The sequence below is a fragment of the Glaciecola sp. 2405UD65-10 genome (assembly GCF_048820975.1).
GTDB lineage: Bacteria > Pseudomonadota > Gammaproteobacteria > Enterobacterales > Alteromonadaceae > Glaciecola.
Window position 1 is genome coordinate 403,700 of sequence record NZ_JBMEUF010000001.1, and the last position, 230,686, is coordinate 634,385.

Below are 230,686 nucleotides of genomic sequence, written 5' to 3' on the forward strand. Positions count from 1 at the left end.
AGTGACTACCGTAACGGGTAAAACACTGCAATTAAATGCTAGCACCTTGTGCGTGCATTCCGACAATAGCCATGCCATTGCGCTGTGTAAAAAGATTCATTCTTTGTTAGTTGTATGATGTTTGAATCTGCCCCTAAACAAGCCTTAAGCCCCAATGTTTCACTGCAATGGTTAAATGAAAGCGCTGTTTTACTCGAGGTGGGTGAAATATCAAGTGACATGAGCTTACTTGATAAAAACAAGCAAGTACAAGCGTGGATGACTGCCATTGAACAAAACCGCCCAGTGTGGTTAATTGATTGCGTGGCCGCTTACACAGGACTACTGCTTGAGTTTGATCCTTTGCTTATTGACCATTATGGATTGAGTCATTTTTTACGCGATGTAAAAGTGAGTAGTCAGAATACAAACACGCAAACCACTTATAGAATTCCGGTTTGTTATGAACCATTAGGTCCAAGCCTCCCTAATGATATGCTAAGCATTAAAAGCCATTCAGGCTTGAACGAAGAAACAATTATAGAGCTGCATAGCAAACACGCATACAGAGTTTATGCGGTGGGTTTTATGCCCAATTTTGCTTACTTAGGTGAGCTAAATAAATCATTGCAAACCCCTCGTTTAGAAGAGCCTAGAATAAAAGTTCCAGCTGGCGCAGTGGCTATTGCTGATAACCAAACGGCGATTTACCCAGGGCAATCACCAGGTGGCTGGCATATTATTGGTTATACTCCTTTGGTTCTACTGAATAATACTGAATTTACCTTTGCAGTAGGTGACGAAATTGTTTTTGAGCCCATTAGTGTTGATGTATTTTTACAGCAAGCAGAGGAAAATTCATGATAGTCGTAAAGGGCTTAGGGCTTTACGCGCATTGGGTAGATGCTGGGCGTAAGTTCGCTCAAATAAACGGCTATTCACAATTAGGTGCCTTAGACACTATTAACTTTAATTTGGCTAATGCCTTGTGTGGAAACAAGTTAAGCCAGCCTGCAATTGAAGTTATGGGCGGTAATATTACGCTATTGTTTAAAAATAAATGTCTAATTTGTGTAACGGGTGCACAGGCACAAGTGCGTATTAATAACGAATTAGTGCCCATTGGTGAAACCGTGTTAGTGCGGCCAAATAACACATTGACCTTACGCAATGTAAAATGTGGCTGGATTAACTATATTGCTTGCTCTTGTGCAATTGATTTGCCATTGTTCCTATGCAGTGCTGGCGGAACCAAGCGAGAAAACATAGGTGGCTTTCACGCTAACGGTGAGGGGATGAAAGTAGGCGACGAATTTCTAGCAACACCTAGAATGCAAACAAGTGAGGCCTCAATTAATAGCCTATTGAAGCAATCAAAGATTGCACTTCCTCCCGTGTTGGCATCTTTCGCAAGTTTGGAAAACTTAAAAAATAATAGCGAAAAAAATGCACTGCCAATTCCGGTGCATTTTACGTATCAGAGCGATTGTTTTTCTGATTTACAGAAACTTCGTTTCAGTGCTTTTACGTATCAAGTAAGTGACAAAGCCGACCGAATGGGCGTGCGTTTAATTGGGCCTAAAATTGAATCGAGTTCAAGGACCTTAACCTCGCAAGCGGTAGCTCTTGGTGCAATTCAGATTGCAGGAAACGGACAAGCGATTATAATGAGAAACGATCGCCAAACCATTGGTGGCTATCCAATTATTGCCACCGTATCAAGATTAGGCTTGGCTTTATTAGCCCAATGTACCAGCGGGCAACACATTCAGTTTTCACCGCAGTCAATTGCAAAAAGTAGTATCGATTTTATAAAAATGCAGCAAGCGTTAAACACTATAAGTAGCAAGGTAATAGCAGCAAATATTAAGGACGAAAATGAGTCATAAAGTATATTTAAACGGCGAATTCTTAGCGCAAGAAGAAGCGAAAATATCGCCAATGGATCGCGGTTTTCTATTTGGTGATGGCATTTACGAGGTGGTTCCTTGTTATGACGCTAAACCTGTAGGTTTGGGCCTGCATTTAGCGCGGATGAACAAAGGCTTATCTGAAATATCGTTAAACTATAAGGCCGAACTCAGTGAATGGGCTGATATTATTCAAACCTTAATTGGGCAATTTGAAAGTACAGCTGTATCTGTTTACATCCATATTAGCCGAGGCTGTGATATTAAGCGATACCACGCATATCCAAAAGATATCGCACCAACAATATTTGCTTATGCCTTTGAAATAAGTCCATCACAAAGCGTACAAATAGATAAAACTAAAACCTATAAAGTTGTTACCGGTGAAGATAAACGTTGGCAACGTTGCCATATTAAATCAACCTCTTTGCTAGGGAATGTGATGCATTTTCAACAAGGCCAAGATGCTGGAGTGGATGAAATTATATTGTACAACGAACAGAAAATGCTAACTGAGGCCGCAGCGTGCAATGTGTTTGTGGTGAAAGATGGGATAATTATGACACCTAAACTTGATAATCAATTGCTACCAGGCATTACGCGCAACATTGCTCTAGAAGCGATGCATAAAGATGGTGGTTTTAAAGTGAGTGAGCAGGATATTAGCGTAGAGACCTTATGCACTGCAGACGAGGTATGGTTAACATCATCGAGTAAAGAAATAGGGCCGGTTGTTCAAGTAGACGATAGAAAAATCAATGACGGAATACCAGGGCCTCTTTGGCAAAAGGCCCAAACCGCTTACAATAAATATAAATTTAAATTGTAAGCGCTAATTTATGATTAAATAAAGCCGCGCTAAGCGGGCTGCTTTACTTAATCGTCTAGGTCGTTGTCGCAATCAGGTTTGTTACATTCACCGTATAAGTAAAGGCTGTGGTTAACTAGTTTCATATCGTGGGTTTTAGCTACAGCTTCTTGGCGTTGTTCAATGGTGTCATCTTCAAACTCGACAACTTTGCCACATTTTAAGCAAACTAAGTGATCATGATGAGCTTTGTGGCTAATTTCAAATACCGATTTTCCACCTTCAAAATGATGACGGTTTAACAATCCAGCATCATCGAATTGGTTGAGCACTCTGTAAACAGTCGCTAAGCCAATTTCTTCACCCATATCTATTAATAGTTTGTAAACGTCTTCAGCGCTAATGTGTTGATTTTTCGGGTTTTGAAGAATCTCTAAAATCTTGATTCTTGGTAAGGTTACTTTCAAACCCGCTTTCTTTAATTCTTTATTTTGATCCATGCGCTTGCAAATCCAATTAATTCGATTACTCAATTTTTTAACATTATAGGCTAGATTTAAAGAATTATCAGCATCTGCCGTAATAATAATATTGTTAAATCTTAAATTTTTAATTACATGGTGAACGAATTATGAAGTCAAAAGATTCGGTAGCAAAAAAAGCAGTATTTAGTTTTAGTGTTGTGCAAAAATTAATTATTGGATTCGTGTCTTTAGCTGTGCTTCTTGTCGTCACTAGCGTCTTATCATACTTCGGTTTGCGTGATATTAAGCACTCCGCTGAAATCGTTGCCTTTGAAAAAATGCCAATGCAAAACGCTGCGGCGAAGGTCAATGAAAATATTCTCATTCTAGCTAGAATAACGAACATCGCTTATTTTGAAACCGAGCTTCCTCATTTAGATATTATTAGAGCCGATTTTGAAGAGTATAAAGTTGAGTTTGAAGAAGAATTAAAAAATTTGAATGCTTTTGTTTCAAGTAAAAACAACGAAAAGCTTCAACAAGCAGTGCTTGCAAGTGAGCAATACTTTAAGGCCAGTCAGGCTTTATTTGATAGTAAGGCATCTGCTCTGGTAGCGAGTGAAAATCTAGCTATTGCAAATGATAACGCACTTAACAGCACTGATGAGGCCAGTGCATTAATGCTCGATTTAAGTTATTTGGAAGGAAACACAAGAGATTTAGAAAACCTTATTGGTATGTCTACTAACATAGATAATAAGCTAGGTTTAATGCTGAGCTCAATTAAAGAGTTATTTAGAGAAACAGATCCCCAAAAGACTTTAGATATTATCGATAACCTTGAATATAGCCTGAGTAATGTAAAGGTAGATGTTGATTATGCAAAGCGAGTGGCAGAATCAATTGATGACCAAGGCATACTTGCGATGTTTGATGAGCAATATTCACTTATGTTGCAACATTTGAGCAGTAACAAAGGCATGTTTGTGATTAAAAAATCACAACTAGATGCACAAGCAAAGGCTACAAGTGAAAGAAAGCTAGCCGATGATGCGGTAACAAGCACAATAGCCCATTTAAATGAGCTCTCTGATGTAGTGAATAATGACGCGCTTATAGGTCAACAAAATATACTAGATTCAGTGCAAAGTAGTGTACTAAAAAGCGTGATAATTTCAGTAATAGGCATAATTGCAACTGTAAGCTTAGCTATAATAGCTACGCGTAGTATTGCTATTCCCTTAGGCCAAGTAAATACACGCTTAGAAATTTTGAGCCGGGGAGACTTAAGCAAAACAATGGATGATTCGGGGTGCGATGAATTTTCTGTTTTAGCCAAAAACGTCAATCGTTTAATTGAAGCCTTACGAGCGTTAGTTGGCAGTATTCATGAGAAAGAAGCCACCTTAAGGGATGTTGCCACACAAAATATTGCTATGGGTGAAAAATCACTTGATGAAGCCGCTTCGCAGCAAAAACAAATTGATACTACTTCAGAAATTACTCACAAAGTAAAAGATACAAGCTTAAGTAATATTGAACAAATTAAACAAGCTGACACCAAAGTATTTGACGTAATTGGACTAAGTGACAATGTGGTAGCGCTTGTGAATCAAAGCTTACAGCAAGTACAGCAACAAACTGCGCAATCAAAACATAGTGCTGAAATAGTAAATAGATTAGGTGAGAACAGCAATAAAATTGGCAGTATTCTTGATGTCATTAAAACAATTGCCGAGCAAACCAATTTACTGGCTTTAAATGCAGCTATTGAAGCGGCCAGAGCGGGTGAGCAGGGGCGTGGATTTGCTGTGGTTGCTGATGAAGTTCGAACGCTTGCTACACGAACTCAAAACTCCACTGCAGAGATTGAAAAAATGATTGCTAATTTACAGCAAGATTCACAAAAAGCAGTAAGTGCTATGAATGAAGGTGCAGAGCAGGTGACCCGTGGGGCCGAGTTAACAGAGCAAGTAACTACTAAAGTTAATCAAATAAGAACGGAAATTAATCAATTGGCCGTTGTTAACCATAAAATTGTAGATGATACTACCGCGCAAGATTCATTGCTTGAAGATGTGGTATCGCGTTTGGAGACTATTGTTCGATTGAGCCGAAGTTCAGCTAATACGGCAAAAGCTTCGAATGACGCTAATCATGAGATTGAAGCACATATGAATGCATTGAAAGAAGCTGTGGGCAAGTTTACTTTGTAAACGCCCTGCAGAAAGCTAAATTTATTGTTCCGGCTTAAGCTCTGGTTTTGGGGCGGTAATATTTTGATAAAAGCTGTTTAATAGCCTATTCAAGGTGTGTTTTTGTAAGGTTTCAAAGAATACTGTTTTGTCTTTATGTAAGGTTGTTTCAACAACTTTAGTTTGTTCTTTATACATTGTTAAACGCGCTGTAAATTCACTCACTAATTTTTCTTTGTTTTCGTCACTTATCTCTAAGTTTTTAACATGGCCTATTGCTTCTTGCTGTGTTGCAATCGCTAAATCAAACTGCCCATTTGCGGCGTAGGTAGCTGCTAATGTGTCAACGTATGTATGTGTGGTAGCGTATTTAGGATCTTCTACAACTTGCTTCGCTAGGCCAATAGCAAATGAAGGATCAGCAATAGTATTTTGATCAAGTGTTGATAAAAACCAGGCTACATTGTTAGTGCCATTCGGAAAATACTTTTCAGCCGTATCTTGCAATATACTTTTTGCTTTTTCAGGTTGGGGCTTAGATAAATAACCGTTGGCAAAAATAGTTGATAAGTCTATAGGGGCAAGTACATTGGGATCTTTTGTATATGCGCGCTCAAATAACCATAAAGGATTGCTGCTTTGCGGAAGAACATTTGTATTTAAGGCATACATTGTTCCTAATACAACATTTGCATTGGCTTGATTTTGATTGACTAAACGCGTTAAACCACGTTCCCCCATTTCTTTTAATTCAGGCGTATTACCCATAAAGTGCATAACCGCAAAAGACAAAATCTTTGCTTTTTGCTCGTAGCGCTGGGTTACCTTTAACCAATTAAATACTTCTTGCCAATCTAAATAATCGCCTGCACGCGAATATGCCCAAACCATTCTTTTTTGTGCTGCCATATTTCCGTTTTTAGCAAACTCAAGGCAAGTATTAAAATCCTCGGTGGGCTCTGCAGAAATCACTTTGTTGCACGCCAATAAGTTGGTGTCAAAACTTATGGGGGCAGGGGCTTCTATGCTTGGAGGTGGCTCATTAGATTGCTTATACATCCAATACACCCCAAATATAAACAAACCAAGGCCAATATTTAAAAAAAGTGTACGTTTACTAAATATAGGTTGCAGTGAATCGCGTTTATTCAACGAACTAGGGCTACTTATGACTGAATAATTTAAAACAACTTCTATTTTTTCTTCTACAAAAAATTGGCTTAGGCTTGGGCGATTAAATTCCCAATTATAGGTTTCTGAAAACTGCTGTACAATATCTTGTGGCACTAAGCGGCCTTCAATAGCTACATCTTTATCATCGAAGTGATTAATGAACATTGCGAACACGTAAGCGCGTGTTCGATCAATTTCTATGCTTTCTAATTGATGCAAGGCGCTAAGCACGGGTGCCCAATATTCGTTATTTTGGCGCTTGACGGGCTCACTTAGTACTTTATCTAATAGGGCGGAGAATTGTGTTTCTGTGCTTGTGAAGTCTGCGTACTGGAGAGCTAAAGCTTGAGCACGACGCAGTGTTTGTATCTGCTCATGCTCTGTAGCTTCATGTGAATTAACGAATGCTTCAAACGCACTGCTTATATGTTGTTTGTTTTGCGTTTTTTGAATACCTAGTATTGACCAACAATCCATAGTTTCCCAACACTCCTTATACGTCAACCGTTGACTACAATTCTGCTAAGCACATTTCTTCATGAATTTGCTTACACCAAGCTTTAACGCGTTCGTCAGTCAGTTCTGGTTGGCGGTCTTCATCAATTCCTAAACCAACAAAATGGTCGTCATCGGCCATGCCTTTAGATGCTTCAAAATCGTATCCCTCACTAGGCCATTGGCCAATCAATATGGCGCCTTTTGGCTCAACGATATCGCGAATCATACCCATTGCATCTAGAAAGTATTCAGCATAGTCTTCTTGGTCACCACAACCAAAAATAGCCACTAGCTTATCTTCAAAATCTATTTCTTCTAGTTCAGGAAAAAAGTCGTCCCAATCACATTGGGCTTCACCGTAATACCAAGTTGGGATACCAAAAATAAGAAGATCAAACTCCGCTATCTGCTCTTTAGTGCTTTTAGCTATATCTTTCACTTCTATTAATTGTTTACCCAACTCTTTTTGGATCATTTTTGCAATATGTTCAGTGTTACCTGTATCGCTACCAAAAAATAAACCAACACTTGCCATTCGCTTACTCCAGAATTCTTGCGCCGATGTTTAGCCTGAAACACCTGACGACATATATACCACTTGAATTATACCTTTAGCTACAAAACCTAGTGCTCCTAGGCCTAAAACGCCATAAGCGACGAATCTACCTATTTTGGGAACATCATTTTTTTTCATCACATCATGAACCGCGTAGCCCATAAGCAAAAATAACCCTACTAAGGTTATATTTAAAACAATTGCTTCAATGTGTTGAAAATTATCTGGCGACATACTTAAGATACAATATCAATAAAATTTCGCGGATATTACCATATAAATGCGCAAAAAGAGAAAATTTGCGCGCATTTTCGCTGTAAACTTTCTAAAACTTTACGCTAATCACTGATCTTGTAAATGTTCGGTGATTAGCTTGTTAACAATACTTGGTTTTTCAGCGTGCAACCAATGCCCCGCATCTACCATTTTGGCTTTAGCATTTGGAAATTGTTTCAAAATGCGACTTTGGTGTTTTTCAGTAATATAGTTAGATTTTATCCCTTTAATGAATAACACGTCGCCAGAAAATATTTCTACGTCTTCTAGCGGCCAATGGGCCATACTTAAATACTCCCTAACAATTAAATCAACATTGAAACGCCACTTCCATTGAGCTGCGTCTTGATACAAACTTTTTAGTAGGAAGGCCTGAGTACCTGCATCCTCAACAAATTCTTCAAGGCTCGCTTGTGCCGCTTTTCTTGAATCAATTTTGCTTAGGTCTACCGATGTTAAGCCGTCTAATACGTTATTATGGCGCGGTTCATAGCTAACTGGTGCAATATCAACAACAACCAATTTTTGCACTAATTCAGGTTTCAGATAGGTAACGTACATTGCTACTTTGCCACCTAGTGAATGCCCAACTATATTGGCCTTTTCAATACCTAAGGAGCTTAGGGTAAGAATGACTTGCTGCGCGTAGTCTTCAAAACTAAATGCACTTGACCAAGGAGATTGCCCATGGTCGGGTAAATCTAAACTAATTACACGATAATCTTGTTCAAAATGGCGGCGAATCATACTTAAATTGTCACCGCTGCCAAAAAGCCCGTGTATAAGCACTAAGCAGGGCGCATTGCTATCGCTGCGACCATAAGATTGGTAATGTAAGGTTTCTAACATTTATACAATTGCCTACATGTTTGGATAATTAGGGCCGCCAGTTCCTTCAGGAACCACCCAATTAATGTTTTGCTGAGGCTCTTTAATATCACATGTTTTGCAGTGAACGCAGTTTTGCGCGTTTATCTGGAAGGCCTTTTCACCATCAGCTTGCTCAATTATTTCGTATACACCCGCTGGGCAATAACGCTGAGCCGGCTCGTTAAAGTCTGGCAAGTTAACCTTAATTGGAATACTCGGATCTTTAAGATGCAAATGACAAGGTTGGTCTTCTTCATGATTGGTGTTTGATAAAAACACAGAAGAGAGTTTGTCAAAACTAAGATTACCGTCAGGTTTTGGATAATCAATTTTGGGCATGTCGGCGGCTTTTTTCATTCCTGCATAGTCAGGCTTTGAATCACTAATGGAAAACGGGAGTTTTCCACCAAAAATGTTTTGGTCAATAGTGTTGTAAGCTCCGCCAATAAAGTTGCCAAATTTATGTATGGCAGCGCCAAAGTTTCTTGATGCATAAAGCTCGTCATACACCCATGAGTTTTTGAAATTTTCAGCGTATTGTACTGGGTCACATACCGCTTGTTCTGTTTTTAATAGTTCAAACAATGTTTCAGCCGCAATCATTCCCGATTTCATGGCCGTGTGATTGCCCTTTATTTTAGAGAAGTTTAGCGTACCGGCCTCACAACCTACCATTATCCCACCAGGGAAAGTCATTTTAGGCAATGAATTAAGGCCGCCTTTTGCAATGGCTCTTGCGCCGTAAGCTACTCGTGTACCGCCTTTTAAAGTATTGGCAATAACCGGGTGGTGCTTTAATCGCTGAAATTCATCAAAAGGGCTTAGGTGAGGGTTATCGTAATTAAGGTCTACAATAAGCCCAACAAACACTTGGTTGTTTTCAGCATGGTAAAAGTAACTTCCGCCAGTGGCATCTTTTAAAGGCCATCCTGCGGTGTGAACAACTAAGCCTTCGTTATGTTGCTCCGGTGGGATATCCCAAATTTCTTTAAAACCAATGCCATAGTGCTGCGGGCTTACGTCCTTAGCTAAGTCAAATTTCTCAATTAAGGTTTTACCTAAATGACCACGGCACCCTTCAGCAAATACGGTGTACTTAGCGGTAAGTAACATACCAGGCATGTAAGTGTCTTTTTGTTCACCCGCTTCAGAGACTCCCATATCACCGGTTATCACACCCGCTACATTACCTTTTTCATCATAATGAACCTGAGCGGCAGCAAATCCCGGATATACCTCTATACCTAAACTTTCTGCTTGTTCACCTAGCCAACGACAAACATTAGCCATAGAAACAATATAGTTTCCGGTATTGTGCATTGTTTTTGGCGTTATCATGTTAGGTAATTTAGTGGCGGACTGTTCATTTTTTAACAAATAAATATCATCACCCGTCACTTTTGTGTTGACCGGAGCGCCATCTTGCTGCCAATTGGGTAATAATTCATCAAGCGCTTTTGTTTCAAAAACAGCCCCTGATAAAATGTGCGCACCAATTTCTGAACCTTTTTCTAAGACGCAAATATTTAAATCTTGGCTGTTATCATTGGCTAGTTGTTTAAGTTTGATGGCAGTGGACAGACCAGAAGGGCCGCCGCCTACAACAATTACATCAAACTCCATTACTTCTCTTTCCATTGGCTTCTCCGCACGCAAGCAATTTAGGGTTATAGTACAGTATTCGTCAATTCAATATTACGTACTGTGAAAACATTGTAATATCTACGTTAAATAAAAACCAATCTAGGTTGACGTACACGTTAACTGAATATAGATTGCGCTTTACTTGTTAATTAGTAAAGTTTTTATCGTTAATGGTAAAGTATAATTACAATTGTTTGAGTACGAGTCGTTATTAAGTTAACGGTGTATATGTAAACGGTTTGGCTATCAGCTTTATGCTTTTTTGTTAACACATTAATCTGTAAAGATTTATATTCGTTTTAAAATAGGGGAATCTATGAAAATTTTGGTGCCGGTAAAACGTGCTATCGATTACAACGTAAAAGTACGGGTTAAACCTGACAATTCAGACGTTGATTTAAACAATGTGAAAATGGCAATAAATCCATTTTGTGAAATTGCGATAGAAGAAGCTATTCGTTTAAAAGAAAAGGGCGTAGCCACTGAAGTTGTTGTTGTATCTATTGGCGAAAAGTCTTGCCAAGAGCAAATAAGAACAGGTTTAGCTTTAGGTGCAGATCGCGGTATTCATATTGAAACTGATGCTAAATTAGATTCTTTACAAATTGCTAAATTGTTAAAAGTGATTGTTGAAGAAGAGTCGCCTGAGCTTGTTATTCTAGGAAAACAAGCCATTGATTCTGATAATAACCAAACAGGCCAAATGCTTGCCGCGCTTACTGGCATGCCACAGGGCACGTTTGCTAGTAAAGTTGATGTGAGTGAAGGCAAAGTTGATGTAACTCGTGAAATAGACGGCGGCTTACAAACTGTTGCACTTAGTTTACCTGCAGTAGTAACAACTGATCTTCGTCTTAACGAACCACGTTATGCTTCGCTACCCAATATTATGAAAGCTAAGCGTAAGCCTATTGATGTAAAAAATGCGGCTGACTTAGGCGTAGATTTAACATCAAAAGTGACTTTGGTAAAAGTCATGCCGCCAGAAACTCGCAAAGGTGGTGTTAAAGTAGAAAGCGTAGAAGCGCTAGTAGACAAACTAAGAAACGAAGCGAAGGTGATTTCATGAGCATTTTAATTTACGCAGAGCATGACAACGCACAACTTAAAACAGAAACTAATAAATTAGTTCATGCAGCACAAACGGTTGGCGGTGATGTAACAATACTTGTTGCAGGCCACAATTGCGGTGATGTAGCAGCGCAAGCTCAAAAGATTTCAGGTGTTGCTAAAGTACTTGTAGCCGATGCTGAGGAATACGCGCATCAAATGCCAGAAAATATTGCTGATTTAGTTGTAGAGTTAGCGGCTGACTACAGCCATGTATTTGCTGCTGCAACCACTACAGGCAAAAATTTTATGCCACGTGTTGCTGCATTATTAGACGTAGCACAAATATCTGACATCATTAAAGTTGAGTCTGCTGATACGTTTGTTCGCCCTATATATGCTGGTAATGCAATAGCAACTGTGCAATCAGCTGATAGCAAAAAGGTAGTAACAGTAAGAGCAGCTGCCTTTGATGCAGCGAGTAATGACGGAAGTGCTGAATTAGAAGCACTTTCTGTTGTTAAAGCTTCTGAGAAATCAAACTTTGTATCGGCTGAACTTACTGAATCAGAGCGCCCAGAGTTGACGGCAGCTGATGTTATTATTTCAGGTGGCCGTGGTATGCAAAATGGTGAAAACTTCGCCTTACTTAATGGGATTGCCGATAAGTTAGGCGCAGCAATTGGTGCGTCACGAGCGGCAGTAGATGCTGGTTTTGTTCCAAACGACATGCAAGTAGGGCAAACCGGTAAAATTGTTGCTCCACAGTTATATATTGCTGTTGGTATTTCAGGCGCTATTCAACACTTAGCGGGCATGAAAGATTCAAAAGTAATAGTGGCGATTAATAAAGACGAAGAAGCGCCTATTTTTCAAATTGCCGATTATGGTTTAGTTGGTGACTTATTTGAAGAATTACCAAAGCTAGAAGCAGCGCTATAATTCTTTCGATGTAATTAGCGAAGCAACACATATAATAAAAAGCGGCGTCTATTTAGGCACCGCTTTTTTTTTAGCTTTTTAGTGAATAATTCTTGCAGTCATTTATGATTGCTTATCACTTAAGCATGCTTAAAAGATTGCTTTTTGTCCTATTTAAACATTTATTGAGTGTAAATTACCGCGTCAATTTACACTTGTAACATTTAGACACAAAATATGTGTGTTTTTATGGCCAAGTCAAGGCGTGTAAACTAGTCTGTTTATCAAAAACTTGCGTATAATCGACTGCGTTTAACACATTCATTTAAAGGGTCGTACATGAGTATTCGTGTAAAAAGAATTGCAATTCCCATCGTAATATTATTAAGCGCTATAATTTTATTCATTGTAATTGTTGCGTCAAAGGCACCACCAGAGAAAAAAGAAGTCGTTGTTAAAGATTTTCTAGTAGATGCAAAACCCATTTTTTCAGAAACGGTAGAGTTTTTAGTCTATGCGCAAGGCGCAGTGAAACCTAAAAATGCCACAATGCTGAGCGCTCAGGTTAGCGGTCGGGTAGTTTCTATATCAGATAACTTTAACGAGGGCGGTTTTTTTAAAAAAGGTGAGGTCTTATTTGAGCTCGAAAGTGACGATTACCAAACCGACTTATTGTTGGCTGAAGCTGAATTAGCTCGAGCGCAAGCTTTATTAGATGAAGAAGTCGCTCGAGGACGAGTAGCAGAGCAAGAATGGAGTTCTATAAATAGTGGAATTCCTCCTCAACTAGGGCTTCGTAAACCCCAATTAGCGCGAGAGCAAGCTAACCTAAAGGGGGCTAAGGCCAATTTAGCGCGTGCCCAACGCAACTTAGCAAGAACGAAAATTACCGCGCCCTACGACGGATTGGTTAGGCAACGCTTAGTGGATTTAGGACAGTTTGTTCCTTTAGGTACGCAAGTGGGTGAATTGTATTCTACTGATGTGGCTGAAGTCAGATTGCCACTTACTGATAACGACGTAGCCTTTATTGGTGATCTTTCTAAAGAACAAGCGAAGGTGACTCTAACAGCCTCTGTTGCGGGTAAGCAACACACTTGGCAGGGCCTTTTAGTAAGAGATGAAGCCGTATTAGATGAAGCTAGACGCGTAATATACGGTGTGGTTGAAGTGAAAGACCCTTACAATTTAAAAGGTAATTCACATACAAGTGCATTAAAATTTGGCCGTTTTGTAAGCGCCGCAGTAAGTGGTGTTATAGCCCAAGGGATAGTGAAGCTTCCTCGCTTTGTTATGCGCCTAGATGGAACCGTTCTAACCGTAACAGAGGATAAAAAAATCCAAATCAATTCAGTTAGCGTGGTGCGAACTGATGAGAACTTTGTATACATTGGCGGTGGTTTGCCGCTTGATCAAAAAGTTGTAATGAGTGCGGTATCTACTCCCTATAATGGTATGCCTGTGCGCTTTATAAATGACAAGCCCGAGCCTTCTAATGATGAAAATACCAATAAAGAAGAGTTAAGCTTATGAGTGATCAAATAGATACGAAATCAGGCTTAATTGCGTGGTTTGCTCGCAATAATGTTGCAGCAAATTTGCTCATGATATTTATCATTTTGGGCGGAATTTTTGGCATTATTACGGTTCAAAAGCAAGTTTTCCCCCAATTTGTAATTAATGTGATTAGTGTACAGGTTCCATATTTAGGTGCAGCACCACAGGAAGTAGAGGAGGGTGTTGTTCTAAAAGTTGAAGAGGCTATTAAAGACTTAGAGGGCATTAAAAAGATCACGTCTACCGCCCGGGAAGGCTTAGGCTCTATTTCAATTGAAGCTGAGGATGGCTACGACGTACAAAATTTACTTGATGAAGTAAAAGTGCAAGTTGATGCCATTTCGACTTTTCCTGCTAATACCGAAAAACCAGTAGTGTATCGAATAAAAGCACAACAAGACGTGCTGTGGGTTTCAGTTTACGGTGATGTGTCGGAGCGTGAGTTAAAAGAATTAACTAAATCAATGCGCGATGACATTGCGAATTTGTCAGGTATTTCTGATGTAAGCGTTTTTGGGGCCCGTGATTATGAGGTGTCAGTAGAAATATCCGAAATTGAACTACAAGCCTATAACTTAAGTTTTGACGATGTAGTTAACGCCATTAGACGAACTTCCATAGATATTCCGGGAGGTTCAATTCGCTCGGAAAATGGCGATATTTTGCTTAGAGCCAAAGGCCAAGCATACACCGCGTGGGATTTTGCCAGTATCCCGTTAATTAATCGAAGTGACGGCACACGCTTATTAATTGGTGACATAGCTTCTATCAATGACGGATTTATTGAAGACAACAACTTTGCGAAGTTTGACAATAAAAACGCGATGAACATTAGAGTGCGCGCCGTAGGTGATCAAAATGCTCTTGAGATATCAAAGAGTGTTAACGCATACTTAGAGAAAAAGAAGAAGACACTCCCAAACAGTGTTAATGCAGATTCATGGGGTGATAGTTCATTTTATTTAGCTGACCGCTTAAATATGATGTTATCAAACATGTTTATGGGTGCGTTTTTAGTATTCATTGTTTTATCTTTGTTTTTGAAACTAAAACTCGCTTTTTGGGTAATGGTTGGCCTACCTGTTTGTTTTTTAGGTACGTTAATGTTTATGCCCATGGAGCATATAGCGGTATCAATTAACCTATTAAGCTTATTTGGCTTTATTTTAGTACTGGGAATAGTAGTAGATGACGCCATAATTATGGGGGAGTCTGCTTATTCTGAAATGGATAAAAGCGGCCATAGCGTAGATAATATTATTCGCGGTGTTAAAAAGGTGGCCATGCCGGCGACCTTTGGCGTGCTCACAACGATAGCTGCGTTTTCGCCCATGTTGATGGTAAGTGGCACGTTTGGCGTTATTTGGAAAACCATTGGTATGGTGGTGATTCTATGCTTAATTTTCTCACTTATTGAATCAAAGTTGATTTTGCCTGCACATTTAGCGCACATGAAGATTAAGCCTTATGATCCAAAAACAGCAAACTTCTTTCAACGTTTACGCGAGCGAATGAATAAGCGAATTCATTCTTTCATTCATGAATCTTATGGACCTTTTTTACGAAAAGCGGTAGTTAATCGATACACTACCTTAGCGTCATTTGTTGCCATGTTTATAGTGATTATTGGCCTGTTTGCTGGCGGCCTAGTGCGCTTTGTATTTTTCCCTGACATACCTTCTGATTTTCTAATTGCCAGTGTAGAAATGGAAGCGGGATCATCGTTACGTCAACGTGATCAAGCCATTGAAGAACTATTACGCTCAGCTGATAAAATGGATGAAGAGGTTATTGATAAAACAGGCAGTCCAGCCATTAAGCATTCATTAGCGTTTGACCAAGGCACTCTTTCGGGGCAATTGTTTATTGAACTTACAAAGGGAGAAACCCGCGAGCTAAGTGATAAACAAATGCAGGAAATTTGGCGCAAACATATGCAAGAAATCCCAGGAGTGCGCTCAATTAATATTGGCGCGCCAGGCGGCCCAGGTGGCGGTACCGATTTATCATTTGAATTTAGTTCAAGTAATATTCAAGAACTAAAAAATATTACATTAGAACTTAAGAGTTATCTTGAGGCCTATAATGGTGTAACGGAAGTAACTGATTCCTTTAGCGGTGGCAGTGATGAAATTCAGTTATCAGTTAAACCTCAAGCAGAAGCGTTAGGCATTAGTTTATCGCAACTAGCCCAACAAGTGCGCTATGGATTCTACGGTGCCGAAGCTCAGCGCTTACAGCGTGAAGATGAAGAAATTAAAGTAATGGTGCGATATCCAAAAGAAGAGCGTAATTCTGTTGGAAACCTAGAAAATATGCGAGTAAGAGCGCCTAACGGTGATGATGTGCCGTTTAATCAAGTGGCTGACGTGCGCTTAGCTGAAGGTTATGCAAGTATAATTCGCGTAGATGGTTCGCGCTCAATTACTGTTAATGGAAAAGTTAACAAAGATATTATTGACCCAGGCGAAGTATCAAGTGATGTAGTGAAAAATGTGATACCCGAAATGCTTGAGCGTTATCCAAATGTAGTATTTAAATTACAAGGTAATTCGCGCGAGCAGGCAGAAGCTATGGTGTCACTTGCCCAAGGGTTTTTGTTTGCCTTGCTAGCTATATATGCGCTTATGGCTATCCCCTTAAAGTCATATTCACAGCCCATTATTATTATGTCGGTTATTCCTTTTGGCTTAGTAGGCGCAATTATAGGGCACTTAATTTTAGGTCATGCCGTTAGCGTACTTTCAATATGCGGAATTATTGCCTTATCGGGCGTTGTAGTGAATGACTCATTAATAATGGTAGACTTTGTAAATAGAGCACGAAAAGAAGGTTACTCTTTAATGGATGCGGTATTAAGTGCTGGTACTCAGCGCTTTAGAGCGATTATTTTGACGTCTTTAACCACGTTTATGGGCCTGCTGCCCATTGTATTTGAGAAGAGCTTGCAGGCTCAAATAGTTATACCAATGGCTATTTCATTAGCCTTCGGAATACTATTTGCCACGGTAATTACCTTGTTATTGGTTCCATCCTTGTATCTTATTCTAGATGATTTTAAAACGAATATGAGAGCCATAATTGGATGGTTTAAAGGTGAGGATAGTAAAACCAAAACCGCATAAATGGTGGTAAACAGTAACAGCCGCATTGCGTATTTTAACGTTATGCGGCTTTTTCATTTATGAGATAGACAATATCTTGTTTAATTTACCCATGGCAATAGCATTGCCAAATAATACAAATACAACACCAAACAATGAGAGTAAGCTCCACGTGTAGCCCTCAAAAACGGTTGATATGGCCAAGGCAACTACCGGGTAAACAAGCACAACATAAGCTGCCTTATCAGCACCAATTTGCTTGAGCAAACGCATATAAGCGCCAAACGCAATAATAGAACCAAATACCACCAAATATAATAAAGAGATGTAGTATGAGCTTTCACTGGGCCAAATAAGTTTAGCGCCGCTTATTATGGCAATTGTAACAGTAACGATTACGCCATACGTCATCGCCCAAAAATTCATTTGTAAAACCCTAATTTCGCCAGATAATACTTTTTCAGATACCACATTGCCAAGCGCCGCAGATAAAAATGAACCGGTGGCAAACATAAGCCCAACCACAATGCCTTGCTGAGTGCTAAAGGCTTCAAATTCAGGCAAAAATATCATGACAATACCCACTAAACCCACGGTCGCTCCTAGTATCACCTCAGTACGCATGGCTTTACCCATAATCACGCGCCGTAAAATCACGTTGAAATAAATAACCGTACTACTTAATACTGCAAGCAGGGCGCTGATCATATGCTGTTGTGCAGCGTATAGGAAAGAGTAATCCATGGTATATAAAAACACACCCGCCAAGGCGATTAGTTTATGTTGTTTAAATGGTAGCTTTAAGCTGATGCCTTTTACTAAACAAAATATTCCCATAATAGCGGCAGCTAAGCCAAAGCGAAGAGCAACTGATAACATAATATGCATATCGTGTATTTGATAATTAATGGCAATCCAAGTAGAACCCCAAACACAAGCACACACAGCGAATAAAAATACGTTTGAAGAGAGAATGGGCAAAATGTTTGTACCTCAATTTAAATGTGGAATAGGATTAATATAGGCAATAAAAAAGCCAGTCATAAGACTGGCTTTTCTGCAAAACTGACTTGCTTAATAGAAAGACATTTTCGCTTCAATACCAATAATACGAGGCTCGTTCACAATACCCGTCAAATTGTTAAAGTCAATCGCGCCTTTTACGTTATCTTCATCAGTAATATTGCGGCCAAATAACGCAATTGAGTAACCGTCAGCGAAGTTTTCATAACCTAGGCGTAAACCACCTTCAAACTGCTTATTAGTTTTATATTCAACTGATTCATATAAAAACATATTAGTACGCCCTTGCACTGACCAATCAGTGTAAGCGAATAACTCGCCATCATCACCTACAGGAACAGCGTAACGTGCGGTAAAGCTAAAGGTAGTTTCTGGAGCCTGAGGGAATGGGTTGCCATCTACAAAAGCTTGGCCATCTGAATTTGTTGGATCAGTGACGGTACAGCCACCGCCACAAGGCGATACCAATAAATCAGCATCATCAAGCTCGGTATCATTATAGCTGTAACCTGCAGTAAGCAATAAATTCTCACTTGCTAAGTATTGGGCATCAATTTCAAAACCGGCCGCTTTACCTTTATCTGCATTTAATAAAGCATTTCCGTTACTGCTTCCACCAATTGCCGATATTTGCAAATCATCCACTTCATAATAGAAAACTGCCGCGTTAATACGCAGCTTATCATTCATAAAGTCAGCTTTAATACCACCTTCAATTGAGTTTATAGTTTCAGCATCAGCTACCGAAGGTTGCCCTTCAAACGCTATATCACGCCCCTGAATACTTTGTGCTCTAAAGCCATTTGCGTAACGTGCAAATAGCGACACGTCGTCATCAAGCTTGTAGTTTGCACTTAGCTCAAAACTGGTTTGGCCGTCATCAACGTTTACTGGTGCGTAGTCATCAATTGTTGCTGCGCCAATTGAAAGCGCAAAGCTATTCACGTTTTGTGCGCCTACTTCAAGTGATTTTTCGTCATGGGTGTAGCGTACGCCGCCGGTAATACTTAATTTGTCATTTACTTGATAAGATGTTTGGCCAAATACTGCCCAAGTAGTGTTTTCATGAAATACGGTAGTATCACCGAAAAATCCGTCGCGGCTAGTAACACCAAAAGATGAATCAAAGTAAAATGCACCAGCTTGCCAAGATAGGGCATCATTGGTATCACTTGCAAAACGAATTTCCTGGGTTACTTGTTCTAAATCTTGTAAGTCATCTTGAGTAACAGCTGAAAATGGGATAAAACCTGGTTGCGAGGTATCACCGTTGCCAAAACCACCGTCAACATCACCTAGGCTAAAGCCATCAGCTTCTTGATACGAGGTAATAGAAGTAAGGGTAACATCACCAAAGTCATAATCAATTTTTAAAGTAGAACCGAAACCTTCATATTTTTGCGGGTTGTTGTCAAACCCATTGCCATTTAAATTACCATCATAATAAACGGTTTCACGATCATAATTTTGATTTAAATTATTTGAACCAAGATCAAACACATTTGCACGAAATATTGATGCTGTGCCTTCTAAATCACGGCCTTGAACTTGAAATAAAATATCTAGATCATCATTGGGGGTATATAGTAATTGTCCGCGCCACGCTAATTCATCAAAACCACCAATTACATCGCTAGATTTGTCATCCATTGCGTTGTCTATGTAGTCATCACGATTTTGTGAAAGTACTGAAAAACGGCCTGCTAAATCGTCACCTAAACTACCACCAACAGCCGCTTCAAGATTAAATGTGCCGTAACTTGCTATTGAGGTTTTAACATATGCGTCAAAATCTTCAGATGGCTTTACCGAATCAAACTTAACCATACCTGCGGTTGTGTTGCGGCCAAACAGAGTGCCTTGTGGCCCACGAATAACTTCAACTTGTTGAATATCAAATAATGGGAAACTTTTTAATACTACGTTCTCCATTACTACATCATCCATAACTACCGATACCGGCTGTGATGCCGCTAAGTCAAAGTCAGTATTACCTAAACCACGTATATAAAAACGCGGGGCAACACGGCCATTTGAAGATTCGGCATATAATCCAGGCACTCTTACCGCTAAGGCTAGAATATCATCACCGCCTGAAAATAAGTTTTCAAACTTTTCACCGTTTAAGGTAGCAATAGAGATAGGCACATCTTGAATGGATTGTGTGCGTTTTTGTGCTGTAACGGTAATGGTTTCAAGGCCTTTTTCTGCTTCAGTATTATCTGATTCTTGTGCACTGGCGTGTGTTAAAACACCCGCAATAGATAATGCGAGCATAGATTGCTTAAATAATGTCATATTATGTGTCCATTAAATGTTGTAAACAACAAGTTAAAAGTTGTGTGTGACGGGTCTTTGTTTACGCCCGTTTTAGGTCGCTGTGGATTATAACAGAAACGTCAAACATTTGACTTTAAATAGACGCTCTGTAGAACTTATCTTGATACTCTTTTGGTGTAAGCAGGGTGGTTTTTTTAAACAAGCGCGTGAAGGAGGAAGTGTCTTCATAACCTACCAGATTGGCTAGAGACTTGATGTTTCCTTGGCCGGTTTCCAGTAAACGTTTTGCTTGCTCAACCCGAATAGCTTGAATATATTCAATGGGACGTAAGTTAATAGCTGCTTGAAATCGCCTATTCAGTGTACGTGTTGTTACGCTCACTTTTTGCGCTAAATCAGCCACATTTAGATTTTGCTTGTAGTGTAATTCTATAAAATCTTGGGTTTGCGCGACCACAGGATCAGGATGGCGTTTAAATAATTTTGTATTGGCATAAACACGTTGGTCAGAGCGTCGTGAATCAATCACTTGGGTTTTTGCTACTTGATTGGCTATTTCCCGCCCGCAGTATCGCTCTATTAATAACAAGCCCAAGTCATAAAAAGAACTCCCGCCGGCGGCGCAGAAAATGTTATCACTTTGGGTAACCAGTTGCTTATCTTGTACATCAATGAGTGGATATTCAGTTTTAAGTTTTTCAGCATATCCCCAATGTGTGGTAGCGGGTTTGTTATTCAGTAAGCCTGCTTCAGCCAGTAAAAATGCGCCGCTGCAATTACTTGCGATATCAGCTTGGGTTTTCGCTAAACGCTTTAAATGCGGTATTAACGCTAGATTGGCTTGAATGGTTTTATCTAGTGAGTCTCCAATGGTGGGAACTAGCACTAAATCACATTCGGTCACGTCATTTAAATCACAATGGGCTTGAATGACCAATCTATTACTACAGCGAAAAGGCTTTGCGTATAAGCTCGCAATTTCAACGGTAAAACGTGGTTCTAACTCTTGATTAGAGAAACGTTGCCAACTAACGCCGGTAAACGAAAACAAATCTAGTGCACCTGTAAGCGCACTCGCTAGTGCGCCATCAAATCCCACAATAATGACTTTAAAAGGCTTAAAGTAAGGCATTTTTTAGTGTTTCCTTGTTCCCAATGCATTATCAATTAAAGTAATAGGCTAACCATCAATACAATGAATATGTGTCGCTTTTAGCTTTTATTATGTCATAAATGACAATTTAAGGGTAAGTGATTTTACTCTACCATTATTAAATAACGTTTTATTTACATATTACTTTTTAAGCGAGGTCCTAAGATGGCTGCTGATACACTCATTCATGAGTTTGAATTACCCTTCCAATTGTATGATGTGCTGAACGTAGAGCAATTGTGCGAAAATGAGAAATTTAACGAGCACAACAAAGAAACCTTTGATGCTGTGCTTGATACTGCTAATAAAATGGCAACCAAGCTGTTTTTACCTCATAACCACATTGCAGATAAAAACGAACCTCAGTTTGATGGCAAAAAAGTATCAATGATAGATGACGTCAAAATAGCCTTTGACGCATTTAGAGAGTCTGGGTTTATTGCCGGGCGTTATAGTTTTGAAGATGGCGGTATGCAACTTCCTGAAACTATAATGACCGCTGTTTCTGCCTTTTTTATGGCTGCTAATCCATCTACTACTGCTTATCCATTTTTAACCTCTGCGGCTATCAATGTTATTTCTCACTTTGCTGATGACACATTAAAAGCAGCGTTTATGCCGCGTATGTTAACGGGTGATTTTACCGGTACCATGGCGCTTACCGAACCGCACGCTGGCTCTTCTTTAGCTGATATTAAAACTACTGCGGTTAAGCAAGATGATGGTACTTATCGTATTAAAGGAAGCAAAATTTATATATCAGGCGGTGAACACGAGCTTTCTGACAACATTGTGCATCTTGTACTGGCTAAAGTGCCAGGCGGCCCGCCTGGTGTAAAAGGAATTTCTTTATTTGTAGTACCTAAGTATCGCTTAGCTCAAGACAACAGCGTAGGCGAGCGCAATGATGTGCATCTTGCTGGCTTGTTGCATAAATTAGGCTACCGCGGAACCACCTCTACGGCCCTTAGCTTTGGTGATAACGATGATTGCCATGGCTACTTAATTGGCCAAGAGCATTTTGGTTTACGTTACATGTTTATGATGATGAACGAAGCTCGCATTGGCGTAGGCTTTGGCGCGGCTGTAATTGGCTATCGTGGCTTTCAATACTCATTAGATTATGCAAAAGACCGCACACAAGGCCGCGTGGCACCCAATAATAAGCCAGAAGATGATGCAGCGCCTATTATTATGCATGGTGACGTTAAACGTATGCTGTTAGCCCAAAAGGCGTATACCGAAGGCGGTATGTCATTGTGTATGTATGGCGCTAACTTGATAGACCAAATAAATACATGTATTGATGATACACGCAAACAAGAATTAAGCGAATTACTTGACTTACTTACACCGGTGATTAAAGCGTGGCCTTCAGAGTATGGGCCAAAAGCTAACGACTTAGGCATACAAGTACTTGGCGGTGCTGGATATACTCGTGAGTATATGTCAGAGCAGTTTTGGCGTGATAATCGACTTAATCCAATACATGAGGGAACAAATGGTATTCAAGCACTTGATTTGTCATTTAGAAAATTATGGCAAAGCGATGGCTTAGGCTTAAAAGTGCTTGAAAAGGAAATTACAAAGCTATTGCAAGGCACGCTAGACCCAAGCAAAAACTTACCCCAAAGCGCGCAAATGTCAGAAAAACTAATGCCTTATTTACAGCATATGCAAACCTTAATTGTGCATATTAGCCAAGTAATAAGAAGCGAAGAGGCCGCTACCCTAAGCGCTAACGCTCAGGCAATGATGAATGTATTTTCTAGCATTGTGGTGAGTTGGATTTGGATTAAGCAGGCCAGCAAAGCTGAGCAATTACTTAAGGCTTGTGATGACAAGCAAAAACAAGATTACTACCGCGGTAAAATTCAGGCCGCAAATTACTTTATAGATTGGGAACTGCCCACTATTGCGCGCGACATTCAATTACTAACAAATAACAACACAGTGTGTAATGAAATGCACGCTGATTGGTTTTAAGGATAATTTACTATGACCACAAGCCAACAATGGTGTTTAAAAGCAAGGCCTTTCGGTGAGCCAACAAACGATACTTGGGAATTCAAGCAAACAGAACTGCCTGAATTAAAAGAAGGGCAAATATTAATTAAAGTAGAGTACATTTCTTTAGACCCAGCTATGCGCGGTTGGCTAAATGACGCTAAGTCTTATATTGAGCCGGTACAAATTGGCGAAGTAATGCGCGCGGGTACGGTAGGCAAGGTTATAAAAAGCCAACACAAAAGCTTTAGCGAAGGCGATTACGTAGCCGGATACAACGGTGTTCAGTCTTACGCAGTGAGCGACGGAACAGGCTTACACAAAGTTGATCCAAGCCTAGCGCCGCTTCCTTACTATTTAGGTGTATTAGGGATGCCTGGCATGACAGGCTATTTTGGTTTACTGAAAACCGGTGAGCCCAAAGCGGGGGAGACCGTAGTGGTTTCAGGCGCCGCCGGTGCAGTAGGCGGTTTAGTTGGCCAAATTGCACGCATTAAAGGTTGCAGAGTAGTAGGGATAGCCGGCGGGAAAGAGAAGTGTAAGTTCTTAATTGACGAACTAGGTTTTGACGCGGCAATTGATTACAAAAATGAAAGTGTAAAAGACGCATTAAAACAAACTTGTCCAAAAGGCGTAGATGTGTTTTTTGACAATGTGGGCGGCGATATTTTAGATGATGTATTAACGCAAATAAATGTGAAAGCACGGATTGTTATTTGTGGAGCTATTAGTCAATACAACAACACCACACCGGTAAAAGGCCCGTCTAACTATTTATCATTGTTAGTGAATCGTGCTCGTATGGAAGGTATTGTGGTGTTTGACAATATCAAAGAATATCCGGTTGCCATGAAAGATATAGCAACGTGGATAAAATCAGGTGAGTTAAAAGTAAAAGATCATGTTGTTGAAGGCTTAGAAACCTTCCCTGAAACATTGATGATGTTATTTAAAGGCGAAAACTTCGGTAAGCTAATTTTAAAGGTAGGTGAATGATATGACTCCAGCAGCAGATGTCACAAATAAACGCATTTTAATTACTGGTGGTGCATCAGGCATAGGCGCCGCGAGTGCTAAACTACTGGCAAGCCGCGGTGCAAAAGTTGTTATTGCAGATTTAAGCGAAGAGCAAGGCCAAAATGTAGCAAAAGAAGCGCAAGACAATGGCTTTGATGTCAAATTCCAAAAAGTAGATGTTACGCAGGCCGACAGCGTAAAAGCCTTATTCGCATTTGCAATGAAAGAGCTAGGCGGCCTAGATGTGGTAGTTAACAATGCGGGAATTGATCATAAGCCAGCGCCTATGCATGAGTTAAGTGATGACGATTTTGATAGCAATATAGCCGTCAATTTAAAAGGCGTTTGGCACTGCATGCGCGCATCAATAGCTTGCATGGCGCCTAGTGGCGGCGGCCATGTTATAAATGTTGCATCGGTAGCGGGCTTACGTTCATCACCCGCAATATCTGCATATAGTGCTTCAAAGCATGGCGTTATGGGCCTGACTAAATCAGCGGCCGTTGAATATGCCAGAGCAAATTTACGATTTAACGCAGTCTGCCCTAGCTTTATTGACACACCCATGGTGCAAAATACCCTTGCTAAACTAGACGAACGCGGCCAAAACGCGATCATTAAAGCAAGCCCATTGAAGCGTTTAGGGAAAGTTGAAGAAATATCAAGTGCCATTGCTTGGTTAGCAAGTGATGAAAGTAGCTTTATGAACGGACACGCCTTCACTTTAGATGGCGGCATGTTAGCTTAATTAGCGTAAGGAATTATGATGAAAGATTTATTTGATTTAACAGGTAAAATTGCCTTAGTCACTGGCGCAAGCCGCGGTATTGGTGAGTCAATTGCTCGATTATTGGCTTCACGTGGCGCACACGTTATTGTATCTAGCCGTAAAATTGATGCTTGCCAAGCGGTGGCTGATAGCATTGTTGAAAGTGGTGGAAAGGCCAGTGCTTTTGCTTGCCATGTGGGTGAAATAGCTCAAATTGAAGCAGTGTTTACGCACATCAAAGATACCCACGGGCGCATTGATATACTGGTTAATAATGCTGCGGCAAACCCATATTTTGGGCATATTCTCGATACTGATTTGGCGGCATATGATAAAACAGTAGATGTGAATATTCGAGGCTATTTCTTTATGTCAATTGCTGCGGGCAAAATGATGAAAGAACAAGGTTCGGGTGTAATATTAAATACCGCCTCAGTTAATGGCATAACCCCAGGCGATATGCAGGGTATTTATTCAATCACTAAGGCCGCTGTAATCAGTATGACTAAAGCATTTGCAAAAGAATGTGGTGGCTTAAATATTCGTGTTAATGCACTATTACCGGGCTTAACTGATACTAAGTTTGCCTCAGCACTTACCACTAATGACACCATTCTAAAAACCGCATTAAAAGTCATTCCTTTAGGCAGAGTGGCTGATCCAGATGAAATGGCAGGTACTGTTTTGTATTTAGTGTCAGATGCATCAAGTTATACAACCGGCGCCAGTGTAATTGTTGACGGCGGCATGCTCGCCTAATTAGTACTGTTTTAAATAAGACGCTCACTGCCAAGGTGAGCGTTTTACTATTCAAGATAACGCTTTCTTTTTTTATCACTTAACTTGGTGATATCTACCATAACTAAACCGTCTACGCAGTTTTGAAAGTCAGGGTCAATATTAAAGGCCGTAAACCTAACACCTTCACCTTCACACAACTCAGCATATTGCTTGTAAAGAGTTGGTACCGCTACGTTCATGTTCGCAAGTTTTGTTTTTAACACCGGTAGGGCTTCTTTGTACGTCAAACCCGCAAATGCATCAACTTGCTGAACGGCGCAGTGGTAGGGAATTTTAGCGTGAGCTACATTGTCGCTATCAGGAAAGAAGTGCAGATAAAAGCTGACTATCAAATCAGTCGCTGTTTTGGGAAGCTGGGCACTTAGCGTAACGGGGCCAAATAAATAGCGGTATTCAGGATAGTTACGCAAAAACGCGCCAATCCCCATCCATAGGTAATCTAAACTGCGCTTTCCCCAGTATTTTTCTTGTACAAAACTTCGGCCTAACTCTAAGCCTTTATCAAAATAAGGCTGCATGTTTTCGGTATAATCAAATAAGGTACTGGAGTAAATAGACGTGCTTGTTTTTACTAACTGTTTTGCATCGCCAAATCGATAGGCTCCTGCAATTTCCAAATCACTAGGATCCCACAATATTAAGTGAAAGTAGGTTTTATCAAATTGGTCAACATCACGCCTTTGATGCGTGCCTTCACCCACTGCTCGGAAGGTTATCTCTCGTAATCTTCCAAGCTCTCTCATAATTGGCGAGCTTTGTTGATATCGATACAAGTAAATCACTTTTCCATCGCTTGTTGTACCTAGCATTTCACAGTCGGATTTTAGCGCTTCATGCAAGGTTTTCCTATTTTCAGGAAGGGCGATTGCACTTTGCGTAGGCATTACGGCTGGTTTTTTAGTTCTCAAACGGTACAAGTGCTTTTTGAACAATTTAACCTGTTCTTTCATATTAATGGTTAAATTGGCAAAGCCTTCGTAGGGAATAATTTCCCCAATATGTACATCCATGCTTTTACTTTTCTTGTTAAACATTTCCTTAACTAGAAGAGCCGTTGCTGCTGGCTTGTAAAGCATTGATACGCCATAAAATAGAGCGGAGTTTTTAGCATCTATGCATATAGGTAGAATAGGGCACTGTGCGCGCTTAGCAATTCTTAAAAAACCGGTTTGCCATTTAGTATCTCGTATACCTTGTGGACGCAATCTTGATACTTCTCCTGCTGGAAAAACAATAACGGCGCCTTCATTTTGTAAATGTAAATGTATGTTGTGTAAGTTATGTTTAGGTGTATTGCCTTGCATGTTATTAACAGGCAACAAAATTTCATGTAAAGGCTCTATGGCCATGAGCATTTCATTTGCCACAACTTTTATGTCATCACGTATATCTTGAATACATTTAATAAGAGCTAAGCCGTCAAGAGAGCCAATAGGGTGGTTGGCTATTATAACAACCCTGCCAGAGCTAGGTATGCGTTCTTTTTGCTGATCTTTCAATCTAAAAGAAAAGTCAAAATAGCGTAGTACCTGTTCAACATAGTCAAAGCCTGACAAATGCGGGTACTCATGTTGAAACTCGTTTATTTCTTGCTCACACAACAGGTGTTTAAAAAGCGCCGTTACCGGTTTATTTAAAATTTTGTTATTTGCTACTTGAGGATAGCGTGACGTAATAACCTGCTTGGTATCTAACATACGGTAAAGTTCCGATTTATTATTATGCTAGCGCCCGAAGGTAAAAGATATTCTTTAAGCTTAAGTGACGTAAATGTGAATGTTTAATGACATTAAAAACAAGAAGGGAAATGACAGGAAGAGAAAAGCGGTAAGAGCTAGGTATTACCGCTTTGAGATTGCTTTACATAGTTTGCGCAATAGCCTTAGCCAATGCTTCTACGTTATTGTGGTTAATACCCGCAATGTTTACTCGGCTAGAGTCTACAAAATAAACCGCATGATCACTTCTAAGAAGTTGTACTTGTTCTGGCGGTATGCAAAGGAATGAGAACATACCTTTTTGCGTGTTTATAAAACTAAAGTCTTTATCAACATTTTGTGCGGCTAAATTGTTCACTAGCATTGCGCGTAAGTCAGTCATACGATTACGCATAGCGTCAACTTCAGCTATCCACTGTTGATTCAAGGTCGGTGTATTTAAAATAATATCAACCAAAGCGCCGCCATATGAAGGAGGCATTGAGTATATTCCACGTGCAACCGATTGAATTTGTGATTGCGCAATTGATTTAGTTTTTTCATCTTTACAAATAATAGCGGCTAAACCCACGCGTTCACGATATAAGCCGAAATTCTTAGAACATGATGCTGCAACAATAACTTCATCTACATTTTCAACTAGCGTGCGAAGGCCATAGGTATCTTCATCTATGCCATCGCCAAAACCTTGATAGGCGGTATCAACAAAGGGTAAAAAACCCACTTTGTTAGCAAGTTTTGCAATTTCTTGCCATTGTTCTTTAGTTAAGTCAGCCCCGGTAGGGTTATGACAGCAACCGTGAAGTAATACCACATCACCGGCATTGACTTTTGATAAACAATCCATCATTTCGTCAAATTTGATGCTGGCGCTAGCCTTGTCAAAATAAGGGTAGGTATGTAGTTCTAATCCCGCGTCACCTAGTAAAGGAATGTGGTTAGCCCAAGTAGGATCGCTTACCCACACTTTGGTTTTGCTATTTACACGCATAAGTAACTCAGCAAGTATACGCAGTGCGCCACAGCCACCTGGTGCTTGAACGGCAGCAACTCGGCTGTCATTCAGTGCCGCAGAATTATTACCTAAAAGAAGCGTAAGCATGCCATTAATGAAACCGGGGTTCCCTTGGGGCGTAATATAAACCTTCGAGGTTTCACTTTGTAAAAGTATCTTCTGCGCTTCGGCCACAGAGTCTAATATAGGTGTATTACCTTGCTCATCCTTGTAGACACCTACGCCTAAGTCAATTTTATATGGGCTAGGATCTTGTTTATACGCGGCAGATAAACCAAGAATTGGATCAGGCGCAAGGGCTGGCAACGTTTCAAACACGATATTGTTTCCTTTTTTGTTAGCATTAGTGCAAGTGTTGGGCATTATGCCAATTTATTACTAGAATTCGAGAAAAATATCTTATTTTTTTAGATATTTTAGATTAATTTTGTTTATTAAGACTTATCTGTTCTGTAGATCAAATTCAAAGACCTGCGTATCACTTAATTTTGCCTGCGGTGTAAAGGTTCTTTCTTCCCAATAACAGTGGTTGTTGTTGTCAATTAACAACACTGTACTTGAACGGGTGCCATAGTTTTCGCTTTGAATAAAAATAGACGATAACTTTCTTTCCCACTCTATGGGTATACCCGTTTTCGGCAGTATGTCGTCACTAGCTGCTTGCGAATTATTTAATAAAGTAAATAAATGCTCATGACTTAGTGTATCAGCATGCTGGCAATAATCGGCTAGTGCCTTTTTACCCGCATCTATTTTAGGCCATGGAATATCTAAGCTGGCATTGGAAAGGCCATAAACACCATCACCTAGGGTATATACTGCATTTTCAAAGTTGTTATACACATGCAAGTCTTTCACATCGCCATACAGTAAATTGTACCCGTTGTATTGCTCATGGGTGTTCTGTAGCCTAGCTAAATATTCGCTATTACTGTTGTTGTCCGTTAAAAAGTGGGTCACTAATTCACCGCGAGTAATGGCATTTTCACGCTCTTTACCTGGTGCTCGAATATTCGTAAGCGCCGCTATTCTGCCTTGTTTATTCATCCCCATCCATGTACCGCCTGCTTCTAAATCTTTGCCGGCAAGAAGGTCACTATGATTTGGCCAAAAATGAGACACAGCGGTAGGCCGCTGATGAAATTCATCACGGTTTGCCGCAATTATTAGCGGATACTTCGGGTGCTGGTTAACAGCTATAAATAAAATACACATAAGAGTTGTAGTGTAAATGACAAATATAAATCTTCAATAATAATATTGCGTTATTACTTAGTTAAAAGTTCTTAAAGTGAAAATAAATCTTAGCCTAGTTATATGGTACACTTTTGCCCGTTTACACTGGTTTTAATACAAAAACACCATCACGCATCAAATTATATAGGAACTTATTAGTGAAGAAATTGAAACTTGCTTCTCGCTTAGTGCATGCCGATCGTAAAATTAACAAGCCACAGCATGGCGCTGTGCATGAAGCGACTAATAATTCAGTATTATTTGAGTTTGACGATGTTGCCGATTTAGAAGCTGTATTTCAGGGTGAAAAACCAGGTCACGTTTATTCGCGCAGCTCATCTAATTCAGCAGTTGCCTTACAAAACATCCTAAGTGAACTTGAAGGCGGGGTAGGTGCGGCTACATTTTCAACCGGAATGGCAGCCATTTCAGCGCTTATGTTTTCACTGTTAAAGGCAGGGGATCATATTGTGGTGAGTACTTATTTATTTGGTAATACTCGAAGCTTTTTTGATTCACTTGCGCGTTTTGCAATTGATATCAGCTATGTTGATGTATCAGATGTAAGTAATGTAAAAAGCGCTCTTAACGAAAATACAAAAATGGTGTTTAGCGAAACGATAGCCAACCCAGGTACTCAAGTGGCAGATTTAAGCGCTATTGGCGATTTATGTGAATCACAAAACCTATTATTTGTATTAGACAACACTATGACGCCATCGGTTATGTTAGATGCAGCGTCTGTAAAAGCGAATATGCTTACAACGTCATTAACAAAGTATATTGCAGGGCATGGCAACGTTCTTGGCGGTGTTGTGGTTGATATGGGAAATTTCGACTGGACTACCTTTGAAAACATTTTAGAGGTTTATAAGTCGGCTGATCCTGCGGTGTGGGGGATGACTCAAATTCGCAAAAAAGGCTTAAGAGACATGGGGGCAACGTTGGCTCCGCAATCAGCTCATCTTGTTTCTATAGGTTTAGAAACATTGCAAATGAGAATGCAGAAAACCTGTGAAAATGGTTTGGCCGTGGCTGAGTTTTTATCTAAGCAAGCACAAGTGCAAAAAGTTTTTTATCCCGGCTTAGCAGAACACCCACAACATGAAAGAGCTGCACACTTATTTAATGATCAGTTTGGTGGTATTTTAAGCTTTGAACTTCAAAGTAATATAGATATGCGAGCTTTTTTGAATCATTTAAATACCATTATTACCGCTACGCATTTGGGTGACACACGCACTCTAATATTACCTGTTGCTAGCACTATCTTCTTTGAAAATGGTGCTAAACAGCGCGAAGAGATGGGAATTTCAGATACTTTGGTCAGAATGTCTATAGGTATTGAAGATGCAGAAGACTTAATTGAAGATTTAAAGCTTGCCTTTGAACGGGTATAGGCTAATTAATTTATGTATTTAATAAAAAAAAGTGAACCATTTTCTATACTATAGTCTATAATAATACAATGATTGCAATTAGCTTTGTGATTATTAGTGTTCCTAGTTGAGTGTGTTGATATGCCCCATTACTTAATGGGGCTTTTTTTTGTCTATACTTTAATTACTACTTCGGCAATGCGTTTGATACATCACTTAGAAAGTCTTTATCATCAGGTGTTACACGGCTACCATAATGCTTTACTGTTTCACCGTCAGCGCTCATCAAATATTTGTTAAAGTTCCATTTAGGTGTTTTACCTGTCATTTGAGCAAGTTTTGCATAAATAGGGTCAGCATCATCGTTTCGTACCGAAATAGTTTCAAACATGGGAAAATTAACGCCATAAGTTAATTCGCAAACCTCAGCGGTTTTTCCTTCATCAGAAAATTCTTGAGCGAATGAGTTCGACGGAAACCCTACAACGACTAAGCCCTTATCTTTATATTCGGTATAAAGTGCCTCTAGGCCTTCAAACTGTGGGGTGAATCCACATTTACTCGCTGTATTGACAAAAAGGACGGCTTTGCCACCATATTCTTGGCACATATTAACCACTTCTTGAGAGTTAAGTTTACGTTTCATATGTTTGAGTACGCTAGGGCATTCATTTGCCTGTGCAGGAATTACGCTACTTGCTCCGCTAATTGCTAATACCGTAATGAAGTATAAACAAGCCGATAAAATTATTGTTTTCATTATAAATTCCGTGTTTCTATTAGAGGTTAAAATTGTTACTGTTAATAAAAGTTTGTACCACTTTTGGATCATATTTAACGCTTAGTAGTCGTAAATATGCATTCATCTATCTATAATTTTTTCTAATTACCTACAAGTACATTAATTTATGAAAAATATTCTTAAAGTCACCCTAGTATCTACAGTGTTGTTTTCTGTTTTAGCATGTACGGCCACCTCAGATACTAACTCTTCCTCAAATGTATCTGAAACAGCTGTATCTGAACCCAGCCTAATAAGCAATTTACAAGTGCGCGAACCAATAAGCCAAGCAAAGCCAAATGCTAGCTTAGCAAGTTCTACGGATGGTGAGCTTAGCTTAAAGCAAATTATGTCAAACCCTGACTGGATAGGCCGCCAGCCGCAGTCTGCATTCTTTTCGCCTTTAGGCGATAAGATTTATTATTCGCGTAAAAGAGAGGGAGAGGCAGTAAACGATATATATGTAACGCAAGCGACTAAGGGTAATGGTAGTAAACTAGCGCTACAAGATTTACATAAGCAGTCAAAAAGTGTACTTAATGATCCTCGTTTCAATTTTGTGGCTTGGACATTTCAAGGCAACATATTTGTGCAGTTTCGTGATACAAAATTAATAAAGCAACTTACGCGAGATATTTATGCGGCTCATAATTTAGCTTACGTGAATAATGAAGCCGTAGAAGGAATTTCGTTTCAACGAGGTAACAGTTTTTATACCGTTGATGCTAAGAGCGGATTACAATCGCAAGTATTTAATTGGCAATTCGCAGACGCTGAAAAAGCGAATGAAGCTGCAAAAGATTATATTGCCGCTGAGCAACAAAAATTAATTCAATATGTGCAAACAGAGCGCAAAAATAAACGAGATTCCTTTAATCAAAAAGCCGCCATAGCTAAAGCAAACAATACTATTATGGCGCAAACAGTGTACCTTAATAAAGGACAAACAAGTGTTTATGCCAGTTTGTCGCCAAAGGGAACACACGCAATATTGGTCACCCGTGATAACAAACCTACTCGCGATGCATCAGATATTATGCCTGATTACATAGAAGAAAATGGGCGCATTAAAGCACAGTCGGTTAGGCAAAGAGTGGCGGATGCAAAGCCGCATTCACACTATATTTATTCTGTTGATATTAAATCAGGAGAAGTCTCACTCATTTCTTTTAAAAATTTGCCCGGCTACAATGAAGATGTCTTAAAAGCGGTAAAAGAAGAAAATGCAAAAGCCAAAGGTGAGACGTATGTGAGTAATAGATTGCCTCGCCATATACGCTTAATGGTTGGTGGCTACGCAAGTGAAAAACCCATTTTATGGCATCAGTCAAACAAACAAGTAGCACTTATGCTGGAAGCTTGGGATAACAAAGACCGCTGGCTAGTAACGCTCAACCCCTACGAATCAAGCTTTGAAACACAGCATAGAATGCACGATGAGGCTTGGGTCAACTATAGATTTAACCAATTTGGTTGGCTACAAAATTCTCAGAGCTTGTATTTTCTCAGTGAGCACAGTGGTTATTCACAGTTGTACACGAAGGCTTTAAATACAGACGTAATTGCTATTACGCAAGGTCAATTCGTTGTGGATAGCGTGCAGTTAAGTCACAACAACGACTACTTTTATTTTAAAGCCAATATTAAACATCCCGGTATATACGAAATTTACCGTGTGAATACCGCAGGCGGAGAAATAGAGCCGTTGACAGATTTAAACGGCTTAACTGATTTTGTATTAAGTCCTAATAATGATAGCCTTTTGCTCACACACTCAAGTTTAACTATGCCACCTGAACTATACACATTGGCATTAAGTGAGCAGGCTAGCCCAGAAAGATTGACCAATACAGTAAGTGATGCTTTTCTTGCTATTGACTGGACAAGTCCATCAGTAGTGGCAATTGAATCATCAAACACTGAGCAAGCTATATACTCAAGAGTATATTTACCTAAAGATAATAACAGCAATGCAAATTTGGAAAATAAGCGTCCGGCGGTTGTTTTCAATCATGGGGCTGGTTATTTACAAAACGCACATTTAGGGTGGTCAGGGTATTTTAGAGAATTTATGTTTCACAGTTTTTTAAGCCAACAAGGCTATGTAGTGTTGGATATGGATTACAGAGCTTCTGCTGGGTATGGGCGCAAGTGGCGAACTGCTATTTATCGCCAAATGGGAACGCCCGAAGTAGAAGACCTTCATGACGGTGTAGATTGGTTGGTAAACAATGCTAACGTAGACCGCGGTAGAATAGGTACTTATGGCGGGTCATACGGCGGCTTTTTAACGTTTATGTCATTATTTAAATCACCCGAACTATTTCAGTCAGGTGCGGCGCTTCGCCCAGTGAGCGATTGGGCGCATTACAATTTCCCATACACCTCTAATATATTAAATACGCCCGATGTTGACCCAATTGCTTATGAGCGTAGTTCTCCAATTTATTTTGCTGAAGGTTTAAATAAGCCGTTATTAATTAATGCGCCAATGGTTGATAACAACGTGTTTTTTGTTGATGTAGTGCGTTTGGTACAAGTATTAATTGAACTTGAAAAAGAGAACTTTGAAACTGCTATTTACCCTGTAGAGCCCCATGGCTTTGTGCAGCCGAGTTCGTGGCTTGATGAATATCGCAGAATATTTAAGTTATTTGAGAGCACGCTACAGTAAAAGTGTGAGCAGCCATATACAAAAGCGAAAGGAGCGTTAAATACGCTCCTTATTTTTATGCGACGAATCTAAAAAGTACAATATTATACCTATACTTAAACCACCTATTGCCCCATATAAATGGGCATCTATCGCTACTCGAGCATCAATTAAGTTAGCCACAAACGCAGTGTCATTAAATAATTGCTCATGCATTATTTTAATAAACAAACCCGCTAACAATAAGTAAGCACTTTTTCTTTTATGTGTAATATCTTGCACTACGCCCCATGCAAATAAGCCATGCAACACGCCTGACAAGCCCACATAAAAATGCAATTCAGGATTAAATAGATATACATTACATGACACAACAAGCGCTAATAATAAGAATAAGACAGCATAAAAACGAGGTTTAGTGTATTCACCGTATAGCAAATATAAAATGAACAAGCCTGCCAAGTTAAGTATTAGATGCACGCTGTTAGTATGCGCAAAATGCGCTGTAATTAAACGCCAATACTCTCCCTTTTCTAATCCTACACGGCTAAATTCAAAGGAGGCTTCTAAAGGGCTCCCCAATAAAAAAACAACAACGCTGACTAAAGCTACCACTATGTATGGCAATATACGGTAATGCAGAAAAGGCACTGGCCCCATTTTCTCTCCTAAATTAAAAACGTGCAGCTTAATATGAGCTAAGCCTATAGTTTAGCTTTATTTACTTCTTATGGTTAAGTAATATTAATTTTATCGGGAAAATCTGAGTATTGCTTAAGCTCTCAGCGTTTAAGCGTTTTTACGAGATATGTTCAAACCAATGGCTATATTAATTAAGCAGTCGAAACAAGTGAGATGTTGATGTCAAAATGTACAAAGAGAAAAACAATAAAATCTATTTTGTTCAGTACTGCTACTGCCTGTATCTTAAGTGCCTCGGTGCAAGCGCAACAACTTGAGGACCGAGAGCCAGAAGCAGCCACCGGTATCGAATCTAAGGATTTCGCCAGTACTAATGAGTACATGGTTGTAGCAGCCAACCCCTATGCAGCTTGGGCGGGAAAGCAAATTATTGAAGCTGGTGGCTCGGCAATAGATGCGGCAGTAGCCATTCAAGCGATGCTAACCTTAGTCGAGCCGCAGTCATCGGGAATAGGTGGTGGTTCATTCATTATGTACTGGGATAATGAGGGCAAAAAACTCCATACCTTTGACGGCCGTGAGACTGCCCCTGGCGCAGCAAGCCCTAGCTTGTTTGTAAAAGATAGGGAAGTTATGAGTTGGCGCGATGCTGTTGTTGGCGGAAGGTCAGTAGGGGTGCCGGGTGTTTTAAAAGCGCTTGATATGGCCCACAAAAAGTTTGGCAAGTTAGAGTGGGAGGCTTTGTTTACCGATTCAATTATGCAAGCTAAGAACGGCTTTGTGGTGTCACCGCGACTTGAAAAGCTGTTGTCTTTAAATATGCATCCAGGTATTAGTGCATTCCCCGAAAGCAGAAATTATTTTAAGCCAAAAGGAGAGTTTCTAAAATCGGGCTCTTTGAAAAAAAATCCCTTATTGGCGACTACCTTAGAAACAATCGCTAAAGAGGGGGCTGAGGCTTTCTACACAGGCTCCTTAGCTGAAAAGATAGCTGAACGAGTAAGATTAAGCCCAATTAACCCAGGCTTATTAAAGGCTAGTGATTTAGAAAAGTACGAAGCTATTGAACGCAGTCCAATGTGCAATCCATACCGCGAGTTTAAAATTTGTGGCATGGCACCTCCAAGTTCTGGTGGCGTAACCATGTACAGCATTATTAAAGCGCTAGAAAAATTCGACTTATCGAAATATGGAGCAAATAGTGAAGAATTTATTCATTTGTTCAGTCAAGCGAGCGCTTTAGCGTTTGCTGATAGAAGCTTGTACATAGCAGATTTAGACTTTTTAGATGTGTCGGCTGTACCGCTGATTAACCCTGCATATATACGTGAGCGTGCTGAATCTATTAGTCTTGATAAACCGTTTGCGGTTGAAAATGCGGGCAAACCATATGCAAATTTGCACGTAGGTCAAGACAACGCATATGAAAAAATGAGTACTAGTCATATTTCAATTGTAGATAAGCAGGGAAATTCGGTATCAATGACATCTAGTATCGAGTTTATGTTTGGTTCTGGCTTATTCGTTGAAGGCTTTTTGTTAAATAACCAATTAACAGATTTCTCATTAGATCCGGTGAATGATAACGCCCCTGTGTTAAACCGAGTACAAGCCAACAAACGTCCGCGCAGCGCAATGAGCCCTAGCATGGTGTTTAATAAAAACAACAAATTAATGTTAGTAGTAGGTTCACCTGGTGGAAGCCGAATAATTAACTATGTGGCGCATACTATTTTAAATGTTTTAGATTTTGATATGTCAATTCAAGAAGCAATAAGTTTGCCGCGAATTACCAATAGAAATGATGTTACCACGCTTGAAAAAGGCACTAATATAGAAGCCTTGGCAAAGGCGTTAGAAGCAAGAGGGCATACGGTTAAAATCTCAGATTTAAACAGTGGCCTACATGGTATTTTAATAAAAGATGGTAAGTATTATGGTGGGGCTGACCCACGACGCGAAGGAGTAGCCGTGGGGCTCTAGGGCTTTCTTTAAAGAGAAAGGCGGTGTTAAGGAACGGTATTAGACACTTTATCAACCTTCCAATCACCGCTTACTTTAATTAATGACAGTGTTTTCAGATCAGTAATTTTATCGCCTTCATAGTAACCAATAATTTTCATTTCAATATCAGCTTTTTCTTGTCTTTCAGAAAACAACATACTGCCACCTGAAACAGGCTCTGTATTCATAGTATCTAAACGCAAGCTAAATAATTGTCGTTGCACGTTTTTATTTGTGTGGAAGCCCTTAATAATTCTGCCTAACCTCTTAGTACTCATTTCTACAGCACGATCAATATTATCGTCATTGTATACAGCGCGTAAAAATACTACAGCTCTATATTGAGGCGTGTCTTCACTCATCATTCCGTACTTCCCTGTTCTTACCCCGTCTTCTCCACTTTTTGAACATGCGCTTAATACTAAAAAGCTCATCACCACGACTATAAATAGCTTTTTCATCATTTACTCTTAACTACGTATCAATACTTGGTTATCGGCCTAAGTGCTAAATTAATAAGTCTTTAGTCTAGATTCTTGATAAAAAAAAGCATGCCTTGAGGCATGCTTTAACATCATAATTTTTATTTAGCGGTCTTAAACTATTGAACTTCTTCTAAATCAGAAAATTCACCAGCAAATAAGGGGCTACTTAAATAACGTTCAGTACCTGATGCTAACAACACAACAATTGTTTTGTCTTTGTTTTCAGGACGCTCTGCAAAACGCTTAGCGGCAACTACCGCTGCTCCAGAAGATATACCAGCAAGAATACCTTCTTCTTTCATCAAGCGGCGCGCCATATCCATGCAGTCTTCATTGCTAACACGTTCAACTTCATCAATAATTGATAAATCAAGGTTGCCGGGGATAAAACCTGCGCCAATTCCTTGAATTTTATGTGGAGCCGGTTTAATTTCCTCGCCCGCCAATGCCTGAGTAATAACCGGTGAATCTTCTGGCTCAACGGCTACTGCCGTAACGGTTTTACCTTGTGCTTTTAAATACTTACAGGTACCCGAAATAGTGCCGCCAGTGCCAACACCTGCTATAAATGCATCCACTTTTCCATCGGTCGCTTTCCAGATTTCAGGACCCGTTGTTTGCTCATGAATTTGTGGATTTGCAGGGTTATCAAACTGATTCATCGCTACGTACTTGCCCGGGTTTGCAGCCATTAATTCTTCCACTTTAGCCACTGCACCCTTCATTCCTTTTGGTGGCTCAGTTAATACCAAGGTTGCGCCTAATGCTTTAAGTAGCTTTCTTCGCTCAAGGCTCATGCTACTAGGCATGGTTAGGGTGATTTTATATCCACGAGAGGCCGCAACAAATGCCAAAGCAATACCGGTGTTACCACTGGTCGCTTCAATAATTTCTTTATCTTTAGTGAGCGCTCCGCTTTTTTCTGCATCCCAAATCATGTTGGCGCCAATGCGGCACTTTACACTGAAGCTAGGGTTGCGTGACTCTATTTTTGCATAAACATTACCCGAAACTACGCGGTTAAGTTTAACTAGCGGTGTGTTACCTATAGATAATGAACTATCTTCAAATACGCTCATGTGGTTTGTCCTTTTATATTTGTGTATCACTAATATTTACTAGTGGGTATTAATAATCTTTACTGTCGTGTTTAACGTAAAATTCGTACAGTGATAAGATTATGCTTTATTGTGAAAAAACAAAGTGTTTTTTTGCTATAAGTTATTAACAACTTGTTTGAAAGAATTAAAAAATAGATAAATAGGAATATTATGGGCTTTACTGGTACCGAAGATTACATTGCAAGTAAACAACTACAGCTGGCTGTAAATGCAGCAATTACCTTAGAAAAACCTTTATTAATTAAAGGTGAGCCCGGCACTGGTAAAACCATGTTAGCAGAACAACTTGCTGCCGCACTGGATACAGATTTATTACAATGGCATATAAAATCAACCACTAAAGCGCAGCAAGGTTTATACGAATATGATGCGGTTTCTCGCCTTCGTGACTCACAATTAGGTGATGAGCGGGTTAAAGACATCAACAATTATATTATTAAAGGTAAATTGTGGCAGGCATTTACTGCTCAAAAACGCCCCGTACTCCTGATAGACGAAATAGATAAAGCCGATATTGAGTTCCCCAACGATTTATTGTTAGAACTCGATAAAATGGAATTCTCAGTATATGAAACCCAAGAACGCGTGGTGGCCAAACAACGTCCTATTGTTATTATTACTTCAAATAACGAAAAAGAATTACCTGATGCGTTTTTACGTCGTTGTTTCTTCCATTACATTGAGTTTCCTGAAAAAGAGCAAATGGAGAAAATAGTAAAAGTTCACTACCCAGATATTAAAAAGCAGTTATTAGATCAAGCTTTGAGTTCTTTTTTCCAAATACGAGAAGTAGGGGGCTTAAAAAAAGCGCCTTCTACGAGCGAACTAATAGACTGGTTAAAACTATTAGTTGCAGATGATATACCTGCTGAGGTACTGCATGATTCTGATGCTAAAAATGCCTTGCCGCCACTTTATGGAGCCCTACTTAAAAATGAACAAGACATTCACTTATTTGAAAAATTGATGTTTATGGCGCGTCGCTAATGTTGCTTGATTTTTTCTACACCTTACGCAAACACCGAGTAAAAACGAGTATTACTGAGTTTTTAGATTTGATGTCGGTGTTAGATGCACAATTAGTCACTTCCGATATTGATGACTTTTATTTATTAAGCCGTGCGGTATTAATTAAAGACGAAAGTCAGTTTGATAAATACGATCAAGCCTTTGCTGAGTACTTTAAAGGCGTACAAGCGATAAATTTATTTGATGAAACCATTCCTGAAGAATGGTTAAGAAAAGCGCTTGAGCGTGTTTTAAGTGAAGAAGAAAAAGCAAAAGTTAAGGCATTGGGTGGTCTTGATAAACTAATGGAAACATTACAAGAGCGCTTAAAAGAGCAGGAAAAACGCCACGAAGGCGGCAATAAATGGATTGGTACGGGGGGGACTTCCCCCTTCGGTGCTAATGGGTATAATCCTGAAGGTATTAGGATTGGCCAAGAAAAGAATCGTAATAACTCAGCCGTTAAAGTGTGGGATAAACGCCAGTTTAAAAATTTATCAAATGATGTTGAGCTTGGAACGCGCAACATCAAGGTGGCCTTGCGTCGTTTGAGAAAATTTGCCAAAACAGGGTCAAGTGAACAATTGGATGTTCCTGATACTATAAGCTCTACAGCGCGAAATGCCGGTTACTTAGATATAAAAATGGCGCCAGAGCGACATAACGCAATTAAGTTATTGTTATTTTTTGATGTGGGTGGGTCAATGGATCCCCATATTCAGCAATGTGAGGAGTTGTTTTCAGCCGCGCACACTGAGTTCAAACATATTGAATTTTTCTATTTTCATAATTGTATTTATGAAGGAGTATGGAAAGATAATAACCGCCGATTCAATGAATCTATCGACGTTTACTCAATTATTCAAAAATACGGGGCTGATTATAAAGTTATATTTGTAGGTGACGCCACCATGGGGCCTTACGAAATTACCTATCCTGGTGGCAGCGTAGAGCACTGGAATGAAGAACCCGGTAGCGTGTGGATGCAACGTATTTTGCACCATTTTGAATATGCAGTTTGGTTAAACCCGCAAGCAAAAGCCTATTGGCACTATCATGCATCCATTCAAATTATGCAGGAACTAGTCGAAAATAGAATGTTCCCTTTGACTTTAGAAGGGCTTACTGACGCAATAAAGGCCTTACTCAAAAAGTAAGGCTATTTCTTTACTATTAATTCGCGGTTAATTTCATTTGTGTTGCTTATCTACTATAGTTGTTTGGATTTGACCCTGTTTAATTAACAGCGTATAAACCTTTGCCAATATAGCGATAAATTATTTTGTTCATTTTCTAGCAAAACATACAAAGAGATAGTGTGAAAAGACTCAACAAATACATAAGCGATACGGGATATTGCTCGCGTCGTGAAGCCGATGCTTTAATTGAAAAAGGCCTTGTTCGTATTAACGGTGAATTACCTGAACTCGGTACAAAAGTACTTGATACCGACGTGGTTAGCGTGAGCGGTAAAACCATAAAGCCGGTTGCTGAGAATAAAAGCGATCGCGTATATATTGCCTACAACAAACCCGTTGGTATAACCTGTACTACCGAACGAAAAATTAAAGGCAATATAATTGAGGCCATTGGTTATAAGCAACGTATATTTCCAATTGGTCGCTTAGATAAACCGTCTGAGGGCTTAATTCTGCTTACCAATGACGGCGACATTGTGAATAAGATCCTTAGGGCAGAAAACGCGCACGATAAACTGTATCGAGTAACCGTAAACAAGCCTATTACGGAACGCTTTATTAATAAGATGTCATCAGGCGTGCCAATTTTAAATACGGTCACACTGCCGTGTGAAGTTAAGCAAATAGGTAAGTGCGGCTTTGAAATTATTTTACAGCAAGGTTTAAATCGCCAAATTCGCCGTATGTGCGAGCACCTAGGCTACGAAGTTACACGCTTAGTGCGCAAACGCATTATGCATATTGATTTACGTGGCATTAAACCAGGCCAGTATCGTCATTTAACTGAACAAGAAATGATGATAATGAACCAAGCCCTCACTCATTCGAGTAAAACTTTTAGCGGTCAATCATAGTTGTATGGAAAAGCTTTCAAAGCGCGTTAATTTTTTTAGCGAGTTAAAAGTATTAGCCAGTTTAGCTTGGCCTTTACTCATTGCTCAAATTACACAAACCCTTATGGGCGTATCTGACACAATAATGGCGGGTCGTTATAGTTCGACTGACATGGCAGCTGTGGCCATTGGTTTTGGTATAAGCCTACCTATGCTCATATTTATGCAGGGCGTTTGTTTAGCATTGTCACCAGTTATAGCGCGTTTTGATGGTGCAAAAGAACCTCATAAAGTGGCTAATCAAGTTGTGCAGATGCTGTATTTGTCATTGGCTATTTCACTTGTGGCTTTAGGCCTATCATTTTATTTGCCTCATGTTGTCATGCTTATTGATATGCCTAAGGAAGTAGCAAGTAAAGCCATAGACTATTTGCAGTTTGTATTTTATGCAGCACCCGCATTTGCGATATATCAAACCTTGCGTAATTACTGTGAGGGCTTGTCATTAACACGCCCCACTATGGTTATTATGGTAACCGGCTTACTCGTTAATATTCCCGCAAACTATGTGTTTATAAATGGTTTGTATGGTATGCCTGAGTTAGGAGGAGCGGGCTGCGGTTTGGCGACCATGCTGGTTTTTTATACCATGGCTATTGCTACATTTGCATATACTGCCGTAGCTAAAAAGCTTAAGCCTTATGCCTTGTACAGTGAAATTTTTCCGGTAAATTTAAGCGATATAAAAGCCCATTTGCGTTTGGGTGTGCCCATTGCATTTACACTTATTTTTGAAGTGACCTTATTTGCCGTGGTGGCGGTTATGTTGGCACCGTTTGGCGCGCTTACGGTGGCGGCCCATCAAATCACTTTAAATGTGACTTCACTTATTTTTATGATACCCCTTAGCATAGGCCTAGCTTTGGCTATAAGAATAGGTTATTTAGTGGGAGAAGGGCGAGCGCAGCATGCTAAAACATCGTATTGGGCGGCAGTATTAATGGCTGTTTGTACGGTGTTTGTTACTGCTTCAACAATAGTGGTTTTTAACCTTGAAATTGCGAGTTTGTACAGTACCGAAACAGCGGTAATAAGCGCCGCTGCAAGCCTACTATTATTGGCGGCTATTTTTCAATTTTCCGATGCAATCCAGGTAGTTTCAGCCAGTGCTTTGCGAGGTTATAAAGACACTAGGGCTATGCTTATTATTAGCTTTATTGCTTATTGGCTAATAGGCTTTCCTACAGGTGTTGTATTAGGTTTAAGCGACTTAATTGTTCCAAGAATGGCTGCTGCCGGATTTTGGATAGGGTTTATTGTAGGCTTGTCAGTGGCTGCTGTACTTATGTATTGGCGGGTAGCTTACTTACAAAAGCGTATTGGCTCACAAGTTTATTAGCGCCATGAAAAAGGCCGCAAACACACAGTGCAAGCGGCCTTTGGTATGCCTTGCTATTGGTTACGCCTAACCCGTTGTTGGCGAATAGTCCTTAATTCTTAGTTCGTCTATACCAAGCAATAGCCGCTAAGCTGAGTATCCATAAAGGCATACTGCCGCCGCCACCTGAATCGTTACTCGTGCTCGTACTTTGACTCAAACTTACCGTTACCGTTTGTTCAGTGCTGTCAATACCATCACTTACGCTGACTGTATATGATACGCTTGTTCCGGTTGAGGGGGCTATTTGGGTGGAAGTATTACCCGATATTTCGCTGCCATTTATGGCATAGCTTAAGCTGTCATTATCAGCGTCACTTGCGTTAATACTAATGCTAATATTTTGACCTCCATTAGCGGTTTCGGGAATATTTACACTGCTAATTACTGGAGCATTATTATTTCTAACATCAACTTCTATTGATGCCATTGCTGTATTATTATTTCCATCAGATACACTCACATCAAACATTAGCGTAGTGTCTTCTTCTATACTTGGCCCTTGCAAAGAGTATACGCCAGCAGTTTCGTCTATTGATGTGCTTGGACCTTGCGTTTGCGTCCATACAACATTTACGGCGTCAGAATTAGGTTCGTAAATAGTAATGGGTATTGTTAGCGTAGCGCCTTCACGCACAATCAATTGCGCATTAGTTTGGCCGTTAAATGATATTTCCGGTGCGCCTTCAATTTGCACGTCAGTAAATATTGATGATGATTCTAATTCAGAAAAGTCCTGATTCGACAACACGCTTTGCGCCACAACGTTAATCGGGCCAGGCTCTACGCCTTCTAAAATTCGTAAAGTGAAACCTAAAGTGTTTACGCTGTTATTACCAGCATCTTTATCAATTTGCCATGTAATTTGATTGTTCTCAAGCGAGCCACTATATTCGGTGCTGAAACTGGCGAATTCTGTTCCCACCGGCAAGGGTAACACTACACTATAATTACGAGTTTCATTTGTGGTGTTAGCCGCAACTTCTACGCTTAACGCGGCTAAATCACCTGCTTCTACCCGCGCGGGCTGGCCGGTAATGGAAACGTCATCATCACCGCGCATTATATCAACGGCAATTAATCCAAGTTCATCACCACCTTCACTTGTTCCCATATCTACTGCAGCATAAAAAGTATCACCTGCTTGTGCACCATCAAGGTTATGAATAAAGCGCATATCTATAGGCGCAGTTTCTTGAAGAGCGCTTGGTGCTTCAACACTTAATTCATCGTTAAGCGCTAGTTCGTTTGTTACCACCGCATACTGCAATGTGAAGTCATCAGAAGGGGTGTTAGTGCCGGTGAAGCTTTGTACTATAATAAAGTAGTTACCCGATACCGGGTAATTGAGTGCTACTTCTTCAAAGCTATCAGACGACAAACTTTCAGCTACAATTTCAGAGCTAGCTATTGCGCCATCATTGTTTGCATCAAGTGCTAAATATAAATCTAAGTCTTGCGCTGTTGACGATACTATTTCTGCCACAATACGCCTAGCATTCTCGCTTACGGAAAGCTGCTTAATGAAAGTACCGTCGTTAATATCATCTGTAATTTCGTCATTTTCTGAATCTTCGATAATTGTTCCACTTTCAACACTGGCTTTAACAGGTTTGTATGCACTTAAGTAAAATGAATCGATATCTATTACGTTAATATCACTAATTAAGAGTGAGTCAATATTGCGGCTTGAATTGATATCTACTTCAAGGGGTAAATCACCAATAGTGGCTAAAATACTAATAGGAACGCGCGCGTCAGGAAGGCCCGGTGATGTAAGCACTGCTTCGGCAAACGCATACTCAGATTTTGACACTTGTGCGCTTGATATTTCAAACTGCACGGTTTGCGATTGTCCCTCTACAAGGGTAAAACTTGCTGGGCTAGCACTTACGGTTAAGCCGTCTGTAATAGGAGTAGTACTTATGTCCCAAGTTGCGTTAGTAGTGGCTGTGAACGTGCGTGACCAAGTGCAGGTACCTTTGCATTCGCTGTCGGTTATAGACGGTAAGTTTAAGCTTCTAGGGTCACCGCTTAAATCTGGGTCTGCATTAGCGTAGTTAGCCGCGGTTTCATCCATAATCAAACCACTTGCAATGGCTTTATCTACTTGAATTCGACCTGCACCCATATCAAAAAAATCTGCATCGGTGCTTGCATCTTCTTTTAGCACGCTTGAAGTGGTGGTAAGTGATAAGGCAGAGCGTATTTGATCAGGTGTCCACGAAGGATGTGCCGATTTAACTAAAGCGGCAGCTCCAGCTACGTGGGGGCTAGCCATAGAGGTTCCTGATAAGTAGTTAAAATCAGAAGCCGCAGGGCCCGTGTCACCGTCGTGGCCGAATTGTTGATCAGAATACGCAGCATAAATATCTACTCCCGGCGCTGATAAACTAGGTGCTAGCGTGCTGTTGGTGGCGTTTGGGCCTCTAGATGAAAAACTAGCAAGTACATCTTCACGAGAGGTATCTATAAATTGACTTCCCACGCCGGCGGTAATTGTACCGCTATGACTGGTTCCTGTTTGTAACCAAGCGCGCAGTGCATCACCATCATTAGCGTTAATATGAATTCCCGGCACCACGTATTGATCGTTCGCTAAAAAAGTATCGCCGCCTTGTACGTTAGCTAATATGTAACCATTAGCACCACCGGCTTGTACATTTTCAGCTTTCTCTACACGTGCAATTTCTCCTCTGTCGCACAATACTATTTCACCACTGAATGTATTGCTTGGGAAGGGCTCTAAACATTGTGCGGGGTCACCGCCGGGGTCATTTGGATTAGTATAATCACCGGCATATACTATTGCGCCACTAATAGAGCCTGTATTACTTTGCCCTGAAATGTCACCTAAACTACTTGTACCACCGCTAAAATTAGTAAGTTCTTTGGCGTAGACATTTTGGCGGCCATGTTCACTAGCCGCAACACTTGTATACCAAGGCGCATTTTTAACTGTTGTAGAAGGGTTTGGACCACTGTTACCCGCTGATGTGGCAACAAATATACCGGCATTCCGGGCTCTTAAAAATGCACGTTCAGTGTTGCTGTCCCATGGGTCACCGCCGCCACTTATTGAATAATTAATTACATCGACACCATCTAAAATGGCTGATTCAATACCCTGAATAATGGCTGCACCAGGGCAGTCTCCATAGGTGTCACCGGCATCAACAGAGCCACCGTAACATATTTGGTAAGAAATAATATTGGCTCTAGGCGCTACGCCAGATAACTGTGAAAACGTAAAGCCGGTAGGCACGCCAGAACTTTCTTCTTCACCGTTTTCTGGCAATACTTCGTCAACATCATACAATATATTGCCGGCAGCAGTTGCCGCTACGTGTGAACCATGGCCGCCATAATCTTCGCCATTCTCAGGTAGGCTGGGGGGAAACACAGTGGTATCACTATAGTCGTTGGTAATGGTACTGTAACTATAAATACCAATTAACTTATTGTTGCACAGCTCTGGAAACTCAACAGCGCAATCCCCTAAATAAACGCCATCTCCTAGCGGGTTGGTATGTACGAAGGCATCCCCTGATACCTCTGCAAAAGACGGATGATCGCTATTTATTCCTGAATCAATAATACCCACTACCACACCTTCACCTTGTGTAGGAGCGACTGTAGCTAAAGCTGAGCCATCCCAAACCATGGGAGCACCTATTAAGCTAGGACCTCTATCGGTATCAGGATGGTATATTTTCTCACGCGTAACGCTAACTACTTCGTTATGCTCAGCAAGTTCCATGGCTTGTGCTTGTGTTAGGCGAATAGCCATGCCATTAAGTGCATGAGAATAGGTAGTTTGCAGGGCTAATTTAGGCGCTTTGGTTTTGGCAAAATTTAAAAAACGTGTTTGTTGACGCTTTATTTTGCTCATTGCTTGGGTGTAATTACTATTTACCTTTGATGCCGCTTTGTTTCTTATTTTTGTATGGGCCAACATTTTAGGTGCATTGTCGTATTGACCTATGGATTTTTCATTTAGTTCTACAATATAAGTGTAGATGCCAGCTTTAAGCTCAGGTTCAAACGTAAATTTTCGAATGTGTGAGTGAGGGCGTTTATCTCGGTTCGGGCTTGACCTAAGTATTTTTGTTTTTTGCTCAAGCTGGGCTATATGCTGCGCAGCCTCCTGAGAATATAGCAGCGAAGGTATTCCCGCTAAAACCAGAGCCGAGGCCAACGCTGTTAATTGTAATTTCATTCATTTCTCCAGTGGGGCTGCAAATGTCCCTCGCTTAGAATTTGATTATTTTCTTTAACTGCTAAGCAAAGACCATACCGAATCATACTTATATTCAAGCGAAGTTTAATAAACATATTACGTCAAATTTTTAGTTTTCGATTAGTTAAAAAAATGCGCAAATATTCGCCGCGGGATAATCATTCTTTTCGCACAGCGATTTTAGGATATTTATACTTTTTATGTTTACAAAGGGTTTACAAATAGCAACGTTAAGATCTAAAAATTTAGCTAGCATGAACAAATAATCTCCACTTACGTGTTTGAAGGATGAAGCAATGTCGACGAATGAAGCTGTTCAGGATAGAAACCACTTACTGGGCGTTAAATTAACCCACGAAGTTGCTGTTATACATAAAGACTCTTTAGCCATTCCCATGCTGCAATTATTAGCTGAAAACGGCGAAGCTCATAAAAGCGCTGAAAGTGTAAACATAGACGAAGCGCAAGCGAATAAAATTCTTCGAAGCATGGAGTATACGCGTTTGCTAGATGACCGAATGATAGGCTCGCAGCGCCAAGGACGAATTAGTTTTTACCTAGGTAGCCGCGGGGAAGAGGCGGCAACAGTTGCATCAGCCGCGGCATTATCAAGTAACGACATGATTATGTCGCAGTACCGCGAACAGGGGGCTTTGGTTTACCGAGGCTACACAACTGCGCAGTTCATGAATCAAATGTTTAGTAATCGCCTTGACCCAAACAAAGGTAGGCAAATGCCTATTCACTACGGTGATAAGAAACTTAATTTTATGACTATATCGTCACCGCTAGGGACACAAATTCCGCAAGCCGCGGGCTATGCTTATGGTCAAAAAATGGCGGGAGAGCCGGCCTTAACTATTTGCTATTTCGGTGAAGGTGCAGCATCAGAAGGCGATTTTCACGCTGGCCTTAATATGGCGGCTGTTCTGAATTGCCCTGTTATATTCTTTTGTCGCAACAATGGTTACGCTATTTCTACTCCAGCAGAAGAGCAATTCGCGGGTGATGGCATAGCTTCAAGAGGCGTGGGCTATGGTGTTAGAACTATCCGAGTTGATGGCAATGACGTACTAGCTGTTTACCAAGCCACTCAACAAGCTCGAGAAATTGCATTAGCTGAAAACTGCCCAGTACTGGTTGAAGCTATGACCTACCGTTTAGCTGCTCACTCTACATCTGATGATCCATCAGGCTACCGCAGTAAAGATGAAGAAGCTAAGTGGCAATTAAAAGATCCAATATTACGTTTTGCCAAATGGATGCAAGCAAAGGGTTGGTATAGCGAAAGTGATATTACTGACTATAAAAACCAAACGCGCGACGAAATTTTAGCCGCCCTCAAACAAGCTGAGCAAGCACCTATAAACCCATTACAAGATATTGTAGAAGATGTATACGACACACCGCCTTGGCATCTACAGAAACAACTTAAAGAACTTGAAGCACATGTTGCTAAATATCCAAGCCACTATCCTAAAACTGCAGGGAGCAAATAAGCATGGCTAAAATGAATTTACTCCAAGCGGTTAACAATGCCCTTATTACCGCAATGAATGACGATGAGCGCGTTATGGTATTTGGCGAAGATGTTGGCCATTTTGGCGGCGTGTTTAGGGCAACGTCTAATCTTCAAGAAAAATTTGGTAAAGGGCGTTGTTTCAATACACCGCTAACCGAACAAGGCATAATTGGCTTTGCTAATGGTTTAGCAGCGCAAGGTTCAATTCCGGTGGCAGAGATTCAATTTGGTGATTATATTTTTCCAGCGTTTGACCAAATTGTAAATGAAACCGCAAAATTCCGATATCGCAGTGGTGGCCAGTTTACATGTGGTTCTTTAACTATACGTACGCCTTACGGTGGCGGTATTGCGGGAGGGCATTACCATTCGCAATCACCAGAAGCTTTTTTTGCGCATGTACCGGGCTTAAAAATTGTTATTCCTAGAAACCCTAAGCAAGCAAAAGGTTTGTTGCTATCAAGCATTCGCGATGACAATCCGGTGTTGTTTATGGAGCCTAAAAAGATTTATCGCGCCTCAGTTGGAGAAGTGCCCGAAGAGGATTATCAATTGCCCTTAGGCAAGGCAGATATTGTAAAAGAGGGTAGCGATATCACTTTATTAGCATGGGGTGCACAAGTAGAGGTAATTGAACAAGCTGCTGCCATGGCAGAAGAAGAGGGTATTTCATGTGAGATTATTGACTTACAAAGTATTTTGCCTTGGGATGCCGCCAGTGTGTTTGAGTCGGTTTATAAGACTGGCCGCTTGCTGATTAACCACGAAGCGCCTCTTACGGGTGGTTTTGCTAGCGAAATAGCGGCTAGCGTACAACAGGAATGCTTCTTGTATTTAGAAGCGCCAATTAAGCGAGTATGCGGCCTTGATACACCATACCCCTTAGCGCATGAAAAAGAATACATGCCAGATCACCTAAAGACATACGAAGCCATTAAACAAACCATGGACTATTAGGAGTTAAATAATGAGAGATTTTATTCTACCTGATATTGGTGAAGGTATTGTTGAATGTGAGCTGCTGAAATGGCACGTTGCAGAAGGTGATGTCATTGTGGAAGATCAAGCGATTGCCGATGTAACCACCGACAAAGCCACGGTTGAAATTCCGGCTATGCACAATGGTATTGTAGCTAAACTGTATTATAAAGAAGGGGATATTGCCAAAGTACACGCTCCTTTATTTGCATTAATAGAAGAAGATGACAAGCAAATCATTGAACAATCATCTATTGAGCAGCCTGAGCAACCAACTGCAAATAACACGGTAACTGAGTCATTTGTGTTGCCTGATATTGGCGAAGGGATTGTAGAGTGTGAAATTGTACAGTGGCACGTAAAAGCCGGTGATACGGTTGAGGAAGACCAAGCCGTAGTTGAAGTCATGACTGACAAAGCGGTGGTAGAGATTCCAGCTAAGCACAATGGTAAAATTTTGCGTTTACACTATGAAAAAGGTGATATTGCGAAAGTGCATAGCCCGTTATTTGATCAAGAGTTAGTGCTTGAACAAAGCGCTAGTGAAATTACTTGTGAAAGTGATATTGAAAGCACGGCCCAAAGTACTAGCCACAAAGAAACGAGTGTTAAAAACGATGTTACACACAACGCATCGGTGCCTCAAAATACGGCAGCGGTGAAGCGTGTTGATAACAAACAAGGTGAGCATTTTGAAGCGCCGATTGACGTAGGTAGAGCAATTGCTAGCCCGGCCGTTAGGCGCTTAGCAAAAGAGTTAGGTGTGGCATTAAGTGCAACAAAGGCTAGCGGTAAAAAAGGCCGAGTACTCAAACAAGATGTGTGGGCCGCTAATGAATCAAGTACATCGGGTAATAGCTCAACACCCAGTAAAGCGGTAAAAGATGACCTTAACGACAATGCAGCTACTTTAGCGCTTGGCGAAATTGATAAAGTTGAAGCAATTAAAGGAATTCGAGCTGCCATGGCGAAGCAAATGGTAGCCAGTGTAAGTACTATTCCGCATTTCACTGTGTCAGATGAGCTTAATATGGACAACTTGATTGCGCTTCGCTCAACACTCAAACCGCAATTTGAAGAGCAGGGCCTTAAATTAAGTTTTTTACCGTTTTTTATAAAGTCCTTGTCATTAGCGCTTTTACAATACCCCATTATAAATTCGCGTTTGAATGGTCAAGCCACAGAACTGACTTACTTATCATCACATAATATAGGTGTGGCGGTAGACGGTAAAAATGGGCTTATGGTGCCAAATATTAAGAATGTGCAAAACTTAAGCTTATTTGACGTGGCCGTTGAGTTAAATAGGCTTATAGATGCTGCGCGTGTTGGCAAGCTAAGCAATAAAGATTTAAGTGCTGGCACAATCAGTATTTCCAATATTGGTGCCTTAGGCGGTATTACTGCCACGCCTGTTATCAATAAACCCGAGGTAGCGATTGTTGCGCTAGGTAAAACGCAAAAGCTTCCTCGGTTTAAGGATAATGGAGAGGTAGCCGCGGTAAATATGATGATGCTTAATTGGTCAGGTGACCACCGCGTTATTGATGGTGCAACTATGGTGAAATTCAATAATTTGTGGATGGATTATTTAACTCACCCTGAAAAGATGCTGATTCACTTGCGCTAAATTAAAAAAATTGGCTTTCACTTTGTGTTGTGGTCTTTTATATGAAAGAGCTTAATATACAACACAGAGTGAATTTGCTATGTTCCCCATTCTTTCAAACATCCAATAATTTTTAAGGCTTAACTTTGCTTAGTTACCAACACTCTTATCATGCAGGAAATCATGCCGATGTGCTAAAACATCTATGCTTACTGGCGCTTATTGAAAAATTGCAAATTAAAGCTAAGCCTTATTTCTATCTAGATACGCATGCTGGAAATGGGTGTTATACGCTGACACACGCCATTGCTCACAATAGCCAGCATGTAGACGAAGTGGTTGCAGCTAAACTAAGTGCCAAAATGGCAGGTGGTAATGCTGTTATTCAACAATATCAACATATAGTGTCATCGTATTTAGATAAAGGTATGTACCCGGGTTCACCGCTTATTGCAGAGGCGCAAGCGCGTGAACAAGACACCCTTCATATGAGTGAGTTGCACCCTCAGGCCTTTGAAGACCTATCACACTGGACGAAAGGGACATCTTTACATATTCACAAACGTGATGGTTTTGAAACACTTAATGCCTTAACGCCGCCTAAGCCAAATAGAGGGATGGTTTTAATTGACCCTGCTTACGAACAAGCACAAGAGTATAAGCAAGTAGAAGAGTCGGTTAAAAGCCTCATTCAAAAATGGCCTCAAGGCATAATTGCCATTTGGTACCCGCTATTATCACCTACGCGAATTAATCGAAATACGAAAGAAATTGAAGATAATCCTAAGGCTAGCCTGAGTGAAAAGATGCTTAGCAATTTATCTGAATTTGCAGAACAAGGCATGATTGATATTCAGTTTGCGGTTCAAAAACCAAGTGAACTAGTTGGAATGTACGGTTCTGGTATGGTTGTTATTAATCCACCTTGGCAGTTTGAGGAAAGTATGAAGCCAATTCTTTCAGCGCTTACTTCGCAAATACAAATTGATGATAATTCGCTATCTCATGTGCAAATTGTTGTTCCTTCCCCTTAGTAATATAAACCATATAACATGCGTGAACTCAGCTTAAAGCATTTTTATATTCCCGATGACCAATCGATTTATTTGTTATCAAATGAAGACGCTAAAAAGTTAAAAGATTGGTTCTCATTGTGTGAAACACAATTAGAGAAACTTGGGTATTTCAATGTAGAGCTAATTGGCAAGGGCGCGTTTGGTTTCGCCTTTGCTGCTTCCTCTAAAACAGGTGACGAGCGCGTATTTAAGTTTTCAAAAATCACTTTACCGCAACATATTCAAGATAGGCTTGAGGAAGAAGCCTACATGCAAGGATTATTTGCACATCCACATATTCCCCACGTAATCGCTTTTCAAAAAATCAAACGCCAAAGTATTTTAGCCATGCAACGTGCACCAGGAGTTGATTTAGAAGTCTACTCTTTACAATACGGCCCCTTGGCTATAAAAGATATTATGCTGATACTAAGCCAACTTTGTGATTTAGTGATTATGCTACGTTCGTATAAGCAAGCCGGCGAAAATAAACCAGTGGTTCACGGTGATCTTAAACCGTCAAATATTGTGTGGGATGAACATGGTAAAACCATCATGCTAATTGATTGGGGCTCATCTGTATTTGCCCAGTTAGATGAACATGGGCAGCACGTGGGGAGTGGCGTTTTAGATATGATGTCATCAAGCATGCAAGAAACCAATGCTCGTTTAGGTGATGTGTATTTTATTGGGGACGACCAAATGAACGGTAAATTATCATCTCCTCGATTTGACGAACAAGGCCTCGCTAGTACTATTTATGCGCTAGCTTCGGGGCAATCATCTCGCTTTGGAAGAGAGGTAATCAAACCCACCAGTTTAGGCTTACCACAAGCTTTAGCCGAATGTTTAGAAGCTATGATGAGTAATGACGATACCTTGCGTCGCCAAGCCGGAGATTATTTACTAGCCAATTACAAATTCTGGCAGCGCATTGTAATATCAGAAAAAGAGCCACAAGCGCGTATATGCTTGTTACCTACGTGGATAAGCCAAGAAACCAAAGATATTGAAACGGTGGTATACAGTTCTAGAAAATCCTTTTTGCGCGAGCAACAAGGCTTTGATAACGCAAATTTACAGTATGTAAACGATGCGCAATTTGAACGTTATTATAAAAACTATTTGCACGGAATGGGTGAGGTTGAGAAAGGTTTTATTTCTGCCGTTAGCCGTTTAGGAAAATACCCTGTAGTAGGGGGCTTAGCGATTCGCTGGCAAGATGATGGAATATATGTTGATTCATCTTTAAAGCTTTATGACCCAAGTATGCAGGTTTCTTTTGACCGCAGCGTAGACAACATGGTGACTCTTGCACGTGCAATAAAAGGCACTGGTGTGTTTAAATCATGCATGTTCAATGCAAAAAATACACTGCATTTAGAACGCGAGCACGAAAAAAATGCATTTATTCCTCAAAAAGAGATGCTTATTCCCTATGATTTGAGCAAAGTGTCAGTGGGTGAAGATGAAAGCCGCATGCATTCGTATTTTGAAGATGGCGACGATCCAGATGAATTGCTTAAGTTGCCAGAGCCCATGATGAGCGTGATTCATAAACTTAACCGTATTCATCATACCGGTTGTATCATATTTGAAGCGCTTCCTAAGCACTTAAAGGTTCACAGCTATTATAGTTTGCTTGACCACAGCCAAGAGCAAAATTTCGCCGATTTACTTAAACAACTCATTAGCCATATTGCTAAAATAGAAGGCTTAGGAATGTCAGGATTTATGAAGCTTCCCTATAAAGATACCCGCTATTTTGCTTACCAAGGGCAACTCCCTACTCAATTTTATCCGAGAAAACCCTACTAAGCTGGCATTTATTGATATTTAATTCTGAGGAATACTCGAAATATTCGCCAATCAAATGCTATGATTTGCCTAAGATAAGTTTTTTAGATTGATATAGGTGATAGTTTGTCCCATCCACGATTAGATACACTTTTTGAATTAGAACAAATTGAAAAAGACCTTTATAGAGGAAATAGCTGGGATTTAGGTTTTAGAGCCTTATATGGAGGCCAAGTACTTGGTCAATCTGTAATGGCGGCTTATAAGAGTGTGCCCGATAATCGCGTGATACACTCATTCCATAGTTACTTTTTGTTACCGGGAGATGCCAGTAAGCCTGTTGTTTATGAGGTGGAATTAGTAAGAGATGGACGCAGTTTTTCAGCGCGACGTGTGCGTGCGGTGCAAAATGGACGAGCCATTTTCTATATGACGGCTTCTTTTCAACTACTTGAAGAAGGCTTAAATCATCAATTTGCCGACATGCCAGACGTGCCTGATCCTGATTCAGTAGAAAAAGACATACAATTTTACGATGACAACATGGATAAGATTTCAGAGCGAACGCGAAAAGCATTGCCGTTTCATCGTCCTGTAGATATTCGTACCATAGATGGGGCTCACTCATTTAGGGCGCAAAAACGTGATCCTAAGCGTCAATTATGGATGAAGGGTAGGGATGAAATATCTAGCCATGTAGCGGTTAATCAAGCAGCGCTTGCTTACGCGTCTGATTACCACTTTTTAAGTACCGCCGTGCAGGCTCATGGCCTAGCGGTGCAAGATAAAACGCTTCGCCTAGCGACCATAGACCATGCAATGTGGTTTCATCATAGTTTCAAGTTTGATGACTGGTTGTTGTATGAAATGGAAAGCCCATTTAGCGGAAACGGACGAGCTTTAGTACAAGGCAAAATTTACAACAAAGAAGGTTTGCTGGTTGCGTCATCGGTTCAAGAAGGTTTACTAAGACAAGTAAAAGAAGAACAAATCCCCTAACTGACTTTTCAATAAGTGGTAAAAAGAAAAAGGCCCGGAACAAAAGTTCCAGGCTTAGGGGTCGGCTCTATGCAGAGCCATGCGCTAACGGTTACAACAATACGTATTTTTACCAATGAATGAGCTAGTAAACGTATTTTTCACACCATCTATATAAGATGGTAAATAGGTACGCTACGTTCTTTTGGGAGACGTGCTAACAAAAATCAGAATACAGAAAAATCACTATAGCTTAAAAATAATACAAAAATAAAGGTGTTTTTGGCATTTTCTAACAATTAATTCGTTTTTTTTATGCTTTTTGCAGGCTTAGTGGGTTTGAGCCAAGATATGCGCTCTTAAGGTGGCTTAATTGTTTACAACTTGTACGCGTATACCCACAAAGTATGCATTGCTTATTTCTAAGTCAATATTCACAGTAAAAATACTAAACATTAATTCCATAACCGTGCTTTTATAGTAGGATGTTTGCTTGGTTTACATTCATCATCTATTCGAGTTTTAATAAGGGTTCTCATGCAAAGTTTTATTCCTCAACGTAAATTACTAATGGGCCCGGGTCCTTCAGATGTAAGCGAACGAGTACTAAAGGCTCTTTCTAGACCAACCATTGGCCACTTAGATCCTAGCTTTATTAAGTTAATGGACGAAACAAAAACACTACTTCAATATGTGTTTCAAACAAAAAATGAATTGACTATGCCCATATCAGCACCGGGCTCAGCGGGTATGGAAGCTTGCTTTGTCAATTTAATTGAACCGGGTGATAAAGTTATTGTATGCCAAAATGGCGTATTTGGTACCCGAATGAAAGAAAATGTAATACGTTCAGGCGGTGAACTAGTGCTTGTTGAAGACCCATGGGGTGAACAAACCAAGCCTGAAAAATTACGTGCTGCACTTGATGCTAACCCCGATACAAAAATAGTGGCATTCGTTCATGCGGAAACGTCTACGGGTGTTCGAAATGATGCCCAAACCCTATGTGCGATTGCAAAAGAATATGATTGTTTAACGCTAGTTGATGCCGTAACTACGCTCGCTGGTATTGAACTTCGTGTAGATGATTGGCAAATTGATGCTATATATTCAGGTACACAAAAGTGTTTGTCGTGTGTACCTGGTTTGTCACCAGTAAGCTTCAGTGAAGCCGCTCTAGAAAAAATAAAAAGCAGAAAAACACCCGTACAAAGTTGGTTCCTTGATCTTAATCTTATTCTTGGCTATTGGGGGCAGGGGGCGCAGCGAGCTTATCATCATACCGCGCCAGTAAATAGTATATATGCCCTGCATGAAAGCCTGTTGATGGTGAAAGAAGAAGGATTGGAAAATGCTTGGGAACGCCATCAAAATAATCATAATTACTTACGTGACGAACTTCAAAAAATAGGGCTTAACATGACTATTGATGCGGCGTATCGTTTACCGCAACTCAATTTGGTTGATATTCCCAAAGGCTGTGATGATGCTAAAATTCGTAAGCAACTACTAAACGAATTTGACGTAGAGATTGGCGCTGGTTTAGGTGCACTTGCCGGCAAAGTATGGCGTATTGGCTTAATGGGCGAAAGCAGCAATAGGCAAAAAATTGATACATGCATTGCCGCACTTAAAGCTGTTTTGTAATTTACTATTTTTTGCCGCTTAATTAAGTGCTTCTGGTGCTAACAGCCATTGTGTTTGTTAGCACTTTATACCTGCATTTTATTCCCCTCTCGCTTTGGCTTATGATAGTCTTGTTAATATTAAAAGCAGTGAAATAAGACAGTTACGTATTTACTATTATTTCAATAAGACTTGCTTATCAGTCTCTTGCTAGCTGCTACATCTATAATAATTATAAATTGAGAGCAAATTATGCTGCATAAGATTTGGTTGGCTTTTATTGTGAGTGCCTTTGTTGCCACTTGCGTGCAAGTGGCCATCACAGGTGATTTCGGTAGTTTTGAAAACGTGATGACGGCCGTTACTGATATGGCTAAAACCAGTGTTAATATTGCGCTGGGCCTTATTGGCTTACTTGCTTTTTGGTTAGGCATTTTTAAAGTAGCCGAAGGTTCAGGTTTAATCACTAAGTTTTCTCGCGTACTCTCACCGTTCTTACGTAAAATAATGCCCGATATCCCGCGTGATCACCCAGCACTTGGCAGCATTACCATGAATATGTCAGCTAATGTGCTTGGTTTAGATAATGCGGCTACTCCTTTTGGCATAAAAGCAATGCAAGACATGCAGTCTTTATCAAGTGTTAAAGATACGCTTACGAACTCTCAAATTTTGTTTTTAGTATTAAATACATCCTCAGTCACGCTTTTTCCTATTGCTGTATTTTTATATAGAGCGGAACAAGGTGCTGCTCAGCCCACTGACGTATTTATCCCTATTCTACTTGCCACCAGTGCATCCACCCTGGCGGGTCTTTTAATTACTTGCGCGGTTCAAAAAATCAATTTATTTAATAAAACCGTTTTGCTGTATTTAGTGGGGATCTTTAGTTTTTTAGCAGCAGTTATTTTATACTTTGCTAACCTTGCTGCAGACCAGCTAGCCAGTCAATCTAGCTTTATAGCTAATTTTGCATTGTTTTTATTCATTGTAGTGGTATTAGTAATGGGGTGGCGCAAAGGGCAAAATACCTACGAGCAATTTGTTGAAGGCGCTAAACAAGGTTTTGAAGTTGCCATTTCAATTATTCCGTATTTATTGGCTATGCTAGTTGCCATCGCAATGTTACGAGCGAGCGGCTTAATGGACTTAGTTACCCAATCGGTCGCTTATGTATTAGCGTTAGTGGGTATGGATACTCGTTTTGTTGAAGCAATACCTAACGCATTAATGAAACCATTAAGTGGCTCTGGTGCAAGAGCCCTAATGATTGAAACTATGCAGCATCATGGCGCTGATTCTTTTGTGGGTAGGTTAGCCTCAGTAATGCAAGGCTCAACCGAAACAACATTTTATGTATTAGCCGTTTATTTAGGGGCTGTAGGGATAAAGCATAGCCGGTATGCAGTAGGTTGTTGCTTAGCTGCAGATTTTGCAGGTATTTTTGCAGCCATTACGGTTTCGTACTGGTTTTTTGCATAAGCAGAGGATTAATACCTACATTGCTAAATAATTGACAGAGCTTTATCAAAGGCAAGCCTATTAAACTATTTGGGTCTTCTCCTTCTAGCTTTTCAAATAGGCTTATACCTAAGCCTTCTGATTTAAAACTGCCAGCACAATCAAGCGGCATTTCGGCTCTTACGTAGGCTTCTATCTCTGCCTTACTCAACTCTTTAAAATGCACAATAAAGGGCACCACCACCGTTTGTTTAGCCATACTTTCGCTACAACTTTTAGGGCTAATTAAACTTAAACCTGTAAAAAAGGTAACCCGATTCCCACTTAGTAAACTAAGTTGCTGAATCGCATTTTCAACCGTATGAGGCTTTCCCAATATTTCACCGTTTGGCGCACAAAGAGACTGATCTGAGCCAATAATATAGTACTCCGGGTAGGTTTCAGATAAGGCTTCTGCTTTTGCTAAACTAAGGCGCTTAACAAGGGATTCGGGGACTTCATGCGGTAAATGTGTTTCGTCTAATTCAGGAGAAGCTTGAATGAAAGGCAAATTTAATTTGGCTAATAATTGAGCTCTATAGGGTGATGATGAAGCAAGTAGAATAGGGGGCATTTTGTATCAATCTATTTAAATAATGCAATAATAGCTTAATATTATCTTCATTCTTATCGGTTTTCACCTGCAAGTTGTGGCCAGCTTGCATATATTATATTTTCTTACACCCTTGTTAAACATTGACTATTGCTGCGTAACTCTATATGATGCGCGCGCTATGACAAACGTGAAACTACCTAAAAAACTTGATCCTGTAAAAAGTGCGCAAAAGCAGTCGTCTTATGACGGCATATACTTAGCGCATGAAATGCAGCGTTTCAGTAATACGGTAGCCGCAGTTGAGGCTGAAGTGCCTGTTAAAGTGGAGTTTTTAAAAGACGCGCAGGGTCTTACTTACTTTAAAGGCGAGATGCGTTCACACGTTCAGCTAGTTTGTCAAAGGTGTAATGAGGTACTCAATCATTCAGTATATACTGAATTTTGTTTTTCTCCCGTGCAGGGGAGCGAAGAAGGGAACTCATTACCCGACGCTTATGAACCGGTAGAGGTCGATGACCATGGAGAAGTTGATTTATTCCAGTTACTGGAAGACGAGTTGATTTTGTCTTTGCCAATAGTTGCGCTTCATCCACAAGAAGATTGCGCAATTCAAGCTAAGGACTTACAATTCGGTAAACTTAATCCGGAACCTGAGCGAGTAAACCCATTTGCGGTTTTAAAAGAGCTTAAGCGAGACTAGGAGTAACCTATGGCGGTACAAAAAAGTAAAAAATCTAGAGCAAAACGCGGAACGCGTCGTGCTCACGATTCACTAACTGGCGCAACGTTATCTGTTGACGCAACCTCTGGCGAAACTCATCGTCGTCACCACGTGACAGCTGATGGTTTCTACAAAGGTAACAAAGTGATTGGCAACTAAGCATTAGCTTTGTCTACTATCACTATAGCAGTTGATATCATGGGGGGCGATCGCGGCCCCCATGTTTTTTTTAATGCTATCAAAAATATCCTTCGCGACTTCCCTCATGTATCTATAATTGTTTGCGGCGATGCCAGCGAGCAAGCTAACTACCAAACCTTAATTACTCAGCAGTACTCAACAAGATTGCTTTACGAGTGTTGTGAGCAAGTTGTGCAAATGCACGATAAACCCGCAATGGCTATTCGCCAAAAACAAAATTCAAGCATGCGCAGAGCACTAGACTTAACCGCAGAAAAACGCGCTGATGGTTGCGTAAGCGGCGGTAATACGGGTGCACTTATGGCGAGCGCCTATTATGTTTTAAAGACTATTTCGGGCATATCTCGCCCCGCGCTGGCCACAATATTACCCACACAAGATCAAGGCAAAGTCTTACTGCTAGACTTAGGTGCTTCTATTCACTATAACGCAGAGAATCTTTTCCAATATGCAGTGATGGGTTCTGTGTTGATGGAAGAAAGTGAAGGTATTGATAATCCCAAAGTGGCTTTATTAAATGTTGGCGAAGAAGATAATAAAGGCCACTCTTTAGTTAAACATGCTGACTCTCTTATACGCTCTTTTGATAAGTTGAACTATATTGGTTATGTAGAGGGTAACGATATTTTTGCAGGTAAATCACATGTTGTTGTAACAGATGGTTTTACTGGCAATGTAGCGCTTAAGGCGAGTGAAGGAATAGCTGCGTTTTTGCGCAGTGAAATGATTGCGATTACAGAAAAGAACCTACTTGCTCGATTATTGAGCAAATTATGCCTACCTTTGTTAAAAAGTTTGCACCAAAGAATGAACCCCGACCAGTATAATGGTGCTAGTCTGATAGGATTGCCGTCCATTGTTGTTAAAAGTCATGGGAACGCATCTACAGAAGCATGTTACTACGCTATTGTGCAGGCTATTTCTGAAGCAGAAAGTGCCGTTCCAGACAAAATAAAATCAAAAATAGAGCAAGCTTTACTGGAGCATTAATTACATGTATTCGCGAATTATAGGGACGGGAAGTTATTACCCGAGCGAAGTCCGTTCAAATGCAGATTTAGAACTGATGGTAGACACCTCAGATGAATGGATAACAGATAGAACCGGCATAAAAGAACGTCGCTTAGTAGGCGCAGAAGAAACGGCAGCCACTATGGGCGCAGAGGCTTCAAAAGAAGCGTTATCAGCGGCAGGTATAGATGCATCCCAACTAGATATGATTGTATGCGCTACTACTAGCGGTAGATATTCATTACCAAGCACCGCCTGTGAAATTCAAAAAATTCTTGGTGTAGACAATATTCCTGCTTTTGATGTGGCGGCGGCTTGTGCTGGTTATTGTTATGCATTAAGTGTGGCAGACCAATACATAAAAAGTGGCATGGCAAAACGTATTCTTGTTATTGGGACTGACTGCTTAAGCCGATTGATTGATCCCAAAGATAGAGGGATGGTGATCTTATTTGGAGATGCGGCTGGCGCCACAATCATTGAAGCAAGTGAAGAACCTGGTATTCTCTCTACCCATATTAATGCCGCAGGTTCATATTCTGAATTATTGTACGTTGGCAATCCAACACGCGGTGATGAAGCTTCCGTACATGAAAATTGGGGCGTGATGAAGGGCAACGAAGTATTCAAAGTCGCAGTCACTAAACTGAGCGAAATTGTTGAACAAACCTTGGCTGCTAACAATATGCAAAAATCAGATTTGGATTGGCTAGTGCCGCACCAAGCTAACTTTAGAATTATTAAAGCAACCGCTAAAAAATTAGATATGTCGTTAGACCAAGTGGTGGTAACACTTGAAAAATATGGCAATACCTCTGCTGCTACTGTTCCCACTGCTTTAGATACGGCCATCCGCGATGGAAGAATAAAGCGCGGGCAACATCTACTATTAGAAGCTTTTGGTGGTGGATTTGCTTGGGCCTCTGCCTTAGTTAAATATTAAGTTAATCAAATGGCTATATAGCGCTTATTCTCTGGTAATTTGCGCTTTTGCACTGTATAAAAATAGCGTAAGTAACACGTAACATTTAAAAAATTAAAATAATAGGATAATTCCATGAGCAAAATAGCTTGTGTTTTCCCAGGTCAGGGAAGCCAATCATTGGGTATGCTAAAAGACTTAGCTGAAAATTTCCCGTCGGTTAATGTGTGCTTTGAAGAATCTTCAGATGCCTTAGGCTATGATCTTTGGAAGATTTGTCAGCAAGGCCCTGAGTCATCTCTTAATCAAACAGAAATTACACAACCCGCCTTATTAACAGCCAGTATTGCATGTTTACAAGTTCTACAGTCGGAACAAGGCATTCAAGCCGATTATTATGCTGGCCATAGCTTAGGTGAGTACAGCGCGCTTGTGGCTGCAAAGGTCATTGATTTATCCCAAGGGGTTAAAATAGTGTCGGCTCGTGGTAAATTTATGCAAGCTGCCGTGAAGCCAGGTGACGGTGCCATGTATGCCATTATAGGTTTAGATGATGAGGCCATTGCAACAATTTGTGAGCAAGTGGCTAACGAAACCAAACAAGTAGTTGCACCGGTCAACTTTAACTCGCCAGGTCAGGTAGTCATAGCGGGTCAAAAAGAAGCGGTTGTTCAAGCCGCTGCGGCAATTAAAGAAGCGGGTGCAAAACGTGCACTACCTTTAGCGGTAAGTGTGCCATCTCATTGCGCTCTTATGAAAGGAGCCAGTGAAGAACTGAGTCATCTGCTAGATGAACTGCCTTTTGCTTCTCCGGTAGTACCTGTTGTTAATAACGTAGATGTAGCTGTTGCCAATGATTCTAAGGCCATAAAGGATGCATTAGTGAGGCAACTTTACATGCCTGTTCAGTGGACTAAGAGCATTAATTATTTAGCCCAGCAAGGTGTAAGCGACATTATTGAAGTAGGGCCTGGAAAAGTACTCACAGGGCTTATTAAACGAATTGATAAAAGCATCGCTACACGCAGCTTCAATTCGCCATCAGATTTATAAACTCGAGACACAAAAGATGAATGATTTATCAGGAAAAATTGCACTAGTAACCGGCGCTAGCCGAGGAATTGGTAGAGCTATAGCCGAACAGCTTGTAAACTGCGGCGCTTTTGTTATTGGAACCGCTACTAGTGATGGTGGTGCGCAGGCAATAAGCGATTATTTAGGTAGTAAAGGTAAGGGCTTGTGTTTAAATGTTACTAATGACGAAGACATTGCCAGCTGCTTAAAAGCAATTACAGAAGAATATGGTGCAATAGATTTACTCATTAACAATGCCGGTATTACGCGTGATAATTTGATCATGCGCATGAAGGAAAGTGAATGGGACGATATTCTGCAAACAAATTTAACTTCTGTATTTAAGTTGTCAAAAGCGGTAATGCGCGGCATGATGAAGAAGAAGTATGGTAGAATAGTCACAATTGGTTCAGTGGTGGGTTCAACGGGCAATGGTGGACAAGCTAATTATGCTGCCGCTAAAGCCGCGGTAATTGGCTTTAGTAAATCTATGGCGCGAGAAATCGCTTCAAGAGGTATTACCGTTAATGTAGTAGCCCCCGGATTCATTGACACTGACATGACGCGCAACTTAAGTGATGATCAAAAAGCAGCAATATTTAATGATATTCCTGCTAATAGATTAGGCCAACCAAATGAAATTGCGGCCACTGTGGCGTTTTTATGTTCAGACCTTGCTGGTTATATAACCGGTGAAACAATCCATGTAAATGGTGGAATGTTTATGAGCTAAACCAACATCAACCAATAAATCGCAATTAAAACGTGATTTTAGGTTGATACTAAGCTATTTTTAACTAATAATTAACAACGTTGTGGTTTGACCACAAATTAAATGATTGGTTAAGCTTGCATGGCAGGGATAAGGTCAATAAACTATCCACGCTAATTTTTTTAAAGGTATGTAAAGGAAACCTGTAATTATGAGTAATATCGAAGATCGCGTAAAGAAAATCATTGTCGAGCAATTAGGCGTTAAAGAAGAAGAAGTAAAATCTGAAGCCTCTTTTGTAGATGATTTAGGTGCTGACTCGCTTGACACAGTTGAATTGGTAATGGCTCTTGAAGAAGAGTTTGATACTGAAATCCCTGATGAAGAAGCTGAGAAAATCACCACTGTTCAGTCAGCGATAGACTACATTAACGCTAATAACGACGCGTAATAAAGTTTCAAGGAAAACGGCTCTTCTGGGCCGTTTTTTTGTATCTGAAGAATTATTTTTATTTATCAATTGTTACCTTTCAAAAAAGGTAGGAGGATTGCGTGAGTAAACGTCGCGTAGTAGTAACTGGCATGGGTATGCTTACGCCCGTAGGTAATTCGGTTGAAACCACCTGGACTAATATATTAGCAGGTACCAGCGGTATAAGCGCTGTAACACACTTTGATACAAGTGATTTTAATACCAAAATAGCGGGCGAAGTTAAAGATTTTGATTGCGAAGCTTACATTCCTAGAAAAGAAGCGAAAAAGATGGACCGCTTTATTCAATTAGGTATTGCGGCTGGAAAGCAAGCTTTAGCTGATTCAGGTTTAGAAATTAGCAGCGAAAATGCTAAGCGAGTAGGAGTTGCAATAGGCTCTGGTATTGGTGGTTTACCGCTAATTGAAGAAAATCACTCTAAATTACTTAAAAGTGGCCCTAAGCGCGTTTCTCCCTTTTTTGTACCATCCACTATCACGAATATGATTTCCGGTTTCTTGTCTATTATGGAAGGGCTTAAAGGACCTAATTTAAATGTGGTAACCGCTTGTACTACTGGCGTTCACAACATTGGCATTGCGGCGCGCACAATTGCGTATAATGATGCTGACGCGATGCTTGCAGGTGGATCTGAAGCAACTATTACTCCTTTGGCGTTTGCTGGTTTTGCTTCCGCTCGTGCGCTGTCAACCAATAACGATAATCCTGAAAGCGCAAGCCGTCCATGGGATAGCGCTCGTGATGGTTTCGTTATGGGTGAAGGTGCCGGCGTTGTTATGCTTGAAGAATATGAACATGCCAAAGCTCGTGGCGCTACCATTTATGCTGAATTAGTAGGCTTCGGTATGAGTGGCGATGCATTTCATATGACATCACCTCCTGCTGACGGAGAGGGCGCAGCCCAAGCAATGGAAAATGCCATAGATGATTCAGGTATTGATCGTAATTTAATTGGTTACATTAATGCTCATGGTACATCAACGCCTGCTGGCGATATTGCTGAAGTGAATGCGGTTAAATCAATTTTTAACGACCATGCCGCTAAGCTTAAAGTGAGCTCTACAAAATCAATGATAGGCCACTTGTTAGGTGCAGCAGGATCAGTAGAGGCCATCTTTACTATTTTGGCACTTCGCGACCAAAAAGCGCCACCCACTATAAACCTTGATAATCCAGGTGAGGGGTGTGACTTAGATTTTGTGGCACATAAGTCATCTGACTTTTCTGCAGACTATGCCCTATGTAATTCTTTTGGCTTTGGTGGGACAAACGGTTCATTGTTGTTCGCTAAGGGTGAATAAAGCGTAAATTGACATAGTCACAGCGAAGTAGATTTGTTAAATTAAGTGAAGAAATGGTTTTCGTTTCTTCACTTTTTTTTATGCAATATTTAGCTGACAATGGACGCCGTTTGAATGAACAAAAATGTAAAAGATAAACCATGCACTTTCTTGTCTTAAATACGCTAAATTCACATACAGCAACACCTCAAGTTAATGTTCAAGATAGAGCATTTAATTATGGGGATGGCTGTTTTACCACAATGTATGCCTACAATAGGTGTTTGTTCAATTACTCTAAACATATTAGCAGGCTTGTACACGATACGAGTCGATTGCGTATATATTTAGATGTGCCGCTATTAGTCAACAAAATTAACGACCTTTTACTCACAAGTGTTGGTTTAGATAACGAAGCCATTGTTGTTAAAATACACATTTCAAGAGGCTTAGGTGGGCGCGGATATGAATTACCCGTCAAAGCGGAAACTATGGTTTCTATCAGCTTTCATAAAACCACCGCGTTTAGTGCCAATAGCATTGCGTCTATTTATCGCTTAAAAATGTGTTCTTTCCCACTTTCTAGCCAAACTTTACTTGCCGGCATTAAACACCTAAATAGGCTTGAACAAATTATGGCGAAAATAGAATTAGCTGACACGCAAGACGCTGAAGATCTTATTTTAGCTGACCAAAATGGCAACATTATTGAGGCTATATCAGCAAATGTATTTCTGAAAGTAAACGAGCTTTGGTTAACACCGTCTCTTGAACAAGCAGGCGTTTCGGGCGTAATGAGACGTCTTGTTTTAGAGTACTTTGCTGCCCAAGGAATAGCATACAAGGTCACTAATATAAGTGCCGAGCATTTAATGAGCGCCAGCAGTGTGTTTTTAACTAATGCCGTTAAGTTTATTATTCCTGTATCTTCGTATCAAAACCACAAACATGAAAGCGTGGCATATAACAACGATGTTTTAAGTGACATCGCTAATGGCATATTTACGGCATCACAGAGCGATTGCAAGGCATGAAAAAATTTCTTCTTTTTACCGCATTAACTGGCGTGATACTGGCATTTATAGCGCTGGCGACTGCTTATTATAAATTAGTTAATTTTGAATCTTTGAAACTTAGCAATACACAAGCGGTGTCTTTAGAAGTAGAAGATGGTAGCAATCTTTATCGCGTAAAAAAACAACTGAGTAAATATAGTGAAATAGACTCACTTGGCTTTAAATTATGGCTTAAATTAAACCCTGAGTATTCAAGTATTCAAGCTGGTTTGTATGAACTACCGCCTCAATCCCTTGTAGTTGACCTTATTAAAATGGTGAATGCCGGTGAAGTTAAGCAATTTTCTATTACCTTAGTTGAAGGCCAAACTTTCGCGCAATGGATTTCTCAGTTAAAAAGTAGCGAAAACTTAAATAATGACTTAGGCACAGTAGCTGACTTATATGAGCTTTTAACTAATAACCAAGGTTTTTGTGCGAATGAGTATCGTAGTTTAGAGGGGTGCTTATTACCGAATACTTATCATTACACCTACAAGCAAAATATGAGCTCTATTATTCAGCGTGCTTATTCTTCGATGGAAGCATTATTAGAAAGTGCATGGCATAAGCGTTTTGTAGATGTGCCTTTAAAAAATCAGTATGAAGTATTAATTTTAGCGTCAATTGTAGAGAAAGAAACCGCTGTTGATGCGGAGCGAGCTGAAATTGCCGGTGTTTTCACAAATCGCTTAAACGCTAATATGAGGCTACAAACTGACCCAACGGTTATTTATGGCATTGGCGATAGCTACGATGGTAATATTACACGTAAGCACTTACGACAAGCTACGCCTTACAATACCTATGTCATTAAGGGACTCCCCATTACACCTATTGCAATGGCAAGTGAGTTGTCAATTAATGCTACATTGCAGCCATCTCTCACCGATGCGTTTTACTTCGTAGCAAGTGGTGAAGGTGGGCATGTTTTCTCTACAAACTTAGAGGAACACAATAGGGCGGTTAGGGCTTATCTGAAAAAATTAAAAGAAGAGAAATAGAATTAAATGAGCGGAGCTTTTATTGTAATAGAAGGATTAGAGGGAGCCGGCAAAAGTACCGTGATTGGTGCTGTGTCAGAATATATAAAAAACAAAGGCCATGATGTACTTTGCACTCGCGAACCCGGCGGTACGCCCATGGCTGAAGCTATAAGAGATTGTGTGAAACAAGATTGGTCAACAGAAGAGGTGACACAAGAGACCGAACTATTACTTATGTATGCTGCTAGAAGTCAATTGGTGCATAACGTAATAAAACCGGCAATAAACCAAGGTCAATATGTGGTTGGCGACAGGCATAACTTATCATCGCTGGCGTATCAAGGAGGAGGGCGACAAGTACCTGATCTTACTATGTCACAACTCAAAACTATGACTTTGGGTAGCTTCTCACCCAATTTCACACTTTATTTAGATATAGAGCCTATATTAGGGCTTTCACGAGCTAGGGGCCGCGGGGAGCTTGACCGCATTGAAATGGCCGGAATTGCGTTTTTTGAGCGTGCTCGTGAACGGTATTTAGCAGAAATTAAGACGATGCAACAACAAGACGCATATTCAGCGGCAATTATTGATGCATCACAAGATGTAGACAGTGTTAGAGAGTCAGTACTGAATAGCTTAGATGCGTGGTACAGCGAATTTCATCATGCAAGTAGGAGCTAAATATGTATCCTTGGTTTAAACAAACTTATAGCCAACTTGTTGGGCGTATTGCAAGCTCGCAGTTACATCATGGCTTGTTGTTCTTAGCTGACGACGGCGTAGGTGAACAAACGCTTATTTTAGCCTTAGCTAAAGCGCTGGTTTGTGAAAATAAAAACGCATGTAATGCTTGTAAAGGCTGTAGTTTATTTGAGGCTCAGTCACATCCCGATGTGCAAATAGTGGTATCTGATAAACCGAGTATAGGCGTAGACCTTATTCGTAAGGTATCAGAGTTTGTCACAACCACAGCTCAACTTATGGGTAATAAGGTAATTATCATTCATGGTATTGATGCCATGACAGAAGCGGCAAGTAACTCACTGCTGAAAACCTTGGAAGAGCCCTCAAGAAACACATTTTTGATTTTGTCGACCACTCAAGCTAATGGGGTGCTGCCTACCATTAAAAGTAGATGTGAGAAGATTCGCTTACACTTGCCTAGTGAAAAGCAGAGTCTAGAGTGGTTAAGTAGTAATACAAGCGAAACAGTAACAGGTGAAGGCTTACATGCATATAGTGGCTCGCCCATTAAGTATTTGCAGGCATTAACTGATAAAGCGGCTAATTATCATGAGTTTGTTGATGATATTGTGCAGCTGCAAGAAAATAAAATATTCGCTGAGAGCGTTGCAAAAAAGTGGAAAGCAGAGCCCGCTCTTGCCTTAAAATGGGCATATCAATGGAGTATATTAGAATACAAGAAATGCTTAGAGCAAGACGCAAGCTTATCAAAGCTTAATGAATTACAAAATATTGGTGATTTATGCAGCAAGCTCAAACCAAAACTTGAACAAGCAGGTATTAACTTTCAACTTATTTTACAGCGCGTTTTTACGCAAATTTCAGATTTTAGGAGTGTTTAGTGTTTGTAGATTCACATTGTCATTTAGATAGGTTAAAAGCCAAAGGTGAAGTACTAGACCAAGTTGTACAAGACGCGACTGATGCCAAGGTTGAACACATGTTATGTGTTGCGGTATCAGTAAAAGAGTTTGCTCAAATGAAAGAGACGGTTAGCAAATTTAGTAATGTATCGGTTTCTTGTGGTGTTCATCCCCTGCATCAAGAGGACGCCTGTGACTATGATACCTTGCTTGCACATGCTACTGATGATGATGTGGTAGCTGTAGGTGAAACCGGGCTCGACTATTTTTACAGTAGCGATACAAAAGACGTTCAGTTTTCATCATTTGTAGATCATATTAAGGTTGCAAATGCGCTATCAAAACCACTAATTATCCATACGCGAGGCGCACAAGAAGATACTCTACAACTTTTGCGTGAGCATTATGACCCTTCTACTGGTGCTGTATTACATTGTTTTACAGAAAGCTTAGAAATGGCCCAAGCGGCTATTGAAATGGGAATATATATTTCTATCTCTGGCATTGTTACGTTTAATTCAGCAAAAGAACTGCAAGAAACAGTTAAGCAAATTCCCCTTGATAAGCTGCTTATTGAAACTGACTCGCCTTGGTTAGCGCCAGTTCCTCATCGCGGCAAAGAGAATCAGCCTAAGCATGTTGTTAATGTGGCTGAATTTATTGCAAAACTAAAAGGTATTAGCGTTGAGGAGTTAGCAAAAATAACCACCGAAAACTTTTACCGCTTATTTTCCCGAGTTAAGCATGTCTAAGTCTGTATGCTCGCCTTTGTGGATTGAAAGGCTTTGCAAAGCCATTGATGTACACAGCGCTAAACCTACAGCTAAGTTTTTTCAGGTAGCGAGTGTTGATAACAATGGTATGCCGAAGAATAGAACAATGGTATTCAGAGGCTTAAAAAATGGCGCTATTTTAGCTATTTGCGACAAAAGAAGTGAAAAGGTGAGCCAGTGGGAGAGTTTATCAAGGGCGGAGCTTTGTTGGTACTTTGAAGATACTCGAGAGCAGTTTAGATTAGCTTGTGAAGTTGTGTTGCATAGTAAGGACGCTAAGATCAATAACAACTTAGCTAACTCTTATAAGGGGGCGCTAGAGCAAAAGGCTGCAAAAGGGGCTGTGCTTGAATATATGAAAGAAACTGCCCTAAATGTATGGCAGAGCCTATCTAAACAAGCGCAAGAGCAGTTTTCCTGGCCACATCCCAAAGTGCCATTAGACAATGAATTGCTAGTGCAAAGTGATCACGAGAGTTCAATTACAGACAGTAACAGCGATGCAGCAAATCAAGTTCATGAAAACTTTGTATTGCTCATGTTTACTCCTGACTCTGTAGATTATCTAAATTTGTACACCGAGCCTCAAACAAGAGAACTTTATACTTTAAAAGGCGCTGATGATTGGCTTTGCACTCAAGTAAATGCATAAAATCAGTCATAAACGCTAAGTTATGAAACTTTGATGCTGCTCATATTCCCAAACATATGAACAAGCCTTGCATTGATTATTTCAGTGCCGCCTAATTGTTGTAAAGGGCGTATAATATCTTGTTGTTTGTCACTTAGTATTAAATCTATATAGATTCGAGAGCAGTTGCCAGCTTTCAACAATGCACAAAGTAAATCGAATTGATTCATTTTCTCAGTTGCTTTGACTTGAATTTGCTGTGAAGACAATGAACTAAAACTAAAGTGCTGGCTAATGTTACAGTGCCAGCGAGCATCTTGTACACTTGTGTGTTTAGCCCCATTGTTAAAATCATAAAAATGGTTTGCTGTATCAACCGATGCATCGGTTAATAGATTCACCTTGTGATGTGATGTAACTGTGTGTGCAACTGTAAATATACCCATGACTGTTTACCTGTTCAGTATGTATGCATATACAGTAGTACTGTATAAGTACTAATGCAAGTACTATTTAAATATTCTTATTATTTTTTTTCTTTTACTTAGCAATACGATTGTACTTAACGATGCATAAATAATGGCTTGCAGGTCAATACTTTTCGTTGACCAAATGAAATGCACATTCACTAAAATTAAAGCAAGATATACCCAATTGTGGAGCTTTTGCCATGAAGGCCCCATCCTTTTTTTAATACTATTAATAGATGTAACTAACAAGGCTAGTAATAAAAGCAAGCCGGTGAAACCGAGCAAGATGTATGGGCGGCTAACTATTTCTTTAGCTACTAACGCCCATTCAAACTGAAGTTCGAAAGCAATAAAAGTACTTAAATGCAAGAGTCCGTAAACCGCAGCATAAACCCCAAATGTTCTTCTAAAACGCATAAGTTGTGAAAATTTTAGATGCTGACTAAGTACGCTTACTACTAAACTTATAAGTAGTAAATTTAATGCGCCTATTCCAGTGAAATCAAGTAATGCCTGTACTGGATCGCCCGGAAGGGCGCCGGTAAAGGCTTGGTAAAAGTAACATACAGCCCACAAACATATGCCTGCATGAGTGCTTATGCGAGCAAGAGTAAGAAAGCGAGGTTTTACTCGAATAGGTTTTTGCGGCGCTGGTATAAACATTTAATAGAACTTTCTTAAATCCATGTTTTTGTATAAATCAGCAACCTCTGGATAGCCGTTAAACATTTGTGTATTAACACGTTCTTGGTCAAACACACTTGAACCTTCAATTCTTCTTTCACGCGCTTGTGACCATCTGGGGTGGTCAACGGTAGGATTAACATTAGCATAAAAACCGTATTCACTAGGAATAAGCCTATTCCAACTGGTTGGTGGCATCTTATCTGTTAGGCTTATTTTAACGATAGATTTAATACTTTTAAAACCATACTTCCATGGCGTAACTAAGCGGATGGGGGCGCCATTTTGTGGTGGCAATGTTTTTCCATACATTCCCACACTTAAAAACGCCAAGGGATGCATTGCTTCATCAAGGCGCAAGCCTTCAACATACGGATATTCAACACCTCCGCCAACAAACTGATTTCGTTGTCCACGCATTTGCTCAGGTGATAAAAGCGTTGAGAAAGCAACATATTTAGCGCTGCTTAATGGTTGAGCCAGTGCAATAAGTTTGCCAAGTTCAAATCCAATCCACGGAATAACCATTGACCACGCTTCAACGCAACGCAGACGATAAATCCTTTCTTCTAAATCAAGTGTTTTAAATAAATCGTCATAAGACAAGGTAATAGGCTTTTCAACCAAGCCGTCAATTTGTAATGTCCATGGTTCTACTGAAAGAGATTGCGAATGTTTAATAGGATCATCTTTTGCGGTACCAAATTCATAAAAGTTATTGTACGAGGTAGCAATAGATTCGGGGGTGCTTGGTATAGGGTAATTCTTGGCATTAGATTGAGTAAAACTTAATGCTTGCTGCTTAAAGGTGGGTGTAGGGTCATCACTTTTAAACCAATCAAACGGGCCTGCCAATGCTTTATTACTTAAAAGTCCTGATGCACCTATAAAGCCTAATTGTTTAAGTAAGGTTCGTCTATTTTTATACACATGTTCATCAGTAACATCATTTTCACTCAGTGCAGATGATGATTTAGATCGTAAATGAATAAATTTTGGCATACCGTTTCATACTCTTAAATTGAAAGTCACTCTACTTATATGACCGGTTCAATAGATAGAAACTTACACTAAATCTAAAATTGACCCGGCATGAACAAATTTTTAAACACACGGTTAGCATAATCGTCAGTCATACCTGATAAGTAATCAGCTATTATACGAGCTTTAAGCTCTTCGCCTTCGGCTTGCTTCCACCTTTCCATTGTATTTAAGGGTAACAATCGCATTGGTTCGTTGTGAAAAGCGTCAAACAAGCTAGCCAGTATGTGCTGCCCCTTATGTTCTATTAGTTGTAACTCGGGCTTTTTGATCACATATTTAAAAATAAACCCTTTTAAAAGGTTAAGAGAATATAAGGCTTCTTCGGGTAAAAGGGCGGTGTAATCAAGTAAAATTTCACTGAAGGTATGCTTCTGATTCAAATATATATTCGTTATAAAATAGTTGACCAACTTGCCTATAGCGTTTTTTCTGATGTGATTTGTTGAGCTAAATAAGGCTTGTTCCAAATTAACAATATTTTTGGCTAAACTAGTATCAGCTATTTTTAAAATATTCTCAGTCACTTCTTCATGAAAACTAGATTGGTTTACCAAGCCTATTACTATGGCGTCTTCTAAATCGTGAACAGCGTAAGCTATGTCATCAGCAAGCTCCATAATTGAGCAGTCTACCGATTTATGCATAGTTTTGGCATGCTTGTTGTTATGTTGTTCATAAACCATAAATTTGGTTTTATCTTCAAGGCTTACACTTGCCATTACCCAATCAAATACTTCTCTGTCGCAGTTAAATAAGCCTTTAGGCGGAAGCCAATCGGCAGACTTAACTTTTTGATTGTTTATAGGTAACTGACTGCTCTTTTCTTTCTTTTCATCAAGCACATTTAAAAAATTAGGATACTTAATTACGCCAAGTAGTGCTCGCCTGCTTAGATTCATCCCAGCAGATTCAGAATAGCTTTCAAGTTTGGTTAATATACGAAAAGTTTGGCCGTTTCCTTCAAAACCACCAAACGCATGCATTTTTTGATGAAGAGCAATTTCGCCGCCATGCCCAAAAGGAGGATGCCCAATATCGTGTGCAAGGCATACGCATTCAATCAAATGCTCATCTAATTGAATTTCCTTGGCTATATCAGGGTATTTAATGGACAAATACGAACATATTCCAGTACCTATTTGAGCGACTTCAAGTGAATGAGTTAAGCGAGTACGAGTGAAATCACTTACCCCTATACCCATAACTTGGGTTTTTGATTGGAGCCGCCTAAACGACGCGCTGTGCAATACCCTTGCTTTATCACGCTGATACGCACTTCTGTTATCACCATCTAGTGCGCGCTCGCGCTCATATCTTCGTTCTGTCCAATTTTGCTGGCTCATTTATTTCTCACGCATTAAATACAAATTGCTCAATAAACTATATAGCATATGCAAATCTACTGCCGATAACTATTAAAGAAGGTGGTCATTCTTTCTAAAGCAGGAACTAGGGTGTCTTTGTTTGGAAGAAATACTAATCGAAAATAACACCCTTCAAATAAATTAAAAGCGCTGCCATGTACTAATAAAATCTTTTGGCTTTTGAGTAAATCTAAAATCAAATTAATATCGCTACTTATATTAAATTTTTTAGCGTCTACTTTCGCAAAGCAGTACATTGCGCCCATGGGTTTCACGCAAGATATACCCTCTATGGCGTTTAAACCGTCTGTGGCTAAATTTCGCTGCGATAAAAGCCTGCCGTCACCATTTACTAAATCATTAATACTTTGATAACCTCCCAACGCGGTTTGGATAGCATGTTGGCTGGGTACGTTTGCGCACATACGCATAGATGACAATATAGTTAAGCCTTCAATATAACTACTTGCCGCTTTTTTATTTCCGCTCACCAAAAGCCATCCTGCACGGAACCCAGCTACACGATAGTTTTTAGATAAACCACTGAAGGTCACGCAAAAGAGATCCGGTGCCAAGGCAGCAATACAATTGTGCTGTGCACTGTCGTATAACACTTTGTCATATATTTCATCACTGAAAATAATCAGATTGTGCTTGCGAGCAACATCTACCACTTGCTGTAGTAATTCGTTTGAGTAGACCGCCCCCGTTGGATTATTTGGATTAATAAGCACAATCGCTCTTGTGCGAGGGCTTATTTTTTTTGTGATGTCATCTATATCTGGAAACCAGCCCGCTTGTTCGTCGCAGCGATAATGTACTGCGTTTCCTGAAGATAAATTAACCGCAGCTGTCCAGAGGGGGTAATCAGGACTTGGTATAAGCACTTCGTCGCCGCTATCAAGTAAGGCCTGCATAGACATGGTAATCATTTCGCTAACGCCGTTACCTAAAAAAACGTCGTTTATTGCAATGTTGCTAATCCCTTTTTGTTGATAATACTGCATCACGGCAACTCTAGCGCTGTATATACCTTGCGCATCCGAGTAGCCTTGTGCGCTAGGGAGTTGCTTAATCACATCTTTAAGGATGTCATCAGGGGCTTCAAAGCCAAATGGGGCAGGGTTGCCAATGTTCAGTTTTAATATTCTCTCTCCGGCTTCTTCCATTTTATTGGCTTGAGCTAATATGGGTCCGCGAATGTCATAACACACGTTGGCTAGTTTTTTGGATTGAGTAATATTTTGCATGAATAAGTAAACTGACTGCTAAAAAGGGCTTGTAAGAGTAAACCAATGGCGTGCAAGTGTTAAGTAATGTTTTGAAACAAATTAACTTTTTCAAGTATTAGCATACTTTTAATGAGTCTATATACTGTATTGAATAACAATGCAGGAGATTACTATGCCAGCTCCCCTAATATGGTTAAGCGCAGCACTTGCTGGTGTTTATGCCGGTAATAAAGCGAATACTAATTACTTAAAACGAAAGCAAATTATTGGCAGTATGCCTGGCGAAAGTAAACTTCGCGTAACGCCAGTCAATGGCAGTATAGTGTGCTGCGGAATATATGGGTTGCTTGATCATACCGGTATATGGATAGACAACACAATATATGAATTGTCAGGAGAAGGCTTGGTGAGGTGTTTGTCACCGAACCGCTTTTTAGGAAAACGCTCAGGTTCAACCATTTATGTTGCTTGTGATGCTAATAACACCCCCTTATTTGAAGAAAACTCGGTAGGGCTGGCGCGCTCGCGGCTATATACTTTATTAGATTATCATTTGTTTGATCAAAACTGTCATCGCTTTGTGGCCGAAACCCTTGCAGGTCATAGCGTTGATATTATGAGTTTTTCAGATTTAAACATATTCTTACACCAACATTTTAGTACCCTCATAAATTGGCACAAAGCGTCGAATAATTAATTTTGTTTATTTTTTGACCTTAAAGCATAACTTGCATAGTATTGAATAAGAGTAAACGTTTTGTTTACATTTGTTTTTGTTACATCGTCTATGTCAGTTTATTCTCTTAAGGGGATCGTTATGTCACAGAAAATAGAACAAGCGCCAGACAACGCCATCACATCCAGCGGTATTGCCAGAGTTATTCCATGCGTTCAGTTAGATAAGTTTGATTGCTTTAAATGGATTGCCTTAGCTATTAATGATTTTAAGCAAGCTAAAATCATTAGCCTTTCATACGGAATTATTTTTACCCTCGTTCCCATTGCTATAAGTTATTTAGTTGCAAGCTCTGGTTGGTATTTAGTTATTTTTCCTGCAATGATTTGCTTTATGTTGTTAGGGCCATATTTAGCAGCCGGGTTATATGACGTATCATGGCAGTTAGAAAAAGGCAGTGAGCCTTCTTTTCGGCATTCCTTAAAAGCTATGTCGAGAAACGCGGTCAACGAGTGGGGCTTCGGTATTTTGTTAATGGTGCTAATGATTTTCTGGTTACGCGTAGCAAGTATAATCCACGCCCTATATCCAAGTTACCTAGATATGACCTTTGCTAATCTTTGGCCGTTTTTAGCCTTAGGTACAGTTGTAGGGGCAGGTTTTGCCGCCATCGTTTTCTTCATTAGTGCGTTCACGCAACCTATTTTACTTGAACGTAAAGTGGATATTGCTACAGCCGTACTCACCAGTATGAACGCAGTATGGCGAAATAAATTAGCGATGTTTGTGTGGGCGAGCGTAATACTTTTTTGTGTGTTCTTGGGCTTCGTTACGTTTTTTATATCCTTCATAGTCATCATGCCTATATTAGGTTATGCCACTTGGCACGGTTATATAGAAACTATTGAAACGAAACGTGAACGCAAATTTGTATAGGCAAACATAGTTAATAAGTAAAAGGGGCTAATTGATATAAAATATCAGCCCCTTACGAACATTAATATTTGTTAGAAATCCACATGCTTTGGTAGGGCTGCAAAATTACATCAGCCAAATCACTTGTGATTGCTTTTTGGCTTAATAAGTCTATCCAGTTTTCGGTACCTATCAAGTTAATATCTGACAAACGAATGCTTTGTTCTACTTTTGATATATTAGATATGCAAAAAATGCTTTGGCGTCTATCTATACTTTGGCGCCAATAACCGAATACCTGAGGGCCAAGTTGTAAGGTAAACTGCGTTGCATTTGGGTGGAATGCGCTTTGTGCTTTTCTAATAGCCAAAAGCTGAGTAATTTGCGTTAGCACTTGGTGATGAAGCGAGTGCACATCATCAAGTTCTTCAACTAATTCGTCATACACCCATCTGTGGCGGTTAATTGAACGGTTTTGCCCCGTATGTGTCACCTTTTCATCATCGTTTGGCGTACCCAGAAGTGAATGTATGTATAAACCGGGAATTCCCTCTAAGCCGAACATAATAGTATGAGCACATAAGAAACGTTCAAGCTGAAATTCGTCAGCACCTGAAATGTCGCCTTGCAATGCATCAATTAATGCAATGTTTAATTCATAAGGTTTTTGCTTTCCGTTTGGTGTACTGCGCCACGACACTTTGCCGCCAAAATTTTGCATGCAATTGGCTAAATCTTCAATCTCTTCATCACTAAGTAAACCCTCGGCTGGCCTTAAGCCAATACCATCATGAGACGCGATAAAGTTAAAATAGAAAGTGCCGTTTTGCGCTGGCGGCATACTCATTAACCAGTTTTTCAAATAACTACAGTCACCGGTTACTAAGGTGTTAAGCAACAGTGGTGGCAAAGAAAAATTATAAATTGAATGCGCTTCATTGGCGTTACCGAAATAAGTTAAGTTTTCCTGATTAGGAATGTTGGTTTCGGTAATAATAAGAGCATGTGGTGCAGCGTGCTCTATTAACGTTCTAAGTAAGCGAACCATTTCATGTGTTTGAGGTAAATTTATGCAATTAGTACCTAGCTCTTTCCAAAGAAACGCAATGGCATCGAAGCGAAATATTCGTGTACCGCGATCTAAGTAAAGTCTAATAATTTCAATAAACGCCAACAGCACTTTAGGGTTGGTAAAATCGAAATCAACTTGGTCATGGCTAAAAGTACACCAAACTTGCTTTGTACCCTCTAGGGTTTCGGTTTCACGAAGCAGGGGGCTTGTGCGCGGCCTCGTTACCTTATCAAGCTCTGGATTTGGCTCACTGGTATAGAAAAAATCTTTACCGGGTTCTTTTCGCTGAATAAAGTTTTGAAACCAAGCACTTCTTGCACTGCAATGGTTTATAACTAAATCTACCATTAAGCCAAATTCATTGGCTATTTTGGTTACATCTTCCCAATCACCTAACGATTCACTCACAGTGGAGTAATCAATGACTGAAAACCCATCGTCTGAACTGTATGGAAAAAATGGCAGTATATGCACATTGTTTATTGCGTGTCCGCAGTACTTATGCAAAAACTGATGCAAGGTTTGTAAAGGCGGACGTTTCATTCCATCAACAATGTTTTGTTCCGGCTCTATTAGCGAATCCCCATAAGTAATGAGCACAATGTCTTCTTCACTCCATAAATTTGCATGGGCTTCAGGTAAAATTACATCGTGTTCATTGCTCAAGCGCATCGCTTTAAGCAATTCTTGAGTCACATCCTCTAAATCGATTTCTTTGTCTAACGTGCCGTAAATCAATTCCAGGTGATGGAATACTTTTTCTTTTAAATACTCAACATTGTGCATAATAGTGTTACCTTGAAAATTCAGCGTTATCTTCCTCAACGGCTTTACGTAAACACTCTAGTACATCTGGTTTAGCGCTTATTACGCGATTCCAACTAGGAATAAACGGTGTTTCCATTGGGTTATCTAAAAAGTTTTTGCCTGCCTTCATAATATTGCGAGCAAACATTTCTACTGCTTTTTCTTCGGCATGAACATCAAGTGTTAAACCGTTCATTATTGCATCGTTGTGGTAGGTCTCAATGAAATCCAAGGCAATCCGAAAATAGGTTGCCTTAATCGTTCTAAACGTTTCTGTGCTAAATACGGTGCCCTGTGTTGCAAGCTTTCTAAATAAGGCTTTTGTAATATCGATCGACATTTTTGATAAACCACCTTGATCGTTATTTAACGATAAATCTTGGTGTTTGTGATCATACACACGCGCTATATCAGCTTGGCACAATCGATTGTGCGAATAATTGCGATGCATTTCAGAAAGTACACCAATCTCTAAACCCCAATCACTGGGAATACGAATATCGTTAAGTACATCACGTCTGAATGAAAATTCACCCGCTAATGGATAACGAAAGCTGTCCATAAACTCTAAGTAATCATTATGACCTAATGTGTGTTTTAAGGCGCGAAGCAGAGGCGTGACTAATAAACGTGATACACGTCCATTGACCTTTCCGTCGGCTACTCGAGCATAAAAACCTTTACAAAACTCGTAGTTAAATTGCGGATTAGCAACAGGATAAATTAAGCGAGCTAAAAGAGAGCGGTCATAAGTTAGAATATCGCAATCATGCAAAGCAACACTTTCTACTTTATTTGTTGCCAGTACATAACCCATGCAGTACCAAACGTTTCTGCCTTTGCCTAATTCTTTAGGCGCTAAGCCTAAGGCTTGTAACTCTTCATCCAAAGCTTTTAAACGCGGCCCATCGTTCCATAAAACGCAGTGGTCTTGAGGCAATGTTTTAAAGAAGTCCAATGCGTATTCAAATTGTGATTGTTCTGCTCTATCTAAACCAATCACTATTTGGCTTAAATAGGGAACCTTTGCTATATGTTCAATTGTAGCTGGTAGAGCTTTCCCTTCAAGTTCTGAAAATAAGCTGGGTAATATAAGCCCCATAGGGCGTCGACTAGAAAACTTTACAAGTTCGTCCTCTAACTCATCTAAGTCACGATGTTCAAGATTGTGCAGGGTAGTAACTATGCCATTTTGATAAAAGTCAGCCATTAACGTCCTCTATTTTTTCTCTGGAATCAATTGATTCATTACCTGAGACCAACCTTCTGGTCCATGTGCTTTACTCAAGTAGTTGTGTTTCGTTCTTTTCAACTGTGGTGCGCTGTGCACCGGAGATGATATTCTCACCGCAAAATCTGCTACTTCTAACATGTCGATATCGTTATTGCCGTCTCCTAAGGCAATGCTTTTCACATGCATCTCTTTGTGTTGTCTTTTATATTCATTACTGAGCCATTGAAGGGCTTTACCTTTATTGCTATCACCGCAAACGTGCAAAAAACGCCCGCCTTTTAGTGGGTGAGCTCCCATACTCTTAATATCGCTAATGAATTTTTCCTGTTGCGACTCACTGCCAGTCCAAAATAGTGGCTCTGAATATTGGCGGGTCGCGGCAAGCTCAGCTTTTTTTACGCTTAAGCCGGTAAGTTCAACAATTCGGTTAATATCCATATCACTAAATGCTTCGTACTGATCTGGATAGTTATATTTAATTCGTTTAATTAAGTCTTGCCAATATGATCTTGGTTGTGCAAAAGACTTTACCCAGTAACCATTTTTCCAAACGGCTCCGCGAGGCTTCTCGGGAAGAAACCCTTTGGGCATATATACAGCGGCACCATTTTCAGTGATGAATCCGCTGCTTAGTTTCATCTCTTCAAGTAACTCTTTTACTTCTGCAAACGTTTTACTGGTATTGGGTATTATAGGTATTCCTGCTTCAGTTAAACGTGCCATACACTCACTGGCATTTTCAAAACTATAAGTGTAGTGATCAAGTAAAGTGCCATCAAAATCTGTAAAGACTAGAATTTGAATGTTGGTAGCTAATAAGGTGTTCTCAGACTGCATATTTAGTTGGTTTGACAAGAGTGAATACCACGGTTTTTGTCGAGTTCAAATACAAAATCAGATCGACTAGGCAAAATTTCTAGAGCATGCTCAGTTAAACGTTGGTAATGCTGAATAAAAGCATCAATTTGTTCATCAGTCATGGTCTGCTCAGTAGGAAGATTTTGTTGTTTTAAGCGTTCAATCAATTTATGTTCTTGCTCACAGCGCCACTGATACACACAGTCAAAACTAGGTGCTTTCAACATTACCAGCTGATCCATTTTTGCAAATATTTCATGATAATCTGAAGCCAAAGCTTTGTTTACATAAGCACGCCAGTCCCCGTTAGGGTCTTGTGTTTCTTCCATGCTATTAACTGCTTGTGTTAGCTGTTGATTTGATTGAGCATTTATTCCAACGCACCATCCTTCTAATATTACAATATCATATTTTTGATTAATATCACGCCATTGTGACGTTGGTGCTACATCATCAATAGATTTTATAAAAACAGGTAGCACACAAGCTTGATTTTGCAGTAAAGCATCAATGCTTGATGCAAGTAAGGCCGTGTCATGAGTCCCTGGAACGCCGCGGGTGGCAAAAAGAGGATGGATGTTTTCAGAAAGAGCTAAGCGCTTTTGTTTTGACAAGTAAAAGTCGTCAATTGACATGCCAATGCTTGGTTTGTCGAACACTCGGCTTAACAATTCAACTAATAAACCCGTTACCGTTGATTTCCCTGAGCCTTGGCTACCGTTTACACCAATGAAAATTGTTTTGCCTGCGTTATTTTGGTGCGCTGCCAACGCTTCCGTTAAAGGTATGAACCATTTTAGTGCAAAGTCAAAATAGCTATCAGGTAATTTTTCGCTCTGAATATATTCAGATAAAATTAGATCCCTTGTACTCAAGTTTAACCCCTATGCACGTTGGTTATGCTGTAACTTATGTTTAAGCAATTAATTAGAAACTATCAGCTTAACAATTACAGTCAAATACTTTATGAATACCTAAGGACTAACAAGTTTAATGCCAACTAGCAAAACGATTCGATATTAAGACTTTTATTACTTAACTTGCGATTATTACGGCTCTTTTTGGTCTAGGGTAACCTTCTATTGTTTTACTTGTATCCTTAGGATCTAGAAAGTCTTGCAAGGAATGGTTATCCATCCATTGTGTTGCGCGTTGCTCTTTTGTACTCGTTATATCTATGTCTACGCAGCTAACGGTTTTGAAACCCACGCGATTTAACCATAAAGTGAGTGCTGAAATACTCGGTAAATACCAAACGTTACGCATTTGTGCGTATCTGTCGGTGGGCATAAACACGGTCTGTTCGTCTCCATCTACCACTAAGGTTTCTAGTATGAGCTGGCCCTTAGGTGCTAATTGCGCTTTTAATTCTTTTAAAAACTTAATTGGGTCAGTTCGATGATATAAAACACCCATTGAAAAAACAGTATCGAAATAATGACTAGCAGGAAGGTCTTCAATGCCAAGTGGAAGGTATTGAATGTCAAAGTCATGATTGTAGCGATTAAAACAATGGAACTGGTAAAAAAAGAGACTCGTAGGGTCAACGCCAATGACTTTTTTAGCGCCTGCTTCAGCCATTCTAAAGAGGTGATACCCACTGCCGCATCCTACATCAAGTACCTTTTTATCTTTTAAGCTTTCAATATGCGGAAGTACTCTGTCCCATTTCCAATCAGAGCGCCATTCTGTATCTATTTCTATAGAAAAGAATGTGAAAGGCCCTTTGCGCCAAGGCATAAATTGCTTAAGTATAGAACTTGTTTTTTGAACATTCACTTCAATTGAATTATCTATAGGGCTCACAAGCACATTATCATTAATTATTAAACTTGCTTGGTCAGAGGAGGGCAGTTGATTTAATTGTTTCTGCCAACGCTTTTGATTAGCCACATCACTGTTCTTTTCCCAATCATTTAATTGGGGCATTAATGCGCTAATCCAAGATTCTAAGGCGGTGCCAATAATGGACTGATAAAAATCGCTTTTCCAAGTAAATGTGTCGTGGCTGTTATTCGTCATAATCAAACTACTTAATTGCTATTAAAGATAAAAAGTTAAACTGCTGATACCAAATGGTGAGTGCATTAAATCCAGCAGTATTCAAACGTGCTTTGTGCGTTTCTATTGTGTCGAGTTTCATAACATCTTCTAGAGCACTTCGCTTTTGGCTAATTTCTAAGTCTGAATAGCCATTTTCACGTTTAAAATTATGATGAAGATCTATAAGAAAATCGTCTATTTCACCATTCTCATGTTTGACTTTTTCGCTTAATATCAACATTCCACCAGGCTTAAGGTGCTTGTAAACTTTATTGATAACGCTTTGGCGTAGGGTGGGTTCAACAAATTGTAAAGTGAAGTTAATAACCACCAAATCGCACGATTTAAGTTCTGCGTTTATTAAGTCACCTTGCTGCAATTCTATACAATGTCCATAATTGAAAGCGTTAATATGCTGCGAACATTTTTCAATCATTGCGGCGGAATTATCAATCCCTATTATATAAGGTGACTTAGAAAACGTTTGCTTGGCAATTGATAAACTTACGCTTCCTAAAGAACAACCTAAATCATATACCACAGGTTTGTCTGCACAATGTTGCTTCGCTATTTTGCCAATACCATCAATAATACTGGCGTAACCAGGCACTGAACGGTTAATCATGTCGGGAAAAACGTCAACCACTTCTTTGTTAAAGGAGAAACGCGCTAAACTCTCTTTGGGGCTTGAATATATCGTATCAGGTTTGTTTAGATTGGTTTTGTCAGTCATGTTATTTGTGCGTTTGCATCCCAAAATCGTGTTTTTCTTACCTTTTACTAGCGCAAAGCTTTATTTAATGCCCTAGCAGTTATATATTAGTATTATATCGCATGTCCTTTATTTAGTGTATGCAAATTCGTGTGCGTGTAATTTGAGTATTAATGTAAAAGTTACTTTACGTTAATAATATGCTATAAAAACGTGAATAAGTATAAATAACAATAAGAAGTAACCTTTTATGATGAAGTATTTAATAGCTGATGATCACCCCTTGTATAGAGAAGCGTTGAAGGGAGCTCTACAAAATGAGTTTCCTAAAGTCTCTTACTTGGAGTCTGATTCGTTTGACAGCACATTAAAAACCTTAAGAACACAGCGCAACGTTTCGTTGTTGTTGTTGGACTTGTTTATGCCTGGCTGTGATAACTTCTACGGTTTGCTTCGTTTGCGCCAATTGTTCCCAGATTTACCTATTGTAGTGATTTCGGCGGCTGATTCTATTGATGTTATATCTCAGGTTATGGAATTTGGCGCCAATGCATTTGTTCCTAAAACCAGTCCAACCTCTGATATGACCCTAGCTATTGAAAGCGTGCTTAATAAGCAGAATTGGTTACCCGAAGGCGTGAGCGAACAACTCGCTAATGTTGAGGTTGAAGCGGTAGAAATTGCACAAAAAGTGCGCGAACTCACGCCTAAACAGTTTCAAGTTTTATTATTAGTTAAACAAGGGATGATGAATAAGCAAATTGCTGACACACTGAGTGTGACAGAAGCTACCGTTAAAGCCCATATAAGCATGTTGTTTAAGCGTCTAAATGTAAAATCTCGCACGCAAATATTAGTCGCACTAGAAAATCTACAACTTGAGTAATAAGCACAGTGAGCGCATTTCCTTTAATAGACCTTCATAGGCATCTTGACGGGAACGTTCGTATACAAAGTATTATAGCTTTGGCGAATAAACATAATGTTGTTCTTCCAAGTACTCATTTTGATACGCTAAGCAAGTACGTTCATATTCAAGACAAAACGTCAGATTTACTTGCGTTCCTGCAAAAACTAGATCTTGGCGTTTCTGTTCTTGGCGACTTAGACGCATGTAATCAAATTGCATATGAAAACGTGCAAGACGCAATTTCTGAAGGCTTGCATCACGTTGAGCTAAGATTCTCTCCTCGCTATATGTCACAAGCTTTTGATTTGCCTATGCAAGGCGTGGTTGAAGCGGTAGTAGATGGTGTTAGGTCAGCAAATATCGATTTTCAATACAACGCCAAGCTCATTGGTATTTTAAGCCGCACCTACGGTGCAGATAAGTGTGAAGAAGAACTGCAAAGTTTGTTAGCGCTTGAAAATGGTGTAGTCGCAGTTGATTTAGCCGGCGATGAAAAGGGTTATCCCGCGGCATTGTTTACAACACATTTTAACATAGTCAAAGATGCAGGCCTTAAAATTACCATTCATGCGGGTGAGGCTGAAGAAGCAAACAGTATATGGGATGCTATTCATTTATTGCATGCAGATAGGATAGGGCATGGCGTAAGCGCGTATAAAGATGCCAAATTAATGGATTACCTGGCAAAGCATCAAATTGGTGTTGAGACCTGCATTTTATCAAATTACCAAACTGCCACGTGGACAAATATTCCACAACACCCTGTGAAAGCATTTATTCAAGCTGATGTTCCTGTGTGTTTAAATACTGATGATCCAGGCATATCTAACAATAGCTTACAAAGTGAATATCAACTAGCGCGCACAGAGCTGAAGTTAAGTGATAGTCAAATCAACACGCTTAAGTTGAATGCTTTACATCAAGCATTTCTTACAGACAAAGAAAAAGACGCCATATTGGCGTCTTTATAACTGTTTAACACGAAAACTAATTTAATAGTTTTCTTAGGCTGTTAGCTACGCGGCTTTAACTGATTTTTTCTTTGTTACTTTAACTACTTTGCTGCTGTTAGCGGCTAATAGCTCTTGTGGGTCAAAGTCATCAACGTTAATAGTACGTAATCTTCCAGCTTCCGTTTCTTTTAGTAGCTCTGCATCAGCATCACTTATAATGCCAGCGGCTAAAGCTCTATCGGCCAGTTTGTCTAAGCCAGTCATAGGAAGTTTTTCACCCAAGGTTTTACAAATATTGTTAAAGATTGGCTCTACTTTAATAATATTCTCAAGTGTTTGTTCTAAATCACCAAACAAGCTTCCTTCAACGCGTGACAGATATTGACCTTCGCCTAGGCGATCACGTGCTGTATTTGGCTGTTGCAACATGTGCGCAATTTTATGCTCAACTTTATCACTTGGTTTGTCATTTAATTTTCCAAATGGTTGAACAACAAGACGCAAATAAACCGCTACTGGTGCTGATGGGAAGTTGCGAATAAAGTCATCAATCGCTATATCCATCTTATGCAAACAATCTTGCATAGCCCAGTGTAGTAAAGGTAGGTCGTCTTTGTTGCGGCCCTGTTCGTCATATCTTTTTAGTACTGCTGACGCTAAGTATAAGTAGCTGAGTACATCACCTAAGCGCGCAGATAATCTTTCTTTGCGTTTAAGAGACCCACCAAGTACGCCCATGGCGATATCAGTCAGCATAGCAAGATTAGCAGAGTAGCCTTGCAAGCTTCTGTAGTAGGTAGCTGTTTCATCTTTAAATGGTGTGCTTGAGAACCAGTTACGGCTCAAGGTAAACCAAAGTGAACGAACGGTGTTGCTAACTGCAAAACCAATATGTCCAAATACTGCAGCATCAAAAGCTTCTAAACGTTCTTTTTTATCTTCTAAATTCGACGCATATATTTCTTGTAGTACGTATGGATGGCAACGCATAGCGCCTTGACCAAAAATCATCATGTTTCGAGTGAGTATGTTCGCACCCTCAACAGTAATTGAAATAGGAACGCCTTGGTAAGCTCTTCCTAAGTAATTATTAGGACCTAAACATATTCCTTTACCGCCATGAACATCCATTGAATCATTCACAATTTGGCGCATTCTTTCAGTTAAATGGTACTTACATATAGCTGAAATTACCGACGGTTTTTCACCAAGATCAACACCTGTTGTAGAGAATGAAGTAACGGCATCCATTAAGTATGCGTTACCGCCAATACGAGCCAACATTTCTTCAACACCTTCCATTTGACCAATAGGCATACGGAATTGGCGTCTAATGCGCGAGTACGCACCGGTTGATAATGCTAATTGTTTTGCGCCACCTGCGGCTGAAGAAGGCAGAGTAATAACACGGCCAACTGACAAACATTCCATCAGCATACGCCAGCCTTTACCCGCCATTTTTTCACCACCAATAATGTAGCTAAGCGGTACAAACATATCTTCTGCTTTCACTGGGCCATTGTGGAATGGAACGTTAAGAGGGAAGTGTCTGCGGCCAATTTGTAAACCTTCAGTATCATGCGGAATTAACGCACAGGTAATACCTAAATCTTCTTTATCACCTAATAAGCCTTCTGGGTCATGCATTTTAAATGCTAAACCTACCACCGTGGCAACAGGGGCTAACGTAATGTATCGCTTAGAGAAAGTTAAACGCAAACCTAGCACTTCTTCGCCGTTAAACATGCCCTTGGCAACTATACCCACATCAGGAATTGCACCTGCATCAGAACCTGCTTCTGGGCTAGTTAGTGCAAAACAAGGAATTTCTTCACCTTTAGCTAAACGAGGCAAGTAATAATCTTGTTGTTCCTGTGTGCCATAATGCTGTAGTAACTCGCCTGGGCCTAATGAATTAGGTACACCAACGGTTGAACTTAAAACAGCACTTACACCCGCTAGCTTTTGCAGTACACGTGACTGCGCGTAAGCTGAGAATGCCAAACCACCATATTTCTTCTCAATAATCATTGCGAAGAATTTATGCTCTTTTAGAAACGCCCAAATTTCATCCGGTAAATCTGCATCTACGTGATTAATTTGCCACTCATCAACCATGCCACACACTTCGTCACATGGGCCATCTAAAAACGCCTGTTCTTCGGCACTTAGCTTAGGTTGATTAATACCGTGCATTTTTTGCCAGTCGGGTTTGCCACTGAACAATTCACCATCCCACCATACAGTACCGGCATCAATAGCCTCCTGTTCAGTTTGAGACATTTCAGGTGACACTGACTTGTAAAAAGAAAGTAACTTAGTACTTAAAAAGTCTAATCTGAATGGTTTATAAGCTAATGGTACTGCAAGTAATGCAAATAAAATCCAAGCTATTAAACCAATGCTGCCAAAGATAGTGCCAATAACCATAGTAATGGTTAAAATGACAACACTTTTAGTAAGAGGGAAGCGCTGGTAAGCAACGACACCAAATACTGCTAAAACTATTAAAAACCAATATAAATCTGACATGGGATCTCCTGAGGTCTGACCAGATATGTGCAAAGTAGCGAGAAAACCGACAAAGATCAAGCTTTGCCGGTATGTTCTTTATACTCATGTTATAGAAATGTTTACAAAATAAACAGTATAAGTGGAATTATAAGTAGGAAAATTCCGATAATTGAATGTCACCTTGTTCTTTATCGTCTTTAAATTGTTGTAAACGAACAAGATTATAATTTAGTGCGGGTGCAAACCAAGCGTATGTAAGACGGTTACTTGAGTCACGTTTAATCATCACTTTTATCGCCATTATTTGACCATAGGGCAGGCTTAAATTTTCAGTTTCAACGACTTCAAGTTCGTAGTGTTTTTTTTGTCCACGATAATTGAAAAAATCATAAGCAAAGTTTTTTACACCTTGTGAAAGTTGAAACGGAAAATCTAAGCGGAATAACTGATTCTCAAGCTCACCCTCCCAGCTTAATGATTCTTTATCATTAATGAGTACTTTCTGTGCTGCGGCGTTAAATTTGAGCTCAAGGGACTTGTTAGGTCCTGTTCCCGTTCTTTCATATGAATAATTGGAGGGGACTAATGAGCCATTTTTTACTGTAAAAGCAGTGCGTTCTACTCGCTTATCAGAAAGGAAAAAACGTGAGACTTTTGATTGATAAAGTAAGTCGTATTCGCCCGTTTTATTGCTTGATAATTTTAAGCTCGCCTCACCGATATCATTTCCGGAACGAAATGCAACGAAAGTGGCTTCAAACGTGCGTAAACTACTCTGCAAATTGGCGGGCTTGGGAATTATATCGGATTTAAGCGCGTCTTCATTTTGTTGCGCTTTGCTAACGCCCGAGCAAAGGCTAACTGCAATTAATAGACTAAATAATAGGCTTTGCATTGCTATCCAAGCTTTCATAACTTATTCCTTGAGTTTTTATTATTGTTTTATCAAAGTACACTTGGTCACCTAATAAGGTTAAGCGCTCGTCACAAAACCAAGATACCACCATTGGGTAGATAATCCATTCTTTTTGCGCAACCTTATGCGCCAAAGTATCCACGCTATCATTTGATTCTACATTGACCTGTGCTTGTATGACTATTGGACCGCCATCTAGTTCAGCGGTCACAAAATGGATAGAAGCTCCGTGAATTAGATCACCATTATCAAGGGCTCTTTGGTGGGTATGTAAACCAGGATACTTTGGTAACAAAGAAGGGTGTATGTTGAGCATTTTGCCCTGAAATTGGTTTACAAAATCAGGGCTGAGTATGCGCATAAAGCCAGCTAGTACAATTAAATCAGCATTAAAACCAACTAAGCTATTAGCTAAAGCATTGTCAAAACTCTCTCGGCTCGAATAGTCGCCATGTTGCAAGGTAATAGCAGGAATATTGTGTTTTTTAGCGCGTTCTAAGCCCTTTACAAATGGCTTATTGCTTAATACTGCTACTACCTTACCGTTAATTTGACCCGACTCACATGCATCTATAATTGCTTGTAGATTACTGCCTGAGCCTGAAATCAGAACAACTATTCGTTTTTGGCCAATATGATTCATTTGATTTAACCAATAGGCTTATAAAGGTGAAATAATAACGTCTTGATCATCAACCTTTGGTATAAGTTCGCCAATCACCCACGCTTTCTCGCCAAGCTGATTTAGCATAGCGACTATTTCATCAGCACTTTCGGATTCAACAGCCATCATTAAACCAACACCACAATTAAAAGTTCTGTACATTTCAGTTCTTTGTACATTTCCTTTTTCTTGTAAGAAGTCAAAAATAGCAGGCCACTGCCAAGAAGAACCATCAATTGATGCGGTAACATTATCAGGCAAAACGCGCGGGATATTTTCCCAAAAACCGCCACCAGTAATATGCGAAATAGCATTTACCTGGTATTTTTCTAGGAGTGTTAGCACGTTTTTCACGTATATACGTGTAGGCTCTAGAAGGTGTTCTATAATGGGTTTATCATTTAATAATTCGCTAGTGTCAACATTTGCCACTTCAATGATTTTACGAATCAATGAATAACCGTTTGAATGAGGACCTGATGAAGCTAAGGCTATCAGCTTGTTTCCTGCGCTTACTTGACTACCGTCAATAACCTTGTCAGCTTCAACTACACCTACACAAAAACCCGCTACATCGTAATCATTACCATGATACATGCCCGGCATTTCAGCAGTTTCACCACCAATAAGCGCGCAGTTAGAGAGTTTACAACCTTCGCCTATACCTGTAACAACGGTAGCTGCGGTATCAACGTCTAGTTTACCTGTAGCGTAGTAGTCAAGGAAAAATAAAGGTTCGGCACCTTGTACAATAAGGTCATTTACGCACATCGCTACTAAATCGATGCCAATGCCATCATGTTTATTATTATCCATGGCAAGTCGTAACTTCGTGCCAACACCATCAGTACCAGAAACCAGCAATGGGTTTTTGTATTTAGTTGGCAATGAGCACAAAGCTCCAAAACCGCCTAACCCGCCTTTAACTTCAGGTCGGTTAGTCGCTTTAGTTACTGACTTAATTCTATCAACGAGCGCGTTTCCTGCATCAATATCCACGCCTGCATCTTTGTAGCTGAGTGATTTTTTGCTTGTATCGGTCACTAATTTTCCTCGACTTGAAAAAACGCGCACATATTAACAGTTAGGACAATTAAAGGGTATTAAAAACTTAAGGAAAAAATTCTGATGCAAATTGCTGGCAAATGGTCGACAATACGCGTTTGACTATTTTCAAACTCAAAGAAAGGATTGTTTTGAACCAGTTAACGCATTTATTGCTTTTTATTACTCTGCTATTTAGCGGGGCTTCTTCTGTGTGTGCACGTAACATCGATCACGTTAACGTGGGCAGGGTCCCTGTAGTGGGGCAATCTATATATGCACAGCAGGAAGCCGGTAAGGAAGCTTTAGCACAAGTATTCGTAAAGTTAAGTGGCACACCAACAGTACTTAATGAACCTGCTATTAAAAGAGCAGTTGATAATTACGAACAATTTTTAATCGCTAGCAGTTTTTTACAAAAAGAAGATAATTTAATATTTGAGGCTACATTTAATCGTCAAAAGGTTGAAAACTTATTAATGGCGTCGGGATTGAATGTATGGGCTAGCTTGCGGCCTACAGGTATTGTTTGGTTAGCCAATAAAGACCTCAACAAGCGAAAAAATGTACTTTATCAGAATCAAGCAAGTGTGCAAAAAGATGCATCAGCGCTAATTAGTACCATAGAATTAAAAGCCTTTGCCCGAGGCATTGACCTCATTATTCCTATTGGGGATCTACAAGATACAAGCAATGTGTCTGTATATGATGTATGGAATCAGTTTGTATCAGTTTTACGAGCAAACAGCATTAGATACAATGCTGATTTTTTATTAAGTGCAACCATTGAATCTTATAATCAGAATGACCACGCCTTAGCCTTAGAACAACAAAAGGCTTTAAAAGAAGAGTTTGATGCGGTTAGTGAATTTAATCAGGGCTTACGCAATATTAGTAATGCAGCGTCAGACAATCAAGATGAGAGTGAAGCCAATTTGCCTACTAACAGTGAATTGGAACAACTCAGTCATCCTACTGATTCATTAAGCTTACCTAATGCGATTTCGCCAGATACTCAGTTTAAAATTGATTATATTTTTACTGACGGTAAAACAGTTGAAACGGGTACTTTGTTTAGCGCAAGCCAAGAATTAGGGCTAAGTGCACTTGTAGACGAATATGCTAATGTTTTAGCTAAACAATTTGCAGTGAATCAGTCATCAGATACCTCAATAACAGAAGCAATTGAAGTTGTATTTAACAATGTAGATTCTTTATCTGATTACGTATCGGTTATTAATTTACTTGAATCATTACCTTCAGTTAGCAAAGTTTATTTGAACAAACAAGAAAGTAAAAAATCGTATTTCTTAATAGAACAAAGTATATCGGCACAGCAACTTAAGTCGATTTTATCTTTAGACCCTCGTTTACAAACAGAGTCTTCTGTTAGCAATGATCAAACCATGCAATTTTATTGGCGGGAGTAGGGAATACGTGCAGTTAGTTTTACCTGTTTCATTTAGTAAAGAAAACGAATTTACAACGTTTATTGAGGGTGATAACGGCGCCAGTGTGGCACACATTAAGAGTGTACTTACACAACCCGATAACTTCATGCCTGCCTCGCAGCGTATTTGCATGATAGATGGTAGTTCAGGCGTGGGCAAAACCCATTTGCTACTGGCTATTACCGAAATGGCGCAACGCAAGGGTATTAGCCATCAGTACGTTAATATGGCCTCACTTGTTAATCTTCCCACGGAAGTATTACAGGGTATTATTGTTAATCAAGTAATTTGTATTGATAACATTGATTTAGTTAGCGCTTCTAGCGACTGGCAGCGGGGCTTGTTTGATTTTATCAATCAGTTCGTTGAAAACGATAATACTTTGTTGCTAATGGCCTCAAGCCAAGCTATTAGCCAACTAGAATTGACATTAGCTGACTTGCGCACTCGCTTGCAATGGGGTGTGAATTTTTCACTGAAGCCCTTAAACGACGAACAGAAACAACAAGCTTTAATTCAACACGCACAGGCTCTTGGAATGAGCTTTCAAGATGATGCTATAAAGTTTTTACTCAATAGAACTAGTCGAGATATGGGGGTTTTAATGAGCCATTTACAAGCGCTTGATAAAGCTTCACTTCAAAACAAGCGCAAAGTAACCATTCCTTTTATTAAATCTACTCTTAAGTTGTGATATCGCCTTTAGGGCTGGTTGAGTAAACCTAGCTGGCTATCTCTGTTGCTATCAATTATAAATTGTTCTTGCAGATTTACTTGTTGCTTATTATTAAATTTGCTGCGTTGCGTAGCTTCTGTACTGGGCGATATATTAACGTTACTAAACCAACCCTGACTAGTATTCATCAAAATAGGTTGGGGGAGTTCGTTTAACGAACTGCGAACACCTTGTAAATCAGGATAAACTCTACTTACCACAAACACTGCTCGGTCAGCTAGGTTGGTATCAGTAATGCGGTTTCTTTGGCCCCACGTTATTCCATAATCATTACTTGATTGGCTATCGCTAATAGCGACATCAGCTTCAGAGTCAAGCCTATACAGCATCATGTAGCGCTCAAACAATACGGCAAAATCTTCCCTTGTTGTGAGATAAGCATAAAATGATGGGGCTATATCGGGCTCAAAAAATTGTTTTATATCGTCACCTTGATAAGATTTTTGTGTCGCTGTTGGCGTTTCGTTTCTATACCTCACCTGCGCAAGGGCGTGCATTTCGTTTGACCTTAGCGGGTACTGCTGGTCCAAAATATCTGAGTTGGTACCGTTTTCGTTGTAGTACGCTAAGGGCGTTGTATTTGGGTTTATGTTTGACCAAACCGTACTTGGGAAGAAATCATTAGCGTGCGCAAGTTCATGATACATCAGCCAAGAAATAGAGGCTTCAAGATCACTAAAACTGCGGGATTCTCTAGACTGTTTAAGATAACGACCGCTTGGATAATAATCGTTGTTTTTAGTATAACGCCACAACATTTGAAATTGCAGTTCGCTACCGAAATCTGAGCGGTAATCAGGTACGTCATTTAGTGTGTCTCGCTCTGCTGGGCTTTGCCAAAAATTGTTGGCATCTAAATAAATTGCGCCAGTGGCTGCCCAATAAAAAGAGGGGCGAACATCATAAGAAATAACAACACCCGTGACGCCGCGCAGTAAATTTCGCATATCAACGCCCGCAGAAGAATTTTCTAAGTAGTTTTTAAAACGCTCCGCCATCCATTCATGTGACACTAAAGTGCGATCTAATATTTGCTCTACACTTGGCGTGTTGCCATTAGTAGACGTGCCTATAAGAGGCAAATCATCAAAACTACAAATTGGCGTACTAGGAATTTGGTTATTGTAAATGCATTGTTCAATCGCATCTTTAAATGGGCTGCTGCTATTTGCGCTAAACATGTCGCTACTTACAATAAAGTTGTTGCTATAGAACAGGCCGGTTTCGTTAAAATTGACATTTTTTACAGTGACTAAAACGTCATCTGTTCCGGTGGTGCCATCGGAATATGAAACTTGCGCTTGGAATTTAATAATAGCGTCATGAACAACTGATGGCGCATCAAAAAACAAATATGCGTCAGATTGTTCAAGAGAGTTAACTTGTGGCCCAGCTAATTGTTGCCATTCAATGCTGCTGATAGTTTTACCCGCCGGAATACCAAGGTGTAATGATACTTTTCCTAATTCAGAAACACTATGATCTAAACGGATATTGGTTGTTTGTCCGGCGTCAAGCGCTGAAAAACTTATGTCATATGTACTAAACTCAGATTCGCCTTGTAATTTAACTTGGGCTTGAATTGCATAATTTCCGCTACTAGGCACATCAAAGCCAATTGTTTGAGAATTTGATGCTAGAAATGGAAGGGTGGCACCAGCAGTTTGCAGCCACTTGATTTCTTCAATTTGATAGGCACTTTTAGGAATTATCGCGAATCCACCTGCACCTTGCGCTTTAAGCTCAATATCACCATAAATTTCAATGCTGTCGGAATCTAAAATGGGCACTATAGAACCTGTTGATTCAGTGGGTGTAAGCGAACCTAAACTGGGGCGGCCACTATCATTACTGCTTCCTCCGCCACAAGCGCTAAGAAGAATAAAGGCTATTAGTAGTATTGTATATTTTGCGCTAGGCATCAGTTGTGTCATGTTTAGTATTCCTTTCGAAATATTCTTTTTCTTGTTCCATTACTTTACTCAGTTTAGGTAAAGCGCTACCAAGTTCTTGGCCTCTGTTTCTTGCAAATAAACTGCAGCCAGCAAACATCCCTATCGCTAATACTAATTCTATAATCGCATGAACAATGTAGCTTGGCTCAGAATAGATAACCGTTATGCCGTGCAAGAAATACCATAAAACAATAAAACATGCCCAAGCATGAGTATAGGGTTTTGCTTTTATTACACCATGTAAGGGTAAAAGCAGGGGCAGCAAGTAAACAATGAACACAAATGCAAATGAATATTGCTGAGAGTTATTGAGTAATAGGTACCAAATGGACAACCAAGAGAGTAAACCAATGTGCGAAATAAGCGCCAAGAACCGATAGCTTTTAACCTTTGAAGACATTGGTTTAATTTGTTGAATGTTAGTTGTCATATTACTTACCTAATTTTTGCGCGTGGCGAGCTAATCTATTACCCATTGCAATTGCTAAAGTGGATTCTTCGTCGCTCAACTTATTCTTATTGACTATTTCAACACTTGATACGCCGTAAGGGCTGCAACCAGATCGCGTTGTGTGTAAATCAGGTTCACTATATGGCAAGCCAAGTATACACATACCATGATGAAACAGCGGCAGCATCATCGACAACAACGTCGATTCTTGGCCACCATGCATGCTAGAGGATGACGTGAAAACACATGCGGGCTTGTCAACTAAACTTCCTTTTAGCCAAATATCTGTAAGGGAGTCAATAAAGTATTTAAGAGGCGAGGCCATATTACCAAAATGAGTAGGGCTCCCCAGAGCAAGGCCATCACAATGCATTAAATCTTCTTTTGTTACGTATAAATGACCCTGTGAGGGGACACTATCATCGGGAACGAATTCTGTTTTATGTGTAATGTCGGGTACGGTCCTCACAATGGCTTGGGCACCTTGTTGTTCAATACCCATTGCAATTTTTTGTGCGAGCAATGCCGTTTTACCATGTTTAGAGTAATACAGAACTAACACTTTACACATTCATTAAGGCCTCTATATTTGACAAAGGACGTCCTATGGCCGCTTTACCTTCAAAGCTAACAATAGGGCGCTCGAGAAGTTTAGGGTAGTTTGAAATGGCTTCTAAAACCGATTCATTACTGGCATTTTTGTTCAAGCCTGCCTCATTATACTCTTTTTCTTTTGGGCGTATCATTGTGTGCGCACTTTCAATATTGAGAGCGTTAAACAGCGATTCCAGTTCATCTAAGCTTGGTGGCTGCTTGAGGTATTCAATAACATCTAACTCAATATTAGCGTGTTGCTGCTGCATATATTCAAGAGCCTGACGACTTTTAGAACAACGAGGGTTGTGAAACAAAATTGCTTTAGGCATTATTTAACCTCATAAAATTAAAACATAATAATAATGAAACAAAAACTAACATGGATTCTAGCATTTATCGTACTGCTTTTAGTGCTGATTACAGTAATTTTCAAATATCAGTCAAACCATTACGACTTTATGACCACTGGTGGTCAGCAATATAATTATGATGATTTTACCGATAAAGTATTAATTGTTAATTATTTTGCAGAATGGTGCGCACCGTGTTTACGCGAAATTCCGGCGCTTAATGAATTTGTAGCGCAGGCGCCGAATAACGTTGAGGTCTTCGCTATTAGCTTTGACAAACTTCCTCTTGACCGTTTACTCGCTTTAGAAAAAAAATATAACATTGAGTTTGCCGTAATAAGCGAACTACATACCCCGTTTAAATTTGAACGTCCTCAATATTTGCCAGCAACCTATATTGTAGGTCCAAATGACGGGAATGCGGTTGCTTTATTTGGAGAGCAATCGAGCGAATCGCTAAACGCAGCAATAAAATCATATCAAAATATTGCGCCTAAAGATTAAGGTGCGTTAAATACTTGTGCGCATCATAGCGGCTTCAGCCTCACGAAATTGTGAAATACGCCCCTTTATACGCTGTTTTTCAATAGCATCAGATTTTACTTGGTTATACGCGAACTGTAATTCATCTATAGCTAAAGGATAGGCAGAAATCAGTGCGTAAATTTCAGCTTGTACCATGTGGGCGTCTTTTTTCTGCTGGTTTCGCTCGTATGCATCATGTAACAACTGATAAGCTAAAAAGTTTTGGTTATCAAGTAGCAGTAAGTCTCGAAGCATTTCAATTGCCGGTTCGTAGTTAAGCGCACTAATATAGGCATTCGCTAAATTTAACGTTAACACTTGGTTCTGCGGCCTATGGCTCCAATGAGGCGATAATAAGTTTATCGCTTTTCTAGGGGTTTCAAGCTTAATGTAAATATCGGTCATTAAGTCAAGGTAGAACAGGTTTTCAGGGTCTTGACTCAGCAATGGGTCTAGTATTTCCTTTGATGCACTATATCGTTCTGATTCAAATAGACTCATAGCCAAGCCATATTTAAGGGCTTTTTGCTCAACCGTATTGCTGTTTGATAATCGATTTTGCAAAAACGGTATATTCCGTTCAGGAATAGTAATATAACGAGCAATCACACGCGCTTTAGCCAAATGAAAATCAAGGCTAGCGGGCACTCTTTTCTCACCATAACTTCTGGCGCGTGTAACCGTTTGTGCAATTCTATCTTCAGGTAAGGGGTGAGTTTGTAAGAATGCTAATTGGTTTGAACGTCCACGTGCTTGCTCAGCCAATTTGCCAAAGAAGCCAGGGGCTCCCTGAGGATCAAAACCGGCTCGGTATAATATATTAATCCCAATGTTGTCTGCTTCTTTTTCGTTATTTCGAGTAAAGTTGATTGAGGCTTGTTGAGAACCCGCCATACCGGCATTTACTGCCGCAATACCTGCTTCAGGGTCTGCTATAGCAAGCAATAAACCACCAATTAAGCTGGCTATTTGAAGTGGCGCTGAACGCTGTTGACTCTGCGCCCTTCGAGCTAAATGACGCTGGGTAACGTGTGCTATTTCGTGGGCGAATACCGAAGCAAGTTCGCTTTCGGTAGAAGCTTGAGCAATTAATCCGGTGTGGATACCTATATGACCACCGTAAAATGCAAAAGCATTTATAACAGGGTTGTTAATCATAAAAAATTTAAATGGAAATTTGGCGTTATCGGCTTCAATAACCAAACGGTTCCCAATCCCTTGGATGTATTCTTGTAGAACAGGATCTAACACTAATGGTGCTTGCCCGCGCAGTTGGCGCATTATGATATCGCCAATTATTCGTTCTTTATCAATAGTTAATACGTCAGACGCAACGACCCCTATTTCGGGCAATTGGTTCCGATTATTCTCAAATGTTTGCGCCATTGAATGCGCAACAGAGCTAATTAAGAAACTCATTGAGCATACTACTAATAATTTTTTTATCGATAAAAACTTCATGAAGCCGCAAATTTCCTACAATTGATTTAAGCACTCTACTTACATATAGACCGCTTACAATGAGCTTAGTTTCAGCATAACAAAAAATATTATAGTGTAGTTAAAAAATCTATTTATCACTGAGAGTATTTGTGCCTAAACTGATACACTAAATGCAAGCAGTAGAATGTTGACTAATCAAAAAGGAAGAGTGAATGTTAGGAGTTTTTGGAAATTGGTATAAACGCAAGTTTTCAGATCCCAATGCCTTAATGTTGTTATTGTTTATTTTGATAATGACAACGCTGTTGTATGTATTCGGTGAGATGCTAATGCCAGTATTAGTGGCTATAGTTATTGCTTATTTATTAGATGTACCAGTTTCTCGAATGGAAAAAATTGGTATTAGACGCTGGATAGCGACTTCTTTTACTCTATTTATTTTCTTTGTTATTTGTTTTATTACCGCTGTTAGTATCATTCCGATTATTTCTAGGCAAAGCGTGAATTTTGTTCAAGAAATACCGCTTATTTGGGATTCAACGCAAATATGGTTAACGAGTTTACCTGCAAAGTATCCATCGTTAATTGAAGTTGAGTACATAAAAACTGCAATGGCAGGGCTAAATGAGCGTGTAGTAGAATTTGGTCAGCAGCTATTGTCAGCTTCATTTAGCTCTATAGGCAATATTGCTGCATTACTTATTTACATTGTTTTGGTGCCGCTTATGGTGTTTTTTATGCTAAATGATAAACAGATTTTCGTTAGCAGCTTAAATTCTATACTACCTGCTGAGCGCCGTTTAATAACGCAAGTTGGCGAAGAAATGAACACACAAATCGCTAACTATATTCGCGGTAAAGTTATTGAAATAGTCATCGTTGCTTCGGTAACGAGTATAGCCTTCACTTTGTTAGACTTACGCTTTGCCGTTCTACTAGGCGTACTGGTTGGTTTTTCTGTTCTCATTCCATATATTGGCGCAGCGGTGGTTACCATTCCCGTGGCCATTGTAGGTTTATTTCAATTTGGATTAAGTTCTGAATTTGGCTACCTAATGTTGGTGTATGCCATAATACAAGGTTTAGATGGCAACTTACTTGTTCCTATATTGTTTTCAGAAGCGGTAAGTTTACACCCTTTGTATATTATAATTGCAGTTTTATTATTTGGCGGGCTCTGGGGATTTTGGGGCGTGTTTTTCGCTATTCCTTTGGCGACCTTAGTAAAAGCTTTAATCACGGCTTGGTCAAACCCGCGATTAGAAGAAAATATTATTTTGGAAGATAAGTAGCACTGCAAATAAGTTTACCGCCTGCGCGGTAATGACGGTTGAGGTGCGTGAGCCATTCCCACGAAGGTGAGAACCTCCGAGGGAATTTTCTAAATTAAGACCCGTGCTAATGAGCTTACCGCCTACGCGGTAATGACAATGTGGGCGCTTAACTATTTAAATAGTTAAGTACCACTTCATGATGATCTTTAGTTTTAAACTTATCAAATACTTTACTTACTACGCCATGTTCGTCTATTAAAAAACTGGTTCTTACAATTCCCATATATTCTTTACCCATGAACTTTTTAAGTTGCCATACGCCAAATGCTTCGCAAACTTTATGATCTTCATCTGACAACAAGGTGAATGCTAGGTTTTGCTTAGTTTTAAAGTTGATTAACCGCTTTGGTGCGTCAATCGAAATACCGAGTACTTCAACGTTATGCTCTGATAGCGCTTCGAGGCTATCGTTTAGCCCATTTGCTTGAACAGTACAACCAGGAGTGGATGCTTTAGGGTAAAAATAAACAAGCACTTTTTTGCCAGCAAAATCACTTAATGAAACCGACTCTGAATCTTGGTTAAGTAGCGTGAAAGCCGGAGCGGTTTGTGTTTCTTGTATCATCTATGAATCCTTATTAAAGCGCTAAAATAATTATTGTAAACGATGTAGGAACAAGTTTACCAACTATCAATATAATGATTATTGCTAGTGTCATTAGAATGGCTAATTTTGCCATGTAAACCTAATTCATTAAGTAAGTGTTTAATGTGGGTATCAAAGCCATCTAAATCAATTCCTTCAGGCGCAGATAAAATCATTTTGCATTTAAGGGTTCTTACGTCATCAATCAATACCGTTTTTTGGCGTAAAGCATGCACCGATACATTAACTTGGCTCAAAGCCTGGGAGACCTTTTGCATAACACCGGCTGCATCAGTACCGGAAAAATCAAGATTAATATATTGCCCAATATTTTGCTTTTGATGGCCCGATGTACGCTTAAGCATGCATAATAGGGAATGTTCAACGCACAATTGCGACAAATCAATTTCGACCAAGGTAATGTCCGCAATATGACCGCTTACAATCATGGTTAATGAAAAATCAGTTCCATACAGCGCATGGCGACTGTCTAAAATATTGCAATTATGCTGACTTATTTGCGCTGCGATTATATTTAAAGCCGCCATTGAGTTGGGACCAAGAATGTTAATAATTAATTGTTGAGACATGAATAAGTTTATCCTAATTATAGCCATTTTATATTAGCAAAAAATACCCAGCAGGCGATCATGAATTCTTTTGTGTGTACGAATTAGATTTTATTACTATAAATCTATAAGAAAGCTTGTTTTTAAGCTCTTAGGCCTCTAATATTGCGCATTGATTAAAAGGGGAGTAATGATGTTTCAGGGCAGTTTTGTCGCATTAGTGACGCCAATGTTAGCGTCTGGCGAAGTAGATTATGAAAGTCTTGAGAAGCTAGTGGCTTTTCATATCGAAAATAACACACATGGCATAGTAGCCGTAGGAACTACAGGTGAATCCGCCACTTTACCTTTTGATGAACACATTAATGTTATATCGAAAATTGTTGAATATGTGGCAGGAAAAGTGCCTGTTATTGCCGGTTCAGGCGCAAATGCGACTGATGAAGCTGTTTTCTTAACTAAAGAAATTGCAAAGCTAGGTGTTGATGGTTTTTTAAGCGTTGTACCTTATTACAACAAACCTCAGCAAAAGGGCTTAATTGCCCACTTCAACGCGGTAGCAGATGCATCAGAACTTCCTCTTATTCTTTACAATGTTCCATCAAGAACGGTGCTAGATATGCAAACCAGCACGGTAGTAGAACTTGCAAAGCACAAAAATATAGTAGGAATAAAAGATGCAACGGGTGATTTGACTCGTTTAGCCGAGCTACAAGCTAATCTTCCTAAAGATTTTTTATTATTTAGTGGTGACGACGCCACCGGTTGTGAATTTATGAATAGTGGTGGTGACGGTGTCATTTCAGTTACCGCGAACATCATGCCAAATAGCATGTCGAAAATGTGTGAATTCGCGCTTGCCGGTGATAGCAAAGCATCTAAAGCAAGCGATGAGCCATTAGAATCGCTTCACCAAACCTTATTTATTGCTCCAAATCCTGTAATGCCGAAGTGGGCTTTATACAAAATGGGATTAATAAAAACACCTAATTTGCGTTTGCCGATGGTATTACCTGAACTAAATGAGCAAGCTGCAATCGAACATGAGTTGAATGTACTGGGATTAATAGAAAAATAAATGAATAAACAATTTCTCATCACCTTATGTGCGGCCGTAGTGCTTAGCGCATGTTCAAGTCCAGGTTCGCGTGAGCGAGCAACTGGCGATTACGATTATTTGGATACCAAAGGGCTTGACGAAGGCTTTCAAACGCCTGAAGAGCTTGATGCGCCTACGCGCTCTAACAGATATGATATTCCTAATTTAGACACAAGTGAGTCACGCACAGGCTTAATTGGAGATCAAGTTAGAGTTAGTTCTCCTCGACTTGTGTTACCGTTAGTTGCAGGCTCGCATGTAGAAGAGGGCAGTGAAGATGCCACCGTTTTGTTTGACCAAGTTGACGACAGCCAAGCCTTGGAAAAAACAATTTGGGATAAGGTACTCACCTACCTTGAGCAAAATAATATTGGCGTTGAAAGCTTTGATGAACAGAACAATATACTAGTAACCGATTGGGTAATTAGTAAAACGGAGTTAGATTCCAGTTGGTACGAATTCTCAAGTAGCTATGTAGAGCAAGCTAAAAGGTTCAAGTTGTCATTAGACGTGGAACCTCACGGACGTACAGCGGCGCTTACAAATGAAATTATTGCTTACATTGATGTTGATGGAAACGAAGCACTCAATAAGCTTGATCCAATAGCGAAGCGCAGTAATGAAGTAAACTTTTTAAACTACATTATTGCTGAATATGATTTTGGGCTTCGTTTAGCGCAAACCCAGCGCATTGCAAAAATTAGAGATGGTTTTAATTCTGAATTAGGGATTAACGGTGCTGATGAATCTACTATTATTGTAGACGCCCAATACAACAATACTTGGCCTCGTTTGTTGTTGGTTTTGCGTAAAATGGGCTTTGATGTAATTGACCTAGACCAATCCTCAGGCATCATGTTTGTTGCCTACAAAGGCCAAGAAGAAAGTTGGTATTCAGGTTGGTTTAGTAAAGACGAGTTGTCATTAGATAAAGAAAATTATCGTATCTTAGTAGAGCGAGTGGGTGCAAAGACTAGCGTTACGTTCAAAGATGATGAAAACATTGCGTTTACACCTAGCCAAATTACTGATCTATTCCCAGTATTTAAAGACTACATGGCTTCAGACAACCTTGATATTTAGTAGATAAATAAGAAGAGAGCACTAAACATGCAAAAAGTAAGTGAGCTGTATCGCGGAAAGGCAAAAACGGTATTCGTAACAGAAGATCCTAATAAGCTAATTTTAGAATTTCGAGACGATACATCGGCATTTGACGGTGAGAAAATTGAACAACTAAGCCGCAAGGGTGAGGTCAACAATAAATTCAATCACTACATTATGCAGCAACTAGAAGAAGCCGGAGTTAAAACCCAAGTTGAATCATTACTTTCTGACAACGAAAGTTTAGTGAAGAAGCTTGATATGATCCCCGTTGAATGTGTTGTGAGAAATTTTGCGGCCGGATCTCTATGTCGACGCTTAGGCGTTGAAGAGGGCTTAGCACTAAGCCCTCCAACGTTTGAATTTTTCCTTAAGAACGATGCTTTGCATGATCCTATGGTAAACGAAACTCATGCCATTTCATTTGGCTGGGCAACGGAAGACCAGATTGAGCAAATGAAGGTACTTACTTTTAAGGTAAATAGCATTTTATCTCCTCTATTTTTAGACGGCGGTATGTTGTTAGTTGATTTTAAATTGGAATTTGGTGTAGATGCTGACGGAAATATAGTATTAGGCGATGAATTTACGCCCGACGGCTGCCGTTTGTGGGATAAAGACACTAAGAAAAAATTAGATAAAGACAGGTTCCGCCAAGGCTTAGGCTCGGTGGTAGAGTCGTACATTGAAGTAGCTTCAAGAATAGGCCTCGATTTATAAACAATAAAAAGCCCTCATTTTGAGGGCTTTTTATTGTTTCGTTTCTATCAGTTAAGTATTTGATACACTAATACTCAATTTTGATTTCAATATTGCCTTTAGGGTGCGTGCAACAAGTTAAAATTTCATCGTCATCTATAAACGCTAAAGGGTCTAAGTTGTATTCAACACTTCCTTTTAACAACTTTGTACGGCACACTCCACAAAACCCTTCCTTGCAGTTGAATTCTGTATCAATGCCGTTTCGTTGCAAGGTTTCTAATATTGTTTCACCTGCTCTATGAGTATATTGCTTTTGCTCTAAAGTGATACTCGTCTGAGGTTTCTCAGGACTTTGAGTATCACCGGCTAAGTGAACCTTAGAATTGGGTTGTAAAGGCATTTAGATTAACCACGTTTAATCGTTATAGATCAAAATCGTCAAAGTCACCCGCGCTTACTTCCGCGTCAATTTGCGACACCAAGTATGAACTCACTTCTACTTCTTGTGGTGCTACTTGCACGTTGTCTGAACTTAAATAATTATTCATCCAAGGCAGGGGATTACTTTTACTTTCAAATTCAGTTTTTAAGCCAATTGCTGCCATACGTTGGTTGGCAATAAACTCAACGTAATCACACAATATTTCTTCATTGAGGCCCAGCATTGAGCCATCTTTGAACAAATATTTAGCCCACTCTTTCTCTTGTTGAACTGCCGTTAAGAATATTTCTCGAGCTTGGTCTTGGCATTCTAAAGCAATTTCAGCCATTTCTGGATCATCATTTCCCTTACTCCACAAATTTAGAATATGCTGAGTACTGGTCAAATGAATGTTTTCATCGCGTGCAATTAAACGAATGATTTTAGAGTTACCTTCCATCAATTCACGCTCTGCAAATGCAAACGTACATGCAAATGAAACATAAAAACGAATGGCTTCTAGTGCGTTAACTGAATTCATGCACAAATAAAGTTTTTTCTTTAGTTCGCGCATGTTAACAGGGTAGGGTTTACCTTCGTCTTCGTAGGTACCTTCGCCTTGGCTTTGATAAAGTTGCGTCGCAAATATAAGATCATCGTAATATTGCGATATATCGCCCGCTCTGCGCTTAATTTCGTCATTTACCACAATGTCATCAAATACGGAGCTAGGGTCGGTAAATAAATTTCGTAAAATATGCGTGTATGAACGTGAGTGAATCGTTTCAAAAAATGACCAAGTCTCTACCCATGTTTCAAGCTCAGGTAAAGAAATGATAGGTAAGAATGCGATGTTCGGAGAACGGCCTTGAATTGAATCAAGTAAGGTTTGATATTTCAAGTTAGACGTGAAAATGTGTTTTTCAGCATCAGTTAATTTTCCAAAATCTACACGGTCTTTACTAACATCTACTTCTTCTGGACGCCAAAAAAAACTGATTTGTTTTTCAATCAGTTTTTCAAAAATAGGGTGCTTTTGTTGGTCATAGCGCGCTACATTGACAGGGTTTCCAAAAAACATAGGTTCACGCATGGTGTCGATTGTTTTTTGGTTAAACGTCGTATATTTCATTAATTAATTGCCCGATTATAAAGTTAAGCTAGAAATTTATTATTATCATTTTAATACAGAACAGTAAGGGTTGCGTATTGCTAATTCAAACTAAAAACCAACAATACGCGATTTAGGTGTACCCTATATTTTACAGGCTCCGCCAGCGCAATCATCATCTTCTTCAATAATGACTTCTTGTGCGTTTGAATTTGCTTTATCTATTGCTAATTCAGCATCAGATTTATCAGACGCACCGTCACGAGTGTTATGGTAATACAAAGTCTTAATGCCTAATTTGTAGGTGGTTAACAAGTCTTTTAACAACACCTTCATAGGTACCTTGTTACCTTCGTATTTCCCTGGATCATAACTGGTATTTGCTGAAATGGTTTGGTCTATAAATTTCTGCATTATAGCAACCAACTGTAAATACCCATCGTTAGATGGTAAATCCCAAAGCAACTCGTATTGGTCTTTAAGACGCTTGTATTCAGGTACAACCTGTTTCAATACGCCATCCTTACTCGCTTTTATACTAATGTGACCACGTGGCGGTTCAATACCATTGGTTGCATTAGAAATTTGAGAAGAAGTTTCAGAAGGCATTAGAGCCGATAAAGTACTGTTGCGTAATCCATATTTTACAACGTCTTCGCGTAATGCATCCCAGTCATATTGAAGCGGTTCGTTACAAATTTTATCGAGATCTTTTTTGTAGCTATCAATGGGCATAATGCCTTGAGAATAGGTAGTTTCATTAAACTTAGGACATGCACCTTTTTCTTTCGCCAAGTTGTTTGACGCACGCATTAAGTAGTACTGAACCGCTTCAAAAGTTCGGTGAATAAGCGGGTTAGCACTGCCGTCTGAGTATTTAACGCCGTTCTTAGCTAAGTAATACGCGAAATTAATTACGCCTATTCCTAAGGTACGTCTACCCATAGTAGCGTTATAAGCAGCTGGAACAGGGTAATCTTGGTAATCTAATAATGAATCTAAGGCTCTAACTGACAGTTCAGCCAATTCTTCTAAATCATCTAAACTTTCTATTGCACCTAAGTTAAATGCCGAAAGAGTACAAAGCGCAATTTCGCCGTCAGGGTCATTTACGTGTTGTAGAGGTTTAGTCGGTAGCGCTATTTCTAAACACAGGTTGCTTTGGCGCACAGGTGCCACTTTAGGATCAAATGGGCTATGCGTATTGCAGTGGTCAACATTTTGTAAATAGATACGGCCAGTGTTTGCGCGTTCTTGCATAAATTGACCAAACAGTTCAATGGCTTTAACACGCTTTTTGCGAATACTGGTGTCATTTTCGTATTTTACGTACAGGCGCTCAAACTCATCTTGATCGGCGAAGAAAGCATCGTACAAGCCTGGTGTATCAGATGGACTGAAAAGCGTTATGTAGTCATCTTTAATCATGCGTGAGTACATTAACTTGTTACATTGAACACCATAATCTAAATGACGAACGCGGTTTTCTTCAACGCCGCGGTTGTTTTTAAGCACAAGTAGGTTTTCAATTTCCATATGCCATAAAGGATAAAACAAGGTTGCCGCGCCACCGCGCACACCGCCTTGTGAACAGCTTTTAACGGCAGTTTGGAAGTACTTATAAAAAGGAATACAGCCTGTGTGGAAAGCTTCACCACCTCGGATAGGGCTGCCTAATGCTCTAATTCGCCCAGCGTTGATGCCAATACCCGCACGTTGGCTTACATATTTAACAATCGCGCTAGCAGTTGCGTTGATTGAATCAAGGCTATCGCCGGTTTCAATAAGTACGCATGAACTAAATTGGCGAGTAGGGGTGCGAACACCTGCCATAATTGGCGTTGGTAATGATAGCTTGAACGTTGATGCGGCATCGTAGAAACGTTTAACGTAATCTAAGCGCACATCTTTTTCATACTTCGCGAACAAGCAAGCCGCTACCAATACATATAAAAATTGCGCACTTTCGTAAATAGCGCCACTTACTCTGTTTTGAACAAGATACTTTCCTTCCAATTGCTTTACAGCAGCGTAACTAAAGTTCATGTCTCTTGAATGGTCTATAAAACCATCCATAAGTGCAAACTCTTCTTCGGTATAATCATTAAGCAAATGTTCATCATATTTGCCTTGCTCAACCATACTTTTCACTTGCTCATATAGTTTAGGTGGCTCAAATTGGCCATACGCTTTTTTACGAAGATGGAATATCGCTAGGCGAGCAGCCAAATACTGATAATCAGGGGTTTCCGTAGTGATTAAATCAGCCGCTGATTTAATCATAGTTTCATGGATTTCTTCGGTACGAATACCGTTATAAAATTGTATTTGGGCTTTGATTTCAACTTGAGATACAGAAACGTCGTCTAGACCTTGTGCAGCCCAAGTGACTACTTTGTGGATTTTTTCTAAATCGATTGGTTCTTGAGAACCATCTCTTTTAGTCACTAGCAGGTTGTTATTCATATTAAATATGCTCTTTTAGCTCTTGTTACACGCCTACAGTGAATACTGCGACATGTTTTATTAGTCATTTTAGCGGAGTGCAGCACAAATCATTCTTTAGAATAAAGTATTCCAAGATTTTGACTCATGTGGTTAGGCACAAGATAGTGTGTCTTGGCTTGTATTGCAATCACTATATGTAGTGTTTTTTAGAAATGCGGTGTCAAAAAATTGACAGCTAATTTATGGGTTAGTATGAACTAACCCATAAATAGTAATTAGAAATGCGATCGTATATATGCAAGATATTTCGTAAAGTATTTTTGCTGAAAAAATAGCTTAATTTGGTCTATATTTTTTTATACTAAAAATTTAATCATTATCAGTAATTAGCATAAGCGATGAAAATAAAATCAGACTTTGTATTAATTTTAAAAAGCAAGTGAAACTTATGCGTTAAGCGGCAGTTGGCAAACGACAAAGTAATTCACATCTACGTTTTTGTTGTCAATATAATAAGCTTGAGATATTGGATTAAAATGCAGGCCAGTTATAAATTGAGGGCATAAATTGCTTGTCTCAATCATCTTAATTAATTCAGCTGGCTTTATAAATTTACTATGATCATGCGTGCCTTTAGGCACCATGCCTAAAATGTACTCCGCCGCCATTATCGCCATTAAGTATGACTTTATGTTTCTATTAAGCGTTGAAAAAATAACAAAACCGCCCGGTTTAACAAGTTCAGCACAGGCTTGAATAACAGATTTTGGATCTGGCACATGTTCTAGCATTTCCAAGCAGCACACTACATCATAGGATTGTGCATGCTTATTAGCCCAGTCTTCAGCCGTTGATAAAACATAATTCACATCAACTTTGGACTCTAAGGTATGTAATTTAGCGACCTCTAAAGAGGCGTCAACCATATCAAGACCAGTTACATTCGCACCTTTATTTACTAATGCTTCTGATAAAATACCACCACCACAACCTACATCAATTACCGTTTTATTAAAAAGGCCGCCAACAGCCTCCTCAATTAAATCAACACGTAAAGGATTTATATCATGTAATGATTTGAATTCACCTTCTTTGTCCCACCAAGAACTCGCGAGTTGTTCAAATTTTGAAAGTTCAGAGGCATCAACGTTGCTCATTATATATTCCTTAAGACGGGCTACTATTGCGAAAGTATAGATATTAATAATACCTCAGTTTATTCACGCGTTTTAATTTTTTCTAATATTACATACTTTTAGTTTCGCAATAGTGTGAATTTTAAACAGTCTAGGGTGTTAAGTAACAATTAGGCTGCATTTTAGCTCTTTTACACGCACGAATACGCTACTGTTTTTATCAAACTAGTGTTAGTATTATGCTAATAAACGTTAATAATAACAAAGTTATCGGTTCAGTAAGACTAACGTTCATTTATATAATGAATAGCGTCAGAAAAAGCATCGATAGAATAAAAGGAACATTTGGTTTATGTCTGATAATGCCAACGAAATTTCTCCCATTAACATTGAAGAAGAATTAAAAAATTCTTACCTTGATTACGCTATGAGTGTAATTGTAGGGCGTGCCTTACCTGATGTAAGAGACGGTTTGAAACCTGTTCATCGCCGCGTATTATTTGCAATGAATGAACTTAAAAACGATTTCAATAAGCCTTATAAAAAATCCGCAAGGGTTGTTGGTGACGTAATCGGTAAGTATCACCCACATGGTGACTCAGCGGTTTACGATACCATTGTTCGTATGGCTCAGCCTTTCTCACTTCGCTACATGTTAGTTGACGGCCAAGGTAACTTTGGTTCAGTAGATGGAGACTCAGCCGCAGCAATGCGTTATACCGAAATACGTATGGCAAAAATTGCGCATGAATTACTGGCTGACTTAGACAAAGAAACCGTTAACTTTGTACCTAACTATGATGGCCAAGAGCACATTCCAGAAGTGCTGCCAACTAAAGTACCTAACCTATTAGTAAATGGCTCGTCAGGTATTGCTGTTGGTATGGCAACAAATATACCGCCACACAACTTAAATGAAGTTATTAACGGTACTATCGCATTAATTGAAAACCCTGATATGTCGATTGAAGACTTAATCGAATATATTCCAGGTCCAGATTTCCCAACGGCAGCGATTATTAGTGGTCGCCAAGGCATTATCAACGCTTATAAAACGGGCCGAGGTAAAATCTATTTACGTGCGAAAGCTGAAATAGAAACAGAAGATAATGGTAAAGAAACTATTATTGTTCATGAAATTCCATACCAAGTTAATAAAGCTCGCTTAATTGAAAAAATTGCTGAGCTAGTTAAAGAGAAGAAGGTTGAAGGTGTTTCTGCTTTACGCGACGAGTCTGATAAAGATGGCATGCGTATTGTTATTGAAGTTAAGCGTAATGAATCTGCTGAAGTATTATTAAACCACTTATACTCCTTGACCCAGTTACAAACTGTGTTCGGCATCAATATGGTTGCCTTAGATAAAACACAGCCTAAAGTATTTAACTTAAAAGAAGTACTTGAAGCGTTTGTTTTACATCGCCGTGAAGTAGTAACTCGTCGTACCGTATACGAGCTTAAAAAAGCCCGTGACCGAGCTCATATATTAGAAGGCTTAGCTATAGCCCTTGTTAATATTGACCCGATCATTGAACTAATTAAAGCTTCTAAAAGCCCTGCTGATGCTAAAATGGCATTAGTAGCAAGTGGTTGGGATTTAGGTGATGTATCGCAAATGCTTGAAAGAGCAGGTGACGATGCGGCGCGTCCTGATTGGTTAGCTGACGAATACGGTATTCGCGATGGTTTGTACTATTTAACCGACGAGCAAGCGCAAGCTATTCTAGATTTACGTTTGAACAAGTTAACCGGCTTAGAGCATGATAAAATTCTTGCTGAATACCGTGATTTGATTGACGTAATTGCGGAACTTTTAGAAATTTTAGGCAGCTCTGTACGTTTAATGGAAGTAATTACAGAAGAATTAGTCAAAGTTAGAGACGAATTTGGTGATGAACGCCGTACTGAAATAACCGCAGCTAGCCACGACATTGATATTGAAGACCTAATTGAGCGCGAAGAAGTTGTTGTTACACTTTCACGTGAAGGTTACGTTAAGTATCAAAAACTGTCAGATTACGAAGCGCAGCGTCGTGGTGGTAAAGGTAAGTCAGCAACGAAGATGAAAGATGAAGATTTCATTGAACGATTACTGGTTGCTAATACTCACGATCACATTTTATGCTTCTCAACGCGTGGGCGCTTATATTGGTTGAAAGTGTATCAACTGCCATTAGCTAGCCGAAATGCGCGTGGCCGTCCTATTGTTAATATTCTTCCATTAGAAGAAAACGAACGTATTACTGCAATACTGCCGATTCAAGAGTTTGAAGCAGGTAAATTTGTATTTATGGCAACGGCAAACGGAACAGTTAAGAAAACTGAATTGACTTTATATTCACGTCCACGAGCTAACGGTATTATTGCTGTAAACCTAAATGACGGTGACGAACTTATTGGCGTAGATTTAACTGACGGAAGCAGCGAAATTATGCTCTTCTCAGATGCTGGTAAAGTAGTGCGTTTCTCTGAAGAACAAGTAAGAGCAATGGGCAGAACAGCTTCAGGTGTTCGCGGTATTAGAATTGGTGAAGACGAACGTGTTGTATCTTTGATTGTACCGTCAAGCGATGGTGACATACTTACCGCTACAGAAAATGGCTATGGTAAACGTACACCAGTTTCTGAATACCCAGCTAAGAGCCGTGCAACGAAAGGTGTTGTTTCAATCAAGGTTTCTGAACGTAACGGCTCAGTAGTTGGCGCTGTTCAAGTTGATGAAAGCAATGAAATGATGCTAATTAGCGACCAAGGCACATTAGTAAGAACGCGCGTTTCTGAAGTATCGTGTGTGGGTCGAAATACTCAAGGTGTTCGTTTAATTAGAACAGTTGAGGGTGAGCATGTAGTAGGGCTCCAGAAAATTGATGAAGTAATTGAAGCAGAAGAGCTCGAAGAAGCTGAACTTGATCAAGAAACATCAGAAACTACAGTAGATTCATCTGGCGACAAACCGTCGGATTCACAAGAAAGTGACCAAGCGCCTGACACAGAAGCTTAAATTTGGTTAACAATGTGAAACTTTGAAAAGGGCAGCTAAGGTATTTATACCGCTGCCTTTTTTTACGTAGGAAATCTCAATGAGTATATATAACTTTAGCGCGGGGCCAGCAGCATTGCCCCAGGCAGTATTAAAAAAAGCCCAAGCAGAATTACTTGACTGGAATGGGCAGGGCACTTCGGTAATGGAAGTTAGCCACAGAGGTAAACCTTTTATTGCTGTTGCTGATAAAGCCGAAGCTGATCTTAGGCAGTTACTTTCAGTACCTGATAATTATAAAGTGCTGTTTTTGCAAGGTGGTGGACGCGCACAATTTTTCGCAGTGCCCTTAAATCTTGCCAAACGCGGTGACTTCGCCCAGCATTTAGTGTCAGGGCAGTGGTCTAAAGGGGCTGTAGCTGAAGCTTCTAAATACATGCGTAGTGATGTAGTAGCGAGCAACTATGAAAAAGATGGCAATATTTTTGTTTCAGATCCAAGCATGTGGTCAGTGGATCCAAATGCCGCTTATTTTCATTACTGCCCTAATGAAACGGTAGATGGTATTGAAATTAGCTGGGTACCCAAAACAGGTGATGTTCCGCTAGTTGCTGATATGTCATCAAATATATTGTCAAAACAAATTAATATTGCCGATTACGGTATTGTGTATGCTGGTGCACAAAAAAATATTGGTCCTTCAGGATTAGCGGTAGTTATTGTTAGAGATGACTTATTGTCATACAGCCGCGCTGATACCCCTGCCATATATGATTATGCGCTACAAGCTAAAAAAGATAGCATGTACAATACACCACCTACCTTCTCATGGTATTTAGCGGGTTTAGTTTTTGAGTGGTTGCTTGAGCAAGGAGGCATTCAAAATATTGAAGCTATGAATGCAAAGAAATCATTAACCCTTTACGACTGTATTGATTCAAGCTCTCTTTATACCAATCATGTTGCGCCGCAATATCGTTCAAGAATGAACGTTGGTTTTCACTTAGCTGATACCAGCTTAAATGACGCGTTTTTAAGTGCCGCTGATAAAGCTGGCTTGAAAGCGCTAAAAGGGCATCGTGATGTTGGCGGCATGAGAGCAAGTATATATAACGCAATGCCTTTAGATGGCGTTGTGGCACTTACTGAGTTTATGCGCGAATTTGAAAGGACGAAAGGCTAATGGAACAACTAACTCTATCCCCAGTAAAAGAAGTTTCGGGACAGGTAAATTTGCCAGGAAGTAAGAGTTTATCAAATAGAGCCTTACTGCTTGCAGCCTTAAGCAAAGGGCAAACACGCCTTACTAACTTACTTGACAGTGACGACATAAAACACATGTTGGTTGCTTTGAAGCAATTAGGCGTAAAGTATGAACTGAGTAATAACAATACAGAATGTGTGGTAACTGGCGTTGGTGGTAAATTTTCGTCTAGCGAACCACTAAGTCTGTTTTTAGGTAATGCGGGTACTGCGATGCGCCCCCTTTGCGCCGCACTAGCATTTTCAGACGTAGACCTAGAGCTTACGGGTGAACCCCGCATGGAAGAAAGGCCAATTGGTGACTTAGCTGATGAACTAATAAATGCTGGCGCTAACATTACGTATTTAAAACAGGCGGGTTATCCCCCTTTAGCAATTAAGCCGGCTGAAATTACCACCAGCGAATTTGAAATTGATGGTAGCGTGTCTAGTCAATTTTTAACTGCGCTTCTAATGGCTGCACCTTTGTTGCAAAGGCCTATTCGTATTAAAATTAAAGGCACCTTAGTTTCTAAGCCTTACATTGATATTACCTTAGATAGCATGGCTAAATTTGGTGTTAATGTGCAAAACAACGAATACGCTGAATTTATAATAGACGGTGAGCAGTTTTACACGGCACCTGAGCACTTTCTTGTGGAGGGTGACGCTTCATCGGCATCTTATTTTTTAGCGGCGGCTGCGGTTAAGGGTGGCACTATTAAAGTAACGGGTATTGGTAAAAGCAGTATTCAAGGTGATATTGCATTTGCTGACGTTCTTGAAAAAATGGGAGCGAAGGTAAACTGGGAAGCTGATAGTATTAGTGTTACAGCCAATGAATTGCATGCAGTTAATATGGATATGAATCATATCCCTGATGCGGCAATGACTATAGGTACCGTGGCTTTGTTCGCTAAAGGTACTACACGTATATCTAATATTTATAATTGGCGAGTTAAAGAAACCGACCGTTTATTTGCAATGGCCACTGAATTACGCAAAGTAGGAGCAGAGGTTATAGAGGGCGAAGATTTTATACAAATTACGCCGCCTGATGTAATTAAGCACGCAGAAATTGATACTTATAACGACCATCGAATTGCTATGTGCTTTTCGCTTGTTGCCTTAGATGACAACTGCGGGATAACGATTAACGACCCTAAGTGCACAGCTAAAACTTTTCCTAACTATTTTGATGAATTTAATAGAGTGTGCCAAAAAGCATAAACTGTACTTTATTTTAGATTTTAAAAGCTCCATTGACGCAGTCATGGAGCTTTTTTATTGCCCATTTGCTTATAAATACTAATTGAAAGCCAGTTTAGGTGCTGTGGCGTTGCACTATTTATTGAGGGGCGTATAATCGCCGCGATTTTGAGTAACAGGAAATATTTATGCAAACAACGCATATAGTCACCGTTGACGGTCCTAGCGGGGCTGGGAAAGGCACTTTGAGCAGCATGTTAGCTGATTCATATCAATGGCATTTCCTTGATAGCGGTGCAATATATCGTGTACTAGCGGTAGCCGCATTACACCATGGAATGGAACTTGATGATATAGATGGCCTAACACCATTAGCCACAGGCTTAGATGTTACGTTTGATGTAACAAATAATGGCCATCGTATTATTTTAGAAGGTGAGGATGTTACTGATGATATTCGCACCGAAGAAGTGGGAAGTGCAGCTTCAAAAGTAGCTGCAATACCGCTTGTACGTGAGGCGCTGTTGCGTCGTCAACGTGCGTTTTCTCAACCACCTGGATTAATTGCCGACGGAAGAGATATGGGAACGGTTGTTTTCCCAGATGCCGTAGCTAAAATATTTTTGAGCGCTAGCGCAGAGGTTAGGGCGCAAAGGCGTTATGAACAGTTGAAAGCTATGGGTCAAGATGTTAGACTATCGCGCCTTTTGGCGGATATACAAGCAAGAGATGAACGAGATTTGAACAGAAGTACGTCACCTCTTCTTGCAGCAGATGATGCATTAATAATTGATTCTTCTGCCATGAATATAGCGCAAGTTTTTGAAAAAGCAAAACAATTTATAGATTCAAAATTGTTTGGTGAGTAGCAAGAACTTGCAATTGAAAACCGAGTTTAGGATGAATTTGGTATTTTTTAATAACCCCGTCGTTCTGGATCGAATGGTCGGATTAACTTAGAATTTAAATATGACTGAAAATTTTGCACAACTTTTTGAAGAAAGCCTCCAGCAATTAGAAACGCGTCCCGGCGCTATTGTAAAAGGTACTGTAGTATCAATCGATAAAGACATCGTACTTGTAGATGCTGGACTAAAATCAGAGAGTGCTATCCCTGTTGAGCAGTTTAAAGCGCTTGATGGGTCACTTGAAATCGCAGTTGGCGACACAGTAGATGTTGCTCTAGACGCAGTTGAAGACGGTTTCGGTGAAACTATTCTATCTCGTGAAAAAGCTAAGCGCCACGAAGCTTGGGTTGAGCTTGAAAAAGCATACGACGAGAAAGAAACTATTAAAGGTGTTATTAACGGTAAAGTTAAAGGCGGCTTTACGGTTGAAGTTAACACAGTTCGCGCATTCTTACCTGGTTCATTAGTTGACGTACGTCCAGTACGTGAAACAAACCACCTAGAAGGCAAAGAGCTAGAGTTTAAAGTAATCAAGTTAGACGCTAAACGCAACAACGTTGTTGTTTCTCGTCGTGCTGTAATTGAAGCGGAAAGCAGTGCTGAGCGCGATCAATTGTTAGCTAACTTGGAAGAAGGTGATGAAGTTAAAGGTATCGTTAAGAACCTAACTGACTACGGAGCATTCGTAGATTTAGGCGGTGTTGACGGTCTACTTCACATCACAGATATGGCTTGGAAGCGTGTTAAGCACCCAAGTGAAATCGTAAATGTTGGTGATGAAATCAACGTTAAAGTTCTTAAGTTCGACAAAGATAAGTCTCGCGTATCATTAGGTATGAAGCAAATGGGCAGCGATCCATGGCAAGAAATTGCTAACCGTTACCCAGAAGGCGCTAAGCTTAGCGGTGCAGTTACTAACCTTACTGATTACGGTTGTTTTGTTGAAATTGAAGACGGCGTTGAAGGTTTGGTTCACGTTTCAGAAATGGACTGGACTAACAAAAACATTCACCCATCTAAAGTTGTTAACCTAGGTGACGTTGTAAACGTTATGGTTCTTGAAATAGACGAAGAACGTCGTCGTATTTCTTTAGGCCTTAAACAGTGCATCGACAACCCTTGGGAAACGTTTGCTAAGTCTTACGAGAAAGGCGACAAGGTATCAGGTAAGATCAAGTCAATCACTGACTTCGGTATCTTTATCGGCCTAGACGGCGGCATCGATGGACTTGTTCACTTATCTGACATTTCATGGCAGAAACAAGGTGAAGAAGCAGTTCGCGAATATAAGAAAGGCGATGAAATTAGTGCAGTAGTACTACAAGTTGACCCTGAGCGCGAGCGTATTTCTTTAGGTGTTAAACAAATCGAAGAAGATCCGTTCAATAAGTATCTGACAGATAACAAGAAAGGTGCTATTGTTAATGGAACTGTAATCGAGGCCGATGCTAAAGGTGTAACTGTACAACTAGCTGAAGAAGTTGAAGGTTATATCCGCATTGGTGACTTAGCTCGTGAAAGAGTTGAAGACGCAAGTGAAGTTGTGAAAGTAGGCGAAACTATTGACGCAAAATACACTGGTGTTGACCGTAAGAATCGCGTAATTAATTTGTCAGTGAAAGCTAAAGATCAAGCAGATGAGAAAGAAGCGCTTGATAAAGTGAATAACCAGACTGAAGATGCTGGCTTTGCTAACGCAATGGCAGAAGCATTTAAAGCTGCAAAAGGCGAGTAATTGCTCTATTCGGAGCGGCTAATCTAGCCGCTCCTTCTTACACCTTTCACACTCGGTTACCCAATACATTGTACCTATACTAATATTGGAGATACACGTGACCAAATCAGAACTTATTGAACGTTTAGCACTTAAGACCGGCGAATTACAAGGCCGTGATTTAGAAAATTCAGTAAAAGAATTACTCGAGCAAATGGCTCAAACACTCCAGCGTGGCGACAGAATAGAGATACGTGGTTTTGGTAGCTTCTCATTGCATTACCGTGCCCCTAGAGTTGGCCGCAACCCTAAAACCGGCGATAAAGTTGAGCTTACAGGCAAACATGTTCCTCACTTTAAAGCAGGCAAAGAATTGCGCGATAGAGTAGACTTATAAGCAATTCTAAAAATTTGAACAAGTAGTAGGATTAGTATGAAAGGAATTGTCCTGGTCATCTTGGTAATATTCATGTTGCTAACAGCGATTGTTGTTGGCTCCAGAAATGCTGATGTGGTCACTATTAATTATTTGATTGCCCAAGTTGACATGCGCATATCTACTTTTATGGTAGTTTGCTTATTTGTTGGTTTTTTCATTGGTGTATCAACAATTTTAACCAAATATTTATCTTTAAAAGTGCGTTTTGCCAGTTTAAAGAAACGTTTAGACAAATTATCTGTTGAAAAGTCGTCGTAGATGCTAGAACTACTTTTTTTATTGCTTCCTGTTGCTGCCGCTTACGGTTGGGTAATGGGACGCAATAGTTTACGCAGTGCTCAGCGTAAACAATCCTCCATTTTATCTACTCATTATTACAAAGGCTTAAACTTCTTATTGTCAGATCAACCTGACAAAGCTGTTGATACCCTTATAAAAATGATTAGTGTAAACAATGACACTATAGAAACGCATATTGCGATGGGGAACTTTTTTAGACACCGCGGTGAATTAGATCGCGCTATAAGAGTTCATCAAAACCTGATCAGCCGTGACGAAATAAGTAAACGCCAAGAAGCATTAGCCTTAGTTGAGCTTGGTACCGATTACTTATTAGCAGGATTTTTAGAGCGAGCTGAAGGCGTGTTCATTCAGTTGTTAGAAAACGACAAACACTTTTCTATTGCTCAGCAAAAGCTTTTTAGTATTTATCAAGTTACGAAAGAGTGGAATAAAGCGGTAGATCTAGCCAGTAGAAGTCTTAAAGTCACCCCAAATGATGAGCATTTATATTTGTTGCTATCTCACTTTTATTGTGAGCAAGCCGTAGATTTAGTATCTGATGGCAAGTTAGAAGAGGCGCAAAATACGCTCAAGAAAGCTGTAATGGTTGAGGGCAAGCAAGTTAGGGCTTGGCTTGAATTAGGCAAACTTGCCGTTAAACAAGAAAACTACAGCCAAGCTATTGATTACTTAACCGAAATTCCAAAGCGAGATTTAGATTGGTTAAGTGAAGCCATCCCTTTGTTGGAAATTAGTGCCGGTAAGTCTGATAATTGGCAGCAACTTGAAAAAATTCTTGAACCATATTGGCAGAAGTGTGCGTCATCGTACATTGCAAAAGTAAATATTATTGCGAGAAAAGGTGATATTGAGCCAGCGGTTGAGACCTTGCTGATGCAGTTAAAACAGCACCCAACCATGCGAGGCTTTAAGTCTTTGTTGTCGTTATATCAACAATTGCTTAACGACGAACGAACGCAACAAAGTATTGAACACTTGCACGAGCTTATTGATAAGCAAATAGCACAGCGCCCAAAATATCGTTGTCAGAGCTGCGGATTTTCGGGACGTCAGTTGTACTGGCTTTGCCCTTCATGCAAAAAATGGTCAGTTATTAAACCTATAAAAGGATTAGATGGTGAGTAGTCAAAATTCTAAAACTTCCCCTGTAATCGTAGCGCTAGATTTTGATGAACTAGCACTTGCAAAATCATTTGTATCAAAGATTTCTCCCAAGCAATGTCGCTTAAAAGTTGGCAAGGAAATGTTTACTTTGTTTGGCCCTGATTGGGTTCGCTATTTAGTCGATGAGGGTTATGACGTATTTCTAGACCTTAAATTTCATGACATTCCTAACACGGTTGCTAAAGCGGTAAAAGCAGCAAGTAAACTGGGAGTTTGGATGGTAAACGTTCACGCTAGTGGCGGCGCACAAATGATGAGTGCAGCTAAGGACGCAGCACTTTCAGCAAGTAAATCTCCTATTTTAACGGCGGTTACTGTGCTTACTAGTATGGATGAACAGCAATTTAGCGATGTGTATGAAGTGACAAACATTAGCCATAAAGTGTCGCGTTTGGCCTTGTTAGCACAAGATGCGGGAGCTGATGGCGTGGTATGTTCTGCGCAAGAAGCCTTAATGTTACGTCAACAACTCAATCCAGAGTTTTGTTTAGTGACGCCGGGTATTCGTCCAGAAGGTAGCAGCGTTGATGATCAAAAGCGAATAATGACACCCACTGAAGCAATGCAATCTGGCGTAGATTATCTAGTAATAGGGCGGCCAATTACTAAAGCTGAATCTCCGCTAGACGTGTTAAACAAAATTAACGTTTCTATTCTGTAACTAGAAAAAGCGAGTTAAAACAAAAAGGCACGGTATCCAGTTTGTACTAGATACCGTGCCTTTTTCGTATCAATTAAGTATATAAAGCTACTTATTTAGCGCGGTTTTAGCGTCACAATATGCTAAGTCTAATGTTTCACCTAGTGCATCTACTACTGCTTTATAAGTTACAAAACCTTTATGTACATTTAATCCATTTAATAAATGTGGGTCATCTAACATAGCTTGTTTAGCACCTTTGTTTGCTAAGGCTAAACCAAAAGGTAATGTAGCATTGTTAAGCGCCATTGTTGATGTCCGTGCTACACCGCCTGGCATATTTGCAACGCAGTAATGAACAACATCATCAATAACATAAACTGGGTCTTGGTGCGTAGTGGCTTTTGACGTTTCAAAACAGCCGCCTTGATCAATAGCTACATCCACCAACACTGAACCAGGTTTCATGTTTTTAATATGTGTTTTATTGAGTAATTTAGGGGCAGCTGCTCCTGGAATAAGTACCGCACCAACTACTAAGTCAGCTCTTGATGAATAATGCTCAATGGCGTCTTCGGTTGAATACACGGTTTTAATTTGTGAATTGAAAATATCATCAAGTTCACGTAGGCGTGGAAGCGAGCGGTCAAGCAATGTTACATCAGCGCCTAAGCCCACAGCCATTTTTGCCGCGTTTACACCTACTACACCGCCACCAATAATTAACACTTTACCTGCAGCAACGCCCGGTACGCCACCTAATAAAGTACCACTACCACCGTGTGCTTTTTCTAAATAATGGGCACCAGCTTGCACCGCCATTCTGCCCGCTACCTCACTCATTGGTGCAAGTAATGGTAGTGCGCCACGGTTGTCAGTTACCGTTTCATATGCAATACAGGTAGCTTTAGATGCCACTAACAATTCGGTTTGCGTTGGGTCTGGTGCTAAGTGTAGGTAGGTATATAAAATTTGGCCTTCACGCAACATTTTACATTCGTTTGGTTGTGGCTCTTTTACTTTTATAATCATGTCTGCAGTGGCGAATATTTCTTCAGCGCTATTAATAATAGCTGCGCCTGCTTGTTCATAAAGCTCATCAGTAAAACCAATTTCGGTACCAGCATTTGTTTGAATAATCACTTTATGACCATTCGCAACAAACTCTTTTACAGCGGCGGGTGTTAAGCCAACGCGATATTCATGATTTTTTATTTCTTTAGGAACGCCAACGATCATTGCTTTGCTCTTTGTTTGATTAATAAACCATTATTGTAATGCAAAGTGTAAGAATAAAAATTTCGAAGTTTTTAAAATTTTAGAATATAATAACGAAAAGTATAATTATGACGGCATAAAGTTTTGTTAGTAAAAACACCAAATCACATTGATAAGATTGACCGACGCATTCTAATAGAGCTTCAAAAGAACGGTAAGATATCGAATGTGGAATTATCTAAGGTAGTGGGCTTAAGTCCAAGCCCTTGTTTAGAAAGGGTAAGGCGTTTAGAGTCGCAAGGTTACATTGTAAATTACCAAGCAAGGCTTAATCCAAACTTGCTAGGGGCGGCAATGCTTGTTTTTGTTGAAATTACATTAACGAAAACATCTGTAGATATATTTGCAGAATTTTCTGCGGCAGTGCAAGAGCACGAAGATATTCAAGAGTGCCATTTAGTTTCAGGCAATTTTGATTTTCTATTAAAAACTCGCGTAGCCGATATGTCGAGCTATAGAAAGTTTTTAGGTGATACATTACTTCGTTTGCCTGGTGTAAGCGAATCAAGGACCTATGTTGTGATGGAAGAAGTTAAACATACTAATAGTATTAAAATTAACTTAAAATAATCACCAAAAATGCCCCTTATATAGTGCTGTTTAAGACCTAACATTATGTTAATCTACGAGTTAATTATTGAGGGTTAATAACCAGAGGGTAAAAGAATTAAAACGAAACCTCTGCGTATTGCGCTATTTACCTTAAACAAAAATAAAGAATAAATTATTATTATGACCAGACTATCAGGCGTTCAAAGGCTTATGGAAGTAGGCATGATTATTTCATGTGCTTTTGCCTTTTTCTTGCTCGTTGCCTTATCTTACTTTCATCCTAGCGATCCTGGCTGGAGCCAAGCAGGTTTAGAATCTAATGTGCAAAATATTATGGGGCCAGTAGGCGCTTATTTTGCTGATATATTATTGTTCACCTTTGGTATTACCGCATATTTAATTCCATTTTGTTTGGCCTTTGTTGGATGGTTTTTCTTTCTTCACGTAAAGAGTTTAATTGAACTCGATTACTTAACCATAGCACTTCGATTAGTGGGTGTTGTTCTACTTGTATTCGGCTTTACAGGCATTGCGAGCATCAATTTTGATGACTTCTACAGCGTATCTGCTGGCGGCGCAATGGGTGACATAATAAGTGATGCATTAATACCGCATTTCAGTTTTGTGGGCTCGGTTTTATTGTTGTTATGTTTTTTCTGTACCGGGTTTACGCTCACTACTGGTATTTCATGGTTTAAACTTATAGATACCATAGGTGAGAGCGTAATTTTCGGAGCCAAGCAGGTAGCCAAACTGCCCAATAAAATGTCGGCATTGTCATTACCATCACCTAGAGCAAAGCAAGATAGCTTAGAGAACAACAAACAAAATGATACATCAACTTCTAGTGTTCAAATTACCAGTTTGCGAGCTGAACCTAATGAACATGAAAATGACGACTACAGTATTCCAGAAGATGTATTTAAAAAGGTATTAAGTGGTAATGAAGATGACCTTAGTAATGTTCCTACAGTAAGCAGAAATAAAGCCAAAGCTGAAAAACAAGAGCAAGTAAAGCCCGTTCAAAAAGCGCAAAAGCCTGTTTACACGCCTACTGCTACCGCAAGTGAAAAGCTTGATACTCTAAATGGCGACACAAGCCAACAGGAAATGACGCCACTTCCATCGTTTGATTTGCTGCAACGGGCTGATAAAAAAGAAAATCCAATTAGCGAAGAAGAGTTACAGCAAGTAGCTCGATTGTTAGAAGCTAAGCTGCTTGACTTTAACGTAACTGCACAGGTTGTTAATGTACTACCTGGCCCGGTAATAACGCGGTTTGAACTTGATTTAGCCCCAGGCGTTAAAGTCAGTAAAATTACCACCCTTGCAAAAGATTTAGCTCGTGCAATGTCAGCTATTTCAGTGCGCGTGGTAGAGGTTATTCCTGGTAAGTCAGTAATTGGTTTAGAGCTACCCAACAAACACCGAGAAATGGTGCGCTTAAGTGAGGTTATTGCTTGTGACGCCTTTCAAAAGAAAGATTCGCCATTAACAATGGTGTTAGGTGCTGACATAAGCGGCGAACCGGTTGTTGTTGATTTAGCTGCAATGCCGCATTTACTGGTGGCGGGTACTACCGGTTCGGGTAAATCGGTGGGCGTTAACGTTATGATTTTAAGCCTGCTTTATAAGTCGACGCCTGAAGATGTTCGCTTGATTATGATAGATCCTAAAATGTTGGAATTATCAGTATACGAAGGCATTCCACATTTATTAGCAGAAGTTGTGACTGACATGAAAGAAGCGTCAAATGCACTTCGTTGGTGTGTTGGCGAAATGGAGCGTCGTTACCGCTTGATGTCAGCTTTGGGGGTGAGAAACCTTAAAGGCTACAACAAGAAAATTAAGGATGCTAAGGAAAGCGGCCAACCCATACTTGATCCATTATGGAAATCAGAAGAAAGTATGGAACCAAGCGCTCCTGAACTTGAAAAACTTCCTGCCATAGTGGTAATAGTTGATGAATTTGCCGACATGATGATGATTGTTGGTAAAAAAGTAGAAGAACTTATTGCTCGAATTGCACAAAAGGCGAGGGCGGCAGGTATACACTTAATATTGGCCACTCAGCGGCCTTCCGTAGATGTAATAACCGGCTTGATTAAGGCAAATATTCCAACGCGTATTGCGTTTCAAGTATCGAGCAAAATAGATTCTCGTACTATTTTAGACCAACAAGGTGCTGAGTCACTATTAGGTATGGGGGATATGCTGTATAACCCGCCTGGTACTAGCATTACAACACGTGTTCATGGTGCATTTGTAGATGATCACGAAGTACACGCTGTAGTAGCCGATTGGAAGGCACGCGGAGAACCTGATTATATTGATGAAATATTAAACGGGGATATGGGCGGCGAAATTCTTCTGCCGGGTGAACAATCTGAAAATGCCGATGAAGAATACGATGCCGTTTATGATGAAGCGCTTGCTTTTATTACTGAAACGCGAAAGGTTTCAATTTCCAGTATTCAACGAAAATTTAGAATTGGGTACAACAGAGCGGCCAGAATAGTTGAACAATTTGAGCAAAACGGCGTCGTAAGTACGCCAGGGCACAACGGAAACCGTGAAGTTCTAGCTCCACCTCCAATTAAGGATTAATATGAAATTTAATGGTTTAACCCCATTTATATATTTGTGCGGCGCATTAGGCTTGTCAATTCAAGGCGTTCAAGCAACGCCGTTAGACGCACAAAACGCTAACTTAGCGAGTAATGTTGAGACTAAAACTGAATCGTCAGCAAAATCAGAATTACGCCAATTGATCGCTAAATTTCAAAGTTTACAAGCCAATTTTTCACAAGAAATTGCAGATATGCAAGGTGAACTGCTACAAGAAACAGAAGGTTCTATTTTACTTCAAAAACCGAATATGTTGCGTTGGGAGGTAAAAAGCCCCGACGAATCGTTACTGATTGCTGATGGCCAAACCGTTTACAATATTGACCCATTCGTTGAACAGCTTACTTTAATGGAACAAGATAGCTTAACGGCATCCAATCCGTTGATGCTGCTAATTAGCGATGATGAAGAGCAGTGGGCAAACGTCAATATTGAAAAACTTGATGGCGATTTTATTATTAAGCCGCAAAATACAGATGCACAAATAAGTATGTTGATTTTAAGTTTTAATAAAGATAAACAGTTATCTTTATTAACGTCTATAGACCAACAACAGCAGCGTAACGTCATTTCTTTTTCAGATATTGAATATAATGTCACTATGCCTGCCAGTGTATTTTCTTATAAGCCCAATGCTAATTGGGTAATTGATGATCAACGCGCTAAAAATTAATGGATTTGAGTCAACCCCTAGCCCATATTCTGCGTCCTACTTCACTTGAAAATTATGTAGGGCAATCACACTTAGTGGGGCCTAACGGGCCTATTACGCGCTTGTGTGAGCAGCAGCAATTGTGCTCCATGATTTTATGGGGGCCACCGGGTTGCGGAAAAACAAGTTTGGTTCATCTACTAGAAAAGTATTGGCAATTGCCTGTGATTAATATGTCAGCTATAAACAGCGGCATTAAGGATATTAAAAGTATCACTTCTTCTACATCAGGCAGCTTATTTCAAGAAAGTAAAATTGTATTCGTAGATGAAATACATCGCTTCAATAAGACGCAACAAGATGCTTTTTTACCGCATGTAGAAAATGGTGACATAGTGCTAATTGGCGCAACCACTGAAAACCCCGCGTTTTCTGTTAATTCAGCCTTGTTGTCGCGAATGCGCGTATTTACTTTACAATCTTTACAACATGAAGATTTACGCGTGTTAATTGAGCGCGCTTTAGATTATATCAACTCAGAAAAATCTACACGATTTTCGATTAATGATGATGCGTTTGAACTTCTACTAAATTTAAGTGAAGGCGATGCCCGAAGATTACTGAGTAATTTTGAAGTGGCGATTAACTTAATAGGAAATGACGCAAACGCCTTGAGTATTAATCATGTTACGCAAGCTTGTGGTGAACGCATTGGTAATTTTGATAAGCAAGGTGACCATTATTACGACATATTATCAGCTTTTCATAAATCTATAAGGGGGTCATCGGTAGACGGCGGCTTGTATTGGTTTGCCCGATTATTGTTAGCCTCTAGTGATATTACGCCCATTTGCCGCAGGTTATTGGCTATAGCCACTGAAGATATTGGTAACGCTGATCCTAACGCAATGCAAATATGTTTGAATGCATGGGATTTGTATCATAGAGTGGGGGCTCAGGAAGGTGAAAGAGCAGTAGCGCAAGCGGTAATATATTGTGCTTTAGCACCTAAAAGTAACGCTGTTTATAATGCTTTTAAAGCTGCAAAACGCCTCGCTAAAATGCATCCAACGGCACCTATACCCTTGCATCTTAGAAACTCTACAAGCTCCATTACTAAAGAACTCGGGCATGGTGAAGGTTATCAATATGCGCATAACTATGAACATGCTTATTCTCCTGAACAACATTACTTGCCCGATGGTATAAACGACCAAGACCTTTATCAGCCTGCTGAAAGAGGTTTGGAAAAGAAACTTAAAGATAAAATGGCGTTTTTAGCCTCGTTAAGACAAGGAACAATATGAGTCCGTATCTGTATGTAGCTATTGGCGGCGCAATTGGCGCGTGTTTACGTTATTTTTTAGTAATAGAAAGCACAAAATTATTGGGTAAAGGCTTTCCCTTTGGTACTCTACTCGTAAACGTAATAGGCTCATTCCTTTTAGGATGTTTGTACGCTTGGTTAAACAACTTTGACGTACTATCAAATAACCTTCGCTTATTATTAGGCGTAGGTTTGTTAGGCGCTTTAACAACGTTTTCTACATTTTCTTTTGATACATTTATGTTATTACAGAGTGGTTTTATTTTAAAAGCTGCATTAAATATTTTAATCAACGTTAGCGTATGCATTTTTGCTGTATGGCTGGCATTTTTATTAGTAAAAGGATGAATTGATCCATGTTAGACCCACGATTGCTTAGAAATAGCATCGAAGAAACTGCAGCTGCACTTGCGAGCCGCGGTTTTATACTTGATATTGACGCATATAATGATTTAGAAAATAGACGTAAGTCACTTCAAATTTCTACCCAAGAACTGCAAAATGAGCGTAATGTGCGCTCTAAGTCAATTGGTAAAGCAAAAGCTGCAGGCGAAGACATTGCACCTTTGTTAGCCGAGGTTGACAAATTAGGTAGTGATTTAGATAACGCAAAGAAATCATTAGATGAAGTATTAAGTGCTTTAAACATTTTTTATCAAGAAACACCCAATCTTCCTGCCGAAGGTGTTCCGGTTGGGAAAGATGAAGATGAAAATGTAGAAATTTTAAAGTGGGGCACGCCTTCTGAGTTTGATTTTGATGTGTTAGATCATGTAGATGTTTCAGCAAAAATCGACAATGGCTTAGACTTTGAAACTGCCGCTAAATTGTCGGGCAGCCGCTTTGTTGTTATGAACGGCAAAATAGCACGCTTGCACAGAGCAATAGCTCAGTTCATGCTTGATACACATACCCAAGAGCATGGTTACCAAGAAGTATACGTCCCTTACTTAGTGAATTCTGATAGCTTGTATGGAACAGGGCAGTTGCCGAAGTTTGGTGAAGACTTATTTCATACCAAACCAGCAACAGAAGAAGGTCAGGGGATGTCTTTAATCCCAACTGCAGAAGTGCCGCTAACAAACATCGCTAGAGACGCTATTTTTGCAGATAAAGAACTGCCAATTAAAATGACCGCGCATACGCCTTGCTTTAGAAGCGAAGCAGGTTCATACGGACGCGATACTAAAGGCCTTATTCGCCAGCATCAATTTGATAAAGTCGAAATGGTTCAGTTGGTGTTACCAGAGCAAAGTATGCAAGCCTTAGAAGAGCTAACCGGCCATGCTGAAACAATTTTACAGAAGTTAAATCTTCCATATAGAAAAGTAGTACTTTGTACTGGCGATATGGGTTTTGGCGCAACTAAAACCTATGATTTAGAAGTATGGCTACCTGCGCAAAATACTTATCGCGAAATTTCATCATGTTCAAATATGGGCGATTTCCAAGCACGTAGAATGCAAGCGCGTTATAAATCAAATGATATGAAAAAGCCTGAGCTTTTACATACATTAAATGGTTCAGGCTTGGCTGTTGGTCGCACACTTGTGGCTGTTTTAGAGAACTACCAACAAGCTGACGGCTCAGTTGTGGTGCCAGAAGTACTTATTCCTTATATGAACGGCGTAAGCGTGTTAAGCCCCAAATCATAATAAGTAGTTGTTGTTAATTGAAAAAAGCAGTTTATAAACTGCTTTTTTTTTACCTGATTTTGCAATAGCAATACTTGTATGTTGCCTTACTTATGCTACTGTTTCATTAAATTACACCGCATTATTGAGTGAGTAAGTATATGGAAATCAGCAGTATTATCGCAATTGTAGTCCTAGCTGTTGTTATTTTTTACGTGATTGGCGTATTCAACAAATTAGTCGCGCTTAAAAATCAATTTAAAAATGGTTTCGCGCAAATTGAAGTCCAACTAAAGCGTCGTTACGATCTAATCCCCAATTTAGTTGAAACCGCAAAAGCTTATATGCAGCACGAAAAAGAAACCCTAGAGAACGTAATTGCCGCACGAAACCAAGCGTCTCAAGGTTTATCAAATGCGGCTAATTCCCCAGGCGACGCTTCTGCGATGCAAAGTTTGATAGGAGCAGAAGCCGCGCTAGGTAGCGCTATGGGCAAGCTCAATATTGTTATGGAAGCGTATCCTGACTTAAAAGCCAATCAAAATATGATGCAAGTTTCTGAAGAACTTTCGTCAACCGAAAATAAGGTCAGTTTTGCACGCCAAGCGTATAATGACCAAGTATTGGCTTACAATACATATAAGCAAAGCTTTCCTCAAAACATCTTTGCAGGAATGTTTGGTCATGGACAAGATGCAAGCTTACTCGAATTTGCAGATAGTCAGGCTATACAAAGCGCACCAAAGGTTTCCTTTTAAAAGGCGTTGCGCGTTACTATGAATTTTTTTGAATCTCAAGCTCACGCCCGAGGGCAAACCAAACGATTAATTGTGCTATTTACATTAGCGGTGCTTACACTTGTAGTGCTAACAAACCTATTAGTAATGGGGGTATTGGGTTTTACTGGATTGGAAGGTAAACCCCTTACGTGGACTTATGTAAAGTCATTGTTTGATTGGAAAGCCTTCTTCATAATTGGTGGTGTAGTGATTATATTTATTGCTATTAGCAGTATATATAAAATATCAAGCCTCTCACAAGGTGGTAGGGTGGTTGCCCAGTCTTTAGGTGGCGTGTTAGTTACTCATGGAAGTGACAACCTTCAGCATAATGTGCTGTTAAATGTTGTTGAAGAAATGGCGATTGCTTCAGGCACGCCAGTGCCACCTGTTTACTTACTAAAAAATGAAGATGGGATTAACGCTTTCGCAGCAGGGTTTTCTACTAACGATGCAATAATTGGTATTACCCAAGGCGCGCTCGATTACTTTTCACGAGACGAACTGCAAGGTGTAGTTGCACATGAATTTAGTCATATTATAAATGGTGATATGCGCATTAATATGCGTTTAACGGGCATATTATATGGAATTACTTTGCTTGGCCTCATTGGCTACTTTATTATGCGAGGCAGTAGTGTAGGGAAACGTTCTAAAAAGGGGAACCAAGCCGCATTGCTCGGATTAGGTCTTATTGTGATTGGATATGGCGGTACCTTTTTTGGAAATTTAATAAAGGCTTCTGTTTCCCGAAAAAGGGAGTATTTAGCCGATGCTTCTGCGGTATAGTTTACACGTAATAACCATGGGATTGCTAACGCCTTAAAAAAGATAGGTGGATATAAGTTCGGTTCCAAACTAGAAACAAGCGAAGCGCAAAGTTTTAGCCATGCATTTTTCTCAAACGCTATTAGCACTAAGTTTTCGTCATTATTTTCGACTCATCCACCACTATCTGAACGTATTAAAGCTCTTGACCCACAATGGACAGGGCGCTACAACAATACAGGTACTACAAACCCTTCGTTATTTAATAATGAAAACGATAAAAGTGCACAAGTGTCGGGTTTTGTTGGTACGCAATCTAGCAGTAGCTTAGTAGCTGGCGTAGGGCAACTAAAAGATGCTCATATTAAGCAAGCAGAGCAACTAATTAGCAATGTTCCAGCGCGTTTATACAAAATGGCTCACAATACATTGGGTGCTCAAGCATTGATTTATGCGCTATTACTTCATGAAAATAATCAAGCGCAAAAAGTAATACAGCTTAGATATTTGGCAAGTAACTTACCGGCCAATATATACACGCAAATAAAAAGTATTTTGGAAGATATTGGGCGTTTATCTATTCAATATAGGCTTCCTTTAATTGAAATAGCGTTACCGCAATTGCGGTTAATGCCAATAAATAGATACGAAGCGATGCTAACTCAAATGCAGCATTTGGTATACGTAGACGAGCAACTTACTGTATTTGAATGGGCTTTAAGTAATATAGTTGCTAACTATCTACAAGCAGAATTTGAAAAAGCAGATGTAAAACGTATAACTCACCGTAACTTACAGTCTTTGTATAAAGATATTGAATATACGCTAAGTGTATTAATACATGAGTTTGCGGCAGAAAATGATTTTGATTCAATTCTTAAATCCGCAAACAAAGAAATTAGCGGCTCAACAATGTTGCTATTACCAAAGCATCAACTTTCTATAGAAGGCTTTGCAAATTCAGTAAACGAGCTAAGCAAGCTACCACCTATGGCAAAACAAAAAGTGCTGTCAGCTTTAATAGTTCCAATTGCTTTTGATAAAAGCTATACGCCTCAAGAGTAGGAAGTAATTAGGGCTATTGCTGATTGTTTGGCTTGCCCTATGCCAATACAAGCCCAATAAGCAAATTAATTGATGTAACGCTCATTATAAACACTCAGTTGTACACGAGTAGTAGCTGTATGCCGCTTAGATTGTTGCGCTAATTAACGTTGTTACTATGAATTCATGGTAACAACAAAGTTTTATGATGTTTATGAGTAGACAGTTGATTTATAAAGATAAAACTAAAAGTTTAATTTGTAGTTACTATGCGCGAATAGTAACTACATAAAAAATGTTATAAAAAAGTGGTAAAAACAAGGTAAGCTACTGATAAATATTAACTATGAAGGGTTCAGGACATGATTAGGTTCTGTTGTTACTAAGAAGTCTTCATAATAAGCTGTTAGTGTTTTAAGGAGATTTTTTGAAATTCATTTTGTTATCGTTCTTTGTGTTGTCCTTTTCTGTGGTCGCAGAACCGAAGTTTTCAAAGGTTGGGGACTTTGAGCTGGAATATGAAATCGCTGGCAGTGGTGAGTATACAGTCCTGCTGGAAGGTGGTGCTGGTGCTGGTCTATCTGACTGGGATCCTGTCTTCTATAAAATTGCTGAAAAAGCGACAGTTATTCGCTACTCAAGGGTAGGAAATGGCAATTCAACTAAAATAAAGCGTCATTTTACTTCTGACGAGTATGCTCATTATGCCAGCAATTTTTTACTAAATTTAGGGATTACGCAGCCGGTCATTTTAATTGCTCATTCTTATGGCGGTAGTGTAGCTCGGGATTTTGCAGTGTCTTACCCTGCTCAAATACAGGCACTACTGATGCTTGATCCGTCTTCGGAGCATGATGTGGATATTATGCGGGCTATTAATTTAGAGCAGGCTAACAGAGAAATTGCTGCGGTAAAGCTTGCTGATATGGAAAATGGCATGTCAAACAACTACTTGGATTTTTGGAGTAAGAGACCTTTACCGAACTACCCACAGATCAAAAACATGCCAGTTACTGTTATTGCCTCGATCAAAAAAAATCCCAATCCCCTGCACTTGCTTGCTAGTGATCAAGGTGTATTCAAGTGGGGTGAGACATGGAAACAATGGGCCGAAGCTTTTCCACAAGGGCGGGCAGTGTTAACGGAGATGAGTGGTCATTTTGTGCAGTTTGACGAGCCTGAATTGGTAGTTAGTGAACTTACCCTAATTATTGAGCGGCTTATAAAAAACTAACAAGGCGCTATTGTCGCCGCTATCTCGGCTGGGACGGCTTACGCTGCGCTTCAGCCGCCCCAAATTAGACATTTAAACACTCAGCAATCACAGGATAATTATCAATGGGGAATAATGGTTCATCACTTAAGCTGTATGTTAAGCATTTAGGTGCCGCGTACTTGATTTATATAATTTTAGGGATGTTTAATTCACTACTATTTAAGCAAGGTATATACAACTTTGGAGCTTTTGATGAGGTTGAGACAAAGTTCAGACTTGCTCAAACTATAGATATTATTATGTTTATAGCTGTTATTTGGGCTTCATGGGCACAGTACTTAGTTACTAAAACGATAAACAAAAATTTTGCTCTCGTGGCACTACTTTTCAGGTTTGGAGAAGGGCTTCTCGGCTTTGTCGCAACAATCATTACATTAGCAGTGATAGCCGTTTTAAAGAATCCAGAATTTTCAACTGTATTTCAAGATGAGCAGTTGCATACATTAGCTAGCATATTTGTGAAAATAAGTGGCTCGATGTGGGATGTTCTTCTAATTATCATGGGTATTGGTGCCACGATTTTCATGTATTTGTTCTACGTTTCTAATTACATACCTAAGTGGTTGGTTTTTTGGGGGCTATTCACTTATATTTCGATGGTGGTGTATGGTTTTTCAAATATTGTTCTACTTAATCCACCTCAAGTGTTGAGTTACTTCATGATGCCAGGAGCTTTTTTTGAAATAACGTTTGGTCTTTGGTTGTTAATTAAAGGAATAGACATCCAAGCTGATAAAAGTCATGCCTAGTAAGCACTTTAGAAAATGTAATTGAGCCGTTTTAGTAGACACCTCCTTATCTCTTAAGGAGGCTTTATGTCAAAAGGAAAAAGTTTGAGATCATTTTTTCTTTTAATATTATTACATCTTATGTTGGAGCAACCTTAAGAGGGCGTGCGAAAGATGATGAGTTGGGATGGAGTAATTCATCTCTAGCGAATAGATTGCCTAAATGGATTAAGTCAGCAAAAATCTACTTCGTTACGCGGGCAATTGATGCGACCAAACAAAACGCTAAAATCGTATCTTTGAACGCTGTGTTTCTGCCTTTAAAAGAGGCGTTATGTTTTTCATAAGCAACCTAGAGTTAGCACAAGTAATAGCATGTATGACCCAATAAAAGATGGAATGAAAAAAAGTAGTGACCTCGTTATTTACAATGAGGTCAAACCACCACAACAATTAAGGAATATTGTTCATAGCTATTGGCAAATAAAAACCGAAATCCCCCTGCGGGATGATTTTACCTTGCACGCCATTCCGGATGCCTGTATTAACATTCTGTTTAATCAGAAGGACACCGACATAGCAGGTATTACAGGACTAAAAACCACTTATACCGAACTACAACTTGGTAAAGATTTTGATTATGCGGGCATTCAGTTTTTTCCTGGAGTTTGGCACGGGAATAATAGCGAAACTGCAGACGGTTTTGTAGGCTCAAAATATTTGGGTAAGTTACCACTTATTGAAGTTAATATTAAAACAGCTTCTTTGAGTTTTTCAGATAAGCTACCTATTTTTACTGATTTAGTATCAAGTTTAGTTGAGCAAAATATTGTTGTGCAAAATAAGACTGTTCAAAAAATTCTATCCAATTTAGATTATATACACAGTGTTTCAGAAATGGCTGAAATCGCCCATCATTCTCCTCGTCAACTGCAGAGAGTTTTAAAGCAAGCAACTGGTTTTTCACCCCATGACTTTTTAAAAGTGATGCGCTTGCAGCAATCATTAAAAGAACATAACGTAGACCTTTATACTGACCAATCCCATTTTATTCGTTCATTTAAGAAGATCACGGGTTATACCCCAGCTGAATACTTTCGTAAGTATGATGTCTGATTTGTACAATACTGGCTGGTGAACATATTTTATATTGTTGTCAACTTAAACGCATAGAGGATAACAGCATGAAACAAAATGCAGTGGGTTGGTTTGATATTTACGTGAACGACATGGAGAGAGCAGAGACTTTCTACAAAGTAGTGCTTCAGAGAGAATTTGAAACGATATCTGACCCTACAGACACCACCGTCATTATGAAGGGTTTTCTGACTGATATGGAGTCTTATGGTGCGGGTGGTGCCCTGGTAAAAAGAGAGGGAGTAAAGCCTGTCACTGGAGGCACAATTGTCTATTTTGGTGTTGAGAATTGCGCTGTTGAAGAGTCTCGGGTTAAAGACGCAGGAGGGAAAGTTATTAACTCGAAGATGTCTATTGGCGAGTATGGATTTGTAAGCGTATGTTTAGATACTGAAGGCAATTTGTTTGGCTTAAGTTCGATGCAATAATTAATATATAGCAACCAAAGTCAGCGGATGCTTCACACCGCTGCTTTGGGCGTTATAGCATTCGGTAATTAAGTGATATTACCTAAGTAGGTACTTAAAACAACTCTGTACGAGCCACTTAAGTAAAAGCATTTACGCTAAACTTATAAACATTTTTTGGGTTTGGGCAAACCAGCTAGCTTTGTCGCAATTTTAGCCGCACCTTTTGGAAAGAGCCTATACAAATATCGGCTATTGCCTTTTTCTGGCCCATATTCATTTTGCATTGCCTTTACTAAAGCGCGAATAGCTGGGCTGGTGTCATATTTTTCGTAAAAATCGCGAACAAAGTGTACTACTTGCCAGCGTTCTTCCGTCATTTCAATTTCTTCTTTGTTGGCTATTGCTTGAGCAACTGTATCAGACCATTGTGTAAAATCAGTCAAGTATCCTTCTTTGTCAGTTTCTAACACTTGTCCGTCTACAATTAAGGGGGAATGATTAGTCATAATACGAAATGCTGCCTTGTTCTTATTGAATGGTTAATACTGGATTAAAATTAGCGCATAATTCAACCCACTGTTCAGGTTGAATTATATTGTAATAATCACTTGTTTTAATACCGCTTGCTAAAAACTCCGATTCAAGCATATACACGTCAAAGCCGGGGTAACTTACTTTAATTTCTTTAGCCACGTATACAGCATCTTGCAATAAAATAACCGGGCCTTCATAACTTTCATACTGTTGTAAGGGGCGCAAATCATCAGTTAATATTTGAATAAGCATGAGTTAAAACATCAATATTTGAGACGCATTTTCACATAAAGAAACAAATGCGGCGTGGTCAATAAATTCAATATCATCGCTTAACACTAGGTCTTCTTTGGCTATATTGTTTGATGAAAGCGCGTATAGCTCTTCTACATCAAATAGGGGAAGTGCGCTAAGCTTTTTTGCCATATTTTTATGTGATATAAGCTGTCCTTGTTGATTAACATTGAGTTGATGAATGCCCTTATCAACAAAAACATACTTCACACGCAAGCCAAGGTTACTTGCCGCTAATGCTGCCTCGTAGGCGTCTACTGCGGCACTGCTAGAGTAGGGGGCGCGGGTGCTTTGAATCAGAATATAAGGCGTCATAATTGTATATTTACTCCACCATCAGCTAAGGCTTCAAAATAGGCGCTTAAGCCTACTGCCGTAAAAGGAGCTTCAATGTTTGGACTAAATGTTTGTGTTGATGGGCTTGAATCAATTGCTACAACACCACGGCGGCTGCCAGCCGTAGTGCATACATTTAAATTAATGCCGTGCTTATTATGTAATTCAAGCCATGCTTGGCGAGTATTAATTTCATCACTATTTGGTTCTAATAAACTTGATGCGCACTGCACACCCGCTTGATAGAAAAACACTTGATTAATTTTGTGCCCACTGTTGATTGCAGCTCGGCAAAAAGTGATCGCGTTTTCAACGTTACGAGAATCAAATGGGCTTTTAGTTACCATCACGGTAAAGGATGTTGGCATATGTAGTTTAGGAATGAATTAAAGGGTTACTCAATATGTATGAGTATAAAACAAAAACGCCCCAATGGTAGGGGCGTTTATTAAACTTTTTCGCAGGTATTAGTCTTCAGTAATATTCAATATAGAAAGAATAGACATAAAGATGTTGTATATGCTCAAGTATAAGCTAACGGTTGCTCTAATATAGTTTGTTTCACCACCGTGAATAACACGGCTAGTGTCAAACAATATGAAACCCGACATGATAAAAATAATTACCGCATTTATAGCAAGTGATATTGCCGGCATTTGGAAGAAGATATTAGCAACAATTGCTAATAGGGCAACTACCATTCCTACCATCAAAAACCCGCCCATAAAGCTGAAGTCTTTCTTCGATACAAGCGCGTAGGCTGACAAACTAAAGAATACAACCGCTGTTGCGCCTAAAGCTTGGGCTACCAGGTGGCCTGCGCCATTAGCTAAATACATACTAATAACAGGGCCAATAGAACCACCAATCAAACCGGTGAAAACAAACACCCAAATTAAGCCTGCTGATGAGTCTGCTTTTTTCTGCACTATAAATAAACTTATAAAGGCACCAATGATCATTGCAAAATAACCAATCATGCCTATGTTCATCATAGAAGTGATTGTTGCGGTGATTGCACTAAAGCCTATTGTTAATGCTAATAACATGTAGGTATTGCGAAGCACCTTATTTATTTCTATTGCCGAGGTGTTGCTCGCACTAGAATACAAAGTACGTCTTTCCATTTTACTCTCCAATTTAAATCAGTGTGATTTAGTATACTATTACTATGTGTATTAGTAGGGTGTTTAGTTCCATATTTCAAGATTTTTTGGTGTTTATTTCTTATAAACTGTAAACTTTGTTTAAAAATTCTGCGCTTGAACCATAAATACGAATTTTTTTGAAAGAAGGACTTTACAAACGAGCGATACGTATCTATTATGCGCACCACTTAAGGAGAGTTGGCAGAGTCCGGTTGAATGCACCTGACTTGAAATCAGACGAAGGGTCAAACCTTCCGGGGGTTCGAATCCCTCACTCTCCGCCACATTCAAAGGCTCAGCTAACGCTGAGCCTTTTTCGTTTCTGCCTTTGAGAACAATATCAAGTAGCTAAAGCACTTTAACTTTACAAATTACAACTAGCTAAAAGTCTAGGATTTTCAAAAAATATAGCTCAATCTGCGTAATCATTGTATGATAACTAAAACATATAATAATAATCATTTACTTATAGCACACTATAGGTAAGCAGTTAGCAGGCTATTTTGACATGATCAAAATTTTAGTAGTAGATGACCATGATCTCGTAAGAACAGGCATTGTTAGAATTCTTAATGATGTAAAAGATTTTAAGGTTGTGGCTGAAGCCGATTGTGGTGAAGAGGCTGTTGAGTTTTGCCGTCGTCATTCCCCTGATATTGTGTTGATGGATGTTTCTATGCCTGGGATAGGGGGCTTAGAAGCAACACGTAAACTTGCTAAGGTATGTGATAGCGCCCGAGTTATTTGTGTTTCAATGCACAAAGAAAATCCCATACCCTCTAAAATTATGCAAGCTGGTGCATTTGGATTTCTAACCAAAGATGCCGAGCCTTCAGAAATGATAGATGCTATTTATAAAGTGCAGTCTGGCCAAAAATATGTTTCACCTGATATTGCTCAACAAATTGCGATAGGGCACTTAGATCTAAACTCTGACAATCCTTTTGAACAGTTATCTGATCGCGAACTAGAAATTACCATGATGCTTACGCGTGGTGTAAAAGTGCCTGATATAGCAAAACACTTAAATATAAGTGCTAAAACAGTAAATACTTATAGATATAGAATGTTTGACAAACTTAACATTGCTACCGATGTTGAACTTACTCATTTAGCGCTTCGACATAAATTAATTGTATCAAACTAATTAAACAAGATGCCTGAAATAACGCCTTTCGATCATACAGAGTTCTTAAAACACCTGACGAATCAAGCAGGGGTTTATAGAATGTATGACCAAGCCGACAAAGTTATTTATGTGGGTAAGGCTAAAAATCTTAAAAAACGTGTATCAAGCTATTTTCGTAAAACAGTAGAAGAAGCTAAAACGCGTTCATTAGTGGCTAATATTGCCAAAATGGATGTAACAATAGTTTCCAGTGAAACTGAAGCTTTCTTGCTTGAGAACAACTACATCAAGAAATATCGTCCTAGATATAATGTAGTACTTCGAGATGATAAATCATATCCCTTTATTTTAATTTCAGAACATGAACACCCTCGATTGAGTTTTCACCGTGGCCCAAAGAAAAAGAAGGGCGAATACTTCGGCCCATATCCTAGTGCGTGGTCGGTTCGTGAAAGCTTACGCTCTATGCAAAAGATTTTTCCTATTCGCCAATGTGAGGATAGTTATTACAGAGCCCGCTCAAGGCCGTGTTTACAATATCAAATGAAGCGTTGCTCAGCTCCCTGCGTTGAAGGGTATGTAACTGATGATGAATATAACGAGCAAGTGCGTTTAGCAGGTATGTTTTTAAGAGGTAAAAATTCACAGGTTATAAGTACATTAGTTGAGAAAATGGAAAAAGCCAGTGAGTCACTTAATTTTGAAGGTGCTGCGCAGTATCGTGATCAAATTAGCGCCCTTCGTAAAGTACAAGAACAGCAATTTGTAGCCGGAACCCAAGATGAGTTAGATGTTTTTGGTTTTGCTTTTAAACATGGCGTAGCGTGCATTTTTGCAATATTTATTCGAGATAGCCAAGTATTGGGCTCTAAAGCATTCTTCCCCAAAATACCCAAAAATAGTACTGATGAAGAGGTATTACGATCTTTTGTTTTACAGTTTTATTTGTCGGGTAATAAACTTATTCCGAAGCAAATAGTCCTTCCCCTGAAATTCGAAGACATGCTGACGGTTGAAGAAGTATTAAGTAAAGAGGCTAATCGCCGCACCAAGTTTTTTGAAGGTGTGCGAGACGAAAAAAGGCAGTATCTTCAAATAGCGAATAAAAACGCGCAAAATTCCCTAGAAACGCAATTGAATCAACAAAAATCCATTTTTGCGCGCTTCACGCATTTAGAAAAACTACTTATGGTTGATGAGCCAATTAAACGCATGGAATGTTTTGATATTTCGCATACATCGGGCCAGCAAACCGTAGCGTCGTGTGTGGTGTTTGATCGTAACGGCCCTTTAAAGTCAGACTACCGTTTGTTTAACATTGAAGGAATTACGCCAGGGGATGACTACGCAGCCATGGCACAGGTTTTAAAACGGCGCTACAAGAAAGCAAATGACGATGCAAAAATTCCTGATTTATTGTTAATTGACGGCGGCAAAGGGCAACTTTCGCAAGCCGAAGAGCACTTTAAGGATTGGCCTGATGACAAAAAGCCTATGATTATTGGGGTAGCGAAAGGAACCACCCGAAAGCCGGGTTTAGAAACCTTAATATGGGCATTCAGCCACGAGACCGTTGCGGTGGAGTCTGACTCACCCGGTTTACATTTAGTGCAACATATTAGAGATGAGTCCCATAGATTTGCTATAAGTAGCCATCGAAATAGACGCCAAAAAGTCAAAATGACATCTCCCTTGGAAGGTATTCCAGGGATTGGACCGAAAAAGCGTCAAAGCTTGTTAAAATATACAGGGGGTTTACATGGGCTTAAAAAGGCAAGTAAATCTGAAATAGCGAAAGTACCTGGTATTAGTGAAGACTTAGCCGACATCATTTACGACCATCTACACGCCTAAAATTACATTTATATAAGTGTGTGTTCTGTTATGATGTTTTCCATTAATTTACGTAAGAGAATTATGCTGTTGTGATCTGGACTATCCCCAATATTATTACCATTTTCAGGGTGCTACTTATTCCTGTTTTCGTTACCGTTTATTTTTTAGATTGGAAATGGGCACATGAATTAGGCGCATTCATTTTTTGGTTAGCGGCTATTACCGATTGGTTTGATGGTTATTTGGCTAGACGCCTACAACAATCAAGTCCATTTGGCGCGTTTCTAGACCCAGTAGCTGACAAACTCATTGTTGCCACCGCTTTGCTTATGATTACTCATTCGTATTCATCAATTTGGATTACCGTCCCAGCCATTATTTTATTAGTAAGAGAAATTTATGTGTCGGCACTACGAGAGTGGATGTCGGGAATAGGGGCGTCTAGTTTAGTAAAAGTGAGTTTTATTGGTAAAGCAAAAACAATGGCACAAATGCTGGCTTTAATTGGTTTACTTTCAGGATTAGAATATTTTATGGGTTTTCCAATTTATTGGGTGACTTTAGGAAAAATATTGCTTTATTTCGCAGCCGTTTTGTCTATTTGGTCTATGGTTGTGTACACAAGTGCGGCATGGAAAACTCTTTTACAGCAAAAATAAGTAGATAAAGTGCTACTTTTAAGGCGATTTGTTCAAATTTTGACTGAACAGTAACTTTTAATAAGAAATGTGGTTGACAGCTTTTGATTTGCATGTAAAATTCACCCCACATTTCAGAGCGGGAATAGCTCAGTTGGTAGAGCACGACCTTGCCAAGGTCGGGGTCGCGAGTTCGAATCTCGTTTCCCGCTCCAATCTTTCTTAGATTGTCTGAAGTGTGTAACGCTTGCAATCTGAAGCGTTAGCAAGTTTTTGCGGCGGAATGGCAGAATGGCTATGCAGCGGATTGCAAATCCGTGGATCTCGGTTCGACTCCGGGTTCCGCCTCCATTAGCAGTTAAGCTTGTTAGTGTAAATAAAGTGAAAAAGCGTTAGAATAAGTAGTAATGTGCCCGGGTGGTGAAATTGGTAGACACAAGGGATTTAAAATCCCTCGCCAGTAATGGTGTGCCGGTTCAAGTCCGGCCCCGGGCACCAACTACTTCTTTAATTAAAGCAAGACCTTAAGTTAGTCCTTAGCTTAAGTATAAATAAAATATACACTTTCCCAAAGCTCATTTACTTGTATAATCAAGTACTATCTTTCTTTATATAAAGCCCCTGTTCATGAGTATTATATCTGCCGAATCTTTGTTTGAGCTTATAGGTACGCAAGAGCCAATTGCATCGTTAAATAACTCAAATACCGTCATACTATTTACTACGAAAGAGGGTAATGGGCCGGGTCAAAAATCTCCCTTAGTTTTGCAGTCGCCCAATTTGTATATACCTGGCTCTGTATATTTTGATTTAGAAACAACTTTTTCAGATCAGAAATCTGAGCTTTCTAGCACAATGCTAAATGCAGATGATTTTGCGCAACGCTTAGGTGAGCTTGGTATTAGCAATAAACATAACATTATAATTTATGATGACCACGGCAATTTTTATGCGTCTAGAGTTTGGTTTATGTTTAAAACTATAGGGCACGAAAATGTTTCTGTTTTAGATGGCGGCTTGCACCAATGGATGAGACTTGCATACCCTTTACACAAAACATGTTCACGTAAACTAGAAACAAACAAATACTTCGCTAAGCCGTGTAACGATTTTCAGTTTGTTGACCAATTGTTTGTACTAAATATTGTTAATAATAAACCAGCAAATACGGCTATTATTGATGCACGTAGCCTAGCTAGATTTAATGCAAAGCTACCAGAACAGAAAGAAGGGCTTAGGAGTGGACACATTCCATCTAGTTTTTCATTACACTATGCTGATTTGCAAACGAGCAATTTTGAATTCAAGGGTGTAACGCTATTGTCTAGCTATTTTGCGCCTTACCAAGGAAAAGACTTAGTTTTTAGTTGTGGTAGCGGTATAACAGCGTGCATACTTGCTCAAGCCGCGTATATGCTTGGATTTAGGTCTTTATATGTATACGACGGCTCTTGGTCTGAATGGGGGGCTGATAATTCATTGCCCATAGAAGTATAAAACAATAATTAGGTTGTAAATGGATATTAATTACTCAGTTTGGGCAGCGATTGCTCTTATGCATTTTGTTGCTGTTGTTAGCCCCGGCCCCGATTTTGCGGTGGTACTAAAACAAGGGCTTCAAAAGGGTTTAAAACCTGCGTTGTGGACAAGTTTTGGTATATCGATGGGTATCCTTTTACATGTAACATATTCTGTTTTAGGTATAAGCCTGTTGATAAAAACAACCCCTTGGCTATTTAGTACATTGCTGTATATTGCAGCGGCTTATTTTATATATATTGGGTTTTCGGCGCTTAAAAGTAAGGCGCCTACTAATGATGATACTAAAAATGATGAGTCAGAGGCGGTGCTAACAAGTAGTAAGTGGTATAAATCATTTATGTTGGGCTTTCTTACAAATGGTTTAAACCCCAAAGCGACCTTATTTTTTTTAGCCTTGTTTACCGTCGCTATTCCAGCTTCAAGCAGTTTACACGCAAAAATTTTTTACGGCCTTTATTTAGCATTAGCCACACTTGTTTGGTTTTGCTTTGTCTCATATGTGAGCAATATAAAAAAAATAAGAAAAGCTTACCAAACCCATGGATATTGGTTTGACAGATTTATGGGCCTTGTTTTAATCACTATGGCAATTCTTTTACTATTTACTTAAACAAAAATGTTTAAAATTACGTAAAATACCTGTAATGAATTATGAAGTAGGAGCTGCAGTAGCCGGCTATGAGCAATACCAATAAACACAATTTACCTCCAGGCATGCAAACGCCCTATAATTTTGACATTAAGCAAATTTTGTCTAGAGCGCTCGAATTGTCTAAACGCAATAACTGGACTCTAGCTCAGGTTTTAATTTGTATTATTTTAGTGACTTTTGCTATTTACTTCATATTTATAGATGCATACGGCATTACCAATATTGAAGATTTGATTACTGAGAACAACCCCTTAATCGTTTCCCAGCAAGCCACTATTGAACTCACCATTACTTGCCTACTGGCGCCGCTTTGGGCTGGCGTTGCCATGCTTGCTATTAATTCTTATCGTGGCTTAAAAGTAAATATGAGTGATGCATTCTATTTTTATAAGCAAATTATAGTGTTGGCAGCTGCTTCAGTAATACTTTCAATAACATTCACTTTGGGCTTGTCATTATATGTATTGCCGGGGTTCTATATTTTCACCGCTACTACATTTGCATTACCACTTATTACTGACAAAAAAATGCGACCATTTAGCGCGATTATTGTTTCTGTCAAAATGGTAAACAAATACTTACCTAAAATGCTAATGCTATATGCAATATTTATTGTAATGTTTATTCCCGTGTTATTAAGCTTTGGATTCGCTTACTTATGGGTTGGGCCGTTTTACTTCAACGTAAAGGCGATTTTGTACCAAGATTTATTTTGTGAAAAAGAAAAAGATTCAATAGAAAGCACTAAAGAATCAAACGTTGGTGAAACCGGAGTTTTTGATGCATAAAGCAAAAATCATTTTAGTCACAATGCTGGTAGTAATAGCCGTTGTGTTAGTTATCATATTTATGCTCCCTAAAAAAAGCATAGTTACATCCATTCCGTCGGTTGAAAACGCTTACGAACCCGTCCCTAAATTCTCAGAATACAAGCAAGTCAAAGAAAAGAAAAAAGCATTCTTTAATTATTTAGCCCCGGCAGTTAAAGCGCAAAACGACTATATAAAGCTAATAAGGCAAGAAATACTTGGGTACCAAGCCAAAGAAGCAAGCGGTGAGAGGCTATCAGATTATCAGATTGAAGAATTAAAATGGCTTACTAAAGAATACAGAGTCGAAACAAACCAAGACAAATCTGATATGTACCAAGAACTACTTCGTAAAATTGACATTATTCCATCTGAGTTAGTATTAGTTCAAGCTGCCAATGAATCAGCTTGGGGGACATCAAGGTTTGCGCAAAAAGGGTATAACTTTTTTGGACTATGGTGTTTTAAAAAGGGATGTGGATTTGTGCCTAGCCGCAGGAATGAAGATGCCAGCCATGAAGTGGCTAAATTTACCGATTTATCAAGTGCAATGTATTCTTATATGCGCAATTTAAACCGTCATCCTGCTTACTCCGATATGCGTGCCATTCGCTACCAGTTAAGGAGTAATCAAAAGCCAATTACTGCGAACGCCATGGCAGGCGGTTTACTTAAATACTCTGAGCGGGGCGAAGATTACGTGAAAGAATTACGACAAATGATTAGAATTAATAAGGAACTCATAGCGTTATGAAATTTTTGAAACCTTTGTATTGTTTCGTTTATGTGGGCTTAGTACTAGGGCTTGGTAATAGTGCAAACGCCGAAATCTTATCAGTGGAATATAAAAGCTTTTATAGCCATGTGAAGCAACTTGATAAGGAAGAAATGGATGCTCTTCAATTTGCGTTTGGGTTTTTAAACATACACACAAAAGATTTATGTGGTGTAAAGGAAGCCAGAATTAGTACAGAGAAAAAACAAATCCCTCTTAAAGTAAGTGAAGAGAATCGTTTTACTGTTCCTTCTGAACGTGCCTTAAACTTAGCTAAAGCATTGGTTATAGTAGAATTGGAACAGGCCTCAAATGTATGTGATATGTCAGTGCAATTAGAAACTAAGCCTGAATATTTGAAACGCCAATACTCGCAAAATGACCTTATAAAATTACTTACTCAATACGAAACCTTTTTCGACAAGATGGGCGGATTTTTGTCATTTATGATGCCATCAGTTACGGGCATCACTTTGGTATTTCCAAGTTCCTTAGAAGACCAAACCTTAGATAATGGCCTACAAATAGTTGAAGGGAACTTATTTTTAAATGAAAGCGCGATTGAATCTCTAAACACACTCAATTTACCTGTTGCGCCAAGCCGAATAATTGCGGTAACAAAAGAATAAATCATTTAGCATAATATGCCCGAAAAGTATTAGATGGTATTTGATTGAGAACTGCCGTACCTGCTGCTACAGAAATAAATTGAATCGATTAGGATTGCAACTACTGAAAGCTATTTCGAGGAACGAAGCGCTTGATACAACTCAGCGCTTCACTTTACGCGTTTAACTTGGCTCAACGGCAGGGCTCTTTTCCTCGGCTTCTTTCAATATTTCTAGGTTCAACTGATACTTAATTTGTTGCGCGATCCTTTGTACAGCTTCATTCCCTTTTTTAGATAACTCTTCGGCGCGTTGAAATTCTAGTAAACCTACATCACGTAGCATGGGTTCAATAAGAAGATCAGGTGGATCGCCGGCTAATCGAGAGCGAGTCACTCTGGCCTGCAGAATTTCTAGTGCACCACTCATAACGCTCATTATACCTGGTGCCTGCTTTTTATTCGGTTTTGGGTCTGGTGAAAACCATTGTTTTACAATACCACCCGGGGCCTTACTTAATAAATTGTCGGTCTTTTTCTGGTTCAATTCGTGGTCTATTTCAAACTTTTCTATGAGCTGTGGCCTAAAATCGGCGCTTAAGTTTACTGCTATCACAAAATCTGCGCCTAGTTGCCTACATTGATTGACCGGAACAGGATTAACTACTGCGCCGTCAACCAACCAGCGACCTTCGTGTTCAATGGGCGGGAATAGGGCAGGTATAGCGCATGAGGCTTGTATGGCGTCCATCACCTCTCCTGAGTTAAATACAACTTCTTTGCCTGAGTACAGGTCAGTTGCTACAGCAGCAAAAGGGAGGTTCATTTCTTCGAAGGTAGCAGGGCAAAATTCTGCTTTGTGTTTTTCAAACACTTTCTGTCCGCTGGCTAAACCCCCGCGACGAAATCCAATGCCCAACAAACTAAATACTTGCCATTCAGATAAACTGTAAGCCCATGTTTCAAGCTCATCTAATTTTCCACTAGCGTAAGCCGCGCCAACATATGCGCCAATAGAGCAGCCAGCAACAACATCAATTTTCACGCCTAACTCTTCTAGTGCTCTTATAATACCAATATGAGCCCATCCTCTTGCAGCTCCTGCACCAAGTGCTAAACCAATTTTCACGTTGCTATTTCCTGCGTTTAAAAGTTATTTTAATTCTACGATGCTTAAATGTTCGGTGTTGTCATCGTTATACGATTCGTTAAGCTTTATTTCTGGGGAATCAAAAGCTATATCGCCTTCACCATCTAATTTAGTATCTTTATTTAGGCCTGCAAAGTCGAACAATTCTTTATCTAACATATGTGAAGGAGTAATGTTTTGCATAGCTCTGAACATTGATTCAATGCGCCCTGGAAAGCGTTTCTGCCAATCTTGTAGCATGAGTTTGATATTTTTTCTTTGCAAGTTTTCCTGCGAGCCACATAAATTACATGGAATAATAGGGAAGGCAAGTTCATTAGAATACTTTTGAATATCAGCTTCGGTACAGTAAGCTAAAGGTCGAATAACCACGTGTTCACCATTGTCGCTGACTAACTTTGCCGGCATTCCTTTTAGTTTTCCGCCGTAAAACATGTTTAAAAACATAGTTTCAAGTATATCGTCACGGTGATGGCCTAAGGCTATTTTAGTTGCGCCTAATTGCTTGGCGGTTTTATACAAAATTCCACGACGTAAGCGAGAGCATAACGAACACGTTGTTTTGCCCTCTGGAATTTTGTCCATAACAATCGAATACGTGTCTTCTTCTACAATTTTGTATTCAACATTAAGGGCATCTAAATAATTGGGCAGAACGTGTTCAGGAAAGCCAGGTTGCTTTTGGTCTAAATTCACCGCAATAATTGAAAAGTGAATAGGGGCTATTCGTTGAAAATACATTAGTACATCAAGCATGGTATAGCTATCTTTACCGCCTGATAAACAAACCATTATTTTGTCACCATCTTCAATCATATTGAAGTCGATGATGGCTTTGCCTGTTTCGCGTCGTATACGCTTTTGTAGTTTATTGAAATTGTAAGTGGATTTTGATTTGGCTGACATAGTTTACACATGATTAATAAAAACGAGGCAATTATACCGCACCTTGCCTCGCTATTACCATCTTAAAGGCTTACATCTATGGGGTTTTAGGTTTAACCACCAAAGTGTCGCATCCTATTTTATCAATAATGTGTTCAGCGGTATTACCTAATAATGCTGCTTTTATGCCTTTTCGTCCAACTGAACCCAATACTAATAGCTCAGCGTTAAGCTGTGAACATAGTTGAGGGATAGTATCTTCAGGTAAACCTTCCATAACGTAATGTTTTGTATTATTTAATGCATGTTTATCGCATAGTTTGTTTATCAAATTTTTGCGTCTGAGCTCAACATTGCTGTTGTAGGTTTGGGGATCAAACTGCGGAACTTCAATACTTATGTGAACAGGCGCGCCTATAAATGAGTTGCTTATACAAAGCTGCCCGGCCATTACTTTGGCAAAAGCGTTTGCAGCTAAGCTAACCTCATCACTTAAACATTCATGTTGCTCGTCTTTATCTTCTAAACTTATTGCGCAAACAATATTACCGCCCTCAGGCATCTCATGATGTTTAACCATAAGCACGTTAGCATGACTGTGCCGTAATATATGCCAATCACTGGGTGTGAATAAACGTTGTGATAACTTATCGTGATTCTTGGCGGCTTTTATGATCAAGTCTACATTTTCTGTTTTGGCTAATTTAACTATGCCTCTGTGAAAGTGTTTATGCCATACAACTTTGTATAGTACATTGCTTAATTGAGAAAATGGACTGGCATACTCTTGTAAGCGTTCATGTTGAGCATCAAGCACTCGTTGTTTTAGAAGTTCACGCTGGTTTGAATTCAATAATTTAGGCATGTCATAACTGCTGTCGTAAACAGCGCTAGCTAACACTAATTGGCAGTTAAACTTTTCTGCTAAAAAGACGCCGCGATATAATGCGTCCTGATTATCAGAGTGAGGGTTAATAACGACTAATATCTTTTGGTAGGCAGACATGTTTGATCTCCAGTTTTATATTCATAGTAAATATAAACAAAGTGCTTAAATAATGCATTCAACCACTTTGTTTGAGATCAATAAGAAAGGTAATAAATAGATTTGTTAAATAGCTCTAACCGATAATTCATTTTCAGGAATACGTTGCTGAACTGCATCAAAGTCTAAAATAGTGATTAACTTCCCTTCAACGCCAATCAAGCCTTCTTTTTGAAAGCGAGTCAGCAATCTAGAAATAGTTTCAACCGTTAAACCTAAATAATTGCCAATTTCGTTTCTTGTCATTGACAAGTTAAATTGCTTCGAAGAATAACCTCTTTCATCAAAGCGCTCTGACAAATGATTCAAAAAATGCAATAAGCGTTCTTCAGCGCTTCTTTTGCTTAACAACATCATTAGGTCATGATCGTTCTTAATTTCAGCGCTCATAAAACGCATAATTTGTTGTCTAAGCTTGGGGTAATCATTTGAAACTTGCTCAAGCGTTTCGTAAGGAAGCTCGCAAACCATTGCTGTTTCTAATGCTTGAGAATAGCTTTGATGTACGTCGTCTCGCAGGGCATCAAAGCCTATAATATCGCCAGGAAAATGAAAGCCAATGACCTGTTCAACGCCGTCTTTGTCGCTAATATAAGACTTAAAAGAACCTGAACGAACCGCAAACAATGAGGTGAATTTATCACCTGCATTCACTAACTTATCATGTTTATGAAGAGGGCGTTTACGTTCAATAATATCGTCTAATGACTCAAGTTCGTTCTTGCTTAGGCTAACCGGTAAACATAAATGGCTAAAACTGCAGCTTTGGCAGTGTATAGATAGTTCGGTTCCTTTGCTCATGAAGACTCTTTCATATAATAAAATCCAAGCTAATTTATACTACCAAATAGACTAAAGGTCAAAAACATTGCAAAAACAAATAGCAATAATGCGATTATTTGGCGCGTTCGTTTATGTTGCAAAAGAGGCAATAGGAAACTTGCACCCACGCTAGATGCAAGCAGTGCTGGCAAGGTACCCAAGCCAAAACTAAACATAAATAGCGCGCCTTGTATTGCATTGCCAGAAGCTAAACTCCACGATAAAGCCGAGTAAACTAAACCGCATGGTAGCCATCCCCAAATAAAACCATAAGCAATGGTATGAAAAGGGCTCTTAAATGGAATTAACTTTTTGCCTAATGGCGCAACCTTTCTCCAAAGTGTTCCGCCGGCTTTTTCAAGAGCAGATAAGCCCTTGTATAGGTCGCTAATGTAAAGGGCTAATAATAATAAAAAACCAATGCTTAACACTTGCAAGATGGCTAAGCCCGATGCTAATGAATTACTAAAAATACTGCCTAAATAACCAGTAATACCGCCTGCAATTGAGTAGGCTAAAATGCGACCCACGTTATACGCTAGCAAATAAGGGGATTGAGACGCTCCTTTAGGTATGGCAAAGGTAAATGCGCCAGCAATGCCGCCACACATTCCTATGCAGTGTACACCGCCAGCTAAGCCAACTAGAAAAGCAGATACGTAACTAAATTCAATCACTTTTGTGAGTACTACTATTTTCTTCTAGTTTGTCTGTTTCTGGCGTAGGGCTTTCTTTAAGGTCATCATCAAATAAAATACTGTAGCCCTGTCTTTCTAAATCATCAAATTGATTCGATTTAACCGCCCAGAAAAATACCGCTATAGCTATAGCAACTATTATAATGGCTAGTGGAATCAACACATAAATTATACTCATTACTTTTTCTTCTTGTTAACTAGCGCAATAGACGAGTAGAGTTATACACTACAATGATAGAACTTAAAGACATTCCCAAAGCTGCTTGCCAAGGCGTTAAAAGGCCCATAACAGCAAATGGCAATACCAATACATTATACGATAAGGCCCATGCAATATTTTGTTTGATTTTGCGCTTGGTTAATTTTGCCATTTTTAGCAAGTCTACAAGTGCATTTAATTTAGGATTAAGCAATACAATATCGGCGGCATTCTTGGCCAGATCAGAAGCATTCCCCACAGCAATAGAAACATCTGCAGCAGCTAAAACCGGTGCGTCGTTAATTCCATCGCCCAACATTAACACGCGCTTACCTTCTTGTTGTAATTGTTTAATGTAGTTTAGCTTGCCCTCGGGCGATTTTTCGCCAACCGCGTTGCTAATACCCACATTATTTGCCACCGCTTCTACATTAATTTGCAGATCGCCACTTAATATTGTTAAGTCGTTCCCCTTGAGCTTATTAACAATCTCCTTTGCATCCTTATGCAATGTGTCGCTTAACCAAAAAGCCGCAATAATTTCTTCGTTTATGCTCAGTAGAACATTTGCACCATAAGCATTCTTGCTATCGGTTTCACTTAAGGTACTTGTAGCGTAATTTGCCGTACCTATTTTACATTGCTGGCCGGCCACTATTGCACTTATGCCTTTACCTATGTCAATGTTTACGTCACTTACTAGCAAATCACTAATAGTTTCACCATGATCAAAAGCTAAGGCTATTGGATGTTCAGAATGTGATTCAATTAACTTGGCAATGGCTAACACATGCAACTCAGCTTCTTCAATATTGCCGTTGTGTGAATTTTCAATATACGCGGGTTTTAGCCATTGTTTACTTATTGAAAATTTACCTTGGGTTAAGGTGCCCGTTTTATCAAAAACAATATCGCTAGTCACAGTAAGCTGCTCAAGTGCATCAGCCCGTTTTAATAACACGCCTAATTTGTTTAACTTTGCCATGGCACAGGTGAGCGCGCTAGGTGTTGCTAGCCCTAAAGCGCAAGGGCAGGTTGCTACTAATACCGAAATGCTGTACCAAAAAGCATCTTCATTTCCTTGATTGTTCCAATATAAATAAGTCGCCAGTGCGATGAACAATACTGCACTCACAAAATAACGAGATAATGCATCGGCTACAGCAGCAACATGAGGCTTGTTCGCCATTGCCATTTCTTGTAATCGTAAAATTTGTGTCATCATCGCATGCTTCACACCTGCGCTTACCTTAATGATAACAGTACCTTGCTGATTTAACGAACCCGCATAAACCATGTCAGAATTTGATTTGGTAACAGGGTTAAATTCGCCGGTTAGCATGCTTTCATCAAAAGTGCTTTTCCCTTCTAGGATGTGTCCATCAACAGGGACTGATTCTCCCGCTTTAACCATCACAACATCGCCTTTGTTAACGAGTTTTGCAAGTACTGACACCCACTCATTATTTTCAAGTTTATACGCCGTTGCGGGAATGAGTTTGTGCATGTTGGCAGAAATTTGAGATGCTTTGTGGCGCGAACGATGTTCTAAAAAGCGGCTAATCAATAAAAAGAATATAAACATACATATGGATTCAAAATATACTTCTCCACCATTGTTGTTCACAGCAAAAAGCCCTGCTATATAGGTAGCTAAAATAGCGATAGTAACAGGCACATCCATATTCACGGTCCGTGCTTGAATAGCTTTCACTGCTCCTATGTAAAATACGCTTCCAGAATAAAGCACAACGGGGGTGGTTAGCAGCAAACTTACCGCATTAAAATAGGCAACCGCGTCTTCATCAATATTGCCTAAAATATCGAAATATTGCCCCATTGCAAGCATCATCACTTGCATGGTCATAATCCCCGCCAAACCCAGCTTTTTTAAATACGTTTTATATTCTTTCTTATAAGAGGCTTCATGGGTATCAGATTGAAAGGGAAGGGATTCATAGCCTATGCTTTTGAGGCGAGATAAAATAGCTGACAATTTAACTGCGCTAGCATCCCAACTGACGCTGGCCCGGCGAGCCGACACATTTACTGATACTTGTTTAACACCGGGCAGTTTCGCTAACTGTTTTTCAATTAACCAACCACAGGCAGCGCAAGTGATTCCCTCTACCGTTAATTGAATTTGGTTTTGATTGCCGTCGTCATATACAAATTCATCTTGTAACTCAGGCTCGTCGTAAACGGCAAGCTTTGAAAGTGTATTATCAAGTGCTGAATCACCCTTGGCGGCAGGTTCGGTTCTAAAGTCATAATAATTTTGCAAACCATTATCAACAATAGCTTGGGCTACAGCTTGGCAGCCCGGACAACACATATTATGGGTTTGCCCGGCAATAATGACAGGATATTTTGCACCTTCAGTATTTGGCAGCCCACAATGGAAACAAGCGCCAGGTGCTATTGTAATACTCATCGACTCAACAGACCTTAAGGATTAAATGCAAATGCTTGTTGTTGCGGCAGGTTAACCATTTGCTGTATTTTCCAACTTTCATCAATAGGTGTTAAACGAATTCGCCATTTACCATCTACATCGAGCGTGTCGCTATAGCGATAAACACCCGATGCATCCTGTGTTAAAAACACAGCAAAATCTTTAGCTTCAAGGGTAGCGTGGAAAAAGTCTAATTTAAGTGCTTCACCTGATTCGGGTGCACCGCTTAAAAATTGCAGTGAAATTTGGTTATCAAATACGCTCAATTCGGTTGTAATATTTAACGCTTTAGCAGCTTCGATTTTATCCAAACGAGAATTAATTGTTTTACCTTCTTTATAGTAGTCATCAACTACCAAAGAATTAGTACCATCGGTTGCAAGGCGAATAACCTGTGAACCAACAATTAGGGAAGATAGTGGGATAGCGATTAAAAACCAAGGCCAAAATTGTTTGTACCATGGTTTGGTGTCTTGTTCTTGCATGTTTTTCCTATAGAGGTCGCAGAGGCCAAATTATAAAATAAAGTATCAATATATACAAAAAAAGCCCCGTTAAACGAGGCTTTTTAACACATCTTATTGATGCAGATTAAACACGCTTATAATTACTGAGATAAGCTATAAACATAGGCCGCAACAACATGTACTTTGTTTTCGCCTAAGGTATCTTTGAACGCAGGCATAACGCCGTTTCTACCATAGTTTAGTGTTTGTGTTACTGCTGGAGTGGTACCGCCGTATAACCAAATGTTATCAGTAAGGTTAGGAGCCCCTAGCATTTGATTACCTTTACCATCCATACCATGACAAGCTGCACAAGCCATGAAGCGATTTTTACCAGCAGCGGCTAATGTAGAATCAACATCACGGCCGCTTAAGCTTAAGGTATAAGCAACAACTTCTTTTATACCTTGCTCACCAAAACTGGGTAACCAAGCAGGCATAGCTCCTTTGCGGCCATTAATTAGAGTTTCTTTAATTTTAGCGCCGCTACCACCGTACAACCAATCATTGTCGGTAAGGTTAGGGAAGCCACCACGCTGGCCACGAGCATCAGAACCATGGCACTGAGCACAATTTTGTAAGAACAATCGCTTACCTACTTGAACCGCTTCTTCGTTGCTAGCTAGTTCTTCAACAGGGGTTTTTGCATACTCTTCAAAAATTGGGTCAAATTTTTCTTGTGCTAGCTTAACTTCAATTGCGTATTCGTTAATGTTGCCATTAGCAATATCTTCAGCAAGCTGCTCTCTAGATTCTGCTAAAGAACGCACATCTTGGTTTGAACTTTCCCAACCTAAAAAGCCTTTAAACGCTCCTAAACCGGGGTAGGCTGCTAAATAAATGAAACCCCAAACAATGGTGACGTAAAACATGTTCGTCCACCACTTAGGAAGCTGATTGTTAATTTCAACTATGCCATCAAACTCATGGCCCATATCTTCGCCTTCAGCCACACCGGTTTTATTAGCTAAGGTCCACTTTAATAGAAACCAACAACCAATGATTGTGCCTAAGGAAATTACACTAATCCAAATTGTCCAAAACATACTCATGATGTTATGACTCCTGATCTTTATTTCTTAATTCGTTGTTATCGTTTATGTCTTCGTCGCCAATAATGCTATTAGCGACTTCATCAAATTTATCTTTGTTGCGAGAACTAAAGGCCCACCAGCACGCGCCTATAAATGCAACAAATACGATAACGGTAAAAATACTGCCAACTAATCCTTGGTCCATTTTAATGACTCATTATTTTAGATGAGTGCCAAGAGACTGTAGATAAGCTATCAGGGCTTCCATTTCTGTTTTCCCTTTAACAGCAGCTACAGCACCTTCGATGTCTTCATCGGTATAAGGCACACCTAGCATTCTGTTAACTTCTAGCTTTTTAACAATATCTTTGCCAGTCAACACATTTGTTTGTAACCAAGGGTAACCAGGCATATTAGATTCAGGAACTACGTTACGCGGATTATCTAAATGTACTCTGTGCCACTCGTCACTGTATCTTCCGCCTACTCGAGCTAAATCTGGACCAGTTCTTTTAGAACCCCATAAAAATGGACGTTCCCAAACCGATTCACCAGCTACCGAATAGTGGCCATAGCGTTCAGTTTCTGCACGGAAAGGGCGGATCATTTGGCTATGACAGCCAACACAGCCTTCACGGATATATATATCACGGCCTTCCATTTGAAGCGCAGTATATGGCTTAAGGCCTTTTACCGGCTCTAACACTTGCTGTTGAAACATTAGAGGCAGTATTTGCGCCATAGCACCAAAGCTTATAGCGACCAAAACCAAGATGGTTAAAAGACCAACGTTCTTTTCAATTAACTCATGTGCATTTTTCATTACTTAGCTGCTCCTAATGCTAAATCACCTTCGCTCTCTTGTGTTTTAGGGGCCATAATTGTTCTGTAGCAGTTGTAAGCCATAATTAGCATACCTGTTACTACAAACACACCACCAATAAAGCGCACAACATAGAAAGGATAAGAAGCTTTTAAAGATTCAACAAACGAATAGGTTAATGTACCGTCAGCGTTTACTGCTCTCCACATCATGCCTTGCAATACACCCGACATCCACATTGCAACAATGTATAGAACCACACCAATAGTAGCTAACCAGAAATGTACGTTAATTAACTTAGTGCTGTACATTTTAGGCTGTCCGAACAGAATAGGAACTAGGTGATAAATAGAACCAATAGATACCATTGCAACCCAACCTAGCGCACCAGAGTGAACGTGGCCGACTGTCCAGTCAGTGTAATGAGAAAGTGCGTTAACGGTTTTTATTGCCATCATTGGACCTTCGAAAGTAGACATACCATAGAAAGACAATGAAACAATTAAGAATCGTAGTATTGGGTCAGTACGAAGTTTATGCCAAGCACCTGAAAGCGTCATTATGCCGTTTATCATTCCGCCCCATGAAGGCACGAATAAGATAATAGACATAACCATTCCCAATGATTGAGTCCAATCAGGAAGTGCGGTGTAATGAAGGTGGTGAGGCCCAGCCCAAATATATAATGAGATCAGTGCCCAAAAATGCACTATTGATAAACGGTAAGAATAAACTGGGCGGCCAGCTTGTTTAGGAACGAAGTAATACATCATGCCTAAGAAACCCGCCGTTAGGAAAAATCCTACAGCGTTATGTCCATACCACCACTGCATCATTGCATCTACAGCGCCGGCATAAATCGAATATGATTTAAAGAACGTGACGGGCACGGCCATACTGTTGCCTATATGTAAAACAGCAACGGTTAGCATAAATGCACCTAAAAACCAGTTTGCTACGTATATATGCGAAGTTTTTCTAATAACTAAGGTGCCGAAGAAGTTTATGATGTACGCAACCCAAACCAAAGTAATCAAAATATCAATTGGCCATTCAAGCTCAGCGTATTCTTTACTTGAGGTATAACCAAATGGAAGCGTTAGAACGGCAGAAACAATAACCGCTTGCCAACCCCAAAAGGTAAAAGCAGCAAGTTTTGCACTAAAAAGTCTAACTTGGCAGGTGCGCTGTACTATGTAGTAACTACACGCAAATAATGCACAACCACCAAAAGCAAAAATTACTGCGTTTGTGTGCAAAGGACGTAAACGAGAGTAGGTTAACCATGGAATATCAAAGTTAAGTGCTGGTGCAAATAATTGCGCCGCGATTAATACACCTAACGACATTCCTATGATGCCCCAAACAACCGTCATGATGGTAAACTGCCTAACTACTTTATAATTGTAGTCAGGATGTACTTGGCTTGTGTCACTCATATAAAACTTCCACGTGGAGAAATAATTTAAACCCTAACTCGTGATGATTTACTTATCTATGGTCTCGTCCTAGTTGAGTGGGGCGATGAAGAGAAGTAAACTATGCACTTGTCGAGGGTAGATATTAATGTTTTTAAATACAAAAAGATACATTAGTGACGCAAGGATTGATCTTGGTCAATAAAGGAAACTTTACGGTTAACATAATGTGAACAAATTACATAGAAATATTAAAGCTTATGCACTCGCAGGCCTTATTCTGTTAGTGATTAGCGGTGCCATCATCAATCATGTTAATAAACCGTTAACAAACGAACATGTGTGTACTATTCAAGAAAAATTTTGTACGTTTTCAGATGGAGACTTGCGCGCAAGTGTAGAATTCGAACAAGTTCCCGTTGTGGAAGAAGAGCTTTTTGTCAAAATTGATGTAGATTCCGCTTGGCGCATACAAAAGGCATGGGTTGAAGGGATAAATATGTATATGGGAAAAACCCCTGTTTTATTTGAAGATAATAACAATAAAAAGAGGGGAGTAACGTTTTTAGGAAGCTGCAATTTATCTACTATGCAATGGCATATATATATTGAGGTAAAAAACGACAACACGGGCACAGTTAAAACGATTCCCGTGTTGTTTAGTACAAGTAATTAGATTTGTGATTGAAGGAAGTTTTGCAAGCCTAAGCGTTTAATTAGGCCTAGTTGCTGTTCAAGCCAGTGAGCGTGGTCTACTTCTGTGTCATCTAATAACACAACTAACATATCACGTGTTACGTAGTCTTTTTCTGTCTCACAAATAGCAATAACTTCTTTCAGTTTAGCTGCTACTTCGTACTCAACTCTTAAATCACTTTCAAGCATATCAGGTACTTCAACACCAATTTGTAAGCCTGTTCGAGTTGTCATGTCAGGGCGCCCGCCTAGAAATAACATGCGATCAATAAGTTTCGTAGCATGACCTTTTTCATCATCAAATTCATGACTAATTCGATCATACAATTTTGTTAGGCCCCAATCTAAATACATTTGAGAATGAATGAAGTATTGGTCCATTGCCGCTAATTCATATCCTAACAATTGGTTAAGACCGCTAATAACTTTTTGGCTACCTTCCATTATTTAATCCTCCACTTGAGTTTGAAGATAATTTTCTATGCTCATATGATCAATCTGATATAGCTGGGTTTCTATCCAATCAGCATATTCTTCTTCATATTCTAAAATTTCTGTTAATAAATCGCGGCTAACGTAATCTTGCTCCGTTTCACATAAAGCAATCGCATCTTTTAATTTAGGAATTTGTTCATTTTCAAATTTTAAATCACAATTTAAACATTCAACAGTATCTTCACCAATATATAACTTACCCAGCATCTGCAAATTTGGTAAGCCCTCTAAAAATAAAATGCGCTCAATTAAGCAATCAGCTTGTTTCATATCTTTGATAGACTTTTTATAAGCAGCGTTATTTAAGCCGTTTAATCCCCAGTTTTTATGCATGCGAGCATGTAAAAAATATTGATTAATGGAGGTGAGTTCTACGGTAAGAATTTCGTTTAGCGCTTTAACTACGTTTAAAGAACCTTTCATTTGTATATCCTAAGCATCTATTATGCGCACAGAGTAACATAAACGCGGGCTATTTAAACTATGTTTAGTAGCAGGTGTGAAAAATAACCCTTTGAAATCAGTGTTATACGAAAATAAATCATTCTCATTTACACTTAGTTTAAGGTGCTGATTTGCACCCTAAACTATAGTTATTTGTTTTTAGACGCATTTCTTTCAGACAACAGGCTGATACTTTCTTCAGCGAAACCAAGGCCAGCGTCTGTAAAAAAGTTAAACACTTTATCAACGCCACTTGATAACAAAGGCGCGACTTCATCTTCATAGCGTGCAATTGCGGCAATTTTACCTGTGTACTCAGCGTTCCTTAATTGCGCAGTAATATTTGATGAGTCATCAATTGAGGGAAGAGCGAGCAGAACTAATTTAATATTGGAAAAATCAATACTTTCCCAAAAATCGATATTTTCACCATCTCCCATTATGGTATTCGGCGATACCTCTAACAGTTGTTTTACTCTTCTTTCATCTGCGTCCATTCCCCAAACAGTGTCACCTAAAGAACTAGTAAGTGCACTAAATGCACCTTTACCAACGCGTCCCATACCAATAACAAGCACCTCTGCTTTTGACATACATGGGTGTTGATCTTCTTTTAATACACTAGAAGATTGAAAACGCTTAAGGCGATCTTTAAGACGCGCGTATTGCTGATGTGATTTACGGTAAAATAGGCTGGTGACTACGAACGAAATAGAAACTGCCTGCGCAACTATTACTAGCCAATCGCTGCTCAACATATTTGCCGACACGGCAACGGCAATCACTATTAAGCCAAATTCACTGTAATTAGACATCACAAGGCTTGATAAATAAGCGGTTCTTACTCGAAGTTTAGCGCGCGTAAATACAAAGAAGAACATCAAATATTTAAGAGGTAATAGTAAGGCAAGTAATATTGCTATTACTGTCATTTCTAGGGTGGGCATAGCGCTTAGGCCAATAGTTAAGAAAAAGCCGATAAGGAAAAGATCTTTGAACGTTAACAACGATTTAGACAGTTCTGATGACTTGCTGCTAGGCGCTAGCAAAACTCCCATTATAAGTGCGCCTAAATCACCTTTTATTCCAACCAGGTCAAACAAAAAGTAAGCCCCTAGAGCAAAGGTTAAGCCGCACAGCGGAAGTAACTCGCCATGCCCAACTTCTTCTATAAGCTTACGTAAGAATGGCACTAAAGGAATAAGCAAAAACAGTAGTAGGGCGTAAATAGACGGAATTTTGCCGGTAGCCACCACTAAAAATAATACGGCGAAAATATCTTGCATCACCAAAATGCCTATTGCCACCTTACCATGGCGTGTTTTATTTTCGCCTGATTCTTCAAGGATTTTAACGACACAAACGGTTGAACTAAAACTTAATGCAAAAGCAATTAATGCGGCTTGTTCGTATGATAAGCCAGAAAAGAAGGGCACAGACAAAGCAATAAATGCGGTGAATATTGCCGTAATAAGCGCAATCCAAACACTTGAATGAACAACAGAGCCCAAGCATATTTCAGATTTGGCTAAATCCTTAATGTTCAGCTTCAAACCTATAGTGAACAGCATAATAGTAATGCCTAAATTTGCAATTGTGTCTAAGGTACTATTTGACTCATAACCCAAAGCATTTAAAACGAAACCAGCTATTAGATAGCCAATTAACGGAGGCATATTAATTAGCTTGCAAGCGAAGCCAAAAATGAAAGCGATAAGTAAGAGGGTAAATTCCATAAAACAATAATCAACTGAGTCAACGCTGTATCGGTATGTTTATGAATCTATCATGAAATATATGCATTATGAAATATTACAAAGGAATCAATTTGTTAGTTGCCGACTAAAAGCTTAATAAAACGGTGCCAAGGCGTTTCATTAAGCTACAACTAATAAGCATCACAACAACAATGTAAAATTAATGCTTGAGTGCATAAACCTCTTTTTCAGAAAGAGAACTCTTAAATGCATGTATAAATTTGACTATATAAGCATAGGGCACTTTCTCTTGCTTCTCCAATGCCCTTAAAGTTTGTAATTTGCAATTTAATTTAAGAGCAATGCAACTTAATGGAATGCGCTTGTGCGTAACTAATTTAATGAAATTTTTACCAGTCATCTCATACTCTCCAAAACGTTTTACTTTTTTAAGATACTTCATGAGAGGCCAACTTTTTGACCTTGAACATAATTTTAACATTTACTTTACAATGCAGTCTAGCGAAAAATTTAGCGTTTGTTAATTGTGCCGTATTTTATATATGTATAAAAAGCTATACCCATAATTCAAAAGCTATTAAAAGCGGTCATTATTAGGCCTAAAAACTAAGTAAAAAGAGCGCCCAATTGGTTACACGTAACCCACGAAAGCTTCTAGTTATGAGCGCCCGAATCTTTTAGCTCTTGTTCCAAAGCTTTTGCCTCATCGGCACGTGCTTTTGACAAATTCGCTAACCAAAAGTATAGAACAGGGGTTAAATAAAGGGTGAAAACGACCGCTAAACCGAGCCCTCCAAACACCACCCAACCAATGGCATTTCGTGCCTCAGCCCCAGCTCCTGATGATAAAATAAGCGGTAATCCGCCTAAAACGGTAGACATGAGTGTCATCATTATAGGACGCAAACGAACCTTGCCCGCAGATAAAATAGCCTCTTTTACATTCATTCCCTTGTCGCGCATTTGGTCAGCAAACTCAACCAATAAAATACTGTTTTTGGCTAATAAGCCAATTAACATCACTAAGCCAATTTGTGAGTAAATGTTAATACTGGTGCCGGTTAAATATAAGGCGAAAATAGCTGCCGCAATACCAAAAGGCACCGTTAACATAACGACAACGGCGCTAATTACGCTTTCAAATTGAGCGGCTAATACAAGCAGTACTACAATAAATGCTAGAATATAGGTATACATTACTTGGTTTGATGTTTCTTCGAAGGTTTTGGCTTCTCCTAAGAATACAATCCCAATACTCTCGGGTAACTCTTCATTCGCTAGCTCTCGTAGCACGCTAACAGCTTCTGCCATAGTGTATTCATCTTGTAAATCAAGGTCGATTTCAATTGCTCTTCGTTGTGCATGGCGCTCAAGCTCAGCTGCGACCCCTTCTTCGCTAATGTATGCAAGGCTTGATAAGGGCACAAGTTGGTTAGCACCATTACTTCCTTGTTGATTTGAACGAACAAACAAGTTGTTTAAATTAGATGGGTCACCAAGATTTTTAGAATTCGCTATTAATATTATAGGAACAGATTGGTCACCCACGTTTAAATCAGCCACATCGTCGCCATTAATAGCCACACGGAGCGTCCTTGATATATCTGAAAATGATACGCCAAGTTCTTCTGCTCGGCGCCTATCAATATTAATGCGTAACTGCGGTTGTGTAGGTTTGTATGATATGTCAGTTTCACCAATATCAGGAAACCGCTCCGCTATTTTTGCTGTAAAAGACAAAGATGCCTCATAAATGCTTGCGTAATCATTGCCGGTTAAGGCGAATTCCAGCCCTCCGCCTTGGCCGCGAAGGTTTAAGCTATTTGTTCCTCTTACTCTTGCAGGTGCACCTGCAATGTTGGCGATAGTTGGGTTTAACTTATCAATAATTTCAGATTGTGATTGGCTTCGATCGTCCCAGTGGGCAAGTGGTACGGTCATAAATACAATGTTAGGATCCCATCTTCCTACAATGGTATAAATTGATTCAATATCGCCATTTTCAACAAACGGTATAAGGGCATCTTCCATTTGAATAGCTTGGCGGTCCATAAAGTTTATACCAACACCATCAGGTCCCCGAGCAAAAATACGTAAATTACCGCGGTCTTCTTCGGGTAATAATTCGTTATCGATTTTTGAATAAACAACAAACGCGGCATAGCCGCTTAATAAGCTGGCAATTAAGACTAAAATACTTTTGGAAAGTGCCCAAGCAAGTGATTTTTCATAAGCGCTTGCGAGCACATTACCAATTTTAGCTAAGGGATGCTTTTGATTTTCTTTTACAGGCAGCTTTGCAGTGAGCGCGGGCACTAATGATAGCGCTACGAAAGAAGAAATAATAACGGCTGAGGCTAATATCCCACCAAATTCTTGAAACAATTTTCCTGCGGTAGAGGGTAAAAAGGCTATTGGGATAAATACCGCAGCGAGTACGGCCGTAGTTGCAATCACGGCGAAGAAAACTTCTCGGCTTCCTAGCACTGCGGCAGCTCGACGCCCCAGCCCTAAGGAACGCTTGCGCTGAATATTTTCACTTACCACTATAGCGTCATCTACTATTAGGCCTGTTGCTAGTACTAAAGCAAGAAGCGTAAGTATGTTAATTGAAAAGCCAAGTACCCACATGATTGCTAAAGAACCTACTAATGAAACAGGAATAGCTAAAGCGGGGACTATAGTGGCTCTCCCAGAACCTATAAACAGCCACAAAGTCACTATCACTAACGCAATAGTAAAGCCTAAAGAGGTCACCACTTCTTCAACTGAGCTTCGTATAAACTGCGCATCATCAGATGTAATGGCTATGTCTAGCTCTGGAAAGCGTTCACGTATCTCTTTTGTCAGTTTTAATACTTCATCTGAAATCTCTATGGTGTTGGAGCTTGCTTGGCGCAAAATTCCTATCCCCACAACGGGTGTGCCATCTAACCTTACCAAACTTCGCGCATCCGCAGGTCCAAAGTAAACATCGGCTACATCCGAAACTTTGGTATCATCTTGAATAATAATATTACCAACATCTTGTGCATTTACCGACGTTGCGTCTGCGCGAACAATTAAAGTTTGATCGGTAGAACGCAAACTACCAGCAGGCACATCGAAGGGGGCTAATGATAGCGCGTCTGACACTTGAGTAACTGATAAACCAAAGCTGGTTAAGCGAAGAGGGTCAATAGTTACGCGCATTACACGTTCTCTATCACCGTTTAAGTTAATATCGGCAACACCAGGAATACTCAAAAATAATGGGGCAACGTCACGCTCAACCACTTCCGTTAAGGCTTCTAAACTAAGGGTTTCGCTAGATACAGCTAAACTAACTACCGCTTGTGCATCGTTATCAGCTTTTACAATAGACAAGCGTTCAACGCCATCGGGAAGTTCACGTTGTACTCGAGCAACGGCTTCACGGGTTTCGTTTGCCGCGTCTTCTAAATTAATTCCCGGCCTAAATTCTACGCGCACTCTAGAATTAGCTTCTTCGCTTTGTGCTCGAATAGTTTGCACGCCATTTACACGTGCAACAGCGCCCTCAAGTATACTGGTAATTTCAGTATCAACCGTTTCAGGAGAACCGCCAGGAAATGATGCAGAAACAGTAAGGCGAGGGCGGTCAACATCAGGGAGTTCTCTTACCTCCAAACTTGATAAAGCTGCAAACCCACCTAAAATAATGAGTAAGTTTAGGACCACAATCAATACGGGGCGCCTTACTGATAAAGACGGTAAATCATTAGTCACCGCTTGATTGTTTGCATTATTATTGATTTTACTTTGTAAGCTCATAATAGTTACCTTGTTTCAACAATATCTACAGACTGGCCCAAACGTAAGCGCTGCGTACCTTCTACAATTAACACATTACCTGCAGCTAAATTGCCCTCTACTAGCACTCTACCTCGCAAGCGTTGTTTAATTTGCACGTCAACCCGTTTGGCTACATCATTTTCAACAAGCCAAACGTAAGCCCCATCGGTGCCCCACGACAAACCTGATTCAGGCACGGCAACGTAACTATCTCCTAGTGCATTCACTGTTACCCTAAAACTCATTCCGGGTAAAAAGCCTTTAGTATTATCAAATAGGGCTCTAAAACGAAGGGTTCTATTTTGGCTATCAACCCTTGAATCAATTTGGCCTATTCGAGCTTGTATATTAACGCTGCGATCACTCCATGGTTGCAACAATACACTTGAGTTGTCAGTGAGCAGGGCATTTAGGCCTGATTCAGGCGCAGAAAAATTAACATAAAGTTGTTTACTATTATCAATGGTCGTAATTAGCGTTGAGGTAGTAATTCTATCGCCTACTTCCACATCGCTCAAACCCACAATACCTGAAAACGGCGCAATAACTTTTCTATCTTCCAATTCAACTTCAGCTTCGCTTAGTGCCACTTGTGCCAAATCTTTGATTGTTTCGGCCTCATCAATGGCGCTTTGTGTAACGGCACCTTTAGTTTGACTCAACTGTAAGCGCTCTAAATTTCTCTTTGCATCTTTTAATTCAATAACGGCGCGCTGCACAGCAACTTGTTGGCGCCTGTCATCAAGCTCAACTAGCACGTCACCTTGCTCAACAGCTTGGCCTGGTGTGAATAACACCTTAGTGACTTTGTCTGACACTGCAGGATAAATGTTGACTGATTGAAACGCTTCGGCAGTTCCTACCGCTTCAATCGTTGTGGTTTGCTTTTCAAATTTAACAGGCTGAACAATAACCGGCGTAGCATTAGTTTGCGCACTAACATGAACACTAAAACAGAGTAAAAGCGCTGAAATTCGTAGATGCAAAACATATATCCTTTTTGTTTGTTAGCTTAATTACATAGAGTGCAAGTATGTTACTACAGAGCGGCGAGTTTTGATCAGTAAACGCATTTCATTTTTGCACCATTGATGTAATAGAGACCGGTGCGCTCGCCTACTATTTATCAAATTAAGGTCTATATAACGTAGGTTTGCTTACAATTGTCATATAAAAAGAAGAGAAATTGCCGATACATTATTATTGACGCGCAAAATACCTATAAGTTGTAATAAATAGTAAATGATGATTTGTTCTGAATATGACTAAACTAAACATAAAAAGCATAATAAACGTGCATTTGAACCATTAAATTATATGACTAATACCCATCATTCCACAGCAGGCCAACAAGATATGTTAGCAGTCCGATATAGCCGTCGTTACCGGCTATGTCAGGTTTTAACAATTCTTGGGGTAATTTTCTTATTTGCACTGGGGAGCCTTAGCCTAATAGATAATGCTCATATTCTGGGAGCTCTATTAATAAGCAATGGTATTTTAGGTTTGTTGAACCTATACCTACTAAGCCGCACCAAAAACGTTGAACGAGCCGCTTTAATTTTAAGTGGTATTTTGTTCGTTCTATCCATGAGCTTAATTATTACTGGAGGCAAAAGTAACACGGGAATATTGTGGGTTTATCCTATTGCGGCCATTAACCTTTTTATCAACCGTTTCTGGCCAGCGGTGTTTGTATTTTGTATTTTCAGCGTTTGCAGTATTTTATTATTATTAACGCCATTGTCATTTCTATTAATGACCACTTATACCATTACTGAAGCGATTCGCTTTTTGCTTACCATGTTGGCTTTGAACTCTATATGTTTAGCCGCACTACGTTCTGAAGAACAAGCTTATCAAACAATTATGCAATTGCATGAAGATGATATTCGTCAGATGGCTTATTATGACACCTTAACAGGGCTACCTAACAGGTGGAGTTTTAAATCAAATTTACAGCGAGCCATAGAGAAAGCTAAAAAAGACGAACAAAGTATTGGCTTATTGTATATTGATCTTGATAATTTTAAGCAAGTAAATGACCAATTTGGACATGAAGCCGGTGATAAACTATTGCTAGAGTTTAGCGAGCGTCTTTCAAATGCTATTCGTCCTGCAGACAAATTACATATGCCGATGGCAGGAAGTTTGGCAAGATTAGCGGGCGATGAATTTGTTGTACTTTTACCCAATATAAAAAATGCATCAAACGCGAGTGATATTGCAGAGCGTATATTAGCCATTTTCAATGGCGGCTTTGTAGTTGATGGCGCAAGCCACATGGTTTATGCAAGTATTGGCATTTCTATATATCCCGATGATGCCACGGAGCCATCAGAATTGCTTCATAACGCTGATGCTGCAATGTATAACGCCAAACACAATGGTCGAAATTGCTTCAGGTTTTTTACGCAAGAAATTGCTGAAAATTTACGACAACGTCAACAAATAGAAAACGGTTTAAAGCTAGCCTTAATTGAAGATTATTTCACTTTAGTTTACATGCCCATTTTTGATTGCAAAAATAAAACAGTTGTAGCGCTAGAAGTACTGCTACGTTGTAGCAGCCCTGAATTAGAAGGAATAGGGCCAGACCAATTTATTCCTGTGGCAGAAACTACTGGATTGATAAAAGAAATTGATTTATGGGTAATAAGCGAGGCATTTCAAGCACTTTCACTATTGCAATCAGAACATAAATTTAAAGGAATGGTTTGCATAAACATATCTGGTGTCGAGTTGAAAAATGAAAATTTTCCTACACAGCTTAAAAATCAGTTAACTACACATAAAATAGATCCTAAGTATATAGAACTTGAAGTCACTGAAACTGCATTCGTAGTAGGCGACGTCACTAATTTGAAAATACTAAACGAACTTCATGAATTGGGTGTATCTCTAGCGCTAGACGACTTTGGGACGGGATACACTGCATTTAATCAACTAATTCATTATCCAGCTGATTGTTTAAAGATTGATCGCTCATTTGTAAATGACCTTTTTTCAGAACGAGAAGCGCGAAATAAAATGGTAATGATTATTCAAAACTTAGCCGAACTTTACGATCTCCGCGTTATCGCAGAAGGCGTTGAAACAGAAGCTCAACTTACTTATTTAACAGAGATTGGCTGTGATTGGGCTCAGGGCTACTATTTATCACGTCCGCTATCGTGGAATAACTTAATCAATTTCTTGAAGGCTCACTAAAGCTACCAGAACTTTTTTTCACAAAGCTTTAGTAGAAAGAATGTTACAGGATATGTCCATTTCAGGTTTAAGTGTTGTTGTTTTGGCTTACTTTGTCTAGAGTTAGCCGTAAAGTAGATATTGTTGATGTTAAGTATTCGTGGTGTAAGCTAGGTTTAATATTCAACTTTTCACTTTCTACAAATTAAAAGTACATTCATTTTATAAAAACATAATAATCATGGACAGAACGTGAAAATAAAATCTTCAATAAAAAAGACTCACCTAGCTTTATCCATAACAACAGTTATTTTATTATCGGCTTGCGGCACCACCGAACTTAAAACAGAGAACAGCCAAAATAAAAACACTGTTGTTGAAAACATAGATGGAGGGGTGCAAAAAGAAGCAAACCAATCTAGTACTTCAAATAACTTCGAGCTTCCTTATGAGTCATTTACCTTAAGCAATGGTTTAAAAGTGATTCTTCATCAAGACAAGTCAGACCCAATAGTGGCCATATCTACTATTGTTCACGTGGGTTCAAGCCGCGAAAAACCGGGGCGTACAGGCTTTGCTCATTTTTTCGAACATATGTCATTTAATGACTCTGAGAACGTGCCCAAAGGGGCTAACCGAAAAATGATCCCCGAATTAGGAGGGTCACGAAATGGCGGTACTTGGAGTGACGGCACTATATATTATGAAGTAGTGCCTAAAGATGCCTTTGATAAATTGCTTTGGATTGATTCTGATCGCCTAGGGTATATGATCAATACTGTTGACAAAGGTACTCTGGAGCGCGAAAAGCAAGTTGTTAAAAACGAAAAACGCCAACGAGTTGATAACCGGCCTTATGGTCACGTAGGCCATGTGGTTAAAAAAGCACTTTATCCCAAGGATCATCCATATAACTGGACAGTAATTGGTGATTTAGAAGATTTACAAGCAGCAACATTAGCTGATGTGCGTGAATTCTATGAGCAGTTTTACGTACCCTCAAATGCAACTATGGTGATAGCTGGTGATATTGAAATAGCAGAAACTAAAGCAAAAGTTCAACAATGGTTTGGCGAAATAGAAGCAGGGAAGGTTGTTGATAAAATGAAACCGCAGCCCGTTACTTTGGCTAACACTAAAAAGCTCTATCATTTAGATAACTTTGCTAAAATTCCTGAAATTCGTTTAACTTTCCCCACAGTTGAGAGCTATCACAAAGATGCCTATGCACTTAATGCTTTAGGAGAAATATTGTCATCTGGTAAACAGGCTCCTTTGTATAAAACGATTGTTGAAGAGAAAAAGCTAGCACCGGGTGTATATGCCTGGAATAGGTCAGAGGAAATCGCAGGCACCTTTACTATGATGGTTCGCGGCAACGCTGGCACAAAACTAGACACTATTTATTCAGCGATAGAAGAAGCTTTAGATGACTTTGACAAGAATGGATTTAGCGAAGCGCAACTTACGAAAATAAAAGCCAAGCAAGAAACATCATTTTTCTATGAAATTGAGAGTGTTTTAGATAAAGCGCAAACCTTGGGTCGCTATAATGAGTTTGCAGGTTCACCCGAATTTATAAAAGAAGACATCAAAAATATTACGTCTGTAAGCGTTGATGATGTGAAACGTGTATTTGAAAAGTACATTAAAGACAAGCCAAGTATAATAACGAGTTTTGTGCCTAAAGACCAAAAAGACCTTGTTGTAACGGGCTCGCTAAAAGCGAATGTGGTTGAAGAGGTAATTAAGCAGGGTAAAGAACAACAGTTCGTTGAAAATGATGCAATAACATTTGAAAAAACGCCAAGTAAATTTGACCGCAGTGAACCGGAACTTACTGAGCTTCCAACCTTAACAACACCGCAAGTATGGCAAACAACTCAAAGCAATGGGCTGAAAGTTTATGGTATAGAGCAAAATGAATTACCCATTGTAAACTTCAATTTAGTGATTGAAGGAGGCCAGCAGTTAGAGGCACTTAACAAATTGGGAACGGCATCACTGATGGCTGCACTAATGAATGAAGGAACGAAGAATAAAACGCCACAAGAATTAGAAGAAGCCATTGGGATTTTAGGCGCTAGCTTACGAGTATCAAGTAGCTTACAGAATGTGACCATTTCAGGTAGTTCCTTAGCTAAAAACTTTGATTCTACTATTGCGCTATTAGCAGAAATATTGATGTTGCCACGATGGCAAGAAAGCGAGTTTGAACGATTAAAATCAACGCGCTTAACCGTAATAAACCAGGGTAAAGGCGATGCAAGCACCATTGCTAGAAATGCTTTTTTCAAAACACTTTATACGGATTCTCATGTGGCAGGAAATCCAGTGGGTGGAACCGAAAAAACGGTAAGCAATATTGCATTAAGTGACTTAAAGCAATACTACCAACAGAACATATCACCTAAAATGGCAACGTTTAACGTGGTGGGTAGCGTGTCTAAAGAGCAAGTAACTAAAGCCTTAAGCAAGCTAAATATGTGGCAAGGCGAAGATGTTGTGTTGCCCGAACAGCCCGCTATACAACAGCGCAAAAAACCAAGCTTATACTTTATTGATGTGCCCGGAGCAAAACAATCAGTCATAATGGCCGGTAAGCCGGTAGTAAATGGTGATGATGCTGAATTTTATCCTATACAAGTTGCTAACAACCGCCTTGGTGGTGGTATGAGCGCGCGGTTGGCCCAAACGCTTCGCATTAAAAAAGGCTACACATATGGCGCTTATTCGTATATTCGCGGCGCAAACTACCAATCTCCGTTTGTAGCATCGTCTCAAGTGCGCACAAATGTAACGCTAGAGTCTTTAGAAATATTTAAAGACCTTATTGGTAATTACAAAAATACCTACAAAGAAGAAGATCTAGCAGTCACTAAAAATATGATCTTGAAAGGTAACGCACGTAAGTTTGAAACCTTAGATCAGTTACTCGGTATGTTAACTGAAATGAGCCGTTTTAAACGTGAAGCTAATTTTGTGGAACAGCAACAAGAATATCTTAAGTCAGTAGAGTTAGGGGCTATTCATAAACTAATAGATAAGCACTTTGATGAACAGCAAATGATTTACCTTGTTGTTGGTGACGCACAAACACAGCTAGCAAGAATGAAGCGTTTTGGTTATGGAGACCCAGTTGTATTAGATATTGAAGGTAATCCAACAATGTAAGTGAATATAAACGTTTGACTTGAATGTCCATAGGTTTAAGAAAAAGGTGATGTTAGCAATAGCATCACCTTTTTTTGTGCATGTTCGATAAGCTAAGTTTGCAGAGCTTATCCTTTATGATACGCATGACATTGTAATTTACACGCCATAAAAAACTTACACAATTAGACATTTCACTAAACCAACGTAGTCAAAAAGACACCAGTCACAAGGGAGTAGAAAATAGCTTTCATCAGCATTATACTCAAACAATCACTTCTTATAGTAAACACAAATAATGTTGACGATTCATCATTAATAAACAGAGCGTTAAAAATTCATGCACGGTAGCTTTATTCAAACTACTAAAAATATATTAAAAAACACGTCTATTCTCGATTTGCCTTCATTAACAACGCAAGTGGTGATAATGGGTAACAGCGCCTTTGTCATGCTGTTTCTCATTGTATTTCAGCCATTTCAACTGCATCGTTCTAGTATTGGTGACTTACTTATTGTGGCTTTTTTAAGTGCGCTGTATATTTATGTCATCCATTCTGGCCTGTTATTTTTATTTAAAAAGTATCTGAACCTAGCTCGTCGCAAAAGAAATAGAGAAGGGCAGCAAACAAATTCTTTGTTCGAAGAATATTCGGTTTCTACTTGCGTGATATTACTCGTATCAATAGCTATGTTTATTACTCGAACTATCTTTGCAGAAGTGCCATTCACCCTTGAAAATATGTTTCTCTTTCTTTTTTATGGCGTTTTGTTAGCGCCGATATTAATCGTTATTACGCGCACCGTGATAATAATTAGGGGCTTATTTGCGTTGACACAACAAAAAAAAGTTGGGCCCCAAAACGATCATCCTGATCTTGCAGTTGTAGACCTTGGGATAAGCAAAACTATACCTTCAATGATTACTTTAGAAGGCAGTTCACCAAATGAATCTGTGGATTTATCAACAGAACATTTTCTATTTGCACGTGCACAAGGAAACTATGTCAATATCATCGTAGAGCATGAAGGGAAACGTAAAAATGTAATGATTCGCTGCACAATTGCATCGTTGGAAAAACAACTCAAACCAATTGAGTCTGTAGTACGATGTCATCGCTCTTACCTTGTAAATTTGAAAATGACAACAAACATACTGTCTATTAATCAGTCTAAACGACTAGAGCTTTTGCATTCTGACCTGTTGGTACCACTTTCTCGAGCATATTACAGCCATATCAAAGAAATGCTTTTAATTAAATTTGACTAGAAGGAAGTGCTAGTCAACTCGTCACAAAACCCTTCAATTCGTCACAAATCACTTAACAAACATGCTTCAGTCATAGATTATCTCCAAGGCAATCACTTAAGAAGGAGAAATTAGAAATGACACTTAACTTATCAGTATTACGCACATTTGTTTGCATTTTAGCGATCGTTTTATGTGCTGGATGCTCCTCATATAAATATTTTTTACCAAAAGGCCCCGACCTTATCGAAATCCAGTCAATACAAGATGGTTCTAGCTATTTCGTTATGAATGCTTACAAGCACTCTGGCAGAAAAACAATACGCGTTTGGTCATATAAGCCTGAGCGTTGGGCAAGTGGCGACAAAGTTCTTGTTGTTATGCACGGAATGTCTAGAAACGCCAAAGTATATCTTGATGAATGGAAAGAGATTGCACAAAAGAAAAACATACTCGTCATTGCGCCAGAGTTTCATAGCAAATTTTATAGAATTACCACGAACGATTACCAAGATGGCAACATATATGATTTTTTTGGAAGGAAAAATCCGAAAGAAGAATGGGCATTTCAAGTAATCGAAAACATAATTGATCACATTAACGAGCAAAATGCTTTCGAGATTAATCGGTTTGATATTTTTGGACATTCGGCAGGCAGTCAATTTGTCCATCGAATGATACTGATGTTTCAGAATAGTCGCGTTAACAAAGCTATAGCCGCAAATGCGGGTGTCTATACATTTCCAGATGCATTCGGTGACTACCCGTATACCTTACCGAGAGAGCATCCTTCTTTGTCAAATGCTTTTAGGGCAGAGTTAGTCATTCTTCTTGGTGAAAATGATACGTCTAGCACGAGCGGATTTCTAGATGAGTCCGATCTCGCTATGCGACAAGGTAAAAATAGATTAGAGCGTGGTAAGCAATTTTTTAGAATAAGTGAAAAGTTAGCAATAGAAAGCGGTCATCTCTTCAATTGGGACTTGAAGATCGTACCTGATGCAGGCCATAACAAACGCCAGATGATACAAGCAGCGGGTGAACTTCTCTAGGTTTCGTTTACATGAATTGAAGTATTCCAGCAGTTTTTTAGAGCAGGGCCGGCCTGCAATGAAATGAAGTCTAACTATTTAAAAGACTGCTGATAGATATTGCTCTGCCAACGGTAAATGAGCAAGCTTCCTTTATGTACTTAGTAGGCAGACTATTTAAATGTTATCAGTGTCACTTTCTTCTACTTGAAAAACTTCAAAGGTTACATGATTGAAAATGCGACTTACAGCAGTTCTGAACTAAAAGCATCGTTTAACAACTGGTTAAAAACAAAATCTAACAACACAAACTGAACAATCATATTTAGTAAAAGGGCATTTTCTCGTTTTCAGCAAACGTAAGGGCAGTGCTCAGCGTTTTTCAGACCTTATAATAGAAAGGCTGAACTACCGTTTAGGTCACTGATTTACGATATTATAATATAAGCCATTGATTAAAATGGCTTAATAATACAAAAAATTAAATTGATACGTCTCTCATCTGCCTTAATGTAGATCCAAATTGGCTTCGCACAACTGGGTTGAATTCATAAATACCCATAAAGTTAATGTGCGCCCAAGCGATAACAGAGCCAGTCGATATTGATTCAATGACATTCATACGTTCATCATGTGAATCAAGAGACAAACAATAGTCAGACAAAAATAAGTAGTTCCATAGAATAATCATATTGCGTAACAAGGTATTACTGGCCATGACCAATTGAATCTCGTCCTGCAGACCGACTTGTAACTTACCGTTTCTTCCAAACAGTACTTTGTCAGCAAGTTTTTGACCTAACTCGACTCTGTTAAGTTGCTTCTGAATATTTTGCCTGAGCGCTTCATCGTCTACATAGTTTAAAATGAAGTGGGTCTTAAGCAAGCGCCCGAATTCTTTAAAGGCTTTATATAGTGTGTTGTCTCGCTCACTACTGGATAACATTTTTAACATTTGTGAAGCACTGCAGCGTTTTAACTTCATAGATGCCATGAGCCTTAATATATCGTCCCAATTATCCAATATGAGTTTCTTATTAATTTGCGTCTTCGGCGCTAATGGCGAATCAGAGTATTTGCTGGTTGTTTTAGACTCATAAGCATAGAGAGTTTGATGATGAACATTTTTAATGCGTGGTGCAAAAGACACGTCCATGAAATGCAAACCCGCAAACACAGCTTCAGTATAACCATGCGTGTCGGTGCTATGAAAGTGCTCCTCTATATCGTCTTGCATCAATGCATGTTTTGATGATACTAACCCTTCAAGGACATAAGGGGCCTCGCGATCTGATGACGTTAAAACATTGACATGAAAAAATGACTGTTTTTCGTCAAGAAAGCTATTAACGCTTATCCCTTGTTCTTTGCCGTAATATTTGTATGAATAATTTGCAAGCAAAGAGTTCACGTTAACCACGACTTTCTTACCATCGCTACTTGAATGTAGTCTGCCATCATTTTCATTATATATGGTGGGTAAGGAGAGAGATTGGATTGTTTTGACTAAAAGGTCATTTGCTCGTTGGAAGTTTTGAGTAGATATCCACGAATTTTCTGTATCTTTTAACGCTTTTTCTGAAAAAAGCTTACTTGCCCTAGCAAGCTCTGTATGACCCAAGTTTGTCCCTAAACTTAATATTGTGGCGAACAGTAAGCGCACGTCTACTTCAGATTTACCAGCACGTGGAAGACGATTGCGAAAACAACTTGAAAAATCAGTCTGCCGGTTTATTTCGAACATGACATCTTGAAGCGTAACTGAGCGAGAAGCTCCCAATAGCGTGGGTATGTATTTCGCGATCGAAAATTCGGGGTCGGGATATTTAATCCGCCAGGTACCATCTTCTTTTGTCGAAAAATGTGAGTTTTCATTGTTGTTAATCCGCTTAATGACGTCCTCAAATTTTCTCGTTACGCTCTGACCAATGTCGGCAAGTACCGCTTTTCCGTCTGCAAACTTTTCAAGCGATGCTGCTGCCAACAGCCTTTTTCGATGATGACTCCACTCTTCGATACCAATCATATAACTTGGCGTTTGTCTGTAACGATAGGAATAAGTTAACGTTAATGACTTGTTCTTTAGTCCCTTCGCCACACTCATGAATAGGAACGCCCGATATTTGTTTATTGGATTGATATCGTCTTCTTCATTCAGGTGAGCCAATTCGATTTTACTTAAGAACGCAGTAGGTGAGTCTTCATCAATACTTTTTGGCTGGGATAAGTAGAAGATTATGGCATCTAACAGTCCTTGGTCCTTGCTTTGCGTGTCAAAGCTCATAGACTTAATAAGCGGACCTAGTGTGCGCTGGAGTTTGATGCTGTTTTCAAACAGCGAGCGATAATAATCAGCATGGGTAGCTAGTTTAGTAATACTGTCCCCAACACGTTCAATATGCTTTTCAAAATCAGGGTTTTCGGCATTGAAAAAAGCGCTTATTAGTTGGTGTGCACGCTCGTTTCGTTCTTCAAAAGACAAATCCGCATCTTGGGTGATGGAATATACTAGCTCTAACACTCTCTTGGCATCTTTTGCACTATTTAGTACCGTTTTATTAGCCTCAAGTGTACTGACTCGTTGCTCGTCGCGTTTGGTCCGCTCATTACCTTTTGCTTTGTTTGTAAATTGTTTAACTACTTTTAAAATAGCATCTGCAGCAAAGTCATGGCGCTTATAAAACTGATCATAAATAAAAGACAAATAGTAAAGCGACTGTTTGTTGTCATTTTTCAATCGCCGGATTTCATCGTTGTTCCCTAAGTAGATCGCATCTGAAAAATGTTTAATCGCTTCGTCTGTGAGCCCCATTTTTTTGTAAACAGGTGATAGTTCAAAAAAGTGATCGCCAAACACCTGTAGTATTGCCGCATTTTGATTGAGGATCCTCTGGCCAAGGCCTTGCTCGATTCTTTTTAGCTCTCTGATGCTATATAGATGCGATTGCGCAGAAAAAAACTGCAACAGCGACTTTTTCTTTTTGAGTGATAATGACTTTTCAACCAAATCAAGCATCCGTGTCTCATAAGAATGAAAAGCAGTCGAGATAATGTCAACAAACTGATTATATGAGGGGATCTCGACGCGGCGCATCCAACAATACGAGACAAGTGCAAACAACATATCTTCTTTGTTCATGCGTATAGATACTAAGCTGTCTGCATGTGCTGCTAACAGTGCAGTCGTGTTAGATGTCATCGCTTGCCAGTTGTATTGCGCAAGTATTTGTTTCTTTTGCCGAGAGGCAACTTCTGGCGAATACGTCGATAAATCAATAGTGCTTTTAAGTGATAGTGCCTTTGTTGCTCTTTTTATATCGGCGTCAATATAACGACTTGTTTCAAAAAAACGTCCTTTTGCTTGAAAGTAGGTCTTAGACACTAAGTAACCGACCTTGGCAACGTCAGATTGCATTTTGTTCAAAATCTTTTTAGTTTCGACATCTAAAGTGAAATAGCCAATAGTTGCTTCTTTCGTTAGTTTTGGTACGCTATCAAACGCTCGCTTTCTCGCTGAAGAAAGTACTTTCATTTTCGCCATTTTATCATTCCTTTTAGTTATTAAAATCAACTTGTTAATTACGTTATCCCTAAAAACGTGCAGTGTACACTGTTGTAATTTAAAGAAATGGTAATTAAAAACGCAATATATATAACTGTATCGTCTTACTAAGCTAGTCATTTTCGTGTAGTGTACAGGGACTAATATGTCATTAATTCACGGATGTTCATCAGGTAAAATGTCGCCCACTAACGAACTCTATGCGCCTCTGATAAAGGCATTTGACCACTTTAATCGCGCATTATTTAATAATGAATTGCCGCCTGTCATTTTTACAGTCCAGCGTAAGAAGAACGTGATGGGGTTCTTCGCGGCAAAACGGTGGGGGAATGCGCAAGGTGAGCTCTGCAGTGAGTTAAGTATTAATCCTTCCTATTTTGCTTCGTCGAGAATAATAGAGGTTTTTCAGACCTTGGTTCATGAGATGGTGCATGCATGGCAATTTCATTTTGGTCTACCGAGCGAGGGTCATTACCATAATAAAGAGTGGGCGCAGAAGATGATGGATATAGGTTTGATGCCCTCAGATACTGGGGAGCCGGGTGGGGCGATTGTCGGTCGCAATATGAGCGACTTTATTATGAAGCAGGGCGCGTTTATGCAAGCGGCTAACGAGCTTTTAGATGATAAAACATTCAATTTATGCTGGGTTGACCGCTTAGCCTTACCTAAACTTCACGAGCCGATAATTGTTGAAAATCCAGTATTTAAACCAAATTCGCTAGTAGAACACTGCGCTCATACAAGTGATCTTATAAACGCAAACGTCATTTCACTTCGGGATGAAGCGCAGTTCGCATCATTTGCAACTCAGCGCGAGGGCCTTACGTCAATACCGGATTCTTTTTTAATTCCAGAAGTAGCAAAACGCCAAACACGGTCAAAGTATACATGCCCTGGGTGCAGCACTAAAATTTATGGCAAAGCGTCGCTAAATGTTATTTGCGGTGATTGCGAGTTACCCTTCATAAAGGGATAACCGCTACTCGGATTTAGCATGTTATCTCTAGTCACGAGTCTATTTGTTTTATTTTCACTTTGCATGCCACCAATCGTTTAGATTGTATCATCCAAATCATGTCATACTGATTTAATCATCTTATAAAAGTTCAATTGCATGTAATTAGCATTAAATTAATATGTTGCCCTTACCGTTGCTCCTTTGAACTTAAGTCGCTTACGTTAATGCTAGCTCACTAGATGTTGTAAAAATATACAGTTATCATTTCGCGATTAAACGTTAAATAACAATGCGGCAATACTTCGCTTGACCTTATGCGAGAACATTGAAGAGTTTTTTACAGTAGAAGATAAACATTGACTTCTTAGCAGTCTCCCTTCAAGCCTTCTAAAATTGGGCATTCGGGTTGTTCACTCGATTTGCATTGCTTGACCAACGATTGCAAAAATGTCATTGCGCTTTTCAATTCTTGTATTTTTATTTGTAAATCTTTCTTCTTGTGCTCCGAAAGCGCCAAGATCGTTGTTCTGTCTTTCACAGAATCGAACTGTATAAGTTGCTTGATTTCAGCAATAGAAAAACCTGCTAACTTTGCATTTTTTATAAATTGCATTTTTTCTAAGTGCGATAGGGCATATTGACGAATACCAGTTTGATTCGAGGGTATGTCTAACAGTTGCTCGCGTTGGTAATAACGTATTGTTTCGACGCTCACATTCGCCTTGTTGGCAAGTTCACTAATTTTCATTTTGTTATACCTCTTGACTCCGTACCTAGCTACGTAGTTTATCATGCGTGTTATCGTAAATTAAGACAAAGGTTATTTATGAGTAAGACAGCGACATTGTATAGAATGGAAACCGCAGAGCATACTTGTCCCTTTGGTTTGAGAGCTAAGGATTTACTTAAGCGGCAAAACTATCATGTTGACGATAGGGTTCTAAATAGTCGTGAAGAGATAGAAAAAATTAAAGACAAGCTTGATGTTGAAACAACACCGCAAGTCATTATTGATGAAACAAGAATAGGCGGCTTTGAAGATTTGGAGCGTTTCTTTGGTAAATCCAAAAAAGAAGACGATACCTCATATTTCCCCGTAGCTGCTTTATTTTCCATTGCCGCATTATTGGCGGCCGGTTTATCGTTTCAATCATCCTCTTCTTTTCGAGCTACAGACACCATCATGCTCTTTATCGGTCTGTCGATGATTATGCTTGGTTTACTCAAGTTGCAAAATATCGACGGGTTCGTGAATGGCTTTTTAGGGTATGACATATTAGCACGCCGTTATGTGCCGTACGCCTTTGTGTATCCGTTTGCAGAAGTCACCGCTGGGCTTTTAATGGTTAGCGGTTTGTTTCCATACATCTCGGTTCCGCTAATGCTGCTTATTGGTGGCGTGGGCGGTATTTCAGTGTTTAAAGCCGTGTATCTCGATAAACGCGACTTAAAGTGTGCGTGTGTAGGAGGCGGATCAAATGTGCCATTAGGCTTTGTTTCATTTTCTGAAAATGCTGTGATGGTTGGTGCGGCGATATGGATGATAATGTAGGATGCATCCGATTGCGATGAACATATTTACTGACGCGCTGCGCCTATTACCCAAACGAACTTACCCAACGGTAAAATTTGGTTTATACTAAAAAAATGAAAAGACGCTGTGTAGTGAAAAGCTTAATAATAATCGTTGCCTTGCTGGCATCACAGCTTGGTAATGCATTTGCTTTTGCGCCGCCCATGCAAGACTGTGGTATGGAAATGTCGTCTAGTACTTATCAAAGCTCACATGGAATGATGACTGATATGGCACAAACCATGTCGAGCAAGCATCATTCGCCATCACAAGAGATCCTGCCAAGCCAAATGGACTGTTGTGACATGACTGTTACTATGTCGTGTTGTGAAGGAGAGTGCCAGTGTAGCTCGCTTATTTCAGCGAGTGCGTTTGTAAGCAACAGTAGCTTGACTGTAGAAATGAACAGTCAATTGCAGCCATCCATCCTTTTTATGACTACCCCATTAGGTCCGTTTTTACACCAACCTAAGCGCCCCCCAATTAACTACATCTCGTAACGTCGTTAAAAACGACGGCTTATTTAACGTGTCGAATAGGTTTGCGCCTTTTGTAAAGTGCGCCTACATGTTCACTATCGTTGTTACACTCATTTATTCTACGAGAAAGTTTTATGTTGACATTATTTCAAAAAAACATGCAGAGCTGGTCTCAGCACCTTACTTTTAAACCTTGCAATGCACAGGCATTCAAAACAGCTAAAGCCTTTATCGCTGGTTTAGTCTTTGTACAGTCATCCTGTCTGTTAGCGCAATCACCCTCAAATCAATCATCCTCAACTCAATCACAGCAAACGTTAACGCTTCAAGATACGATTGAAATAGCACTTAGCAATGATGAGTGGCTAATAAAGAGTGAATTAACGCAGTCGAGGCTCAATGTGCTCAGTGAAGGTGCAGACGCAATGCCTGATCCTACTTTTAGTTTGGGCCTATTAAATTTTCCGGCCAATGGCTTTGCCATTAACCAAGAGCCAATGACGCAAGTAAAAGTGGGGGCATCGCAAATGTTTCCTCGCGGTGATTCACTATCGCTTCAAGAGAAAAAGTTTACATTAATCGCTAATGAGCAGCCCTACCTTCGAGAAGAGCGTCGGTTAAACCTAACACAGCAGACGACTCACTTATGGTTAGACGCATTTGAAGCATCGGCTAGCTATCAACTAGTCAATGAGGCTCGTCCTTTATTCGATAAGTTAGGCGATATTGTCAGTGCAAGTTATGCGTCATCAGCGGGTAAGGCTAATCAACAAGATATTATCAGAGCTGAACTTGAGTTAGTGAGGTTAAATGACCGACTGATTTCGTTGGATACGAAAAAGCGTGTGGCATTATCTACGCTATCGCAATTTTTATTGTCGACGAGTAACAATGTCAAATACAGCACTTATATCTATCAATCAAAAATGCCACCACACCTAGATAAGGTAGATGCAAGTACCATCGAAAAGCTGATGATATTAGATAAGTATGACGAACAAGGCTTGTACGAATTTATTGAAACCCATCCCCTCATCGATGCTACCGAGCAGCGTGTTCGAGCATCAAATGTTGATATTGAATTAGCCGAGCAAGCTTATAAGCCTCAATACGTTGTGAATGCAAGCTATGCGTTTAGAGACGATGCTCCTAATGGGCAAAGTAGAGCAGACTTCATATCCATTGGCGCGAGCGTTAGCGTACCACTATTCTCAAAAAAGAGACAAGACGCCAATCTAGCCGGTGCAAAATTAATGACTGAGGCTATACGCACCGAGAAATTGCTAATTATGCGTGAATTGATGTCTGGTTTAAGCAGTGCGTATCAGCAATACACTGGGCTATCTGAACGTTTTGCCATCTATCGAGACACCATTGTGCCGCAGATGAAACATCAATCAGCGGCTGCACTCAATGCTTATAAAAATGATATTGGAGATTTTGCAGAGGTGGTGAGAGCAAAAATAGCCGAGCTTGATGCGCAAATATTGCTGTTGAACATCGACGTGTCAAAGCGTAAAGCGCTGTCAAATATTGATTACTTTTCTCCCATCCGTTCAAACACATATTCGTCTGCCAAGGCATTGCTACAGACTGAAAAAAAGGACAATACCCATGACTAAATCGATCCTTAAAACACTCGTTGCGGGTATATCTATTGGCTTAATAATAGGCCTGAGCGCTTTTTACACAGTTACATCAAATAATCATAGTAACCATTCAATGGATGAAAATACAGAAGTAGGCGGCAATGATCCGCTTTACTGGGTTGCCCCGATGGATCCTAATTTCAAACGCGACAAGCCAGGCAAATCACCAATGGGGATGGACTTAGTGCCTGTTTATGCAAATGAAGATACACAAGTTTCAAAGGGCACGGTGCAGATTGATCCTGTGACGGTGCAAAACCTAGGGGTAAAGACGGAAGTAGTAGCAAAGGCGCGGCCGCAATTGACTATCGATACCTATGGAGAACTTGTGCTTGCCCAAGATAATATCGTGCATATCCATCCTCGTGTTGAGGGTTGGGTAGAAACCTTAAGTGTGCGCAGCGTAGGCGACTTTATTGAGCAAGGTGAGGCTCTATATTCATTGTATGCTCCCGAACTCGTTAATGCGCAAGAAGAGTTGGTAATTGCGTTGGGGCAAGATAACAAGGCGCTTATTGACGCTGCGCAATCAAGACTAATATCATTAAATGCGCCACAAAGTCTTATTGATGCTATCCGCAAAACGCGAAAAATCATGCGTACGATCACCTACTATGCGCCGCAAAGTGGCTATGTTAGTCAATTGAACATTCAAGAGGGTTTTTATGTGAAGCCGAGCACGACTATGCTGGCTATCGCTAGTCTTAAAAACTTATGGGTATTGGCTGATGTGCTGGCAAGTGATGCAAGTCATGTAGCGGTAGGCCAAACAGCGCTTATAAATAATGAGTATTTACCTCAACAGCGCATTAGCGCCACGGTTGACTACATCTATCCCGATATTGACACGAATACGCGCACCGTCAAAGCAAGGTTTACGCTAGATAACGCTGATTTATCATTAAAACCAGGTATGTACGTTAATGTTGCAATAGACGCCTTTTCAAATGATGGTAATAATCTCGCCAGTCTAGTTACTGTTCCGAAGCAGGCTGTAATTCGAACAGGTGATTCTGACCGCATCGTGCTCGCTTTAGGCGATGGAAAATATAAATCAGTTAATGTCACATTGGGGCGCGCTTTTGATGATGTCTTTGAAGTGTTAAACGGCGTTCATGACGGGGATGAAGTCGTGACGTCAGCACAGTTTTTATTAGATTCAGAAAGCAGCATTAGTTCTGACTTCATGCGATTTGAAGCTCCAAATAATGATGATACTGCTCAGCAGGAAAAAGACAGCGACATAAGTTCATGGACACATGCCACGGTCAACGAAGTGACGATGGACCAAGGCATGGTCAACCTGACACACGGGCCGCTTGAAGAATTTAACATGATGGGTATGACCATGAACTTTATGGTGAGCAAGACGATTGATATGGCTGATTTTACAATAGGGCAGGAAGTACATGTCGAAATAATAAAGTCTGATACGGGAATGTATGAAGTGAGAACTGTTCATTTCATGGACGACATGAAGAAGATGACCGGCATGGGCGAAGCTAATGATCAAGGTGACTCTCAATGATTTCAGCCATTATACATTGGTCCATCCATAATCGCTTTTTCGTTTTACTCGCTACGCTAATATTAGTGGGTGCAGGTTTATATTCCATCAAGAATACGCCTATAGACGCTATACCCGACTTATCGGATGTGCAGGTGATTGTAAAAACATCGTATCCAGGGCAAGCCCCACAAGTTGTTGAAGACCAAGTGACCTATCCATTAACAACGGCGATGTTATCTGTGCCGGGTGCTAAAACGGTACGAGGGTTCTCTTTTTTCGGCGATTCTTATGTGTATATTATTTTTGATGATAGCACCGATTTGTACTGGGCTCGTAGTCGCGTACTGGAATACTTATCACAAGTTATTCCTAATCTACCAGAATCGGCCAAACCACAACTGGGTCCCGATGCAACTGGTGTTGGCTGGGTATATATGTATGCATTAACAGACCCAACAGGACAATACGATATAAGCGAGCTTAGAAGCTTACAAGACTGGTTTTTAAAGTACGAGCTGCAAACGGTTCAGGGCGTGTCCGAAGTGGCCAGTATTGGCGGGATGGTCAAACAATATCAAATCATGGTCGACCCACGGAAACTTCAGGCCTACAACATTCCCTTAACACACGTTCAAATGGCCATTCAACGAGGAAATCAAGAAACTGGCGCGTCTGTTGTCGACATGGCCGAAGCTGAATATATGATAAGAACAACAGGCTATATTTCCAGTCAACAAGATATAGAAAATATTCCCGTTGGAATGGGAGCAACTAAAACAGGCACCCCTTTGTTAATCAAAGATATTGCCCAAGTTGAAATTGGGCCGCAAATGCGGCGCGGATTGGCTGATTTCAATGGGCAAGGTGAAACGGTCGGTGGCATCGTAGTCATGCGCTTTGGTGAAAATGCTCAAGCAACCATAAATGGCGTAAAAGCCAAATTAGACACGCTTAAAGCCAGTTTACCTGACGGTGTTGAAGTCACTACCGTGTATGATCGCTCTGCCTTAATTGAGCGGTCGGTGAATAACTTAAGCAAAAAGCTGCTTGCAGAGTTTGCTGTTGTGGCATTGATATGCGTGATATTTTTGTTTCATGTTCGCTCGTCGCTTGTTGCTATTATTAGTCTGCCTATTGGTATTCTATGTGCGTTTATCATCATGCATATTCAGGGTATCAACGCGAATATTATGTCTTTAGGCGGTATTGCTATTGCCATAGGGGCAATGATAGACGGCGCGATTGTCTTGGTTGAAAACATGCACAAACACATCGAGAAAACGCCTCTAACTAACGAAAATCGTTGGGAGATAGTTGCCAAATCTGCATCTGAAGTCGGACCTGCGCTATTTTTCAGTTTACTCATCATCACAGTAAGTTTCGTGCCTGTTTTTACCTTAGAAGCGCAAGAAGGTCGTATGTTTTCGCCCCTCGCCTATACCAAGACTTACGCGATGGCCGCAGCTGCGGTTTTGGCTATTACCTTAGTGCCTGTGTTAATGGGATACTTTGTGAGAGGGAATATTTTACCTGAACGCAAAAACCCAATAAATCGCGCATTGATGAGTGTGTACCGACCTGTACTTAAGACGGTTTTAGCTTTTCCTAAAACAACCATTTTACTGTCGATTGCTGTTTTGATGGTGGGTTTATGGCCGCTAAACAAGATTGGAAGTGAGTTCATTCCGCCATTGGATGAGGGCGATTTTATGTATATGCCAACGACTTATGCTGGGGTCTCAATTGGTGAGGCGCGCGATATTTTGCAGCAAACTAATAAATTGATTAAAACACTGCCTGAGGTGGAAACCGTTTTTGGCAAGGTTGGAAGAGCAGATACCGCAACCGACCCAGCGCCTTTAACGATGATAGAGACCTTTATCCAACTAAAACCTCAATCACGGTGGCGAGCAGGCTTCGATACTAAAGACCTAATAGATGAGCTAGACAACTTAGTGGATTTCCCAGGACTCACCAATGCATGGGTGATGCCCATTAAAACCCGCATTGATATGCTGGCAACCGGTATTAAAACGCCTGTGGGGATCAAAATTGGCGGACCTGATTTGGCAGTGATTCAACAAATAGGGCAAGACATTGAACAGGTATTGTCGGAGGTAGAAGGCACCGCATCTGTCTACGCAGAGCGTGTGGCTGGCGGCAGGTATATCAATATTGATATTAACCGCCTTAAGGCTGCTCGATTTGGCTTAAACATTGCTGACGTGCAATCATTTATAGCCAGCGCTGTAGGTGGCATGAACTTAACGACCAGCGTCGAAGGTTTAGAGCGTTACCCCGTCCAAGTGCGGTTTCCACAGTCTTATCGCGACTCACCGGAACAGTTAAGAAAATTGCCTTTTGTCACCCCATCTGGTGCACATATCGAACTCGGTGAAGTTGCAAATATTAATATTATTGATGGGCCGCCAGGTATAAAAAGTGAAAATGCGAGACCCAATGGCTGGGTTTATGTCGATATCGAAGATGTTGATATTGGCAACTACGTCAATAAGGCAATTGACGTGGTGCGTGAACAAGTGTCATTGCCAGCAGGCTACTCGATCACATGGAGTGGTCAATATGAATACATGCAACGAGCGAAAGCGAAATTGACCTATGTTGTGCCACTTACACTCGCGATTATCATCATATTGTTATATGCCAACTTTCGCAGCTTTCCACAGGTGGCCATGATTATTGGGACGCTTCCCTTTGCTTTAATTGGAGGTATTTGGTTGCTGTACTTAGAAAACTTTAACTTTTCAGTCGCCGTGGGTGTTGGCTTTATCGCCCTTGCAGGCGTGGCAGTGGAAATTGGAATAATTATGCTTGCATATTTAGACAATAAAGTGAAAGAGTTAGGCGACGATTATAACCAAGATGATTTAAAAAATGCGGTGATTGAAGGCTCACAAATGCGAATAAGGCCTGTGATGATGACGTCTACTTCCATTATATTTGGTTTGCTGCCAGTCATGTACGGCACGGGTACGGGATCAGAAGTGATGAGCCGTATTGCTGCGCCAATGGTGGGGGGAATGGTAAGCGCCTTATTACTTTCGCTTATTGTGCTGCCTGCTGTTTATTATTTGTGGCGGCGTGCATAAATAGACAGACAAAATAAGCGGCAGCAGGCTCTGTCGCTTATACATTCAGTAAAAAACTCAAGTCTATTTATTATTTAATTGGTTGACGTTCGAGAAGTAACGATATTATCCAATTGCTGTAAGACCCCGCAGTCTTTTACTTTTTTATCATCCTCACAAGCTGAACGAAATGAAAGGAGTGTCTTTTGTAATGCATTCAACTCAATGATGCGGCTTTCGATATCTTCAATATGATTATCAATTGTCGCATTGACACTCTCGCAACTATTGTCCGGGTTCGCGCGCGTTTCAAGAACTAGACTAATTTCTTCAATCGTCATATCTAGCGCACGGCATTGCTTAATAAACAGCAACTGCTTTAGTGCTTCGTCCGAATAACTTCGATAATTCGATTGCGTGCGCTCTGGTGCTGCTATCAACGCCTTTCGTTCATAAAAGCGAATAGTTTGAATACTTAGGCCTGTTTTATCTGCTAACTGTCCTATTTTCATTTTACTTTACCTGATGCGCTTGACTCTATACCAAGTATAGAGTTTACACTTGTGTCATAAGTCAGTAAAGCGAGTGTTTTTATGAGCGGCTGTGGGTGCGATATTGAAATCAAAGACCAAGAACAAAAAAGGGTGTTGTATTGGTTATTAGGCATTAATGCCGTGATGTTTGTCGTTGAAATGAGTGTAGGGTTATTGGCTGACTCAACGGCGCTTATTGCAGATGCATTGGATATGCTTGCGGATGCGGTTGTGTATGGCATTGGTATTTATGCCGTGGGTAAAACCATCACTCACAAAGCAAATGCCGCAAAAATTAGCGGATATTTTCAATTGATTCTAGGCCTCATTATTTTATTTGATATTGCTCGTCGTTCGATAATAGGAAGTGACCCTGAGTCATTGTTTATGATGGGGATGGGTTTTGTTGCCCTAATCGCTAACGTTATATGTTTAGCCATCATTAGAAAACAGAAGAGCGGCGAAGTACATATGCGAGCGAGTTGGATTTTCTCGGCGAATGACGTTATTGCCAACATGGGCGTAATTGTAGCGGGCGTGACGGTTTATCTATTTGACACTCGCTGGCCCGATTTAGTGATTGGCTTTATTGTTTCAATCATCGTTTTGCGAGGTGCAGTCTTAATCTTAAAAGATGCTAAGCAAGAACTTCGTAATAACAGCGCATCCAATGGAGAAGTGTTATGAATTTTACACAAGCAGCAAAACCTTATGTAGAAGAAAAATTAAGAGATGCTCAACATGCATTTACAAATCAAGATGAAGAAACAGGATTTAAAGCCCTTGAGGATGCGCATGTAATTGGTCAACACTCTACTTTTCATCATACCCTAGTACACTATGAAATGTTCAAATTTGGATTAAAGCGCAAGGACATTAAAGAAGTCTTTGGGCAAATTTTCAGGCTGATTGGTGCCGTTACCAAAACGGCTATTGGTTTGTTACCAGAGGGCAATACGGGCGGGGCAAATGTAAGCCCGTTCAAACCCATGCCTATTTCACAAGCAAATAAAGCAATCTTGGATAAGATTAGACATGCACAGTCATAACCACTCACATAGCCATACGCACTCAGGTGGAAATTCAGACGCTGCATCAAGGCGCATTGGCTGGGCGTTCTTTTTAAATGTGGTATTCACTATCATCGAGTTTATCGGTGGTTGGCTAACCAACAGCACCGCTATTATGGCTGACGCGGTGCATGATTTGGGCGATAGTTTGTCGATTGGCACAGCGTGGGGACTGAATAAGCTTAGCGATAAATCAGCTAATAAAACCTTCTCATATGGGTATAAGCGCTTTTCTTTATTGGGCGCGTTGATTAACGGTTTAGTGCTCACGGTAGGCTCTATTTGGATATTGTTTGAAGCGATCCCACGTTTGGCTGCGCCTGAAATGCCCCAAGTAGAGGGAATGTTAGCTTTATCTATTTTTGGTATGGCAGTAAACGGTTTCGCCGCTTATAAACTAAGCGAAGGAACGTCGTTAAACGAACGAGTGCTTAATTGGCATTTGCTAGAAGATGTTCTCGGTTGGGTGGCAGTATTTATCGTATCCATCGTCTTAATGTTTAAGCCTTGGGCGATTTTAGATCCCATCTTATCCATTGGCTTCACTTTGTTCATTCTCTTCAATGTGTTTCGTAACCTAAAAGAAACCCTGATGCTATTTTTACAGGCAACGCCAGATGAAGAGCAAATGTCAACAATCCGAAACGACTTGCTTGCAAAAGATAAGGTAAGCAACCTCCATCACTTTCACATTTGGTCTTTAGACGGAGAGCGCAATGTTATGACCGTCCACCTTGTCTTAAAGGGGGAAGTCAGTGTTGAACACATTCAGTCATTGAAAGAGAGCATACAAAGTTCATTAGCAAAATATGATTTTGAACATACTACAGTAGAGTTAGAATTTGCTGATGAACAATGTCGTGACGAAGTGAAATAGGCTTGGTAGACTGGCACTTATGAAAAATTTAAAACGTATAAGTTACATCATGATCTCGCTGATACTCTTTCAGTCGTTTTCTGCTGTGGCCAATTCATTAGATTTTCATGCAATAGATACACAACATCTGCAACATGAACACCAGCATTCAGAACACAATCAAGCTTCAAACGATATTTCCACTAAAGCGCTTGATGAGTCAGCAAAAGCAGATCACCATAATCCTGCCGATTGCCATCATTGTGGCCACTGCCACGGTACGCATGCACAGTGGTTAAGTCAGCACAACATCAACAATCTACAATCCGTGGTGTCTATCCACCACTTTAATTATTTGGATGCGATTATCGACGCACCCGTCAATCGATTATTACGCCCACCCAAAACACCATCCTAATATCGCTTTTGATAGTGTCGCGTTGAAGACTCTCGCGACGCAAAATATTGATAAATTATTAGGATATTCTAATGAAAATGTTTCATATTTTTGTGCCTGCACGCGCCATTGCGTTTGCTTGCATGCTGGGCTTAACATTGAGTCCAATTACCGCACAAGCGGTGCAAACTAATCGCTATATAGATGAAGGTGTTCAAGCGCCCGTGCGAGAAACGCTAAGCCTTGAAGATACAATCAGACTTACACTTGCCAACAATCCAAGTTTGTATGAGTTTGAATTTAGACAGCGAGTAATTGACGGTGAATCAAAAACCGCCGCGCTTAAACCCGCACTGAACGCAGGGATTGAACTAGAGAACTTTATGGGAACCGGCGAGGTGTCGGGCATTAAGGAGCTTGAAGTCAGTTTGACCTTGTCATCTGTCCTACAGCTCAATGACAAGCCTAGCGCAAGATTAGACGTACTCTCTGAGCGTAAAATACAACAAGAGGTGGAAAAGAAAATACGCACATTGGATGTCCTTGGCGAGCTGAATCGTCGTTACATCGAAGCACTCGTATTACAGGCCACCTTAGACGTGCAAAACGACGCAGAGGCACTTGCACTCTATACCTATAACGCAGTTTCTAAGCGCGTTGATGCAGGCGCGTCTCCATTGCTAGAGCAAAAACGCGCCCAAGCAGCGCTAGCCCAAGCAAAACTCGATGTTAAATTAGCTCAAGAAGGTCTTCAATTTGCATTGCGCAGTCTTGCCATCATGTGGGGCGAACAAACGCCCACTTTTAAGCGTGTGGAAGGTAAGCTTTTTGCGTTTCAAGACATTGGGTCATTCGAGATGCTTTCTGCCGCTATCCAAAGCAGTCCGCATATAGAGTTGTTCGCAAAACAAAGCCGTGTTCAAGCAGCGCAGCTTAGATTAGTGCAAGCCAACAATCGAGCTGATATTGAGTGGTCAGCGGGTATTCGGCGACTACAAGGTATTGATGAAACTGCTTTAATAGCCGGGATCAGCGTGCCATTGTTTCAACAAAAACGAAACTTAGGTGAATACGAGGCGCAAAAAGCTCGCCTTGATGAAATAGAGGTGCAAAAACAGAGTAACGTGCGCAGTCTTTTACATTCAGTTAATCAAGCTTTAGGTGAGCACACACGCGCATTATTAGAGGTTGACGCTATCCAACAAACTGTCATACCGCCTCTTACAGAAGCCTTGGATTTAGTCGAAAGCGCCTATTTAGATGGCCGGTTTAGCTATTTGGAGTGGGTATCTACTCGACAAGAGTTCTTAAATACGCGCCTGACATTAATCGAGGCGGCGTCTCAAGTGCACCTAAGCAAAACAGAAATTGAAACGCTTACCGGTCTTGCACTTAAGACTGCACAAAGTCGCACTGCAAAAACTGATATTGCAAACAACAACCCTTCAAAGAAGCTAGCGCACAACGTCAGTATGCAGCAGCCATCAAACATTTCGATAAGAAGTAGCGATCATGAATAAATTTACTCAATTAAAAACATTCACAATATTAAAAGTACTCGTTTTAAGCGTCACGCTAATGATGATACAAGGACAGTTAATCGCGGGAGACAAACACGCAGATGGTGATTCTCATGAGGACGATAAACACGCAGGTGAAGTCGTTACGATGAGCGACGAGACTGCTATGCAAAATGGCATTACCACCACAAATGTCATCGCTGGCGACATTGCGCTTTCGACCACACTTTATGGCCGAATAAGTGCAGATCCGGCCTCATTGAGCCATATTAGAGCGCGTTTTGACGGTGTGATCAAAGACGTCAAAGTTAATATTGGCGACACAGTTAAAAAAGGGGATGTTTTAGCGGTCGTAGAATCAAATGAGAGTTTAAAAAGCTACTCAATTACATCTCCATTTGATGGCAACGTAATAGCTCGGCATGCCAACAATGGTGAGTTATCAAACGGACAAGTACTATTTTCCTTAGCCAACTACAAGGATGTGTGGGCACAGTTAACCGTGTTCTCGCAGCACCTCGGCAAAATTAAGGTTGGACAAGCTGTTGAATTAAGGCATGCAAACTTTGAGCAGCTATCTGAAATTGCCTACCTGACGCCATCGGCTGATGGTAGTCCGCATTTGTTAGCCAATGTTACGGTTGACAATAGCAGTGGCTATTGGCCATTAGGCACCTTGGTAAAAGCGCAGGTAACAACTGCAACGAAGACCGTGACTCATATGGTGCCTGTGACTGCCATTCAAGAGTATGAAGACAAGCAAGTGGTGTTTGTTAACCATGATAATGAATATAAACCACGCCCCGTGCAGCTCGGTGTGACGGATGGTCGCTTTATTGAAGTCATAAGCGGCATTGAAATAGGTGAGCGTGTGGTGGCTACCAATAGTTACCTTATTAAAGCAGATCTGGAAAAATCGGAGGCCGGTCATGACCATTAATGCCTTTATACAACGCAAGTATGCGTGTCTGCTACTGCAAGCCTTTAAGGGAGGCTTAACATGCTAGCTTCCATTATTCGCACTGCAATAGACAGGCGCGGTATATTTTTGATGCTGAGTTTTTTAGTCATTGGTTTTGGCTTATTTAGTTACCAAAAGCTGCCTATTGACGCCGTACCCGATATCACCAATGTCCAAGTACAAATCAATACTCAAGCAACAGGTTATTCGCCGCTTGAAACCGAGCAGCGCATCACCTTTTTGGCTGAAAACGCTTTAGCGGGTTTGCCAAACTTAGATTATACCCGCTCACTATCTCGTTATGGCTTGTCTCAAGTGACCGCCGTATTTGAAGAAGGCACCGACCTGTATTTTGCCAGAAACCTCATTAATGAGCGGATAGGCATTATTAAAAGTCAGTTACCTGAGGGGATTGAGCCAGAAATGGGGCCGATTGCCACGGGTTTGGGTGAAATCTACATGTACACGCTCAGCGCTGAGCCGGGCACATTGACGGCTGACGGCAGAGACTTTGATGCGATGGCACTACGAGAACTGCATGACTGGGTGGTGAAACCTCAACTCGCTTTAGTAAAAGGAATAACAGAGGTTAACGCTATTGGCGGCTTTACCAAGCAATATCATGTGAATCCTGATCCTCAACGTATGCTTAATTATAGTGTGAGCACCGACGATCTGCTACGGGCATTGGAGCGAAATAATGCCAATCAAGGTGCCGGATATATCGAACGTAACGGTCAACAGATACTGGTACGCTCTCAAGCACAACTGGCCACAATTGAAGATATAGGTAATGTAGTAGTAACACTCACTAACCAATCTCCAGTGACCGTCAACGATATTGCCGAGGTGGCTATTGGCAAAGAGCTTCGAACGGGGGCTGCGACACGGGAGGGTAAGGAAACCGTCTTAGGCACTGCCATGATGCTCATTGGTGAAAATAGTCGTGCTGTGGCCTTGGCAGTGGCTGACAAAGTGGATGAAATCCAAGCTAGCTTGCCTGAAGGTGTGGTATTAGAAACTGTTTACGATCGCACCGCGCTGGTAGATAAAGCCATCAATACCGTCCGTAAAAACCTTATTGAAGGCGCATTACTGGTGATTGTGGTGTTGTTTCTTCTGCTTGGCAATATAAGAGCCGCCATCATTACCGCCGCTGTGATACCGCTCGCTATGCTCGCCACAATAACAGGGATGGTGCAAACGGGCGTAAGCGCAAACTTAATGAGCTTAGGAGCGCTAGACTTCGGGTTAATTGTAGATGGTGCGGTTATCATCGTTGAAAATTGCATTAGGCGATTAAGTGAAGCGCAGCGGCGAACCGGCTCAGTGCTGCTCATCAAGGAAAGACTTGAAGTTGTATATGAAGCAACCAACGAAGTAATACGACCTAGTCTTTTTGGCGTGATGATTATTACCATTGTATATATACCTATTTTTAGTTTAACAGGGGTAGAGGGGAAGATGTTTCACCCGATGGCGGCCACCGTCATCTTGGCATTACTTGCTGCGATGGTGTTCTCAATCACTATTGTGCCAGCAGCCGTTGCGATGTTTATGTCGGGTAAAGTCAGTGAAAAAGAGAGCCCAATTATCGTTGGGGCGAAATCGGTGTATCGTCCTGTTCTGTTATGGGCGCTGAAACTACGTTGGTTAGTAATAGGCGCAGCGACATTATTGGTTGTTGTAAGCGTTTGGCTAAGCATGCGACTTGGCTCTGAATTTATTCCTCAACTTGATGAGGGTGATATTGCCTTGCACGCTATGCGAGTGCCCGGCACTGGCATTGAGCAAGCCGTTGATATGCAAAAAAGGCTTGAAGACGTCATTATGCAGTACCCACAAGTGAGCACTGTTTTTGCTAAAACCGGCACGGCAGAAGTTGCCACAGATGCCATGCCGCCCAATGTTACCGATACGTTTGTGATGTTGAAACCCGTCGACCAATGGCCAGATCCTACTTTATCCAAAGCCGAGTTTGTCGAGCAAATGGAGCGTGAACTTCAAAGCGTGCCCGGCAATAATTACGAGTTTACTCAACCTATACAAATGCGATTTAACGAGTTAATTAGTGGCGTTAGAGCCGACTTAGGCATAAAAATTTATGGTGATGATTTAAATAAACTGCGCGATTCGGCCGGTGATATATTAGCGGTACTGCAAGATATACCCGGCGCTGCGGATGCACGCGTTGAGCAAGTTGATGAAATTCCTATCTTTACCGTAAATCCCAAACCTTATGCTTTAGCGCGTTATAATTTGGACGTCACTGACCTGCAAACTTGGTTAAGCGGTTCGATTGGCGGCAAAGAGGCAGGCTTGATATTCGAGGGCGACAGGCGATTCGAGATAGTCGTTCGCTACTCAGAGGATATTCGCAATAATCTTGATACGCTAGGCAGCATACCTATTATGACAGGGGATGGTGATTATGTGCCTATAGCAGAAGTTGCAACGCTTGAATATGCCAGCATACCCAGTCAAATCAGCCGAGAAAACGCCAAGCGCCGTATTGTGGTAACGGCGAATGTAAGAGAGCGCGACCTAGGCTCGTTTGTTACTGAAGCAAAAATGCAAATAGCAGAAAATGTCGTATTGCCAAGTGGTTATTGGGTTGATTATGGCGGTACGTTCGAGCAGCTTGAAAGTGCGAGTCAGCGATTAAGCCTTGTTGTGCCAGCGACGCTTTTCTTAATTCTTGCATTGCTAGTCATTGCCTTTGGCTCCGTGAAAGATGCATTGATAATTTTCACCGGTGTGCCTTTAGCATTAACAGGTGGCGTTTTTGCGCTATGGGTGAGAGACATGCCCTTGTCTATATCAGCAGGCGTTGGTTTTATTGCGCTGTCTGGCATTGCTGTGCTTAACGGTTTAGTTATGTTGTCGTTTATCCGTCAAAGGCTGGAAGAGACAGGAGAGTTAATCAACTCTATTGTCGATGGTGCATTAACGCGTTTGCGGCCGGTACTGATGACGGCATTGGTTGCTAGCCTTGGTTTTGTGCCTATGGCGCTGAATGTGGGAACGGGAGCAGAGGTACAGCGTCCGTTGGCGACGGTAGTTATTGGCGGGATAATATCTTCTACCTTACTTACATTGATAGTTTTACCTGTGTTATATCGACTTGTGCACAGCAGGAAGAATTAGCCATATTTGGGGCATTAGCCGTTGTTAATTAATGCCCCAGTTTTACTCATTGCACTTAAACGTCATCGATATGTGTTGACCCTATATTAAGTATAGAGTTTATAATCATATTTTTATGATATAACTAAAAAGGGTAGATATGATTTCGCTGGTGTTGATAAGTGCTTTTATATTGCTTGCAGTAGTTGCTCGAAGCTTTGTGCAATATAAAAGGAATGGGGATTTTGGCATTAGAGCAGCCTCGTTAAGCGCTCCGATGATAGAGATTTTGCCCGGTACTATGTTTGTGATTACATTTTGCCTAGCGTTTGGTGTGATACTCATTGGGTATTTTGGCAAAGTGCCCCTTTTGTTTGTTGTTCCACTGCCATTTCAGGCTTTAGGTCTTGCGGTTGGGACTTGTGGAATACTCGTCACGCTCTTATCTCAAATCCAAATGGGTGATTCATGGCGAATTGGTGTCGACCAGAAAGAAACGACGACGCTCATTACGCATGGTATTTATGCAAGGTCTCGAAATCCGATTTATTTCGGCATTTATATATTTTGGTTGGGGTTATGTTTCACATTCGCACATCTACTGCTATGGGCTTGCGCCTTAATATGCTGGATTTGCATTGAACTGATTGTTCGGAAAATTGAAGAGCCATATTTAATAGAAGTGCATGGGGATGTGTTTCAAAAATACATGCGGGAGACTAATCGATACATACCTAAGTTATGACGTTCGTTTAATTTTTAAAAATATACGATGTGAGACTTGATTTATAAAAACTGAGCACCAATGTATACTGTATATATTATCAGTAGGGTAAAGGGAGTCACATGGATGTATTAAATGTTGAAAACGAACTTCGCGAAGTTGTAGCCAGAGTAGTGACTCAAGTAGAGCTTGCGAGCAAGCAAGGCCGCTTAGACATAAATTTAGCGATGGAAGATGCTTTTATTCCTATCCTCAAAGAGTTGTTTCACCTACCAAAGCTGCACAATTTGAATGCTAAGCAGAAGAATTATCCTGGAATAGACTTAGGAGATGAATATGATCGGGTCGCATTTCAGGTAACCGCAACTACAGACCTTGAAAAGGTTAAGAAAACACTCTCAATCTTTATTGATAAAGACTACCAGTCAAACTTTGATGAGCTCTTTATTTTGATGCTTGTAGGCAAACAGAAGAGCTATTCTCAACAGGCCATTGATAAAATAACAGGACCGAAATTTAGCTTTAATGCGAAAACGCAGATCATAGATTGCGGTGACATTTTGTCAAAAGTAACAGACTTAAGGGTAACTGCACAACGTCGCATATTGCACGAATTTAAACTCATACTTGGTGAAATTGATGGTTATTTAGCGCTTCGCGAACCCAAAACTGATGTACCAGTTGTATTCACGTCAAATCTAGCGCCCATTAATTTTCCGCCAAAGGTTTTCATCGCTGAAACCACCATAAATAAAAAGGAGGTGCTTTCCCGAGCAAAGAAAGAGCTAGAATACAAGGGCAGGAAGTCAGATATGCTCATGTGCATTCGACTTGCTCTACAACTTGAAGGATCTAGTTTTGCAGGATGGGCCTTTCATGATGGGAAAATATTCACGTTTGATAATTTTGAAGCCAACACTGCGCTTAAGTCTTTAATTGATGTCGGAACAATCGAGGAAGTAGGTAGTGATGAGTTATATAACTCAGAATATGTAGAATATGAAAATGTGCTTAAATCGCTTCTTCAAGGCCAAATACGGGAGCAACTGATACCGCATAATGTAAATTTCGATATGTATGAAAAGCAATTTTATTTCAACAGAGAAAGCGAAAAGCAAACTCATAGAAAAGAAACATGGAAAGGCATGAAAACAGCTCATAGAACAGTTTTTGAGCGTGTTGATAGTAAGAAAGAGCCAGGAAGTCTAGCGCATTACAAGCACTTAAGCTTTCAATTAAGGTTTATTTATACAATGGGTCAGTACCATGCCTTGATTGTGCCAAGTTGGCTTTATACCTATAACTCTTTTCGACGAAGCCGTTTTCACGACAAACTAGTAACGAAGCAGAAGAAGCTTGAAAATAATCAAGCTGTTCGAAATTTAACTCGGTTCATTGCTTTTTATCTTTCTCAAATGACAGACCAAGAAGTTAAGTTTGGCTCCCTGATTCAGCTTGTTCCAGAAAACATCACTGAAGATGTAGTCGATATCGATGAGGAGGAGTAACGAGTGAAAGTTACCGTAATTGAAGAGCCACTATTGGAATTTGGTAAGGGAACTCATATTTGTCCGCGTAATGGAATAGAACGAATGGGTGTTTATGATACTAAGGATGAACTTAGGCGTTCAGAGCTAAGACTTGGAATAGTAGGCAGGGGAGAGGGAGTAGATAAGCTAGACGTTTGGTTAGACTTATGTCGCAATGGTATTGTCGGCAAAGAAAGTGAATTATCAAACCTGTTTAAAGGATTTGGTGGCGTTTCGGCGGACTATGGTTTTTTCACGCGATTATTATCTTCACCAAGTTTCACTCGCGCAATTCAGAAATCTTCAATTGTGAAAGTGAGTCGTATTAAGACAAGAGAAGAGCGAGTAGTCGCGGCAGTTAACTTGTACTACGAGCAAGTTCAATTTCTCGCAGAAAATCGAGCCATTGATGTCATAATATGCGTGATACCAGAAGAGCTATTTGTGTCATTAACGCAGAAAGATGCTGGCTCAAAAAAAGATACCGGCTCAATAGAGCAATATATGGAGCATGACTTTAGACGCCTATTGAAAGCGAAATGTATGCACCTTGGGATACCGTTACAACTTGTTCTAGAGAGTACATTGTTAACAGGAAAAGCAAATAGAGGCAATCAAGACGATGCTACTCGGGCCTGGAATTTTGCAACGGCTTTGTACTATAAAGGCAACAAGACTGTCCCGTGGAGATTAAAAGAAGAACGATTTAAGCCAAAAAGTTGCTACGTCGGTATTGGGTTCTATAAGAGTCGCGATGGTGAGACTATATCAACTAGTCTAGCGCAAGTATTTGATGAATTTGGTCATGGCGTTATTTTACGCGGAACACCTGTAGTCATTGACAAAAATGACAAGCGACCATTTATGTCAGAAGAACAAGCATACAATTTGTTAAGCTCAGCGTTATCTGAATACGATAAAGCGTTGATGCAAATGCCAGCCAGAATTGTTATACATAAGACTTCAAAATTTCGCGACACAGAAATCAGAGGGTTTTGTCGTGTGCTAGAAGAGAAAAGCGTGCGTTCGAAGGATTTTGTTTCTATCACGAATACGGATATACGATTATTTAGTCAAACAAGCTATCCACCAAAGAGAGGGACATTACTTTCAATAAATGAAAATGAAGGCGTTCTATACACACGCGGCACCATTGATTTTTATCAAACTTATCCTGGCGCGTATGTTCCTAATCCATTGAAAATAGATGTATATGAGAACGATTCATCATTAGAAGAATTAGCAGAAGAAATTCTGGGTTTGACCAAAATGAATTGGAATAACACACAGTTAGATGGGAGATTACCGATAACGCTCGAGTGTGCCAAAAAAGTAGGCGATATTATGAAATATGTGGATCTAGGCGAAAAACCTCAAGTCAGTTATAGTTTTTATATGTAACATCTCTTATGTCTAATACGGTTTAGTATTAGACATAGTATAAAATGTAAGTTATATTGTATATAGACTAACTCACGATTGCTCACGCTTTGGCCACGACTAAACCTACACCTTTGTTTCCAACTTATGCTGAACTGACTGAGCTGAGTATTAGTGACTATCCGCAGTTGTCTGCATACTTAGAGAATCAACCTAAATGGATGAAGCAACATTGGCACTGGGCAAAGGATTATCTACTTTATATTGGTCGCAACAAATCTGAACACACGTACGTGCGTTTTCGAAACGACATCGAAAAGTTTTTACTGTGGGTGTTTATGGTTGATAAGCAGCCTGTTGACGATTTACGCAAAGCTGATATTTTGCGTTACATTGATTTTTGTGTCGCGCCGCCTGTTAAATGGATCAGCACTCAGTTACATGACAGGTTTAATCTAAGCAACGGATATTTTGCTTCAAACCTTAACTGGACACCATTTAGGCAAACGCCGCCAAAATATGATAAAGACCGAGTACTCGACCCCAAAAAATACAAACCGTCTCTACAGACCCTAGAATCTACATTTGTTGCGCTTAGTTCATTTTACCGACACCTGATTGATGAGGAAATTTGCTTTGGCAATCCCATCCCATTAGCGAAGCGTGATTGCAAGCACATGATAAAAGATAGCCAGGTAAAAACTATCAGCCGGCTAACAGAGCACCAGTGGCAATATCTGCTCGATACCGCGGTTGAATTAGCCGATACAGACGCCCTTTTTGAACGAAATTTATTCATAATATCTACAATGAAAACCTTGTTTCTTCGGCTATCTGAACTTTCGGAAAGACAAGACTGGTCACCCGTGATGAGCCATTTTTGGACAGATGAAGATAATAATTGGTGGTTTAAAGTCTACGGAAAAGGCAAGAAAATACGCGATATTACCGTACCTCAAGGTTATTTAAGTTACTTAAAGCGTTATCGTGAGTGGCGTGGCCTGTCTTCGCTACCATCAAAGGGTGAGCAAACCGTATTGGTAGAGAAAGTTAGAGGGCGTGGCGGGCTAACAGGTCGTCAGATAAGTAGGCTCATTCAACAAGTATTTGATGCGGCATATCAAAAAATGAAAAACGAACAAGGACTAGATGCTGCTCAAAAACTAAATGAAGCTACAACACACTATTTGCGCCACACGGGTGCAAGCATGGAAATTGAGCGTGACAGACCGCTCAAGGATCTTTCAGAAGACCTAGGCCATGCTAGTAGCGCCACCACCGATACAGTATATGTCCAAGTTGAGCGAAAAAAACGTGCCTCATCTGGTAAAGATAGGAAAGTAGAGTAGTTAATGGGAACCAATACATGTTACATGTGCGACGATTTGGCGACAACGAAAGAGCACATACCACCAAAAGCCTTATTTCCCAAACAAAAAGATTTGCTTGGGGAATTCAGTCTACGCAAAGAACTAATAACGGTGCCATCTTGTGAGGAACACAATAATAATAAAAGTAGAGACGATGAATATTTAGTATTTTGTCTATCTACGTGCTTTCATGGAAACGACATAAAGGAGCAATTATTTAACACGAAGATTATGCGGGCAATTGAAAGGCGTCCTGACACGTATTCGAACTTTTTAGATAATTATCAACGTGTAATGCTGAAACATCCAGATGGAAAAGTAGAACATACCGCTGCGTATTCAATCGACCTAAAACGTTTTGATAACGTGTTATCACATATAGCACGAGGCTTATATTACCATCACACTCAAACTAAATGGGAAGGACCAGCACTTGTCATGAGCAATGAATTACGTGATCTAAGCTCTAAAAATTCCGATGAAATTAATACAATTGCTGATGATACTATTGAGCGAGTAAGTGCATTTTTATTTGATACAGAAAGTTATGGCCAAAATCCAGAAGTGTTCTCTTATAAAATTCATGACAGTAGGCCCAAGGGCTTCGTAATTCTAATGAAATTCTACTCGGCAATAACAGTAGCGGTAACGTTAGCTGAAAATAGTAAAATCAAGTAATTTCGGCATATGAATTAGAGGCTTAGCCGAAATTATCGAAAATCAGAGACCTAAACGGTAGTTCAGCCTAGAAACCGTAAATTCTCATTCAAGAATAGACGTGTGATTAAGTAAAAGTGCCAGTAAATAAGTTCGTATATACGTGGCTTTCAGGACTCATAACTGGCATCTTTACTTTATTTTTAAATAAGTAAAAGTGCCAGTAACTCATCAATAAAGTAAAAATGCCAGTTTCAGGTGAATAATAATATCAATCACTTAAGTTATACTATTTTAAGTGCTTCTGGTTTGCGTCAATTGCAGCGAGTCGAACTTACATTAATTTAACTTAATTTTGAGAATATTTATAACTATTTCTTTTAGATAAAATGACAAAAATTGACGTAATACATTCGATGATTTCCGCTTTATTTTCGATTCTGCGAGTATCTTTACTCACAACGAATTCTTGTATTTTAATTTCTACTGCATTAAGCCATGAATAAGGACCGAAATGTAGTAAATTTATGCATGACGCAAGTGAGCCCGAACGAATACTAAGCAAAAGCTAGTCCTTGAGATAAGGCCCTAGGGTCATGTTCCCCCCCCCCTTAAAGACTGAACGGCATCGGAGACCGTGCATTAACAGTGAGTCTGCATTCACAACGAAAGTTTGTTGAGCGTGAGTTTGACGATTTTTTGCGGTGTGGTCTCTTAGAGCATGAATTCTTAAGAGTGGTATGTGGAGATTGCAAGCATGAGAAACTTGTTGCTTTTAGTTGTAAACGCAGAGGTTTTTACCCTAGCTGCGGAGCCAAAAGAATGGCCGAAAGTGCAGCGCTACTGGTAGATGACGTAATACAAGGTTACCCTGTAAGGCAATGGGTTTTAAGCCTTATCACGCGAGAAGCATGAGTTGGGCTAAACGTCCGTAGCCGGCCAGTGAGAACGAGTGTTCAATATTGATATTAGCGAATGCGAAAAATGCCAAAAGCTTAATGCGACGATAATTGCTTGCATTATAGACACCGTCGTTATTCAAAAAATATTGGCACATTTAGATAAAAAGTACCTTACTTCTAAACAAACACCGCTATTACCACCTTTGCGTGCCCCACCTGACGAACAGTACGCAAACGATTTCAAAATCCAATGCGACTTCAACTTTGGTGCATATACACCAAGTCGACATACAATACTAAGAAATAAAGTGCTTCATGGTAGGGGTTTTGACATGCCAGACAACAATTTTCTGTACCGATGGCCTATCTACGCATGAATTTGAAGATTCACATACCATCCAAAGTGTCCCCAACCAAACATTTTAACAAACCAACCTAATTAAAAAGTACAGCTGTTACTAGGGGTAGTAAATAGCTTTAATTCTCCTTATACTCTTAACGGCATTGAACTGATTTGGTCTTGGTCTCATATTATTGCTGAAAAGGAGTAGTTGAATCGTGGTTAGCTTAGTAAAAGGGGTTTTATTTACCTTACTATCCTCATTGATACTTTTGCTAATTTACCATGTGGTCACCGTAAGTTACGCTCTGTTTCCTCATGCAAACTTAGAAAGTTTCTATTTAACTCCTCCCTTAACACGCCCATTTAAAAAGCTCGAAAACGACCCTAAAAAGTTAAATCTCGTTTATAAGGAGAAAAAATATGGATTTTTGAGTAACAAGAAATCCAAGACTCGTAGCGAATTACCTTATGATACCTATGAAAATGAATTCATCAAAAGTTTAGGATCTGTGTTTCTTGATAGTAATTACTACTTTAAATTTGAGGAATTAGTAGATGAGGAGAAAAAATTTTTCGGTGGTTCAGTCACACGAAACCCGAATAGAGAGAACTATCGTGAGATCTATAAGGAACTTAAAGCAAAGTATCACGATTCGAGAAAGGCCTTAATGGAAACGAGATTAATGATTAAGGACGATGCAAAGTTAGTAAGTATGGAGTTAAGTTATCTTTGGAATGAGATAACAAATAAAATACCTTACACTCGAAAAGTGAATGAATATACGCCTGTTCGGTCCTATGACTCTTTGATACAGAACCTTATAGCATATTATTCGCCTACCATTGATCATGTGCTAGGTGAAACCGCCTTTGAATATAGTAATAATTCGTTACGTCTTGAACATGAGAACATAGCCCCAAGGGTTAAAAAATATACTCTTAAAATCAATATGGAGGACTTGAAATGGCAAAAGATAAAAAAACGTTTTATCTCCGCCTGCGGCGAAGATTTTAGGTGCCAGCCCCAATCATTACCCCTAGTAGTTGTTTTTACCGCCACTAATTCGAAATGGTCTAAAGTTTTTGTGAATGGCCAAGAAGTTAAACAATTTCCTAATGGAATGCATACAAGCGATAAGATGGTTTTTATGTTACCTGAGCAAAAGATCGATGTACTCTCGTTTGTAGTAGAAGCAGAATCACCAAACACAGATTTATATCGCAATAGTTTTACACATATTGGATTATCGTTTGGAGTTGAGTTTCCAGAGTTAGGCGTTGTACTCCCTAAAACTGGCGCTCAATGGATCGATGTAATTGAAATAGAGTGGTCGTTTTTCGAGATGGTTGAAAAGGCTATAAGACCTACAGCTGAAAATTTTGTAGCTTTATCAATTATATTTTCTGCTCTCCTATTGTGGAGCTATATTGGTTATCTCCTTTTCTCTAAAAGAACGTTTAAGCTAAAAAGACTTTTAATTAGTCGCTTGAAACCCAAATAATTATATCGGAAGGGTTTCCAATTCTAAGATTTGGAATTTTTTATTAATCAACTGAAGATAAAGCTGTGTTGCTGAGAATGAATAAGCATAAACATATGTATAGGGTCTTTACCCTAGCACTTAGATTACTAAAAGGTACAGAGTTGAAAATGATGAGAACATTAACAAAGAATCTACTGGCAAGTGCCGTTGTTGTTAGTTTGGCGCTAACTGGTGTTGTTATAGCCGAAGAAGGTGTGAAACACCGTACCATCGATATTAATGTAGTGAAAGATCAAGATGTGAAGGTAAAAGTGGCTTCTGAAATGGGCACTGAATCTTTGTTTTTTACCCCCGCAGAGCTTAAAGACGCTGAGTTATTAGAGTCGAGATTAGCTAACTTAGATCCTGATACTAAAGAGACCATATCAAAGGCCTTAAAAGGTATTAACATGTCCGGTGAAGGTGGCGCACAACACACAATCGAAAAAGTATTTGTGATGAATAAAGGCGATGGTGAGCGGTTAGAGTTTTATGCAGAAGACGAAGATAATGTAAAAATTGAGTTTAGTGGCGACGGTAATCCCAAAATGATCCGTAAACATATTGTAGATGGTGACGGTGAATATCGAGTACTGAAAGGTCATTCAGATGCGATAACTAAATTAATTGAAAACGGCGAATTTAGCCGTGATGAATTAGATAAGATCCAAGCTGCTTTGGATGCAAAACGTTAAGTTAGATTTAAGCTAGCTTAGTAGCTTGCTTCTATTCGCATCCAATCAGCTAATTGGATGCGACCTGCGCTGACAGATAACTATGAGCGATCAACTATCTTTCAATCTTTGCGAAATCAAGGTGATTTTAATTAGATTTAATGCCCCTTGTTTTTCGGCAGGAAGTGCCGTAAACCCGCCCAAAGATGTTGTCAACCTTCACAAGCAAAAACCACCGACTATTTAAACGAATGGAGCTGACATCTTTCCAAACACATTATCGAAATCAATCAACACTTGTTATGACTGTTATACGAACAGTTAAATAAAGACACACTTTACCAGTGAACTACGATAGTAATTTCGAATAAGGGTAGGCTCATATGATTGAACTTTTTTCTAACGTCATGTATTCTTTTAGTTGGTAGAGGGAGATACCATGACCATCATAAGACTCACAATTATCATTACTCTGATAGCTTTCACCAAAGGTTGTCTGCTAACATCACCTATTCCTGATGCTAGGCACGTTAAAGGTCAATCTATAGTGCCTGGTAGCATATTGACGTCTAATGACATGGCCTCTTTGTACAATAATTTGTCGTCAAATTTTTCTAGTAAATGGCCGTCAGTCACTATAAGCACACACAACGGTATAGAAAGGACATTAAAGTCGGGAAAGAACGACCAAACAGCCTTTACCAGCGATACTTTTAAAGATGATGGGGCTCTAGTGGATAGAGTTAACGAATCTTGTTCCGGTCAGGTCATTAGAAACTCTGAACCGCTAGCTCGGAATAAAAACCATCGATTTTCAACGGACGAGTTGAACCAATTAAATACTCAGACGCATAATCTGTTTACAAAATACTTTTTGAATTTTGATGCGTTCGCCCGTGAATATCAGTCGATATTTCGCCAAAACTTTAGACATCAATCTGCAACAGTTCTCTCTCGGATGACGGTTTATGTGTGCATTTCAGAAGAATATTCGGCTATCGTTCTTTTACAAAAACCGATGCGCTCACATTATAATGAAAGAGGCGATGACGTTATTGGTTTTGAGCATTCAGTATACTTTATTCCTGATCACATATTGAGAAACCCAGGAAATGGATTTTATACAGGTAACTTTCAAGAACGTGCTCTTTGGCAAGCAGAATTGTCTCTAAAACAAAATAAAGATTCTCTCGAAGGTTTAAGGGTATTAGTTGGTCATTTTACAGACCAAGGCTTTAATGACTTAGCTGTAAAAGCTAAAAACAGAATAGACGCAATTCAGCGAGAATCGATACAGCGTGAATTTGAAACATTACGCAGTGATACTGAGTTCGATACTTTTATCAACAAATATAAAAATACAGAATTTACTAAGTTTGCTGATACCGCATTAAAAGAAAAACCCAAGAGACTAGCTAATATTCAGCTAAGTACTTTCAAGTCACTTTCGAGTGCTTCTGATTTCAAAAGATTCATTTCAGATTATGCACAATCAGATTATGCAGGGCTGTTAGAGGAAGCAAAAGCTCGTCTATTGAAGATTAACCAAAGCACTCAGCAGAAGAGTTATGTTCAAGCAAAAACCCTAAAACAATTAAATGAATTTATTCTTAAATACAGTTCCCGTGATTACTTATCTTTGATTGAATCTGCAAAATCTAAAAGCAATTCACTGGTTAACATCATAGGTGAATTTCGCGAAAACCTTCAAATAGGAGACGAGTCACACTGCGGGCTGGTTGTAGAGATAAAAAAGAGTATTGCGCAAGTTGAATCTCCCGTTGGATTAAAGTATTTACAAATCTCTCAGTTATACCCTGCCGGGCTAACTAGATGCACATTTATTAATTCTGTTTATCAAAATCCGAATTTTGAATAAATACTACTATCAAGTAAGGGAAGCAAGACTATTACGATTTAACTAACAAATTACTAAGGTAGTGGTACGTGAACTTTATAAAAAGTACTAACGCTTTACGAATGGACCGGTGATTTAAAGCAGGTCAATTTAAATTAATTTTTCGTCCGCTAAGGGCCTGAAACCCGTCGAATGATGACTCAATGCTTATGTCCGGTTTGTCTCATCTCCTGTTATAAGAGAAACAAGCAAAAACGTCAATAAATCCTATGATTCACAGACTTCTCGAACGTCGGGTAATCGCTTTGAAGAAACTACCCAGAAGGTCATGTTTCTGAATCTAATACAACACATTTAGCAAACCAATAATTATCTCCAGTTACACTATCTATTAAGTAAAAATACCCGTAGCAAGCAATAAAGCGTTTAAAATCCAACCTATTCATGTACAATAAACAAACAGGTTGACTACTGGCAATGTTATGGCAAGAGCTAGAAAAGTTACATCAGGTGTAGGAAATGAGGCTTTAAACACGGATCTTTGGCGATTACCTAACGTTGACGAGTTATCTCCTGAACATCGAAAAATATTTTATAATAGATATAATGCTGTAAAAGACTACATTTCTGGAAGTACCTTAAAACACGTTTCAGAACGCTTCCAAATTGATGAAAAATCGCTTGTAAGACTTGTAAAGCGATGTCTATCCTTTGACGAATCTGGCGAACTCTATGGGTTTCATGGCTGCATCCCCAACAAACGACTGAAAAACTACCAACGGCAAAAAGGCGCGAATTTACCAGTATTATCAAACTCGGGGTTTTCTGGTGCATTTACCCAATTACTTCGACGGTATCCCGAGTTAGAAGAGCAAATCAGATTTTTATTATTTAAAAAACACAAAAAGAATCATATTCACCAAAGTAGGGTTTCTTTAGAGGACTTACATACTAAATTTATCGAACAATGTAGAAAGCTGAAATTAGAGCAAAGTCATAGTTATCCATTTAATACCAAGTCACTCGCAAAAATATCGTTAAATAGCTTTGTAAAACGTATCCTGAAAGAAGAACCTAAAGCTGCTGGAAATTATTTTGGTTCAAATTACAAAGCTAAAATGGCTGTTGGTACAGGTTCCAACAGACCTGTGTTTGATGTCTTAGACAGAGTTGAACTAGACGCGCACAAAATTAATGCTATTTTTTGTATCTTGGTACCGTCTCCCTTTGGAAATATCGTACCACTTGTAGTTGAACGAGTTTGGCTAATTTCCACTTACGACGTCGCTACGAAAGTGGTGCTCGGGCATCACGTTTCATTAAGAAAAGAGATTAATAAAGATGATGTTTTACGCTGCGTTGCCAATTCAGTAAAAGCCTGGTCTGCATGCGATGCTGAATATTTAGAATATGGCATCAACAGCGGCTTTCCTTCAATTTTGGGGGATAAATACACTGGTATTAAATGGAATGAACTAAGTGTAGATGGCGCAATGGCTAATTTATCTTCAAAAGTCTTTGAAAAGCTCGAAATGTTGATGGGCATAAAGCCAAAGGTGCTCCCTAGGAAAAATAAAGATGATAGGCCATTCGTTGAGCGCTTCTTTGGTACGTTGGAACAAAGGGGCTTTAATAAGTTACCAAATACAACGGGGTCTTCATTTTCGGATTCTTTGAGGGATGTACCTGAAATAAAAGCATGCAAATACTACATTCAGCTTGAAGAGCTTTATGGTTTGATGGACTGCCTAATTGCCAATTATAATGGAACGCCACATTCTAGTATTGGAAAAAGAACACCCTTAGAATATTTCAAATACCGAGTGGAGTGTAATGAAAAACAGATATCATATGTAAATCAATCTGTTGCTGACAATTTGTTACTAGAAACACAAACTGCAACGGTCAAAGGTAGCCAAAAAAATGGGATCCGGCCTTATGTCAATTTTCAATATTCAAAGTACACATCACCCTTATTTGCTTCTAATTATTCACTTTGCGGTAAAAAGATAATAATTCAATTTAACGCTGATGACTTAAGAACAGTAAAAGTGTTTCTTCCTGATGGTTCTGAGATTGGGAACTTAACACCATCCCCACCTTGGCATCTATATCCGCATTCAATCTACGTAAAACGTGCTATTTTCTCCCTTATCAATAAGAAGAGTATTGTCTTATCGCCAACAGTCAATCCGGTTGAAACATTTTTAAAGTATCATGAAGATCAGCTAAAAAATAAAAAGCAAATTACGAGTTCATATATCGAAGCTCGACGGGATTTAACTAATGCGTTTGACGAAGTAAAGAGCGGTACTAACGACCTTCACAGAACACAAGAGCGATTGAGAAAGTTAGAGCTTAACGACGGAGAAAAAAGCAAAAACACTTCCGTGAAAAACGATTTACCACCAAAGAAAAGAGCAAAATGCTAAAGTCAATGAACACCTCTCTTCACCCTATAAATCGCGATGATTACGCGATATATACGCCGTCAATTGCAAGATTTACGAAACAAATTACGGTATGGCTGGATAATATGGTCCCTGGGGCTTTTATTTATGGGAAACCGAGACTAGGAAAAACTAGGTCTATAAGGTACTGGCTGGAGGATTTACTAGATGAACATTATGAAGGTGAAGCGTGTTTGTATAAAATGAACTATAAACTCTTTCAAAACAGTACCGAAAATAATTTTCTTGAAGAGCTCATTCTAGCAGTGATGGGCAAATCAACTGTAGTTTCTAAATCGCGTTCTAAATCGGTTAAATATGAATTTGTCGCAAATCATATAATAACTCAAGTGATGAATAAAAAATCTAACCGCGTTTTATTCATTATTGATGAAGCACAGAATATTCCGGAAATTGGTTATAGGTGGCTTTGTAACTTTCAAAATTTATTGGATGAACATGGTCTTCGATTAACATTCGTTTTAGTGGGCTCCTATGAAATGGCACATCAATATAGCACTTTCACTCAGACAGGAAATACGCAGATTGTTGGGCGATTTATGCTTCACAGTTCGAAATTTCATGGTGTACTTTCGCTTGAAGAATTAACGTACATTTTTGAGGGATATGATGAGGAAAGCGAATGGCCAAAAGGTTCTAAAACTTCATTTACCAAATTTTACTTCTCGAACGCTTTTGACAATGGATTTAGATTAAGCACATATAGTGAGCTCTTTTGGAACGTATATATAGAACAGTTTAACGGTAAAGATTCTGATCTAGAGATTCCGATGGAACACGTAGGAAAAGCAGTTAACTATATTTTTCGAAATTATGGGAATGATGAACTCTCTAGCTTCTCATTAGATAAAAACATCATCGAAGAGGCTATCAACCACACGCAATATGCCAATTATATGAACTCCGTTTTTTAAGCATGCGTTTACGGAGCTCAAACAATCTAAAATACGTCGCAAAAAGAGCTGTTTGGGCGCCTAACTTAATATGCGCAGAAGAATCATTGTGGTCGATTTTTAATAGATTTAATTACATAAATAGATTAACAAAAAATGAATTTAAATCTTATTTAGGCTTAGAGGAATCGAAACCATATAGTATAAATTTGATAACTGGAAAGTGTATCCAGTCACATGGGTTGCCAACGACAAATGAAAATCAAATTTTTTACAAATTTGTTAAAGATGAACTATCGTTAACAAACTTTTCGTCGGCAACTCTACATGACACTAAAAACATGTTACTTAAACCGAACACAGATCATCTAAGGTTTTGTCCTTTGTGTATTAAAGAGAGTTTTCATAGTGTACTTTTTCAATATCCTCATGTTATTACGTGTCCAATTCATGAAATTGAAATAAAAAATAGATGTCCCAATTGTGGATATTCAATTGATGTTAGGTTTAATAAAACGCCCTTTGCATTGAGCTATAGTTGTCCAAAATGCAAAAAGTTATTGGCAGACAAACATTCTATGCTGTACCCCCAAAAAACACTTCTTTCGTCGCCAAACTCTTTAAGTAGAATGTGGAAAATGAGGAAAGTCATTGAATACATTGATACAACACCAATGGCGTTCATGGTTCATGAAAATCAATTAAGAACAAGCCTCCAATTAAGCATCAAGCGCAATATGATGGACGCACTTGCGAGTGACTTTGAGAGAGCGGCCAACAGTAAATTGAGATTTACCAACTGCATACAAGATATAAATACTAGAATTTTAGCATTAAAAAATCGTGTTAAAACCAAATCATTTATAGAAAGTTTTGTAAGGGCATGGGAAATAGTCACGAGAAATAGCCAAGAACGTTTGCAGAATGACTATAACCTTCATCTGAGCAATAAAGTTATTTGCGACGCCAAAAATATGTTCATTACCTGCCTTAGTCCTCACCAAAGTTACTGCAAAGACCGAAACTACAGCGAAGCAATTAACTTATACGGCTTGCAAGATAATTTTTATAATACAGACTATATAAACTTTGGGTACAGGTTAATTGTAAACAAGTGCTCTTCTGAAGAAGCTAAAATACTAACAGATGAATTTAAGGATATTTTATTGGCTATTGGTTTCGAATTCTTAGTAATTGCATATTTGGCTGATAAACAAAACTTAAAGCTTCCTTGGATACAATTTTATCGAATAACCTGTTGGTTTGTTCCTATAAACTTTTATCGCTATCAAAATGGCCGCATGCTAAAGACTAGTTATACAGATAAACACGACTTAGAGTCATTTAAAAAATTTATCGCTAAAGATATTCACAAATATGAGAAACATCCAATGTCACGGTTTAGAGACTAGAAACATTAAAAATGTAATTTAAACTTATGTTTATGGAAGCAGCGTTCTTACATCACATTTAATGGTGTTAGCAAGCTGATATAAAGTTTCCAAAGTTATGTTTACTTCCCCACGTTCAATACGTCCTACATAACTTCTATCCAATTTAGCATTTAATGCAAGCGCTTCTTGCGAATATCCATTTTCCTTTCTTTTCTGCCGTATTTTCCTACCGACTATCTTTGATAACTTACTCATTTTTCTATACCGCCCAAAGACTTTTAATATCTCTAGTTGCGGCTTAAGTATCCACGGACTATAATCCGCATTATTATTTTCCTTTTAAGTTTCCTTAATTTATTTAGCCACTGTATGAGAAGTATAAAATGCCAAAACACAAATACGCCCCTAATCCAGCATTACTATCAATTCTTAAAAGTAAAGGTACTACCGAATATTGTGTAACTGAGATAAGAGACATATTGCTTAAAAGTACATCTGAAAAGCGTGATAAGAACGATATTAGACGATGGGTGAATGGGCAGTTCAAAACATTAGTCAAACATGGCTACATTTCGCTTACTTCACAAAAGGGTATAAGGACATCCTATAACAATACTAATAAAATTTTATTGGACGCAATACACGACACAGAACAGATATCAACAAAAATGGAGGCTGTAGATCATAAAATGGATGGTCTTAAATCACGACTTAAATCATACCAAACGGAATTGTTAGTAAGTTCAGGTGAAACAAAAGAATATGAAGAACTCTGTGTCCTTTACCCAGAATGGCGTCATTTAATACAAAACAAGTTTAATTCGTCGAAAGAGAAAAACATTGAGCTAATAGGCAGAGTTAAAGCAATAGAAGCGCTCCTATCAGAGGACATCAAATGAGATTGAGAAATTGGCAATTGCTTTGTTCGGACAAAGCAATCGCTAGCTATTTATCTAATGATAAACACTTTCTATGTGTAGCTACGCCGGGAGCTGGTAAGACAAGGATGACGGCTGATGTTGTTGATAAACTACTAAATCTAGACCTAATTGACTTTGTTTTTTGTTTTACACCTTCTGTGGTCACAGCCCAAAGCATGCGCAAATCTATCGAGCAGGTTATAAATGCACCAATGAATGGCCATATCGGGTCTAAAGGTCTTTGTGTAACTTATCAATCGCTAAATTTTAAGGATACGTCTTTTTGGAATGTATTTAAGCAATATCGCGTATTCGCTATTTTTGATGAAATACACCATTGTGGTGGTAATTCAATAGAAGATTCAAATGTTTGGGCGCAGCATATATTAAGAAATATTGAGGCTCACGCCAGTTATACAATGGCACTCTCTGGCACGCCTTGGCGGTCAGATAAACGCGCAGTTACTCTTTCAAGGTATAATGAGAGTAATGGTAGCATTATTTGTGATTATGAATATGGCCTAACACAAGCAATTAATGAATCAGTTTGTCGAGTGCCTTCAGTAACCGTAATTGATAATAATTTAATCAGCATCACTGACAGGAAAAACGTTAAACATCATTATACCAGTATCGAGGATGCACTAGAATCTTCAAGTATAAGCTATCAAACGATTGTCGAGGCGGAACCAATTATTAAATTTTGTTTGCAACAATCAATTTTAAAGCTGGATTATGTTAGAAAAGAAAACAGTAGGGCAGCTGGATTAGTTGTGGCATCCACTGTAGATCATGCATTTAAAATTGCGACGATTTTGCAACACAACTTTGAGCGTACTGTTATAGTTGTTTCCCATCATGATATTAATAGTCTTGATATCATAAATTCATTTCAAGATACTGATATTGAATGGTTGGTAGCTGTTGCCATGGTAAGTGAAGGCACAAATATTCCAAGATTACAGGTATGCTGTCATCTTACAAGAATAAAAACAGAGCTTCATTTTCGGCAAATTTTAGGGCGAATTGTAAGACTTAACGCAAAAGAGAAAAACCGCACAGCACATTTATTTGCGCCTGCACAGCCTCAGTTAATTGAGTATTCAAAAAGGTTATCTGATGACATACCAGCAGCAAGTTCGACTATTGTAGTATCTAGTCAGACGCCTATTACTGTGCTAGAAAATGAAGAGGAAAGGCATCCCCCAGATAGCGACCATAACAGCAGCGACAAAAAACAGATTACTAGTGAAAATTTGAGATTTAACGAAGGTAAAGATAATCTATCAATGCCAACACTTGACGATGTTTTTTTCAAAAAACTACGATTTAATGGACAATTTAGTCACTCTGTTGTGTATGAATTTCCGCAAGCTTAATCGCCGACTGAAATGATAGTCAAGTCAAAAGTGTGTATTATCGAGAAAGAGGAAACATCGTGAGTGAAGTAGAAAGAATGACAATAATTGCGAGTATTGAATTAAGTGAGACAGGATTTACTGTTCTTAAATGTGGAGAGAAATACCAGGTGACGCAATCAAGTCGCGCCGCAGCAATAATGATGAACGCTATCGCTGATATTGACGAGCTGCTTGAGACGTTAACAAAACCTAGCGATAGCCAATAATAACTGACAAAAAGAAAACTAAGTTTAACTTATGAAACTCTGGAGAATGCTAAAACTGCAATCGAGCTTTAAGAAACATCTTATTCATGAATAGCTCGTGTATAAGATAGTCGGCGTGAAAGCCAATATTTTCATCCTCAAACTCACCAGCAAATGTGCAGCTGAAAAATATAGCTGTTAATTCTAACGACACATGGATAAGGAACATCAATTGATAGGTAGCATGAGTCCTAGACTGCCGCTTGTGCTTCTTTATTTTGACTAAAACATTTTTAATTTCGTACAAAAATTTGTAAGCAAATACAACGGCGTCATTATACTGTTATCTGATGCGTTTAAGGCGCTTTACAATAGATAAGGCGCTTTACAATAGAGTAGCCAAAAGTCTAAATAATAGCTATTATCACTGAATCGATACTAAAATAATCTCATTATATTCATAACAGTGGGGTGCATATGTGAATTGGAATGCTGCAATGAAAAAGGAACTTCATCTTGTCGCCAATCAATAAAAAAGCGCTGAGCGAAACTGACATAATCACCAAGTTTATTATGCCTGCTATAAAGCATGCTGGCTGGGATGACATGTACCAAATTCGTCAAGAGGTTAAACTTCGCGACGGTAAAGTAGTGGTTCGCGGTATGGCGGCGGCGCGTAAAAAGGTTAAGTCTGCCGACATTGTGCTTTATCACAAAGTATCAATGCCGCTTGCGGTAGTAGAAGCGAAAGCCAATAAACATGAAGTGGGGAAGGGTATTCAGCAGGGCTTAGATTATGCTCGGTTGTTAGATGTTCCATTTATTTTTGCTTCCAACGGCGATGGCTTCATTTTTCATGATAAAACTAATCTGCATGAAATTGAGCGTGAAATAACTCTTGATGAATTTCCTAGTCCTCAAGAGTTGTGGGCAAAATATTGCGCATTCAAAGGTTACACCCTACAACAACTGCCTATCATCACCCAAGATTATCATGACGATGGAACTGGTAAATCACCTCGCTACTACCAACTACAAGCAATCAATAAAACCGTAGAAGCGGTATCAAAAGGTCAAAACCGAGTGCTGTTAGTAATGGCAACCGGCACAGGTAAAACCTATACCGCCTTTCAAATTATCTGGCGACTTTGGAAGTCCAGAGCTAAGAAACGCATATTGTTTTTGGCAGACAGAAACATATTGGTCGATCAAACCAAGTCAGGTGACTTTCAGCCTTTCGGCCAAGCGATGACAAAAATCACTGGGCGCAAAGTTGACCCGGCATACGAAATTCATCTTGCGCTTTACCAGGCATTAACTGGACCAGAAGAATCTCAAAAAGCCTACAAACAAGTCGACCGCGACTTTTTCGACTTAATCATAATTGACGAGTGCCATAGAGGAAGTGCGGCTGAAGACAGCGCTTGGCGTGAAATATTAGAATACTTTGATGCAGCCACTCAAATAGGCTTAACCGCTACACCAAAAGAAACCGATGAAGTATCTAACAGCGATTACTTTGGCGACCCAGCTTACATGTATTCTCTTAAAGAAGGCATTGAAGACGGCTTCTTAGCGCCTTACAAAGTAGTACGTGTTGATATTGACTTGGATTTGCAGGGCTGGCGGCCCACTAAAGGACAAACAGACAAAAAAGGTAATGTGATTGAGGATAGGATCTACAACCAAAAAGACTTCGATCGCACTATGGTAATTGATGAGCGCACTCAACTTGTCGCTGAAACCATTACTAATTACCTAAAACGCACTAACGTAATGGATAAAACCATCGTATTTTGTAACGACATAGACCATGCCGACCGTATGCGTCGTGCCCTTGTTAATCTGAATCCAGAGCAAGTTGCTAAAAACGAAAAGTACGTAATGAAAATTACAGGTGATGATGACGAAGGAAAGGGGCAGTTAGGTAACTTCATTAATCCTAAAAAAGCCTACCCAGTTATTGCAACCACCTCTGAATTAATGACCACAGGCGTGGATGCCAAAACCTGTAAATTGGTTGTGCTCGACCAAGCTATTCAGTCAATGACTAAATTTAAACAAATCATAGGCCGAGGAACCCGCATTGACGATAAGTTCAACAAACTATGGTTTACCATATTAGACTTTAAAAAAGCCACAGAGCTATTTGCAGATGAAGGCTTCGACGGTATTCCCGAGAAAGTTATCGTTACTAGAGCTGACGATATTAACGATCATGAATCTGACTTTGATGACATCATTGAAGGGGGAGACAATTTAGCTGAAGAATGGGCAAGCACCGATGCCAACGATTCTGAAGCAGATGACGGTTTCGATTTTCCAGAAGGTGAAATTGGTGGAGATGATTGGCAAGACGAAGAAAAGATAAACAAATATCACGTGAACGGCGTAAAGGTGTTAAAGGTTGCAGAGCGTGTGCAATATTACGATACCGACGGCAAACTGGTAACTGAATCTTTTAAAGACTACACCAAGAAGACCCTAAATAAACAATACACCTCCCTTGATGCCTTTGTTAAAAAATGGAATGAAGCCGAACGCAAGCAGACCATAATTGACGAGCTAGCCGATGAAGGTATTATTTGGGACGCGTTAGAGCAAGAAGTCGGAAAAGACCTCGACCCCTTTGATATGATATGCCATGTAGTGTTTGATCAGCCGCCCATGACTCGTAAAGAACGCGCCAACGAAGTGAAAAAGAACAATTACTTCACTCAATATTCAGAACAAGCGCAGTCGGTATTAAACCAATTACTGACAAAGTACGCTGACGCAGGCGTAAGCGAAGTTGAAAACCTACAAACCATTAAAGTCCACCCATTCACTGAAATTGGCTCTTTTAGCGAGATCCTCAAAAAAGGCTTTGGTGGCCGCAAACAATACGACCAGGCAATAACAGAACTTGAACACGCTATTTATAGTGCGACACAAGATAAAACCGCCTAATACGAAATAAGCCAAAAGGTTTAACTAAAACCCAAGCAGTAACCAAATTAAAGAGAAGTAACGTTATGTCTGTAAGTACAGTTATTAAGTCCATTCAAGATATTATGCGCAAAGATGCCGGTGTAGACGGCGATGCGCAGCGTTTAGGGCAAATGTCTTGGCTGCTATTCCTCAAGATATTCGACGCTCAGGAAGAAGATTTAGAGTTGGAATTAGATAACTATCGCTCGCCAATTCCAGAAGAGTTTTTGTGGCGCAATTGGGCGTCTGACGCTCAAGGTATTACCGGCGATGAATTGCTTGAGTTTGTAAACGATAAGCTGTTTACAGAATTGAAAACCTTTACTGCGCCTATTGATAAAAACCCTCGTGGTTTTGTAGTACGTGAAGCGTTTAGTGACGCCTTTAATTATATGAAAAACGGCACATTACTGCGCCAAGTGATCAACAAATTAAATGAAGTAGATTTTGGCGACTCAAATGAGCGCCATATGTTTGGAGACATATACGAGCAAATACTTCGTGATTTACAAAGTGCAGGCAACGCTGGCGAGTTTTACACACCAAGAGCCGTTACCAAATTCATGGTGAACAGACTAGACCCTAAGTTGGGCGAACAAGTGTTTGATCCGGCTTGTGGCACAGGTGGCTTTTTAGCCTGCTCGGTTGACCATATAAAAGCGAATTATGTAAAAACAGGTAGTGACCACCAAACCCTGCAAAAGCAAATTCACGGCGTTGAAAAGAAGCAACTTCCACATTTACTTTGTACGACCAATATGATGTTGCATGGCATAGAAGTTCCCGTACAAATTAAACACGGTAATACCCTTGGTGACCCATTATCGTCTTGGGATAGCACCTACGACGTGATTATTACTAACCCACCTTTTGGTGGCACCGAAGAAGATGGCATTGAGAAAAACTTCCCGTCTGATATGCAAACGCGTGAAACCGCAGACTTGTTTTTACAACTTATTATCGAAGTATTAAAAGATGGCGGCAGGGCAGCAGTAGTATTGCCTGACGGCACTTTGTTCGGCGAAGGTGTTAAAACTAAGATCAAAAAGCTGCTTACAGAAGAATGTAACCTACACACCATAGTGCGATTACCCAATGGTGTATTTGCACCTTACACCGGCATTAAAACCAACATTCTATTTTTCGCCAAAGGCGAACCGACTAAAAATGTATGGTTTTACGAGCACCCTTACCCAGAAGGCGTAAAAAACTACAATAAAACCAAACCTATGAGGTTTGAAGAATTTGAAACCGAGTGCGAATGGTGGGGTAACGAGGCTGACGATTTTGCTAACAGACAAACAACCGAACAAGCATGGCAAGTTAGCATTGACGATATTATTGCTCGTAACTTTAACCTCGATATTAAAAACCCGCATATAGGCGAACAAGTTAATTATGATCCGCAAGAGCTATTAAGTAAATACGCCGAACAACAAGAAGAAATTCAGCAGCTTCGAGACCAATTAAAAGGCATATTAGGTAATGCATTAAGTTCAGGTGCAAACTAATGACTACACCAAACAGTAATTCCCTTGGAGGCGGGAACCCTCAAAAATTGATTACCGACCACATTGACATTTGGACATCCACCATCAAAACAAAGCCATCATCAGGTCGTGGCAGCTCAAAAAAATTAGACCTACATGGGATTAAAAAGTTACGTGAGTTGATTTTGGAATTGGCAGTTCGGGGCAAGTTAGTGCCGCAAGATATTAATGATGAACCGGCTAGTGAGCTGTTGAAGAAACTTTTTTCCAAAAAAGAAATGCTTATCAAAGAGGGAAGGGTTAAAAAGCAAAAACCATCGCCTTCAAACATAAATAAAGAAAATTTGTTTGAATTACCTTCCAGTTGGCAATGGCAATATATTGGGAATTTAGCAATTCAAATTACTGATGGAGTTCATCACCGCCCTAACTATATTGATAGCGGCGTTCCTTTTATATCCGTAAAAGATATAGACGGCAAAACAGTATCATTTAGTGATTGTAGATTTATATCGAAAGAACAGCATTTAGAAATTAATAAACGTTGTAACCCAGATACTGGCGACATTCTAATATGTCGAATTGGTACTTTAGGTCGGGCAACTATTGTAGATACTGAGAGGCCATTCAGTCTTTTTGTGAGTGTTGGACTAATTAAATTCATACAAGAATACTATACACCAAGATTTACCCATCTTGTTTTAAATAGTCCATTGCTGTTGAAGCAGTATAATGAAATTAAAGCTGGGGGTAGTCATACTAATAAACTAAATCTTGGAGATATTCCGAAGCTTGTAATGCCTGTTGCTCCGCTTAAGGAACAACACCGAATCGTCGCCAAAGTCACAGAACTAATGACACTATGCGACCAACTAGAATCACGAACCGAAGCCAGTATCTATGCGCATAAAATCCTAGTTGAAACCCTACTAGCAACCCTCACCAATGCCAAAGACGCCGACGAACTCAACGACAGTTGGCAACGCATCAGTAAACACTTCGACGTACTTTTCACCACACAAGACAGCATCGACCAACTAAAACAAACCATCCTGCAACTCGCAGTAATGGGCAAACTTGTCAAACAAGACCCCAATGATGAACCTGCGTCTAAGCTACTTGAGCGTATTGCCGCAGAGAAAGAACAGTTAATTAAAGACAAGAAAATTAAGAAACAAAAAGCACTTGCACCAATTACAGAAGAAGAAAAGCCGTTTGCTTTGCCTAGAGGTTGGTGTCTAAGTAGGCTTGATGACATTTGTTTTGGTATTACATCGGGTTCAACGCCACCTAAAGACAAGTTTAATGAAACGACCGGCGTACCTTATCTTAAAGTTTACAACATCAAAGACCAGTCGATAGCATTTGACTATCGTCCTCAGTTCATAGATGTTCAGCACCATAAGGATAAGTTAACTAGGTCAATTTTGTATCCCGGTGATGTTGTGATGAATATCGTTGGTCCCCCTTTAGGCAAGATAGCAATAATTCCAGATGATTATCCCGAGTGGAACTGTAACCAAGCAATAGTTTTTTTTAGGCCTATCGAAGTAAGTCTCAATCGTTATATATATACGTATTTAACCTCTGGTATATTTTTGGATTCAATGGAATTAATAGGTACAGCAGGACAAGACAATATTTCCGTGACAAAAAGCAGAGGCATAATATTTCCCATGCCACCGCTTGCTGAACAACATCGCATTGTCGCAAAGGTCTATGAACTTATGGCAATCTGCGACTCTTTAAGTAAAAGACTAAAAGAAACTCAGTACACCCAACTCCATCTTACAGATGCAATAGCAGATAGAGCTTTATTATAAATAATGTAGCAATACCTTTTGTTATATTTAACATGGAACGTATATGAAACTGATTAATGAAAAGTATCGCTCAATTAAACCGACACTGGACTACTTGGCTGATGAAGTTGTTATTGCACAGGCGTGGAAGAAAACCCATGGCTATATTCGCTCATTCAACTGGTATGCAGACACTTTAGCATTGGATGTATCAGCTTTAACTATTGAAGACAATGCAAAGGTGTGGTCTAAAGCACTTGCTGATAATAAACCTATAAACCCAATTGAATTAGTACCCGCAGCTAAAAGTGAGGAATGGCACATCACTGAAGATGGTTGGCATGTTAAAAAGGGTAGAGTTAATGACGATGGCGTACCGAAGCTCCCATTACGACCACTAGCCCATTTAACTATTCGAGACCAAACGTGGGCTACTGCAACAATGATGTGCCTAGCCGATGCGGTAGAGACAGCACAAGGAGAGTGTGAACTATCATTTGTCGAAGCTCGCACAAAGGAAGTATACAGCTATGGCAATAGACTTTTATGCGATTGGAATAAAGACGGTAAAGCTTGGTTTCGTTGGGGAAATAGTGAAACATATCGTAAGTTTTTTACTGATTACCAGAACTTTCTCAATCGACCTTTAGAGCTTGGTAGGGAAGTAGCCAGCATAAGTGCTGGGAATGAAGATATCTTTGTTGTGAATTTAGATCTTTCAAAGTTCTACAATACAATTGACTTAAATATACTCATTGAGCGTTTACAAGAGATAGCCGTTGATTTTGGGCACGAACTTGAACCAGAGTTTTGGCAACGTGTGAAGAGTATTTTTGGTTGGCAATGGCGAGAGAAAGACAAAGCCCTAGCAAAAAAGTTAGATTTCGATACAACAATGATTCAGTTGGGATTACCCCAAGGATTAGTTTCAGCAGGCTTTTTTGCTAACGCTTATCTTAATAACTTTGACAAAGAAATGGGCAGGGCTATTGGTAAACATTTGGCAAGTAAAAGTGGTGTGATGCTACACGATTATTGTCGATATGTTGACGATTTAAGGCTAGTAGTTTCAACAGATAATTTGTCAATGAGTCAGATTTCTGAAGTAGTGAATGAGTTTATAAAGAAAAAGCTTTTATCCCACGGGGGTGAAGAGTTAAAGATAAATGAACAAAAGACGAAAGTGAATTTGTTGTCTGATTTAGATAATAAAGGCAGTATGTCCAATAGAATTAAACTACTACAAAGCGAAATGAGTGGCCCAACAGACAGGGACTCAATAGACTCAATCACAGGAGTTTTAGAAAATCTATTAACCATTGAAGACGTGCAAATCAACTTTTTAAAAGACAATACGCCAGATGCTAATTTGCTAGCAATTGCCAATTTTGACCATGACATTCGGTCAGACACGCTAAAACGTTTTGCAGCTAACAGACTCGAATCTATAGTGCGTAGTAAACGCAAAATGACGTTTGACGGTGACGATTCAAAACAGCAAATAAGTGAATCCGAAAATGAGTTGCTGACTAAAAAACTCATTTTAGCCTGGATGAAAGACCCTTCTCTAGGTCTGGTACTGAGGAAGGCGCTAGAAGTTTATCCTGATGCAGATCTATTTGAGCCTGTATTTGACGCTATTTACCAAAGAAGTAGTTTCTACGATTCAAGAAAACATAGTGATAAAACTACAGCAGCGATGATGGATTATATACTTGCTGACCTATTTCGAAGCGCTAGTGACTTCAACGGGTACTTTCAGGTAATTCAATATCCTTCTAGATTAGAACCATTTTCAGTTATTGAGCTTTTAGTTCGATATGCGCAGAAAGTGCTTAAGACACTGAACGCAAACGATTTTGTGCTTAGGCAAGCGCTGATGTTACTTGCGGTGGTCAATAAACCCGTTCTTATTGAGCTTAAAACAGATTCAATCCAGTTAGACCTTCATAGGATACTGGCGAATTCACCCCCAAAGTATCAGCCTCAAAGAAGCGCTTTGTTCGAGGTCGCTGCTCAAATCACAGGAAACTTTGACACTTACGCATCTCTTTATATCGAAAATATTCAACATTTGGGCGCAAATAAAGCGGATGGTTTAACCTTGTATGCTAAAAGAGGCGGCCCATTTTGGATTGCATTGTGGAAGCAACTGAAAAAACAAAAGCTTACTGAACTTATCAAGCAACTTAAATGGGCTGAACCGTTCATTACCTCATCACCTAAATCTAAAAAACAAACATTGAATAAGGTGATTACGTCAGACCTAAATGGCTTTAAATATGAGCATGGAGCATTGAAGTTAGCTCTTGGTCTATTAGAATTAGTCAAAACAAATCAATCTGTCGTTGAAAAATCACCGTCTAATATTAGTGTGAGCTTTGCAGGCGGAGCAAATTGGCTGACAATCTGGAACCACTATATCGATAAAATCGTTTGTAGCCTAGCTAAAGTAAACGTAACTAAAGACCCAAGGTTCGAGCTACCTTCTTGGATTGATAGTCAAGGTGATGATGCTAAGGCTACTCTTTATTGGATTGGCAGTATCTTAAGGGCGGCGGTATTAGGGGGAGCAGACTTTACCGGAACCCAGTGGAAAAAGAGTAAAACTGTAACTTACAAAGGCTTGAGAAGCAGTTGGTATAAAAGGCGCATGGGAATGATGCATTCACCTGAGGCACTTGTGGGTGAATTTGCTACAACAAGTGATTGGTTTTCGGATTTATTAATGCGTTGCCTGCAATGGCCTGGATTTGAGTCATCATTTGTCAAAAGTGTTGACATACAACAGATCCTAGACTTGGATAGTTTTCAGTACTGTATTGAATCGCGTCTTGAAAAATTGAATAGTATGATCTGTCAGGCGTCAAAGATGCCATCTATACCAACAGACGTTTACCGTCCTAGTAGCCGAAAAAGTGGTTTTCGAGTTGTAACAGTTCAGCAACTTGTCCCAAAAACTACCGATTTTAGCCCATCAGATATTGAGCTCAATAATCCTCGTATGAGAGCGAAACATAGAGAGCATTTAGCGTCTATTTGCAGTCTTACGCTCAAGACATTGGAAGCAAAGTGTATTGCTGATGAAGAGGACAATAAACCATGGGCTGATCTAATCGTTTTTCCTGAAGTTGCAGTGCATCTAGATGACCAAGATTTGTTAAAAAGGCTGGCCGACAAAACAAGATCTATGGTTTTTGCTGGTTTAGTTTTTACAGACCATGGAGGTAAATTAATCAATATCGCCAGATGGTTTATCCCTAACTACAGAGAAGGACGCAGACAATGGGTTATTCGAGATCAAGGTAAAGAACACATGAATCAGAATGAAGTTCTTTTGGGTATTTCAAGCCATCGTCCTTGCCAGCATATTATCGAAGTACATGGTGATGATGAAGGGCCATTCAGTATTACAGGTTCTATTTGTTATGATGCGACTGACATTAAGCTCGCTGCTGATTTGAGGGATAAAACCGATTTGTTCGTTGTGGTTGCCCATAATAAGGACGTTAGTACATTCGACAACATGGCTTCTGCTCTTCAGTGGCATATGTATCAACATATTGTGGTGTGTAATATTGGAGAGTTTGGCGGGTCAACAATGCAAGCGCCTTATAAGCAGCCTTATGACAAGTTAATATGTCACGTACATGGTGTTGGGCAAATATCGATTAATACTGCTGATTTAGATTTAGCTGCCTTTAAACGTATAAAAAAGAATCACAAAGAGGTCAAAGCTAAGCCTGCTGGGAAACACTGATTAAACATATCTTTTATTAAAAAAGTGTATGTTTAATCAATAAACGGGTAGGGCGGGTTACGTATAATTTGAGTTAATGATGTTACGTCAAAGATTACGCTGCTAATGTTTTAATAGATTGAAACGGTTAATACTTTTAATGTCTAATACCCTTTAGTATTAGACATTAAAAGTAAGGTAGGCATCAACACGAAGGCTGAGATAAACAATTTTTGTTATTGTGTTCTTGTCTATGCAGGGGTACAAAAACTTTAGAAAAGTGAAGCTAGCGAGCTTCTTCTATACCTGGAGCAAGATGGATGTTATCGACACCGTATAGTGTCGCTTTGTTCCTTAGCCATAACTGGTATGAGGGACTTACCAGCGAGTGGTTTTCCGTGCAATCTACATTCAGTCGTCGCAACAAATATCCAACAACTGCTGCGCGGACTCGCAGAGTCAATACCTCATTAACCATTTCGTAATCATGCGCTATTGAAATTTTATGCTTTTGATTTGGGTGGGGGACTAACTCCAACTCCACAATTCGGTTCCATTGTATGTCATTGCTTCTGGTTTCCTCAGCAAATGGCGTCGAGTCAATCACTTTTGATGTCAATATTCTTCCCAATACAAAATCCGCAAACCGTGATTGTTTTCTATCAAAGGCACGCATGTGCCAACGCAGCCCGTTGTTGACTAACGCAAATGGGATCACTTCTCTTAAAGAGTGTCCGCTACTCGTTGATATGTATTCAATAAGACAAGGTTTCTGAAGAAATATAGCACGAGAAATAGGGGCAATAATGGCTGTGTCAGGTTGCTTCATGATAAATGGAAGTTCACAGGGTATGTACTCTCCTTCTTTGCCACTATTAATACCACCAAAACCTTTTGAAATTTGAGCCAGCACACGGTCCGGTCGATGAGAAAAGAGCGGTGTAAATGTGTTCGAAATTACATAGTGTTTTGACCCACTCTCATAAATTAGGTTGTGTGATACATAAGACTTATAACTCGCAATGTCTCTAGTTGCAGCCGCTGGTTTTATGCCGAAGCGTTCTTCTAAGGCTGATCTATTAAATTTGCCCAAAAAATAAAGAACAAAATCGATATATGCTAATCTTTCGCGCTGTGATTGTGAGACTTGATGACCGATTTCCATGTGTTCTCCGCATTAATTTCCTTTATTTATACATTATATTATGATTAATGTAAAAGATAGTTATGATTACCTTTACTAATCATATTGATTAGTGTAATATTTAAACAGAGTCGAGGCGAAGATAAACGTAAATCGCCGCCGCGTTCAGTGTAATAGCCGAAACTTAATTTGAAGTAGTTGTTAACGCTGCAATAAGTTTTACAAACAAGCTTAGTAACAAGAGGATATTTCAATGCATAAAATTAAGTTTTACCCCGTAGGGAATGGTGATACTTCTCAAATAATCCTGTCGAATAATAAACGCATACTTATGGACTATCGGCAACACCCGTCAGGCACGGACAGCGCCAGACCGGAAATCGATTTAAAGGAATCGCTCACAACTGAATTAGCATCGGCAAACCTTGATTTTTTTGATGTAGTAATGTTTACCCACGCTGACAAAGACCATATTGAAGGCTGTACAGAGTTCTTTTATTTGGAGCATGCGCAAAAATATCAAAGTGCGGACCGCATTAAGATCAAAGAGCTTTGGGTACCTGCTGCTATGCTACTTGAATCTGTCACAATTGATGAGCGTAGTGATGAATTCGCCATTTTGCGAGCTGAGGCACGTTACCGCCTAAGAACAGGTGAGGGTATTAAGATATTTTCTAAGCCTGACAGTTTAATACAATTGATGCAAAGTTACGATATCGGTATGAATGAACGAGATTACCTTTTTGTGGATGCAGGTACAATCGTGGATACATTTTCGTTGAAAAATGACGGCGTTGAATTCTTTTGCCACTCTCCTTACAAAAAACACTGTGATGACGGGGCAAGAAAAGAAATTAGAAATGAATCGGCACTAATTTTTAATGTGAGATTTAAAAAGGACGATTTGATTTACGATTTATTTGCTTCAGGTGATTCTACTTGTGAGGTATTGGCTGATATCGTCAATATTACTGAATATCACGGTAACGAAGACCGTCTTGCTTGGAATATCTATTCTCTGCCACACCACTGTAGTTATCTAGCACTTGCACCATCAGGTGAAAAAGGTAAAACAAAAACTATACCGACCGATGAGGTAAAGCGTTTGTTATTGAGCGGAAAGCCAAATGGTTATATCCTTTCCTCTAGTCATCCAATCGGCAGAGATGACGCAGCGTATGAGTCAATTCAGCCCCCGCATGTTCAGGCAAAGAATACCTACCTCGATATAGTTGATGAAATTAAAGGTCGTAAGTTCTTAGTAACAATGGAAGAGCCAAATAATACATGTCCTAAACCAACAACGTTTGAAATATCAGCTTATGGATTGAGTTTGGTAAAAAGTACTGTTGCTGCAGCAACGCTCGCGGCTGCAGCCTCTCCTGCGCGAGCGGGCATTTGTAAAAACGGCGGTTAGCCTTTTGATTGCAGACAAACCATACCTGTTTAATAGAACGCTGAAATTAAAACAAGCGATTGAAGAAAATGACAGTTTCGAATTAACTAATATTGAACTTTGGCAATCTCAACAAGATGACGTCTTTGAACTTATCAATCTCGTTCTTACTTGCGATGGCGTCCCTGATGCGTCTAAAAGTGGTATTTTATATCGAGAGGCATTGACCATTAAAGTCGGTAATAATTCACTTGTGCCGGAAGTATGGCCAAGTAGAGCTGACTTTCCCAAAATACTGCATATGACTGTTTCTCCTGAGCACCCTCCAAGCTTGTGTTTGTATACAGAAAATGACGATGCAGTAAATCGCAATTGGACCGCGCAGCAATTTTTATCCAGGATCTATTGGTGGATAGAAAACTCGTCGAAAGGCACGCTTCACTCGGATGAACAGGCCATTGAGCAGCTGTTTTATAGAACTAAGTATGAACTAATACTTCCTTATAACTTCACTTCTATTATACAAAATGACAACATTCGTCTTGTCGCCGATTTCGTTCACCAAAGAGATAATGGTGGGTTTTCGTTAATACTATCAGATGAAAATATACAAAAAGACTGCACCCAAACTAGCTTTTTAGAATTTAAAGTCTTTACTGTGCGAAGCTCACCAGTGAAACAAGACTATATTTTATTACCCCCATATGATGTGGAGACTTTGTTTGCATTACCTAGGGGTATTGGGGACGCTGTTGTCAATCAACTGAAACATCAAATTCAAGCCTTGTGCTGTGATAATGGTGCGTTCGATAACCCAAAGCTTAATACGATCATATTGTTGATAGTGCCCATTTATAGAAACGATGAAAGAACAGTTGAACGATATTACAAACAAGCGTTTCTCTTAAACAAATCTCCTTATCATTTGGGCCTTCAAGCGAAATTTTTGTTTCATAGTGACGACGATAAACTGTATGTAGATTATCAAATAGCAGGTGGATCTCATTTGTGCGCATCGTCATTAGGTGAGTTGAAACTTCTGCCAATGGAAGTGACTAAGCTAAATACAAATGATGAATTTGCGGCTCAATCTAACAGTCAATTCTCTAGCGATTCCTTTGCTCTTGTTGGGTTGGGAGCGTTGGGAAGTGGACTTTTGGACTTTTGGATCCGCTCTGGCTGGGGTAAGTGGAATTTGTTTGATAAAGACCATATCAAACCACATAATTTGACTCGACATACTGCTAACCGAAACCACATAGGTATGAACAAGGCAGCGGCGGCATTGATTCAGGCTCAAGACATTCTTGGGCATACCGACGATATCAATGTGTTTGAAGAGGACGCTCTTCGGTTAAGTCAGGCTGCCAAATCAGCATTAATGTTGTCATCTTTGGTGATAGATGCATCAACAAGCTTAGATTACCCTCGCAAAGCGAGCTTCGATGACAGCGTTCCTCGCCATATGTCTGTTTTTGTCAGCCCAAGCGGAAACGATAGCGTATTATTGCTTGAAGATAATGCCAGAACCATACGCCTCAGAACAATTGAAGCGCAATATTATCGATTAATTATCAATGAAGAATGGGGATATTCACACCTTAAACATCATCTTGGGAAGTTTGTTAGTGGCGGAAGTTGCCGAGATATATCATTGAAACTTCCACTCTCGTCAATTGCTCGCCACAGTTCTACCTTGGCCGATCAAATAAAGATACTGTCATCACAAGAACAGGCTGCAATCAAGGTGTGGCAAACAAATTGGGAAACAGGTGAGACGAGAGCGTATAGTCACGAAGTATACAATGAAGTCTTTATCAAATGTGGTGACAAATCCATTGCTTATGATCAAGGTCTTGCAGATAAACTTTATAGCATCAGAGATAGTGGGCTTCCTGAAGAAACCGGTGGCATCGTAGTAGGATATGTCGATTTCAATTTAGATACCATTTTTATAGTAGACGTATTTGGTGCGCCCAAGGACAGCGTAGCGACAAATGACACATTTAAACGAGGAATATCGGGCGTTAAAGAATCATTAAAAAAAGTAAATGGCCGGACAGCCAACATCGTAAACTATATAGGCGAGTGGCATAGTCATCCTGCAAATACGAGTGCTCATCAAAGCAAAAAGGATATTGTCCAATTATGTGAAATAAGCGAAACCATGGCGTGTGATGGTTTGCCTGCCATTCAAATAATTGTCGCTGAAAACCAAATAAATGTAACGATAGGTGAATCGTGTGTTGAACTCTAATACGACAATCGCCTTGGCTCTTTCGGGAGGGGGCATTCGTGCTATGGTTTTCCACTTAGGCGCCTTGAAGTATTACGCAGAGCAGGGGCTCCTTGAAAACATAAAGGAGCTTTCTACTGTGTCAGGCGGGAGCTTAATTGTAGGACTGATATACAAAAACAATAACTATGAGTGGCCTAGCTCAAAGCAATTTTTAGACACGATATACGAAAACATACGCTCGACATTATGTCACTGTGACATACAACGCATAGCGCTGAAAAGCCTATTCAAACCATCAAATTGGCGATTTATATTTTCACGCGCAAATGTTTTGGCTAGTGTCATTGAAAATTCCTGGGGTATTAATGTCAAGTTGTCAGATATTAAGAAGCACCCAATTTGGTCAATTAATGGCACTACAGCCGAAACCGGACGACGATTTAGGTTTAAGCAAGACACATTTGGTGACTACAAAATTGGCTATGCTCTATCATCAACTTTTTCTTTGAGTCAAGCGCTAGCGGTCTCAGCAGCATTTCCTGGCGGAATAGGGCCGTTAGCCATTGAATCTAAAAGATATTCTTTTTTAAAGCGCGTTCAGTGGGATGCACCTCAAGAAAGCGCTGTTAAAACTGATCTACCTTTTGACGTCTTACATGTTTATGACGGCGGAATATACGACAACTTAGGCACAGAACCCTTGTTTGATAGTGGCAAAGGTGAGACTAAAAGAAAGGCCGATTCAATAATCGTCTCAGATGCAGGAAGTCCATTGCAAGATGGTTTTTTACTTAAAGCAATAAATCCATTTAGACTAAAACGAGTGCTAGATATTTGTATGGAGCAAACGAGAGCTCTCAGAGTACGAAGTTTTATGAACTATCTTTTGCAAGATAAAAATAATGGTCGGTATCTGCTAATAGGGCAGAAGCCAAGTGAGATCTTGGATGAGAATGAAATGGCTTATTTCAAGTGGCAGTCGTCTAAGATTATTAGACAGGTGGCTAGTTATCCTACCAATTTAAAAATAATAAAAGCTGACGACTTCGATGCAATCGCAAGGCACGGGTATGAAATGGCAAGAGCCGTTGAAACAGTAAAAACCACCTAAAAAGCATCATATTCTCTCGTAAATAATATTTTCAATTTCACTTAAAAAGCTTAATTACACGATATGAGGAAAATAACTTGGAATTAATAAAAATAGACTTAACCGGGTGCCGTTTAGTAGGCGCAATCACAAAAGAATTGGGGCATGCAGGGCCAAAGCATCATGCGCTCGTACTTGGTAAACATCCCCTAAGCGATGAAATATACATTATTGAAAACATGTCATCGCAATATCAGGTCACAACGGTTCGGGACTTTGTTACTAGGTATGCACAAAATGGGAAAATTATCGTGTTACCAAATGAAGGGCGGTTTGAAAATGTGGATGTTGCGAAACGCGCTATCAGCGAAATCAATTCAAGTCGCAAGCTAAGGTATAATTTGATAAATAATAACTGTGAGAGCTTTGTAAATCGAGCTATGTTGGATAAATCAAATAGCACTCAAGTCATCAATACGTTGTTAGGAATGATATTTTTACCAGTCGTTGGATACATTTTAAAAAATGCGAAGTAGATATTTGAGAGCCGATAGTCCTCTGCAAGCAACGTTATGTTGCTTTGCCCTTTAATGTCCAATTCGGTTTAGTACTATTCGCTGTCATCCCTGATGAGGGAGAACAATCGATTAAAAGACCTAAGAGGAGAGTGCCAATACACAACTGGAGCAAACAATGAGTTGGTCTGATAATAAGCTTGTTATTCGCCTCGATAAACACATTATCTAGTCGCAGTTACGCAAAAGAATTTGTTTTCGCTTCCGGCCACACACATTCAAAAGCTAAAGTTTTCTTGTCGCACCTTTCCGGATTCTGTCTCTGTGCGCAGGCGCAACATATACTTCAACAGTAGTTTTTACACTCGCATGACCAAGCTCTTCAGCTAGCATTGTCTCATTCAATTCATCTAGAGCTTGCGTGGCCCCAGTATGGCGCAACCAATGTGATGAAGCGCCAGCAATTGATAACGCTTGTTGTTTTTTGTTACTCTTGACAAGCTCCCTAATAACTAAATCAAACGCTTCTTCCACAATGTTATTTAAGCTATCTTGACGCAAGGGCGCACCGGTTTTAAGTGACGGTATTATGGGTGAATCTTCATCAATTCGAGGCAGGGGAGTTAATCCTAGCGAAACTCTATAGCGCGACAATACATTATCTATATAAGAGTCAGGCACTGTCACTAGTCGTTCTTTTTTGCCTTTTCCAATGACGTTTAAAACCCAACCTTCACCACTTGAGTCTGGCCTAAAATGATTGAATAATGGCGTATAATAATCGCGTTGTGACAATTCCGATATACGTAAGAAAAGGACTTTGAGTGTTAACACTACAAAGCGATGTAATTCATACCTTGGATTTTCATTAGCAGCTTTAGTTAAACAATCAATAAATAGATCCCAAGTATCATCATCAAACGTATGCGGAGGCTGATAGACTTTACCTTTAACCAAGTACTTACAGCTTTTTTTAGCATCAGTCACATAGTTACGCCTAACCAATTCGGCGTCAAATAGAAATTTAAAATACACACTCAACGCGGCATAGGAGTTTTGGAGTGACGTTTGCGTTAATCGGTACGCGTGTTTAGATTGAAGTTTAGTAGTTTTTGGCTCAATCAACATCTCGACTTTACGATTCGCTTTGGGTCTTCGTAAAACAAACGGACGCCATTCAGGATTGACTAATCGAACATCGGATTTTGGTTTGCTTTTAAATCTGCTCGCTATCGTTGTGTCAGCGATGATTCTTTTTGGTGGTTTCCAAAGCCAATCGATATACAGTTTGATATCTTCAAGATTGGCTTCCAATACAGATTTGTTACGCTCATTCCAGCAAAACAGCATTAAACGCTCAGCTTCGTTTCGAAAACGGTTTTGTGTTCCTTTCGCGTTGCTTAGTCCGGTAACTAGGAAGTTTAATAAGTGCCTTACGTCAGCACGTGCTTGGATACCTTTGCTTTCGTGCAATTCAAGGAACTCATTCAAAGTAGGGTAGACCGATGAAAATTCAGGTGTCGACAACAGTCCGCGTTGAACGGGCTGAAGTTTTGTAGCATCGGTGAGTGGATGATATTGCATATGGGTAGAATAGAGGGATATTGCCACTTAGTCAAATCGTAATAATGTTTATTATTACGAATTAGACAGCTTAAAGCTATTGCCTTTAAAAAGTACAAATAATCATAAATGACATTTACGTAATCAACAAAGACATATCTTAATATGGCGCTTTCGACTTGGAAAAACGCTTCCTAACTAGTTTTGCCAACAATAAAAAAGTTAATAACATTCTTGGTTCGATACGAGCATCGATTTTACAGCAATATAAATCTTGCGATTATGCGACACCGAGAGCTTTCATAGCACTTAATAAATAATTGACCGCTTGTTAATTTCAACATATGCGCCCCTTAAAACCCACAATTTTGTGATACTTAAATCCTAACGCTGAGAATTACTGGCATTTACACTTAATTACTTGCCTAACCAATTGAATATTAATTATTTAATTTAGGTTAATTACAGGCGCTTTTATTTAAAATAGAAAATAAATAGGTAAAAAAGAGGGGATTAATGCAATTACTGGCATTTTTACTTGCTTATTACTGGCACTTTTACTTAATCACACGATAGAATCCACACCTTGTAGAACAAACTGTGGATTAAATGTGAACAATATCCTATTTAACATAATATACATTATGCGCCATTATATATTAGAGTGGATAAGTTAAAGGTAATTATATCAATGGCTTGTATTTTAATGCTTGCTATCGCGTTGCTACGTGAATAGTTTTCATATTTACTGTACTACCTATGTATTTATTCACGCACAGCCACGATTTATATTATTGTTATGTGTTAGCTTTGCTAATTACTTGATATATTCATTACTAATGAACACTTACAACATTTAATGTTAGGAATTAACTATGAACGTCGCTTTTTTAGGTTTAGGTGCAATGGGTTTCCCAATGGCTGGTCATTTAGCAAACGCTGGGCACAATGTGGCGGTTTACAATCGAACGTTTTCGAAAGCTCAAGCATGGTTGGATAAGTTTTCTGGCGAAGCATTTTCTACACCATCAATGGCCGTTAAAAATGCCGATATCGTATTTATGTGCTTAGGAAATGATAATGACGTGCGAGAAGTTGTTTATGGTGAAGCTGGTGTTTTATCAGCAATGAAGCCGAACAGCTACTTAATTGACCATACCACAACCTCGGCTATATTAGCGCGTGAACTGGGTGCAGCGGCAACTGAACAACAAATCAGCTTTCTTGATGCTCCAGTATCTGGCGGCCAAGCTGGTGCGGAAAACGGTAAATTAACCGTTATGATTGGAGGAAATCAAGACGATTACCAACATATTGTCCCTCTGCTAGCATGTTTTAGTCAAAAGCATGAGCTTATTGGTGCGACTGGCTCTGGTCAACTGTGTAAAATGGTTAATCAAATATGCATAGCGGGCCTAGTGCAAGGCCTTTCGGAAGCTCTTCATTTCGCTGAAAACGCTAGTTTAGACATTCCTAAGGTAATGGATGTTATTAGCAAAGGTGCAGCGCAAAGTTGGCAAATGGAAAACCGCTGGTCAACTATGGTCAATAACGAGTTTGATTTTGGGTTTGCGGTAGATTGGATGCGAAAAGACTTAGATATTGTACTTAATGAGGCTAAAGCGAATACAAGCACCCTGCCCATTACTGCCTTGGTTGACCAACTATATGCCCAAGTTCAGGCAAATGGTGGTGGCCGCCACGATACATCAAGTCTTATAAGCTTACTTAACAAACCTAAATAATCGTGTTGACTATTTGCTGGTAGCTAAAATTCTATCTAAGTGGCCAGCAAATTCTTTTCTGTCTTTTTGACTCATTGGCGCAGGCCCGCCTGTTTGAATTCCACTAGCACGCATTGTATCCATGAAGTCACGAGTGTTTAGCCTCTCTTTTATATTCTGTTTATCTAAAACCTCACCTCTTGGTGTTAATACCCTTCCCTTTTTATCAACAATTTCAGCCGCTAAAGGAATATCAGAACTTATAATCAAATCGCCCTCTTCTGCCAGCTTTACAATTTCATCGTCGGCCACATCAAACCCAGGTGGAACACTCAAAAACTTAATATAAGGCGATGGCGGCGTTCTCATATAATGATTAGCAACCAACAAAAGTTCTGTTTGTGTTCTTGTTGCGGCTTTAAACAAAATTTCTTTTATGACAACTGGGCATGCATCAGCATCAACAATTATTCTCATGAATTACCTAATAACTTTAAACATATACGTTTTAATTTGCACAAT

The 230,686-nt window shown here is 39.7% G+C and carries 198 protein-coding genes, 4 tRNA genes and 1 pseudogene (1 of these 203 only partly in view); 129 read left to right on the forward strand and 74 right to left on the reverse strand.

What is annotated here, in order from left to right; translation table 11 throughout:
• The 4 genes in view from ACOI22_RS01820 to ACOI22_RS01835 are tightly spaced (each overlapping or abutting the next) and all read left to right on the forward strand, a layout consistent with a single transcriptional unit that may run on beyond the window.
• On the forward strand, positions 1 to 118 hold the final stretch of the coding sequence (locus tag ACOI22_RS01820) for a 5-oxoprolinase subunit PxpA (RefSeq protein WP_420669609.1). Its footprint begins 611 nt before the window's first position; the window shows 118 of its 729 coding nt (coding positions 612-729); its start codon lies off the left edge, out of view; it ends in the stop codon at positions 116 to 118.
• A complete protein-coding gene (locus ACOI22_RS01825; RefSeq protein WP_420669611.1) occupies positions 115 to 843 on the forward strand; it encodes a 5-oxoprolinase subunit B family protein in 729 nt (242 codons plus the stop codon). Before ACOI22_RS01820 ends, ACOI22_RS01825 begins: the two co-directional genes overlap by 4 nt.
• Positions 840 to 1,868: a biotin-dependent carboxyltransferase family protein gene (locus ACOI22_RS01830; protein ID WP_420669613.1), complete on the forward strand. Its 1,029-nt coding sequence runs from the start codon at positions 840 to 842 to the stop codon at positions 1,866 to 1,868. Before ACOI22_RS01825 ends, ACOI22_RS01830 begins: the two co-directional genes overlap by 4 nt.
• A complete protein-coding gene (locus ACOI22_RS01835; protein WP_420669615.1) occupies positions 1,858 to 2,718 on the forward strand; it encodes an aminotransferase class IV in 861 nt (286 codons plus the stop codon). The genes ACOI22_RS01830 and ACOI22_RS01835 overlap by 11 nt, the downstream gene beginning before the upstream one ends.
• A gap of 47 nt (positions 2,719 to 2,765) precedes the next feature.
• On the opposite strand, the gene fur is transcribed toward ACOI22_RS01835, so the two are convergent.
• Positions 2,766 to 3,197, reverse strand: coding sequence for a ferric iron uptake transcriptional regulator (gene fur, locus ACOI22_RS01840; RefSeq protein WP_420669617.1), 432 nt, complete (start codon positions 3,195 to 3,197; stop codon positions 2,766 to 2,768).
• A 131-nt stretch (positions 3,198 to 3,328) separates the two neighbouring features.
• Here fur and ACOI22_RS01845 point away from each other — a divergent pair, with 131 nt between their 5' ends.
• On the forward strand, positions 3,329 to 5,377 hold the full coding sequence (locus tag ACOI22_RS01845) for a methyl-accepting chemotaxis protein (RefSeq protein ID WP_420669619.1): 2,049 nt from the start codon (positions 3,329 to 3,331) through the stop codon (positions 5,375 to 5,377).
• A gap of 21 nt (positions 5,378 to 5,398) precedes the next feature.
• On the opposite strand, the gene ACOI22_RS01850 is transcribed toward ACOI22_RS01845, so the two are convergent.
• From ACOI22_RS01850 to ACOI22_RS01870, 5 genes are all read right to left on the reverse strand, one after another.
• Positions 5,399 to 7,006 carry a hypothetical protein gene (locus ACOI22_RS01850; protein WP_420669621.1) on the reverse strand — a complete coding sequence of 536 codons (1,608 nt, stop codon included), beginning with the start codon at positions 7,004 to 7,006 and terminating at the stop codon, positions 5,399 to 5,401.
• 34 nt (positions 7,007 to 7,040) lie between these two features.
• Positions 7,041 to 7,562, reverse strand: a complete 522-nt coding sequence (fldA, locus tag ACOI22_RS01855; RefSeq protein WP_420669623.1) for a flavodoxin FldA — start codon at positions 7,560 to 7,562, stop codon at positions 7,041 to 7,043.
• 30 nt (positions 7,563 to 7,592) lie between these two features.
• Positions 7,593 to 7,817: a DUF2788 domain-containing protein gene (locus ACOI22_RS01860; RefSeq protein ID WP_420669625.1), complete on the reverse strand. Its 225-nt coding sequence runs from the start codon at positions 7,815 to 7,817 to the stop codon at positions 7,593 to 7,595.
• A 108-nt stretch (positions 7,818 to 7,925) separates the two neighbouring features.
• Positions 7,926 to 8,708, reverse strand: a complete 783-nt coding sequence (locus ACOI22_RS01865; RefSeq protein WP_420669627.1) for an alpha/beta fold hydrolase — start codon at positions 8,706 to 8,708, stop codon at positions 7,926 to 7,928.
• A gap of 12 nt (positions 8,709 to 8,720) precedes the next feature.
• Entirely contained in the window at positions 8,721 to 10,367 is a 1,647-nt protein-coding gene (locus ACOI22_RS01870) for an electron transfer flavoprotein-ubiquinone oxidoreductase (protein ID WP_420669629.1), read from the reverse strand.
• Positions 10,368 to 10,689: 322 nt separating this feature from the next.
• Between ACOI22_RS01870 and ACOI22_RS01875 the strand changes: the two genes are divergently transcribed.
• The 4 genes from ACOI22_RS01875 (at position 10,690) to ACOI22_RS01890 (ending at position 17,026) form a co-directional block, all read left to right on the forward strand.
• Positions 10,690 to 11,442, forward strand: a complete 753-nt coding sequence (locus ACOI22_RS01875) for an electron transfer flavoprotein subunit beta/FixA family protein (RefSeq protein ID WP_420669631.1) — start codon at positions 10,690 to 10,692, stop codon at positions 11,440 to 11,442.
• A complete protein-coding gene (locus tag ACOI22_RS01880; protein WP_420669633.1) occupies positions 11,439 to 12,365 on the forward strand; it encodes an electron transfer flavoprotein subunit alpha/FixB family protein in 927 nt (308 codons plus the stop codon). Before ACOI22_RS01875 ends, ACOI22_RS01880 begins: the two co-directional genes overlap by 4 nt.
• Positions 12,366 to 12,683: 318 nt before the next feature.
• Positions 12,684 to 13,877 (forward strand): efflux RND transporter periplasmic adaptor subunit, encoded by a 1,194-nt coding sequence (locus tag ACOI22_RS01885; protein ID WP_420669635.1) that lies wholly within the window; start codon positions 12,684 to 12,686, stop codon positions 13,875 to 13,877.
• Positions 13,874 to 17,026, forward strand: a complete 3,153-nt coding sequence (locus ACOI22_RS01890; protein ID WP_420669637.1) for an efflux RND transporter permease subunit — start codon at positions 13,874 to 13,876, stop codon at positions 17,024 to 17,026. Before ACOI22_RS01885 ends, ACOI22_RS01890 begins: the two co-directional genes overlap by 4 nt.
• 57 nt (positions 17,027 to 17,083) lie before the next feature.
• On the opposite strand, the gene ACOI22_RS01895 is transcribed toward ACOI22_RS01890, so the two are convergent.
• The 3 genes from ACOI22_RS01895 to ACOI22_RS01905 all read right to left on the reverse strand — a co-directional run bounded on the left by ACOI22_RS01895 (position 17,084) and on the right by ACOI22_RS01905 (position 21,440).
• Entirely contained in the window at positions 17,084 to 17,986 is a 903-nt protein-coding gene (locus ACOI22_RS01895; RefSeq protein WP_420669639.1) for a DMT family transporter, read from the reverse strand.
• A gap of 93 nt (positions 17,987 to 18,079) precedes the next feature.
• Positions 18,080 to 20,326, reverse strand: a complete 2,247-nt coding sequence (locus ACOI22_RS01900) for a TonB-dependent receptor (protein ID WP_420669641.1) — start codon at positions 20,324 to 20,326, stop codon at positions 18,080 to 18,082.
• A gap of 115 nt (positions 20,327 to 20,441) precedes the next feature.
• Positions 20,442 to 21,440, reverse strand: a complete 999-nt coding sequence (locus ACOI22_RS01905) for a GlxA family transcriptional regulator (protein WP_420669643.1) — start codon at positions 21,438 to 21,440, stop codon at positions 20,442 to 20,444.
• 186 nt (positions 21,441 to 21,626) lie between these two features.
• On the opposite strand from ACOI22_RS01905, the gene ACOI22_RS01910 reads away from it, so the two are divergent.
• The 4 genes from ACOI22_RS01910 to ACOI22_RS01925 are packed head-to-tail and all read left to right on the forward strand — an operon-like array spanning position 21,627 to position 26,013.
• On the forward strand, positions 21,627 to 23,447 hold the full coding sequence (locus ACOI22_RS01910) for an acyl-CoA dehydrogenase (protein WP_420669646.1): 1,821 nt from the start codon (positions 21,627 to 21,629) through the stop codon (positions 23,445 to 23,447).
• Between the two features lie 12 nt (positions 23,448 to 23,459).
• Positions 23,460 to 24,464 carry an NADP-dependent oxidoreductase gene (locus ACOI22_RS01915; protein WP_420669648.1) on the forward strand — a complete coding sequence of 335 codons (1,005 nt, stop codon included), beginning with the start codon at positions 23,460 to 23,462 and terminating at the stop codon, positions 24,462 to 24,464.
• 1 nt (position 24,465) lies between these two features.
• A complete protein-coding gene (locus ACOI22_RS01920) occupies positions 24,466 to 25,233 on the forward strand; it encodes an SDR family NAD(P)-dependent oxidoreductase (protein ID WP_420669650.1) in 768 nt (255 codons plus the stop codon).
• A gap of 15 nt (positions 25,234 to 25,248) precedes the next feature.
• A complete protein-coding gene (locus tag ACOI22_RS01925; RefSeq protein ID WP_420669652.1) occupies positions 25,249 to 26,013 on the forward strand; it encodes an SDR family oxidoreductase in 765 nt (254 codons plus the stop codon).
• A gap of 47 nt (positions 26,014 to 26,060) precedes the next feature.
• Here the strand turns inward: ACOI22_RS01925 and ACOI22_RS01930 are convergent, their stop codons facing one another.
• The 3 genes from ACOI22_RS01930 to ACOI22_RS01940 all read right to left on the reverse strand — a co-directional run bounded on the left by ACOI22_RS01930 (position 26,061) and on the right by ACOI22_RS01940 (position 30,003).
• Positions 26,061 to 27,752 (reverse strand): GNAT family N-acyltransferase, encoded by a 1,692-nt coding sequence (locus ACOI22_RS01930; protein WP_420669654.1) that lies wholly within the window; start codon positions 27,750 to 27,752, stop codon positions 26,061 to 26,063.
• A gap of 163 nt (positions 27,753 to 27,915) precedes the next feature.
• Positions 27,916 to 29,106 (reverse strand): aromatic amino acid transaminase, encoded by a 1,191-nt coding sequence (locus ACOI22_RS01935; RefSeq protein WP_420669656.1) that lies wholly within the window; start codon positions 29,104 to 29,106, stop codon positions 27,916 to 27,918.
• A gap of 123 nt (positions 29,107 to 29,229) precedes the next feature.
• On the reverse strand, positions 29,230 to 30,003 hold the full coding sequence (locus ACOI22_RS01940; protein ID WP_420669658.1) for an NRDE family protein: 774 nt from the start codon (positions 30,001 to 30,003) through the stop codon (positions 29,230 to 29,232).
• Between the two features lie 179 nt (positions 30,004 to 30,182).
• Here ACOI22_RS01940 and ACOI22_RS01945 point away from each other — a divergent pair, with 179 nt between their 5' ends.
• Positions 30,183 to 31,424, forward strand: coding sequence for a cystathionine gamma-synthase family protein (locus ACOI22_RS01945; protein ID WP_420669660.1), 1,242 nt, complete (start codon positions 30,183 to 30,185; stop codon positions 31,422 to 31,424).
• Between the two features lie 166 nt (positions 31,425 to 31,590).
• Here ACOI22_RS01945 and ACOI22_RS01950 read toward each other — a convergent pair whose 3' ends face one another.
• Positions 31,591 to 32,163 (reverse strand): glutathione peroxidase, encoded by a 573-nt coding sequence (locus tag ACOI22_RS01950; protein ID WP_420669662.1) that lies wholly within the window; start codon positions 32,161 to 32,163, stop codon positions 31,591 to 31,593.
• Between the two features lie 148 nt (positions 32,164 to 32,311).
• Here ACOI22_RS01950 and ACOI22_RS01955 point away from each other — a divergent pair, with 148 nt between their 5' ends.
• Positions 32,312 to 34,858, forward strand: a complete 2,547-nt coding sequence (locus ACOI22_RS01955; RefSeq protein WP_420669664.1) for a prolyl oligopeptidase family serine peptidase — start codon at positions 32,312 to 32,314, stop codon at positions 34,856 to 34,858.
• A gap of 36 nt (positions 34,859 to 34,894) precedes the next feature.
• Here ACOI22_RS01955 and rrtA read toward each other — a convergent pair whose 3' ends face one another.
• On the reverse strand, positions 34,895 to 35,497 hold the full coding sequence (gene rrtA, locus ACOI22_RS01960) for a rhombosortase (RefSeq protein ID WP_420669666.1): 603 nt from the start codon (positions 35,495 to 35,497) through the stop codon (positions 34,895 to 34,897).
• A 201-nt stretch (positions 35,498 to 35,698) separates the two neighbouring features.
• Between rrtA and ggt the strand changes: the two genes are divergently transcribed.
• Entirely contained in the window at positions 35,699 to 37,462 is a 1,764-nt protein-coding gene (gene ggt / locus ACOI22_RS01965) for a gamma-glutamyltransferase (protein WP_420669668.1), read from the forward strand.
• 26 nt (positions 37,463 to 37,488) lie between these two features.
• Here ggt and ACOI22_RS01970 read toward each other — a convergent pair whose 3' ends face one another.
• Entirely contained in the window at positions 37,489 to 37,944 is a 456-nt protein-coding gene (locus ACOI22_RS01970; RefSeq protein ID WP_420669670.1) for a hypothetical protein, read from the reverse strand.
• A 140-nt stretch (positions 37,945 to 38,084) separates the two neighbouring features.
• Positions 38,085 to 39,047 carry a cysteine synthase A gene (gene cysK, locus ACOI22_RS01975; protein ID WP_420669672.1) on the reverse strand — a complete coding sequence of 321 codons (963 nt, stop codon included), beginning with the start codon at positions 39,045 to 39,047 and terminating at the stop codon, positions 38,085 to 38,087.
• Between the two features lie 192 nt (positions 39,048 to 39,239).
• Between cysK and ACOI22_RS01980 the strand changes: the two genes are divergently transcribed.
• The 4 genes from ACOI22_RS01980 (at position 39,240) to ACOI22_RS01995 (ending at position 43,528) form a co-directional block, all read left to right on the forward strand.
• Positions 39,240 to 40,076 (forward strand): AAA family ATPase, encoded by an 837-nt coding sequence (locus ACOI22_RS01980; protein ID WP_420669674.1) that lies wholly within the window; start codon positions 39,240 to 39,242, stop codon positions 40,074 to 40,076.
• Positions 40,076 to 41,254, forward strand: coding sequence for a vWA domain-containing protein (locus ACOI22_RS01985; protein WP_420669676.1), 1,179 nt, complete (start codon positions 40,076 to 40,078; stop codon positions 41,252 to 41,254). Before ACOI22_RS01980 ends, ACOI22_RS01985 begins: the two co-directional genes overlap by 1 nt.
• A gap of 161 nt (positions 41,255 to 41,415) precedes the next feature.
• On the forward strand, positions 41,416 to 42,150 hold the full coding sequence (locus ACOI22_RS01990) for a pseudouridine synthase (protein WP_420669678.1): 735 nt from the start codon (positions 41,416 to 41,418) through the stop codon (positions 42,148 to 42,150).
• A 4-nt stretch (positions 42,151 to 42,154) separates the two neighbouring features.
• A complete protein-coding gene (locus ACOI22_RS01995; RefSeq protein WP_420669680.1) occupies positions 42,155 to 43,528 on the forward strand; it encodes an MATE family efflux transporter in 1,374 nt (457 codons plus the stop codon).
• Between the two features lie 91 nt (positions 43,529 to 43,619).
• On the opposite strand, the gene ACOI22_RS02000 is transcribed toward ACOI22_RS01995, so the two are convergent.
• The gene (locus ACOI22_RS02000) at positions 43,620 to 47,786 is read right to left on the reverse strand and encodes a S8 family serine peptidase (RefSeq protein ID WP_420669682.1); all 4,167 of its coding nucleotides are present in this window, start codon (positions 47,784 to 47,786) and stop codon (positions 43,620 to 43,622) included.
• Positions 47,787 to 48,103: 317 nt separating this feature from the next.
• On the opposite strand from ACOI22_RS02000, the gene ACOI22_RS02005 reads away from it, so the two are divergent.
• The 8 genes from ACOI22_RS02005 (at position 48,104) to ACOI22_RS02040 (ending at position 58,854) form a co-directional block, all read left to right on the forward strand.
• Positions 48,104 to 49,306, forward strand: a complete 1,203-nt coding sequence (locus ACOI22_RS02005) for a thiamine pyrophosphate-dependent dehydrogenase E1 component subunit alpha (RefSeq protein ID WP_420669684.1) — start codon at positions 48,104 to 48,106, stop codon at positions 49,304 to 49,306.
• A gap of 2 nt (positions 49,307 to 49,308) precedes the next feature.
• Complete coding sequence (locus tag ACOI22_RS02010) at positions 49,309 to 50,286, forward strand: alpha-ketoacid dehydrogenase subunit beta (protein WP_420669686.1); 978 nt, start codon at positions 49,309 to 49,311, stop codon at positions 50,284 to 50,286.
• 10 nt (positions 50,287 to 50,296) lie between these two features.
• Complete coding sequence (locus ACOI22_RS02015; RefSeq protein WP_420669688.1) at positions 50,297 to 51,937, forward strand: dihydrolipoyllysine-residue acetyltransferase; 1,641 nt, start codon at positions 50,297 to 50,299, stop codon at positions 51,935 to 51,937.
• A 125-nt stretch (positions 51,938 to 52,062) separates the two neighbouring features.
• The gene (locus ACOI22_RS02020) at positions 52,063 to 52,950 is read left to right on the forward strand and encodes a 23S rRNA (adenine(2030)-N(6))-methyltransferase RlmJ (RefSeq protein ID WP_420669690.1); all 888 of its coding nucleotides are present in this window, start codon (positions 52,063 to 52,065) and stop codon (positions 52,948 to 52,950) included.
• Between the two features lie 18 nt (positions 52,951 to 52,968).
• Positions 52,969 to 54,789 (forward strand): protein kinase domain-containing protein, encoded by a 1,821-nt coding sequence (locus ACOI22_RS02025; protein WP_420669692.1) that lies wholly within the window; start codon positions 52,969 to 52,971, stop codon positions 54,787 to 54,789.
• A 105-nt stretch (positions 54,790 to 54,894) separates the two neighbouring features.
• Positions 54,895 to 55,767 carry an acyl-CoA thioesterase gene (locus tag ACOI22_RS02030; protein WP_420669694.1) on the forward strand — a complete coding sequence of 291 codons (873 nt, stop codon included), beginning with the start codon at positions 54,895 to 54,897 and terminating at the stop codon, positions 55,765 to 55,767.
• A gap of 516 nt (positions 55,768 to 56,283) precedes the next feature.
• Positions 56,284 to 57,393 carry a pyridoxal-phosphate-dependent aminotransferase family protein gene (locus ACOI22_RS02035; protein ID WP_420669696.1) on the forward strand — a complete coding sequence of 370 codons (1,110 nt, stop codon included), beginning with the start codon at positions 56,284 to 56,286 and terminating at the stop codon, positions 57,391 to 57,393.
• Between the two features lie 231 nt (positions 57,394 to 57,624).
• On the forward strand, positions 57,625 to 58,854 hold the full coding sequence (locus ACOI22_RS02040; protein WP_420669698.1) for a nucleoside recognition domain-containing protein: 1,230 nt from the start codon (positions 57,625 to 57,627) through the stop codon (positions 58,852 to 58,854).
• Here ACOI22_RS02040 and ACOI22_RS02045 read toward each other — a convergent pair.
• Positions 58,826 to 59,446, reverse strand: a complete 621-nt coding sequence (locus ACOI22_RS02045; protein ID WP_420669700.1) for a Maf family protein — start codon at positions 59,444 to 59,446, stop codon at positions 58,826 to 58,828. The two genes, ACOI22_RS02040 and ACOI22_RS02045, sit on opposite strands and share 29 nt — an antisense overlap.
• Positions 59,447 to 59,606: 160 nt before the next feature.
• Here ACOI22_RS02045 and yceD point away from each other — a divergent pair, with 160 nt between their 5' ends.
• The 14 genes from yceD (at position 59,607) to ACOI22_RS02115 (ending at position 70,918) form a co-directional block, all read left to right on the forward strand.
• Positions 59,607 to 60,128, forward strand: coding sequence for a 23S rRNA accumulation protein YceD (yceD, locus tag ACOI22_RS02050; RefSeq protein WP_420669702.1), 522 nt, complete (start codon positions 59,607 to 59,609; stop codon positions 60,126 to 60,128).
• Between the two features lie 9 nt (positions 60,129 to 60,137).
• Positions 60,138 to 60,308 (forward strand): 50S ribosomal protein L32, encoded by a 171-nt coding sequence (gene rpmF / locus ACOI22_RS02055; protein ID WP_420669704.1) that lies wholly within the window; start codon positions 60,138 to 60,140, stop codon positions 60,306 to 60,308.
• A 9-nt stretch (positions 60,309 to 60,317) separates the two neighbouring features.
• The gene (gene plsX, locus ACOI22_RS02060) at positions 60,318 to 61,340 is read left to right on the forward strand and encodes a phosphate acyltransferase PlsX (protein ID WP_420669706.1); all 1,023 of its coding nucleotides are present in this window, start codon (positions 60,318 to 60,320) and stop codon (positions 61,338 to 61,340) included.
• Positions 61,341 to 61,344: 4 nt separating this feature from the next.
• Positions 61,345 to 62,304: a beta-ketoacyl-ACP synthase III gene (locus ACOI22_RS02065; RefSeq protein ID WP_420669708.1), complete on the forward strand. Its 960-nt coding sequence runs from the start codon at positions 61,345 to 61,347 to the stop codon at positions 62,302 to 62,304.
• Positions 62,305 to 62,418: 114 nt separating this feature from the next.
• Positions 62,419 to 63,336, forward strand: coding sequence for an ACP S-malonyltransferase (gene fabD, locus ACOI22_RS02070; protein WP_420669710.1), 918 nt, complete (start codon positions 62,419 to 62,421; stop codon positions 63,334 to 63,336).
• 16 nt (positions 63,337 to 63,352) lie between these two features.
• A complete protein-coding gene (fabG, locus tag ACOI22_RS02075) occupies positions 63,353 to 64,090 on the forward strand; it encodes a 3-oxoacyl-ACP reductase FabG (protein ID WP_420669712.1) in 738 nt (245 codons plus the stop codon).
• A 190-nt stretch (positions 64,091 to 64,280) separates the two neighbouring features.
• Positions 64,281 to 64,520, forward strand: coding sequence for an acyl carrier protein (acpP, locus tag ACOI22_RS02080; protein ID WP_420669713.1), 240 nt, complete (start codon positions 64,281 to 64,283; stop codon positions 64,518 to 64,520).
• Positions 64,521 to 64,621: 101 nt separating this feature from the next.
• The gene (gene fabF / locus ACOI22_RS02085) at positions 64,622 to 65,863 is read left to right on the forward strand and encodes a beta-ketoacyl-ACP synthase II (RefSeq protein ID WP_420669715.1); all 1,242 of its coding nucleotides are present in this window, start codon (positions 64,622 to 64,624) and stop codon (positions 65,861 to 65,863) included.
• 140 nt (positions 65,864 to 66,003) lie between these two features.
• The gene (pabC, locus tag ACOI22_RS02090) at positions 66,004 to 66,876 is read left to right on the forward strand and encodes an aminodeoxychorismate lyase (RefSeq protein WP_420669717.1); all 873 of its coding nucleotides are present in this window, start codon (positions 66,004 to 66,006) and stop codon (positions 66,874 to 66,876) included.
• The gene (mltG, locus tag ACOI22_RS02095; RefSeq protein ID WP_420669719.1) at positions 66,873 to 67,901 is read left to right on the forward strand and encodes an endolytic transglycosylase MltG; all 1,029 of its coding nucleotides are present in this window, start codon (positions 66,873 to 66,875) and stop codon (positions 67,899 to 67,901) included. The genes pabC and mltG overlap by 4 nt, the downstream gene beginning before the upstream one ends.
• A gap of 6 nt (positions 67,902 to 67,907) precedes the next feature.
• Positions 67,908 to 68,567, forward strand: a complete 660-nt coding sequence (gene tmk / locus ACOI22_RS02100) for a dTMP kinase (RefSeq protein ID WP_420669721.1) — start codon at positions 67,908 to 67,910, stop codon at positions 68,565 to 68,567.
• Positions 68,568 to 68,569: 2 nt separating this feature from the next.
• Positions 68,570 to 69,472, forward strand: coding sequence for a DNA polymerase III subunit delta' (gene holB / locus ACOI22_RS02105; RefSeq protein ID WP_420669723.1), 903 nt, complete (start codon positions 68,570 to 68,572; stop codon positions 69,470 to 69,472).
• Complete coding sequence (locus ACOI22_RS02110; protein ID WP_420669725.1) at positions 69,472 to 70,245, forward strand: TatD family hydrolase; 774 nt, start codon at positions 69,472 to 69,474, stop codon at positions 70,243 to 70,245. Before holB ends, ACOI22_RS02110 begins: the two co-directional genes overlap by 1 nt.
• Positions 70,238 to 70,918 carry a pyridoxamine 5'-phosphate oxidase family protein gene (locus ACOI22_RS02115; RefSeq protein ID WP_420669727.1) on the forward strand — a complete coding sequence of 227 codons (681 nt, stop codon included), beginning with the start codon at positions 70,238 to 70,240 and terminating at the stop codon, positions 70,916 to 70,918. The genes ACOI22_RS02110 and ACOI22_RS02115 overlap by 8 nt, the downstream gene beginning before the upstream one ends.
• 20 nt (positions 70,919 to 70,938) lie before the next feature.
• Here the strand turns inward: ACOI22_RS02115 and ACOI22_RS02120 are convergent, their stop codons facing one another.
• From ACOI22_RS02120 to ACOI22_RS02140, 5 genes are all read right to left on the reverse strand, one after another.
• The gene (locus ACOI22_RS02120) at positions 70,939 to 71,343 is read right to left on the reverse strand and encodes a hypothetical protein (protein WP_420669729.1); all 405 of its coding nucleotides are present in this window, start codon (positions 71,341 to 71,343) and stop codon (positions 70,939 to 70,941) included.
• 63 nt (positions 71,344 to 71,406) lie between these two features.
• Positions 71,407 to 72,030 (reverse strand): sulfite oxidase heme-binding subunit YedZ, encoded by a 624-nt coding sequence (locus tag ACOI22_RS02125; RefSeq protein ID WP_420669731.1) that lies wholly within the window; start codon positions 72,028 to 72,030, stop codon positions 71,407 to 71,409.
• Complete coding sequence (gene msrP / locus ACOI22_RS02130) at positions 72,031 to 73,053, reverse strand: protein-methionine-sulfoxide reductase catalytic subunit MsrP (protein ID WP_420669733.1); 1,023 nt, start codon at positions 73,051 to 73,053, stop codon at positions 72,031 to 72,033. It abuts the gene before it with no gap.
• Between the two features lie 74 nt (positions 73,054 to 73,127).
• Positions 73,128 to 74,438 (reverse strand): anti-phage deoxyguanosine triphosphatase, encoded by a 1,311-nt coding sequence (locus tag ACOI22_RS02135; RefSeq protein ID WP_420669735.1) that lies wholly within the window; start codon positions 74,436 to 74,438, stop codon positions 73,128 to 73,130.
• A gap of 56 nt (positions 74,439 to 74,494) precedes the next feature.
• Positions 74,495 to 75,709 (reverse strand): pyridoxal phosphate-dependent aminotransferase, encoded by a 1,215-nt coding sequence (locus ACOI22_RS02140; protein ID WP_420669737.1) that lies wholly within the window; start codon positions 75,707 to 75,709, stop codon positions 74,495 to 74,497.
• A gap of 154 nt (positions 75,710 to 75,863) precedes the next feature.
• Here ACOI22_RS02140 and ACOI22_RS02145 point away from each other — a divergent pair, with 154 nt between their 5' ends.
• Positions 75,864 to 76,388 (forward strand): hypothetical protein, encoded by a 525-nt coding sequence (locus ACOI22_RS02145; protein WP_420669739.1) that lies wholly within the window; start codon positions 75,864 to 75,866, stop codon positions 76,386 to 76,388.
• A 120-nt stretch (positions 76,389 to 76,508) separates the two neighbouring features.
• Positions 76,509 to 77,303, forward strand: coding sequence for a DUF2189 domain-containing protein (locus ACOI22_RS02150; RefSeq protein WP_420669741.1), 795 nt, complete (start codon positions 76,509 to 76,511; stop codon positions 77,301 to 77,303).
• A 61-nt stretch (positions 77,304 to 77,364) separates the two neighbouring features.
• Here the strand turns inward: ACOI22_RS02150 and ACOI22_RS02155 are convergent, their stop codons facing one another.
• The 6 genes from ACOI22_RS02155 to cmoA form a co-directional block, all read right to left on the reverse strand.
• Positions 77,365 to 79,140 (reverse strand): sugar phosphorylase, encoded by a 1,776-nt coding sequence (locus ACOI22_RS02155; RefSeq protein WP_420669743.1) that lies wholly within the window; start codon positions 79,138 to 79,140, stop codon positions 77,365 to 77,367.
• 7 nt (positions 79,141 to 79,147) lie between these two features.
• On the reverse strand, positions 79,148 to 80,371 hold the full coding sequence (locus ACOI22_RS02160; protein WP_420669745.1) for a glycosyl transferase: 1,224 nt from the start codon (positions 80,369 to 80,371) through the stop codon (positions 79,148 to 79,150).
• 9 nt (positions 80,372 to 80,380) lie between these two features.
• Positions 80,381 to 81,250: an HAD-IIB family hydrolase gene (locus tag ACOI22_RS02165; protein WP_420669747.1), complete on the reverse strand. Its 870-nt coding sequence runs from the start codon at positions 81,248 to 81,250 to the stop codon at positions 80,381 to 80,383.
• A complete protein-coding gene (locus ACOI22_RS02170) occupies positions 81,235 to 82,128 on the reverse strand; it encodes a kinase (protein ID WP_420669749.1) in 894 nt (297 codons plus the stop codon). Before ACOI22_RS02170 ends, ACOI22_RS02165 begins: the two co-directional genes overlap by 16 nt.
• Positions 82,129 to 82,288: 160 nt before the next feature.
• Entirely contained in the window at positions 82,289 to 83,275 is a 987-nt protein-coding gene (cmoB, locus tag ACOI22_RS02175) for a tRNA 5-methoxyuridine(34)/uridine 5-oxyacetic acid(34) synthase CmoB (RefSeq protein ID WP_420669751.1), read from the reverse strand.
• Positions 83,276 to 83,282: 7 nt separating this feature from the next.
• Positions 83,283 to 84,029 carry a carboxy-S-adenosyl-L-methionine synthase CmoA gene (gene cmoA / locus ACOI22_RS02180; protein WP_420669753.1) on the reverse strand — a complete coding sequence of 249 codons (747 nt, stop codon included), beginning with the start codon at positions 84,027 to 84,029 and terminating at the stop codon, positions 83,283 to 83,285.
• A gap of 229 nt (positions 84,030 to 84,258) precedes the next feature.
• On the opposite strand from cmoA, the gene ACOI22_RS02185 reads away from it, so the two are divergent.
• On the forward strand, positions 84,259 to 84,894 hold the full coding sequence (locus ACOI22_RS02185; protein WP_420669755.1) for a response regulator transcription factor: 636 nt from the start codon (positions 84,259 to 84,261) through the stop codon (positions 84,892 to 84,894).
• Between the two features lie 8 nt (positions 84,895 to 84,902).
• A complete protein-coding gene (add, locus tag ACOI22_RS02190; protein ID WP_420669757.1) occupies positions 84,903 to 85,889 on the forward strand; it encodes an adenosine deaminase in 987 nt (328 codons plus the stop codon).
• A gap of 45 nt (positions 85,890 to 85,934) precedes the next feature.
• Here the strand turns inward: add and fadE are convergent, their stop codons facing one another.
• The 4 genes from fadE to purM all read right to left on the reverse strand — a co-directional run bounded on the left by fadE (position 85,935) and on the right by purM (position 91,009).
• Positions 85,935 to 88,403 (reverse strand): acyl-CoA dehydrogenase FadE, encoded by a 2,469-nt coding sequence (fadE, locus tag ACOI22_RS02195; protein ID WP_420669759.1) that lies wholly within the window; start codon positions 88,401 to 88,403, stop codon positions 85,935 to 85,937.
• Positions 88,404 to 88,530: 127 nt separating this feature from the next.
• Positions 88,531 to 89,298 carry a DUF3108 domain-containing protein gene (locus ACOI22_RS02200; RefSeq protein ID WP_420669761.1) on the reverse strand — a complete coding sequence of 256 codons (768 nt, stop codon included), beginning with the start codon at positions 89,296 to 89,298 and terminating at the stop codon, positions 88,531 to 88,533.
• On the reverse strand, positions 89,261 to 89,935 hold the full coding sequence (gene purN / locus ACOI22_RS02205; protein ID WP_420672295.1) for a phosphoribosylglycinamide formyltransferase: 675 nt from the start codon (positions 89,933 to 89,935) through the stop codon (positions 89,261 to 89,263). Before purN ends, ACOI22_RS02200 begins: the two co-directional genes overlap by 38 nt.
• Before the next feature lie 27 nt (positions 89,936 to 89,962).
• Entirely contained in the window at positions 89,963 to 91,009 is a 1,047-nt protein-coding gene (gene purM, locus ACOI22_RS02210) for a phosphoribosylformylglycinamidine cyclo-ligase (protein WP_420669763.1), read from the reverse strand.
• A 152-nt stretch (positions 91,010 to 91,161) separates the two neighbouring features.
• Between purM and ACOI22_RS02215 the strand changes: the two genes are divergently transcribed.
• Together ACOI22_RS02215 and hda are read left to right on the forward strand one after the other, a co-directional pair.
• Positions 91,162 to 92,439 (forward strand): DUF2066 domain-containing protein, encoded by a 1,278-nt coding sequence (locus ACOI22_RS02215; protein ID WP_420669765.1) that lies wholly within the window; start codon positions 91,162 to 91,164, stop codon positions 92,437 to 92,439.
• A gap of 7 nt (positions 92,440 to 92,446) precedes the next feature.
• A complete protein-coding gene (hda, locus tag ACOI22_RS02220) occupies positions 92,447 to 93,154 on the forward strand; it encodes a DnaA regulatory inactivator Hda (RefSeq protein WP_420669767.1) in 708 nt (235 codons plus the stop codon).
• Between the two features lie 8 nt (positions 93,155 to 93,162).
• Here the strand turns inward: hda and ACOI22_RS02225 are convergent, their stop codons facing one another.
• The 4 genes from ACOI22_RS02225 to arsC are packed head-to-tail and all read right to left on the reverse strand — an operon-like array spanning position 93,163 to position 96,528.
• Positions 93,163 to 95,130 carry a hypothetical protein gene (locus ACOI22_RS02225; protein WP_420669769.1) on the reverse strand — a complete coding sequence of 656 codons (1,968 nt, stop codon included), beginning with the start codon at positions 95,128 to 95,130 and terminating at the stop codon, positions 93,163 to 93,165.
• Entirely contained in the window at positions 95,111 to 95,581 is a 471-nt protein-coding gene (locus ACOI22_RS02230) for a DUF2069 domain-containing protein (RefSeq protein WP_420669771.1), read from the reverse strand. The genes ACOI22_RS02225 and ACOI22_RS02230 overlap by 20 nt, the downstream gene beginning before the upstream one ends.
• A 1-nt stretch (position 95,582) precedes the next feature.
• Positions 95,583 to 96,173 carry an NAD(P)H:quinone oxidoreductase gene (wrbA, locus tag ACOI22_RS02235; RefSeq protein WP_420669773.1) on the reverse strand — a complete coding sequence of 197 codons (591 nt, stop codon included), beginning with the start codon at positions 96,171 to 96,173 and terminating at the stop codon, positions 95,583 to 95,585.
• Positions 96,166 to 96,528 (reverse strand): arsenate reductase (glutaredoxin), encoded by a 363-nt coding sequence (arsC, locus tag ACOI22_RS02240; RefSeq protein WP_420669775.1) that lies wholly within the window; start codon positions 96,526 to 96,528, stop codon positions 96,166 to 96,168. The genes wrbA and arsC overlap by 8 nt, the downstream gene beginning before the upstream one ends.
• Before the next feature lie 33 nt (positions 96,529 to 96,561).
• Here arsC and ACOI22_RS02245 point away from each other — a divergent pair, with 33 nt between their 5' ends.
• On the forward strand, positions 96,562 to 97,053 hold the full coding sequence (locus ACOI22_RS02245) for a TlpA family protein disulfide reductase (RefSeq protein WP_420669777.1): 492 nt from the start codon (positions 96,562 to 96,564) through the stop codon (positions 97,051 to 97,053).
• A 6-nt stretch (positions 97,054 to 97,059) separates the two neighbouring features.
• On the opposite strand, the gene ACOI22_RS02250 is transcribed toward ACOI22_RS02245, so the two are convergent.
• Positions 97,060 to 98,535 carry a M48 family metalloprotease gene (locus ACOI22_RS02250; RefSeq protein WP_420669779.1) on the reverse strand — a complete coding sequence of 492 codons (1,476 nt, stop codon included), beginning with the start codon at positions 98,533 to 98,535 and terminating at the stop codon, positions 97,060 to 97,062.
• Between the two features lie 194 nt (positions 98,536 to 98,729).
• On the opposite strand from ACOI22_RS02250, the gene ACOI22_RS02255 reads away from it, so the two are divergent.
• Entirely contained in the window at positions 98,730 to 99,809 is a 1,080-nt protein-coding gene (locus ACOI22_RS02255) for an AI-2E family transporter (RefSeq protein WP_420669781.1), read from the forward strand.
• A 148-nt stretch (positions 99,810 to 99,957) separates the two neighbouring features.
• On the opposite strand, the gene bcp is transcribed toward ACOI22_RS02255, so the two are convergent.
• On the reverse strand, positions 99,958 to 100,416 hold the full coding sequence (gene bcp / locus ACOI22_RS02260) for a thioredoxin-dependent thiol peroxidase (protein ID WP_420669783.1): 459 nt from the start codon (positions 100,414 to 100,416) through the stop codon (positions 99,958 to 99,960).
• Between the two features lie 56 nt (positions 100,417 to 100,472).
• On the reverse strand, positions 100,473 to 101,027 hold the full coding sequence (locus ACOI22_RS02265) for a glycine cleavage system protein R (protein WP_420669785.1): 555 nt from the start codon (positions 101,025 to 101,027) through the stop codon (positions 100,473 to 100,475).
• A gap of 172 nt (positions 101,028 to 101,199) precedes the next feature.
• Here ACOI22_RS02265 and dapA point away from each other — a divergent pair, with 172 nt between their 5' ends.
• Genes dapA through purC form a run of 3 tightly spaced genes read left to right on the forward strand, consistent with a single transcriptional unit; the run spans position 101,200 to position 103,929 of the window.
• Positions 101,200 to 102,084, forward strand: a complete 885-nt coding sequence (gene dapA / locus ACOI22_RS02270; protein ID WP_420672296.1) for a 4-hydroxy-tetrahydrodipicolinate synthase — start codon at positions 101,200 to 101,202, stop codon at positions 102,082 to 102,084.
• Positions 102,085 to 103,188 (forward strand): outer membrane protein assembly factor BamC, encoded by a 1,104-nt coding sequence (gene bamC / locus ACOI22_RS02275; RefSeq protein ID WP_420669787.1) that lies wholly within the window; start codon positions 102,085 to 102,087, stop codon positions 103,186 to 103,188.
• A gap of 27 nt (positions 103,189 to 103,215) precedes the next feature.
• A complete protein-coding gene (purC, locus tag ACOI22_RS02280; protein WP_420669789.1) occupies positions 103,216 to 103,929 on the forward strand; it encodes a phosphoribosylaminoimidazolesuccinocarboxamide synthase in 714 nt (237 codons plus the stop codon).
• Positions 103,930 to 103,996: 67 nt separating this feature from the next.
• Here purC and yfaE read toward each other — a convergent pair whose 3' ends face one another.
• The 4 genes from yfaE to ubiG form a co-directional block, all read right to left on the reverse strand.
• Complete coding sequence (gene yfaE, locus ACOI22_RS02285) at positions 103,997 to 104,311, reverse strand: class I ribonucleotide reductase maintenance protein YfaE (RefSeq protein WP_420669791.1); 315 nt, start codon at positions 104,309 to 104,311, stop codon at positions 103,997 to 103,999.
• Between the two features lie 22 nt (positions 104,312 to 104,333).
• On the reverse strand, positions 104,334 to 105,464 hold the full coding sequence (gene nrdB, locus ACOI22_RS02290) for a class Ia ribonucleoside-diphosphate reductase subunit beta (protein WP_420669793.1): 1,131 nt from the start codon (positions 105,462 to 105,464) through the stop codon (positions 104,334 to 104,336).
• A gap of 123 nt (positions 105,465 to 105,587) precedes the next feature.
• Positions 105,588 to 107,909 (reverse strand): class 1a ribonucleoside-diphosphate reductase subunit alpha, encoded by a 2,322-nt coding sequence (gene nrdA / locus ACOI22_RS02295; protein WP_420669795.1) that lies wholly within the window; start codon positions 107,907 to 107,909, stop codon positions 105,588 to 105,590.
• 428 nt (positions 107,910 to 108,337) lie between these two features.
• Positions 108,338 to 109,048, reverse strand: a complete 711-nt coding sequence (ubiG, locus tag ACOI22_RS02300) for a bifunctional 2-polyprenyl-6-hydroxyphenol methylase/3-demethylubiquinol 3-O-methyltransferase UbiG (protein ID WP_420669797.1) — start codon at positions 109,046 to 109,048, stop codon at positions 108,338 to 108,340.
• Between the two features lie 331 nt (positions 109,049 to 109,379).
• Here ubiG and gyrA point away from each other — a divergent pair, with 331 nt between their 5' ends.
• The 9 genes from gyrA to pyrF all read left to right on the forward strand — a co-directional run bounded on the left by gyrA (position 109,380) and on the right by pyrF (position 119,647).
• Positions 109,380 to 112,028 (forward strand): DNA topoisomerase (ATP-hydrolyzing) subunit A, encoded by a 2,649-nt coding sequence (gyrA, locus tag ACOI22_RS02305; protein ID WP_420669799.1) that lies wholly within the window; start codon positions 109,380 to 109,382, stop codon positions 112,026 to 112,028.
• Positions 112,029 to 112,107: 79 nt separating this feature from the next.
• The gene (gene serC / locus ACOI22_RS02310; RefSeq protein WP_420669801.1) at positions 112,108 to 113,190 is read left to right on the forward strand and encodes a 3-phosphoserine/phosphohydroxythreonine transaminase; all 1,083 of its coding nucleotides are present in this window, start codon (positions 112,108 to 112,110) and stop codon (positions 113,188 to 113,190) included.
• Positions 113,190 to 114,479 (forward strand): 3-phosphoshikimate 1-carboxyvinyltransferase, encoded by a 1,290-nt coding sequence (gene aroA, locus ACOI22_RS02315; RefSeq protein WP_420669803.1) that lies wholly within the window; start codon positions 113,190 to 113,192, stop codon positions 114,477 to 114,479. The genes serC and aroA overlap by 1 nt, the downstream gene beginning before the upstream one ends.
• Positions 114,480 to 114,646: 167 nt before the next feature.
• Positions 114,647 to 115,327: a (d)CMP kinase gene (gene cmk / locus ACOI22_RS02320; protein WP_420669805.1), complete on the forward strand. Its 681-nt coding sequence runs from the start codon at positions 114,647 to 114,649 to the stop codon at positions 115,325 to 115,327.
• 100 nt (positions 115,328 to 115,427) lie between these two features.
• Positions 115,428 to 117,101: a 30S ribosomal protein S1 gene (rpsA, locus tag ACOI22_RS02325; protein ID WP_420669807.1), complete on the forward strand. Its 1,674-nt coding sequence runs from the start codon at positions 115,428 to 115,430 to the stop codon at positions 117,099 to 117,101.
• Positions 117,102 to 117,192: 91 nt separating this feature from the next.
• Positions 117,193 to 117,477, forward strand: a complete 285-nt coding sequence (ihfB, locus tag ACOI22_RS02330; protein ID WP_420672298.1) for an integration host factor subunit beta — start codon at positions 117,193 to 117,195, stop codon at positions 117,475 to 117,477.
• Positions 117,478 to 117,513: 36 nt separating this feature from the next.
• Positions 117,514 to 117,777: a lipopolysaccharide assembly protein LapA domain-containing protein gene (locus ACOI22_RS02335; RefSeq protein ID WP_420669809.1), complete on the forward strand. Its 264-nt coding sequence runs from the start codon at positions 117,514 to 117,516 to the stop codon at positions 117,775 to 117,777.
• The gene (gene lapB / locus ACOI22_RS02340) at positions 117,778 to 118,947 is read left to right on the forward strand and encodes a lipopolysaccharide assembly protein LapB (protein WP_420669811.1); all 1,170 of its coding nucleotides are present in this window, start codon (positions 117,778 to 117,780) and stop codon (positions 118,945 to 118,947) included.
• On the forward strand, positions 118,937 to 119,647 hold the full coding sequence (gene pyrF / locus ACOI22_RS02345; protein WP_420669813.1) for an orotidine-5'-phosphate decarboxylase: 711 nt from the start codon (positions 118,937 to 118,939) through the stop codon (positions 119,645 to 119,647). Before lapB ends, pyrF begins: the two co-directional genes overlap by 11 nt.
• Positions 119,648 to 119,734: 87 nt before the next feature.
• Here pyrF and ald read toward each other — a convergent pair whose 3' ends face one another.
• On the reverse strand, positions 119,735 to 120,865 hold the full coding sequence (gene ald, locus ACOI22_RS02350) for an alanine dehydrogenase (RefSeq protein WP_420669815.1): 1,131 nt from the start codon (positions 120,863 to 120,865) through the stop codon (positions 119,735 to 119,737).
• Positions 120,866 to 120,988: 123 nt separating this feature from the next.
• Between ald and lrp the strand changes: the two genes are divergently transcribed.
• The 13 genes from lrp to ACOI22_RS02415 all read left to right on the forward strand — a co-directional run bounded on the left by lrp (position 120,989) and on the right by ACOI22_RS02415 (position 133,857).
• Positions 120,989 to 121,474 carry a leucine-responsive transcriptional regulator Lrp gene (gene lrp / locus ACOI22_RS02355; protein ID WP_420669817.1) on the forward strand — a complete coding sequence of 162 codons (486 nt, stop codon included), beginning with the start codon at positions 120,989 to 120,991 and terminating at the stop codon, positions 121,472 to 121,474.
• 162 nt (positions 121,475 to 121,636) lie between these two features.
• Positions 121,637 to 124,063 (forward strand): DNA translocase FtsK, encoded by a 2,427-nt coding sequence (locus tag ACOI22_RS02360; RefSeq protein WP_420669819.1) that lies wholly within the window; start codon positions 121,637 to 121,639, stop codon positions 124,061 to 124,063.
• A gap of 1 nt (position 124,064) precedes the next feature.
• Complete coding sequence (gene lolA / locus ACOI22_RS02365) at positions 124,065 to 124,757, forward strand: outer membrane lipoprotein chaperone LolA (protein WP_420669821.1); 693 nt, start codon at positions 124,065 to 124,067, stop codon at positions 124,755 to 124,757.
• On the forward strand, positions 124,757 to 126,043 hold the full coding sequence (locus ACOI22_RS02370; RefSeq protein ID WP_420669823.1) for a replication-associated recombination protein A: 1,287 nt from the start codon (positions 124,757 to 124,759) through the stop codon (positions 126,041 to 126,043). Before lolA ends, ACOI22_RS02370 begins: the two co-directional genes overlap by 1 nt.
• A complete protein-coding gene (gene crcB / locus ACOI22_RS02375; protein WP_420669825.1) occupies positions 126,040 to 126,411 on the forward strand; it encodes a fluoride efflux transporter CrcB in 372 nt (123 codons plus the stop codon). Before ACOI22_RS02370 ends, crcB begins: the two co-directional genes overlap by 4 nt.
• Positions 126,412 to 126,419: 8 nt before the next feature.
• Positions 126,420 to 127,718, forward strand: a complete 1,299-nt coding sequence (serS, locus tag ACOI22_RS02380) for a serine--tRNA ligase (RefSeq protein ID WP_420669827.1) — start codon at positions 126,420 to 126,422, stop codon at positions 127,716 to 127,718.
• A 140-nt stretch (positions 127,719 to 127,858) separates the two neighbouring features.
• Positions 127,859 to 128,455, forward strand: a complete 597-nt coding sequence (locus ACOI22_RS02385; RefSeq protein WP_420669829.1) for a LemA family protein — start codon at positions 127,859 to 127,861, stop codon at positions 128,453 to 128,455.
• Positions 128,456 to 128,473: 18 nt separating this feature from the next.
• Entirely contained in the window at positions 128,474 to 129,265 is a 792-nt protein-coding gene (locus ACOI22_RS02390; protein WP_420669831.1) for a M48 family metalloprotease, read from the forward strand.
• Positions 129,266 to 129,535: 270 nt separating this feature from the next.
• Positions 129,536 to 130,309 carry a hypothetical protein gene (locus ACOI22_RS02395; RefSeq protein WP_420669833.1) on the forward strand — a complete coding sequence of 258 codons (774 nt, stop codon included), beginning with the start codon at positions 129,536 to 129,538 and terminating at the stop codon, positions 130,307 to 130,309.
• Positions 130,310 to 130,715: 406 nt separating this feature from the next.
• Positions 130,716 to 131,522, forward strand: coding sequence for an alpha/beta fold hydrolase (locus tag ACOI22_RS02400; protein ID WP_420669835.1), 807 nt, complete (start codon positions 130,716 to 130,718; stop codon positions 131,520 to 131,522).
• Between the two features lie 104 nt (positions 131,523 to 131,626).
• Positions 131,627 to 132,313 carry a DUF4386 domain-containing protein gene (locus ACOI22_RS02405; RefSeq protein WP_420669837.1) on the forward strand — a complete coding sequence of 229 codons (687 nt, stop codon included), beginning with the start codon at positions 131,627 to 131,629 and terminating at the stop codon, positions 132,311 to 132,313.
• A gap of 354 nt (positions 132,314 to 132,667) precedes the next feature.
• The gene (locus ACOI22_RS02410) at positions 132,668 to 133,408 is read left to right on the forward strand and encodes a helix-turn-helix domain-containing protein (RefSeq protein ID WP_420669839.1); all 741 of its coding nucleotides are present in this window, start codon (positions 132,668 to 132,670) and stop codon (positions 133,406 to 133,408) included.
• A gap of 68 nt (positions 133,409 to 133,476) precedes the next feature.
• On the forward strand, positions 133,477 to 133,857 hold the full coding sequence (locus ACOI22_RS02415; protein WP_420669841.1) for a VOC family protein: 381 nt from the start codon (positions 133,477 to 133,479) through the stop codon (positions 133,855 to 133,857).
• Positions 133,858 to 134,000: 143 nt separating this feature from the next.
• Here ACOI22_RS02415 and ACOI22_RS02420 read toward each other — a convergent pair whose 3' ends face one another.
• The 5 genes from ACOI22_RS02420 to ACOI22_RS02440 form a co-directional block, all read right to left on the reverse strand.
• Positions 134,001 to 134,345, reverse strand: a complete 345-nt coding sequence (locus tag ACOI22_RS02420; RefSeq protein ID WP_420669843.1) for a TusE/DsrC/DsvC family sulfur relay protein — start codon at positions 134,343 to 134,345, stop codon at positions 134,001 to 134,003.
• A 22-nt stretch (positions 134,346 to 134,367) separates the two neighbouring features.
• A complete protein-coding gene (locus tag ACOI22_RS02425; protein ID WP_420669845.1) occupies positions 134,368 to 134,625 on the reverse strand; it encodes a hypothetical protein in 258 nt (85 codons plus the stop codon).
• Between the two features lie 3 nt (positions 134,626 to 134,628).
• Positions 134,629 to 134,982 carry a DsrE family protein gene (locus ACOI22_RS02430; protein WP_420669847.1) on the reverse strand — a complete coding sequence of 118 codons (354 nt, stop codon included), beginning with the start codon at positions 134,980 to 134,982 and terminating at the stop codon, positions 134,629 to 134,631.
• The gene (gene tusD, locus ACOI22_RS02435; RefSeq protein ID WP_420669849.1) at positions 134,979 to 135,371 is read right to left on the reverse strand and encodes a sulfurtransferase complex subunit TusD; all 393 of its coding nucleotides are present in this window, start codon (positions 135,369 to 135,371) and stop codon (positions 134,979 to 134,981) included. The genes ACOI22_RS02430 and tusD overlap by 4 nt, the downstream gene beginning before the upstream one ends.
• 99 nt (positions 135,372 to 135,470) lie before the next feature.
• Complete coding sequence (locus ACOI22_RS02440) at positions 135,471 to 136,130, reverse strand: Bax inhibitor-1/YccA family protein (protein WP_420669851.1); 660 nt, start codon at positions 136,128 to 136,130, stop codon at positions 135,471 to 135,473.
• Between the two features lie 213 nt (positions 136,131 to 136,343).
• On the opposite strand from ACOI22_RS02440, the gene ACOI22_RS02445 reads away from it, so the two are divergent.
• From ACOI22_RS02445 to ACOI22_RS02500, 12 genes are all read left to right on the forward strand, one after another.
• Positions 136,344 to 136,435 (forward strand) — tRNA-Ser (locus ACOI22_RS02445).
• A gap of 224 nt (positions 136,436 to 136,659) precedes the next feature.
• A complete protein-coding gene (gene uvrY, locus ACOI22_RS02450; RefSeq protein ID WP_420669853.1) occupies positions 136,660 to 137,298 on the forward strand; it encodes a UvrY/SirA/GacA family response regulator transcription factor in 639 nt (212 codons plus the stop codon).
• Between the two features lie 9 nt (positions 137,299 to 137,307).
• Positions 137,308 to 139,134, forward strand: a complete 1,827-nt coding sequence (gene uvrC, locus ACOI22_RS02455; protein WP_420669855.1) for an excinuclease ABC subunit UvrC — start codon at positions 137,308 to 137,310, stop codon at positions 139,132 to 139,134.
• A gap of 74 nt (positions 139,135 to 139,208) precedes the next feature.
• A complete protein-coding gene (pgsA, locus tag ACOI22_RS02460; RefSeq protein ID WP_420672299.1) occupies positions 139,209 to 139,775 on the forward strand; it encodes a CDP-diacylglycerol--glycerol-3-phosphate 3-phosphatidyltransferase in 567 nt (188 codons plus the stop codon).
• 118 nt (positions 139,776 to 139,893) lie between these two features.
• A tRNA-Gly gene (locus tag ACOI22_RS02465) sits at positions 139,894 to 139,969 on the forward strand.
• A gap of 62 nt (positions 139,970 to 140,031) precedes the next feature.
• Positions 140,032 to 140,105, forward strand: a tRNA-Cys gene (locus tag ACOI22_RS02470).
• Between the two features lie 60 nt (positions 140,106 to 140,165).
• Positions 140,166 to 140,252, forward strand: a tRNA-Leu gene (locus tag ACOI22_RS02475).
• Between the two features lie 129 nt (positions 140,253 to 140,381).
• Positions 140,382 to 141,251 (forward strand): sulfurtransferase, encoded by an 870-nt coding sequence (locus ACOI22_RS02480; RefSeq protein ID WP_420669857.1) that lies wholly within the window; start codon positions 140,382 to 140,384, stop codon positions 141,249 to 141,251.
• Between the two features lie 19 nt (positions 141,252 to 141,270).
• A complete protein-coding gene (locus ACOI22_RS02485) occupies positions 141,271 to 141,906 on the forward strand; it encodes a LysE family translocator (protein WP_420669859.1) in 636 nt (211 codons plus the stop codon).
• Positions 141,907 to 141,974: 68 nt separating this feature from the next.
• The gene (locus tag ACOI22_RS02490) at positions 141,975 to 142,736 is read left to right on the forward strand and encodes a hypothetical protein (protein WP_420669861.1); all 762 of its coding nucleotides are present in this window, start codon (positions 141,975 to 141,977) and stop codon (positions 142,734 to 142,736) included.
• Positions 142,729 to 143,511, forward strand: a complete 783-nt coding sequence (locus ACOI22_RS02495) for a glucosaminidase domain-containing protein (RefSeq protein WP_420669863.1) — start codon at positions 142,729 to 142,731, stop codon at positions 143,509 to 143,511. Before ACOI22_RS02490 ends, ACOI22_RS02495 begins: the two co-directional genes overlap by 8 nt.
• Positions 143,508 to 144,161, forward strand: coding sequence for a DUF2987 domain-containing protein (locus ACOI22_RS02500; protein ID WP_420669865.1), 654 nt, complete (start codon positions 143,508 to 143,510; stop codon positions 144,159 to 144,161). The genes ACOI22_RS02495 and ACOI22_RS02500 overlap by 4 nt, the downstream gene beginning before the upstream one ends.
• Positions 144,162 to 144,323: 162 nt before the next feature.
• On the opposite strand, the gene rssA is transcribed toward ACOI22_RS02500, so the two are convergent.
• The 12 genes from rssA to ccoN form a co-directional block, all read right to left on the reverse strand.
• Entirely contained in the window at positions 144,324 to 145,268 is a 945-nt protein-coding gene (gene rssA / locus ACOI22_RS02505) for a patatin-like phospholipase RssA (RefSeq protein WP_420669867.1), read from the reverse strand.
• A 24-nt stretch (positions 145,269 to 145,292) separates the two neighbouring features.
• Positions 145,293 to 146,195 (reverse strand): tRNA 2-thiocytidine(32) synthetase TtcA, encoded by a 903-nt coding sequence (gene ttcA / locus ACOI22_RS02510; protein WP_420669869.1) that lies wholly within the window; start codon positions 146,193 to 146,195, stop codon positions 145,293 to 145,295.
• A 76-nt stretch (positions 146,196 to 146,271) separates the two neighbouring features.
• Positions 146,272 to 147,180, reverse strand: coding sequence for a universal stress protein UspE (gene uspE / locus ACOI22_RS02515; protein WP_420669871.1), 909 nt, complete (start codon positions 147,178 to 147,180; stop codon positions 146,272 to 146,274).
• A 105-nt stretch (positions 147,181 to 147,285) separates the two neighbouring features.
• Positions 147,286 to 148,020, reverse strand: coding sequence for a fumarate/nitrate reduction transcriptional regulator Fnr (gene fnr, locus ACOI22_RS02520; protein ID WP_420669873.1), 735 nt, complete (start codon positions 148,018 to 148,020; stop codon positions 147,286 to 147,288).
• A gap of 29 nt (positions 148,021 to 148,049) precedes the next feature.
• Complete coding sequence (locus ACOI22_RS02525; RefSeq protein WP_420669875.1) at positions 148,050 to 148,718, reverse strand: sulfite exporter TauE/SafE family protein; 669 nt, start codon at positions 148,716 to 148,718, stop codon at positions 148,050 to 148,052.
• Complete coding sequence (ccoS, locus tag ACOI22_RS02530; RefSeq protein ID WP_420669877.1) at positions 148,711 to 148,917, reverse strand: cbb3-type cytochrome oxidase assembly protein CcoS; 207 nt, start codon at positions 148,915 to 148,917, stop codon at positions 148,711 to 148,713. The genes ACOI22_RS02525 and ccoS overlap by 8 nt, the downstream gene beginning before the upstream one ends.
• Before the next feature lie 19 nt (positions 148,918 to 148,936).
• On the reverse strand, positions 148,937 to 151,372 hold the full coding sequence (locus ACOI22_RS02535) for a heavy metal translocating P-type ATPase (RefSeq protein WP_420669879.1): 2,436 nt from the start codon (positions 151,370 to 151,372) through the stop codon (positions 148,937 to 148,939).
• 14 nt (positions 151,373 to 151,386) lie between these two features.
• Positions 151,387 to 151,878, reverse strand: a complete 492-nt coding sequence (locus tag ACOI22_RS02540) for a FixH family protein (protein WP_420669882.1) — start codon at positions 151,876 to 151,878, stop codon at positions 151,387 to 151,389.
• A 122-nt stretch (positions 151,879 to 152,000) separates the two neighbouring features.
• Positions 152,001 to 152,951, reverse strand: a complete 951-nt coding sequence (gene ccoP / locus ACOI22_RS02545; RefSeq protein ID WP_420669884.1) for a cytochrome-c oxidase, cbb3-type subunit III — start codon at positions 152,949 to 152,951, stop codon at positions 152,001 to 152,003.
• A gap of 4 nt (positions 152,952 to 152,955) precedes the next feature.
• Positions 152,956 to 153,138 carry a cbb3-type cytochrome oxidase subunit 3 gene (locus ACOI22_RS02550; protein ID WP_420669886.1) on the reverse strand — a complete coding sequence of 61 codons (183 nt, stop codon included), beginning with the start codon at positions 153,136 to 153,138 and terminating at the stop codon, positions 152,956 to 152,958.
• A 12-nt stretch (positions 153,139 to 153,150) separates the two neighbouring features.
• Complete coding sequence (gene ccoO, locus ACOI22_RS02555; protein WP_420669888.1) at positions 153,151 to 153,756, reverse strand: cytochrome-c oxidase, cbb3-type subunit II; 606 nt, start codon at positions 153,754 to 153,756, stop codon at positions 153,151 to 153,153.
• Positions 153,756 to 155,195, reverse strand: a complete 1,440-nt coding sequence (gene ccoN / locus ACOI22_RS02560) for a cytochrome-c oxidase, cbb3-type subunit I (RefSeq protein ID WP_420669890.1) — start codon at positions 155,193 to 155,195, stop codon at positions 153,756 to 153,758. Before ccoN ends, ccoO begins: the two co-directional genes overlap by 1 nt.
• 208 nt (positions 155,196 to 155,403) lie before the next feature.
• Here ccoN and ACOI22_RS02565 point away from each other — a divergent pair, with 208 nt between their 5' ends.
• Positions 155,404 to 155,850, forward strand: coding sequence for a hypothetical protein (locus ACOI22_RS02565; RefSeq protein ID WP_420669892.1), 447 nt, complete (start codon positions 155,404 to 155,406; stop codon positions 155,848 to 155,850).
• Here ACOI22_RS02565 and bfr (ACOI22_RS02570) read toward each other — a convergent pair.
• The 5 genes from bfr (ACOI22_RS02570) to ACOI22_RS02590 all read right to left on the reverse strand — a co-directional run bounded on the left by bfr (ACOI22_RS02570) (position 155,847) and on the right by ACOI22_RS02590 (position 163,326).
• Positions 155,847 to 156,314, reverse strand: a complete 468-nt coding sequence (bfr, locus tag ACOI22_RS02570; protein WP_420669894.1) for a bacterioferritin — start codon at positions 156,312 to 156,314, stop codon at positions 155,847 to 155,849. The genes ACOI22_RS02565 and bfr (ACOI22_RS02570) overlap by 4 nt on opposite strands.
• Positions 156,315 to 156,317: 3 nt before the next feature.
• Positions 156,318 to 156,788, reverse strand: coding sequence for a bacterioferritin (gene bfr / locus ACOI22_RS02575; RefSeq protein ID WP_420669896.1), 471 nt, complete (start codon positions 156,786 to 156,788; stop codon positions 156,318 to 156,320).
• Positions 156,789 to 156,958: 170 nt separating this feature from the next.
• Positions 156,959 to 158,545 carry a cation:proton antiporter gene (locus tag ACOI22_RS02580; RefSeq protein ID WP_420669898.1) on the reverse strand — a complete coding sequence of 529 codons (1,587 nt, stop codon included), beginning with the start codon at positions 158,543 to 158,545 and terminating at the stop codon, positions 156,959 to 156,961.
• A gap of 636 nt (positions 158,546 to 159,181) precedes the next feature.
• On the reverse strand, positions 159,182 to 162,319 hold the full coding sequence (locus ACOI22_RS02585; protein ID WP_420669900.1) for an efflux RND transporter permease subunit: 3,138 nt from the start codon (positions 162,317 to 162,319) through the stop codon (positions 159,182 to 159,184).
• 5 nt (positions 162,320 to 162,324) lie between these two features.
• Positions 162,325 to 163,326 carry an efflux RND transporter periplasmic adaptor subunit gene (locus ACOI22_RS02590; RefSeq protein ID WP_420669902.1) on the reverse strand — a complete coding sequence of 334 codons (1,002 nt, stop codon included), beginning with the start codon at positions 163,324 to 163,326 and terminating at the stop codon, positions 162,325 to 162,327.
• A gap of 331 nt (positions 163,327 to 163,657) precedes the next feature.
• Here ACOI22_RS02590 and ACOI22_RS02595 point away from each other — a divergent pair, with 331 nt between their 5' ends.
• From ACOI22_RS02595 to ACOI22_RS02610, 4 genes are all read left to right on the forward strand, one after another.
• Entirely contained in the window at positions 163,658 to 165,550 is a 1,893-nt protein-coding gene (locus tag ACOI22_RS02595; RefSeq protein ID WP_420669904.1) for a putative bifunctional diguanylate cyclase/phosphodiesterase, read from the forward strand.
• 231 nt (positions 165,551 to 165,781) lie between these two features.
• The gene (locus ACOI22_RS02600; RefSeq protein WP_420669906.1) at positions 165,782 to 168,703 is read left to right on the forward strand and encodes a M16 family metallopeptidase; all 2,922 of its coding nucleotides are present in this window, start codon (positions 165,782 to 165,784) and stop codon (positions 168,701 to 168,703) included.
• 319 nt (positions 168,704 to 169,022) lie between these two features.
• Complete coding sequence (locus tag ACOI22_RS02605; protein ID WP_420669908.1) at positions 169,023 to 169,952, forward strand: LytTR family DNA-binding domain-containing protein; 930 nt, start codon at positions 169,023 to 169,025, stop codon at positions 169,950 to 169,952.
• Positions 169,953 to 170,068: 116 nt separating this feature from the next.
• A complete protein-coding gene (locus tag ACOI22_RS02610; protein ID WP_420669910.1) occupies positions 170,069 to 170,983 on the forward strand; it encodes a hypothetical protein in 915 nt (304 codons plus the stop codon).
• Positions 170,984 to 171,443: 460 nt separating this feature from the next.
• Here the strand turns inward: ACOI22_RS02610 and ACOI22_RS02615 are convergent, their stop codons facing one another.
• Positions 171,444 to 174,503 (reverse strand): Tn3 family transposase, encoded by a 3,060-nt coding sequence (locus ACOI22_RS02615; RefSeq protein WP_420669912.1) that lies wholly within the window; start codon positions 174,501 to 174,503, stop codon positions 171,444 to 171,446.
• A 166-nt stretch (positions 174,504 to 174,669) separates the two neighbouring features.
• Here ACOI22_RS02615 and ACOI22_RS02620 point away from each other — a divergent pair, with 166 nt between their 5' ends.
• Positions 174,670 to 175,503: a SprT-like domain-containing protein gene (locus tag ACOI22_RS02620; RefSeq protein ID WP_420669914.1), complete on the forward strand. Its 834-nt coding sequence runs from the start codon at positions 174,670 to 174,672 to the stop codon at positions 175,501 to 175,503.
• 346 nt (positions 175,504 to 175,849) lie between these two features.
• On the opposite strand, the gene ACOI22_RS02625 is transcribed toward ACOI22_RS02620, so the two are convergent.
• Positions 175,850 to 176,233 carry a MerR family transcriptional regulator gene (locus tag ACOI22_RS02625; RefSeq protein ID WP_420669916.1) on the reverse strand — a complete coding sequence of 128 codons (384 nt, stop codon included), beginning with the start codon at positions 176,231 to 176,233 and terminating at the stop codon, positions 175,850 to 175,852.
• Positions 176,234 to 176,311: 78 nt separating this feature from the next.
• On the opposite strand from ACOI22_RS02625, the gene ACOI22_RS02630 reads away from it, so the two are divergent.
• The 5 genes from ACOI22_RS02630 to ACOI22_RS02650 all read left to right on the forward strand — a co-directional run bounded on the left by ACOI22_RS02630 (position 176,312) and on the right by ACOI22_RS02650 (position 183,806).
• Positions 176,312 to 177,037: a MauE/DoxX family redox-associated membrane protein gene (locus ACOI22_RS02630; protein ID WP_420669918.1), complete on the forward strand. Its 726-nt coding sequence runs from the start codon at positions 176,312 to 176,314 to the stop codon at positions 177,035 to 177,037.
• A 113-nt stretch (positions 177,038 to 177,150) separates the two neighbouring features.
• Positions 177,151 to 177,558 carry a hypothetical protein gene (locus ACOI22_RS02635; protein ID WP_420669920.1) on the forward strand — a complete coding sequence of 136 codons (408 nt, stop codon included), beginning with the start codon at positions 177,151 to 177,153 and terminating at the stop codon, positions 177,556 to 177,558.
• Between the two features lie 113 nt (positions 177,559 to 177,671).
• On the forward strand, positions 177,672 to 179,159 hold the full coding sequence (locus ACOI22_RS02640) for a TolC family protein (protein ID WP_420669922.1): 1,488 nt from the start codon (positions 177,672 to 177,674) through the stop codon (positions 179,157 to 179,159).
• Positions 179,152 to 180,714, forward strand: a complete 1,563-nt coding sequence (locus ACOI22_RS02645) for an efflux RND transporter periplasmic adaptor subunit (RefSeq protein ID WP_420669924.1) — start codon at positions 179,152 to 179,154, stop codon at positions 180,712 to 180,714. Before ACOI22_RS02640 ends, ACOI22_RS02645 begins: the two co-directional genes overlap by 8 nt.
• Entirely contained in the window at positions 180,711 to 183,806 is a 3,096-nt protein-coding gene (locus ACOI22_RS02650; protein ID WP_420669926.1) for an efflux RND transporter permease subunit, read from the forward strand. The genes ACOI22_RS02645 and ACOI22_RS02650 overlap by 4 nt, the downstream gene beginning before the upstream one ends.
• Positions 183,807 to 183,880: 74 nt before the next feature.
• Here the strand turns inward: ACOI22_RS02650 and cadR are convergent, their stop codons facing one another.
• On the reverse strand, positions 183,881 to 184,297 hold the full coding sequence (gene cadR, locus ACOI22_RS02655; protein WP_420669928.1) for a Cd(II)/Pb(II)-responsive transcriptional regulator: 417 nt from the start codon (positions 184,295 to 184,297) through the stop codon (positions 183,881 to 183,883).
• An 81-nt stretch (positions 184,298 to 184,378) separates the two neighbouring features.
• On the opposite strand from cadR, the gene ACOI22_RS02660 reads away from it, so the two are divergent.
• The 19 genes and pseudogenes from ACOI22_RS02660 (at position 184,379) to ACOI22_RS02750 (ending at position 207,984) form a co-directional block, all read left to right on the forward strand.
• Complete coding sequence (locus ACOI22_RS02660) at positions 184,379 to 185,005, forward strand: cation transporter (protein WP_420669930.1); 627 nt, start codon at positions 184,379 to 184,381, stop codon at positions 185,003 to 185,005.
• Positions 185,002 to 185,367, forward strand: coding sequence for a DUF3703 domain-containing protein (locus ACOI22_RS02665; protein WP_420669932.1), 366 nt, complete (start codon positions 185,002 to 185,004; stop codon positions 185,365 to 185,367). Before ACOI22_RS02660 ends, ACOI22_RS02665 begins: the two co-directional genes overlap by 4 nt.
• Positions 185,354 to 186,265 carry a cation diffusion facilitator family transporter gene (locus tag ACOI22_RS02670; protein ID WP_420669934.1) on the forward strand — a complete coding sequence of 304 codons (912 nt, stop codon included), beginning with the start codon at positions 185,354 to 185,356 and terminating at the stop codon, positions 186,263 to 186,265. Before ACOI22_RS02665 ends, ACOI22_RS02670 begins: the two co-directional genes overlap by 14 nt.
• A 19-nt stretch (positions 186,266 to 186,284) precedes the next feature.
• The gene (locus ACOI22_RS02675; RefSeq protein ID WP_420669936.1) at positions 186,285 to 186,662 is read left to right on the forward strand and encodes a hypothetical protein; all 378 of its coding nucleotides are present in this window, start codon (positions 186,285 to 186,287) and stop codon (positions 186,660 to 186,662) included.
• 71 nt (positions 186,663 to 186,733) lie between these two features.
• A complete protein-coding gene (locus ACOI22_RS02680) occupies positions 186,734 to 188,161 on the forward strand; it encodes a TolC family protein (RefSeq protein WP_420669938.1) in 1,428 nt (475 codons plus the stop codon).
• Complete coding sequence (locus ACOI22_RS02685; protein WP_420669940.1) at positions 188,154 to 189,101, forward strand: efflux RND transporter periplasmic adaptor subunit; 948 nt, start codon at positions 188,154 to 188,156, stop codon at positions 189,099 to 189,101. Before ACOI22_RS02680 ends, ACOI22_RS02685 begins: the two co-directional genes overlap by 8 nt.
• A 60-nt stretch (positions 189,102 to 189,161) precedes the next feature.
• Entirely contained in the window at positions 189,162 to 192,269 is a 3,108-nt protein-coding gene (locus ACOI22_RS02690) for an efflux RND transporter permease subunit (protein WP_420669942.1), read from the forward strand.
• Positions 192,270 to 192,408: 139 nt separating this feature from the next.
• Entirely contained in the window at positions 192,409 to 192,993 is a 585-nt protein-coding gene (locus ACOI22_RS02695; RefSeq protein ID WP_420669944.1) for a methyltransferase family protein, read from the forward strand.
• 101 nt (positions 192,994 to 193,094) lie between these two features.
• Positions 193,095 to 194,480, forward strand: coding sequence for an SMEK domain-containing protein (locus ACOI22_RS02700; RefSeq protein WP_420669946.1), 1,386 nt, complete (start codon positions 193,095 to 193,097; stop codon positions 194,478 to 194,480).
• Between the two features lie 3 nt (positions 194,481 to 194,483).
• The gene (locus ACOI22_RS02705) at positions 194,484 to 195,902 is read left to right on the forward strand and encodes an argonaute/piwi family protein (RefSeq protein WP_420669948.1); all 1,419 of its coding nucleotides are present in this window, start codon (positions 194,484 to 194,486) and stop codon (positions 195,900 to 195,902) included.
• An 89-nt stretch (positions 195,903 to 195,991) separates the two neighbouring features.
• Positions 195,992 to 197,230, forward strand: a complete 1,239-nt coding sequence (locus ACOI22_RS02710) for a tyrosine-type recombinase/integrase (protein ID WP_420669950.1) — start codon at positions 195,992 to 195,994, stop codon at positions 197,228 to 197,230.
• A gap of 3 nt (positions 197,231 to 197,233) precedes the next feature.
• Positions 197,234 to 197,929: a hypothetical protein gene (locus ACOI22_RS02715; protein WP_420669952.1), complete on the forward strand. Its 696-nt coding sequence runs from the start codon at positions 197,234 to 197,236 to the stop codon at positions 197,927 to 197,929.
• Positions 197,930 to 198,577: 648 nt separating this feature from the next.
• Positions 198,578 to 198,802, forward strand: a pseudogene (locus ACOI22_RS02720) (transposase zinc-binding domain-containing protein); the annotation flags it as partial.
• Positions 198,803 to 199,368: 566 nt separating this feature from the next.
• Positions 199,369 to 200,655, forward strand: coding sequence for a hypothetical protein (locus ACOI22_RS02725; RefSeq protein ID WP_420669954.1), 1,287 nt, complete (start codon positions 199,369 to 199,371; stop codon positions 200,653 to 200,655).
• Between the two features lie 149 nt (positions 200,656 to 200,804).
• Positions 200,805 to 201,371 (forward strand): hypothetical protein, encoded by a 567-nt coding sequence (locus ACOI22_RS02730; protein WP_420669956.1) that lies wholly within the window; start codon positions 200,805 to 200,807, stop codon positions 201,369 to 201,371.
• Between the two features lie 418 nt (positions 201,372 to 201,789).
• Positions 201,790 to 203,229, forward strand: a complete 1,440-nt coding sequence (locus tag ACOI22_RS02735; RefSeq protein ID WP_420669958.1) for a hypothetical protein — start codon at positions 201,790 to 201,792, stop codon at positions 203,227 to 203,229.
• A gap of 461 nt (positions 203,230 to 203,690) precedes the next feature.
• On the forward strand, positions 203,691 to 205,640 hold the full coding sequence (locus tag ACOI22_RS02740; RefSeq protein WP_420669960.1) for a hypothetical protein: 1,950 nt from the start codon (positions 203,691 to 203,693) through the stop codon (positions 205,638 to 205,640).
• 5 nt (positions 205,641 to 205,645) lie between these two features.
• Positions 205,646 to 206,593 carry an ATP-binding protein gene (locus ACOI22_RS02745; RefSeq protein ID WP_420669962.1) on the forward strand — a complete coding sequence of 316 codons (948 nt, stop codon included), beginning with the start codon at positions 205,646 to 205,648 and terminating at the stop codon, positions 206,591 to 206,593.
• Between the two features lie 539 nt (positions 206,594 to 207,132).
• On the forward strand, positions 207,133 to 207,984 hold the full coding sequence (locus ACOI22_RS02750; protein WP_420669964.1) for a hypothetical protein: 852 nt from the start codon (positions 207,133 to 207,135) through the stop codon (positions 207,982 to 207,984).
• Positions 207,985 to 208,014: 30 nt separating this feature from the next.
• On the opposite strand, the gene ACOI22_RS02755 is transcribed toward ACOI22_RS02750, so the two are convergent.
• Entirely contained in the window at positions 208,015 to 208,221 is a 207-nt protein-coding gene (locus ACOI22_RS02755) for a helix-turn-helix domain-containing protein (RefSeq protein WP_420669966.1), read from the reverse strand.
• A gap of 128 nt (positions 208,222 to 208,349) precedes the next feature.
• Here ACOI22_RS02755 and ACOI22_RS02760 point away from each other — a divergent pair, with 128 nt between their 5' ends.
• The 7 genes from ACOI22_RS02760 to ACOI22_RS02790 all read left to right on the forward strand — a co-directional run bounded on the left by ACOI22_RS02760 (position 208,350) and on the right by ACOI22_RS02790 (position 220,514).
• A complete protein-coding gene (locus ACOI22_RS02760) occupies positions 208,350 to 208,865 on the forward strand; it encodes a hypothetical protein (protein ID WP_420669968.1) in 516 nt (171 codons plus the stop codon).
• Complete coding sequence (locus tag ACOI22_RS02765; protein ID WP_420669970.1) at positions 208,862 to 210,265, forward strand: DEAD/DEAH box helicase; 1,404 nt, start codon at positions 208,862 to 208,864, stop codon at positions 210,263 to 210,265. Before ACOI22_RS02760 ends, ACOI22_RS02765 begins: the two co-directional genes overlap by 4 nt.
• Before the next feature lie 59 nt (positions 210,266 to 210,324).
• On the forward strand, positions 210,325 to 210,513 hold the full coding sequence (locus ACOI22_RS02770) for a hypothetical protein (protein WP_420669972.1): 189 nt from the start codon (positions 210,325 to 210,327) through the stop codon (positions 210,511 to 210,513).
• 552 nt (positions 210,514 to 211,065) lie between these two features.
• Positions 211,066 to 213,441 carry an EcoAI/FtnUII family type I restriction enzme subunit R gene (gene hsdR / locus ACOI22_RS02775; protein ID WP_420672300.1) on the forward strand — a complete coding sequence of 792 codons (2,376 nt, stop codon included), beginning with the start codon at positions 211,066 to 211,068 and terminating at the stop codon, positions 213,439 to 213,441.
• Between the two features lie 65 nt (positions 213,442 to 213,506).
• Positions 213,507 to 214,973, forward strand: coding sequence for an N-6 DNA methylase (locus ACOI22_RS02780; protein ID WP_420669974.1), 1,467 nt, complete (start codon positions 213,507 to 213,509; stop codon positions 214,971 to 214,973).
• Positions 214,973 to 216,775, forward strand: a complete 1,803-nt coding sequence (locus tag ACOI22_RS02785; protein ID WP_420669976.1) for a restriction endonuclease subunit S — start codon at positions 214,973 to 214,975, stop codon at positions 216,773 to 216,775. Before ACOI22_RS02780 ends, ACOI22_RS02785 begins: the two co-directional genes overlap by 1 nt.
• Positions 216,776 to 216,818: 43 nt before the next feature.
• Positions 216,819 to 220,514, forward strand: a complete 3,696-nt coding sequence (locus tag ACOI22_RS02790; protein WP_420669978.1) for a reverse transcriptase domain-containing protein — start codon at positions 216,819 to 216,821, stop codon at positions 220,512 to 220,514.
• 265 nt (positions 220,515 to 220,779) lie between these two features.
• Here the strand turns inward: ACOI22_RS02790 and ACOI22_RS02795 are convergent, their stop codons facing one another.
• Positions 220,780 to 221,658, reverse strand: coding sequence for a WYL domain-containing protein (locus ACOI22_RS02795; RefSeq protein WP_420669980.1), 879 nt, complete (start codon positions 221,656 to 221,658; stop codon positions 220,780 to 220,782).
• A gap of 232 nt (positions 221,659 to 221,890) precedes the next feature.
• Between ACOI22_RS02795 and ACOI22_RS02800 the strand changes: the two genes are divergently transcribed.
• From ACOI22_RS02800 to ACOI22_RS02815, 4 genes are all read left to right on the forward strand, one after another.
• The gene (locus tag ACOI22_RS02800; protein ID WP_420669982.1) at positions 221,891 to 223,054 is read left to right on the forward strand and encodes a hypothetical protein; all 1,164 of its coding nucleotides are present in this window, start codon (positions 221,891 to 221,893) and stop codon (positions 223,052 to 223,054) included.
• A gap of 4 nt (positions 223,055 to 223,058) precedes the next feature.
• Positions 223,059 to 225,290, forward strand: coding sequence for a ThiF family adenylyltransferase (locus ACOI22_RS02805; RefSeq protein WP_420669984.1), 2,232 nt, complete (start codon positions 223,059 to 223,061; stop codon positions 225,288 to 225,290).
• Positions 225,277 to 226,383 (forward strand): patatin-like phospholipase family protein, encoded by a 1,107-nt coding sequence (locus ACOI22_RS02810; protein ID WP_420669986.1) that lies wholly within the window; start codon positions 225,277 to 225,279, stop codon positions 226,381 to 226,383. Before ACOI22_RS02805 ends, ACOI22_RS02810 begins: the two co-directional genes overlap by 14 nt.
• A gap of 77 nt (positions 226,384 to 226,460) precedes the next feature.
• On the forward strand, positions 226,461 to 226,898 hold the full coding sequence (locus ACOI22_RS02815; RefSeq protein WP_420669988.1) for a lecithin retinol acyltransferase family protein: 438 nt from the start codon (positions 226,461 to 226,463) through the stop codon (positions 226,896 to 226,898).
• Between the two features lie 264 nt (positions 226,899 to 227,162).
• Here ACOI22_RS02815 and ACOI22_RS02820 read toward each other — a convergent pair whose 3' ends face one another.
• Positions 227,163 to 228,488 (reverse strand): tyrosine-type recombinase/integrase, encoded by a 1,326-nt coding sequence (locus ACOI22_RS02820; RefSeq protein WP_420669990.1) that lies wholly within the window; start codon positions 228,486 to 228,488, stop codon positions 227,163 to 227,165.
• Positions 228,489 to 229,315: 827 nt separating this feature from the next.
• Between ACOI22_RS02820 and ACOI22_RS02825 the strand changes: the two genes are divergently transcribed.
• Positions 229,316 to 230,185 carry an NAD(P)-dependent oxidoreductase gene (locus ACOI22_RS02825; RefSeq protein WP_420669992.1) on the forward strand — a complete coding sequence of 290 codons (870 nt, stop codon included), beginning with the start codon at positions 229,316 to 229,318 and terminating at the stop codon, positions 230,183 to 230,185.
• Between the two features lie 9 nt (positions 230,186 to 230,194).
• Here ACOI22_RS02825 and ACOI22_RS02830 read toward each other — a convergent pair whose 3' ends face one another.
• On the reverse strand, positions 230,195 to 230,641 hold the full coding sequence (locus tag ACOI22_RS02830) for a YaiI/YqxD family protein (protein WP_420669994.1): 447 nt from the start codon (positions 230,639 to 230,641) through the stop codon (positions 230,195 to 230,197).
• Positions 230,642 to 230,686: the final 45 nt, after the last annotated feature.

Excerpts from the sequence above, each read along its gene's own strand:
- serS (WP_420669827.1), top strand. The coding sequence starts at position 126,420 with ATGTTAGACCCACGATTGCTTAGAAATAGCATCGAAGAAACTGCAGCT.
- lapB (WP_420669811.1), top strand. The coding sequence starts at position 117,778 with ATGCTAGAACTACTTTTTTTATTGCTTCCTGTTGCTGCCGCTTACGGT.
- ACOI22_RS02390 (WP_420669831.1), top strand. The coding sequence starts at position 128,474 with ATGAATTTTTTTGAATCTCAAGCTCACGCCCGAGGGCAAACCAAACGA.
- ACOI22_RS02035 (WP_420669696.1), top strand. The coding sequence starts at position 56,284 with ATGCAAAGTTTTATTCCTCAACGTAAATTACTAATGGGCCCGGGTCCT.
- ACOI22_RS02255 (WP_420669781.1), top strand. The coding sequence starts at position 98,730 with ATGTTAGGAGTTTTTGGAAATTGGTATAAACGCAAGTTTTCAGATCCC.
- ACOI22_RS02025 (WP_420669692.1), top strand. The coding sequence starts at position 52,969 with ATGCGTGAACTCAGCTTAAAGCATTTTTATATTCCCGATGACCAATCG.
- ald (WP_420669815.1), bottom strand. The coding sequence starts at position 120,865 with ATGATCGTTGGCGTTCCTAAAGAAATAAAAAATCATGAATATCGCGTT.
- ACOI22_RS02595 (WP_420669904.1), top strand. The coding sequence starts at position 163,658 with ATGACTAATACCCATCATTCCACAGCAGGCCAACAAGATATGTTAGCA.
- ACOI22_RS02360 (WP_420669819.1), top strand. The coding sequence starts at position 121,637 with ATGACCAGACTATCAGGCGTTCAAAGGCTTATGGAAGTAGGCATGATT.
- ACOI22_RS02735 (WP_420669958.1), top strand. The coding sequence starts at position 201,790 with ATGACCATCATAAGACTCACAATTATCATTACTCTGATAGCTTTCACC.
- ACOI22_RS02585 (WP_420669900.1), bottom strand. The coding sequence starts at position 162,319 with ATGAGCTTACAAAGTAAAATCAATAATAATGCAAACAATCAAGCGGTG.
- rpsA (WP_420669807.1), top strand. The coding sequence starts at position 115,428 with ATGACTGAAAATTTTGCACAACTTTTTGAAGAAAGCCTCCAGCAATTA.
- ACOI22_RS02040 (WP_420669698.1), top strand. The coding sequence starts at position 57,625 with ATGCTGCATAAGATTTGGTTGGCTTTTATTGTGAGTGCCTTTGTTGCC.
- ACOI22_RS02185 (WP_420669755.1), top strand. The coding sequence starts at position 84,259 with ATGATGAAGTATTTAATAGCTGATGATCACCCCTTGTATAGAGAAGCG.
- tusD (WP_420669849.1), bottom strand. The coding sequence starts at position 135,371 with ATGCCAACATCCTTTACCGTGATGGTAACTAAAAGCCCATTTGATTCT.
- pyrF (WP_420669813.1), top strand. The coding sequence starts at position 118,937 with ATGGTGAGTAGTCAAAATTCTAAAACTTCCCCTGTAATCGTAGCGCTA.
- ACOI22_RS02550 (WP_420669886.1), bottom strand. The coding sequence starts at position 153,138 with ATGGACCAAGGATTAGTTGGCAGTATTTTTACCGTTATCGTATTTGTT.
- ACOI22_RS02500 (WP_420669865.1), top strand. The coding sequence starts at position 143,508 with ATGAAATTTTTGAAACCTTTGTATTGTTTCGTTTATGTGGGCTTAGTA.
- arsC (WP_420669775.1), bottom strand. The coding sequence starts at position 96,528 with ATGCCTAAAGCAATTTTGTTTCACAACCCTCGTTGTTCTAAAAGTCGT.
- ACOI22_RS02715 (WP_420669952.1), top strand. The coding sequence starts at position 197,234 with ATGGGAACCAATACATGTTACATGTGCGACGATTTGGCGACAACGAAA.
- ACOI22_RS01970 (WP_420669670.1), bottom strand. The coding sequence starts at position 37,944 with ATGAAAAAGCTATTTATAGTCGTGGTGATGAGCTTTTTAGTATTAAGC.
- ACOI22_RS02650 (WP_420669926.1), top strand. The coding sequence starts at position 180,711 with ATGATTTCAGCCATTATACATTGGTCCATCCATAATCGCTTTTTCGTT.
- ACOI22_RS01825 (WP_420669611.1), top strand. The coding sequence starts at position 115 with ATGATGTTTGAATCTGCCCCTAAACAAGCCTTAAGCCCCAATGTTTCA.
- rrtA (WP_420669666.1), bottom strand. The coding sequence starts at position 35,497 with ATGGGGCCAGTGCCTTTTCTGCATTACCGTATATTGCCATACATAGTG.
- cmoB (WP_420669751.1), bottom strand. The coding sequence starts at position 83,275 with ATGACGAATAACAGCCACGACACATTTACTTGGAAAAGCGATTTTTAT.
- aroA (WP_420669803.1), top strand. The coding sequence starts at position 113,190 with ATGGAACAACTAACTCTATCCCCAGTAAAAGAAGTTTCGGGACAGGTA.
- ACOI22_RS02430 (WP_420669847.1), bottom strand. The coding sequence starts at position 134,982 with ATGACGCCTTATATTCTGATTCAAAGCACCCGCGCCCCCTACTCTAGC.
- ACOI22_RS01905 (WP_420669643.1), bottom strand. The coding sequence starts at position 21,440 with ATGCCTTACTTTAAGCCTTTTAAAGTCATTATTGTGGGATTTGATGGC.
- ACOI22_RS02680 (WP_420669938.1), top strand. The coding sequence starts at position 186,734 with ATGAAAATGTTTCATATTTTTGTGCCTGCACGCGCCATTGCGTTTGCT.
- fadE (WP_420669759.1), bottom strand. The coding sequence starts at position 88,403 with ATGTCAGATTTATATTGGTTTTTAATAGTTTTAGCAGTATTTGGTGTC.
- tmk (WP_420669721.1), top strand. The coding sequence starts at position 67,908 with ATGAGCGGAGCTTTTATTGTAATAGAAGGATTAGAGGGAGCCGGCAAA.
- cysK (WP_420669672.1), bottom strand. The coding sequence starts at position 39,047 with ATGAGCGTATTTGAAGATAGTTCATTATCTATAGGTAACACACCGCTA.
- ACOI22_RS02755 (WP_420669966.1), bottom strand. The coding sequence starts at position 208,221 with ATGAGTAAGTTATCAAAGATAGTCGGTAGGAAAATACGGCAGAAAAGA.
- fur (WP_420669617.1), bottom strand. The coding sequence starts at position 3,197 with ATGGATCAAAATAAAGAATTAAAGAAAGCGGGTTTGAAAGTAACCTTA.
- ACOI22_RS02780 (WP_420669974.1), top strand. The coding sequence starts at position 213,507 with ATGTCTGTAAGTACAGTTATTAAGTCCATTCAAGATATTATGCGCAAA.
- ACOI22_RS01925 (WP_420669652.1), top strand. The coding sequence starts at position 25,249 with ATGATGAAAGATTTATTTGATTTAACAGGTAAAATTGCCTTAGTCACT.
- fabD (WP_420669710.1), top strand. The coding sequence starts at position 62,419 with ATGAGCAAAATAGCTTGTGTTTTCCCAGGTCAGGGAAGCCAATCATTG.
- ACOI22_RS02485 (WP_420669859.1), top strand. The coding sequence starts at position 141,271 with ATGGATATTAATTACTCAGTTTGGGCAGCGATTGCTCTTATGCATTTT.
- ACOI22_RS02150 (WP_420669741.1), top strand. The coding sequence starts at position 76,509 with ATGTCACAGAAAATAGAACAAGCGCCAGACAACGCCATCACATCCAGC.
- ACOI22_RS01830 (WP_420669613.1), top strand. The coding sequence starts at position 840 with ATGATAGTCGTAAAGGGCTTAGGGCTTTACGCGCATTGGGTAGATGCT.
- ACOI22_RS02245 (WP_420669777.1), top strand. The coding sequence starts at position 96,562 with ATGAAACAAAAACTAACATGGATTCTAGCATTTATCGTACTGCTTTTA.
- ACOI22_RS01865 (WP_420669627.1), bottom strand. The coding sequence starts at position 8,708 with ATGTTAGAAACCTTACATTACCAATCTTATGGTCGCAGCGATAGCAAT.
- ACOI22_RS02790 (WP_420669978.1), top strand. The coding sequence starts at position 216,819 with ATGAAACTGATTAATGAAAAGTATCGCTCAATTAAACCGACACTGGAC.
- ACOI22_RS02640 (WP_420669922.1), top strand. The coding sequence starts at position 177,672 with ATGTTGACATTATTTCAAAAAAACATGCAGAGCTGGTCTCAGCACCTT.
- ACOI22_RS02265 (WP_420669785.1), bottom strand. The coding sequence starts at position 101,027 with ATGTCTCAACAATTAATTATTAACATTCTTGGTCCCAACTCAATGGCG.
- ACOI22_RS01995 (WP_420669680.1), top strand. The coding sequence starts at position 42,155 with ATGGAAAAGCTTTCAAAGCGCGTTAATTTTTTTAGCGAGTTAAAAGTA.
- ACOI22_RS02160 (WP_420669745.1), bottom strand. The coding sequence starts at position 80,371 with ATGGCTGACTTTTATCAAAATGGCATAGTTACTACCCTGCACAATCTT.
- ACOI22_RS01880 (WP_420669633.1), top strand. The coding sequence starts at position 11,439 with ATGAGCATTTTAATTTACGCAGAGCATGACAACGCACAACTTAAAACA.
- ACOI22_RS01940 (WP_420669658.1), bottom strand. The coding sequence starts at position 30,003 with ATGTGTATTTTATTTATAGCTGTTAACCAGCACCCGAAGTATCCGCTA.
- ACOI22_RS02685 (WP_420669940.1), top strand. The coding sequence starts at position 188,154 with ATGAATAAATTTACTCAATTAAAAACATTCACAATATTAAAAGTACTC.
- bfr (WP_420669894.1), bottom strand. The coding sequence starts at position 156,314 with ATGGAAGGTAGCCAAAAAGTTATTAGCGGTCTTAACCAATTGTTAGGA.
- ACOI22_RS02765 (WP_420669970.1), top strand. The coding sequence starts at position 208,862 with ATGAGATTGAGAAATTGGCAATTGCTTTGTTCGGACAAAGCAATCGCT.
- ACOI22_RS02615 (WP_420669912.1), bottom strand. The coding sequence starts at position 174,503 with ATGGCGAAAATGAAAGTACTTTCTTCAGCGAGAAAGCGAGCGTTTGAT.
- wrbA (WP_420669773.1), bottom strand. The coding sequence starts at position 96,173 with ATGTGTAAAGTGTTAGTTCTGTATTACTCTAAACATGGTAAAACGGCA.
- ACOI22_RS02490 (WP_420669861.1), top strand. The coding sequence starts at position 141,975 with ATGAGCAATACCAATAAACACAATTTACCTCCAGGCATGCAAACGCCC.
- uvrY (WP_420669853.1), top strand. The coding sequence starts at position 136,660 with ATGATCAAAATTTTAGTAGTAGATGACCATGATCTCGTAAGAACAGGC.
- ACOI22_RS02000 (WP_420669682.1), bottom strand. The coding sequence starts at position 47,786 with ATGAAATTACAATTAACAGCGTTGGCCTCGGCTCTGGTTTTAGCGGGA.
- holB (WP_420669723.1), top strand. The coding sequence starts at position 68,570 with ATGTATCCTTGGTTTAAACAAACTTATAGCCAACTTGTTGGGCGTATT.
- ACOI22_RS01890 (WP_420669637.1), top strand. The coding sequence starts at position 13,874 with ATGAGTGATCAAATAGATACGAAATCAGGCTTAATTGCGTGGTTTGCT.
- ACOI22_RS02385 (WP_420669829.1), top strand. The coding sequence starts at position 127,859 with ATGGAAATCAGCAGTATTATCGCAATTGTAGTCCTAGCTGTTGTTATT.
- bfr (WP_420669896.1), bottom strand. The coding sequence starts at position 156,788 with ATGAAAGGTTCTTTAAACGTAGTTAAAGCGCTAAACGAAATTCTTACC.
- ACOI22_RS02730 (WP_420669956.1), top strand. The coding sequence starts at position 200,805 with ATGATGAGAACATTAACAAAGAATCTACTGGCAAGTGCCGTTGTTGTT.
- ACOI22_RS02370 (WP_420669823.1), top strand. The coding sequence starts at position 124,757 with ATGGATTTGAGTCAACCCCTAGCCCATATTCTGCGTCCTACTTCACTT.
- ACOI22_RS01955 (WP_420669664.1), top strand. The coding sequence starts at position 32,312 with ATGAAAAATATTCTTAAAGTCACCCTAGTATCTACAGTGTTGTTTTCT.
- ACOI22_RS02605 (WP_420669908.1), top strand. The coding sequence starts at position 169,023 with ATGCACGGTAGCTTTATTCAAACTACTAAAAATATATTAAAAAACACG.
- ACOI22_RS02580 (WP_420669898.1), bottom strand. The coding sequence starts at position 158,545 with ATGGAATTTACCCTCTTACTTATCGCTTTCATTTTTGGCTTCGCTTGC.
- lolA (WP_420669821.1), top strand. The coding sequence starts at position 124,065 with ATGAAATTTAATGGTTTAACCCCATTTATATATTTGTGCGGCGCATTA.
- ACOI22_RS02630 (WP_420669918.1), top strand. The coding sequence starts at position 176,312 with ATGAGTAAGACAGCGACATTGTATAGAATGGAAACCGCAGAGCATACT.
- ccoO (WP_420669888.1), bottom strand. The coding sequence starts at position 153,756 with ATGAAAAATGCACATGAGTTAATTGAAAAGAACGTTGGTCTTTTAACC.
- ACOI22_RS01910 (WP_420669646.1), top strand. The coding sequence starts at position 21,627 with ATGGCTGCTGATACACTCATTCATGAGTTTGAATTACCCTTCCAATTG.
- ggt (WP_420669668.1), top strand. The coding sequence starts at position 35,699 with ATGTCAAAATGTACAAAGAGAAAAACAATAAAATCTATTTTGTTCAGT.
- ACOI22_RS02120 (WP_420669729.1), bottom strand. The coding sequence starts at position 71,343 with ATGGGTATATTTACAGTTGCACACACAGTTACATCACATCACAAGGTG.
- ACOI22_RS02535 (WP_420669879.1), bottom strand. The coding sequence starts at position 151,372 with ATGAGTATTACAATAGCACCTGGCGCTTGTTTCCATTGTGGGCTGCCA.
- ccoS (WP_420669877.1), bottom strand. The coding sequence starts at position 148,917 with ATGAGTATAATTTATGTGTTGATTCCACTAGCCATTATAATAGTTGCT.
- ACOI22_RS02785 (WP_420669976.1), top strand. The coding sequence starts at position 214,973 with ATGACTACACCAAACAGTAATTCCCTTGGAGGCGGGAACCCTCAAAAA.
- ACOI22_RS02410 (WP_420669839.1), top strand. The coding sequence starts at position 132,668 with ATGTATGACCCAATAAAAGATGGAATGAAAAAAAGTAGTGACCTCGTT.
- bcp (WP_420669783.1), bottom strand. The coding sequence starts at position 100,416 with ATGATACAAGAAACACAAACCGCTCCGGCTTTCACGCTACTTAACCAA.
- ACOI22_RS01920 (WP_420669650.1), top strand. The coding sequence starts at position 24,466 with ATGACTCCAGCAGCAGATGTCACAAATAAACGCATTTTAATTACTGGT.
- ACOI22_RS02145 (WP_420669739.1), top strand. The coding sequence starts at position 75,864 with ATGCCAGCTCCCCTAATATGGTTAAGCGCAGCACTTGCTGGTGTTTAT.
- ACOI22_RS01850 (WP_420669621.1), bottom strand. The coding sequence starts at position 7,006 with ATGGATTGTTGGTCAATACTAGGTATTCAAAAAACGCAAAACAAACAA.
- ACOI22_RS02645 (WP_420669924.1), top strand. The coding sequence starts at position 179,152 with ATGACTAAATCGATCCTTAAAACACTCGTTGCGGGTATATCTATTGGC.
- ACOI22_RS02230 (WP_420669771.1), bottom strand. The coding sequence starts at position 95,581 with ATGACAACTAACATTCAACAAATTAAACCAATGTCTTCAAAGGTTAAA.
- ccoN (WP_420669890.1), bottom strand. The coding sequence starts at position 155,195 with ATGAGTGACACAAGCCAAGTACATCCTGACTACAATTATAAAGTAGTT.
- purC (WP_420669789.1), top strand. The coding sequence starts at position 103,216 with ATGCAAAAAGTAAGTGAGCTGTATCGCGGAAAGGCAAAAACGGTATTC.
- ACOI22_RS02425 (WP_420669845.1), bottom strand. The coding sequence starts at position 134,625 with ATGCTTATTCAAATATTAACTGATGATTTGCGCCCCTTACAACAGTAT.
- ACOI22_RS02135 (WP_420669735.1), bottom strand. The coding sequence starts at position 74,438 with ATGAGCCAGCAAAATTGGACAGAACGAAGATATGAGCGCGAGCGCGCA.
- ACOI22_RS02335 (WP_420669809.1), top strand. The coding sequence starts at position 117,514 with ATGAAAGGAATTGTCCTGGTCATCTTGGTAATATTCATGTTGCTAACA.
- ACOI22_RS02745 (WP_420669962.1), top strand. The coding sequence starts at position 205,646 with ATGAACACCTCTCTTCACCCTATAAATCGCGATGATTACGCGATATAT.
- ACOI22_RS02495 (WP_420669863.1), top strand. The coding sequence starts at position 142,729 with ATGCATAAAGCAAAAATCATTTTAGTCACAATGCTGGTAGTAATAGCC.
- dapA (WP_420672296.1), top strand. The coding sequence starts at position 101,200 with ATGTTTCAGGGCAGTTTTGTCGCATTAGTGACGCCAATGTTAGCGTCT.
- ACOI22_RS02760 (WP_420669968.1), top strand. The coding sequence starts at position 208,350 with ATGCCAAAACACAAATACGCCCCTAATCCAGCATTACTATCAATTCTT.
- crcB (WP_420669825.1), top strand. The coding sequence starts at position 126,040 with ATGAGTCCGTATCTGTATGTAGCTATTGGCGGCGCAATTGGCGCGTGT.
- fabG (WP_420669712.1), top strand. The coding sequence starts at position 63,353 with ATGAATGATTTATCAGGAAAAATTGCACTAGTAACCGGCGCTAGCCGA.
- cmoA (WP_420669753.1), bottom strand. The coding sequence starts at position 84,029 with ATGACTGACAAAACCAATCTAAACAAACCTGATACGATATATTCAAGC.
- ACOI22_RS02670 (WP_420669934.1), top strand. The coding sequence starts at position 185,354 with ATGCACAGTCATAACCACTCACATAGCCATACGCACTCAGGTGGAAAT.
- pabC (WP_420669717.1), top strand. The coding sequence starts at position 66,004 with ATGCACTTTCTTGTCTTAAATACGCTAAATTCACATACAGCAACACCT.
- ACOI22_RS01915 (WP_420669648.1), top strand. The coding sequence starts at position 23,460 with ATGACCACAAGCCAACAATGGTGTTTAAAAGCAAGGCCTTTCGGTGAG.
- ACOI22_RS02625 (WP_420669916.1), bottom strand. The coding sequence starts at position 176,233 with ATGAAAATTAGTGAACTTGCCAACAAGGCGAATGTGAGCGTCGAAACA.
- ACOI22_RS02440 (WP_420669851.1), bottom strand. The coding sequence starts at position 136,130 with ATGGAAAGACGTACTTTGTATTCTAGTGCGAGCAACACCTCGGCAATA.
- ACOI22_RS02830 (WP_420669994.1), bottom strand. The coding sequence starts at position 230,641 with ATGAGAATAATTGTTGATGCTGATGCATGCCCAGTTGTCATAAAAGAA.
- ACOI22_RS02540 (WP_420669882.1), bottom strand. The coding sequence starts at position 151,878 with ATGCAAGAACAAGACACCAAACCATGGTACAAACAATTTTGGCCTTGG.
- msrP (WP_420669733.1), bottom strand. The coding sequence starts at position 73,053 with ATGCCAAAATTTATTCATTTACGATCTAAATCATCATCTGCACTGAGT.
- ACOI22_RS02015 (WP_420669688.1), top strand. The coding sequence starts at position 50,297 with ATGAGAGATTTTATTCTACCTGATATTGGTGAAGGTATTGTTGAATGT.
- ACOI22_RS02115 (WP_420669727.1), top strand. The coding sequence starts at position 70,238 with ATGTCTAAGTCTGTATGCTCGCCTTTGTGGATTGAAAGGCTTTGCAAA.
- ACOI22_RS02690 (WP_420669942.1), top strand. The coding sequence starts at position 189,162 with ATGCTAGCTTCCATTATTCGCACTGCAATAGACAGGCGCGGTATATTT.
- ACOI22_RS02660 (WP_420669930.1), top strand. The coding sequence starts at position 184,379 with ATGAGCGGCTGTGGGTGCGATATTGAAATCAAAGACCAAGAACAAAAA.
- ACOI22_RS02825 (WP_420669992.1), top strand. The coding sequence starts at position 229,316 with ATGAACGTCGCTTTTTTAGGTTTAGGTGCAATGGGTTTCCCAATGGCT.
- uvrC (WP_420669855.1), top strand. The coding sequence starts at position 137,308 with ATGCCTGAAATAACGCCTTTCGATCATACAGAGTTCTTAAAACACCTG.
- ACOI22_RS01950 (WP_420669662.1), bottom strand. The coding sequence starts at position 32,163 with ATGAAAACAATAATTTTATCGGCTTGTTTATACTTCATTACGGTATTA.
- ACOI22_RS02225 (WP_420669769.1), bottom strand. The coding sequence starts at position 95,130 with ATGACACAACTGATGCCTAGCGCAAAATATACAATACTACTAATAGCC.
- ACOI22_RS01985 (WP_420669676.1), top strand. The coding sequence starts at position 40,076 with ATGTTGCTTGATTTTTTCTACACCTTACGCAAACACCGAGTAAAAACG.
- ACOI22_RS02480 (WP_420669857.1), top strand. The coding sequence starts at position 140,382 with ATGAGTATTATATCTGCCGAATCTTTGTTTGAGCTTATAGGTACGCAA.
- yfaE (WP_420669791.1), bottom strand. The coding sequence starts at position 104,311 with ATGCCTTTACAACCCAATTCTAAGGTTCACTTAGCCGGTGATACTCAA.
- ACOI22_RS02250 (WP_420669779.1), bottom strand. The coding sequence starts at position 98,535 with ATGAAGTTTTTATCGATAAAAAAATTATTAGTAGTATGCTCAATGAGT.
- ACOI22_RS02620 (WP_420669914.1), top strand. The coding sequence starts at position 174,670 with ATGTCATTAATTCACGGATGTTCATCAGGTAAAATGTCGCCCACTAAC.
- ACOI22_RS02005 (WP_420669684.1), top strand. The coding sequence starts at position 48,104 with ATGTCGACGAATGAAGCTGTTCAGGATAGAAACCACTTACTGGGCGTT.
- ACOI22_RS02700 (WP_420669946.1), top strand. The coding sequence starts at position 193,095 with ATGGATGTATTAAATGTTGAAAACGAACTTCGCGAAGTTGTAGCCAGA.
- ACOI22_RS02065 (WP_420669708.1), top strand. The coding sequence starts at position 61,345 with ATGTATTCGCGAATTATAGGGACGGGAAGTTATTACCCGAGCGAAGTC.
- acpP (WP_420669713.1), top strand. The coding sequence starts at position 64,281 with ATGAGTAATATCGAAGATCGCGTAAAGAAAATCATTGTCGAGCAATTA.
- ttcA (WP_420669869.1), bottom strand. The coding sequence starts at position 146,195 with ATGTCAGCCAAATCAAAATCCACTTACAATTTCAATAAACTACAAAAG.
- cmk (WP_420669805.1), top strand. The coding sequence starts at position 114,647 with ATGCAAACAACGCATATAGTCACCGTTGACGGTCCTAGCGGGGCTGGG.
- serC (WP_420669801.1), top strand. The coding sequence starts at position 112,108 with ATGAGTATATATAACTTTAGCGCGGGGCCAGCAGCATTGCCCCAGGCA.
- ACOI22_RS02155 (WP_420669743.1), bottom strand. The coding sequence starts at position 79,140 with ATGCACAATGTTGAGTATTTAAAAGAAAAAGTATTCCATCACCTGGAA.
- ACOI22_RS02795 (WP_420669980.1), bottom strand. The coding sequence starts at position 221,658 with ATGGAAATCGGTCATCAAGTCTCACAATCACAGCGCGAAAGATTAGCA.
- fnr (WP_420669873.1), bottom strand. The coding sequence starts at position 148,020 with ATGAGCAAAGGAACCGAACTATCTATACACTGCCAAAGCTGCAGTTTT.
- ACOI22_RS01845 (WP_420669619.1), top strand. The coding sequence starts at position 3,329 with ATGAAGTCAAAAGATTCGGTAGCAAAAAAAGCAGTATTTAGTTTTAGT.
- ACOI22_RS02420 (WP_420669843.1), bottom strand. The coding sequence starts at position 134,345 with ATGACTAATCATTCCCCCTTAATTGTAGACGGACAAGTGTTAGAAACT.
- ACOI22_RS01870 (WP_420669629.1), bottom strand. The coding sequence starts at position 10,367 with ATGGAAAGAGAAGTAATGGAGTTTGATGTAATTGTTGTAGGCGGCGGC.
- bamC (WP_420669787.1), top strand. The coding sequence starts at position 102,085 with ATGAATAAACAATTTCTCATCACCTTATGTGCGGCCGTAGTGCTTAGC.
- ACOI22_RS01980 (WP_420669674.1), top strand. The coding sequence starts at position 39,240 with ATGGGCTTTACTGGTACCGAAGATTACATTGCAAGTAAACAACTACAG.
- yceD (WP_420669702.1), top strand. The coding sequence starts at position 59,607 with ATGACAAACGTGAAACTACCTAAAAAACTTGATCCTGTAAAAAGTGCG.
- ACOI22_RS02675 (WP_420669936.1), top strand. The coding sequence starts at position 186,285 with ATGAAAAATTTAAAACGTATAAGTTACATCATGATCTCGCTGATACTC.
- uspE (WP_420669871.1), bottom strand. The coding sequence starts at position 147,180 with ATGTCTGCCTACCAAAAGATATTAGTCGTTATTAACCCTCACTCTGAT.
- ACOI22_RS01900 (WP_420669641.1), bottom strand. The coding sequence starts at position 20,326 with ATGACATTATTTAAGCAATCTATGCTCGCATTATCTATTGCGGGTGTT.
- ACOI22_RS01930 (WP_420669654.1), bottom strand. The coding sequence starts at position 27,752 with ATGTTAGATACCAAGCAGGTTATTACGTCACGCTATCCTCAAGTAGCA.
- ACOI22_RS02045 (WP_420669700.1), bottom strand. The coding sequence starts at position 59,446 with ATGCCCCCTATTCTACTTGCTTCATCATCACCCTATAGAGCTCAATTA.
- ACOI22_RS02740 (WP_420669960.1), top strand. The coding sequence starts at position 203,691 with ATGGCAAGAGCTAGAAAAGTTACATCAGGTGTAGGAAATGAGGCTTTA.
- ACOI22_RS02800 (WP_420669982.1), top strand. The coding sequence starts at position 221,891 with ATGCATAAAATTAAGTTTTACCCCGTAGGGAATGGTGATACTTCTCAA.
- nrdA (WP_420669795.1), bottom strand. The coding sequence starts at position 107,909 with ATGAATAACAACCTGCTAGTGACTAAAAGAGATGGTTCTCAAGAACCA.
- mltG (WP_420669719.1), top strand. The coding sequence starts at position 66,873 with ATGAAAAAATTTCTTCTTTTTACCGCATTAACTGGCGTGATACTGGCA.
- ACOI22_RS02405 (WP_420669837.1), top strand. The coding sequence starts at position 131,627 with ATGGGGAATAATGGTTCATCACTTAAGCTGTATGTTAAGCATTTAGGT.
- ACOI22_RS02665 (WP_420669932.1), top strand. The coding sequence starts at position 185,002 with ATGAATTTTACACAAGCAGCAAAACCTTATGTAGAAGAAAAATTAAGA.
- ACOI22_RS02415 (WP_420669841.1), top strand. The coding sequence starts at position 133,477 with ATGAAACAAAATGCAGTGGGTTGGTTTGATATTTACGTGAACGACATG.
- ubiG (WP_420669797.1), bottom strand. The coding sequence starts at position 109,048 with ATGAGCAACGTTGATGCCTCTGAACTTTCAAAATTTGAACAACTCGCG.
- ACOI22_RS02125 (WP_420669731.1), bottom strand. The coding sequence starts at position 72,030 with ATGTTTATACCAGCGCCGCAAAAACCTATTCGAGTAAAACCTCGCTTT.
- ACOI22_RS02610 (WP_420669910.1), top strand. The coding sequence starts at position 170,069 with ATGACACTTAACTTATCAGTATTACGCACATTTGTTTGCATTTTAGCG.
- ACOI22_RS02010 (WP_420669686.1), top strand. The coding sequence starts at position 49,309 with ATGGCTAAAATGAATTTACTCCAAGCGGTTAACAATGCCCTTATTACC.
- ACOI22_RS02200 (WP_420669761.1), bottom strand. The coding sequence starts at position 89,298 with ATGAAAGCTTGGATAGCAATGCAAAGCCTATTATTTAGTCTATTAATT.
- ACOI22_RS01875 (WP_420669631.1), top strand. The coding sequence starts at position 10,690 with ATGAAAATTTTGGTGCCGGTAAAACGTGCTATCGATTACAACGTAAAA.
- rpmF (WP_420669704.1), top strand. The coding sequence starts at position 60,138 with ATGGCGGTACAAAAAAGTAAAAAATCTAGAGCAAAACGCGGAACGCGT.
- ACOI22_RS01860 (WP_420669625.1), bottom strand. The coding sequence starts at position 7,817 with ATGTCGCCAGATAATTTTCAACACATTGAAGCAATTGTTTTAAATATA.
- ccoP (WP_420669884.1), bottom strand. The coding sequence starts at position 152,951 with ATGAGTATGTTTTGGACAATTTGGATTAGTGTAATTTCCTTAGGCACA.
- ACOI22_RS02140 (WP_420669737.1), bottom strand. The coding sequence starts at position 75,709 with ATGCAAAATATTACTCAATCCAAAAAACTAGCCAACGTGTGTTATGAC.
- ACOI22_RS01885 (WP_420669635.1), top strand. The coding sequence starts at position 12,684 with ATGAGTATTCGTGTAAAAAGAATTGCAATTCCCATCGTAATATTATTA.
- cadR (WP_420669928.1), bottom strand. The coding sequence starts at position 184,297 with ATGAAAATAGGACAGTTAGCAGATAAAACAGGCCTAAGTATTCAAACT.
- ACOI22_RS02695 (WP_420669944.1), top strand. The coding sequence starts at position 192,409 with ATGATTTCGCTGGTGTTGATAAGTGCTTTTATATTGCTTGCAGTAGTT.
- ACOI22_RS01835 (WP_420669615.1), top strand. The coding sequence starts at position 1,858 with ATGAGTCATAAAGTATATTTAAACGGCGAATTCTTAGCGCAAGAAGAA.
- gyrA (WP_420669799.1), top strand. The coding sequence starts at position 109,380 with ATGTCTGATAATGCCAACGAAATTTCTCCCATTAACATTGAAGAAGAA.
- hsdR (WP_420672300.1), top strand. The coding sequence starts at position 211,066 with ATGCCTGCTATAAAGCATGCTGGCTGGGATGACATGTACCAAATTCGT.
- fldA (WP_420669623.1), bottom strand. The coding sequence starts at position 7,562 with ATGGCAAGTGTTGGTTTATTTTTTGGTAGCGATACAGGTAACACTGAA.
- nrdB (WP_420669793.1), bottom strand. The coding sequence starts at position 105,464 with ATGAAATATACGACGTTTAACCAAAAAACAATCGACACCATGCGTGAA.